General features: G+C 63.6%; 215 protein-coding genes, 1 tRNA gene, 1 other RNA gene, 1 pseudogene and 1 riboswitch (2 of these 219 only partly in view). Of the genes and pseudogenes, 130 read left to right on the top strand and 88 right to left on the bottom strand.

The genetic code is table 11. The features are described from left to right. From kdpB to MF606_RS16940, 5 genes are all read left to right on the top strand, one after another. Positions 1 to 54, top strand: partial view of a potassium-transporting ATPase subunit KdpB gene (kdpB, locus tag MF606_RS16960; protein ID WP_240230516.1) — the 3' end only. The gene continues 2,019 nt to the left of window position 1, outside the view; 54 of the gene's 2,073 nt are visible here — the last part of the coding sequence; its start codon lies off the left edge, out of view; its stop codon occupies positions 52 to 54. Positions 55 to 64: 10 nt separating this feature from the next. After that, positions 65 to 634: a potassium-transporting ATPase subunit KdpC gene (kdpC, locus tag MF606_RS16955; protein ID WP_240230515.1), complete on the top strand. Its 570-nt coding sequence runs from the start codon at positions 65 to 67 to the stop codon at positions 632 to 634. A 62-nt stretch (positions 635 to 696) separates the two neighbouring features. Next, on the top strand, positions 697 to 3,402 hold the full coding sequence (locus tag MF606_RS16950) for a sensor histidine kinase (protein WP_240230514.1): 2,706 nt from the start codon (positions 697 to 699) through the stop codon (positions 3,400 to 3,402). Continuing rightward, complete coding sequence (locus tag MF606_RS16945; RefSeq protein ID WP_240230513.1) at positions 3,399 to 4,127, top strand: response regulator transcription factor; 729 nt, start codon at positions 3,399 to 3,401, stop codon at positions 4,125 to 4,127. Before MF606_RS16950 ends, MF606_RS16945 begins: the two co-directional genes overlap by 4 nt. 5 nt (positions 4,128 to 4,132) lie before the next feature. After that, the gene (locus MF606_RS16940) at positions 4,133 to 4,585 is read left to right on the top strand and encodes a PTS sugar transporter subunit IIA (protein WP_240230512.1); all 453 of its coding nucleotides are present in this window, start codon (positions 4,133 to 4,135) and stop codon (positions 4,583 to 4,585) included. A 2-nt stretch (positions 4,586 to 4,587) separates the two neighbouring features. On the opposite strand, the gene MF606_RS16935 is transcribed toward MF606_RS16940, so the two are convergent. From MF606_RS16935 to ligD, 5 genes are read right to left on the bottom strand one after another with little or no spacing between them, the layout of a single operon-like run. Beyond that, positions 4,588 to 5,361: an exodeoxyribonuclease III gene (locus MF606_RS16935; RefSeq protein WP_240230511.1), complete on the bottom strand. Its 774-nt coding sequence runs from the start codon at positions 5,359 to 5,361 to the stop codon at positions 4,588 to 4,590. Beyond that, positions 5,358 to 6,002: an alpha/beta hydrolase family protein gene (locus MF606_RS16930; protein ID WP_240230510.1), complete on the bottom strand. Its 645-nt coding sequence runs from the start codon at positions 6,000 to 6,002 to the stop codon at positions 5,358 to 5,360. The genes MF606_RS16935 and MF606_RS16930 overlap by 4 nt, the downstream gene beginning before the upstream one ends. Further along, positions 6,002 to 7,078, bottom strand: a complete 1,077-nt coding sequence (locus MF606_RS16925) for a tetratricopeptide repeat protein (protein ID WP_240230509.1) — start codon at positions 7,076 to 7,078, stop codon at positions 6,002 to 6,004. Before MF606_RS16925 ends, MF606_RS16930 begins: the two co-directional genes overlap by 1 nt. A gap of 5 nt (positions 7,079 to 7,083) precedes the next feature. After that, positions 7,084 to 7,983: a non-homologous end joining protein Ku gene (gene ku, locus MF606_RS16920; protein ID WP_240230508.1), complete on the bottom strand. Its 900-nt coding sequence runs from the start codon at positions 7,981 to 7,983 to the stop codon at positions 7,084 to 7,086. Between the two features lie 31 nt (positions 7,984 to 8,014). Continuing rightward, complete coding sequence (gene ligD / locus MF606_RS16915; protein ID WP_240230507.1) at positions 8,015 to 10,450, bottom strand: DNA ligase D; 2,436 nt, start codon at positions 10,448 to 10,450, stop codon at positions 8,015 to 8,017. A 103-nt stretch (positions 10,451 to 10,553) separates the two neighbouring features. Between ligD and MF606_RS16910 the strand changes: the two genes are divergently transcribed. The 10 genes from MF606_RS16910 (at position 10,554) to MF606_RS16865 (ending at position 22,701) form a co-directional block, all read left to right on the top strand. After that, the gene (locus tag MF606_RS16910; RefSeq protein WP_240230506.1) at positions 10,554 to 11,600 is read left to right on the top strand and encodes a LacI family DNA-binding transcriptional regulator; all 1,047 of its coding nucleotides are present in this window, start codon (positions 10,554 to 10,556) and stop codon (positions 11,598 to 11,600) included. A 69-nt stretch (positions 11,601 to 11,669) separates the two neighbouring features. Then, positions 11,670 to 12,647, top strand: a complete 978-nt coding sequence (locus MF606_RS16905; protein WP_240230505.1) for an ABC transporter permease — start codon at positions 11,670 to 11,672, stop codon at positions 12,645 to 12,647. Then, on the top strand, positions 12,647 to 13,549 hold the full coding sequence (locus tag MF606_RS16900) for a carbohydrate ABC transporter permease (RefSeq protein ID WP_240230504.1): 903 nt from the start codon (positions 12,647 to 12,649) through the stop codon (positions 13,547 to 13,549). Before MF606_RS16905 ends, MF606_RS16900 begins: the two co-directional genes overlap by 1 nt. 324 nt (positions 13,550 to 13,873) lie before the next feature. Beyond that, the gene (locus tag MF606_RS16895; RefSeq protein WP_240230503.1) at positions 13,874 to 15,274 is read left to right on the top strand and encodes an extracellular solute-binding protein; all 1,401 of its coding nucleotides are present in this window, start codon (positions 13,874 to 13,876) and stop codon (positions 15,272 to 15,274) included. A gap of 195 nt (positions 15,275 to 15,469) precedes the next feature. Further along, positions 15,470 to 16,633 (top strand): ADP-ribosylglycohydrolase family protein, encoded by a 1,164-nt coding sequence (locus MF606_RS16890; protein WP_240230502.1) that lies wholly within the window; start codon positions 15,470 to 15,472, stop codon positions 16,631 to 16,633. An 11-nt stretch (positions 16,634 to 16,644) separates the two neighbouring features. Beyond that, positions 16,645 to 18,744 (top strand): ADP-ribosylglycohydrolase family protein, encoded by a 2,100-nt coding sequence (locus MF606_RS16885; protein ID WP_240230501.1) that lies wholly within the window; start codon positions 16,645 to 16,647, stop codon positions 18,742 to 18,744. A gap of 93 nt (positions 18,745 to 18,837) precedes the next feature. Next, positions 18,838 to 19,896 carry an ABC transporter ATP-binding protein gene (locus MF606_RS16880; RefSeq protein ID WP_240230500.1) on the top strand — a complete coding sequence of 353 codons (1,059 nt, stop codon included), beginning with the start codon at positions 18,838 to 18,840 and terminating at the stop codon, positions 19,894 to 19,896. A 192-nt stretch (positions 19,897 to 20,088) separates the two neighbouring features. Then, the gene (locus MF606_RS16875; protein WP_240230499.1) at positions 20,089 to 21,294 is read left to right on the top strand and encodes a CaiB/BaiF CoA transferase family protein; all 1,206 of its coding nucleotides are present in this window, start codon (positions 20,089 to 20,091) and stop codon (positions 21,292 to 21,294) included. Next, positions 21,294 to 22,127 carry an HpcH/HpaI aldolase/citrate lyase family protein gene (locus MF606_RS16870; RefSeq protein ID WP_240233878.1) on the top strand — a complete coding sequence of 278 codons (834 nt, stop codon included), beginning with the start codon at positions 21,294 to 21,296 and terminating at the stop codon, positions 22,125 to 22,127. The genes MF606_RS16875 and MF606_RS16870 overlap by 1 nt, the downstream gene beginning before the upstream one ends. A gap of 280 nt (positions 22,128 to 22,407) precedes the next feature. Further along, complete coding sequence (locus MF606_RS16865; RefSeq protein ID WP_240230498.1) at positions 22,408 to 22,701, top strand: hypothetical protein; 294 nt, start codon at positions 22,408 to 22,410, stop codon at positions 22,699 to 22,701. Here MF606_RS16865 and MF606_RS16860 read toward each other — a convergent pair. Further along, positions 22,663 to 23,685, bottom strand: a complete 1,023-nt coding sequence (locus MF606_RS16860) for an aldo/keto reductase (RefSeq protein ID WP_240230497.1) — start codon at positions 23,683 to 23,685, stop codon at positions 22,663 to 22,665. The two genes, MF606_RS16865 and MF606_RS16860, sit on opposite strands and share 39 nt — an antisense overlap. A 151-nt stretch (positions 23,686 to 23,836) precedes the next feature. Here MF606_RS16860 and MF606_RS16855 point away from each other — a divergent pair, with 151 nt between their 5' ends. After that, on the top strand, positions 23,837 to 25,381 hold the full coding sequence (locus MF606_RS16855) for a tryptophan halogenase family protein (protein WP_240230496.1): 1,545 nt from the start codon (positions 23,837 to 23,839) through the stop codon (positions 25,379 to 25,381). A 68-nt stretch (positions 25,382 to 25,449) separates the two neighbouring features. Here the strand turns inward: MF606_RS16855 and MF606_RS16850 are convergent, their stop codons facing one another. Together MF606_RS16850 and MF606_RS16845 are read right to left on the bottom strand one after the other, a co-directional pair. Beyond that, positions 25,450 to 25,803: a hypothetical protein gene (locus tag MF606_RS16850; protein ID WP_240230495.1), complete on the bottom strand. Its 354-nt coding sequence runs from the start codon at positions 25,801 to 25,803 to the stop codon at positions 25,450 to 25,452. A gap of 36 nt (positions 25,804 to 25,839) precedes the next feature. Next, positions 25,840 to 27,324 (bottom strand): sigma-54-dependent transcriptional regulator, encoded by a 1,485-nt coding sequence (locus MF606_RS16845; protein ID WP_240230494.1) that lies wholly within the window; start codon positions 27,322 to 27,324, stop codon positions 25,840 to 25,842. Between the two features lie 195 nt (positions 27,325 to 27,519). On the opposite strand from MF606_RS16845, the gene MF606_RS16840 reads away from it, so the two are divergent. From MF606_RS16840 to MF606_RS16815, 6 genes and pseudogenes are all read left to right on the top strand, one after another. Beyond that, a complete protein-coding gene (locus MF606_RS16840) occupies positions 27,520 to 28,284 on the top strand; it encodes an META domain-containing protein (RefSeq protein WP_240230493.1) in 765 nt (254 codons plus the stop codon). 288 nt (positions 28,285 to 28,572) lie between these two features. Beyond that, positions 28,573 to 30,375, top strand: coding sequence for a M3 family oligoendopeptidase (locus MF606_RS16835; protein ID WP_240230492.1), 1,803 nt, complete (start codon positions 28,573 to 28,575; stop codon positions 30,373 to 30,375). A 51-nt stretch (positions 30,376 to 30,426) separates the two neighbouring features. Next, positions 30,427 to 30,594, top strand: coding sequence for an aa3-type cytochrome c oxidase subunit IV (locus MF606_RS16830; RefSeq protein ID WP_240230491.1), 168 nt, complete (start codon positions 30,427 to 30,429; stop codon positions 30,592 to 30,594). A 63-nt stretch (positions 30,595 to 30,657) separates the two neighbouring features. Continuing rightward, positions 30,658 to 31,986 (top strand): annotated as a pseudogene (locus MF606_RS16825) (Re/Si-specific NAD(P)(+) transhydrogenase subunit alpha); the annotation flags it as partial. Between the two features lie 327 nt (positions 31,987 to 32,313). Beyond that, positions 32,314 to 32,676, top strand: a complete 363-nt coding sequence (locus MF606_RS16820) for a proton-translocating transhydrogenase family protein (protein ID WP_338084381.1) — start codon at positions 32,314 to 32,316, stop codon at positions 32,674 to 32,676. A 5-nt stretch (positions 32,677 to 32,681) separates the two neighbouring features. After that, a complete protein-coding gene (locus tag MF606_RS16815) occupies positions 32,682 to 34,088 on the top strand; it encodes an NAD(P)(+) transhydrogenase (Re/Si-specific) subunit beta (protein WP_420842214.1) in 1,407 nt (468 codons plus the stop codon). A gap of 53 nt (positions 34,089 to 34,141) precedes the next feature. On the opposite strand, the gene MF606_RS16810 is transcribed toward MF606_RS16815, so the two are convergent. Further along, positions 34,142 to 34,357, bottom strand: a complete 216-nt coding sequence (locus tag MF606_RS16810) for a SlyX family protein (RefSeq protein WP_240230490.1) — start codon at positions 34,355 to 34,357, stop codon at positions 34,142 to 34,144. 134 nt (positions 34,358 to 34,491) lie between these two features. Between MF606_RS16810 and MF606_RS16805 the strand changes: the two genes are divergently transcribed. Next, positions 34,492 to 34,914 (top strand): VOC family protein, encoded by a 423-nt coding sequence (locus tag MF606_RS16805; RefSeq protein ID WP_240230489.1) that lies wholly within the window; start codon positions 34,492 to 34,494, stop codon positions 34,912 to 34,914. On the opposite strand, the gene MF606_RS16800 is transcribed toward MF606_RS16805, so the two are convergent. Continuing rightward, complete coding sequence (locus MF606_RS16800; protein WP_240230488.1) at positions 34,877 to 35,533, bottom strand: AraC family transcriptional regulator; 657 nt, start codon at positions 35,531 to 35,533, stop codon at positions 34,877 to 34,879. The genes MF606_RS16805 and MF606_RS16800 overlap by 38 nt on opposite strands. On the opposite strand from MF606_RS16800, the gene MF606_RS16795 reads away from it, so the two are divergent. After that, the gene (locus MF606_RS16795; RefSeq protein ID WP_240230487.1) at positions 35,523 to 35,882 is read left to right on the top strand and encodes an MmcQ/YjbR family DNA-binding protein; all 360 of its coding nucleotides are present in this window, start codon (positions 35,523 to 35,525) and stop codon (positions 35,880 to 35,882) included. The two genes, MF606_RS16800 and MF606_RS16795, sit on opposite strands and share 11 nt — an antisense overlap. A gap of 20 nt (positions 35,883 to 35,902) precedes the next feature. On the opposite strand, the gene MF606_RS16790 is transcribed toward MF606_RS16795, so the two are convergent. Then, a complete protein-coding gene (locus MF606_RS16790) occupies positions 35,903 to 36,304 on the bottom strand; it encodes a VOC family protein (RefSeq protein ID WP_240230486.1) in 402 nt (133 codons plus the stop codon). A 188-nt stretch (positions 36,305 to 36,492) separates the two neighbouring features. Here MF606_RS16790 and MF606_RS16785 point away from each other — a divergent pair, with 188 nt between their 5' ends. From MF606_RS16785 to MF606_RS16740, 10 genes are all read left to right on the top strand, one after another. After that, positions 36,493 to 37,788 (top strand): ABC transporter substrate-binding protein, encoded by a 1,296-nt coding sequence (locus tag MF606_RS16785; protein WP_240230485.1) that lies wholly within the window; start codon positions 36,493 to 36,495, stop codon positions 37,786 to 37,788. 255 nt (positions 37,789 to 38,043) lie between these two features. Then, a complete protein-coding gene (locus MF606_RS16780; protein ID WP_240230484.1) occupies positions 38,044 to 38,904 on the top strand; it encodes a carbohydrate ABC transporter permease in 861 nt (286 codons plus the stop codon). After that, positions 38,901 to 39,752 carry a carbohydrate ABC transporter permease gene (locus MF606_RS16775; RefSeq protein WP_240230483.1) on the top strand — a complete coding sequence of 284 codons (852 nt, stop codon included), beginning with the start codon at positions 38,901 to 38,903 and terminating at the stop codon, positions 39,750 to 39,752. The genes MF606_RS16780 and MF606_RS16775 overlap by 4 nt, the downstream gene beginning before the upstream one ends. Next, entirely contained in the window at positions 39,749 to 40,624 is an 876-nt protein-coding gene (locus MF606_RS16770) for an ROK family protein (protein ID WP_240230482.1), read from the top strand. The genes MF606_RS16775 and MF606_RS16770 overlap by 4 nt, the downstream gene beginning before the upstream one ends. Next, positions 40,617 to 41,363: a GntR family transcriptional regulator gene (locus MF606_RS16765; protein WP_240230481.1), complete on the top strand. Its 747-nt coding sequence runs from the start codon at positions 40,617 to 40,619 to the stop codon at positions 41,361 to 41,363. Before MF606_RS16770 ends, MF606_RS16765 begins: the two co-directional genes overlap by 8 nt. 19 nt (positions 41,364 to 41,382) lie before the next feature. Further along, entirely contained in the window at positions 41,383 to 42,177 is a 795-nt protein-coding gene (locus MF606_RS16760) for a sugar isomerase domain-containing protein (protein WP_240230480.1), read from the top strand. A gap of 118 nt (positions 42,178 to 42,295) precedes the next feature. Then, positions 42,296 to 42,499, top strand: coding sequence for a hypothetical protein (locus MF606_RS16755; RefSeq protein WP_240230479.1), 204 nt, complete (start codon positions 42,296 to 42,298; stop codon positions 42,497 to 42,499). A gap of 90 nt (positions 42,500 to 42,589) precedes the next feature. Continuing rightward, positions 42,590 to 43,132, top strand: a complete 543-nt coding sequence (locus tag MF606_RS16750) for a tryptophan-rich sensory protein (protein WP_240230478.1) — start codon at positions 42,590 to 42,592, stop codon at positions 43,130 to 43,132. 77 nt (positions 43,133 to 43,209) lie between these two features. Then, positions 43,210 to 43,848, top strand: coding sequence for a DsbA family oxidoreductase (locus tag MF606_RS16745; protein WP_240230477.1), 639 nt, complete (start codon positions 43,210 to 43,212; stop codon positions 43,846 to 43,848). A 108-nt stretch (positions 43,849 to 43,956) separates the two neighbouring features. Continuing rightward, complete coding sequence (locus MF606_RS16740; RefSeq protein ID WP_240230476.1) at positions 43,957 to 44,766, top strand: alpha/beta hydrolase; 810 nt, start codon at positions 43,957 to 43,959, stop codon at positions 44,764 to 44,766. A 237-nt stretch (positions 44,767 to 45,003) separates the two neighbouring features. Here MF606_RS16740 and rpsU read toward each other — a convergent pair whose 3' ends face one another. Then, complete coding sequence (rpsU, locus tag MF606_RS16735) at positions 45,004 to 45,276, bottom strand: 30S ribosomal protein S21 (RefSeq protein WP_056257641.1); 273 nt, start codon at positions 45,274 to 45,276, stop codon at positions 45,004 to 45,006. 234 nt (positions 45,277 to 45,510) lie between these two features. Here rpsU and MF606_RS16730 point away from each other — a divergent pair, with 234 nt between their 5' ends. Further along, complete coding sequence (locus MF606_RS16730; RefSeq protein ID WP_240230475.1) at positions 45,511 to 46,197, top strand: alpha/beta fold hydrolase; 687 nt, start codon at positions 45,511 to 45,513, stop codon at positions 46,195 to 46,197. Positions 46,198 to 46,235: 38 nt separating this feature from the next. Here MF606_RS16730 and MF606_RS16725 read toward each other — a convergent pair whose 3' ends face one another. The 3 genes from MF606_RS16725 to MF606_RS16715 all read right to left on the bottom strand — a co-directional run bounded on the left by MF606_RS16725 (position 46,236) and on the right by MF606_RS16715 (position 48,110). Beyond that, a complete protein-coding gene (locus tag MF606_RS16725; protein WP_275693094.1) occupies positions 46,236 to 47,321 on the bottom strand; it encodes a 5-(carboxyamino)imidazole ribonucleotide synthase in 1,086 nt (361 codons plus the stop codon). A gap of 3 nt (positions 47,322 to 47,324) precedes the next feature. Continuing rightward, positions 47,325 to 47,819 (bottom strand): 5-(carboxyamino)imidazole ribonucleotide mutase, encoded by a 495-nt coding sequence (gene purE, locus MF606_RS16720; protein ID WP_240230474.1) that lies wholly within the window; start codon positions 47,817 to 47,819, stop codon positions 47,325 to 47,327. A gap of 75 nt (positions 47,820 to 47,894) precedes the next feature. Then, the gene (locus MF606_RS16715) at positions 47,895 to 48,110 is read right to left on the bottom strand and encodes a YdcH family protein (protein WP_240230473.1); all 216 of its coding nucleotides are present in this window, start codon (positions 48,108 to 48,110) and stop codon (positions 47,895 to 47,897) included. A 155-nt stretch (positions 48,111 to 48,265) separates the two neighbouring features. Here MF606_RS16715 and MF606_RS16710 point away from each other — a divergent pair, with 155 nt between their 5' ends. After that, a complete protein-coding gene (locus tag MF606_RS16710; RefSeq protein ID WP_240230472.1) occupies positions 48,266 to 48,439 on the top strand; it encodes a YdcH family protein in 174 nt (57 codons plus the stop codon). A gap of 60 nt (positions 48,440 to 48,499) precedes the next feature. Here MF606_RS16710 and MF606_RS16705 read toward each other — a convergent pair whose 3' ends face one another. From MF606_RS16705 to MF606_RS16690, 4 genes are all read right to left on the bottom strand, one after another. Further along, the gene (locus MF606_RS16705) at positions 48,500 to 49,267 is read right to left on the bottom strand and encodes a sulfite exporter TauE/SafE family protein (protein WP_240230471.1); all 768 of its coding nucleotides are present in this window, start codon (positions 49,265 to 49,267) and stop codon (positions 48,500 to 48,502) included. Positions 49,268 to 49,394: 127 nt separating this feature from the next. Then, positions 49,395 to 51,254, bottom strand: a complete 1,860-nt coding sequence (locus tag MF606_RS16700) for a monovalent cation:proton antiporter-2 (CPA2) family protein (protein ID WP_240230470.1) — start codon at positions 51,252 to 51,254, stop codon at positions 49,395 to 49,397. 164 nt (positions 51,255 to 51,418) lie between these two features. After that, positions 51,419 to 52,147 (bottom strand): DUF1013 domain-containing protein, encoded by a 729-nt coding sequence (locus tag MF606_RS16695; RefSeq protein WP_240230469.1) that lies wholly within the window; start codon positions 52,145 to 52,147, stop codon positions 51,419 to 51,421. Between the two features lie 257 nt (positions 52,148 to 52,404). After that, entirely contained in the window at positions 52,405 to 53,418 is a 1,014-nt protein-coding gene (locus MF606_RS16690; protein ID WP_240230468.1) for an NAD(P)H-quinone oxidoreductase, read from the bottom strand. A gap of 84 nt (positions 53,419 to 53,502) precedes the next feature. Here MF606_RS16690 and MF606_RS16685 point away from each other — a divergent pair, with 84 nt between their 5' ends. Next, a complete protein-coding gene (locus MF606_RS16685) occupies positions 53,503 to 53,685 on the top strand; it encodes a DUF1192 domain-containing protein (protein ID WP_240230467.1) in 183 nt (60 codons plus the stop codon). A 15-nt stretch (positions 53,686 to 53,700) separates the two neighbouring features. Here the strand turns inward: MF606_RS16685 and MF606_RS16680 are convergent, their stop codons facing one another. After that, complete coding sequence (locus MF606_RS16680; RefSeq protein ID WP_240230466.1) at positions 53,701 to 53,886, bottom strand: hypothetical protein; 186 nt, start codon at positions 53,884 to 53,886, stop codon at positions 53,701 to 53,703. Between the two features lie 423 nt (positions 53,887 to 54,309). On the opposite strand from MF606_RS16680, the gene rcdA reads away from it, so the two are divergent. Next, the gene (gene rcdA / locus MF606_RS16675; protein WP_240233875.1) at positions 54,310 to 54,819 is read left to right on the top strand and encodes a protease adaptor protein RcdA; all 510 of its coding nucleotides are present in this window, start codon (positions 54,310 to 54,312) and stop codon (positions 54,817 to 54,819) included. A 269-nt stretch (positions 54,820 to 55,088) separates the two neighbouring features. On the opposite strand, the gene rpmE is transcribed toward rcdA, so the two are convergent. Next, positions 55,089 to 55,310 carry a 50S ribosomal protein L31 gene (gene rpmE, locus MF606_RS16670; protein WP_056235684.1) on the bottom strand — a complete coding sequence of 74 codons (222 nt, stop codon included), beginning with the start codon at positions 55,308 to 55,310 and terminating at the stop codon, positions 55,089 to 55,091. A 232-nt stretch (positions 55,311 to 55,542) separates the two neighbouring features. Between rpmE and MF606_RS16665 the strand changes: the two genes are divergently transcribed. Next, the gene (locus MF606_RS16665; protein WP_240230465.1) at positions 55,543 to 57,360 is read left to right on the top strand and encodes an ABC transporter ATP-binding protein; all 1,818 of its coding nucleotides are present in this window, start codon (positions 55,543 to 55,545) and stop codon (positions 57,358 to 57,360) included. On the opposite strand, the gene MF606_RS16660 is transcribed toward MF606_RS16665, so the two are convergent. Beyond that, positions 57,357 to 58,259, bottom strand: a complete 903-nt coding sequence (locus tag MF606_RS16660; RefSeq protein ID WP_240230464.1) for a LysR family transcriptional regulator — start codon at positions 58,257 to 58,259, stop codon at positions 57,357 to 57,359. The genes MF606_RS16665 and MF606_RS16660 overlap by 4 nt on opposite strands. 92 nt (positions 58,260 to 58,351) lie before the next feature. Here MF606_RS16660 and MF606_RS16655 point away from each other — a divergent pair, with 92 nt between their 5' ends. Further along, positions 58,352 to 59,521 carry an MFS transporter gene (locus MF606_RS16655; protein WP_240230463.1) on the top strand — a complete coding sequence of 390 codons (1,170 nt, stop codon included), beginning with the start codon at positions 58,352 to 58,354 and terminating at the stop codon, positions 59,519 to 59,521. A gap of 23 nt (positions 59,522 to 59,544) precedes the next feature. Continuing rightward, positions 59,545 to 60,579 carry an aldo/keto reductase gene (locus MF606_RS16650; RefSeq protein ID WP_240230462.1) on the top strand — a complete coding sequence of 345 codons (1,035 nt, stop codon included), beginning with the start codon at positions 59,545 to 59,547 and terminating at the stop codon, positions 60,577 to 60,579. 173 nt (positions 60,580 to 60,752) lie between these two features. Here MF606_RS16650 and MF606_RS16645 read toward each other — a convergent pair whose 3' ends face one another. Together MF606_RS16645 and MF606_RS16640 are read right to left on the bottom strand one after the other, a co-directional pair. Then, the gene (locus MF606_RS16645; protein ID WP_240230461.1) at positions 60,753 to 61,778 is read right to left on the bottom strand and encodes a peptidoglycan -binding protein; all 1,026 of its coding nucleotides are present in this window, start codon (positions 61,776 to 61,778) and stop codon (positions 60,753 to 60,755) included. A gap of 3 nt (positions 61,779 to 61,781) precedes the next feature. Continuing rightward, positions 61,782 to 62,768 carry a flagellar motor protein MotA gene (locus tag MF606_RS16640; RefSeq protein WP_240230460.1) on the bottom strand — a complete coding sequence of 329 codons (987 nt, stop codon included), beginning with the start codon at positions 62,766 to 62,768 and terminating at the stop codon, positions 61,782 to 61,784. A gap of 175 nt (positions 62,769 to 62,943) precedes the next feature. On the opposite strand from MF606_RS16640, the gene MF606_RS16635 reads away from it, so the two are divergent. Then, positions 62,944 to 63,672: a DUF1868 domain-containing protein gene (locus tag MF606_RS16635; protein ID WP_240230459.1), complete on the top strand. Its 729-nt coding sequence runs from the start codon at positions 62,944 to 62,946 to the stop codon at positions 63,670 to 63,672. Positions 63,673 to 63,675: 3 nt separating this feature from the next. On the opposite strand, the gene MF606_RS16630 is transcribed toward MF606_RS16635, so the two are convergent. Continuing rightward, on the bottom strand, positions 63,676 to 64,137 hold the full coding sequence (locus tag MF606_RS16630; RefSeq protein WP_240230458.1) for a group II truncated hemoglobin: 462 nt from the start codon (positions 64,135 to 64,137) through the stop codon (positions 63,676 to 63,678). A gap of 44 nt (positions 64,138 to 64,181) precedes the next feature. After that, positions 64,182 to 64,952: a bestrophin-like domain gene (locus MF606_RS16625; RefSeq protein ID WP_240230457.1), complete on the bottom strand. Its 771-nt coding sequence runs from the start codon at positions 64,950 to 64,952 to the stop codon at positions 64,182 to 64,184. Positions 64,953 to 65,086: 134 nt separating this feature from the next. Between MF606_RS16625 and MF606_RS16620 the strand changes: the two genes are divergently transcribed. After that, on the top strand, positions 65,087 to 65,947 hold the full coding sequence (locus MF606_RS16620) for an AraC family transcriptional regulator (protein ID WP_240230456.1): 861 nt from the start codon (positions 65,087 to 65,089) through the stop codon (positions 65,945 to 65,947). Continuing rightward, a complete protein-coding gene (locus MF606_RS16615) occupies positions 65,944 to 66,357 on the top strand; it encodes a DUF1801 domain-containing protein (protein WP_240230455.1) in 414 nt (137 codons plus the stop codon). Before MF606_RS16620 ends, MF606_RS16615 begins: the two co-directional genes overlap by 4 nt. 46 nt (positions 66,358 to 66,403) lie before the next feature. Here the strand turns inward: MF606_RS16615 and MF606_RS16610 are convergent, their stop codons facing one another. The 8 genes from MF606_RS16610 to MF606_RS16575 all read right to left on the bottom strand — a co-directional run bounded on the left by MF606_RS16610 (position 66,404) and on the right by MF606_RS16575 (position 73,650). Next, on the bottom strand, positions 66,404 to 67,198 hold the full coding sequence (locus tag MF606_RS16610) for an inositol monophosphatase family protein (RefSeq protein WP_240230454.1): 795 nt from the start codon (positions 67,196 to 67,198) through the stop codon (positions 66,404 to 66,406). Positions 67,199 to 67,200: 2 nt separating this feature from the next. Then, on the bottom strand, positions 67,201 to 67,767 hold the full coding sequence (efp, locus tag MF606_RS16605) for an elongation factor P (protein ID WP_240230453.1): 567 nt from the start codon (positions 67,765 to 67,767) through the stop codon (positions 67,201 to 67,203). A 121-nt stretch (positions 67,768 to 67,888) separates the two neighbouring features. Then, the gene (locus MF606_RS16600; protein ID WP_240230452.1) at positions 67,889 to 68,998 is read right to left on the bottom strand and encodes a tetratricopeptide repeat protein; all 1,110 of its coding nucleotides are present in this window, start codon (positions 68,996 to 68,998) and stop codon (positions 67,889 to 67,891) included. Next, complete coding sequence (locus MF606_RS16595) at positions 68,995 to 69,639, bottom strand: thiamine phosphate synthase (protein WP_240230451.1); 645 nt, start codon at positions 69,637 to 69,639, stop codon at positions 68,995 to 68,997. Before MF606_RS16595 ends, MF606_RS16600 begins: the two co-directional genes overlap by 4 nt. Before the next feature lie 119 nt (positions 69,640 to 69,758). Continuing rightward, positions 69,759 to 70,787 carry a class I fructose-bisphosphate aldolase gene (locus MF606_RS16590; protein WP_240230450.1) on the bottom strand — a complete coding sequence of 343 codons (1,029 nt, stop codon included), beginning with the start codon at positions 70,785 to 70,787 and terminating at the stop codon, positions 69,759 to 69,761. Positions 70,788 to 70,952: 165 nt separating this feature from the next. Beyond that, positions 70,953 to 71,963, bottom strand: a complete 1,011-nt coding sequence (locus tag MF606_RS16585; protein ID WP_240230449.1) for a hypothetical protein — start codon at positions 71,961 to 71,963, stop codon at positions 70,953 to 70,955. Between the two features lie 108 nt (positions 71,964 to 72,071). Beyond that, positions 72,072 to 73,274 carry a phosphoglycerate kinase gene (locus MF606_RS16580; protein WP_240230448.1) on the bottom strand — a complete coding sequence of 401 codons (1,203 nt, stop codon included), beginning with the start codon at positions 73,272 to 73,274 and terminating at the stop codon, positions 72,072 to 72,074. A gap of 85 nt (positions 73,275 to 73,359) precedes the next feature. After that, positions 73,360 to 73,650 (bottom strand): hypothetical protein, encoded by a 291-nt coding sequence (locus tag MF606_RS16575; RefSeq protein ID WP_240230447.1) that lies wholly within the window; start codon positions 73,648 to 73,650, stop codon positions 73,360 to 73,362. Between the two features lie 137 nt (positions 73,651 to 73,787). Here MF606_RS16575 and MF606_RS16570 point away from each other — a divergent pair, with 137 nt between their 5' ends. Beyond that, positions 73,788 to 74,822, top strand: a complete 1,035-nt coding sequence (locus MF606_RS16570; protein WP_240230446.1) for a MerR family transcriptional regulator — start codon at positions 73,788 to 73,790, stop codon at positions 74,820 to 74,822. Between the two features lie 4 nt (positions 74,823 to 74,826). Here the strand turns inward: MF606_RS16570 and MF606_RS16565 are convergent, their stop codons facing one another. From MF606_RS16565 to tkt, 4 genes are all read right to left on the bottom strand, one after another. Continuing rightward, positions 74,827 to 75,366 carry a putative glycolipid-binding domain-containing protein gene (locus tag MF606_RS16565; protein ID WP_240230445.1) on the bottom strand — a complete coding sequence of 180 codons (540 nt, stop codon included), beginning with the start codon at positions 75,364 to 75,366 and terminating at the stop codon, positions 74,827 to 74,829. A gap of 65 nt (positions 75,367 to 75,431) precedes the next feature. Then, complete coding sequence (locus MF606_RS16560) at positions 75,432 to 76,040, bottom strand: GyrI-like domain-containing protein (RefSeq protein WP_240230444.1); 609 nt, start codon at positions 76,038 to 76,040, stop codon at positions 75,432 to 75,434. Positions 76,041 to 76,287: 247 nt separating this feature from the next. Continuing rightward, on the bottom strand, positions 76,288 to 77,295 hold the full coding sequence (gene gap / locus MF606_RS16555) for a type I glyceraldehyde-3-phosphate dehydrogenase (RefSeq protein WP_240230443.1): 1,008 nt from the start codon (positions 77,293 to 77,295) through the stop codon (positions 76,288 to 76,290). A gap of 62 nt (positions 77,296 to 77,357) precedes the next feature. After that, complete coding sequence (gene tkt / locus MF606_RS16550) at positions 77,358 to 79,331, bottom strand: transketolase (protein ID WP_240230442.1); 1,974 nt, start codon at positions 79,329 to 79,331, stop codon at positions 77,358 to 77,360. Positions 79,332 to 79,527: 196 nt separating this feature from the next. Here tkt and MF606_RS16545 point away from each other — a divergent pair, with 196 nt between their 5' ends. Continuing rightward, complete coding sequence (locus tag MF606_RS16545; protein ID WP_240230441.1) at positions 79,528 to 79,815, top strand: DUF4164 family protein; 288 nt, start codon at positions 79,528 to 79,530, stop codon at positions 79,813 to 79,815. Positions 79,816 to 79,819: 4 nt separating this feature from the next. Further along, positions 79,820 to 80,197 carry a cell division protein ZapA gene (locus MF606_RS16540; RefSeq protein ID WP_240230440.1) on the top strand — a complete coding sequence of 126 codons (378 nt, stop codon included), beginning with the start codon at positions 79,820 to 79,822 and terminating at the stop codon, positions 80,195 to 80,197. On the opposite strand, the gene MF606_RS16535 is transcribed toward MF606_RS16540, so the two are convergent. Further along, on the bottom strand, positions 80,194 to 81,879 hold the full coding sequence (locus tag MF606_RS16535; RefSeq protein ID WP_240230439.1) for a cation:proton antiporter: 1,686 nt from the start codon (positions 81,877 to 81,879) through the stop codon (positions 80,194 to 80,196). The genes MF606_RS16540 and MF606_RS16535 overlap by 4 nt on opposite strands. Positions 81,880 to 81,991: 112 nt before the next feature. Between MF606_RS16535 and MF606_RS16530 the strand changes: the two genes are divergently transcribed. The 6 genes from MF606_RS16530 to MF606_RS16505 all read left to right on the top strand — a co-directional run bounded on the left by MF606_RS16530 (position 81,992) and on the right by MF606_RS16505 (position 85,372). Next, complete coding sequence (locus MF606_RS16530; protein ID WP_240230438.1) at positions 81,992 to 82,255, top strand: type II toxin-antitoxin system ParD family antitoxin; 264 nt, start codon at positions 81,992 to 81,994, stop codon at positions 82,253 to 82,255. Positions 82,256 to 82,581: 326 nt separating this feature from the next. Then, positions 82,582 to 82,738, top strand: a non-coding RNA gene (gene ssrS, locus MF606_RS16525) — 6S RNA. A 26-nt stretch (positions 82,739 to 82,764) separates the two neighbouring features. Beyond that, entirely contained in the window at positions 82,765 to 83,352 is a 588-nt protein-coding gene (locus MF606_RS16520) for a 5-formyltetrahydrofolate cyclo-ligase (RefSeq protein ID WP_240230437.1), read from the top strand. After that, a complete protein-coding gene (locus MF606_RS16515; protein ID WP_240230436.1) occupies positions 83,349 to 84,164 on the top strand; it encodes a TIGR00282 family metallophosphoesterase in 816 nt (271 codons plus the stop codon). The genes MF606_RS16520 and MF606_RS16515 overlap by 4 nt, the downstream gene beginning before the upstream one ends. 1 nt (position 84,165) lies before the next feature. Then, positions 84,166 to 84,546 carry a SecDF P1 head subdomain-containing protein gene (locus MF606_RS16510; RefSeq protein WP_240230435.1) on the top strand — a complete coding sequence of 127 codons (381 nt, stop codon included), beginning with the start codon at positions 84,166 to 84,168 and terminating at the stop codon, positions 84,544 to 84,546. A 79-nt stretch (positions 84,547 to 84,625) separates the two neighbouring features. Then, entirely contained in the window at positions 84,626 to 85,372 is a 747-nt protein-coding gene (locus MF606_RS16505) for a YebC/PmpR family DNA-binding transcriptional regulator (protein WP_240230434.1), read from the top strand. 49 nt (positions 85,373 to 85,421) lie between these two features. On the opposite strand, the gene MF606_RS16500 is transcribed toward MF606_RS16505, so the two are convergent. Together MF606_RS16500 and MF606_RS16495 are read right to left on the bottom strand one after the other, a co-directional pair. Next, on the bottom strand, positions 85,422 to 86,204 hold the full coding sequence (locus MF606_RS16500) for a GGDEF domain-containing protein (protein ID WP_240230433.1): 783 nt from the start codon (positions 86,202 to 86,204) through the stop codon (positions 85,422 to 85,424). 110 nt (positions 86,205 to 86,314) lie between these two features. Next, positions 86,315 to 87,058, bottom strand: coding sequence for a GGDEF domain-containing protein (locus MF606_RS16495; RefSeq protein WP_240230432.1), 744 nt, complete (start codon positions 87,056 to 87,058; stop codon positions 86,315 to 86,317). A 164-nt stretch (positions 87,059 to 87,222) separates the two neighbouring features. On the opposite strand from MF606_RS16495, the gene ruvC reads away from it, so the two are divergent. The 19 genes from ruvC to denD all read left to right on the top strand — a co-directional run bounded on the left by ruvC (position 87,223) and on the right by denD (position 105,113). Then, positions 87,223 to 87,729: a crossover junction endodeoxyribonuclease RuvC gene (gene ruvC / locus MF606_RS16490; RefSeq protein ID WP_240230431.1), complete on the top strand. Its 507-nt coding sequence runs from the start codon at positions 87,223 to 87,225 to the stop codon at positions 87,727 to 87,729. Then, on the top strand, positions 87,726 to 88,343 hold the full coding sequence (ruvA, locus tag MF606_RS16485) for a Holliday junction branch migration protein RuvA (RefSeq protein WP_240230430.1): 618 nt from the start codon (positions 87,726 to 87,728) through the stop codon (positions 88,341 to 88,343). The genes ruvC and ruvA overlap by 4 nt, the downstream gene beginning before the upstream one ends. After that, positions 88,340 to 89,377, top strand: a complete 1,038-nt coding sequence (gene ruvB, locus MF606_RS16480; RefSeq protein ID WP_240230429.1) for a Holliday junction branch migration DNA helicase RuvB — start codon at positions 88,340 to 88,342, stop codon at positions 89,375 to 89,377. Before ruvA ends, ruvB begins: the two co-directional genes overlap by 4 nt. After that, positions 89,374 to 89,580 carry a DNA-directed RNA polymerase subunit alpha C-terminal domain-containing protein gene (locus MF606_RS16475; RefSeq protein WP_240230428.1) on the top strand — a complete coding sequence of 69 codons (207 nt, stop codon included), beginning with the start codon at positions 89,374 to 89,376 and terminating at the stop codon, positions 89,578 to 89,580. Before ruvB ends, MF606_RS16475 begins: the two co-directional genes overlap by 4 nt. Further along, entirely contained in the window at positions 89,577 to 90,392 is an 816-nt protein-coding gene (locus tag MF606_RS16470) for a metallophosphoesterase (protein WP_240230427.1), read from the top strand. Before MF606_RS16475 ends, MF606_RS16470 begins: the two co-directional genes overlap by 4 nt. Beyond that, entirely contained in the window at positions 90,389 to 90,892 is a 504-nt protein-coding gene (locus MF606_RS16465; protein ID WP_240230426.1) for an NUDIX hydrolase, read from the top strand. The genes MF606_RS16470 and MF606_RS16465 overlap by 4 nt, the downstream gene beginning before the upstream one ends. Continuing rightward, on the top strand, positions 90,889 to 91,398 hold the full coding sequence (locus MF606_RS16460; protein ID WP_240230425.1) for an NUDIX hydrolase: 510 nt from the start codon (positions 90,889 to 90,891) through the stop codon (positions 91,396 to 91,398). The genes MF606_RS16465 and MF606_RS16460 overlap by 4 nt, the downstream gene beginning before the upstream one ends. Then, a complete protein-coding gene (ybgC, locus tag MF606_RS16455; protein WP_240230424.1) occupies positions 91,395 to 91,793 on the top strand; it encodes a tol-pal system-associated acyl-CoA thioesterase in 399 nt (132 codons plus the stop codon). The genes MF606_RS16460 and ybgC overlap by 4 nt, the downstream gene beginning before the upstream one ends. A gap of 211 nt (positions 91,794 to 92,004) precedes the next feature. Next, positions 92,005 to 92,706: a protein TolQ gene (tolQ, locus tag MF606_RS16450; RefSeq protein ID WP_240233874.1), complete on the top strand. Its 702-nt coding sequence runs from the start codon at positions 92,005 to 92,007 to the stop codon at positions 92,704 to 92,706. A 1-nt stretch (position 92,707) separates the two neighbouring features. Next, positions 92,708 to 93,157, top strand: a complete 450-nt coding sequence (gene tolR, locus MF606_RS16445; protein ID WP_240230423.1) for a protein TolR — start codon at positions 92,708 to 92,710, stop codon at positions 93,155 to 93,157. A 9-nt stretch (positions 93,158 to 93,166) separates the two neighbouring features. Continuing rightward, a complete protein-coding gene (locus tag MF606_RS16440) occupies positions 93,167 to 94,324 on the top strand; it encodes a hypothetical protein (RefSeq protein ID WP_240230422.1) in 1,158 nt (385 codons plus the stop codon). Between the two features lie 58 nt (positions 94,325 to 94,382). Next, positions 94,383 to 95,693, top strand: a complete 1,311-nt coding sequence (gene tolB, locus MF606_RS16435) for a Tol-Pal system beta propeller repeat protein TolB (protein ID WP_240230421.1) — start codon at positions 94,383 to 94,385, stop codon at positions 95,691 to 95,693. Between the two features lie 359 nt (positions 95,694 to 96,052). Beyond that, positions 96,053 to 96,502 carry a peptidoglycan-associated lipoprotein Pal gene (pal, locus tag MF606_RS16430; protein ID WP_240233873.1) on the top strand — a complete coding sequence of 150 codons (450 nt, stop codon included), beginning with the start codon at positions 96,053 to 96,055 and terminating at the stop codon, positions 96,500 to 96,502. A 179-nt stretch (positions 96,503 to 96,681) separates the two neighbouring features. Continuing rightward, a complete protein-coding gene (locus MF606_RS16425; protein WP_240230420.1) occupies positions 96,682 to 97,728 on the top strand; it encodes a tol-pal system YbgF family protein in 1,047 nt (348 codons plus the stop codon). Further along, complete coding sequence (tilS, locus tag MF606_RS16420) at positions 97,713 to 98,987, top strand: tRNA lysidine(34) synthetase TilS (protein WP_240230419.1); 1,275 nt, start codon at positions 97,713 to 97,715, stop codon at positions 98,985 to 98,987. The genes MF606_RS16425 and tilS overlap by 16 nt, the downstream gene beginning before the upstream one ends. A 708-nt stretch (positions 98,988 to 99,695) precedes the next feature. Then, entirely contained in the window at positions 99,696 to 101,624 is a 1,929-nt protein-coding gene (ftsH, locus tag MF606_RS16415; protein WP_240230418.1) for an ATP-dependent zinc metalloprotease FtsH, read from the top strand. A 118-nt stretch (positions 101,625 to 101,742) separates the two neighbouring features. Further along, entirely contained in the window at positions 101,743 to 103,086 is a 1,344-nt protein-coding gene (gene glmM / locus MF606_RS16410) for a phosphoglucosamine mutase (protein WP_240230417.1), read from the top strand. Positions 103,087 to 103,242: 156 nt separating this feature from the next. Beyond that, positions 103,243 to 103,998 carry a hypothetical protein gene (locus MF606_RS16405; RefSeq protein ID WP_240230416.1) on the top strand — a complete coding sequence of 252 codons (756 nt, stop codon included), beginning with the start codon at positions 103,243 to 103,245 and terminating at the stop codon, positions 103,996 to 103,998. A 140-nt stretch (positions 103,999 to 104,138) separates the two neighbouring features. After that, positions 104,139 to 105,113 (top strand): D-erythronate dehydrogenase, encoded by a 975-nt coding sequence (gene denD, locus MF606_RS16400; RefSeq protein ID WP_240230415.1) that lies wholly within the window; start codon positions 104,139 to 104,141, stop codon positions 105,111 to 105,113. On the opposite strand, the gene MF606_RS16395 is transcribed toward denD, so the two are convergent. Next, positions 105,110 to 105,277: a Thivi_2564 family membrane protein gene (locus tag MF606_RS16395; protein ID WP_240230414.1), complete on the bottom strand. Its 168-nt coding sequence runs from the start codon at positions 105,275 to 105,277 to the stop codon at positions 105,110 to 105,112. The genes denD and MF606_RS16395 overlap by 4 nt on opposite strands. Positions 105,278 to 105,489: 212 nt before the next feature. Between MF606_RS16395 and MF606_RS16390 the strand changes: the two genes are divergently transcribed. Next, the gene (locus MF606_RS16390; protein ID WP_240233872.1) at positions 105,490 to 106,665 is read left to right on the top strand and encodes a phosphoserine transaminase; all 1,176 of its coding nucleotides are present in this window, start codon (positions 105,490 to 105,492) and stop codon (positions 106,663 to 106,665) included. Positions 106,666 to 106,810: 145 nt separating this feature from the next. Then, on the top strand, positions 106,811 to 108,394 hold the full coding sequence (gene serA, locus MF606_RS16385; RefSeq protein WP_240230413.1) for a phosphoglycerate dehydrogenase: 1,584 nt from the start codon (positions 106,811 to 106,813) through the stop codon (positions 108,392 to 108,394). A 97-nt stretch (positions 108,395 to 108,491) separates the two neighbouring features. Here the strand turns inward: serA and MF606_RS16380 are convergent, their stop codons facing one another. From MF606_RS16380 to MF606_RS16370, 3 genes are all read right to left on the bottom strand, one after another. After that, positions 108,492 to 109,874 (bottom strand): FAD-binding oxidoreductase, encoded by a 1,383-nt coding sequence (locus MF606_RS16380; RefSeq protein ID WP_240230412.1) that lies wholly within the window; start codon positions 109,872 to 109,874, stop codon positions 108,492 to 108,494. A gap of 112 nt (positions 109,875 to 109,986) precedes the next feature. After that, positions 109,987 to 111,381, bottom strand: a complete 1,395-nt coding sequence (locus tag MF606_RS16375; protein WP_240230411.1) for an FAD-binding oxidoreductase — start codon at positions 111,379 to 111,381, stop codon at positions 109,987 to 109,989. 97 nt (positions 111,382 to 111,478) lie between these two features. Further along, positions 111,479 to 112,417 carry a DMT family transporter gene (locus MF606_RS16370; RefSeq protein ID WP_240230410.1) on the bottom strand — a complete coding sequence of 313 codons (939 nt, stop codon included), beginning with the start codon at positions 112,415 to 112,417 and terminating at the stop codon, positions 111,479 to 111,481. A 159-nt stretch (positions 112,418 to 112,576) separates the two neighbouring features. Between MF606_RS16370 and MF606_RS16365 the strand changes: the two genes are divergently transcribed. Both MF606_RS16365 and MF606_RS16360 read left to right on the top strand, forming a co-directional pair. Then, complete coding sequence (locus MF606_RS16365) at positions 112,577 to 113,866, top strand: adenylosuccinate synthase (protein ID WP_240230409.1); 1,290 nt, start codon at positions 112,577 to 112,579, stop codon at positions 113,864 to 113,866. 48 nt (positions 113,867 to 113,914) lie between these two features. Then, entirely contained in the window at positions 113,915 to 115,909 is a 1,995-nt protein-coding gene (locus MF606_RS16360) for a hypothetical protein (RefSeq protein ID WP_240230408.1), read from the top strand. Positions 115,910 to 115,915: 6 nt separating this feature from the next. Here MF606_RS16360 and MF606_RS16355 read toward each other — a convergent pair whose 3' ends face one another. The 3 genes from MF606_RS16355 to thiB all read right to left on the bottom strand — a co-directional run bounded on the left by MF606_RS16355 (position 115,916) and on the right by thiB (position 119,395). Further along, positions 115,916 to 116,554 (bottom strand): ATP-binding cassette domain-containing protein, encoded by a 639-nt coding sequence (locus MF606_RS16355; protein WP_240230407.1) that lies wholly within the window; start codon positions 116,552 to 116,554, stop codon positions 115,916 to 115,918. Further along, positions 116,541 to 118,139 carry an ABC transporter permease family protein gene (locus MF606_RS16350; RefSeq protein ID WP_240230406.1) on the bottom strand — a complete coding sequence of 533 codons (1,599 nt, stop codon included), beginning with the start codon at positions 118,137 to 118,139 and terminating at the stop codon, positions 116,541 to 116,543. Before MF606_RS16350 ends, MF606_RS16355 begins: the two co-directional genes overlap by 14 nt. A gap of 248 nt (positions 118,140 to 118,387) precedes the next feature. After that, a complete protein-coding gene (gene thiB / locus MF606_RS16345) occupies positions 118,388 to 119,395 on the bottom strand; it encodes a thiamine ABC transporter substrate binding subunit (protein ID WP_240230405.1) in 1,008 nt (335 codons plus the stop codon). A gap of 72 nt (positions 119,396 to 119,467) precedes the next feature. Further along, positions 119,468 to 119,566, bottom strand: a riboswitch (TPP riboswitch). A gap of 41 nt (positions 119,567 to 119,607) precedes the next feature. Between thiB and MF606_RS16340 the strand changes: the two genes are divergently transcribed. Beyond that, positions 119,608 to 120,291: a thiamine diphosphokinase gene (locus MF606_RS16340; protein WP_240230404.1), complete on the top strand. Its 684-nt coding sequence runs from the start codon at positions 119,608 to 119,610 to the stop codon at positions 120,289 to 120,291. A 614-nt stretch (positions 120,292 to 120,905) separates the two neighbouring features. Here the strand turns inward: MF606_RS16340 and rpoH are convergent. Together rpoH and MF606_RS16330 are read right to left on the bottom strand one after the other, a co-directional pair. After that, the gene (rpoH, locus tag MF606_RS16335) at positions 120,906 to 121,775 is read right to left on the bottom strand and encodes an RNA polymerase sigma factor RpoH (RefSeq protein ID WP_240230403.1); all 870 of its coding nucleotides are present in this window, start codon (positions 121,773 to 121,775) and stop codon (positions 120,906 to 120,908) included. Positions 121,776 to 121,936: 161 nt separating this feature from the next. Continuing rightward, positions 121,937 to 122,965: an RluA family pseudouridine synthase gene (locus MF606_RS16330; protein WP_240230402.1), complete on the bottom strand. Its 1,029-nt coding sequence runs from the start codon at positions 122,963 to 122,965 to the stop codon at positions 121,937 to 121,939. Between MF606_RS16330 and MF606_RS16325 the strand changes: the two genes are divergently transcribed. Then, positions 122,964 to 123,317 carry a DUF6476 family protein gene (locus tag MF606_RS16325; RefSeq protein WP_240230401.1) on the top strand — a complete coding sequence of 118 codons (354 nt, stop codon included), beginning with the start codon at positions 122,964 to 122,966 and terminating at the stop codon, positions 123,315 to 123,317. The genes MF606_RS16330 and MF606_RS16325 overlap by 2 nt on opposite strands. 7 nt (positions 123,318 to 123,324) lie before the next feature. Here the strand turns inward: MF606_RS16325 and MF606_RS16320 are convergent, their stop codons facing one another. Next, entirely contained in the window at positions 123,325 to 124,503 is a 1,179-nt protein-coding gene (locus MF606_RS16320; protein WP_240230400.1) for a hypothetical protein, read from the bottom strand. A 223-nt stretch (positions 124,504 to 124,726) separates the two neighbouring features. On the opposite strand from MF606_RS16320, the gene MF606_RS16315 reads away from it, so the two are divergent. Continuing rightward, positions 124,727 to 125,356: an ArsR/SmtB family transcription factor gene (locus MF606_RS16315; protein ID WP_240230399.1), complete on the top strand. Its 630-nt coding sequence runs from the start codon at positions 124,727 to 124,729 to the stop codon at positions 125,354 to 125,356. Continuing rightward, positions 125,353 to 126,576, top strand: a complete 1,224-nt coding sequence (locus tag MF606_RS16310) for an MFS transporter (protein WP_240230398.1) — start codon at positions 125,353 to 125,355, stop codon at positions 126,574 to 126,576. Before MF606_RS16315 ends, MF606_RS16310 begins: the two co-directional genes overlap by 4 nt. Position 126,577: 1 nt before the next feature. Here MF606_RS16310 and MF606_RS16305 read toward each other — a convergent pair whose 3' ends face one another. Further along, positions 126,578 to 127,144: a DUF1134 domain-containing protein gene (locus MF606_RS16305; RefSeq protein ID WP_240230397.1), complete on the bottom strand. Its 567-nt coding sequence runs from the start codon at positions 127,142 to 127,144 to the stop codon at positions 126,578 to 126,580. Positions 127,145 to 127,284: 140 nt separating this feature from the next. Here MF606_RS16305 and MF606_RS16300 point away from each other — a divergent pair, with 140 nt between their 5' ends. The 3 genes from MF606_RS16300 to MF606_RS16290 all read left to right on the top strand — a co-directional run bounded on the left by MF606_RS16300 (position 127,285) and on the right by MF606_RS16290 (position 128,972). Beyond that, positions 127,285 to 127,752 carry a YHS domain-containing (seleno)protein gene (locus tag MF606_RS16300; protein ID WP_240230396.1) on the top strand — a complete coding sequence of 156 codons (468 nt, stop codon included), beginning with the start codon at positions 127,285 to 127,287 and terminating at the stop codon, positions 127,750 to 127,752. Between the two features lie 99 nt (positions 127,753 to 127,851). Continuing rightward, positions 127,852 to 128,529 carry a histidine phosphotransferase ChpT gene (chpT, locus tag MF606_RS16295; protein ID WP_240230395.1) on the top strand — a complete coding sequence of 226 codons (678 nt, stop codon included), beginning with the start codon at positions 127,852 to 127,854 and terminating at the stop codon, positions 128,527 to 128,529. Positions 128,530 to 128,606: 77 nt separating this feature from the next. Next, on the top strand, positions 128,607 to 128,972 hold the full coding sequence (locus MF606_RS16290) for a response regulator (protein ID WP_240230394.1): 366 nt from the start codon (positions 128,607 to 128,609) through the stop codon (positions 128,970 to 128,972). Here MF606_RS16290 and MF606_RS16285 read toward each other — a convergent pair. The 5 genes from MF606_RS16285 to ctrA all read right to left on the bottom strand — a co-directional run bounded on the left by MF606_RS16285 (position 128,969) and on the right by ctrA (position 132,901). Continuing rightward, entirely contained in the window at positions 128,969 to 129,217 is a 249-nt protein-coding gene (locus tag MF606_RS16285; RefSeq protein ID WP_240230393.1) for a hypothetical protein, read from the bottom strand. The genes MF606_RS16290 and MF606_RS16285 overlap by 4 nt on opposite strands. 2 nt (positions 129,218 to 129,219) lie before the next feature. Beyond that, the gene (locus MF606_RS16280; protein ID WP_240230392.1) at positions 129,220 to 130,503 is read right to left on the bottom strand and encodes an RNA polymerase sigma factor; all 1,284 of its coding nucleotides are present in this window, start codon (positions 130,501 to 130,503) and stop codon (positions 129,220 to 129,222) included. A gap of 73 nt (positions 130,504 to 130,576) precedes the next feature. Further along, positions 130,577 to 131,443, bottom strand: coding sequence for an alpha/beta fold hydrolase (locus MF606_RS16275; protein WP_240230391.1), 867 nt, complete (start codon positions 131,441 to 131,443; stop codon positions 130,577 to 130,579). Between the two features lie 132 nt (positions 131,444 to 131,575). Continuing rightward, the gene (locus MF606_RS16270) at positions 131,576 to 132,085 is read right to left on the bottom strand and encodes a DUF2867 domain-containing protein (RefSeq protein WP_240230390.1); all 510 of its coding nucleotides are present in this window, start codon (positions 132,083 to 132,085) and stop codon (positions 131,576 to 131,578) included. Between the two features lie 108 nt (positions 132,086 to 132,193). Next, positions 132,194 to 132,901, bottom strand: a complete 708-nt coding sequence (gene ctrA / locus MF606_RS16265; RefSeq protein WP_240230389.1) for a response regulator transcription factor CtrA — start codon at positions 132,899 to 132,901, stop codon at positions 132,194 to 132,196. A 422-nt stretch (positions 132,902 to 133,323) separates the two neighbouring features. Between ctrA and fliI the strand changes: the two genes are divergently transcribed. From fliI to MF606_RS16250, 3 genes are all read left to right on the top strand, one after another. Continuing rightward, a complete protein-coding gene (gene fliI, locus MF606_RS16260) occupies positions 133,324 to 134,652 on the top strand; it encodes a flagellar protein export ATPase FliI (RefSeq protein ID WP_240230388.1) in 1,329 nt (442 codons plus the stop codon). 52 nt (positions 134,653 to 134,704) lie between these two features. Then, a complete protein-coding gene (fliJ, locus tag MF606_RS16255; protein WP_240230387.1) occupies positions 134,705 to 135,118 on the top strand; it encodes a flagellar export protein FliJ in 414 nt (137 codons plus the stop codon). Positions 135,119 to 135,265: 147 nt separating this feature from the next. Then, entirely contained in the window at positions 135,266 to 136,060 is a 795-nt protein-coding gene (locus tag MF606_RS16250) for a DUF2794 domain-containing protein (RefSeq protein ID WP_240230386.1), read from the top strand. Between the two features lie 39 nt (positions 136,061 to 136,099). Here MF606_RS16250 and MF606_RS16245 read toward each other — a convergent pair whose 3' ends face one another. The 5 genes from MF606_RS16245 to MF606_RS16225 all read right to left on the bottom strand — a co-directional run bounded on the left by MF606_RS16245 (position 136,100) and on the right by MF606_RS16225 (position 141,008). After that, complete coding sequence (locus MF606_RS16245) at positions 136,100 to 137,344, bottom strand: sensor domain-containing diguanylate cyclase (RefSeq protein WP_240230385.1); 1,245 nt, start codon at positions 137,342 to 137,344, stop codon at positions 136,100 to 136,102. A gap of 105 nt (positions 137,345 to 137,449) precedes the next feature. Continuing rightward, the gene (locus MF606_RS16240; protein ID WP_240230384.1) at positions 137,450 to 138,382 is read right to left on the bottom strand and encodes a PRC-barrel domain-containing protein; all 933 of its coding nucleotides are present in this window, start codon (positions 138,380 to 138,382) and stop codon (positions 137,450 to 137,452) included. A gap of 71 nt (positions 138,383 to 138,453) precedes the next feature. After that, complete coding sequence (locus MF606_RS16235) at positions 138,454 to 139,056, bottom strand: PRC-barrel domain-containing protein (RefSeq protein ID WP_240230383.1); 603 nt, start codon at positions 139,054 to 139,056, stop codon at positions 138,454 to 138,456. Positions 139,057 to 139,389: 333 nt separating this feature from the next. Then, the gene (locus tag MF606_RS16230) at positions 139,390 to 139,824 is read right to left on the bottom strand and encodes a GNAT family N-acetyltransferase (protein WP_240230382.1); all 435 of its coding nucleotides are present in this window, start codon (positions 139,822 to 139,824) and stop codon (positions 139,390 to 139,392) included. Positions 139,825 to 139,949: 125 nt separating this feature from the next. Further along, on the bottom strand, positions 139,950 to 141,008 hold the full coding sequence (locus MF606_RS16225) for a zinc-binding metallopeptidase family protein (protein WP_240230381.1): 1,059 nt from the start codon (positions 141,006 to 141,008) through the stop codon (positions 139,950 to 139,952). 148 nt (positions 141,009 to 141,156) lie between these two features. On the opposite strand from MF606_RS16225, the gene MF606_RS16220 reads away from it, so the two are divergent. Next, on the top strand, positions 141,157 to 141,768 hold the full coding sequence (locus MF606_RS16220) for a LysE family translocator (RefSeq protein WP_240230380.1): 612 nt from the start codon (positions 141,157 to 141,159) through the stop codon (positions 141,766 to 141,768). Between the two features lie 3 nt (positions 141,769 to 141,771). Beyond that, positions 141,772 to 142,476 carry a glutathione S-transferase N-terminal domain-containing protein gene (locus MF606_RS16215; protein ID WP_240230379.1) on the top strand — a complete coding sequence of 235 codons (705 nt, stop codon included), beginning with the start codon at positions 141,772 to 141,774 and terminating at the stop codon, positions 142,474 to 142,476. 57 nt (positions 142,477 to 142,533) lie between these two features. Here MF606_RS16215 and MF606_RS16210 read toward each other — a convergent pair whose 3' ends face one another. The 8 genes from MF606_RS16210 to fliF all read right to left on the bottom strand — a co-directional run bounded on the left by MF606_RS16210 (position 142,534) and on the right by fliF (position 151,137). After that, entirely contained in the window at positions 142,534 to 142,815 is a 282-nt protein-coding gene (locus MF606_RS16210) for a putative quinol monooxygenase (RefSeq protein WP_240230378.1), read from the bottom strand. A gap of 21 nt (positions 142,816 to 142,836) precedes the next feature. Next, a complete protein-coding gene (locus MF606_RS16205) occupies positions 142,837 to 143,694 on the bottom strand; it encodes an aminoglycoside phosphotransferase family protein (protein ID WP_240230377.1) in 858 nt (285 codons plus the stop codon). Positions 143,695 to 143,777: 83 nt separating this feature from the next. Then, the gene (gene flhA, locus MF606_RS16200) at positions 143,778 to 145,916 is read right to left on the bottom strand and encodes a flagellar biosynthesis protein FlhA (protein ID WP_240230376.1); all 2,139 of its coding nucleotides are present in this window, start codon (positions 145,914 to 145,916) and stop codon (positions 143,778 to 143,780) included. 137 nt (positions 145,917 to 146,053) lie between these two features. Beyond that, positions 146,054 to 147,421: a sigma-54-dependent transcriptional regulator FlbD gene (gene flbD, locus MF606_RS16195; RefSeq protein ID WP_240230375.1), complete on the bottom strand. Its 1,368-nt coding sequence runs from the start codon at positions 147,419 to 147,421 to the stop codon at positions 146,054 to 146,056. Between the two features lie 10 nt (positions 147,422 to 147,431). Further along, a complete protein-coding gene (gene fliN / locus MF606_RS16190; RefSeq protein WP_240233871.1) occupies positions 147,432 to 147,722 on the bottom strand; it encodes a flagellar motor switch protein FliN in 291 nt (96 codons plus the stop codon). Positions 147,723 to 147,772: 50 nt separating this feature from the next. Continuing rightward, positions 147,773 to 148,423 carry a FliH/SctL family protein gene (locus tag MF606_RS16185; RefSeq protein ID WP_240230374.1) on the bottom strand — a complete coding sequence of 217 codons (651 nt, stop codon included), beginning with the start codon at positions 148,421 to 148,423 and terminating at the stop codon, positions 147,773 to 147,775. Then, a complete protein-coding gene (gene fliG, locus MF606_RS16180; RefSeq protein ID WP_240230373.1) occupies positions 148,424 to 149,500 on the bottom strand; it encodes a flagellar motor switch protein FliG in 1,077 nt (358 codons plus the stop codon). A gap of 5 nt (positions 149,501 to 149,505) precedes the next feature. Beyond that, a complete protein-coding gene (fliF, locus tag MF606_RS16175; RefSeq protein ID WP_338084380.1) occupies positions 149,506 to 151,137 on the bottom strand; it encodes a flagellar basal-body MS-ring/collar protein FliF in 1,632 nt (543 codons plus the stop codon). A 159-nt stretch (positions 151,138 to 151,296) separates the two neighbouring features. Here fliF and MF606_RS16170 point away from each other — a divergent pair, with 159 nt between their 5' ends. After that, a complete protein-coding gene (locus MF606_RS16170; RefSeq protein ID WP_240230372.1) occupies positions 151,297 to 151,914 on the top strand; it encodes a glutathione S-transferase family protein in 618 nt (205 codons plus the stop codon). 306 nt (positions 151,915 to 152,220) lie between these two features. Here MF606_RS16170 and sciP read toward each other — a convergent pair whose 3' ends face one another. The 3 genes from sciP to MF606_RS16155 form a co-directional block, all read right to left on the bottom strand. Continuing rightward, positions 152,221 to 152,499: a CtrA inhibitor SciP gene (sciP, locus tag MF606_RS16165; RefSeq protein WP_035102845.1), complete on the bottom strand. Its 279-nt coding sequence runs from the start codon at positions 152,497 to 152,499 to the stop codon at positions 152,221 to 152,223. A gap of 273 nt (positions 152,500 to 152,772) precedes the next feature. After that, positions 152,773 to 153,456 (bottom strand): flagellar hook assembly protein FlgD, encoded by a 684-nt coding sequence (locus MF606_RS16160; RefSeq protein WP_240230371.1) that lies wholly within the window; start codon positions 153,454 to 153,456, stop codon positions 152,773 to 152,775. Between the two features lie 9 nt (positions 153,457 to 153,465). Beyond that, positions 153,466 to 154,989 (bottom strand): flagellar hook-length control protein FliK, encoded by a 1,524-nt coding sequence (locus tag MF606_RS16155; RefSeq protein ID WP_240230370.1) that lies wholly within the window; start codon positions 154,987 to 154,989, stop codon positions 153,466 to 153,468. Positions 154,990 to 155,238: 249 nt separating this feature from the next. Between MF606_RS16155 and mnmA the strand changes: the two genes are divergently transcribed. Then, positions 155,239 to 156,390, top strand: coding sequence for a tRNA 2-thiouridine(34) synthase MnmA (gene mnmA / locus MF606_RS16150; protein WP_338084379.1), 1,152 nt, complete (start codon positions 155,239 to 155,241; stop codon positions 156,388 to 156,390). On the opposite strand, the gene MF606_RS16145 is transcribed toward mnmA, so the two are convergent. Next, positions 156,387 to 156,578 (bottom strand): hypothetical protein, encoded by a 192-nt coding sequence (locus MF606_RS16145; protein ID WP_240230369.1) that lies wholly within the window; start codon positions 156,576 to 156,578, stop codon positions 156,387 to 156,389. The two genes, mnmA and MF606_RS16145, sit on opposite strands and share 4 nt — an antisense overlap. Before the next feature lie 109 nt (positions 156,579 to 156,687). Between MF606_RS16145 and MF606_RS16140 the strand changes: the two genes are divergently transcribed. Together MF606_RS16140 and MF606_RS16135 are read left to right on the top strand one after the other, a co-directional pair. After that, a complete protein-coding gene (locus tag MF606_RS16140) occupies positions 156,688 to 157,242 on the top strand; it encodes an RNA polymerase sigma factor (protein WP_240233869.1) in 555 nt (184 codons plus the stop codon). Positions 157,243 to 157,457: 215 nt separating this feature from the next. Further along, on the top strand, positions 157,458 to 159,407 hold the full coding sequence (locus tag MF606_RS16135) for a vWA domain-containing protein (protein ID WP_240230368.1): 1,950 nt from the start codon (positions 157,458 to 157,460) through the stop codon (positions 159,405 to 159,407). Positions 159,408 to 159,561: 154 nt separating this feature from the next. On the opposite strand, the gene MF606_RS16130 is transcribed toward MF606_RS16135, so the two are convergent. Beyond that, positions 159,562 to 160,512 carry a ring-cleaving dioxygenase gene (locus MF606_RS16130; protein ID WP_240230367.1) on the bottom strand — a complete coding sequence of 317 codons (951 nt, stop codon included), beginning with the start codon at positions 160,510 to 160,512 and terminating at the stop codon, positions 159,562 to 159,564. Between the two features lie 261 nt (positions 160,513 to 160,773). Here MF606_RS16130 and MF606_RS16125 point away from each other — a divergent pair, with 261 nt between their 5' ends. The 18 genes from MF606_RS16125 (at position 160,774) to MF606_RS16040 (ending at position 181,929) form a co-directional block, all read left to right on the top strand. Beyond that, complete coding sequence (locus tag MF606_RS16125) at positions 160,774 to 161,619, top strand: phytanoyl-CoA dioxygenase family protein (protein WP_240230366.1); 846 nt, start codon at positions 160,774 to 160,776, stop codon at positions 161,617 to 161,619. Next, entirely contained in the window at positions 161,616 to 162,479 is an 864-nt protein-coding gene (locus MF606_RS16120) for a helix-turn-helix domain-containing protein (protein WP_240230365.1), read from the top strand. The genes MF606_RS16125 and MF606_RS16120 overlap by 4 nt, the downstream gene beginning before the upstream one ends. Then, positions 162,476 to 163,753, top strand: coding sequence for an ABC transporter substrate-binding protein (locus MF606_RS16115; protein WP_240230364.1), 1,278 nt, complete (start codon positions 162,476 to 162,478; stop codon positions 163,751 to 163,753). Before MF606_RS16120 ends, MF606_RS16115 begins: the two co-directional genes overlap by 4 nt. Positions 163,754 to 163,894: 141 nt before the next feature. Then, the gene (locus tag MF606_RS16110) at positions 163,895 to 165,130 is read left to right on the top strand and encodes a putative DNA modification/repair radical SAM protein (RefSeq protein ID WP_240230363.1); all 1,236 of its coding nucleotides are present in this window, start codon (positions 163,895 to 163,897) and stop codon (positions 165,128 to 165,130) included. Continuing rightward, the gene (locus tag MF606_RS16105) at positions 165,130 to 166,587 is read left to right on the top strand and encodes a UdgX family uracil-DNA binding protein (protein ID WP_240230362.1); all 1,458 of its coding nucleotides are present in this window, start codon (positions 165,130 to 165,132) and stop codon (positions 166,585 to 166,587) included. Before MF606_RS16110 ends, MF606_RS16105 begins: the two co-directional genes overlap by 1 nt. Before the next feature lie 82 nt (positions 166,588 to 166,669). Next, positions 166,670 to 166,746, top strand: a tRNA-Met gene (locus tag MF606_RS16100). Between the two features lie 552 nt (positions 166,747 to 167,298). Beyond that, positions 167,299 to 167,505, top strand: coding sequence for a hypothetical protein (locus tag MF606_RS16095; RefSeq protein WP_240230361.1), 207 nt, complete (start codon positions 167,299 to 167,301; stop codon positions 167,503 to 167,505). 93 nt (positions 167,506 to 167,598) lie between these two features. Beyond that, complete coding sequence (locus MF606_RS16090) at positions 167,599 to 168,570, top strand: acetylxylan esterase (RefSeq protein ID WP_240230360.1); 972 nt, start codon at positions 167,599 to 167,601, stop codon at positions 168,568 to 168,570. Positions 168,571 to 168,643: 73 nt separating this feature from the next. Next, positions 168,644 to 169,648: a LacI family DNA-binding transcriptional regulator gene (locus MF606_RS16085; protein ID WP_240230359.1), complete on the top strand. Its 1,005-nt coding sequence runs from the start codon at positions 168,644 to 168,646 to the stop codon at positions 169,646 to 169,648. 288 nt (positions 169,649 to 169,936) lie between these two features. Next, positions 169,937 to 171,838, top strand: a complete 1,902-nt coding sequence (locus tag MF606_RS16080) for an ABC transporter substrate-binding protein (protein WP_240230358.1) — start codon at positions 169,937 to 169,939, stop codon at positions 171,836 to 171,838. A gap of 308 nt (positions 171,839 to 172,146) precedes the next feature. Next, the gene (locus MF606_RS16075; protein ID WP_240230357.1) at positions 172,147 to 173,139 is read left to right on the top strand and encodes an ABC transporter permease; all 993 of its coding nucleotides are present in this window, start codon (positions 172,147 to 172,149) and stop codon (positions 173,137 to 173,139) included. Between the two features lie 14 nt (positions 173,140 to 173,153). Continuing rightward, positions 173,154 to 174,287 (top strand): ABC transporter permease, encoded by a 1,134-nt coding sequence (locus tag MF606_RS16070; RefSeq protein ID WP_420842264.1) that lies wholly within the window; start codon positions 173,154 to 173,156, stop codon positions 174,285 to 174,287. Further along, positions 174,277 to 175,299 carry an ABC transporter ATP-binding protein gene (locus MF606_RS16065; RefSeq protein WP_240230355.1) on the top strand — a complete coding sequence of 341 codons (1,023 nt, stop codon included), beginning with the start codon at positions 174,277 to 174,279 and terminating at the stop codon, positions 175,297 to 175,299. The genes MF606_RS16070 and MF606_RS16065 overlap by 11 nt, the downstream gene beginning before the upstream one ends. Further along, complete coding sequence (locus tag MF606_RS16060) at positions 175,296 to 176,399, top strand: ABC transporter ATP-binding protein (RefSeq protein ID WP_240230354.1); 1,104 nt, start codon at positions 175,296 to 175,298, stop codon at positions 176,397 to 176,399. Before MF606_RS16065 ends, MF606_RS16060 begins: the two co-directional genes overlap by 4 nt. Positions 176,400 to 176,441: 42 nt before the next feature. Beyond that, positions 176,442 to 178,313, top strand: coding sequence for a DUF2264 domain-containing protein (locus MF606_RS16055; RefSeq protein WP_240230353.1), 1,872 nt, complete (start codon positions 176,442 to 176,444; stop codon positions 178,311 to 178,313). Beyond that, on the top strand, positions 178,310 to 179,320 hold the full coding sequence (locus tag MF606_RS16050; protein WP_240230352.1) for a hydroxyacid dehydrogenase: 1,011 nt from the start codon (positions 178,310 to 178,312) through the stop codon (positions 179,318 to 179,320). The genes MF606_RS16055 and MF606_RS16050 overlap by 4 nt, the downstream gene beginning before the upstream one ends. A gap of 190 nt (positions 179,321 to 179,510) precedes the next feature. After that, complete coding sequence (locus MF606_RS16045) at positions 179,511 to 181,151, top strand: acyltransferase (protein ID WP_240230351.1); 1,641 nt, start codon at positions 179,511 to 179,513, stop codon at positions 181,149 to 181,151. 136 nt (positions 181,152 to 181,287) lie between these two features. Then, the gene (locus tag MF606_RS16040; RefSeq protein ID WP_275693093.1) at positions 181,288 to 181,929 is read left to right on the top strand and encodes a ThuA domain-containing protein; all 642 of its coding nucleotides are present in this window, start codon (positions 181,288 to 181,290) and stop codon (positions 181,927 to 181,929) included. A gap of 143 nt (positions 181,930 to 182,072) precedes the next feature. On the opposite strand, the gene MF606_RS16035 is transcribed toward MF606_RS16040, so the two are convergent. After that, positions 182,073 to 182,798, bottom strand: coding sequence for a class I SAM-dependent methyltransferase (locus MF606_RS16035; RefSeq protein WP_240230350.1), 726 nt, complete (start codon positions 182,796 to 182,798; stop codon positions 182,073 to 182,075). Between the two features lie 136 nt (positions 182,799 to 182,934). On the opposite strand from MF606_RS16035, the gene MF606_RS16030 reads away from it, so the two are divergent. Both MF606_RS16030 and MF606_RS16025 read left to right on the top strand, forming a co-directional pair. Next, positions 182,935 to 183,426: a YciE/YciF ferroxidase family protein gene (locus tag MF606_RS16030; RefSeq protein WP_240230349.1), complete on the top strand. Its 492-nt coding sequence runs from the start codon at positions 182,935 to 182,937 to the stop codon at positions 183,424 to 183,426. A 20-nt stretch (positions 183,427 to 183,446) separates the two neighbouring features. Continuing rightward, positions 183,447 to 183,701, top strand: coding sequence for a DUF2934 domain-containing protein (locus MF606_RS16025; protein ID WP_240230348.1), 255 nt, complete (start codon positions 183,447 to 183,449; stop codon positions 183,699 to 183,701). A gap of 137 nt (positions 183,702 to 183,838) precedes the next feature. Here the strand turns inward: MF606_RS16025 and efp (MF606_RS16020) are convergent, their stop codons facing one another. Then, positions 183,839 to 184,408, bottom strand: a complete 570-nt coding sequence (gene efp, locus MF606_RS16020; RefSeq protein WP_240230347.1) for an elongation factor P — start codon at positions 184,406 to 184,408, stop codon at positions 183,839 to 183,841. Positions 184,409 to 184,546: 138 nt separating this feature from the next. Here efp (MF606_RS16020) and epmA point away from each other — a divergent pair, with 138 nt between their 5' ends. The 3 genes from epmA (at position 184,547) to MF606_RS16005 (ending at position 188,283) form a co-directional block, all read left to right on the top strand. Beyond that, entirely contained in the window at positions 184,547 to 185,602 is a 1,056-nt protein-coding gene (gene epmA, locus MF606_RS16015) for an EF-P lysine aminoacylase EpmA (protein WP_240230346.1), read from the top strand. Positions 185,603 to 185,750: 148 nt separating this feature from the next. Continuing rightward, positions 185,751 to 186,791: a lysine-2,3-aminomutase-like protein gene (locus MF606_RS16010; RefSeq protein WP_240230345.1), complete on the top strand. Its 1,041-nt coding sequence runs from the start codon at positions 185,751 to 185,753 to the stop codon at positions 186,789 to 186,791. Positions 186,792 to 186,981: 190 nt separating this feature from the next. After that, positions 186,982 to 188,283, top strand: coding sequence for a hemolysin family protein (locus tag MF606_RS16005; protein ID WP_240230344.1), 1,302 nt, complete (start codon positions 186,982 to 186,984; stop codon positions 188,281 to 188,283). Positions 188,284 to 188,532: 249 nt separating this feature from the next. On the opposite strand, the gene fabV is transcribed toward MF606_RS16005, so the two are convergent. Further along, positions 188,533 to 189,702 (bottom strand): enoyl-ACP reductase FabV, encoded by a 1,170-nt coding sequence (gene fabV / locus MF606_RS16000; protein ID WP_240230343.1) that lies wholly within the window; start codon positions 189,700 to 189,702, stop codon positions 188,533 to 188,535. A gap of 149 nt (positions 189,703 to 189,851) precedes the next feature. Between fabV and MF606_RS15995 the strand changes: the two genes are divergently transcribed. Continuing rightward, positions 189,852 to 190,967, top strand: a complete 1,116-nt coding sequence (locus MF606_RS15995) for a hypothetical protein (protein ID WP_240230342.1) — start codon at positions 189,852 to 189,854, stop codon at positions 190,965 to 190,967. Here MF606_RS15995 and MF606_RS15990 read toward each other — a convergent pair. From MF606_RS15990 to MF606_RS15980, 3 genes are all read right to left on the bottom strand, one after another. After that, a complete protein-coding gene (locus MF606_RS15990; protein WP_240230341.1) occupies positions 190,964 to 191,611 on the bottom strand; it encodes a glutathione S-transferase family protein in 648 nt (215 codons plus the stop codon). The two genes, MF606_RS15995 and MF606_RS15990, sit on opposite strands and share 4 nt — an antisense overlap. Before the next feature lie 118 nt (positions 191,612 to 191,729). Next, positions 191,730 to 193,436, bottom strand: a complete 1,707-nt coding sequence (locus tag MF606_RS15985) for a Rieske 2Fe-2S domain-containing protein (RefSeq protein WP_240230340.1) — start codon at positions 193,434 to 193,436, stop codon at positions 191,730 to 191,732. Positions 193,437 to 193,523: 87 nt separating this feature from the next. Beyond that, complete coding sequence (locus MF606_RS15980) at positions 193,524 to 194,417, bottom strand: aromatic ring-hydroxylating oxygenase subunit alpha (RefSeq protein WP_240230339.1); 894 nt, start codon at positions 194,415 to 194,417, stop codon at positions 193,524 to 193,526. A gap of 176 nt (positions 194,418 to 194,593) precedes the next feature. On the opposite strand from MF606_RS15980, the gene MF606_RS15975 reads away from it, so the two are divergent. Continuing rightward, on the top strand, positions 194,594 to 195,631 hold the full coding sequence (locus tag MF606_RS15975; RefSeq protein ID WP_240230338.1) for an Ldh family oxidoreductase: 1,038 nt from the start codon (positions 194,594 to 194,596) through the stop codon (positions 195,629 to 195,631). A gap of 6 nt (positions 195,632 to 195,637) precedes the next feature. On the opposite strand, the gene MF606_RS15970 is transcribed toward MF606_RS15975, so the two are convergent. The 3 genes from MF606_RS15970 to MF606_RS15960 are packed head-to-tail and all read right to left on the bottom strand — an operon-like array spanning position 195,638 to position 199,359. After that, on the bottom strand, positions 195,638 to 196,291 hold the full coding sequence (locus MF606_RS15970) for a LuxR C-terminal-related transcriptional regulator (protein ID WP_240230337.1): 654 nt from the start codon (positions 196,289 to 196,291) through the stop codon (positions 195,638 to 195,640). Then, entirely contained in the window at positions 196,288 to 198,528 is a 2,241-nt protein-coding gene (locus MF606_RS15965) for a sensor histidine kinase (RefSeq protein ID WP_240230336.1), read from the bottom strand. The genes MF606_RS15970 and MF606_RS15965 overlap by 4 nt, the downstream gene beginning before the upstream one ends. A gap of 57 nt (positions 198,529 to 198,585) precedes the next feature. Beyond that, positions 198,586 to 199,359 (bottom strand): SDR family NAD(P)-dependent oxidoreductase, encoded by a 774-nt coding sequence (locus MF606_RS15960; protein ID WP_240230335.1) that lies wholly within the window; start codon positions 199,357 to 199,359, stop codon positions 198,586 to 198,588. Between the two features lie 383 nt (positions 199,360 to 199,742). Between MF606_RS15960 and MF606_RS15955 the strand changes: the two genes are divergently transcribed. Together MF606_RS15955 and MF606_RS15950 are read left to right on the top strand one after the other, a co-directional pair. Then, positions 199,743 to 201,596 carry an autotransporter assembly complex protein TamA gene (locus tag MF606_RS15955; RefSeq protein WP_240230334.1) on the top strand — a complete coding sequence of 618 codons (1,854 nt, stop codon included), beginning with the start codon at positions 199,743 to 199,745 and terminating at the stop codon, positions 201,594 to 201,596. Between the two features lie 14 nt (positions 201,597 to 201,610). Beyond that, positions 201,611 to 205,957 carry a translocation/assembly module TamB domain-containing protein gene (locus tag MF606_RS15950; protein WP_240230333.1) on the top strand — a complete coding sequence of 1,449 codons (4,347 nt, stop codon included), beginning with the start codon at positions 201,611 to 201,613 and terminating at the stop codon, positions 205,955 to 205,957. A 236-nt stretch (positions 205,958 to 206,193) separates the two neighbouring features. Here MF606_RS15950 and MF606_RS15945 read toward each other — a convergent pair whose 3' ends face one another. The 4 genes from MF606_RS15945 to MF606_RS15930 are packed head-to-tail and all read right to left on the bottom strand — an operon-like array spanning position 206,194 to position 211,953. Further along, positions 206,194 to 208,044: an extracellular solute-binding protein gene (locus MF606_RS15945; protein WP_240230332.1), complete on the bottom strand. Its 1,851-nt coding sequence runs from the start codon at positions 208,042 to 208,044 to the stop codon at positions 206,194 to 206,196. 38 nt (positions 208,045 to 208,082) lie between these two features. Next, complete coding sequence (locus tag MF606_RS15940) at positions 208,083 to 209,723, bottom strand: ABC transporter ATP-binding protein (RefSeq protein ID WP_240230331.1); 1,641 nt, start codon at positions 209,721 to 209,723, stop codon at positions 208,083 to 208,085. Further along, positions 209,720 to 210,862: an ABC transporter permease gene (locus MF606_RS15935; protein ID WP_240230330.1), complete on the bottom strand. Its 1,143-nt coding sequence runs from the start codon at positions 210,860 to 210,862 to the stop codon at positions 209,720 to 209,722. Before MF606_RS15935 ends, MF606_RS15940 begins: the two co-directional genes overlap by 4 nt. After that, entirely contained in the window at positions 210,859 to 211,953 is a 1,095-nt protein-coding gene (locus MF606_RS15930) for a microcin C ABC transporter permease YejB (RefSeq protein WP_240230329.1), read from the bottom strand. The genes MF606_RS15935 and MF606_RS15930 overlap by 4 nt, the downstream gene beginning before the upstream one ends. A gap of 249 nt (positions 211,954 to 212,202) precedes the next feature. On the opposite strand from MF606_RS15930, the gene MF606_RS15925 reads away from it, so the two are divergent. From MF606_RS15925 to MF606_RS15875, 11 genes are all read left to right on the top strand, one after another. Next, positions 212,203 to 212,436 carry a hypothetical protein gene (locus tag MF606_RS15925; RefSeq protein WP_240230328.1) on the top strand — a complete coding sequence of 78 codons (234 nt, stop codon included), beginning with the start codon at positions 212,203 to 212,205 and terminating at the stop codon, positions 212,434 to 212,436. Between the two features lie 121 nt (positions 212,437 to 212,557). Next, complete coding sequence (locus tag MF606_RS15920; RefSeq protein WP_240230327.1) at positions 212,558 to 213,193, top strand: AprI/Inh family metalloprotease inhibitor; 636 nt, start codon at positions 212,558 to 212,560, stop codon at positions 213,191 to 213,193. 137 nt (positions 213,194 to 213,330) lie between these two features. Then, on the top strand, positions 213,331 to 214,515 hold the full coding sequence (zapE, locus tag MF606_RS15915; protein ID WP_338084378.1) for a cell division protein ZapE: 1,185 nt from the start codon (positions 213,331 to 213,333) through the stop codon (positions 214,513 to 214,515). A 214-nt stretch (positions 214,516 to 214,729) separates the two neighbouring features. After that, complete coding sequence (gene mdh, locus MF606_RS15910; RefSeq protein ID WP_240230325.1) at positions 214,730 to 215,692, top strand: malate dehydrogenase; 963 nt, start codon at positions 214,730 to 214,732, stop codon at positions 215,690 to 215,692. A gap of 140 nt (positions 215,693 to 215,832) precedes the next feature. Next, positions 215,833 to 217,026: an ADP-forming succinate--CoA ligase subunit beta gene (gene sucC / locus MF606_RS15905; protein ID WP_240230324.1), complete on the top strand. Its 1,194-nt coding sequence runs from the start codon at positions 215,833 to 215,835 to the stop codon at positions 217,024 to 217,026. 4 nt (positions 217,027 to 217,030) lie between these two features. Further along, entirely contained in the window at positions 217,031 to 217,543 is a 513-nt protein-coding gene (locus tag MF606_RS15900) for a hypothetical protein (protein ID WP_240230323.1), read from the top strand. Further along, the gene (locus tag MF606_RS15895; RefSeq protein ID WP_240230322.1) at positions 217,543 to 217,920 is read left to right on the top strand and encodes a cupin domain-containing protein; all 378 of its coding nucleotides are present in this window, start codon (positions 217,543 to 217,545) and stop codon (positions 217,918 to 217,920) included. Before MF606_RS15900 ends, MF606_RS15895 begins: the two co-directional genes overlap by 1 nt. A gap of 8 nt (positions 217,921 to 217,928) precedes the next feature. After that, positions 217,929 to 218,837, top strand: coding sequence for a succinate--CoA ligase subunit alpha (sucD, locus tag MF606_RS15890; protein ID WP_236899374.1), 909 nt, complete (start codon positions 217,929 to 217,931; stop codon positions 218,835 to 218,837). 364 nt (positions 218,838 to 219,201) lie between these two features. Continuing rightward, on the top strand, positions 219,202 to 222,204 hold the full coding sequence (locus tag MF606_RS15885; protein WP_240230321.1) for a 2-oxoglutarate dehydrogenase E1 component: 3,003 nt from the start codon (positions 219,202 to 219,204) through the stop codon (positions 222,202 to 222,204). Between the two features lie 12 nt (positions 222,205 to 222,216). Beyond that, complete coding sequence (gene odhB / locus MF606_RS15880) at positions 222,217 to 223,521, top strand: 2-oxoglutarate dehydrogenase complex dihydrolipoyllysine-residue succinyltransferase (protein WP_240230320.1); 1,305 nt, start codon at positions 222,217 to 222,219, stop codon at positions 223,519 to 223,521. 70 nt (positions 223,522 to 223,591) lie between these two features. Then, positions 223,592 to 223,930: the 5' portion of an SDR family oxidoreductase gene (locus MF606_RS15875; protein ID WP_240230319.1), read on the top strand. Its footprint extends 420 nt past the window's final position; the window shows 339 of its 759 coding nt (coding positions 1-339); its start codon is at positions 223,592 to 223,594; its stop codon lies off the right edge, out of view.

Raw genomic sequence — 223,930 nt, 5'->3', positions numbered from 1 at the left:
TTCATCGCGATCAAGGCCATCGACCTGATCATCACCTCCATTGGCCTCATCTAAGGACACTCCGATGCTCAAACAAATCAGACCCGCGATCTTCATGATCGTCGCCCTGACCATCATCACGGGGCTCATCTACCCTCTGGGCATGACCGGCATAGCCCAAGCCATCTTTCCGCATCAGGCCGCAGGAAGCCTGATCGAGCAGGATGGGCAGGTGCTTGGTTCCGAATTGATCGGCCAGGCTTTCACCGAGCCGCGCTACTTCCACGGGCGTCCGTCAGCCGCCGGCGACGGCTACAATGCGGCGGGTTCGAGCGGCTCCAACCTGGGACCGACCAACCCCGTGCTGATCGAGCGTGTGGCCGGTGATGTCGCGACCCTCAAGGCCGAGAACCCGAATGCGGCGGTCCCGATCGACCTGGTGACGACTTCGGGCAGCGGTCTTGATCCGCATATTTCGCCCGACGCTGCCTATTTCCAGGTGCCGAGGGTTGCCAATGCGCGCGGGGTGGATGAAGCAGTGGTGCGCGCGCTGGTCGACCAGCATATCGAAGGTCCGATGCTGGGGTTCATGGGCGAACCGGTCGTCAACGTGCTCAAGCTCAACCTGGCGCTCGATGGCGCATCGGCAGAGTGACACAATGCGGTTCGGACACCCCCGGCGGTGCCCGAACCTGCGCTTGAGAGGAATGCTGGCCGATGGCTGACGTCAATCGCGATTCCGATGCCCGGCCGTCTCCCGATGCGCTGCTGGAGAATGCGCAGCGGGAGGCTCGCGGCCGTCTCAAGATTTTCCTTGGGGCGGCGCCCGGCGTGGGCAAGACGTATGAGATGCTAATGTCGGGCCGGGCCCGGATGGCGGATGGCGTCGATACCGTCATCGGTGTGGTCGAGACCCATGGCCGCAAGGAGACCGAGGCGCTGGTGACCGGCTTTGAGGTCATCCCGCGCATCAGCATCGACTACCGTGGCCAGCAGCTCGCCGAGCTCGATATCGACGCAATCCTCGCTCGCCGCCCCCGCCTCGTGCTGGTCGACGAGTTGGCCCATACCAATGTGCCAGGGAGCCGCCACCCCAAGCGGTATCTCGATGTCGAGGAAATTCTCGCCGCCGGCATCGATGTCTATACGACGCTCAACATCCAGCATGTTGAAAGCCTCAACGACGTGGTCGCTCAGATCACGCGCATACGCGTGCGGGAGACGGTGCCCGATTCCATCGTCGATCGGGCCGACGACATCGAGATTATCGACATCACGCCGCAGGACCTGATCAAGCGCCTGCATGACGGCAAGGTCTATCTGCCGAACACCGCCAAGCGTGCGGTGGAGAACTATTTCTCGGCCGGCAATCTGACTGCATTGCGCGAGCTGGCCTTGCGCCGGACGGCGCAGCGGGTCGACGATCAGTTGCTGACCCATATGCGCTCGCATGCGATTTCCGGACCATGGGGCGCCGGTGAACGGGTGCTGGTGTGCATCGATGAGCATCCGCGCGCGCCCTCGCTTGTGCGCTATGCGCGCCGGCAGGCCGAGCGCCTGCGGGCGCCATGGCTGGCCCTCCATATCGAGACGCCAAGCGTTGCGACTCTGTCCGAGGAGGGCAAGGACCGGCTTGCTGCCACCCTGCGGCTGGCCGAGCAGCTTGGCGGCGAGGCCGTGACGTTGCCGGGGCAGGACGTCACCGCCGAAATCATTCGCTACGCCAATGCCAACAACGTCACCCATATCGTCATCGGCAAGCCGCGCAAACCGCGGTGGCGCGAGTATTTCGAAGGCTCGGTTTCGCACGAGCTGATCCGTAATGCCGGCGACATCAGCGTGCATGTCATTGCCGGCACCGACCAGGATGCCGTGGCCAAGCCGCGCGGCGTGACGCATGTGCAGCCGCGCCGCTTCCGGATCAAACCATACCTCTTGAGCGCCGCCTATGTCGGCATTGCGCTGGGGTTCGGCCTGCTGCTCAATCGCGGGCTCGACGTCACCAACGTAGCGCTGGTGTTCCTGATGGCGGTGCTGGCTTCGGCCATTACCGGCGGCCTGTGGCCGGCGCTCTGGGCTTCGGTGCTGGGGGCGCTGGCCTTCAATTTCTTCTTTCTGCCGCCGCTCTACACGCTCAATATCAGCGACCCGGAAAGTGTCATTGCGCTGGGCTTTTTCTTCGGCGTCGCAGTCGTTGCCAGCAACCTCGCCGCCCGGGTGCAGCGCCAGGCCTCGGCGGCGCGGCAGCGGGCGCGGACCACCGAGGACCTCTATCTCTTCAGCAAAAAGCTGGCCGGTACGGGTACCCTCGATGACGTGCTCTGGGCCACGGCGTTTCAGATCGCGTCAATGCTCAAGCTGCGCGTCGTGCTGTTGCTGCCAGAGAATGGCACGCTGACCGTCAAGGCCGGTTATCCACCTGATGACAGCCTGGTGGACGCCGATATCGCCGCCGCCAACTGGGCCTGGGATAACGATCATCCAGCCGGGCGCGGCGCGGATACGTTGCCTGGCGCCAAGCGCCTCTATCTGCCATTGCGCACCGGGCGCACGCCCATTGGCGTCGTCGGTCTCGACAATGACAAGCAGGGACCGCTGTTGACGCCGGAGCAGCAGCGGCTACTCGATGCGCTGATCGACCAGGCGGCGCTTGCCATCGAACGCATCCAGTTGGTGGCCGATGTCGACCGCGCCCGGCTGGCGGCGGAGGCGGACCGGCTGCGCTCGGCGCTGCTGACCTCGATTTCCCATGATCTCAAGACGCCTTTGTCGGCGATCATGGGCGCAGCGGGTACCCTGCGGGACTACTCCAAGTCGATACCGGAGACGGACCGCACCGAGCTGCTGACCACTGTCATCGACGAGTCCGAGCGGCTCAATCGCTTTATCGTCAACCTGCTCGATATGACGCGGCTTGAATCGGGCGCCATGCAGCCGAATTTTGCGCTGCACTATGTCGGCGACATTGTCGGGACCGCCTTGCGTCGCGCGGCCAAGATCACCGAACAGCACCAGATGGCGGTGGACCTGCAGGCCGACCTGCCGATGTTGCGGCTTGATCCAGTGCTGTTCGAGCAGTCTCTGTTCAACCTGCTCGACAATGCCGCGAAGTATGCGCCTGTGGGATCGACCATCCAGATCAGGGGTTGGACCGACGGAGGATCGGCGGTGTTGCAGATCATCGATGAGGGCCCGGGCATTCCGCACGATGATCTCGAGCGCATCTTCGACAGCTTCTACCGCGTTCGCAAAGCCGACCACGTGCTGGCCGGTACGGGCCTGGGATTGTCGATCTGCCGGGGTTTCATCGAGGCGATGGGCGGCACGATCATCGCCTCGAACCGGGCCGATCGGTCGGGGGCGGTGTTCACCATCAAGATGCCGATCCCGACCGGCGAGCAGAATCTGGAGGAGTTGACATGAACGCGTCGCCGATAAGGATACTGGTCGTCGATGACGAAGCGCCCATTCGCAAGCTGCTACGGGTGGGGCTGGCGACCGAGGGCTATACGATCCTCGAAGCCGGCAGCGCCAGGGAGGCCAACGAATTGCTGCGGCAGACACGGCCGGACCTCATCCTGCTCGATCTCGGCCTGCCCGACATGCAAGGGCATGACCTGCTGGCCAAATGGCGTAACGACCTGTTCGACCTGCCGATCCTGATCCTTTCCAGCCGTACCGACGAGACTGGGATTGTGCGAGCCTTGGAGCTGGGGGCGGATGACTATGTCACCAAGCCCTTCGGCACCAAGGAGCTGGTGGCACGGATCCGCGTGGCGCTGCGCCATCGGTTGCAGCAGCAGGGTGAGAAGGCGCTGTTCCAGACCGGTGAGCTGTCCGTCGACCTGGTCAAGCGCATCGTCAGGGTGGGCGGCAAGGAGGTAAAGCTATCGCCCAAAGAGTACGACATCCTGCGCATCCTCGTGCAGCATGCCGGCAAAGTGCTGACGCATCAGCATCTGCTCAATCAGGTGTGGAATGGTTCGACCGACGTGCAATATCTGCGCGTCTATGTCCGCCAACTGCGCCAGAAGATCGAACGCACACCCGACCAGCCGCAATACATCATGACCGAGACCGGCGTGGGCTATCGGCTGCGCGAGGGCGATGAGCCGGCTGTGCCACCAACGACCAATAGTGAATTGTGACGACTATGCAGATTTCCGAATTCCTCCGGCCCGAAAACGTCATCGTCGGGCTTGCGGGTGCCAACAAGCGGGCGGTGCTGGAGGCGCTATGCGGCCGGATCGCGGCGCTGTCGGGGGGCGACGCGGCCGTGATCTTCGCGGCGCTCGATAACCGCGAGAAGTTGGGGTCGACCGGCATGGGGCAGGGGATCGCCATCCCTCATGCGACGGTCGAGGGCATCGGGAGGCCCGTGGGCATGTTGGCACGGCTCAACAAGCCGGTAGAGTTCGACGCCATCGATGAGGCGCCGGTGGATATCGTCTTCGTGCTGCTGGTGCCCGAGCACGATCGGGCGGCGGGGCTGAAGCTGCTGTCGGCGGCGGCGCGAATATTGCGGTCCGACGAGGTCGTGGCGCGGATGAGGGCGGCTGGTGATGCTGCTGCGCTTTATGCGGCGGTGGCGACGAGCGACGCTTAAGGTCAGTCCTCGACGATAATCCAGGCTGGCGCGTGGTCGCTAGCGCCTTCCTGGCCGCGAATGTCGCGGTCGACACCGCCGGATCGCAGCTTGGCCTCCATGCCGCCGGCCAAGAGGAAATGGTCGAGTCGCAGGCCGGCGTTTCGTGGCCAGCGTTGGCGCATGTAATCCCAGAAGGTGTAGATCGTTTCGTCGGGATGCAGGGTGCGCAGGGCATCGGTCCAGCCCTGGTCGAGCAGGCGCTGAAACAGGGCGCGGCTGGCGGGTTGGACCAGCGCGTTGTCGCGATAGGACGTGGTTTCGTAGATATCGCGCGGTTCGGGGACGATATTGTAGTCGCCGGCCAGCACGACGGGGAAACCGGTTTCGCACAGGTCGGCGGCATGGGCGAGCAGGCGCTCCGTCCAGGCCAGCTTGTAGGTGAATTTTGGGCCGGGCTGGGGGTTGCCGTTGGGGGCGTAAAGCGAGGCAATGAGGACGCCGTTCACCGCCGCCTCGATGTAGCGCGCCTGTTTATCCTCCGGGGCGCCCGGCAGCTCGTTCCGCGTGAGGATGGGTTCGCTGCCGCGGGCAAGGATGGCGACGCCATTCCAGCCGGACTCGCCCAGCCAGACAGAGCCGTAACCGGCATCGGCCAGGGCCGTGGCGGGAAACTGTTTTTGTGTGGCCTTGAGTTCCTGAAGGCAGACGACATCCGGCGCGGCGTCGGCCAGCCAGTCCATGAGATTGGGCAGCCGCCGATTGATGCCGTTGATGTTGTAGGTCGCGATTTTCACGGAGCGATGCGCTGGACCCAGTCGCGCGCCTTGGTCGCAATCGTTGCGAGATGATCGGCCGTCGAGAAGCCTGACAGCGCCTTGCGCGGCTTGAGGTCGTGGTCGCCGTCCTCGAGAAACAGCAGTTCGATGGACGGTGACAACGAATAGGTGGCGATTTCGGCAGGCACGCCAAATTCGTCCCGCGTGCCCTGGCAGATCAGGGCCGGCGTCTTCAACTCCAGCAGGTGCGCCGTGCGCAACTGGTCCGGCTTTTCGGGCGGATGGAAGGGGTAGCCGAGGCAGAGGAGCCCGGCGATGCGACCGTTGGCGAAAAGAGCGTCGGCGGCCATGCTGGCGACGCGGCCGCCCATGGACTTGCCGCCGATGATAAGCGGTCCATTGGTTGGCCCCAGGTCATCGACAGCGGCGACAAATTCGGGGATCACCTTGTCGGCGCGGGGCGGCGGCTTGCGCCCGGCCTCGGTGCGGCGACTGGCCATGTAGCCGAACTCGAAGCGAGCGACGCGAAAGCCGGCCGCTGCCAGCGCCCTGGCCGTCGCATTCATCGATGCCGAGTCCATCGGCGCGCCAGCGCCATGGGCGAGAAGGATAGTGACCCGCGCATCTTCCGGGCCGTCGAAAAGGAATGTCGTGGTCATCAGCCGCCTATTCTGTGCATCAACCGATTGGCGAGCCCGACGCCGGCTCGCGCCCGGCGGGCCCATTCGGAGCTGTCATCGAGTTCGAGATAACGCCGCCACCAGTCACGGGCCCTTATGAGGTCACTCGCGTCATATTCGAGCGCGCCGAGATTGTAGATGGCATCGGCATAGCCGGGGTCGATTTCGACGGCGCGTTCCAGGTGCTGGCGAGCGGCGGCTATCTTGCCCTGGTCGCGCAGCAATCCGCCATAGTTGAACCAGGCCTCGGCGAATAGCGGGTCGCGGCTGAGGGCGGTGACATAGGCGAGGGCGGCGCCGTCGGCATCGTTGATCTTGTTGAGGCAATTGCCGAGGTTGAATGCGGCGGTCGCGTCACTGCCGTCGATGGATGAGCAGTGCTCGTAGAGCGTGGCGGCCTCGGCGAAGAGGCCATCGGCCTCGGCATTCTCGGCAAGGCTGAAGTAATCTTCGACTTCGTCCTCGGTTTCCGGCAGCGGCAGCAGGCGTTGGCCGCCGAGTTCTGCGAGCGAATGGGTATCGCGTGACAGGATCTTGTCGACCCCGGTTTGCAGCGTCAGGGCTGTCAGCGAGCCGACGGGCCCGATCTGGTGCACCGAGCGGGCGATGGCGCTCCAGCCGGCGCCGGTTGCGACGAGGCCCGCGTATTTCTTAGCCAGGATGATGTCGCGGAACGAGTAGGGCTCCGCATGATGCTCGAAGCCGTCGAACAGCGTCAGCAAGTCGAGCACCGCGCCGTCCAACTTCGATTGATCCATCAGCGACTGGCGGCTGATATTGGCTGGGGCGTTGTTGCGCAGCGTACCGAGGGCGCGCAGGAAGCCATTTTCGCTGAGCAGCCGTACATTGCGGTCCCGCGCGGCCTCGACGCGGTGGGCGATTTCGTTCTGGTCGTAGCGGGCAAGCAGCGTGCGTCCGAAGACGACGGTGGTGGTGCCACGCGTCAGTCCGCGGTGAAGCCGTCCGCCATGCGAGGTCACCCGCTTGGCAGCCAGGCGCAGCGGGAAGGCGTCGAGCGCCCCGATGACGCCGTAGCTTTCGCCGCTGAGGTTCATGGAGGTCAGGCTTTCTTTCTGGGCGCCTTCGGTGCGGCGGCCTTGCTGGCGTCGAGTGCGGCCTGGAGCGACACCTTTGTAGCTGATTCCTTGGCTGGCGCGGGGGCTTTGGCCTTGCTCTTGGCGGCGGGCTTGGCCTCGCCCAGGCTGGCCTTCAGCGCATCCATGAGATTGATGACATTGCCACGCTCGGGGGCGGCCGCAATGATCGGATTGTGCCCTTTGAGCTTCTCGCGGATCATCGCCATCAGGGCGACTTCGTAGCGATCCTCGTAGTCCTTGGGATTGAACGGCCGCACCTTCTGCTCGATCAGCTTCTGCGCCAGCTCGAGCATTTCGGCGTCGGGGTCGCCGTAGGGGATGTTGCCGAAATACTCGCCGGTGCCGCGCACTTCATTGGGGTTGCGCAGCGTGGTCACGACCATGCCGTTCTCGCGCGGGCCAATGGTCACAACGCGTTCGCGGCTGGTCATGACCAGGCGGGCGACGGCAAGCTTGCCGCTGCGGATCATGGCTTCGCGGATGACGGCGAAGGTCTCTTCGGCCATGGCGCCATCGGGCGCCAGATAGTAAGGCGCGTCCTGGTAGATCGGATCGACGTCTTCCTGATCGACAAAGGCCTCGATGCTCATCGTGTGGTTGGATTCGATGCGCACCGCCTCGATGTCTTCATCTTCGATGATCACGTATTGCTTGGGCTCGTATTCGTAGCCGCGCACCAGGTCGGAGCGCTCGACCAGGCCCAGTTCGGGATCAACCGGCTTCATGTTGATGCGGTTGTGTGTTTCCTTGTGCAACTGGTTGAAGCTGATGCGCTCCGACGCGCTGGTCGCCGGAAACAGTTTCACCGGGCAACTCACCAGGCTCAGCCTAAGATGCCCCTTCCAACTCGCCCTTGCGGCCATCGCTGCCTCCTACGCGCACACTTACAGCAATTCATGGCGTCAAATCCCGTGCAGACTCGTTAATGTCGGCCCACGGGTCGCCTGTTGTAGTTAACAGACTTGGAAGAGAAGAATAATTCAGGTCCGCCGGAGAGTCGATGGACTCCAGATCGCGCCAGTCAATTGGGGTCGACGCCGGCAGGTGCGGACGGGCGCGCAGCGAATAGGCGGCCACTGCTGTCGCGCTGCGAGCATTGCGATGATAGTCGATGAAAATCCGGCCCTTGCGGTTCTCGGCGCCCATCTTGGTAACGAACGTATCGGGGCCGGTGGCGGCCAGCTTGGCGGAGATGCTGGCGCAGGCAGCGTGCGTCTGCTTCCAGGTCAGTTTGCCGGTGGTCGGGACGACGATATGGATGCCCTTGCCGCCCGAGGTCTTGACGAAGGGGACCAGGCCCATGGCCTCGAGCCCGCCGCGCAGATGCACGGCGGCATTGACCACATCGCGCCAGGCCACGCCATCGCCGGGGTCCAAGTCGAAGATGACGCGATCGGGTTTGTCGAGGTGGGACCGGTGGGTGCCCCAGGCATGGAATTCGATAACGCCGAACTGCGCGAGCGCCAGATATCCCTTCGCGTCCTCGACGGAAATATAGGTTTGGGACTCGCCATCGGAATTTTCGGTGACGAAGCTCTTGAGCGTGCCCGGCATGCCGGTAAAGGGGTGGCGCTGAAAGAAGCAATCCTGCGGCTTGCCGGTGGGGCAGCGGAACAGCGAGACCGGCCGATTGAACAGGTGCGGCAGCATGAAGTCGCCGACGGCCGCGTAGTAGACGGCGATATCGAGCTTGGCCGGGCCGGATTTGCCGAACAGGCGCCGCGTGGGGTTGGTCACCCAAATGCCGGCCAGATCGGCATCGGAGATGATGCGCCGTCGCGGCGCCGTCACCGCCGTCGTCAGCTCCGCCTCGCGCAGCCCCTTGAACACGGCGTGGCGCAGCATGCCGTCGCTGGTCATGTTGCCATACTGCACCCGGGCCTTGAGTATTGGCTTGACTGCAAGGATTTCCTTGGGCGCGCCTTCGAGGCCGTCGTCGATGCGCAGGGCTTCGAGCCGCCGAACCAGCTCGCGCATATTGGCGGCGTCGAAGCCGGTGCCGACCTTGCCGCGATAGACCAGATCGTCGCCGACCCACTCGGCCATGGCCAGGGCGCCGATGCCGCCATTGGCGGCGCTTTCGCTGTAGCCGCCGATGACATAGTCGCCGGTCTTGAGCGCCTTGATCTTGAGCCAGCTCGATGAGCGGCCGTCGATATGCTTGCCCTCGGCGCGCTTGGACACGATGCCTTCAAGGCCCTTATCCGAGGCAAGGTCATAGATGCCCTGGCCATCGCCTTCGACATGGTCGCTATATTGAATGGCCGAACGGCCGGACACATGGCCGGCCAACAACTGCGCCAGCAGACCCTTGCGCTTGACCAGTGCTACGGCGCGCAGGTCCCAGCCGTCGAGATGCAGCAGGTCGAAGGCATAGAATACCAGCTTGTTGCCGGCCCCTTCCGACAATGCGTCCTGCAACATGCCAAACCGGCTGATGCCGGCATTGTCGAGCACCACGATCTCGCCATCCACGATCGCGTTCTTGACGCCCAGGGCAGCGAAGGCGGCGGGCAGGTCGCCGTAGCGCTTGGTCCAATCCAGTCCGCCGCGCGTGATCAGCCGTGTGCTCTTGCCCTCGATAAAGGCAAGGGTGCGGTAGCCGTCGAACTTGATCTCATGCAGCCATTTGCCATCGGCCGGTGGCACCTTGTCTGCCGGCGAGGCCAGTTGCAGCTCCATGGTGGCAGGCAAGTCCGCCTTGACCGCTCCGCTGAGCTTGCCCGGCTGCGGTTTTTTCGTCTTCTTCAGGGGCTGTGGCGGGGGCGCTACCAGCTCCTCGATGCGCTTGCCGGACTTCACGCTTTCCGGGCGCTCGGTCAGGATGTCGATCTCGGTGTTCATGGCCGTGTCGCGCTCCTTGAACAGGATCCAGCCTTCCTTGCCGCGCTCTTCGGGCTTGCCTTTCTGCCGGGCCAGCATCCAGCCGCCGCGTAGCTTTTCGCCCACCAGGCGGAACTTGAAGGCACCTTTCTCGAGGTCTGTCGCGGGGTCGCCCATGGGCGCCCAGGTGCCGGTATCCCAGACGATCATCGGGCCGCCACCATACTCGCCCTCGGGGATCACGCCCTCGAAATCGAGATACTCGATCGGGTGATCTTCGGTGGCGGCGGCGAAGCGCTTGTCGGCGGGGTTGAGTGATGGGCCCTTGGGTACGGCCCAACTCTTGAGCACGCCATCGAGCTCAAGCCGCAAGTCGTAGTGGTCGGCGGTTGCGGAGTGCTTGTGGATGACGAAACGGCTTTCGCCACCACCGAAAGTCCCGGCGGGCTCGGTGGTTTTGCTGAAGTCGCGCCTGTTGCGATAGTTTTCGAGCTTCTTGTCGGCCATGGCGGAAATCTACATGGGATTGGTCCGAAAAATAGGGGGAAATGGTTGGGGGTGTTGACTTGGGGGTAAAGCGTGGTAACGTTCCCATGAGTGGGGAGAGTTGATGAGCGAGCGCCGGGATCGTCGGGCGACCATTATTGACGTGGCAGAGCGCGCTGGGGTGTCCAAGAGCACCGCGGCGCGGGCGCTGGCTGGTTCCTCCAATATTACCGATGACACGCGCGAGAAAGTGCTGAAGGCGGCGGGCGAGGTCGGCTATGAGCGCAACCATCTGGCGGTGGGCATGCGATCCGGTCGCTCCGGTCTGCTGGGCCTAGTGATACCCGATATCACCAACCCGTTCTGGGCCGATGTGGCGCGCGGTGCGCAGGACCGGGCGGCGCAGAATGGCGTGTCGTTGCTGGTGTTCTCGTCAGACTGGGATGTGGCCAAGGAAGCGGCGCATCTGGGCGCCTTGCGCCGGGCGCGGGTGGATGGAGCGATCATCAATCCGGTGGCCGACAGTTTTGACGATCTCGACCGGTTCGGGCTGCCCTTCGTGCTGATCGGTTCGAGTGCCGAGCGCTTTGCCGAGACGTCGAGCGTGGGTTCCGATATCGCCCAGGCGGTGACGCTGGGCATGGATCATCTTGTGGCCCGCGGGCACAAGGCGCCGAGCCTGATCCTGGGACCCAAGAACAGGCTGGCGCGGGCGCGTTTCCTGCGTGGCGTGCATGAGCATTGCATCAAGCGCGACATCGATCCGGCGATCCTGGCGGTCGAGGATGGCGAGTACACGGTCGAAGGCGGCAAGCTGGCAATGAAGCGCCTGCTGGAGCGTGACCATGTCGGCCATGCCTGCGTATTCGCGGCCAACGACATGATGGCGATTGGCGCGATGATCGCCGTGCGCGAAGCTGGGCTGCGGTGCCCGGACGATGTGTCCATTATCGGCTTTGACGGCATTCCCGCGGGCGAATTTGCCTGGCCGGGACTGACGACTATTGCCAAGCCCGGCCGCGAGCTGGGCGAGCGGGCGGTCGAAGGGCTGTTCGACGAAATCGATCACCGGCCGGAACACCGCCGGATCTATTTGCCGTGCCGACTGGTAGAGCGAGGTTCACTCGCCGATCTGTCGGTGCCGAACCCGCAGCGCATGGCTGCGGGGTAGGGGAGGACTGAGTATGGTTGCGAAGCAGATGCGGCGACTGATAGCTGATTTTACGATGGGAACGTTCCCATGAGTGAAGTCCGTAGTCAGCAAGAGGTCGCAAGCATGACGGCCGGCGAGAGCGAGAATTCCGCAAGCTTGGGCAAGCATGCTGGCGGTTTTCTTGCAGCATGCCGCCAATGGTGGCCCTATTATCTGATGATGGCGCCGGGGATCATTTTCTTCGTGCTGTTCCACTATCTGCCGATCTGGGAATCCAAGATCGCGTTCGAACAGGTGCGCATCATCCCGCCCAATATCTGGGTGGGTATCAAGCATTTCCAGGTGCTGTTCGCCTCGCCGGTGTTCTGGCAGGTGCTGCTCAACACGCTGATCATCTCCGGCATGAAGATGCTGTTCGTGTTTCCGGTGCCGATCCTGGTGGCGCTGATGCTGAACGAGGTGCGGAGCGGGTCGCTGCGCAAGTTCATCCAGTCGGCAGTGTATCTGCCGCACTTTTTGAGCTGGGTGGTGATTGCCGGCGTGTTCATCGCGGCGCTGTCGCCGAGCGATGGTGTGGTCAACGACATTACCGGCTTTTTCGGTGCGCAACCCAAGTCGTTCATGACCGACAATGGCTCGATCCGCTGGGTGCTGGTGTTCTCAGAGATGTGGCGTTCGGCCGGTTGGGACAGCCTGCTCTATCTCGCGGCGATCATTGCCATCGACCAGGCGCTGTATGACGCGGCCGAGATGGATGGGGCCAATCGTTGGCAGAAAATCCTCTACGTCACCATTCCCGGCATCGTGCCGACGATTGCGACGCTGTTCATTCTCAATGCCGGCATGTTCCTCTCCGCTGACCTCAACCAGGTCATCAACCTCAGCAATGACGTGGTGCGTGGGCAGATCGATATCATCGACACCTATGTCTACCGCATCGGCTTGCAGACCGGCGAATACTCGCTGGCGACGGCGGCAGGCCTGTTCAAGGCCGTGCTCGGCATGCTGCTGATCCTGCTCGCACACATGTTCTCCAAACGACTGACCGGCAAGGGAGTCTGGTAATGGCCGCCTCCAACAATCGCCGTACGCCGCTCGAGCGCATCGAATATGCGATCATTGTTTCCACCCTGCTGCTGATGGTGGTGGTGACGGTGCAGCCGCTGCTGAACCTGCTCGCCGTGTCCCTGTCTGATCCGGCCAAGCTGCCGGGCATGAGCGGCATGGAAGTGCTGCCACGGGGCCTGTCGTTCGATGTGTGGGCACTGCTGGTCAACCATCCCAATGTGCGGGCGGGGCTGCTCAATTCGATCCTGATCACCGGGTTGGGTACGCTGCTCAATATCATCTTCACCGCGCTGATGGCCTGGGGGCTATCGCGCCCGGGACTGCCGGGGCGGCGCATCCTGTTTCTCATGGTGCTGGTCACCATCGTGTTCGATCCGGGCATCATTCCCGATTACTTCGTCAACAAGCGGCTGGGGCTGCTCGACAGTTATTGGTCGGTGATCCTCTTCAAGCTGGTCAACGCCTGGTACTTGATCATCCTGATCCGCTTCTTCGAGGAGATTCCGCAGGAATTGCTGGAGGCGGCAGAGCTCGATGGCTCCAATCCGTTCCAGACCTTCTGGTACGTGGTGCTGCCGCTGGCCAAGCCGGCGCTGGCGACGATCACGCTGTTCTACATCGTGTTCCACTGGAACGAGTTCTTCCGGGCGATGATCTACATCACTGATCAGGGCAAGTGGCCGCTGCAGGTGGTGCTGCGCCAGTTCGTGATCGGCGGCGACAAGCTGGCGATCGTGGGTGTGGACGCGGCCAACAATTATACCGGCGCCAGCCAGATCGACCTGCGCGCGCTCAAGGCCGGGATGATCATCCTGACCATCGTGCCGATCCTTTTGATCTACCCGCTGATTTTGAAGTTCTTCACCAAGGGGACGATGTCGGGGGCGCTCAAGGGATGAGGGTGCAGATTCCCACGATCCGGTTCCTGGAGGGAACACCCCCTCCTGCCTCCCCCATCGAGGTGGAGGTTTCTCTCCACTCTCGGAGCGAGATTTCGGCCCAATCCACTGGACGGCACCTCCCCCATGATGGGGGAGGCTGGGAGGGGGTGATCGCCGAGCGCGGTCTATGGCGAAGGCCCCCTCACCCGTCGGCTTCGCCGCCGCCCCTCGGGTCGTTGCCCGAGGGCAGGCTCTCTCCCCCAGAGGGAGAGGTGAGAAAGAATTCCGCGCGATGCGCAGAACAGACGAACCAAAAACACTAGGAGGAGACTGTAAATGTTGATGAAGAAGCTTCTACTGGCGACGACGGCGCTGGCCTTTGCCATTGCGCCGGCTTTCGCCGAGCCGGTGGTGATCCGCATGGTCAGCAAGGACCTTGTCACCACCAATCCGCCTGACGTGGCGCATATCGAGCGTATCGAAGCGGCGATGGCGGCCAAGGGCACCGAGATCGATATCCAGATCGTCGATCTGCCGAGCTCGGGCTATGCCGATGCGCTCAGCGTCATGCTGCTGGGTGGCGACATTCCGGACCTGATCTATTTCCAGGGCGGCGACGCCAAGATGGTGGAGCAGGGGATTCTGGAAGACCTGACGCCATGGATCGAGAAGTCGCCGAACCTCAAGGCGGCGCTCTATCCGCACAATGTCGAGCGCCTGGCCAATTATCCCTACCTGCTCTACGTCTATCCGCCGCGCATGCCGCAGCCGGTCATCCGCAAGGACTGGCTGGAGCAGACGGGTCTCGCCGCGCCGACCACGGTCGACGAATATGTCGCCCTGTTCCGGGCGATCAAGGATGGCGATCTCGATGGTGACGGCGTTGCCAATACCTATGGCGTGACCACGGCCGACAACACCAACGAACTCGACTCCATCTTCAACCAGGCGTTCGGCGTGACCGGAACCTGGATGCAGAATGAAGCGGGCGAGTGGGTCCATTCCCGCATCACGACGCAGGAAAAAGCCAAGCTCGAATTCTACGCCATGCTTGGCGCTGAAGGCCTGTTCGACAAGGAGTACATCACCTCCAAGTTCGACGTGAAGGAAGACAAGTTCTACACCGGCCGCGCCGGCGTGATCTTCGGCTCCTCGGCAGAAGTCATCGACATCTATGGCGGCAAGATGCGCCAGGTGCACCCGGATACCGAACTGGTGCTGCTGGCCCCACCGACCGGCCCTGGCGGCCAGGGCAACCAGGCCATCGACGTGTCCAAAGAAGCCCGCGGCTTTGCCATGTCCTCGCTCTCCGAGCACAAGGAAGAGGTGATGGCGCTGCTCGACTTCATGGCGAGCCCGGAAGGCCAGATGCTCGACCGCCTCGGCTTCGAGGGTGAGGAATATACCAAGTCGGGTGACACCATCACCATGACCGACAAGATCGCGACCTGGTATGCGCGCTTCTTCGCTTCGGCCAACTGGACGCCCCCCACCCCATGGATGAGCGAAGCAGCCCAGGGCTCGCTGAAGCAGGTGTCCGACAACTTCAAGCCGGACAATGCCTTTGTGTGGCCGGCTGAATATGCCGCCGATCTGGATGCGACCGAAGCCGTCTACCGGGCCTGGGTCTACAAGTTCATCTCCGGCGAAGCCGGCATGGACCAGTGGGATGCCTATGTCGCGGAATGGGAAGCGGCCGGCGGCACTCGCTTGAACGAGTATGCGCGGACTGTGCTGAAGTAGGTAGGCCGCTGGGTCTAGCCCAATGCGCGAAACTGCACCTCCCCCTTGATGGGGGAGGCCGGGTGGGGGTGGCGAGAGCCACGATATCGGGGTCAGCCCACCCCCACCCTTGATCCCTCCCCACAAGGGGGAGGGTGTCGACTGAGAGACCGGCCGCAAGGTTTCCCACCGACGAACCGAGAACTGAGGACTAAAATGCCTAATTCCCTTCGCGGACGCGTTCGCGCCATGCTGCATGGTATTGCTCTCGGCGATGCGCTTGGCGCGCCGGTGGAGAAGCTTTCGGCGGCCGATATCCGGCAGCGCTATGGACGGGTGACCTCGCTGAATACGGCGTGGCACAAGATGAGCCTTGATGCGACGGCGCGGAACGGGCGCGTGCGCGGCAATGGCATCGTCACCGACGATACGCTGATGACGCTGGCGCTGATGAACATCTATGGCGATGTGAACAGGCATCTGGACGCCTGGGACATGGCTGACGGCATGGTGCGCCAGATCGCCTGGACACCGCAATGGGTGCCGGAATTGCAGCGCGAGGCGATGCTGATCGATCGACTGTTTTATCCGGAAAAGTGGATCTTCCAGCGGCACCAGCTGAGCTCGTGCGACCCGCGCCAGGGCGGTATCGGCAACATGGTGAACTGCGGCGCGGCTATGTATATCGCGCCGATCGGGGTGGTGAATGCGGCCGACCCAAAGGCCGCCTATGACGAGGCCATCGCCTTTGCGTCGGGGCACCAGGAGAGCTTTGGGCTGGAGGCGGCTGGCGTGGTTGCCGCGGCGGTGGCGGCGGCTTTCGTGCCGGGGACGACGATCGATGCTGTTGTCGAGACGGTCGTTGGGCTGGCCAAGGACGGCACAAGGGATGCCATTGTCGATATTGCCGGAATTGCGCGCTCACTGCGCGGCAGCGGCGCCAGCCACGAGGCGGTGTGCGACGCGTTCCATGCGGCGATCGCCAAATATTCGCCGATGGGCGACGACGTGAACCACAGCCCGGCCCGTATCGGCCGGCAGACCGACGCCTATCGGCCGTCGAGGCTCAATGCCATCGAGGAACTGCCGCTGGCGCTGGGCTTCTGCCTCGTCAATGACGGCGATTTCCGCCCGTCGATCGAGGATGGGATCAATTCGGGCCGCGACACGGACTCGATCGGCGTGATGGCCGGGGCGATCCTGGGCGCCATGCATGGCGAAAGCGTCATCGACGCGGCCGACCGGGAGCTGCTCGACAGCGCCAACAAGCTCGATCTGACCGCTTCCGCCGATGCCTTCACGGCGACGGCGAAAGCCATTCTCGCCGCCGACCACCAAGCCGCCGAAGCGCGCCAGCGCGCTCGTCTAACTCTTGTTTGAAAGACTTTCTGATGCTCTCCGAAACAAAAATTCTTGAAAAAATCTATGCCGGCTTTATCGGCAAGGCCATTGGCGTGCGGCTGGGCGCCCCGGTCGAACCGACCATCTGGAGCTATGAGCGCATCCAGAAGACCTATGGCGAGGTGACGCAGTATCTGCGCGATTTCAAGAATTTCGCGGCCGACGACGACACTAATGGTCCGGTCTATTTCATCCGCGCACTGCGTGATTACGGGCTGAACGCGACCGCCGAGGATGTGGGCAAGACCTGGCTCAACTATGCCGCCGAAGAGCATGGCATGTATTGGTGGGGCGGGTTTGGCGTTTCGACCGAGCATACGGCCTATCGCAATCTGCGGGCCGGTATCCCGGCGCCGCAATCGGGCTCGATTGCGCAGAACGGCACCACGGTGGCTGAGCAGATCGGCGGGCAGATTTTCATCGACAGCTGGGGCTGGGTGAATCCGGGTAATCCGCAGAAGGCGGCGGATATGTCGGCAATGGCAGCGAGCGTCGCGCATGACGGCGATGGCCTCAATGGCGCGCGGTTCTGCGCAGCGGCGATCGCGGCAGCGTTTGACGCCACCAGCATCGACGCGATCATCAAGACGGCGATGGCGACGATCGATGCCGGCTCGACCTATGCGCGGGTCTGCCAGGCGGTGATCGATTTTCACAAGGCCAATCCGGATGACTGGCGCGCCTGTCGCGACATGCTGACGGCGCAGTGGGGCTATGACCGCTATCCGGGCGTCTGCCACATCATTCCCAATGCGGGCGTGACCATCATGTCGATCCTCTATGGCAAGGGTGACCTGCCGCGGACGGTCGAGATTGCGACGATGGCGGGCTGGGATACGGACTGCAATGCGGGCAATGCCGGGGCGATCGTCGGCACGTTCCAGGGGCTGCAGCCGGGCTGGGACAAGTATCGCAAGCCGATCAACGATTTCCTGGTGGCCTCGGGCATTGTGGGCTCGATCAACATTGTCGATATCCCGAGCTTTGCGCGGGAATTGACGGTGCTGGCGTTGCAGCTGGCGGGGCGCGAAGTGCCCAAGCTGTGGCTGGAGGACATGACGCGGCGCGGGGTGCGGTTCGACTTCGATTTGCCGGGTTCGACGCATGGTTTCCGCACCGAGGGGTTCAACCAGATCACGCTCAAGGGCGGGACGGAGCGGCATACGGAAGACTCGCGCGGGTCGCTGGAGATCCAGCTTGACCGGCTGGAGCGCGGGCAGGGCGGCCGGGTGTTCTGGAAGCCGTTCTATCGGCGCAGCGATTTCGACGACGAACGCTATCGGCCGATGTTCTCGCCGGTGCTGGATGCGGGGCAGACGGTATCGTTCAAGGTGTGGCTCGATCCGTGGAATGGCGACGGGAACCTGCGGATTGCGCCCTATATCCGCCGCACGATGAGCGGGGCGATCGAGGAGACGGGCGCCTGGCATGTGCCATCGGCCGAGGGCTGGCAGGAGATCAGCTTTGTGGTCCCTGATGGTGACGAGGCGATCGACGAGGTGGGTATTTCCATCGAGTATTTCGGGCGGCTCAAGTTTTTGGGCCGGCTGTTCCTGGCCGATTTCCGCTTTGGCGGGGCGGGCAGGACGGTCATCGATCCGGCCAAGGAAATCCAGGAGCTGGGGGCGATTACCCGGTTTACCTGGAACCGCGGGCACTGGACCAAGTCGGGCGATCGCATCCAGGGGCATACGGCAACGGATGCTGATCTGTGGACCGGGCATTATTATGCGCGGGATCTTGTTGTGACGGCGGATATCCAGCGGCTCTCGGGCGTGTCGCAATTGGTGACGGCGCGCGTGCAGGGGACCGGGCGGTTCTATGCGGCGGGCTTTGAGGGTGACGAAGTGGTCATTCTCAAGGAGGACTTCGGCAGCACCGTCTTGGCTCGGGCGCCGTTCAAGATCGAGACCGGCAAGAGCTATGCTTTCGGGTTTGCGCTTGAGGGCGACAAGCTCAGCTTTGCCGTGGATGGTAAGGTGCTGATCGAGGCGACGGACGCCACTTATGGCTATGGCATGACGGGCATTCGGTTGGCTTCGGCCGGGCGGGTGAGCGTTGGCAAGATTGAGATCGTCGAGACGGCATAAGCCGCAAATAAGGGGAAGGCCCCCTCACCCGATGCTTCGCATCGACCTCTCCCCCAAAGGGAGAGGTAAGGGGAGGAAGAGAGGAGACCGAAAGTGTCTGAAATCGAACTGAAGCGGGTCGGCAAGACGTATGGGCAGGTGCGGGTGCTCAACGACATTTCGCTTGAAATGGGCGATGGCGAGTTCGTGGTGCTGGTCGGTCCTTCCGGGTGTGGGAAATCGACCTTGCTGCGGATGATTGCCGGGCTCGAGGATATTTCCTCGGGCCAGATCACCATTGGCGGCAAGGTGGTCAACAATATGCCGGCCAAGGAACGCGACCTGGCCATGGTGTTCCAGAATTATGCGCTCTACCCGCATATGAAGGTGGCGGACAATATGAGCTTTGCGCTCAAGCTCGCCGGCACCAGCAAGGCCGAAATCAAGAAGCGGGTCGACGAGGCGGCCGAGATTCTAGGGCTGGAAAAGCTGCTGGATCGGTTGCCGCGCGAACTTTCGGGCGGGCAAAGGCAGCGCGTGGCCATGGGTCGTGCCATCGTGCGCAATCCGCGGGCGTTCCTGTTCGACGAGCCGCTGAGCAATCTCGACGCCAAGCTGCGCGTCAAGATGCGCGGCGAGATCAAGCGGCTGCATCAGCGGCTGGGCAAGACGACGATCTATGTGACGCATGACCAGACCGAGGCCATGACCATGGCCGACAAGATCGTGGTGCTGAATGGCGGCAATATCGAGCAGGCGGGAGCGCCGCTGGAGCTCTACAACAATCCGGCCAATTTGTTCGTCGCGAGCTTCATCGGTTCGCCCGAGATCAACCTGTTCGAGGCGACCTATCAGGGTGGGACGGACGTAGCGTTGCAGAATGGCGTGAAGCTGCCGCTCGGTGAGGCGCTGGATGTGCCTGCAGGGACGCAGATCGTTTATGGCGTGCGGCCGCAGCATATCACGCTGGCGGAGACGGGCGTTCCTGCGACTGTTGTGGTGGTCGAGCCGACGGGCGATGCGCAGGAGGTGCTGGCGCGGATCGGCGACCAGGACATTTCCATCGTGGTGCGGGACCATGCGCTGCTGAGCCCGGACGAGAATATCCACCTCAATATCGATCCGCCGCGGCTATTGATTTTCGACAAGACGAGCGGGTTGCGGTTGCGGTGATTATGCGTCGGTGGGCTTGTTACATATGAACTTAGGACCTTCAGTCGACACCCTCCCCCTTGTGGGGAGGGATCAAGGGTGGGGGTGGATTGGCCGCGATACTGGGGCTCCCGTCACCCCTTCCCAACCTCCCCCATCATGGGGGAGATGCAGTCTGGTGGCTGGGTCGAAATGGTGCCACGGGGCTTGCACATGACCTTCACCCGCAAAACCTTCGACCCATCTGCCACCGGCCCCCTTACCGGCATTCGCGTGCTCGATCTCAGCCGGTTGATGGCGGGCAATATGCTCAGCCTGCAGCTCGCCGATTTCGGTGCCGATGTCATCAAGATCGAGGCGCCGGCGGGGGATCCGTTGCGGGACTGGAAGGATGACGGGCATTCGTTGTTCTGGAAGACCTATGGGCGCAACAAGCGCTCGGTGGCGCTGAACCTGCGGCATGCGGCGGCGATGGAAGCGCTGTGGGCGCTGGTCGATGGGGCGGATGTGTTCATCGAGAATTATCGGCCGGGCACGCTGGAGCAGATGGGATTGGCGCCCGAAGCCTTGCTGGCGCGTAATCCGGACCTGATCATCGTGCGGATTTCGGGGTTCGGACAGACCGGGCCTTATGCGCAGTTTCCGGGGTTTGGGACGATCATCGAGGGCATGAGCGGCTTTGCCGATCGGACCGGATTTCCCGATCGCGAGCCGGTGCTGCCGCCGCTAGCGCTCGCCGACATGATTGCGGGCATCTATGGCGCGTCGGCGACGACGATGGCGCTTTATGCGCGGCAGAATGGGCGGGCGCGCGGGCAGGTGATCGACCTGAGCCTGCTGGAGCCGATGTTCTCGGTGCTGGGGCCGGAGGCGGCCATTCACGCGGTGACCGGCAAGATCAAGCAGCGGGTGGGCAGCGCTTCCAATACCGCGTCGCCGCGCAATGTCTATCGCTGTGCTGATGGGAAGTACCTGGCGCTGTCGGGCTCGACGCCTGCAGTGGCGCGGCGGATTTTCGAGATTATCGGGCGGCCGGACATGAACAGCGATCCGCGCTTTGCCACCAATTCGGATCGGGTGAAGCATCGATCGCTGGTGGACGAGGCGGTGGGGGCGTGGTTCGCGGCGCGCGATAGCGTTGAGGCGTTGGCGATTATGCGGGAATCTGGCGCAACGGTCGGGCCGATCTACAACATTGCGGACGCCATGGCCGACCGGCATTTCGGTGAACGCGAGATTATCGTCGACGTCGAAGACGCCGAATTCGGCACGCTGCCGATGCATGATATCGTGCCGCATATGTCGGCGACGCCTGGCGTGTGGCGGCGAGCGGCGCCTGACATAGGTGAGCATACGCGCGAGGTGCTGGCTGAGGCGGGGCTGGATGACGCGGCGATAGATGGAGCCATGGTGCCGTGATGCGATCGCTGCTCTATGTGCCGGCCAATTCGGAACGCTTTGTCGGCAAGGCGCATGCGCGTGGGGCGGATGCGATCATTCTCGATCTCGAGGATGCCGTCGCCGCTGCGGACAAACCGGCAGCGCGGGCGGCGCTGGCGGACGCGGTGCCATCTGTGGGACAGAACGGCGCCAAGGTGTTCGTTCGGATCAATGCCGACGACGATCTGATGCTTGATGACGCAGAGGCGGCCTGCCGGGCGGGTGCCTATGGGCTCTATGTGCCCAAGGCCCAGGATGCCGATACCTTCGGGCGGCTGGCGGGGTTTCTGGGGCCTGTTGAGGCCGAGCTCGGACGCGCTGAAATGGTATTCGTGGCGATCATCGAGGATGCCGGGGCGGTGCTCAATGCGCGGGCCATTGCGCTGGGGCCGCGGCTGATGGCGCTCAGCCTGGGCGGCGAGGACCTTGCGCTCAACCTAGGCGCGGAGCCGGTGCCGGATGTGCTGCGGTTTCCCAAGCTGATGGTGCATTACGCGGCCAAGGCAGAGGGCTTGCTGTCGTTCGGGATGCTGCGGTCGACGGCGGATTATGCGGATGCTGCAGGCATTGCCGAAGCGGCGGCCGAAGCGCGGCGGCATGGGTTCGATGGCGCAACATGCGTGCATCCGGCGGTAGTGCCGCTGCTGAATGCGGCGTTTGCGCCGAGCGCGGATGAATTGGATTGGGCGCTACGGGTGGTCGCGGCAGCCGAGGGGCAGGTCGGGGCATTCGTGGTGGACGGGCGCATGGTGGATGCGCCGGTGATTGCGCGGGCGCGGCGGATTTTGGGAGATCGGAGTACCCACTCCTAGCCTCCCCCCGATAGGGGAGGAATCCGTGCGGTGGGTGGGGCGCTATGTTGCCTCAAGTGCGATGCGGTGGAGGTGATGGGCGAGCTAAAGGCTGTCCGCTCCCACCAGCGCTCCCCTTGGGCTTGAGCCGAGGCTACTCTCGACACGGCACATGCGACGCAAGGCCCTCAGGTCAGGCCCGAGGGAACGTTGGTGGGACGGGGGGCCAGCAACGCCAATTAACATAGTTAGCAGCGGGACACTCGCTGGGGTGGTATTGGGGGCATTTAAGGAGGCCCTCATGACCAGTTATCGTGTCGTGGATTGTCGCACCGGCGTCGCGGATGCCGGCGAGGTCATCGTCGACAGCGCCATCTCGCCCGAGGATGCGGCATTGAAAGCGACCGGCGAGACGCTGGTGCGCAGTGGGCGGCGGGCGGATTTGCGAGTGCGGGTGTATTTCCAGCACGCGGGGCAGCCGATGTCGATGGTGCGGCTCTATTCGAAGGCGGTCGACCGCGAGCAGCCGCCGGAACGAGTCCGGCGGCGCAAAGCGTCACCAGCGGGGCTTGCCGTCGGTCAGCCCGGAGGCTGAGGCGGCGTCAATGGCGGCCAGCTCCTCGGCGGTGAAATCGAGGTTGTTGAGCACGCCCAGATTGTCGTCGAGCTGCTCGACGGTGCGCACCCCGATCAGGGCCGAGGTCATCTCCTTGCGGCGCAGCACCCAGGCCAAGGCAAGCTGAGGCATGGTCTGGCCACGCGCCCTGGCGATGTGGCCGAGGGCTTCGACAGCGGCAAGGGTGCCCGGCTTGATGTTTTCGGCCTTGAGGAACGGATTGTTGCTCGTGCCGCGGGCGCCCTTGGTGTCGCCGGTGTTGTATTTGCCCGAGAGCACGCCCTGCGCCAGTGGCGAGAAGGCGATGATGCCGATGCCCAGTTCCCCGCAGGCGTCGACGGTGTGATCGTCCTCGATCCAGCGGTTGAGCGTCGAATAGCTCGGCTGGTGCAGGATGCAGGGCACCCCGAGCGCCTTGAGGATGCGGTGCGCTTCGCGGGTTTCGGCTTCCGGATAGTTGGAAATGCCGACATAGAGCGCCTTGCCCTGAGCGACGATGGTGGCGAGGGCGCCCATGGTCTCTTCAAGCGGGGTCTTGGGGTCGTAGCGGTGCGAATAGAAGATATCGACATAGTCGAGGCCGAGGCGCTTGAGCGACTGGTCGCATGAGGCGATCAGGTTCTTGCGGCTGCCCCACTCGCCGTACGGACCGTCCCACATGCGATAGCCGGCCTTGGACGAGATGATGAGTTCGTCGCGATAGGGGTGGAAATCGCGGGCCATGACCTGGCCGAACAGCTCTTCGGCGGCACCGGGCGGGGGACCGTAATTGTTGGCGAGATCGAAATGGGTCACGCCGGCGTCGAAGGCGCGGCCGAGGATGGCGAAGGCCGAGGGATAATCGCGGGTGCCGCCGAAATTCTGCCAGAGGCCGAGGCTGATGACGGGGAGCTTGAGCCCCGAACTGCCGGCATTGCGGTATTGCATGGTTTCGTAGCGCCCGGGCGCGGCTTGATAGGTCATGGTCTTCCTCCGATTGCGGATTGGGTAGCACAGCGCCGGGCAAAAGGCGTTATCTGGCAGTCCGAAAAAGAAGCGGAGATTTACGGGTTTCTAAGACCGGCTTGCGGCGGGGCGAGGTGCGCCCTAGCGTCGTCGGCGGAGGAGACTTTCTATGGACCGGCAAAGCCATTTCGTGGTCGTCGGCGGTGGCACCGCCGGCTGGATCGCGGCGTTCATCATTCAGGATGCGGCGCGGCGCAAGGGCATTAATGCCCGTATCAGCGTGATCGAACCGTCGAGCATTCCCACCGTTGGTGTGGGCGAGGCCACGACGGCGGCGTTTCGCGTGCTGCTTAAGCATTTTGGCATCGATGAGTTCGAGTTTTTCCGCAAGACCGAAGCGACATTCAAGCTGGGCATTCGGCACGAGGACTGGCGGCGCAAGGGTTTTACCTATTATGGGCCGATCGATGATCCCCATCAGGTGATCAAGCCGCCGGCTGGGGCGCCGTCGGATTATCTCAATGTCTATGCGATCGCCGCTGGGCGGCCGATTACCGACATGCATCTGTTCGGCCCGCTGCTGGAGCAGAAGAAGGCGCCTTATGCAAAAAAGGCCGATGGCTCGCTGATCCCGCTGGGGCCGTTTCATCATGCCTATCATTTCGATCAGGCCAAGGTGGGGCGGTTTTTCGCCAGCAAGTCCAAGGGCGTCGAGATTGTCGATGCGGTGGTGTCGGGAGTGCATCGGGATGCCGAGAGCGGCGATGTGACGGCGCTGGAGCTCGACAATGGGCAGAGGCTCGAAGCCGACTTCTTCATCGATGCGACAGGGTTCCGCAAACAGCTGATCGTCAAGGAAATGCAGGCGCCGTGGATAAGCTATGCGCATGAATTGCCGGTCAACCGGGCGTTGCCGTTCTGGCTGGATATCAAGCCGGGCGAGGAGATCGCCAACTATACCCGCGCCTGGGCGCAGGAGAGCGGTTGGATGTGGCAGATCCCGACGCAGACGCGCTATGGCTGCGGCTATGTCTATTCCGACGAATTCTGCACGCCCGAACAGGCCAAGGCCGAGGTGGAGCGGGTGCTGGGGCGCGAGATCGAGGTGCGCAGCGATATCCGCTTCCAGATCGGTCGGTTGGAAAATGCCTGGGTGGGGAATGTCTTGGCGGTGGGGCTGAGTTCGAGCTTCCTCGAACCGCTGGAATCGACGTCGATCCACGGCACGATCGTGCAGATGATGCTGTTTGCCGACCGGCATCTGAAGCATGCTGATGATATGACGCCGGATGATCGGGCCGACTACAATGCGCGGGTGGGGCGGCAGGTGGATGACTTCCGCACGTTTGTGAATACGCATTATCTGGTCGAGCGCGACGATACGCCGTTCTGGCGCGAGGTGCGGGCCAACAGGATTCACCCGGAGACCAAGCAGCGGCTGGAATATTGGCAGCAGCACATGCCGCGGCACGAGCATTTCCCGGAGAATTTGTTCGGGCTGCCGCATATCCAGACGCAGTTGCACTATCCGGTGCTGGCGGGGCTGGGGCTGCTCAGCCAGGATCTGGCGCGCAAGGAAATGGACAAGGACCCCAAGCTTCGGCAGTTCGCGCGGGAGGCTTATGAGGGGCTGGTGAAGGAATATCGCGAGGCGGCGAAGCATGCGTTGGGGCATGCGGAGTTCTTGGAGATTGTGCGGGGGATGGGTAAGTAGCGACTAGCCTGAGACGGCTCGTTGAAGCTCATATCTGTGTCGCTTGGTGTGATCCGTCGCATTTGGACTTAGGGGCAAGGAAATGCTCGGATCAATGCGAACAAACCGATCATAGGTAGTGGCGCGGTACCAATTGCGCCCATACCTTGAGCTTGCTCTGTGAGCATTCTCTCAAACTCTGTTGCCGTGATCTTCTCCGCATCCACGTTGGTAAGGCAAAGCGGTTTTCCTGTGCTGTCGCTGCCCCACCCTGAGCCGCCGTACAATAGGCCGTCTCTGAGGCCCTCAAGGTAGTTATTGCGTTCTTGCGCTGTACCCTCAGATTTGTTCAGCAACTGATCGACGGTCCACTCGGCACGCGCCGTTGACGACAAGGCGGCGACGATTCCAAGACCCAGCGCTGCGGTGCGGATATTTTTCATCGACCTCTGCTCCAGATTGATTTCGCAATACGTGAGCTACGCTGCGTCGTTAATCAGCTCTTCCGCTAAGCCATACTCGTGCAGCTTGCGATACAGCGTTGAGCGGCCGATTTTGAGCGCCCGGGCTACGCGCGACATGCGGCCGCCGTGGTGTTCGATGGCAAACACAATCGCGGCGCGTTCGATTTCGGCGAGGGCGGCGACTTCGCCTGAGGGGTCGAGGAAGCGGTCTTGGGCGGCGGGTTGTTCGAAGGCGATGCGCTGGCGGGCGGTGGCCATGTCGATATGGGTCGGGGCGGCGGCGACGGGGGCGGTTTCGATGGCCCGGGCGGCGATGTCGCGGCCATTGGCCTGGGCGACGATCTGCGGGAAATCGACGGTTTCGAGGAAGGCGCCATCGCTGAGGACGATGGCGCGGTAGACGGCGTTTTCGAGCTGGCGGACATTGCCCGGCCAATCATAGGCCATGAGCATGTCGAGGGCCGGCGGAGAAATGCCGAGCACGCGCTTGCCGGCTTCGGCGGCGAAGCGGGCGGTGAACATGGCGACCAGGGCCGGCACGTCTTCGAGGCGTTCGCGCAAAGGCGGCGTGTAGATGGGGAAGACGTTGAGGCGGTAGTAGAGGTCTTCGCGGAATTCGCCTGTCTTGGCCAGGTTGAGCAGCCGCCGATTGGTGGCCGAGATAACGCGGACATTGACGCGTTCGGGGCGGGCCGCGCCGACCGGTTCGATCTCGCCCTCCTGCAAGACGCGCAGCAGCTTGACCTGGGTATCGAGCGGCAGTTCGCCGACTTCGTCTAGGAAAATGGTGCCGTTATGGGCTTCGGCGAACTTGCCTGTTTGGTCGGCGATGGCGCCGGTGAAGGCGCCCTTCTTGTGGCCGAAGAGCACTGACTCGACCAGGTTGGGCGGGATGGCGCCGCAATTGACGGTGACGAATGGCTTGCCGGCGCGTTCGCCGGAACCCTGGATGATGCGGGCGATCAGTTCCTTGCCGACGCCGGTCTCGCCTTCGATCAATACGGGAATCGTCGATTTGGCGGCCTTGGCGCAGAGCGAGATGACGCGGGCCATGGCGGGGGCCTTGGCGATCATGTCTGACACAGTGAAGGTGCCGGTCTTGCGGGCGCGCTCGGCGCGGATGGTGGCTTCGAGCGCATCGAGCTTCATGGCGTTGCGTAGGGAGATGACCAGGCGCTCGGGCGAAACGGGCTTGACGAAATAGTCTGCAGCGCCGTTGCGCATGGCCGAGATGACGGTTTCGAGCGAAGCGTTGGCAGTCTGCACGATGACCGGGGTGGTAAGGCCCTCGCGGCGCATGGCGTCCATCACGGCCATGCCGTCGAGATCGGGCATGACCAGATCGAGGATCATGGCGCCGATATTGCGGTCGTCGCGCAGAATCTGCAGCGCCTGCTCACCGCCAGTAGCGGTCAGCGGCTTGAAGCCGGCGCGGTTGGCAACCTCGGCCGTCAGGCGCAGTTGAACCGGATCATCGTCGACTATCAGTACGCGCGTCATCCAGACTCCAGTCTTCTTGATGCGGCATCGAATCGTGTGCCGTTTTGGGAGGAGGATGGGCGGCGCGAGTTAAGGGGCGATTAATCATCGAGAATTCGGTGATCGGTTGCGGTGACTTGGCCGTGATTTGAGCCGCGATCGGTGGACGTTGGCGGCGGTGCTGCATAGGATCGGACAAAATCGAGGAGTAGCAGCATGATGCGTGCAGGCAAGTTTGGCTTGGGGCTGGTCATGGGCGTGGTCGCCCTGGTGATGACGGGGAGCAGCGCAATGGCTGATGGTGCGGTGATCAGCGGCACGGTCTATTTCCGCGAGAAGATCATGCTGCCCGAGAGCGCCAAGGTCAGCGTCGAATTGGCCGACATATCGCTGGCCGATGCGCCGGCCAAGGTGCTGGGCGCGGTGGAGGCCACCGGGGCATCGTCGCCATACACCTATTCGATCAGTTACGACCCGTCCGCGATCGAGCCGGGGCATCGATATTCGGTTTCCGCGCGCATCACCGACGGGGATGAGCTGCTGTTCATCTCGACCTCGAATAACAGCGTCTTCGGCACCGACCCCGATACGACCGACATCCTGGTCGAACGCGTCGCCGAGGCAATCTCGGCGGCGAGCGAGGGCTGGCCGGACGGTAGCTGGCTGGTCGAGGACATTGATGGGCGCGGGGTGATCGACAATTTGCAGACGGTGCTGGTGGTGGCAGCCGATGGGCAGGTGAGTGGCACCGGCGGCTGCAACAGCATTGGCGGCAAGGCGAGGATCGATGGCGTGGCGATCCATTTCGGCGAGCTGTTTTCGACCGAGATGGCCTGCGCGCCAGCGATCATGGACCAGGAGAGCAAGTTCCTCGACGCCTTGGGGCGGGCGGCGAGTTATCGGATCGACGCGCAACGCGACAAGCTGATCCTGGTGGATGCGGCGGGCAGTGACATCATGGTGCTGGCGGGGAACGATTAGACGCACTTACGCTGGGACGGTGGTGAGAGCCCGATATCGTGGCTAGCCTACCCCCACCCTTATCCAGCCATTCGAGCGCAGCTCTCATGGCCTTCTCACCTCAAATCGCTCCACTGGAGCGATTTGGCCCTGCGGGCCCGGTTCGAAGCCCCACAAGGGGGAGGCGGTCGCCTGAAACATCAATGACCGTCGTTCCATGCAATGTCTCGATTTGAGGCGCGCGCCCTTCACAGCGCAGTCCCCGGTGGCTAAGGTCCGCGCGCGATTTGACCAGTCGGAGACTCTGCCATGACCGAAGCCGCTCAGAAGGGCCACAACCAGTTCGGCGCGCTGCCGGAATGGGATCTCTCGGACCTCTATCCGGGCAAGGACAGCGCCGAGTTCAAGGCTGACCTCGACAAGGCCAAGGCGGACGCGGCCAAGTTCGAAGCGGACTACAAGGGCAAGCTTGTTGATCTGACCAAGGCCGGCAAGCTGGTCGCGGCGATCAAAGATAGCGAGGCGCTGGGTGACCTGACGGGCAAGATCGGTTCGTTCTCGTTCCTGCAATATGCGCAGAAGTCGACCGATCCGGATCGCGCCAAGTTCATGGGCGATACCAATGAGGCGCTGACCAATCTCAGCACCCGCGTGCTGTTTTTCGAGCTCGAGCTGAACCGCATCGAGGATGCGGACCTGGAAGCGGCATTTGCGGCCGATCCGGAGCTGGCGCGCTACCGCACCTGGTTTGCCGAATTGCGCAAGGCCAAGCCGTATCAGCTCGACGACAAGCTCGAAGAGCTGTTCCACGACAAGTCGGTCACCGCCTATTCGGCCTGGAACCGGCTGTTCGACGAGACGCTGGCCAGCCTCGAATTCGAGGTGGATGGCGAAACGCTCAACATGGAATCGACGCTGCATCTGCTCTCCGAAAAGGACGAGAAGAAGCGCGAATCCGCGTTCAAGGCGCTCGGCAAGACGCTCGAGGCTAATAGCCGGCTGTTCACCCACATCACCAATGTGCTGGCCAAGGACAAGGAAATCTCGGATCGCTGGCGTGGCTACGAGGACATTGCCGATAGTAGGCACATGGCCAATTCGGTGGAGCGCGAAGTGGTCGACGCGCTGCAGAAGGCGGTCGAGGATGCCTATCCACGACTCAGCCATCGCTACTACAAGATGAAGGCCAAGTGGTTCGGCAAGGACAAGCTCAATGCCTGGGACCGCAATGCGCCACTGCCGACCAGCGACGAGCGCACCTGGGACTGGGACAGCGCGGTCGCGACGGTGATGGAGGCCTATGGCCGCTTCTCGCCGGAACTGGCGGAGTGGGCCAAGCCGTTCTTCAATTCGGGCTGGATCGACGCCCCGGTGGGCGATGGCAAGCTATCGGGCGCCTTTGCGCACCCGACCGTGCCGAGCGCACATCCCTACCTGATGCTCAACTATATGGGCCGGTCGCGCGATATCATGACCCTGGCGCATGAGCTGGGGCATGGCGTGCACCAGCGGATGGCGGCGGCGCAGGGGCCGATCCTGGCCAATACGCCGCTGACGCTGGCCGAAACCGCGTCGGTGTTCGGCGAGATGCTGACCTTCCGCTCGCTGCTCGACAAGACCACCGACCCCAAGCAGCGCTTTGCCCTGCTGTCGAGCAAGGTCGAGGATATGCTCAATACGGTCGTGCGCCAGATTGCGTTCTACACCTTCGAGCGGCGGGTCCACACGGCGCGGCGGCAGGGTGAGTTGCGCACCGAGGAGATCAACCAGATCTGGCTCGATGTGCAGAAGGAATCGCTCGGCGACGCCATCGAGCAGAATGAAGGCTATGGCACGTTCTGGGCCTACATCCCGCACTTCATCCATTCCCCGTTCTACGTCTATGCCTATGCCTTCGGTGACTGCCTTGTGAACTCGCTCTACGCACAGTATGAGAAGTCGAATGTTGGCTTTGCCGAGCGCTATTTCGAGCTGCTCAAGGCCGGGGGAAGCAAGCACCATTCCGAACTGCTGGCGCCGTTCGGGCTGGACGCCAAGGATCCCCAATTCTGGTCGCTGGGTCTCGGCATGATCGAGCGACTTATCGATGAACTGGAAGCGACATCGCCCTGAGGTCGACTTTCGGCTGATAGACTTTGAGACGACTGGACTTACGAGGACGACATGGCCACTAAGCACCGCCCAGAACACCATACCGAGCTGCAGGTTGAATCACCGATGGACTACGCCCAGCACGAGGCGACCTATAATGGTTTCATCGCCTTCACCAAGTGGACCATCGTGGTTTTGGCCGCCACGGCGATCATCCTGTACTTCGTGATCAACCCCTGATCCCAAGGCATATACAGGCATTCATACGAGCCTGTCCGTCGGGCAGGCGGGCAGGAGAATTTCATGAAAATTGCCATCGTCCGTGAACGTTTCGAGGGCGAGAACCGCGTTGCGGCAACCCCCGAAACGGTCGGCAAGCTGATTGCGCTCGGCGCCAGCGTGTCGGTCGAAAAGGGCGCCGGTGCGGGTTCGCGCATCCTCGACAAGGACTATACGGCCGCAGGCGCCACGATTGCGGCCAGCGCCGATGCGGCGCTGAAGGGCGCCGATGTGGTGCTGACCGTGCGGCGCCCAAGCGCGGCATCGCTTGCTGGCGTCAACAAAGGCGCGCTGGTGATCGGCGCACTCGACCCCTATGGCAATGACAAGGATGTCGCGGCGCTGGCAAAAGCGGGCGTGACGGCGGTGTCGATGGAATTCATGCCGCGCATTACACGCGCGCAGGTGATGGACATTCTCTCGAGCCAGGCGAACCTTGCCGGTTATCAGGGCGTTATCGAAGCGGCGGCCGAGTTCGAGCGCGCGCTGCCGATGATGATGACGGCAGCCGGCACGGTGCGTCCGGCCAAGGCGTTTGTGATGGGCGCCGGTGTTGCCGGGTTGCAGGCCATTGCGACGGCCAAGCGCCTCGGTGCGGTGGTGTCGGCGACCGACGTGCGGCCGGCAGCCAAGGAACAGGTTGAATCGCTTGGCGGCAAGTTCGTCGCTGTCGAGGACGACGAATTCAAGCAGGCGGAAACCGCCGGCGGCTATGCCAAGCAGATGAGCGCCGAGTATCAGGCCAAGCAGGCCGAACTCACCGCCAGCCATATCGCCAAGCAAGACATCGTCATCACCACGGCACTGATCCCGGGGCGTCCGGCGCCACGGCTGATCACCAAGGCCATGGTGGAATCGATGGCGCCGGGTTCTGTTATCGTGGACCTGGCGGCCGAGCGCGGCGGCAATGTCGAACTGACGGTGCCCGGCAAGGTCATCGAGCATAACGGCGTCAAGATCATCGGCTACACCAATGTGCAGGGTCGCATCCCGACCACGGCGTCGCAGCTTTATGCGCGTAATCTCTTGGCCTTCGTCACCACGCTGATCGATGCCAAGGAAAAGAAGCTCGCCATCAACTGGGATGACGAGCTGGTCAAGGCGACGGTGCTGACGCGCGATGGTGCGGTGGTGCATCCGAGCTTTGTGACGGCGGCTCCCAAAACCGGCGACATCATCACACCCCCGGCGGTTGCCAAGACCGGTGCGGTGGTCAAGTCGAAGGCATCGGCCTCCAAGCCGGTGGCCAAGGCCAAAGCCGGCGATGTTGTCACGCCGCCGCCCGGCGCGAAAACCGGTGCCGTGGTTGCGGCTGAACTGACCAAGAAGCCGGCTGCCAAGAAGCCTGTCGTTGCTGCCATGGCCGACACGCCCAAGAAGGCGGCGCCAGGGGTGGAGCAGTCCATCCCCGCCGCGGCGGAACCGGCGCCGACCCCGGCAAAGGCTGCCGCGACCAAGAAGGCGGCAGCGGTGATCGATGCGGCTGCTGCGCCAGCCACGAAGCCAGCACCAGCCAAGAAGCCTGTGGCGGCCAAACCTGCGGTCAAGAAGCCGGCAACGCCGAAACCTGCCGCTGCCCCTGCTGCTGCCGCAAAGACGGCCGCGCCGGCTGCCAAGAAACCTGTGGCCGCCAAGAAGCCGGCTGCCAAGAAGCCAGCTGCACCCAAGGGAGCCAAGTAAATGGAAGCGACGGCAGAACAGACCGCCGATGTGATCGCCGCGGCTGCGCATGCGGCCATTGGCGGGGCGATCGACCCCTTCACCTTCCGCCTGGCGATTTTCGTGCTGGCGATTTTCGTCGGCTATTTCGTGGTGTGGTCGGTGACCCCGGCGCTGCATACGCCGCTGATGAGCGTCACCAACGCCATCTCCTCGGTCATCGTGGTCGGCGCGTTGCTCGCGGTGGGCGTGCACCTGGCCAGCGATAGCAGCTGGGTCAGCAAGGTCTTCGGCTTCATCGCGCTGGTCTTTGCGAGCGTCAACATCTTTGGCGGGTTCCTCGTCACCCAGCGCATGCTGGCAATGTACAAGAAGAAGGGCTAACGCCGATGATCTCTGCAGATATCGCAGCGCTGCTCTATCTCGTTTCGGGTGTGCTGTTCATCCTCGCGCTGCGCGGACTTTCGAGCCCCAAATCCTCGCGCCAGGGCAACACCTTCGGCATGGTGGGCATGGGCATTGCCATCGTCACCACGCTCGCTGTGGCGGCACCGTCCGACTGGGTCAGCTGGGTGCTGATCATTGGCGGCATCGGCATTGGCGGCGGCATCGGCGCCTATATGGCGCGCACGGTCAAGATGACCGACATGCCGCAACTGGTGGCGGCTTTCCACTCGCTGGTCGGCCTTGCCGCCGTGTTTGTGGCGGCCGCGGCGCTTTATGCGCCTGAGGCTTTCGGTATCGGCGCACCCGGCGCGATCCATGCGCAGGCGCTGGTGGAAATGTCGATCGGCGTGGCCATCGGCGCCTTCACCTTTACCGGCTCGGTCATCGCCTTCGCCAAGCTCAACGGCAATATGAGCGGCAAGCCGATCATCCTGCCGGCGCGCCATGCCATCCATATCGTCATGGGCGTGGCCATCGTGCTGCTGGTGTGGGCCTTCACGGTCTCGGCCGATCCGTGGCTGTTCTGGGCCATCACCATCCTGGCGCTGGTGCTGGGCGGGTTGATGATCATCCCGATCGGCGGCGCCGACATGCCGGTGGTCGTCTCCATGCTCAACTCGTATTCGGGTTGGGCGGCCGCCGGCATCGGCTTCACGCTGGGCAATACGGCGCTGATCATCACCGGCGCACTGGTGGGCAGCTCGGGCGCGATCCTGAGCTACATCATGTGCAAGGCGATGAACCGCAGCTTCATCTCGGTGATCCTCGGCGGCTTCGGTGGCGATAGCGGTGCGGCTGCTGGCGCGGAAGAGGACGATCGTCCGGTCAAGCAGGGCGCGGCGGAAGACGCGGCATTCCTGATGAAGAATGCGGGCAAGGTCATCATCGTGCCGGGTTACGGCATGGCTGTCGCCCAGGCGCAGCACGCTCTGCGCGAAATGGCCGACCTGCTCAAGAAGGAAGGCGTCACGGTCAAATACGCTATCCATCCGGTGGCGGGTCGTATGCCGGGGCACATGAACGTGCTGCTGGCGGAAGCCAATGTGCCTTATGACGAAGTGTTCGAGCTGGAGGACATCAATTCCGAATTCGCCCAGTCCGACGTCGCCTTCGTCATCGGCGCCAATGACGTGACCAATCCGGCCGCCAAGACCGACAAGACGTCGCCGATCTATGGCATGCCGGTGCTCAACGTCGAGGACGCCGGCACGGTGCTGTTCATCAAGCGCGGCATGGCGGCAGGCTATGCGGGCGTGCAGAATGAGCTGTTCTTCCGCGACAATACGATGATGCTATTCGGGGATGCCAAGAAGGTCACCGAGGATATCGTCAAGAGCCTCGGACACTAGAGAATTGGAAAGGCCCGCTTCGGCGGGCCTTTTGTTTGAGGGGGGCCTATCCCTCAATAGTGCGGCGGTGGTGGCTCCGTCGCCGGGTCAGCAATGTGCACACCGGAGCGCACCTGCTGTTCCACTTGTTCCAGTTTCCGGGTCAGCAGGTCGATCTGGCGCCACTGCGCGGTGATGGTGGCGTTGAGGTCTTCGATGGTCTGGTCCTGGAAGGCGATGCGCGTTTCCAGGGCCTCGAGGCGGTCGGCGAAGTCGCCTTGGGCGGTCATGGATAGTCTCCCGGGGTCAGGGTGCGCAGCCAGCGGGGGGCCGGTGCATCGCAGATTTCGTTCGCCTGTCCGATCCGTTCAAGACGGCTACCGTCGCGGGCGGCAATCTCCGGCCATAGCTGCAGGAGATATGCATGAGCGTCCAATCATCGTCGACAACTTTTGTAACGCCCGATGTCGCGGCGGCCCGCGCTTTTTACGAGCGGCACTTCGATACCTGGTGTCCGTTCGACTGTGGCTGGTATGTGCTGGTGCGGCTGGGCAAGCAGGCTGATGCGCCCGAAGTGGGGTTCATGGAGCCGCGCGAAGGCGTCGCGCCCTTTTCGGGCGGCGGGATGCTGAACCTGGTGGTCGATGACGTCGACGGCATGCATACGCGCATGGCTGCGGCAGGCGCAAACATCGTGGTTCCGCTGGCCGATAATCCCTGGGGGGATCGGGGCTTTGGCGTGCTCGATCCGGCGGGCGTGCTGGTCTATTGCCACAAGGCGATCCCGCCCAGCGCCGAATATGCCCGGTTTATCCAGCAAAGCCCGAATGCCCCGCGAGGCGCATGAGGCGGGCGTCGGCGCGGAAGCGAGCCGGGGTGGCGCCGAAACGGTAACGGAAGGAGCGCGTCATGTGGGGCTGGTCGGCATAGCCGGCGTCGGCGGCGATTTCCGCCAGACCCGCCTCGGATGCCAGCGCCGCCAGCGCCCGCCGTGCCCGCGCCAGATCGAACCAGAACGAGGGCGGGCGGTCGGTCACGTGGAGGAGGTGACGGTGCAGCGTGCGGACAGATACGCCCAGCCGGCGCGCCGCGGCATCGACACTGGAGGTCGACTGGATGGCGCCCAGCAATTCATCCCCCAGGTCCGTTTCGGCGTGGATAGCGTCGCGGGCGAGATGCCGCATCCGGTCGTCGTCGAGGTGCTGCGTGAACTCGTGCCGCAATTGACGCAGCAGGGCTGTGGGGAAACGTGCCCCCGGGCGCAGCCGGAAGCCGAACAGGCGCGCGCCGGGGGCGAGGCAGACCTGCACAGCGCGGTCATCGAGTTCTGGATACAGCAGCGCGGGTTTGCCATCGGGCGGAATGCGAATGATCAGGTCGCGGCAACCGTCGGGCAGGACCACAATATCGCGTGTGCCGCGCTGGACGTACTGCCATTCGTGGAGGATAGGGCCGTTGACTGACATCGATCTGTTCACCGTGGCGGCGTTCGACGCGTTTGCCGCTGCCCTTGAGGGGAGCAGCCTGCACGATCAATGGGGTGCCCGATTGGCCAAAGTCAACAGGAAGATCTTCGCCACGCACGCGCTAGCGGAAGACGGCTTGGCGGCAATCATCTTCAAGTGCCCGCCTGAAGCATTCGAGGGACTCACGGCCCTGCTCGGCGTCGCGCAGGCGCCCTATTTCCCGAGGGGGCACTGGGTGCGGGTGTCGGCGACTGTCGATCTGGCGCAAATCGATCTGACGGCGTGCGTGGCGCGGTCCCATGGCCTCGTCGCCGGAAAGCGCGCCTCTCCGGGCCGGCAGACACGATGATGCGAAGCCAGTCGTCGCCATCACCACAGATTGGCGGCGATCATCCACAGATGCGTGTCGGGATCGGCGATAATGGCGACATAGCCCCAATCCTTCTGGATGGGCTCTTCGATCGCCTTGGCGCCCGCGTCGATGCAGCTCTTGAACACGCGCCGAACCTCTTCCAAGGTCTCGACCTGCAGTGTCAGCAGGCACTCGCTCTTGCCACCCGGGGCGCGCCTGATGTCGCCAACCATCCAGCCGAAGCCGACATGGGGAATGAGCGTCAGGCGCGTATGCGTATCGAGCGCGAATTGCAGGGGCTCGGACATGCCGTCCTTGTCGATCTCGCCCACCATCTCAAGCCCGAGGGCCTTGCGGTAAAAGTCACAGGCCCGCCGACGGCTCTCTATGGGTAGGCCGATGGAAATTGTCGCTATCATTGGATCCTCCGCGCGTGCGTCTTGATCCGAGGACGGGCGAAACCCACGCGGGCCGACAGCGGCAAGAAAGTTCTCTTGCCCGGACGCATATCGCGCCAAGAATCCGATTGATTAAGTCGTTATAACGTCATAACACTAATACCTATCGGTTGGCGGAAGGCTGGCCGGAGCGAGAGGGGAGAAGATTCATGCATTACGTTAGGGCTATCCGCCGCCTGGCTGGCGTGGCGACTGTCCTGGTGTCTGGCACCGCGATGACGCAGGCGGCCGACATTTCGTTTCTGACGCACTGGTCGCCCGAGACGGTGACCCTGCTGGAAGCGGCGATCGAAAAGTACAGCGAGAGCCACCCTAATGATGCGATCACCGTCCGCGCCGTGCCGTTTGGCGATCTCCTGACCACGCTGCGCACGTCGGGCGGCGGGGCAGGGGGCGCGACGATTGCCGGCATTTATGATGCGTGGCTGCCCGACCTGGCACGCGACGCGCTGGTCGCTCCGGCTCCGGCCGAGGTGGCAGAAGGCGTGGCGGCGAATTGGCCGGCGGGCGTGGTCAGCGCTGCCAGCGCGGGTGGCTCGCTCTATGGCATTCCCAACGAGATCGACGTCTACGCACTCAACTACAACAAGCGCCTATTCCTCGAAGCCGGTATAGCCGAGCCGCCCAAGACCTGGGACGAATTCCTGGCGGCGGCAGAAAAGCTCACCGATGCATCCAAGGGCCAGCAGGGTTTTGGGCTGATCAATTCGTGGGCCGCCGGCGTGTTGCACCCGTTCGCGTCGCTGCTGGTTTCCAATGGCGGCGATCTGGTGGTCGACGGCAAGCCGGTGCTCGACAGCGCGGCGGCCAAGGAGACGTTCGAGCTCTACGAAAAGCTCATTACCTCGGGCTATGCCGACCCGGCCATGGCGACGGCCGACGCCAATACGACCGGGCCGTTCCTCGACAATTTCGTCTCGGGCAAGACCGGCATGATCATCATGGCCAATTGGTGGGAATCGGCGCTCAAGGCCGGCATGGGCGATGCCTATGCCGATATCGCCACCGCGCCGATCCCGGTGGGCCCATCGGGCGACACGGCGCGGTCGATCTCGTATTCGTGGATGACCGTGGTCAATGCCCAAGCGGACGCGGAAGAGCAGGCGGCCGCCTGGACGTTCCTCGAGTGGCTCAACGGACCGGATTCGGGCGCCAATGGCGCCTCGGCCATGGGCGAAATCCTGATGTCGATGGGCATCCTGCCGTCGCGGACATCTGACGGGGTGGCCTTCGCCGAACGCCTGAGCAGCGATCCGTTCCTTGCTGGCTATACCGGCCCGCTGGCTGACGCCAAGCCATTTCCGACCGTGCTCGGCGGTCAGGAATTCTCGGAATCGCTGCAGCAGACGCTGGAGGCGCTGCAGTTCGGCCAGGTCAGTGCCGCCGATGCGCAGGCCAATGCCCAGGCGGATGCGACCGAGATTCTTGAGCGCAACGCGAAGTAGTTGGCTGGGTAGATGTTGCAGTCGACACCCTCCCCCTTGCGGGGAGGGATCAAGGGTGGGGGTGGGGTAAGCCCCGATACCGGGGCTCTCAACACCCCCTCCTAGCCTCCCCCGTCAAGGGGGAGGAACCGCGCGGTGGATTGTCGCGCGGCCGTGCCCAACTCGGAAATGATTCCTCCCGAGACGACTGAGAATCCCGATACTCCTTCTCCCCGGACCCTCATGCAGCGCATCCATCACAGATCGGCGATTGCCATGCTGGCGCCGGCCACGGGCCTGATCGGGGTCTTCGTGCTGCTGCCGATGGCGCTGACCATCTGGCTGGCGTTTCAGGATTGGTCGACGCAGACCGGCTTCGAAACGGCGCAGTTCGTAGGGCTCGACAATTTCTTCGCGATCTTCGGGTCAAGTTCAGTCGGCCGTGACTTCAAGGCGGCGCTGGTCAATACCGCCGTCTATACCGGCCTGTCGGTGGTCGTGATCGTGCCGCTATCGGTGGCGCTGGGCCTGCTGGTGCACCAGCGGCTGGCCCCCGGCGGCATCATGCTGCGCACGGTGCTGTTTTCCACCTATATGGTGCCGATGATCGCGGTGGCTTTGGTGTGGTCGAAGCTCTATTCACCCACCGAAGGGCCGATCAACCAGATGCTGGGCTGGGTCGGCATCGGGCCGCAGCCGTGGCTATCGTCGCCATCGACGGCGCTGGTATCGCTGGTGGTGCTCAATGTGTGGCAGCAGGTGGGCTATTTCACCGTGCTGGCCGTGGCCGGACTGACCCAGATTCCGCCGACACTTTATGAGGCGGCGCGGATGGACGGCGCTTCGGCGTGGCGGCAATTCCACGCCATTACCCTGCCGCTGCTGAGCAATACGCTGCTGTTTTCGGCCGTGATCGCCGTCATCAATGCCGTGCAGGTGTTCGAGCCGGTGGCTTTGATCACGCAGGGCGGGCCGGTCAACTCGACCAATGTGCTGACCTATCATATCCGCCGTGTCGGCATCGAGCGGGCCCAGGGCGGGCTGGGCTCGGCCATGGCGGTGACCCTGATGCTGGCACTGGTCGTGGCCATCACGCTGCTCTTCGCCCTGGCGCGCAGCCGGGAGGAGCGAGCATGAGCGCCGCCCGGCCACGCATTTTCGCTTCGCCGCAGGAAGGGTTGCTGACGCTGCTGATCATCGTGGTCGCGGTGGTGGCTGCATTTCCCATGGTCTGGATGGTGCTATCCAGTCTCAAGACGCCGCAGGAAAGCATGCAGGTGCCGCCGGTATGGCTGCCGGCAACGCCGAACCTCAGTGCCTATGCCGAGGTTGCCGATGTGGTGAGCCTGGGGCGTTCGCTGGTCAATTCGGCTGTGATCGCCACGGTCACCACGGCGGCGATCATCGTCACCAGCCTGATGGCGGGCTATGCGTTCGCCAAGTACCGGTTCAGGGGGCGCGAGGCCCTGTTTGCCGTGCTGATCGCGGCCATGTTCCTGCCGCCCATCGTCACGCTCATTCCGCTTTATCGGATCACCGGGTATCTCGGGCTCAATGCCAGCCTGATCGGCGTCATCGTGCCAAACCTGGCCAATGCCTTCGGCATTTTCCTGATGCGGCAATATATCAAGGGCGTGCCCGACGAGCTGATCGACGCGGCGCGTGTGGATGGCGCCAGCGAGATGCGCATCCTGTTCAAGGTGGTGGCGCCTTCGGTGATGCCGGCCATTGCGGCGCTGACGCTGTTCGCCTTCGTCTATCACTGGAACAGCTATCTGTGGCCGCTGACGGTGCTGCAGGGGCAGACCGAGCAATATCCCATCGTTATCTCGCTCTCGCGGCTGTTGAGCTACAATCGCGGGGCGATGAATACCGGGCTGGTCATGGCCGGCGCCACGATGGCGGTACTGCCGCCGGTGTTGTTGTTCGTGTTCCTGCAGCGGTTCTTCGTGGACTCCATCGTCTCGAGTGGGGTCAAGGGATGAGCACGGTTCTTGCCATCGATCTGGGTGGAACGCGCTGCCGTGTCGGGGCTGCGCCAATGGGCGATCCGGCGGCGGTGCGCCCTGTCGCCAATGTGGCGGCGCCGGCGACGCGGGATGAGTTTGTGGCACTGGTGCGCGCGCATCTGGCTGAGCATGGCGCGACGGCGCTTGGGCTGGGTATTCCGGGGCTTGCGGAGGGCGCGACCTGTCGCTGGGTGCCCAATCTGTCCTATCTCGACGGGTTCGACCTCAGCGCGGCGTTTCCGGGGGTTTCGATCGGGCTGGGCAATGATGCCCAGCTCAGCCTGCTCGCCGAAGTGCGCGCCGGCGCTGCCAGCGGCCTTGCCGATGCGATCCTGCTGGCGATCGGAACGGGGATCGGCTCGGCGGTGCTGGCTGGTGGTACCATCGTCAGCGGGACGATGGGGGCGGCGTGCTCGTTTGGTTGGGCGTCTGTTGATGCCGAAGATCCGGGCGAGGATGTCAGCGGCTGGCTGGAGCGGCAATGTTCGGGGCGGGCGCTGGACCGGTTGGCCAAATCGCTCGGCCTTGCCAGTGGCGCTGCGCTGATCGTGGCGGCGCGCGACGGCAATCCGGCCGCGTCGGCGCTGCAGCGTCCGATGCGGATACTGGGTACGGCGCTGGCCGGCGCGGTGGCGCTGCTGGCGCCGCGGGCGGTCATTCTGGCGGGCGGGGTGGCGGAGGCGTTCGATGTATTGGCGCCGCTGATCGAAGCGGGGATGGTCCGGCACCTGCCGCCGCACCTGCGGCAGGTGGAGTTGCTGGCAGCGCGGCATGGGCCGGGCGCTGGACTGATCGGGGCGGCATTTGCCGGGGCAATGGGGCCGGCTTGGAGGACGGGACATGGATGAACCACAGGGCCTGCAACGGCCGGACCGCAACCGCCCCGAGCCACTCTGGCACCAGGCCGAAATGGCGCTGCGCGGGCTGATCGAGAGCGGGGAATGGTCGGCGGGGTCGCAAATCCCCAATGAGGACCGGCTGGGCGACATGCTGGGTATTTCCCGCATCACGCTGCGGCATGCGCTGCGCAATCTCGAGGAAGCCGGCATGCTGCGGCGCGAGCATGGACGCGGCACCTTCGTGCGCTCGGCGACCATGGTGGCGGGCGTGCGCGGGCTGACCAGCTTCACCGACGAAATGCGCACGCTGGCGCTGGAGCCGGGCACGCGGCTGCTGGGCGTGCAGATGCTCGACGCCACCGACGTCATGGCTGAGGCACTGGAAGTGGCGGCGGGCAGCTCGATCGTGCAGTTGCGCCGGCTGTGGCTGGGCAATGGCATGCCCATCGGCATCCAGACGACACATCTGCCGGCTGGACGGGTGCCGGGCCTCTATGATGCGGCGCCTGGTATCAGCTCGCTCTATCGCTGGCTCAAGGACAATTGCAGCATCGATCCGGTCAAGGCCAAGGAGGTCTATCGCGTCGGCAGTGTGCCGGCAGCCGATGCCGAATTGATCGAACTGCCGGCGGATACGCCGGCCTTCGAGGTCGAGCGCATCACCTTCGATCGCAATGGCCCATTCGAGTTCGCCCTCTCCATCATGCGGGCGGACCGCTACGAAATCCGCTCCACCCTCTACGTGTAGTTTCAGAAAGGCTCACCAGATGTCGACGCTCTATATCAGCAAACTCCTCAAGCTCGCCGAGCAGGCCGGCGCCGATAATGAGGCGGCCTATGAAAAGGCGTCGGCTGCCATGAGCGAAACGCTCGCCAATGGCGGCCTCGTGCATCTCTATGGCTCGGGCCATTCGGTGTTGCCGGTGCAGGAAACCTATCCGCGCTACGGCTCCTATCTGGGCTTCAATCCGCTGACCGATCCGCGCGTCATGTGGCACAATATCCTGGGTGCGGGCGGCGTGCGCGAGCTGCTGTGGCTGGAGCGGACCGAGAACTATGCCGAGAAGTTCCTCGACCATCAGCCGCTCAACGCCGGCGATACGATCGTGATCTTCGGCCATTCGGGCCGCAATGCCTCGGGGATCGACACCGCCATCTATGCTAGGAAGCGCGGGCTGACGGTGGTCGCCATCACCGCCAAGGCCAATCTCGATAAGCCAGCCACGCATTCTTCGGGCAAGCGGCTCGCCGATGCGGCTGATATCGTCATTGATACCTGCGCGCCGATCGAGGATGCGATCGTCGATATCAAGGGTTGGAGCCGGCCGGTGTCGGGCGCTTCGACCGTGCTGGCGATGATCAACATGCACGAGCTGGTGGCGCGCACGGCCCAGAAGCTGGCCGATCGCAATATCGAGCTGCCGGTGTTCGCTTCGCCCACCATTGCGGGGGTCACCCTGCACGATACCGACATCATCTATGGCCAGTATCGCGAGAAAATGCTGGACGCCCAGACCAAGCACCTGCCGCAGTTCAAACGCTCGATGGCCAAGGAAGGCTAGGGTCTCAGCTACTTAGCGACGGGCGTCTTCAGCGCCCGTCGAATCGGACGCATTTTGCCTAAAATTGGATGGGCAAAGTGCCTAACGGCCGCCATAATCGCGTCTCCAATGTCCGATCATGAGCCACGAGAACGAGACCAAGGCGCTGGCCCGTGAAGTGCGGGATCAGTTGGAACAAGCGCTGTTCACGCTGCCGCGCCAGCATTGCGGCGCGGTCGAGATCGCCCACCAGATCGAAGAGGCCATCGACGTCGCGATCGAGCTCGAATTTACGCGTCTGCCCCCGACCCGTGCCATAGACCAGTCCCGCCCGCGACCCTGAGCGGACACCCCTCGCTATTGACGTAAGCGGAACCCTTTTGGCGTTTGCGCCATTGTTTCGACAGGCAATGTCAAACAGCGGGAGCCTGACATGGCGACCAGCATAGCGGCCAGACTGACCCGGCAACGGGTACTCAATGCGGACCGGAACGACGTTCTCGGATTGGTACTGAGCGCGGCTTTGCCGCTGGCGGTTTTCGTCATTGCCAATGGCATTGCCGAGATGAATGGCGCCTTGCCGCTGTTCTTTTCACCATTCGGACTGCCTGGCTGGGTCGGTGGGGCGCTGCATATCGGCAGCCTGCCGCTGTTCGGCATTGCGCGCTGGATGGTGGCGCGTGAGGGTCGCCAGGGCCGGGTCGCCGGTTGGTGGCTGGTGGCATTGATGGCCGGCACGATCGCGTTCCCGTTCGTGGTGACGCCGCTCGATTCGCTGATGCTGAGCATCGTGGCTATGCTGCTGCTCCTCGTCGGACTGGGTGCTGCCGCCCGCACCGGCGAGGTATCGCCGCGCGCGGCCTGGATCATGCTGCCTGGCCTGGCCTGGATGGGGTTCAGCGCCTTTATCGGGCTCAGCTTTGTGGCAAGCTGGTCGCCGCCATTCGGTATCGCCAATGGCAGCCAGAGCTCCTAATCTGGGTTAGGTTACCTCGACGTGCGTTCTTGCGGCGCGTTTGCTTCCGCGCCATGTGATGGCAAAAGGATTTTGCCATGACCAAACTGCTCAAGATCGACGTGTTCACCGATGTCGTTTGCCCCTGGTGCCTGGTGGGCTCGGCGCGGCTCGACAAGGCCATTGCGGCGCTGCCCGACGATATCGAAGTGGTGGTAGAGAACCACCCCTTCTACCTCGACCCCAATACGCCCGCCGAGGGTGTGGTGGTGGCCGATATGCTGGCGCAGAAATACGGCAAGGATCCCAAGGAAATGTGGGCGCGGGTCGAAGGCGAGGCCCGCAAGGCCGGGGTCGAGCTCGATCTCAGCAAACAGCCGCGTATGTTTCCGACCAAGAAGGCCCACACCATTACGCGGCTGGCTAAGCCGCTCGGCATCCAGCACGAATTGGCTAATGCTATCGCTAACGCCTATTTCCTCGAACACCGCCAGATCAACGACGACAATGTGCTGGCCGATATCGCGGTGGAATATGGCTTCGATCGCGGTGACGCCATCGACGCGATGAACGACGAGAACGAACTCGCCATCACCGAACAACTGGCGACCGACGCGGCCGCGCAGGGCATTCGCGGTGTGCCGTTCTTCGTGTTTGGCGAGAAATACGCCTTGTCGGGCGCGCAGCCCGACGAAGTGTTCGAGCGGGCGCTGCAGCAGACACTCGCTGAACTCTAGGTCCCGGGTCGGGCGGGGGCGCGTTGCGCCGATCTCTCCCCGAAGGGAGAGGTGAAGAAGAGGCAAATTGGTGTAGGCTTCGGCCGAATCTTTGCCCGAGGTCTTTCCGTGAAGCTCTTGCGTCGCCTCCTGCTCGCCGCCGCTGTAATTCTCGTCATCGGCTATGCCGCTGTGGTCGGCTACATGTATTTCAACCAGCGGGCGCTGCAGTATGTGGCCGATGGACCGATCACCGCACTGGCCGATACGACGCTAACGGCGGCGGAAGAGGTCGCGATTCCATCGGGCGGCGGGGTGGTCAGTGGCTGGTATGAAGCGCCGAAGCCCGGCAAACCGCTGATCATCTATTATCGCGGCAATTCGGGCAGCTTCAGCGCCGAGCATGAACGCTTTGAGCAATTCGTGGCCGACGGTTATGGCTTCCTGTCGTTCGACTATCGTGGCTTTCCCATGTCGCCGGGCTCATTGAGCCAGCAGGGTATTCTCGATGATGCCACGGCGGCGTTTGACTGGGCGGCGGGGAAGGGGTTTCCGATCCTGATCTGGGGCCGTTCGCTGGGCTCGGGGCCGGCGACGTATGTGGCCAGTATTCGCGAAGCCGAGGCGCTGCTGCTCGAAACGCCGTTTCTTTCAGCGGTGACAGTGGCTGGCGAGCGCTATCCCTACCTGCCGGTGGCGCTGGTCATGCAGGACCAGTTCCCGGTCAACCAGTGGATCCTCGATGTCGATGAGCCGGTGCTGGTGGCGCACGGTACGGCTGACGTGGTCGTTGGCGTCAGCAATGGCGAGCGGGTCTATGACCTGGTCAAGAACAAGGATGAACTCTGGATCGAGCCTGGCGCCGGGCACGGTGACTTGTGGGATCGTGGCATCTGGGGCCATGCCGTGCCGTTCTTCGAACGGGCGATGGCGGAGTAGGGGGGCGATTCCAGCGCATCTTATTGCGTGGTGGAAGGTGTTTCAGTCGTCTCCCTCCCCCTTGCGGGGAGGGATCAAGGGTGGGGGATGATTGGCCCCGATATCGGGGCTCCCAACACCCCCACCTAGCCTCCCCGTCAGGGGGGAGGGACAGCGCGGTGGTCGCGGACGATCATGCGAGCAAATAAAAACGCCGCCCCGAAGGGCGGCGTTTTCGAAACTGATAACGACCAGCGCTTAGGTGCGTGGGGTCGCTGCCGCCGGGCGGCCGGGCTGGCCGGGACGTGCCGTCGGTGTCGGGGCGGGCAGACCGCCTTCACGCTGGGCGCGCTTGCGAGCCAGCTTGCGGGCGCGACGAACGGCCTCGGCCTTCTGGCGAGCCTTCTTTTCAGAGGGCTTCTCGTAGTAGTTACGCAGCTTCATTTCGCGGAAGACGCCTTCGCGCTGCAACTTCTTCTTGAGCGCGCGCAGCGCCTGATCAACGTTATTATCGCGAACGACTACTTGCAAAGGTCAACCGCCCTTTCGAAGCTTAGACATGTGGGTTTGGATCGTGGCGCCGGAGCCAAAGAACCCCGTCGCCGACCAGCTGAGCCAGTCACCGTGGGCCGCTCTATAGCCCAGCTCTGTGGGCTTGTCCACTACGACAACGAGAAAAACCGCGGATCTGCTGAGTCCGGGCTTGTCCTGCCAGCGTTGAGACGGAACAGTCGAGCCTGATGATTTTGCCAATGGAGGCCGTGCATGACAAGCGATCTGGTGCTGCTGCCGGGACTTATCTGTGATGAACGGTTGTGGCGGGACGTGATCGGCGAGGTCGATGCCCGCGCCCAGGTGGCAGACCTGACGCAGGACGACTCGATTCCAGCCATGGCGGCGCGGACGCTGGCTACCGCCCCGGCCCGATTCGCGCTCGCCGGGCTGTCCATGGGCGGCTACGTGGCCTTCGAGATCATGCGGCAGGCCCCCGAGCGGGTGACGCACCTGGCGCTGCTCGATACCTCGGCGCGGGCCGACGACGAGGCGCGCAAGGAGACGCGGCGCAAGGGAATCGAGATGGTCAGGCATGGCCGGTTCATCGGCGTGTCGCGCGGACTGCTCGCGAGCCTGGTGGCGCCGCAGCATCTGGGGACAGCGGTGGCCGCGGATGTGCAGGCCATGTCGGAGCGGGTGGGGCAGGATGCCTATGTGCGGCAGCAGACCGCGATCCTGGGCCGCATCGATTCCCGGCCCATGCTGGGCGCCATCGCCGTGCCGACGCTGGTGGGTGTGGGCGAGCTGGACAAGATGACGCCGCTCGAGCTGGCCGAGGAAATGGCCGCGGGGATTGCGGGAGCGGAGCTGGTGCGGTTCGCCGATAGCGCGCATTTGCCGCCGATGGAGAATCCGGCTGCGGTGGTGGAGGCGATGCGGGGGTGGTTGGCGCGGTAGTCCCTCACCTCTCCCCAGAGGCGCGAGGTGAGGAAGGGCTACCGCCGCACGATCTTGTTGATGTGACCCATCTTGCGGCCCGGGCGGGTTTCGGTTTTGCCGTAGAGGTGGGGCTGGGTGTTGCCGTCTATACCTGTGGGGACGGTGAAGACTTCGTCGCCGATGAGGTTCTCCATCACCACGTCGGCCATGCGCGCGGGATCGCCGAGGGGCCAGCCGAGGACGGCGCGGATGTGTTGCTCGAACTGGTCGGTGAGGCAGACGGCCTCGGTCCAGTGGCCGGAATTGTGTACCCGGGGGGCGATCTCGTTGACCAGAAGGGTCGGGCGTTCGCCGGGGATGACGAAGAATTCGACGCCCAGGACGCCGACATAGTCGAGCGCCACGACGATGACCTTGGCCAGCATGGCGGCATGTTTTTCGAGGCCGGGCGCAATCTCGGCGGGGACGGTGCTGGTGAAGAGGATGTGGTGGCGGTGCACGTTCTCGGCGGCGTCGAAGGCGCGGACTTCGCCTGATGTGTTGCGGGCGACGACGACCGAGATTTCCTTGTCGAACGGAATGAAGGCCTCGAGCACCAGCGGCTTTGGGGCCAGGTCCCTGAAGGCGGCGGCCGCCTCGCTGCGTTCGCGAATGACGCGCTGGCCCTTGCCGTCATAGCCGAGCCGCGTGGTCTTGAGCACGGCGGGCAGGCCGAGGGCCTCGATGGCGGCTTCGAGGTCGGCAAGGGTTTCGACGGCGCGATGCGGCGCGACGGGGATATTCTTGGAGGCGAGGAAGGTCTTTTCGACCAACCGGTCCTGCGAGATGGCGAGGGCATTAGCGCCGGGCCGCAGCGGCTTGCGGGCGGCGAGGAATTCCGCCGTCGCGGCCGGAACGTTCTCGAACTCGTAGGTGATGACGTCGACGGCGTCGGCGAAGGCCGCCAGCGCGGTCTCGTCGTCGTATGCGGCCACGGTCTTGTGCGGGGTGACCTCGAAGGCCGGGCTATTGGCATCGGGGCAATAGATGTGGGTGCGCATGCCCAGCTTGCTCGCTGCCAGCGACAGCATGCGGCCGAGCTGGCCGCCGCCCAGAATGCCGATCATGCTGCCTTGCGGCAGCGGGGATGTGTCTATTGCCACGACCTACTCGGTATCTGCGGGGAAAAGCGGGACGGCGGCGGTCTGGCGGGCGCGGAAGGCGTCGAGCCGGTCGGCCAGGTCGTCGTCGGACAGGGCCAGCACGGCGGCAGCGATCAGCGCGGCATTGATGGCGCCGGGCTCGCCGATAGCCAATGTACCCACGGGAATACCGCCGGGCATCTGGACGATGGAGAGGAGGCTATCCTGGCCGTTGAGAGCCTTGGATTTGACCGGTACGCCGAAGACGGGCAGGGGGGTCATGGCGGCGATCATGCCGGGCAGATGTGCGGCCCCGCCGGCGCCGGCGATGATGACCTTGAAGCCTTCGGCGCGGGCATTGGTGGCGAAATCGACCATGCGCTCGGGGGTGCGGTGGGCGGAGACGATGCGCGCCTCGTACTCGACCTCAAGCGCCTCCAGCGTCTCGGCGGCGAGGCGCATGGTGGGCCAATCGGATTGGCTGCCCATGACGATGGCGACGGGTGGTTTTGTCAGCATAGAGCCTTGTTCCCTCAAGCTCCACAAAGCGCGCATTTAGCCCAGATTTGGCCACATCTCAAGCCGTCGAACGGCTCAGGCGATGATATCGGGCAAGAGAATGTTCTCGAGCTGGACGATGCGGTCCTTGAGCGCCAGCTTGCGCTTCTTGAGGCGCTGAATGAGCATCCGATCGGCGACGTGGGACGCGGTCAGCGTATCGATCGCGGCGTTGAGATCGCTGTGCTCCTGCCGCTTGGTGGCCAATTCCAGTCCCAGACTGGCTTCCTGTTCCTTGCTCAGCTCGAACATAAAATCCAGCGTGTCCCCGACGCCCACCTCTTACCCTTGGTTAACCGATCACGCGGTGTTTTGCACCAGATTTCCAGAGGCGCCGGAAAGGCAGTCGACAAGTCGTGAATTATTTGTGACGATCGATTCGTCCATAGATGCTTCAAGGAGTTGTTATGACGACTGAAGGCCACGTCGCGGCGCTTGAACGGCGCCATCAGGAGTTGGACCGTCAGATCCAGACCGAGATGCAAAGCACACGGTACGACGATCTCACGGTCAGCGCGCTGAAGCGCAAGAAACTCGAAGTGAAGGACGAACTCTACAAGTACACAAGCGGCACTCAATAAGCTGGTCATCCCCAAGCGGATGAAAGGGTCACAGCCTTCGCTGCGGCCCTTTTTTATTGGCTAGATGCCCCAGAAGCCGCCGCGGGCGCCGTCCCAGATGAGCTTTAGGGCCAGCAGGAAGACCAGCCAGTAGGCGATGCGGTAGAACCACTTCATCGAAATGCGGCGAACGAGGAAGATGCCGATGAAGACGCCGGCAATGCCGATGGGGATTAGCGCCGCGGAGAGCTGCAGATTGTGGACGTTGAGCTGGCCGAGGAAGAAGTAGGGGATTAGCTTGGCGGTGTTGACGATGGCGAAGAAGACCGCCGAGGTGCCCGAATAGATGGCCGGGGGCAGGCGCTGGGGCAGCACGTAGATCTGGAATGGCGGGCCGCCGGTATGGCTGATGAAGCTGGTGAAGCCGGCAAAGCCGCCCCAGAATACGCCCCAGGGTTTCGACGGCGGCAGGCCTTCGAGCTTCTTGCGCAGCGGCAGCAGGGCATCGAGGATGAAGAGCAGCGTCACGACGCCGACGAACAGCAGTACCGCGGCATCTGACACGAAGGCCCAGAGCAGCCAGCCGATCAGCGTGCCGGCAGCGGCGCCGGGGAGCATGATGCGCAGGATGCGCCAGTCGATCTCCTTGCGGTAGGCGTAGACGGCGATGACATCCATGGCGAGCAGCACCGGCAGCATCATGCCGGCGGCGTCGCGGGCGGGCATGACCAGGCTTAGCAGCGGCACGCCGACCATGCCGAGACTACCGAGCAGACCGGCCTTGCTAAGGCCGACAATGAGCACCGCGATCGTGGCGATCGAGATGAAATAGGGATCGAGGAGGGGCATAGGCGCGGAGGTCCGATGGAAACGCCGCGTCATTCCCGCGAACGCGGGAATCCCCCTTGCCGACTAAGGGAGATTCCCGCGTTCGCGGGAATGACGCCGTGGGTGGCTGCGATCCGAGGCGGATGCCTCAGTCTCTGGAATCCGTACGCTTCGGCTCGGACTTGTCAACTGGTATGGTAGGGTTGTCGGCGCGCATGGCCTCACCCAAGAGGCCCATCGAGGTCCGGATCATGCCGACATAGGCGTCCTCATCCCCGCGGACGGCGAAGCTTTCCTCCAGCAACTTATTGTCGTGGCGCTCGAAGGCCTGGGCCATGTGCATGGCGTCGTTGGGCGCCACGCCGAGCTGGATGAGCACCTTGGTGCCGAGGCTGATGGCCGAGAGGAAGGTTTCGCGCTCGAAGATCTCGACGCCCAGCGCCATCAGTTCATGGGCATGGCCTCGATCGATAGCGCGGGCGGCGATGGCGACATCAGGGAAGTGCTTGCGCACCTTGCGGGCGATATCGAGGATGCGGTCATGGCCCCCGACGGCGACGACCACCAGGTCGGCGCGGGCGACGCCGGCCGCATGCAGCAGATCAAGGCGAGAGCCATCGCCGTAGAACACTTTGACGCCGAACTTGCGCACCAGATCGATCTGGGCGGGGTCGTCGTCGATGAGGGTCATCTCGAAGCCCTGGGCGCGCAGCATGCGGGTGACGATCTGGCCGAAGCGGCCGTAGCCGAGCACGACGATATTGCGATGTTCGTCGATGGGATCGCTGGGGCGTTCCGGGGTGCGGCGGGCGTCCAGGCGCGGCGCCACCAGCTTGTCGAAGGTGAGCAGCAGCACCGGCGTCGTCATCATCGAGAGCGCGACGGCCACCGTCATGAGGTCGTAATCGTGCCCGGCAATGGCGTTGGAGCTTTGGGCGAATTGCAGGATGACGAAAGCGAACTCGCCGGCCTGGCTCAGCAGGATGGCGACGAGCAACCGATCGGCCAGATGCATGCGGAATATCGAGGTCAGCACGAAGAGCACGGCGATCTTGATGCCGACGAAGCCGAGCACGATGGCGGCGATGCGCAGCGGTTCGGTGAGGGCGACCGAGAAGTCGATCGACATGCCGACCGAGATGAAAAACAGGCCGAGCAACAGGCCCTTGAACGGCTCGATATTGCTTTCGAGCTCGTGGCGATACTCGCTATCGGCCAGCAACACCCCGCCGATGAACGCGCCAAGCGCCGGCGACAGGCCGACCTGTTGGGTCAGCAACGCCGCGCCGACCACCAGGGCCAGGCCCAGTGCGGTAAAGACTTCGCGCAGGCCCGCGCGGGCGACGTAGCCGAGCAGCGGACGGACAAGGTAGCGGCCGGCGAGGATGGCCAGGATGAAGGCGCCGATCAGGGTCAGCGGGGTCAGCCAGTCGACGGGGTTCTCCAGCGCTTGGGCGGCCTGCTCGATCTCGATCCCGACCCGACCGGGCGAGGCGGTTGCCAAGAGGGGGATGGCGGCGAGAATGGGGATGACGGCCACGTCCTGTACCAGCAGCACGGCCAGGCTGGCGCGGCCGGTATCGGTGCGGGTGATGTCGCGTTGCTGGGCCGACTGGACCGCGATGGCGGTGGACGACATGGCCAGCGCCAGCCCGACGATGATCGCGGCATTGAAAGCGAAGCCGGCCGCCATCATGGCCAGCGCGATAATCGCTGTTGTCACCACGAGCTGGGTGACGCCCAGCCCCAGAACCTTGTGGCGCATGCGCCAGATCTCGGAGGGTTGCAGATCGAGGCCGATCAGGAACAGCATCATGACGATGCCGAATTCGGCGACGTGACGGGTGGTTTCGCTATCAGAGACAAGGCGCAGGCCGTAGGGCCCGATCAGCACGCCGGCAGCAAGATAGCCGAGGACCGTGCCCAGGCCGGCCGCCCGGGCCAGCGGTACCAGCGCGACACTGGCTGCCAGCAGCACGAAAATAGCCAGCAGGATGTTGTTTTCCAACGATCGGTTCTTCCCGAGAGATCGATTGGCAAATCATGGGGCTGTGGGACGGCACTGTCGAGATGCGCGCTGCGGCATAGCATCGATTTTATACAAGGACGGCGTCATTCCGATCTCCGGGATGACGCCGTCGTGACAATTGCGGGGCTGAAAGCCCGTCAGATCTAGTTGTCGGTGTCGCTCTTGAGCGACTTGAGCTTGGCGAAGACGGAATCGGCGTCGAAATCGTCCTGGGCCTGCTCGGGGCGATGATCGTTGGCGGCGAACTCGCCGTCTTCGCCTTCGGCATGGCCGCGGGCGCCTGATCGGGCCAGGGCTTCCTCGGCGGTCATCAGCGTCGTGCCTTCGCTCACCTCTTCCACGCCTGGGCCGCCCTTGGACGCGCGCTTGACCTCGAGATCGAGATCGATCTGGCTGCACAGGCCCAGCGTCACCGGGTCCATGGCGGTCAGGTTAGCCGAGTTCCAGTGGGTCGATTCACGCACCGAATCGATGGTCGACTTGGTGGTGCCGACCAGGCGCATGATCTGCGCGTCCTTGAGCTCGGGGTGGTTGCGCACCAGCCACTTGATGGCGTTGGGGCGCTCGTTGCGGCGCGAGATCGGCGTATAGCGCGGACCCTTGCGCTTGGCAGCGGCAACGCGAACCTTTGGCTCGCTGAGCTTCAGGCGATAGTTCGGGTCGGCCTCGGCCTTTTCGATCTCTTCGCGGGTGAGCTGGCCGTTCTGAATGGGGTTCACGCCCATGATGCCGCCGGCGACGTCGCCATCGGCGATGCCCTGGACTTCAAGGGGGTGCAGGGTGCAGAAGGCAGCGATCTGCTCGAATGACAGCGCAGTGTTGTCGACGAGCCAGACGGCGGTCGCCTTTGGCATCAACAGGGGCTGGCTCATAATAAATCTCTCCTGCAGGCGCGGCCGGTTTTCCTCCGGGCCGCTCCGCCTCTTTGCTTCGTGCTGAGGGGGAACAAGATTGCAATATATGGATTTGGACCCCGATCCGCAATGACAATGTGGGTTCTTTACCTCTCCCTTTGGGGAGAGGTCGGCGCGGCGCGCCGGGTGAGGGGGGCTTTAGCGGGCTCGGTGTTTGGGGAAGGCCCCCTCACCCGCCCCAAGAGGGGGCAACCTCTCCCCCAAAGGGAGAGGGGTCAGTGGCCCACGTCATATTCCGTCACGAGCACGATCTTGCCGAGATGGGTGCGGGCTTCCATGGCGCGGTGAGCGTCGGCGGCGTGATCGATGTCGAATGTGGTGATCGTCGGTTTGACGAAGCCGGGGGAGGCGAGGGCGGGCAGCAGGTCGGTGCGGATGCGGGCGGCGATGGCGGCCTTGGTGGCCGGCGTCTGCGGACGCAGGGTCGAGCCGGAGAGGGTGAGCTGCTTGGCCATGATGGCGCGCAGCGAGAGATTGGCGCTGGCGCCGTCAAGGGTGGAGACCTGGACGATGTGACCGCCGCGGGCGCTGGCGGTGATGTTCTTCTCGGCCATGTCGCCTCCGATAATGTCCAAAACGCGGTCAACGCCGCGCCCGTCGGTGAGTTCGAGAGCGCGAGCCGCGACGTCCTCGGTCGTGTAGTCGATGGTAGCGAAGGCGCCGAGTCGACGCGCATAGTCGGCCTTGGCCGCGGAGGAGATGACGCCAATGGCGCGAGCGCCGAGAATAGTGGCGATCTGGATGGCGGCGCCGCCAATGCCGCCGGCCGCGCCGTGGACGAGGACGGTCATGCCGGGCACAAGGCCGGCGCGCATGACCAAGGTCTGGGTGACGGTGAACCAGGTTTCCGGCAGCGCAGCGGCTTGGGTGAGCGTCCAACCATCGGGCACGGGCAGCACCTGGCCGGCGGCCACGGCGACATAGTCGGCATAGCCGCCGCCATTGACCAGGGCCATGACGCGGTCGCCGATGGCCCAGCCGCTAACAGCGGCGCCGGTCACGACGATCTCGCCGGATACTTCGAGGCCGGGCAGGGGCGAAGCGCCGGGTGGAGGATCGTAGTGGCCGCGCCGCTGCGCCAGATCGGGACCGTTGACGCCGGCGGCGGCGACGCGGATCAGCACCTCGTCATCGCCGCAGGGTGGTGTCTGCCAATCCTGGCGCGCGAGAACTTCGGGGCCGCCGGGGCGGGTGATGGCGACGGCTTGCATGGTGGTGGGTATGGTCATGGGCTCAGCCTGGGCGATGTGGACTTGCTCCGCAAGCCTTTGGCGCTAAGCTGATGAGCGACACGCTGGCACAGGAGGCTCACCATGAACGACGAAGAGATCAAGAAGCCAAAGGGCCATGAGGTCGGCATGCCGATCGACACGATGTCGGTGGAAGAACTGGCCGATCGCATCAGCTTGCTTGAAGGCGAAATTGTGCGGCTACGTGCCGCCATCGATGCGCGCGGCGCGACGCGCAAGGCGGCGGAGTCGGTGTTCAAGTTCTGACGGCGTGGCGGTGGCCTAGCGGGTGGCCGCCGGCTGTACCTTGGGCGGATCGGGCTGCGGGTTAAAGCCACGGGCCTCGCCGGGATGGACGAACTCGGCCGCCTTCTGGGCGATGAGTTCGGCGCTATGGCCGTCAGTGGTCGACAATACCATCAGCGCTACGAGCAAGCCGGCGGCAGCTCCAGCAGACAAAGTGGTCATCTTTCCTCTCCGGGTTGGCAAGGCGCCAACATGGGACAGAAAAGCAGATCGGGGCTGCATGGTTGCAGAACGGCCCATTCAGAATTTGTTCACCCTGCGGGCAGGGCCGGAAAACCGGTCAACGGACCCTCAAGCGGCACAGTTAAGAAATCGACTCTCGTTAACGTGCAATTAAGCTTTTGCCGGTAACCTCAAATTATTCAGATCTTTCTGGATTTTGCAGAGTGGTTTCTCCCTCTGTTTGACGCCTCCCTGTTAACTTCGAGAGCGGTTCTTACCGCTCTTTTTCTTTTTCAGGGGTCCGTTGGTCATGGTACTGCCCTGATCTTAAAGCTCCTTTCAGTTAGATCATGCTCAACAGATGACGCTGGACGCAATTGGGCCTAGCATCGGGCAGATGCTCGGAGGGAAGGGTTGACTGACGTGAACGAAACCGGTTCGGCCGTCGCCATTGGCCCACGTATCGTTGCGTCGGGTGGTTTCGACCTGCTCTATCGCGAGGGCATGGCCCTGATCGAGCAAGTGGCGGCCTATCTCGATGGTGACGGACGCTCCGAAAGCCGTATCCTCAGCCGCGAAGCCTCGTTCATCTACGCGACCGAATCCATGCGCCTCACCACGCGGCTGATGCAGCTGGCGTCGTGGCTGTTGCTGCAGCGTGCGGTGAATGAAGGCGAAATCACCAAGGAAAATGCCCGCTCCGAAAAGGAGAAGGTCAAGTTTTCCGCCACGCCATCGGAACGGGGCGGCCCGGGCTATGAGCAATTGCCGCAGACCCTGCGCGATTACATCGACAAGGGTGACCGCCTGTTCGATCGGGTGATGCAGTTCGACACGCTGGAGCGCGGCAAGATGCCGGTACTCGACCCCGGCACAGCCAACGGCATTGCCGATCAGCTGGCGCGGCTCAAGGCAGCGTTTGGCCGGGCCTGATATCTCGCTAGGCCCCTATTTCTCACATCCACCGATGCTTCCCGCGGACTTGATCCGCGGGTCTCTCGTTGCTTGCGCCGTGTGGAGAGTGACCCGCGGCTGAAGTCCGCGGGAAGCGCCGGTGGTTGGAGGAGCAAGGTGCCTATCGGCCAACTCGGGTAGGCTGCTTCCGCTTTCACTGGAATGACGCGGGCAAGGCGAGCGTCCTGCCACCGGCAACAAAAAACCCGGCACGAGGCCGGGTTCTTCGAATTCCAACAGAGATCGGCTTAGATGCCGAGGCCCTTGAAGCGCTCCTTGAAGCGCGAGACGCGGCCGCCGCGGTCGAGCAGCTGGCCCGTGCCGCCGGTCCAGGCCGGGTGGGTCTTGGGGTCGATGTCGAGCTGCAGCGTGTCGCCGGCCTTGCCATAGGTCGAGCGCGTCTCGTACTTGGTGCCGTCGGTCATTACCACGGTGATGGTGTGGTAGTCCGGATGGATGTCTGCCTTCATCGGTATCGCCTCAAATCAAACGGGCGCCGCAGCGCCCGGAGAGCATGTAAACTGGTGTTGGCGGCTTCATACAGAAAGCCCGGGCAATCTGCAAGGGCCTGTCGCCACACAGCGGGGCGCGGCAATTTCGCGCCGGACAAAGCTGTTGCCGCCGAGGGGGCCTGCGCCTATATCGAAGCCGCAGCGCGGCCCGGGCATTCCGGACCCTCTAGATGAGTGGCATAACCGAGCGATGACAGATCAGGCCGTCCGCGTCCAGGCCGACCCGGAAAAGATCGTGCCCAAGGAAGGCGTGACGACGCGCAAGCTGCAGCCGCTGCGCCGCTTGCTGCCCTTTGTGCTGCGCTATCCGATCCGGCTGAGCCTCACCGTGGCGTTCCTGCTGGTATCGGCTGTGTCGTCGCTGGCGATTCCCGCCGTGCTCGGCGGGGCGATCGACGAAGGCTTCGTCACCAAGAATCTCGAGAACGTCACCCGCTATGGCTGGCTGATCGTCGGCATTGCCGCGATCATGGGCGCCGCCAGTGCCGGGCGTTTCTACTTTATTTCGGTGATTGGCGAGCGGGTGCTGGCCGATCTCCGCCAGGCGGTGTTCTCGCATCTGCTGCGACTCGATGCGCGCTATTTCGATACCAACCGCGTCGGCGAGCTGACCAGCCGCCTCAATGGCGATGTCGGCGTGATCAGGGCCGCGGTGGGGTCGAGCTTCTCGCTGGCCTTGCGATCGATGGTCACCATTATCGGCGCGCTGATCATGATGTTCCTCACCAGCCCGGTATTGACGCTGGCCGTGGTGATCGCGGCGCCGGCTTTGCTGCTGCCGATCATCGCCTTTTCGCGGCGCCTGCGCGGCATGTCGCGCCGCACGCAGGATGCGCTGGCCGATCTGTCGGCCATGGCGACCGAAATGCTGGGTGCGACGCGAACGGTCAAGTCGTTTACGCAGGAGCCGGTGCAGTCGGCGATCTACGATGCGCGCAGCCAGGACAGCTATCGCGCCGAGGTGAAACGCCTGGGCGCACGGGCCGTGCTGGTCGGCATGGTCATATTCCTGGGCACCGGGGCCATCGTGTTCCTCGTCTGGTGGGGCGCGCGGGCCGTGTTCGAGGGCACGGTGACCGCCGGGCAACTGGCGCAGTTCCTCGTCTATGCGCTGATGGCGTCGGGCGCGCTGACCAATGTCAGCGAAGTCATGGGCATGCTGCAGACCATTGCCGGGGCGACGGAGCGGCTGACCGAAATTCTCGATACCGAAGCGGCCATCAAGGACCCGGCCGATCCGGTGGCGCTGCCGGTGCCGGCACTCGGTACGGTGGCGTTCGAGCATGTCGATTTCGGCTACCAGACTGGCGGCTACGAGCATGTGCTGACCGACCTGAGTTTTACCGTCGGCGCGGGCGAGACGGTGGCGCTGGTGGGCGCGTCGGGGTCGGGCAAGTCGACGACGCTGTCACTGCTGCAGCGCTTTTATGATGTGGGTGCGGGCGCCATCCTGGTCGATGGCGTGGATATCCGCAAAGTGCGGCTGCACGACCTGCGCCAGCGCTTTGCCTATGTGGAGCAGGAGCCGACCATTTTCGCCGGCACCATTGCCGAGAATATCCGCTTCGGCAAACCCGATGCGACCGATGCGGAGCTGCATGCCGCGGCCAAGGCGGCGCTGGTGCATGACTTCGTCACCGACCTGCCCCAGGGCTACGACACGCTGGTCGGCGAGCGCGGCGTGATGCTGTCGGGTGGGCAGAAGCAGCGGCTGGCGATTGCGCGGGCGATTCTGAAGAATGCGCCGATCCTGCTGCTCGACGAGGCCACCAGCGCGCTCGACGCACAGAGCGAACGGCTGGTGCAGACCGCGCTGGAACACCTGATGGAGGGCCGCACCACGCTGGTGATCGCCCACCGCCTGGCGACCATTCGCGATGCCGACAAGATCCTGGTGCTGGACGCCGGCCACATCATCGACCAGGGCACGCATGACGAGCTGGTTGCCAAGGGCGGACGCTATGCCGAGCTGGCGCGGCTGCAATTCCGGCTGGATGATCTGGGCTAACCCAACCGCGCGTGCTCGGCCAGAAAATCCAGCAGCACGCGGACGCGTGTTGGCAGGTGACCGCCCTGACCGACATAGACGGCGTGGACCTCCTCGAGATAGCCGGTATCGCAGGCGGGCATAACCGGCACGAGCCGGCCCTCGGCAATGTCGGTGCGAACCGTGTAGCTGGCGAGCCGTGTCAAGCCTGCCCCGCCGATCGCCAGATGCCGTAATGCCTCGCCATTGCTGGCCTGTACATTGCCGTTGGGCAGCAGGTTGACCACAGCGCCATTATGATTGAGCGGCCAGCCGTCCAGGGTTCGCGAGTAGCTGAAGCCCAGCCGGTTGTGAGTTTCGAGTTCGGCGAAGGTCGTCGGCGTGCCGTGGCGGGCGAGGTAGCTCGGGGCCGCCACTATGACCATGGGCGTGGCGCCCAGCTTGCGGGCGATAAGGCCGGAACTCTTGAGTGGGCCGGAGCGGATGGCGATGTCGGTGCGCTCGCCGAGTAGGTCGATCACCGCATCGGTCTGGACGACGTCGAGATTGATCGCAGGATAGGCGGCGAAGAAGGCCGGCAGCAGAGGCGCCAGAATGTGGTTGCCGAAGGAGGCGCTGGTATTGATGCGAATGCGGCCTGCGGGCTGCTCGCCGGCGCTAGCGGAGCGCTCGGCTTCGTCGAGATCGGCAAGGATCCGGGTGGCCCGGTCATAAAAGGCCGAGCCTTCAGCGCTCAATTGCAGGGTGCGGGTGGAACGGTTGAGCAGGCGCACGCCGAGGCGGGCTTCGAGACGGGTGATGAGTTTGCTCACGGCCGAGGGGGTCATGCGCAGGGCGCGAGCCGCGGTCGAAAAGCCGCCGCGCTCGACCACGGCGACAAAGACCGCCATCTCGCCGGCGCGATTGATATCGGTGCGCATGTGACTTCAATTCACAAATGATGTGCCTATGCGATGTCTACAGCATAGGCCGGGCGCGGTCCATGTAGGGGCGAACAGTTCAGGATCGTCTCATGCCTCTCGCTCTTTACGCTCTCACCGCCGGTGCCTTTGGCATCGGCGTTACCGAATTCGTCATCATGGGCCTTTTGCTCGAAGTTGGTGCCGATCTCGGCGTCACCGTCGCCATGGCTGGTCTCTTGATATCCGGTTATGCGCTGGGCGTGGTTGCCGGCGCGCCGGTGTTGACCGCGCTTTCGGGCCGCTGGCCGCGCAAGTGGGTGCTGGTCGGGCTGATGGCGATTTTCACACTGGGCAACCTCGCCTGTGCGCTGGCGCCAAACTACGAGCTCCTGATGATGGCGCGCGTGCTGACGGCGCTGGCGCATGGCACGTTCTTCGGCGTCGGTTCGGTGGTCGCCACCAGCATGGTTCCCGCCGACAGGAAGGCCTCGGCTATCGCCATCATGTTCACTGGGCTCACCGTCGCCAACGTGCTGGGCGTGCCGCTGGGGACGTGGCTGGGGCAGATGTGGGGCTGGCGGGCGACGTTCTGGGCGGTGGCATTGGTGGGCGTTCTGGCGTTGGCGGTCATTGCGCTGCTGGTGCCGCGCGACAAGGTGGCGCCGGAAGCGTCGGACTGGCGCGCTGATTTCCGCGCCATGGGTCGGCGGCCGGTGCTGCTCGGGTTGCTGACGACCGTGCTGGGCTATGCCGGCGTGTTCGTGGTCTTCACCTATATCGCCCCGATGCTGACCGAGATCGCCGGCTTTGGCGCCGGCGCCGTATCGCCCATTCTGCTGGTCTTCGGTGGCGGGCTGGTGCTGGGCAATCTGCTGGGTGGCAAGCTGGCCGACCGCGCGCTGGCGCCGACGGTGATCGGCACGCTGGTGGTGATGGCGCTGGTGCTGGCCGGTATGGGCGTTGCCTTCAACAATCCGGTCACTGCGGTGATTGCCGTGGGCCTGCTTGGGGCCGCCGGCTTTGCCACGGTCGCGCCCTTGCAGATGTGGGTGCTGTCCAAGGCGGATGGCGCCGGCCAGAGCCTGGCATCGAGCTTCAATATCGCGGCCTTCAACCTGGGCAATGCGCTGGGTGCGTGGGTGGGTGGGCTCGTCATCGAACACGGTTCGGGGCTGGCGGGACTGCCACTGGTTGCTGCCGCCTTCCCTGTGATTGGCGTCGTCATCGCGGCGATCGCCATGCGGCTGGAACGGCCCCGTGCGGCCGTTGCCGTCGCCTGATTTCTCAAACAAAGGAAGATCAAATGGAATATCGGCAATTGGGTGCATCGGGCCTGCGGGTTCCGGCACTGAGCTTTGGCACAGGCACGTTTGGCGGTTCGGGGCCCTTGTTCGGGGCGTGGGGCACGACCGATGTCACCGAGGCCAAGCGACTGATCGACATCTGCATCGAGGCGGGCGTGACACTGTTCGACAGCGCTGACGTCTATTCGGACGGCGCATCGGAGGCGGTGCTGGGCGAAGCGCTCAAGGGCCGGCGCAATGAGGTGCTGATCTCGACCAAGACGGCGCTGCCCATGGGTGAAGGTTCCAATGACTGGGGAACATCGCGGGCGCGGCTGATTGGCAGCGTGGATGCAGCTTTGCGGCGGCTTCAGAGCGATCACATCGACCTGCTGCAATTGCACGCCTTCGATGCCTCGACGCCGATAGAGGAGGTGCTGGCGACGCTGGGCGATTTCGTCCAGGCCGGCAAGCTGCGCTATGTCGGGGTGTCCAATTTCTCGGGCTGGCAGGTGATGAAGTCGCTAGCGATTGCCGAGAAAAACGGTCATCCGCGCTATGTGGCGCATCAGGTCTATTATTCGCTGCTGGGCCGCGACTATGAGTGGGAGCTGATGCCGCTGGGATTGGACCAGGCCGTGGGCGCGCTGGTGTGGAGTCCGCTCGGTTGGGGCCGGTTGACCGGCAAAATCCGGCGTGGCCAACCGATGCCGGCCAGCAGCCGGCTGCACGACACGGCCAGTTTCGGCCCGCCGGTGGACGAGGAGCATCTGTTCCGGGTGATGGATGCGCTCGACGCGGTGGCGGAAGAGACTGGCAAGTCGGTACCGCAGGTGGCGCTGAATTGGTTGCTGGCGCGACCGACCGTGTCTTCGGTGATTATCGGGGCGCGCAACGAGGAACAGTTGCGGCAGAATCTAGGAGCTGTCGGCTGGTCGCTGACACCTGAGCAGGTTGCCAAACTGGACGCGGCAAGCATGGTTACGGCGCCATACCCGTATTTTCCTTATCGGCGTCAGGAGGGGTTTGCGCGGCTCAATCCGCCGGTGGTTTAGGCTAACGCCGGCCGGCCATTCGAATTGCTGTCCGCTCGGTGGTTATCCACGCCACCATCGTCACCACCCGGCTTGTCCGGGTGGTCCCGTGAACGCGGCAGCATCGCTGGATTGCCCGGACGAGCCGGGCAATGACGGCGTGACAATATCGTTCGGGACGGCGCGCTCCCCGTCTACCCCTCGGTCAGCTTGAACTCGATGCGGCGGTTGCGGCGGTAGGCTTCGTCGGTCGTACCGGGATCGAGCGGGGTGAATTCGCCGAAGCCGGCCGCAACCAGCCGGTTGGGCGACACACCCTTGGAGACCAGGTATTCGGCGACCGAAATGGCGCGCGCGGCCGAGAGCTCCCAGTTGGAGGGGAAACGGGCATTGGAGATCGGGCGGCTATCGGTATGGCCGTCGATGCGCAGCACCCAGTTGATATCGGGCGGTATCTCGGTTTCGAGCTGCAGGATGGCGGCGGCCAGGGCGTCGAGGTCGGGCAGGCCTTCGGGTTGCACATCGGCCTGGCCGGGGTCGAACAGCACTTCGGACTGGAACACGAAACGGTCGCCGACGACACGGACATCGGCGCGACCCTCGAGGATTTCGCGCAGGCGACCGAAGAAATCGGACCGGTAGCGCGTTAGATCTTGCACGCGCTGGGCCAGGGCCACGTTGAGACGACGACCGAGATCGGCGATCTGGGTGCGCGATTGGGTGTCGCGGGCTTCGGAGGCCTCGAGCGCCGCTTCGAGGGCACCGATCTGAGTGCGCAAAGCTGCCAATTGCTGGTTGAGCAGCGCGACCTGGGCATTGGCCTCGTCGGAGAGCTCCTGGGCGGCCAGAATATCGTCCTGCAGGCCGGCAATGGTTTCGTCCTTGCCGTCTATACCCGCGCCGATACCGGCAAGCTGGGAGTTGAGGCTGGCATTTTCCGATTGTGCGCTGCTCAGCGTAGCGGTGAGGGTGGCGAGCTGGGCGGTGAGGTCGTCGGAATTGCTGCGCTCGAGCTGCAGGGATTCGGTGAGCTCGGCGATCTGGCTGTTGAGGCGGGCGAGCGCGGTGTCGCGGCCCTCCAGCTCCTGGCCCAGGAAGAACTGGGTCAGCATGAACAGGCTGAGCATGAAGATGATGACGAGCAGCAGGCTCGACAGGGCGTCGACGAATCCCGGCCAGTAATTGGCCTCGATGCGCCGGCGGGAACGGGCGCCGGGCATGGGCTAGTTCCGCCGCTCGTTATCGGCCTGGGAGAGCACCGCCTCGATCAGTTCGCGCAGCTTCTGGTTGGTCTCGCCCTGCTCATCGATATACTTGCGCAGGTCGTCCTGCTCGGTGCGGATGTGTTTGACGAGGCCATCAATGCCGCGCGCCAGTTCGGCCATGGCGCGGATGGCGTTCTGGCTTGAATTCTGATTCTGCATCGAATTGCCGAGCTTATCGAACATGGCCTGCATGTCGGGGCCGCCGGCATTGGCCTGCATGGCGCTGACCGGGTGGTCGAGCTCGGTCATCGAGGTCATCCAGTCTTCGAGATCGGTGTAGAAGGCGTTTTGTGCCTGGCTGGTTTGCAAGTCGAGAAAGCCCAGCACCAGAGAACCGGCGAGGCCGAACAGTGAGGATGAGAAGGCTGTGCCCATGCCCGAAAGCGGGGCGCTGAGGCCTTCGCGCAGGCTGGCGAACTGCGATGCGGTGTCGCCTGTGGCCACGTCCAGCGCATTGATGACGCCGGCGACTGCGGTCACGGTTTCGAGCAGGCCGTAGAATGTGCCCATGAGGCCCAGGAAGACCAGGAGGCCGGTCAGATAGCGCGACGTATCCTTGGCTTCGTCAAGCCGGTTGCCGACGGAATCGAGGATGGAACGCATGGACGATGGCGTGATCACCGCCTCGCCGATGCGCTCGCGCAGCAGCCCGGCGACCGGCGCGAGGAGGATGGGCGGACGCACGTTGGCGGCGTTCCCGTCCTGCAGGGAATTGACCCATTTGACCTCGGGGAACAGGCGGATGACCTGCCGGAAGCTGAGGAAAATGCCGACGAACAGGGCGAAGAAGATCATCGAGTTGATGAACGGGTTGGCCCAGAAGAAGGTGACGATGGTGGTGGTCAGGATAGCGGCGACCAGAACCACTAGAACCAGAAATATCACGATCTTGATGAGATAAACGGTCGGACTGGCGAGGTGGTAGGGATCGTAGCCTTGCGTCATCTATGCCTCGAACCTTGCCCCGTACGCGCAAATCACCGCTGCGCAGAGTAGTCAGCGCGGTCGGACGTGACAATGACAAAGGTTAACGGCCAAGGGACCGTGATCGGAGCGTCATCGAAGTTTCGTGCGGAACGGCTATCGGCGGGTGGACTGAGTTCAGCCCGGATTGCTTGCCATGCCCGTTCATCTGTCGACGCTTGCCACCTATTATGGCCGCGGCCACCATCCCGAGCCACCCCGCCATCTCGGTACGCGCTACGATCAATCGGGCAAGTTCCTGCCCGAGCCTGGCAATACGGTGGTGTGTCACCTGGTTCCGGGGTCGGCTACCGAGCAGGCGCTGGTCGATGCGCGGGCGCGCTACATGGGCATGCCGGATGCCGGCAAGCTCGCCTTCACGCCGGTCGAGAGCTATCACATGACGCTCTTCCAGGGGATCATCGAGGGCCGGCGCAATGCGCCTTACTGGCCCGCCGAAGTGGCGACGGATACGCCCATTGCGGCGATGACCGAGCTCTTCGCCAAGCGGCTCGAACTGTTTCCCGGTCGCGCCGATTTTGCCGTGGAAATCGTCGAGGCTCTGCCCACGGGTCTGGTGGTGGAGGGGGCTACGGCCGCGGACCGCCATGCCATGGCGGATTGGCGCAATGCCTTTGCCGACATTTTCGGCTATCGCCATCCCGATCACGACAGCTACCAGTTCCACATTACCATGGCCTATCTAATCGATTGGCTCGATGACGCGGTACTGCCCAGCTGGCAGACGATGCTGGACGAGGTCGCCGAGGACATCAGGCGACGCGCCCCAGTATTGGAGCTCCGCGCGCCGGCGTTCTGCAGCTTCGAGGACATGAACTGGTTCGAAGAGTTGCGCGTCTTCGGTACCGTCGAGCCGGTGTCCTAGCCGCTATTTGGGAATGTAGGGACCACCGGTTTCGCCCCAGCCCCAGGCGGGCATAGGCGCGTGTTCGGATACGGTTGCGCCAGGGGCGGAATTGATGACGGCCAGCCGCGAGCCCCATTCGAGATAGCCGACCAGCGCCGACGCGAACTCGGGATCGGCCGGCAGGCCGAGGTCTGTGTAGGTATCGAGCAGTAGGTTGATCCATCGCCGCCGCATAGGCTCGCTCAGATGCTTGCCGAGATGGTGGCGGACCATGGCGGGATGGCCGCCGTGACGCTCGCTATAGAGCGCCGGGCCGCCAAGAACCTCGGCGAGAAACAGGGCGACGTGCTCGGGGTGATCGGCATTCATGCCCGCAAAGACCGGCGCCAGGAGCGGGTCGAGCGGCACGCGGCGATAGAACTCGGCCGTCAGCCGCTTCAGCGGTTCGATGCCGCCGATCCAGTCATAAAGTGTTGGCGCCATGTCGTCCTCCCGGCATCACGAGATGGGGATGAGGCTCTGCGCTGTCAACTCGGCGGGCCGATCTGCGCGTAAAGGCGCTCGAGTGGCTCGGGCGACAGGGCGGCGGGCGTCGCGTAGGGATTGGCGAAGCCGTAGATCAGGAACAGGATGACGCCGGTATAGGCGCTGAACAGCGCCATTAGCACCAGGTTATGCGGCTCGGGACGGTGGCTGTAATAGCCCACGGCGATCAGAACGACGCCGGTAAGGGCGGCGAACCAGAACAGTGTCACCACAGACCGGTTGCCATCCATGTCGCGCAGGTTGCGTGCGGTGGCTATGGCGTGAAGCTGGGCGATCATGTGGTCGCGCAGGCTGACCTGGCGGGCGTTGCCCGGTTCGAGATCGAGCGCAATGGCGTAGGCGCGCTCCCATTGCAGCCACGCCTCGGCAGTAAGGCCATCGCCGTCGCCGAGCGAGGGCCACTCGTTCGCGATCACCTCGCCGGTATAGGCAACCATGGTCTCCTGCAGGGGCACCAGGGCCACGGGATCGTAGCGGGCGGCGTCGTTGTAGACGTCAGCGATGGCGCTGGCTTCTGTTGCCGTCTGCGCTTCGAGGCGCTGATAGGCTGCCATTTCCTGGGCAAAGACCAGGGCCAGAATCAGCCCGTGCAGGGCACCAATACGGAGCACCATGGCATTGGCCATTTCGGGGTGCCGCTCGGCCGGTCCGTGGCGGGTGATCCAGCGCGCCGCAAGATAAACGGCGAGCGACAGTCCGGCCGTGCCAGCAATGAAGAGCGTACCAATGAGGATGTCATCGAGTTGAACCATGCCGCCAACCTCTGCGGGCCGGTGGCAAGAGTCAATTTACTCCTGCATCGGGCGGAGCGGCCGGGGCTGACTTCAGCAGGATTTGCCGGATCGGGTCATGTCATTCTGCCCCAACAGCAGTAAGGATATGCAGCATGACCAAGCAAAACACCCATGATCGCTATAGTCGTCGGCTCGATCGGGTATTGGACCACGTCTATTCTCATCTCGAGGATGACATTTCTTTCGATCGGCTCGCCGAGGTCGCGTGCCTCTCGCCCTACCATTGGAGCCGGATCTATGCGGCCATGCGGGGCGAGACCATTGTGGCCAGCATCCGCCGGTTGCGCCTGCAGAGGGCGGCCGATCGGCTCGCCAACACCGACCTCGACATGGGCGTGATCGCTGAACGTGCCGGCTATAGCTCCACCGACACTTTCGGGCGGGCGTTCAAGGAGACCTTCGGCGCCCCGCCGGCAGCGTATCGGGCGTCAGGATCACATGCCGCCTTTAGGGCTGCCGGGGCAGCCGAGGATGCCAGTGGTTTTCCGGTTAACGTCGTCAGCTTGCCTGAGCGCCGATGTGCCGGCATCGATCACAAGGGTTCCTACATGGAGATCGACCGCGCCATGGGAAAGTTGTTTGCCGAACTGGCGGCGTGCGATGCGGTGCCCAGCGCACCGGCCATGATCGGCCTGTTCTTCGATGACCCCGATCTCGGCGACGAGGCCGACCTGCGGTCGCGCGCCTGCATGCCGGTCGCGGCAAATGTCACGATCGATGCGCCGATGGTCGAGACCGCTCTGCGCGGGGGGCTCTATGCGCAGCTCAACTATACCGGCCCCTATGCCGATATGCGCGGCGCCTATCGCTGGCTGCTCGGTGTGTGGTTGCCCGCATCGGGCTATGAACCGGCGGACGCGCCGATCTTCGAAGCCTATCTCAACGATCCGCGCGACACGCCGCAAACGGCGCTGCGAACCGATATTCACCTGCCGCTGCTGGGGCCGTCGTGAGCGGGCGGGAGGTTCCTGCCGAAGTTGCGGAGGTCCTGGCGCGCTATCGGCAGCCGGTAAGAGTGCGGCTGCTGGAGGTGCGCGATCTGGTCTTCGCGGTTGCGGCTGAAACCAAGGGGGTAGGGGAGTTGACGGAGACGCTCAAATGGGGCGAGCCGGCCTACCTGACCGAGGCCAGCGGCACTGGCACGACAATCCGGCTTGGTGTGTCGAAGGCCGCGCCCGAGGCGGCCGCGGTGTTCGTCAACTGCCGAACCAGCCTGATCGATAGCTTCCGGGCGCAGTTCGGCGATATCTTCGCCTTCGAAGGGACCCGCGGGCTGATCGTGCCGATCGAGGGGCCGCTACCCGAAGCTCCGCTCGCCTTTTGCCTGCGCGCGGCGCTGCTCTATCACCGGCGCGACGGGTAGCGCATAGCAAAAAGGCCCCGAAAACGGGGCCTTTGCATGGTGACTGCTACTGAATTGGCTTGAGCTGCTTGAGCAGGGCGGCTTGCAATGTCTCGTTGCCGGCGACGACCTGGCCGTTCCACACCGAGCCGGGGCTGCCGGCGAAGTCGGAGACGAAACCACCGGCTTCCTTGACCATCAGCAGGCCGGGGGCCACGTCCCAGGGGGCGAGACCGGCTTCCCAAAGCGCGTCATAGCGGCCCGAGGCCAGCCAGGCCATGTCCATGGAGATGGAGCCGGAGCGGCGGATGCCGGCGACGGCAGGGTTGATATGGGCCAACTGACGGAGCTGGAGCGCATCGTTGGCGGTGCCCTGCGTCTTGATGCCGGTGCAGACCACGGCATCGGCCAGCGACTTGCGGCCGGCGACGCGCAGGCGCTTGCGATCGTTGAGCCAGGTGCCGCCACCCTTTTCGGCGGTGTAGAGTTCGTCGAGCACCGGATTGTAGATCACCGAGGCGACGATCTCATTGGCGCGTTCGAGCGCAATGGCGACGGCAAAAAGCGGGATCGAATGCAGGAAATTGGTGGTGCCGTCGAGCGGGTCGATGATCCAGCGGTGCTGGCCATCGGTGCCGGCAACCTCGCCGCCTTCTTCCATCAGGAAAGCATAGGTCGGGCGGGCCTTCTGCAGTTCGGCAAAGACGATCTGCTCGGCGCGGATATCGGCTTTGGAGACGAAGTCGGCCGGGCCCTTGCGGGACACCTGCAGGTTCTCGACTTCGGAGAAGTCCTTGGTCAGCGACTTGCCGGCCTTGATGGCGGCGTTGACCATGACATTGAGGACCGCGGAACGTGCCATGGTCAGTCGGCCCGGCGCATATAGGTGGCCTCAGTCGTGTCGACCACGATGCGTTCACCGACGGCAATGAACGGCGGCACCATGACCTTGAGCCCATTGGCGAGGATGGCCGGCTTGAACTGGCTCGAAACGCTCTGGCCTTTCTGCACCGGATCGACTTCGGTGACTTCGAGGACGACATTGGGCGGGAACTTGATGCCGAGCGGGGTTTCCTCGTGCATCTCGAGGGTGATTTTCATGCCGTCCTGAAGGAACGCGGCGCGCTCGCCGACGAAGTCCTTGGCCAGCTCGACCTGCTCGTAGCTGTCCTGATCCATGAAGACCAGGCTATCGCCCTGCTCGTAGAGATAGGTGAAGTCGCGGAACTCAAGTTCGACGGTCTCGACCGTTTCGGCTGAACGAAAGCGCTCGTTGAGCTTGGTGCCGCCCAGGATGGCCTTGAGTTCGACCTGGGCATAGGCGCCACCCTTGCCGGGCTTGACGTGATCGACCTTCACCGCGACCCACAGACGGTCCTGGTGATTGACGACGTTGCCGGGGCGAATTTCGTTGCCGTTGATCTTGGCCATGCGGAACTGCTTTCGGGTGCGCAGATTATCGGTTCGGGCCACGCGCGCCGGATGCGGCTGGCCGAAGGTTGATCGTGCTGAATGGGCGTGGCGGGCTTATTGCCTCAGAACGCCCTTGGGTTCAAGGGTCTTGCGGTGCGGCCTCGGATGCCGGATCGGCGGCAGGCGGCTCCCCAGTTGGGGCTTCGCCGGCATCGGTAGGCGCTGGCAGCGCGGGTGACTCGGTTTCCGGCGCGGTGGTGGTCGGGATTTCGAGAATGGTTTCGGCCGTCGGTGGCGGGGACGGCCAGAAGCGGGCGCGTTCCTCGGCGCTGGCCAGTTCGGCCGGCGGGATCGAGACCAGCAGCCGGTCGAGCGAGGGATCGCTCAGGCCCTGGCGGCGGGCAAGCGCGCGCCACATGGCGGCGTCTTCGAGGCTCAGCGTCACGCCTTCGCCTACGGCCAGCAGTTTGGCGTAGCGGTTTTGCGCCACGGCGTTGCCGGCCTCAGCAGCGCGCTGATACCAAGTCGCGGCGGCACTGGCGTCCTTTTCTACGCCCTGACCAAGGTAGAGCAGGGTGGCATAGTCGATCTCGGCAGCGATGAGGTTTTGCTCGGCGGCAAGGCCGATATAGCGCGCGCCCTCTTCGGGATTAGGCGCCAGACCGGCCCCTTCGATCAGCATGGTGCCGTAGTCGTATTGTGCCTCGGGCAGTTCGGCATCGGCCGCTTCCTTCATCAACGCTGCGGCGGTGGTGAGGCTGGGCGAGGCGTAGATGCCTTCGACATGCAACAGAGCCAGATTGTATTTGGCCGGCACATAGCCGGCCTCGGCGGCCTTCTTGAACAGATCGGCGGCGCGGGCACGGTTCTTGGGCACGCCAATGCCGTCCTGATAATAGAGCGCCAGTTCGAACGTCGCCAGCATATCGCCATTGTTGGAGGCGAGCTGGTACCAGCCGGCGGCGCGCTCGTCGCTCTGCGCCACGCCCAGGCCCTTGGCGTAGATCTCGGCGATCAGGGTTTGCGCGGCGGCGTCGCCCTGTTCGGCAAGCGGCAGGGCGAATTCGAGCGCCGTCAGGAAGTAGCCACGCTGGAAAGCGCCGAAGGCGTAGTCCGTGGGGACCCGGGGCCCAAAAATCTCGTTGCTGATGGCCTCGGCCGGGTTCGCTTCGGGCGGCGCTTCGTCCTGGGCGAAGACGGTCACTGCCAGCAGTGGCAAAAGGGCGATCGGCAAGAGGCGCCGCATCATGCGGTTTCCTTCACGGCATCGGCAATGGCGAGCGCCAGCGCCGCAGGGGCAGGAGCCGACCACAGGCTGCTCGACAGCGCCAGGAATTCGGCGCCGCGGCTATCGGCACTACCAGGGACAGCACCCGGATCGCTCAGCACGGCGGGAATTTCGAAGGTTGCGGCCCACCATTCGGCGAGATCGGCGGCGGCGGGGTCGGAGGTGCCGTCGAGCGGGCCGAACAGCAGGTAGTCGAGGTCCATTTCGCCGGCGGTCATGGCGTCGTGGCGAGTGCCGATATGACCGGCGCCGACGATCTGGCCGGGCTTGAGGGCCGCGACAGCGTCCTTGATCGCCTTGGCGCCGCCGGTGATATGCACGCCATCAGCGCCGAGGCGCTTGGCGAGGGCAATGTCGTCATGGAGCAAGACGGCGCAGCCAGCGCCCTGGCCGATATTGACTACGCCGGCCGCCAGCTTGGCGTAGCCGGCGGCATCCAGCGTGCCACGTTGCACCAGGATGGCCGAGAATTCGGCGGCACTCAGCACGCCCATCAATGTCGCCGGGAAGGTTTCCGGATCGGCGGCGGCAGGGGTGATCAGATAAAGCTGGGGGGCCATGGCTTCCGGGTACTCGACGCGTGCCTCTTCTTGTTCGCTCATTTTGGCGACAAAGAGGAAAGCTCTCCAATAGGCGAAGGCCCGTAGCGGCGCAAAAGAAAATGCGTACCCCCTGGGAGGAGGGTACGCATCAGGCGTGACGTTGGGACGTCAGGTAGAACCTAGGCTGCCCGATCGAGTTCGCCGGTCCAGGTGCCAAGGGCAGCCAGCGAATTCATATGGGCACGATGGGTGAAGGCGGCCTGGGCCTGCGGGAAATTCTCGCGGCGGCCGGCCCAGGTGCGTAGCGCAACGTTCTGCAGGGCGCGACCGTAGGAGAAGGTCATCGGCCAGGGCTTGCCCGAGATCTGGTTCATGGCCGACAGATGGGCCGTGGCTTCTTCGTCGGTCTGGCCGCCCGAAAGGAAGGCGATGCCGGGAACAGCGGCCGGAACATGCTCGCGCAGGACGGCGACGGTGCGCTTGGCGACATCCTCGACGCTCGGGCGTTCGCGCGAATTGATGCCCGGGAGCACCATGTTCGGCTTGAGCAACATGCCGCCGAGATCGACGCCGGCGAGACGCAGTTCCTTGAACACGTTCTCGAGTACGTCGCCAGTCACCGAAGCGCAGCGTTCAAGCGAGTGATTGCCCGGATCGCCGTCGCCGACCACTTCAGGCTCCACGACCGGCACGATGCCGGCTTCCTGGCAGAGGATGGCGTAGCGCGCCAAGGCATGGGCATTGGCGCGGATATTGTTGCGGGTGGGCGCGACGTCGTTGATGGTGATCACGGCGCGCCACTTGGCAAAGCCGGCGCCGAGCTGGGCATAGCGCACCAAGCGCTGGCGCAGACCGTCGAGACCCTCGGTGATTTTCTCGCCATTGTCGCCCGGCATCGGGAAGGCGCCGCGGTCGACCTTGATGCCGGGGATGACATCGGTATCGGCCAGGATGGCGCGGAAGGCGGTGCCGTCGGCAGCCGACTGCTCCAGGGTTTCCTCGGTGAGGATAACGCCGGAAATGTAGTTGGTCATGGCGCTGGTCGAGCGGAACAGCATCTCGCGATAATCGCGGCGCAGATCGAGCGAATTGGGCAGGTTGATCTTGGCGAACCGCTTGGCAATGGTGCCTTCGGACTCGTCGGCCGCGAGAATGCCCTTGCCGGGCTCCATGAGTTTCTGGGCGATGGCGTTCAGCGACTTGGTCACGGCTAACCTCGACAATTGGGATTGCCGGCAGATTAGACTTTCGTTTTTGGCCGCGCGATTAGACCTAGGGTTATGCGACGAAAGATGGAGGCCGCTATGCCGCTTCGGGCGCTTGGCCATTGCCTTCGCTGGAGCCTATCGTATCACGATGGGGTGTCGATCGGTTCAGATCAGCTTGCTGGTGGCCGACCGTGGAATCGGATTGCTGCCATAGGCCTTGATCGCGACGGCGATCTGCCCGCCGCTGAAGCCGAGGTCGCCACGCGTCGTGGCCTTTTTCAGTCGATCCAGGCCAACGCGATTGCGCAGCCCGGTGAACGGATTCTCGACGCCCTTTACCAGTTCCTTGGGGCCGATCGCGTTGTCGAGGGCCAGCGATGCGTTGATGATGTCCTTGCGGCTTTCGAGGGTGAGCTGGGCATCGGCGGCGCTGACCTTGTCGCGGACCAGATGCCTGCCGCTGACGATCTCGGTTTCGCCGTCACGGATGTACTCGCGCGAAATTTCGACCTGCTTGGTCCCGGTCTGGACCAGTTTGGTTCCCACCTGCACCTGCTCGATGCCGGTGCCGTTGAGGTCGATGCGACCGGCGGTGAGGCCAAGGCCGGCCAGCGGGCCGGAGGCCGTTTCGGTCAGCGTGAGCGAGGTGGATTTTTCGGTCTCGAGCTTTAGCTGGCCGTTGTCGTCCAGTTCCGCCTGGAGGCCCTTGATGCCATCAAGGACCTTGACCAAGGTGGGGGCAAACCCCTCTTCGTCATCGCCATAGGTATGGGGGCTTTGAGCCGATCCGACGCCCACCCAAATCTTCCGATCGACGCCAAACGTAACGGTGACCGGCGCGTCGTCGCCAACCTTGAGTTCGAAACTGGTGCCGTTGGCAATCCCTGCTGCCGCAGCGTCGTCGAAGCCGGTCAGTGCCGCAGTGCCCTGAGCAATGCTCTTGGGCGCCTCGCGTCCCTCAAACACTGGCATGGGGGTTTTGATCGGCTCGGTCTTGTAGAAGATCTGCGTGCGATACTTGGCGACCTTGGTGACGTTCTCTTCGAACCTGACCGGGCCGTTTTGCGACTGCCGCTCGAATTTGGCGCCGTTCACCGCGTTGCCCAGCCGCTTCAGCGCGGAATAGGTCGCCGCCTGCCGCGTATTTCGCAATGCAGTAACCCGTGCGCTTTCCATCCCACCCTTCCAAGGCTTGCCGGCGGCATCTTGCCCCCAAACATCCTAGAATTGGTTAACGCACTTCAACCATTTGCACCGAGCGGCGGGAAGTCGGGGCGAACGAACTTACTTCTTCAGTGCTTCCACACCCGGCAGGGGCTTGCCTTCCATCCATTCGAGGAAAGCGCCGCCGGCGGTGGAGACGTAGGTGAAGTCGTCCTTGACGCCGGCATGAGCGAGTGCCGCGACGGTGTCGCCGCCACCGGCCACCGAGATCAGCTTGCCATCATGGGTGCGCTTGGCGACGTGCTTGGCGATGGCGACGGTGCCGGCATCGAACGGGTTCATCTCGAATGCGCCCATCGGGCCGTTCCAGACCACGGTGTGCGCATCGTCGATGGCGGCGTTGACGCGATCGATGGAGATGGGGCCGATATCAAGGACCATGCCGTCGGGGTCGATGGCGTCGACGCCGTAAAGGCGCGTCGGGGTGTCGGCCTTGAAGTGCCAGGCGACGACGGCGTCGATGGGCAGGATGATGGCGCAGCCGCTATCGATGGCTTTGTCCATGATGCGCAAGGCGGTTTCGGCCAGGTCCTTTTCGGCCAGGGACTTGCCGACGCCATGGCCCTGGGCATGGAGGAACGTATTGGCCATGCCGCCGCCGATGACCAGGCCATCGACCTTGGTCACGAGGTTTTCCAGCAGGTCGATCTTGGAGGACACCTTGGCGCCGCCGACAACGGCGATCACGGGCTTTTTTGGCTTGCCGAGGCCGGCTTCAAGCGCCTCGAGTTCGGCCTGCATGGCAAGGCCGGCTGCGGCGGGCAGCAGTTTGGCCAGCGCTTCGGTCGAGGCATGGGCGCGGTGGGCAGCGGAGAAAGCGTCGTTGACATAGACGTCGCCGAGGCTGGCCATGCGCTTGGCGAGGTCGACGTCGTTGGCCTCTTCGCCGGGATGAAAGCGGGTGTTTTCGAGGATCAGCACCGAGCCCGCCGGAGCGGAGTCGATAGCCTTCTGGGCATCGGCGACGTCAACCCAATCGGTGGCGACGAAGCCGACCGGATGCCCGGTCTGGTTGGCGACCGCCTCGCAGACCTGCTCCAGCGAGAATTCGGGGTCGACCTTGCCCTTGGGACGGCCGAAGTGGCTGAGCAGGATGGCCTTGCCGTCATACTTGACGATTTCGCGGATGGTGGGGACCAGGCGCTCGATGCGGGTGGCGTCGGTGACCTTGCCATTGGCGACCGGGACGTTGAGATCGGCACGGAGCAGCACGCGCTTATTCTTGAGGTCGAGTTCGTCGAGGGTCTTGAAGGTTGCGCTCACGGATCGGGCCTCCCGGTCTAAATATCAGCCGTGGCGTAGCAGAGCGTTGCGGGAGGGGGAAGGCAAGTGACGAAAAAACTCTGCCCTAGCCGGCCAAAACCAGCGATCGCAGCATGGCTCCGAGCAGGAAAAGCGGCAGGCCGAGCAGGGTGAGGCAGATCAGCCAGCCCAGATCGTCGACCAGGACATGGCGGGCGAAGCCGTCGCTGGGCCAGGCGGCGAGGCCGACGCGGCGACGAATGATGCGGTCGCGGATGAGCAGGAAGCAGGCGGCGAGCGTCGGCGGGAGCACCAGAGCGGCGGGCTGGCCCGCGAGCCCGATCAAGACCGAGGCGAAGGGCAGGCTGGCAAAGATACGGCGCATGATGTGGAACATGGCTGGTGCCCGACGACATGAACTGGCCCGCTTCTAGGCTGATTTGATGACTTGAGGGTGACAGGCCGATTTCGTCTTGACCCGGACCTTGGGGCTGCCCCGATAAGGATGACGGTCAGCCCATAGCGAGGTGAGTCGTGCAGCCTTCCATTCAATTCCTCAAGCCAGTCGATGCAGCGCGCCAGCTTGGCGTTTCCACCAAGGCGCTGCGCCTCTACGAGCAGCGCGGCCTGGTGACGCCGGGCCGCACCAGTGCCGGTTGGCGGACCTATGGTCCTGACGACATGGCGCGCGGCCGCGAAATCGTGGCCCTGCGCGCGCTCGGTCTCAGCTTGGGTGACATCGGGCGCGTGCTTGCGGGGGAGGTATGGCAGTTGGAGCCGGTGCTGGCGGCGCACCAGTTGGCGCTGGAGGGTCGGATAGAGGGCGCGGCTGAGGCCATCCAGCGGATTGCTGCTTTGCGAACCGACTTAGCTGCGGGGCGGCGGCCCAGCGTCGATGACTTGACGCTGGCGCTGGGTGCCGGCTCACCGCCCGGCGTCGCCTTCGATCTGCCCTGGCCCTGGGGTGGTGAGCGGTTCGAACTGGATCGAGTCCGGCGATTGACCTTCATCGTCGGGCCGTTGGGGAGCGGCAAGACCCGGTTGGCAATGCGGCTGGCGGAAGTGTTGCCAAATGCTGTCTTCCTTGGTCTCGACCGGCTCGACGACGACGGTGCCGCCGCGCTGGCGCGGATTGACGCCGAGCCGGTGCTGCGAGCGCAAATCGATCGCGCCCTGGCCTGGCTTATCGAAGACGGGGCGGTGCATTCAAACGCGCTTCTGGCCCTGCTGGCCGGGCTCTACGCACCCGGTGCGTCGGTGGTGGTCGTCGATATGGTGGAGCAGGGGCTCGACCATGCGACGCAAGAGGCGATGATCGCTTATCTGCGACGCGGCGACGATGGTATCCCGCCACTGTTCCTCATGACCCGCTCGTCGGCCATGCTTGACCTGGGCGCGGTCGGCCCGGGCGAGGCAATCCTGTTCTGCCCCGCCAATCACAGCCCGCCGACACTGGTTGCGCCCTATCCGGGAGCTGCGGGCTATGAGGCGCTCGCCTCCTGCCTCGCCTCACCCGAGGTGCGGGCGCGCACTGCCGGTGTCGTCGTCGTGCGGCCGGAGGTCGCGTGACCGATCACGCGGTGCGCTCGAACAACCCCGGATAGGTGACGACGAGCCGGTCGGCATCGAGTTCGAGGATGCGTTCGAAGCTGGCGTCGGCGGCTTGGTAGCGGAAGTGAGTGTCGTCGAGCTGGGTATAGATCTGGTCATCACGCCGCACCGTCATCTCGTCGCCGTCGATCCAGGCCATGGAGAAACGCTGCGGTTGGCCGATAGTCCATTGGCAGCGCCAGATCGGCAGGGAATTGGTCAGCGGCGTCGGCCAGATATCGATATCGACGCAGCCGCGCAGAGCTGGGAGCGGCTCGGCGCGATCGTCGGACCAGTTGCCCGCTCCGTCCGAGAAAAGCTCGAGCACGGCGCCGTCGGTGCGTTCGAGCTTCACGGTGCGAACGCGTTCGGCGTCATCGAGTTTGATGCGGTAGAAGAGGCCATAGTTCGGGGTGATGATGGTCGAGCGGATGCGGGTATCGCGCGCCGTCGAGATGACGTGGCAATGCTCAATTGTCACGGGATCGAGCCCGCGCCAGCGAATGGAGCGGTCCAGACTCATGGGGCACCTCGGAGCGTCATGCCACTATGGCGCGTGCGATGCGATTGGCAAGACATTGGCGGTGGTCAGTCCCGGCGAACCGGTTGGCGCAGGATGGTCTTGAGCTTGGCTGGCGCGGTGCGCCTGGCGTCGCTCAGGTAGATTTCGTGGTGGTGGCCATTAAAGGCGAGGTTGCGGGCTGGCATTTCGACATCGTGCAGCTGCGCGAGCGTGGGACCCTCGTCATCGTAGCTGCCGATATGCAGCACCTGCAGGCATGCGCCTTCGTTGAGGGTTTCGAGCCGCAATGTCTGGGGTCGTTCACCGAGCTTGCCGGCCGATTTGGCGACGGCTTGTTCGAACATGGTCTGGGTCAGGAAGTCGGGTGCCATGATCATCATGGTCCAGCGCCAGTTGTCCTTGCGGCGGGCGACGAAGTCAGCGGGGTCGTCGGCCCACCAGAGGCCCTCGAGTGGCGGTACGACATAGTCCTGACCGAGCGCTGCCTTGGATGCGAACTTGAGCGCGTAGCTGGTCGAATAGAGCCACTCGATGGCGGTTTGATAGGCCGGGGCGGTGTTGGGATTGCCTGATCCATCTACCATGACGAAGGTCATGGGCGGGACATCGATGAGCTCGATTGTCTTGGTGGCGCGATAGCTATCGACGGTCTTGCGGAAATCGATTTTGGACATGTTGCCTCCTTTGCCCCGGTGCGCGTGACCCCCCCCACCTTGATCCCTCCCCACAAGGGGGAGGGAGACGATGAACACGAACGGCCGCGCTAGCGCCTCCCTCCCCTTGATGGGGAGGGAATGAGGGTGGGGTGGGGCCGCGCACACTGACTTTAGTTGCGACACTGTCCTGACAGATCGTGTCAGCAAACAAAAAAGCCCCGCCGCTAAGCGACGGGGCTGATCAAATTCGCAGGCCGCAGAAGCCTTAGAGCGTCTTGCCCAGCGCCACGGCGGTGTCGGCCATGCGGTTGGAGAAGCCCCATTCGTTGTCGTACCAGGAGAGGACCGACACGAAATTGCCGTCCATCACCTTGGTCTGGTCGAAGGCCATGGTCGAGGAGTGGCTGTCATGGTTGAAGTCGATCGAGACGTTGGGCTGGGTGGTATAGCCCAGAATGCCCTTGAGCTCACCATCGGCATACTTCTTGACGGCGGCGTTGATCTCGTCGGCGGTCACGTTGCGCTTGGAAATGAACTTGAAGTCGACGCAGGAGACGTTCGGGGTCGGCACGCGGATCGAGACGCCGTCGAGCTTGCCCTTGAGCTCGGGCAGCACCAGGCCGATGGCCTTGGCAGCGCCGGTCGAGGTCGGGATCTGCGACAAGGCAGCGGCGCGACCGCGATAGAGGTCCTTGTGCATGGTGTCGAGGGTCGGCTGGTCACCGGTATAGGAATGGATGGTGGTCATCATTCCCTTTTCGATGCCGAATTCCTTGTGCAGCACATAGGCCAGCGGAGCCAGGCAATTGGTGGTGCACGAGGCGTTTGAGATCACCAGGTCGTCCTTGGTCAGGCTCTGGTGGTTGATGCCATAAACGATGGTCTTGTCGGCGCCGTCGCCCGGAGCCGAGATGATCACCTTCTTGGCGCCGGCCTTGAGGTGAGCGCTGGCCTTTTCCTTGGAAGTGAAGATGCCGGTGCATTCAAGGGCGATATCGACCTTCATGGCAGCATGCGGCAGCTCGGCCGGATCGCGGACGGCGGTCACCTTGATCGGGCCGCGGCCCACGTCGATGGTGTCGCCATCGACGGTCACGGTGCCGTTGAAACGGCCATGTACGCTGTCAAAGCGGAACAGATGGGCATTGGTCTCGACCGGGCCGAGATCGTTGATGGCCACGACTTCGATATCGGTGCGGCCGGATTCGATGATGGCGCGCAGGACGTTGCGGCCGATGCGGCCAAAACCGTTGATGGCGACGCGGACTGCCATATTAGACGCTCCTAGGGAGGGAGTTAGGAAGGGAGGTGTGCAGGAGGAAGACTTTCGCCCTCTTACAACTGTGCGGTGACGGCTTCAACAACGGCTTTGGCCGTAAGACCAAAGTGCTCATAGAGCGCGTCGATGGGGCCGGAAGCGCCGAAGGAGTGCATGCCGACGAAGCGACCTTTTTCGCCCAGCAGCTTGCTCCAGCTCATTTCGATGCCAGCTTCGATGGCGACGCGGACCTTGGCATTGCCGTAGAGCTCGGCCTTGTAGGCATCGGACTGCTTGGCCAGCAATTCCATGGAGGGGACCGATACGACCTTGGCGGCAATGCCCTTTTCGGCCAGCTGCTTCTGGCCCTCGACGGCGATGGCCACTTCCGAGCCCGTCGCGAAGATCACGACGTCAGCATTCTTGTCGCCGGCGATGACATAGGCGCCCTTGGCGCAGAGGTTTTCGGCCTGGTACTCGGTGCGCAAGGCCGGCAGGTTCTGGCGGCTGAGGGCCAAGATCGATGGCGCAGTGGTCGATTCCAGCGCAAGCTGCCAGCATTCTGCGGCTTCGACGGCATCCGCCGGGCGGAAGACCAGCAGGTTCGGGATGGCGCGGAGAGCTGTCAGGTGTTCCACCGGCTGGTGGGTGGGGCCGTCTTCGCCGAGACCGATCGAGTCATGGGTCATGACATAGATGGCGCGCTGTTCCATCAGCGCGGCGAGGCGGATGGCGGGGCGGGCATAGTCGGTAAAGACCATGAAGGTGCCGCCATAGGGAATGAGGCCACCGTGCAGGGCGACGCCGTTCATCGCTGCGGCCATTTCGTGCTCGCGAATGCCGTACATCATGTAGCGGCCCAGACGGTTGTCAGCCTGGAACGGCACCATTTCCTTGGTGTTGGTCAGGTTCGAGTGGGTCAGGTCGGCTGAGCCGCCCAGCGTTTCGGGTAGGACGGCGTTGATCACGTCGAGCGCCATCTGGCTCGACTTGCGGGTCGCCACCTTGGGCTTATCCTCGACCAGCTTCTTCTTGTAGGCGTCCATGGCCGACTTGAACTCGGCCGGCAGGTCGCCCTTGGTGCGGCGCTCGAACTCGGCCTTGTGGGGCGAGGCGGCAAGACGGGACTGCCATTCGCCACGAATGTTCTGGCTGCGTGTGCCGGCGGCGCGCCAGGTATTGAGGATCTCGGCCGGAATTTCAAAGGCGGGGTAGGTGATGCCAAGCGCGGCCTTGGCGCCGGCCAGTTCCTCGGCGCCGAGCGGGGCGCCATGTACCTTCTCGGTGCCGGCCTTTTTTGGTGCGCCGAAGCCGATGGTGGTCTTGGCGGCGATCAGGGTGGGCTTGTCGCTCTTCTTGGCTTCAAGCAGCGCCTTTTCGATGGCGTCCTGGTCGTGGCCGTCGATCTCGATGGTGTTCCACTGCACCGCCTTGAAGCGGGCGATCTGGTCGGTGGAGTCGGAGTTGGAGACGGCGCCGTCGATGGTGATCGAGTTATTGTCCCAGATGACGGTCAGCTTGTTGAGCTTGAGGTGACCGGCCAGCGCGATGGCTTCCTGGGAGATGCCTTCCATCAGGCAGCCGTCGCCGGCAAGGACCCAGGTGTGGTGGTCGACGATGTCGGAGCCGAATTCGGCAGCCAGCTTGGCTTCGGCGACGGCAAAGCCGACCGAGTTGGCGAGGCCCTGGCCGAGCGGGCCGGTGGTGGTCTCGATGCCCTGGGCGAAGTGATATTCGGGGTGGCCGGCGGTCTTGCTGCCGAGCTGGCGGAAGTTCTTGACCTGGTCGATGGTCATGTCCTCGTAACCCAGCAGGTAGAGCGAGGAATAAAGCAGCATCGAGCCGTGGCCGGCCGAGAGGATGAAGCGGTCGCGATCAGGCCATTTGCTGTCGGCGGGATCGAACTTCATCACCTTGGTGAAGAGCACCGTGGCGATATCGGCGCAGCCCATCGGCAGGCCCGGATGGCCGGAATTGGCTTTCTCCACCGCGTCCATGGACAGCGAGCGGATTGCATTGGCCAAATCGTTCTGCTGGGCGGAGTTCGTCATCGAGCGTGCGCTTTCTTTGGGACTGAAATTCTGGGGAGAAGAGGCGCCGGAAGCCTCCTCCCAAAGGCGGGTCTAGGGCATAACAGGTTCGGATTGCCTGTCAATGACAAGGGGCAGGGACAGGCGTTGCATTGCCCCGTGGCGTGGGGCACCCTGTGTCGGCCGGAATCGTCTGATATTGAGGACCGTAGCAGCAATGAGTGAGACGGAACTTGAGGATGGGCTGGGTGCTGCCACTGCGCGGTTTGATCGCGCCCTGGCGCGGCTCGATAACAGCGTCAAGAATCTGAGCACGCGGCTGCGCCAGCATAATCGCATGGAAGTCGACACACAGCGGCTGGTGTACGAGCGCGCCAGGCTTGCGACCGAGCTCGACAAGACCGCGGCGCGCGCCAAGCGTCTCGATGACAGCGCCCATGACGTATCGCGTCGCCTGGTCGAGGCGATGGAGACAGTCCGCTCGGTTCTGGCGAAGGCGGAGTAGCGCGATGCCCGAAGTCAATGTCGAGATTAATGGCCGCAAGTATCGCATGGCCTGCGAAGAGGGCCAACAAAAGCACCTGATCGGCCTGGCCGAGCGGCTCAATGGGCATGTCGAGCAGCTCAAGGGCGCCGTGGGCGAGATCGGCGACAACCGGCTGACCGTCATGGCCGGTATCGCTGTTGTGGACGAACTGGTCGAGGCCGAGCGCAAGATCAAGGCGCTGGAGGCCGAAGTGCTCGTGCTGACCCGGGCCGGGCAAGAGGTTGCCGCCGAGATCGAAACGCTGGAAGAGAAATTCGCGGCCAAGCTCAGTGACGCTGCCCGGGCGCTTGAAGGCGTGGCCGGAGTTCTCGACGACGCGGCGCCATTGCCGCAGGGTTAGCGCCCGGGACTATCCCAGGTATCCATGAAGGCCTGTTCGAGATCCATGGTCTCGAGCATTTCCCGCACGATGGTGTCGTCCAGCTCGCCCGCGTCGCGGGCGGCGATGAGCCGGCTGCGGCGGGCTTCGAGCAGCAATTTGCCCAGGGTCAAGGTCTCGCCGGGGTCGAAGCCCGGGCGCTGCTGATCCTTGGCTTCCGTGCTGGCCGTCTGTTGCATGCGCTGGCCCATGAGCTGGACCAGGCGCTGGCTCTGCGGCGAGGGGTTGGCGAGGCGATAGGTTTCCAGCGCTTCGGCGGTCGCAGCATGGGCAAGGTCGGTGGCCTTCTCGTGCTGCTCGGCCTCGAAACGCGCGTCACCCGGGTCGGCCACATCCAGCCGCTTGATCAGCCAGGGCAGGGTCAGGCCCTGCAGCAGCAGGGTGCCGATGGTCACCAGAAACGCCAGCGCCACTATGGCCTCGCGATCGGGGAAGTCCGCGCCGGTGGCGGTCAATACCGGCACACCGGCCGCCGCGGCCAGGGTCACCACGCCGCGCATGCCGGTCCAGGACAGAACCAGGTTTTCCCGCCAGGTCAGCGGGCGTTGCTGCAGTCGGATCATCTGCTCCTGGTCCAGCTTGCGTCCGCGACTGGCAAAGCGGGCCTCGAATTTCGCCCAGGTTGCCGGATCGTTGAGCTTGCGCAGCAACGCCACATGACGGCGCCGCGCAATCACCGAAGATCCGAAAATCCAGGCGAACCGAACCAGGGTAATGACCGCCAGCAGGATGGCTGCCACGCCCAGCAACGGCAGCAGCTCGAAACCGGCCTCATTGGCGTCGGTGATCACGAAGCGCAACTGGAGGCCGATATAGGCGAAGACGAAGGTTTCGAGCAGCGTATCGACACTGCGCCAGAACTGGGTCTCCTGCATGCGCTCGGCATAGCCCGACTGCACATTGTGGTGACCAAGCGAGAACCCGGCCGCCACGACGGCAAGGACGCCCGAGGCGTGCAGTTCCTCGGCCAGCAGGTAGGCGGCAAACGGCACGATGATCGACACCGCCGTGGCCAGCGAGGGATTGCTCAATCGACGCCGTGCCAGCTGGGCCAGATGCCCGAGCAGCATGCCCAGCACGATGCCGACCGCCGCCGCATAGAGGAAGTAGAGGATGATGTTGTCGATGAAGGCATGGGTGCCGCTGGCGGCGGCAACCAGCACGGCGAAGAGGGTCAGTGCCGCGGCATCGTTGATGAGGCTTTCGCCCTTGAGCACGGTCATCAGCGCCACCGGCAGGGCAGAGCGGCGGCCGATGGCTATGGCGGTTACCGCGTCGGGCGGGGCGATGACGGCGCCGAGCACCAAGGCCGCCAGCGGCGTCATGCCCGGCACGGTGATCGCCATCGCCATGCCGACGATGATCGTCGTGGCAAAGACCAGGAAGACCCCCAGATTGGTGATCGACCCCATGCGACGGGTGAATTCGGCGAAGGAGAAGTCCCGCGCCGCCGAGAACAGCATGGGCGGCAGCACGAAGCCTAGAATGACTTCCGGCGCCAGCTCCAGCCTGGGCATGCCGGGAATGAACGAAGCCCCTAGCCCCACCATGGCGACAAGTAGAACGGGCTGGAAATTGCGCCGTTCGGCAAAGGCGGTGATGGCGATGGCCACGATGATGACGATAAGGATTTGCGCAAACATCGGCGGCCCCGGTTGGTCGCCGAGATAGTGGCGATTGGTGCGGCAACGAGCAAGTCCACCGCATTGGCAAAGTTTGCCAAAAGCGCTAGATTGGCCTGGAAGGAGACCTGCTATGGCCACGATGAATGTTTCCCTGCCTGATGCGATGAAGCGGTGGGTCGAAGATCAGGTGCAAACCGGTCGCTACGGCAATGCCAGCGACTATGTGCGGGATCTGGTTCGGCGCGATCAGGACCGGGCGGAAGCGCGCGAGACGCTGCAGCAGATGGTGAACGATGCGCTGGCAAGCGGCAGGGTCCAAATGACCCGCGATGAGCTGGTGGCGCGCATGCGGTCGAAGGCCAGAGCCGCCGTCGAGCAAAAAAAGAGCGCGTAGGCCTTGGCGTGGATACTGACTGCCGCCGCCGTTGACGATCTAGACCGAGTCGCTGCCGAAGGTGCCCTGCGGTTCGGTTTTGCACAGTCAGAGGTTTACGAACAAGAGATCGTCGACATGCTCGATACGCTGGCTAAATGCCTTACCTGGCGCCGGAGCGGCAGGCATCGCAACAGATGGTCCGCCTCATGCCTTGCGGTCCCACCATATCTTCTACATCGTCGAGAATGAGGACGTCGTGATACTCCGCGTTCTCCACGGTCTGCAAAACTGGTTCGAACTGTTGTAACGCACTCTTTGCACAGCACCGCAAAGCGCCTATATCTCGATCGCTGCCCGGTGCGTGATGGATACCAATATCCCCGGGGCCTTATCGATCCTAAGGGAGCTGTCCCTGACTGGGCTCCTGGGCTCAGACATACGGCGCCCACCTACGTAAGTAGGTCCCGGGATCGTATATCCCACGGCCAGGGTGGCACCTTATTTCAAAGCAGGTTGCAGTAGGCCGCATGGTTGACGAGAAGATCGAAGAGGCCAAAGCCGCGCTCCGGATCAAGGCGCATGCCGCCCGCGCCGCCCTGCCGCAGGCCGATCGCGCCGACGCGGCTCACGCCGTGACCCAGCATTTCTTCGAACACATCCCGCTGGTGGCCAGCGATATCGTGGCGGCCTATTGGCGCATCCGTGACGAGCTGGATTGCCAGCCCATCCTGGTCCGCTTGATGGACAGCAACCAAACAGTGGTCCTGCCAGTCGTCATCGGCGCGGAAGAGCCGCTCGACCTGCGCGTTTGGGAGCAGGGGGCGTCGCTTTACGAGGCCGGTTTCGGCACCCTGGCGCCGGCTGAACTGGCGCCGCGCGCAGAGCCCGATATCGTGCTGATGCCGCTGTTGGGTTTTGACAAGCAGGGGACGCGCCTCGGCTATGGCGGAGGCTATTACGACCGCACGCTGGCGCGTATGAGCAAGAAACCCAAGCTGATTGGGCTTGCCTTCGCGGCGCAGGAACTCGACGCTATTCCGCGCGAGGCCCATGACGTGCCGCTCGATGCCATTGTCACCGAAGACGGTGTTCGTCACTTCGGCCCTTCCGCATGAGGCTGTTGTTTCTGGGCGACGTCGTGGGCCGTTCCGGCCGGGATGCCATTGCCGAGCGTCTGCCAGGCATTATCGATCGCTACAAGTTCGACTTCGTCGTCATCAATGGCGAAAATGCCAGCCATGGACGCGGGCTCACCGAGCCGCATTTCAAGGGGCTGCGCGATGCCGGTGCCGATATTGTGACGCTGGGCGATCACGCCTTCGACCAGCGTGACACGATTTCGTTCATCGAGCGCGAGCCGACGCTGGTGCGGCCACTCAATATGCCGGCCGGTACGCCGGGGCGCGGCGCCATGTTCGTCGAGGGCCGCAATGGCCATCGCGTACTGGTCATCAACGCGCTGGGCCGGGTGTTCATGGGCCCAACCGACGATCCATTCCGCGCCGTCGAGGCTGCCGTTGCCGCTTGCCCGCTGGGCGAGCAGGCCGATGCCATCGTGGTCGACTTCCACACCGAGGCGACCTCGGAAATCCAGGGCATGGGCTTTTTCATGGACGGGCGGGTAAGCTTGGTTGTGGGCACGCATACCCACATCCCCACGTCTGACCAGCGCATCCTCAAGGGCGGCACGGCGCTGATGGCCGATGCGGGTATGTGCGGGGATTTCGACTCCATCATCGGCGTCGATGCCGAGGAGCCGCTCAACCGGTTCCTCACAGGTATCGCCAATGGACGCTTTACGCCGGCTGAAGGCGAAGCGACGCTGTGTGGCGTGGCAATCGAGACCGATCCGCGCACGGGGCTGACGACGAAAGTGCTCCCGGTGCGGATCGGCGGTACGCTGGCGCAGGCGGAGCCGATGTTCTGAGATGGCTCTCCTCCGCACGCTGGGCCTAGGAATTGTCGCCGCCGCACTGTTCGGCGCCGCGGGGGTTTCGGCCGAAGAACTGGTTCTAGGCGTCGTGCGGGCGGAAGTTGCCGAAGACGGCTATTCGGGTGGACCGGCGCTAAATGTCTGGCTGACGCCCGAGGCACGCGCCGCCTTTGCGGCCTTTACGCTGGATCATGTCGGGCAGAAGACGGATCTCCTCGTCAATGGTGACGTCCTGTCCTCGCCCGTTATCCAGACGCCGATCGACACCGAAATGCTGCTGCTGTCAGGCGTTGGCAGTTTTGCGCAGGCTGAGGAGATGGCCGCATCGCTCAATCGCAAGAAGGCAACCATATCGGTTCGGCTCAGCGCGCCTTGAATGGCCTGACTTCACAAGTCCCGCGCGCTTGCCTATAACGCGCCACCAATTCAGCATTCTTATTCGAGGGGAGTGACCGATGGCCGGCCATTCACACGCCAAAAACATTATGCACCGCAAGGGCAAGTCCGATGCGGCGCGCTCCAAGGTCTTTTCCAAGCTGGCCCGCGAAATCACCGTGGCAGCCAAGATGGGCATGCCCGACCCGGCCTTCAATTCCCGCCTGCGCCTCGCGGTGACCAATGCCCGCGCCCAGTCCATGCCCAAGGACAATATCGACCGCGCCATCAAGAAGGCGATCGGCTCGGATGGCGAGAACTATGACGAAATCCGCTACGAGGGCTATGGCCCCGGCGGCGTCGCCATCATCGTCGAGACGCTGACCGACAATCGCAACCGCACCGCCTCCAATGTCCGCTCGTACTTCTCCAAGAATGGCGGCGCGATGGGTGAAACCAATTCGGTCGGCTTCATGTTCGACAAGGTCGGTGAGATCACCTACTCGCTCAAGGCCGGCTCGGAAGACAAGGTGATGGAAGCGGCGATCGAAGCGGGCGCCGACGACGTCGAGAGCGACGAAGAGGGCCACTACATCACCACCTCGTTCGAGGCGATGGTGGAAGTTGCCGCGGCGCTGGAAAAGGTTCTGGGCGAGGCCGAGTCGGTCAAGGCCATCTGGAAGCCGCAAACCAATACGCCGATCGACGCCGAAAAGGGCGCGACGCTGATGAAGTTGATTTCGACGCTCGAGGAAGACGATGACGTGCAGAACGTCTATTCGAACTTCGATATGAGCGACGAAGAAGCCGCCAAGCTAGAAAGCTGAGCCGCAGGTTTTGAATGATCAGGGCGGTGCCACACGGCGCCGCCTTTTTTCATGCGCTGCGCTTGATGCCGATCACCGGATGGTCGTCGAAATGAGCGACGGTGGTGCGGTTGCGCCCGGCTTGCTTGGCGCCATAGAGGCGCTGGTCGGCAATGCGGAACAGCTCGGTAAAGCTGGCTGGCCCCTCGAACACCGCGCCGCCAACGCTGACCGACAGCGGACGCTGGCGGCCCTCCGGCGCGAAAGCCGCCAGGTTGACCGAACGGCGGATGCGCTCGGCAATAGCTTCGGCGCCGCGCTGGTCGACGCCGGGCAAATAGACGCCGAATTCCTCGCCGCCCATGCGTCCGACCAGGTCGCCGGCGCGCAGAATGGCGCGAATGGAGCGTGCGATGATGGTCAGGGCCTCGTCGCCGGCATCGTGACCGAACAGATCGTTGATGGCCTTGAAGTTATCGGCGTCGATCATCAGCAGAGCGCCGGTGCTGCCGGGCTTGCGTTGCGACAGCAGCAGGCTGACCTTGGCGGTAAAGGCCCCGCGGTTGAGGCAGGCAGTGAGGCTATCGGTGCGCGCTACCATGCCCAGGCGCACATTGGTGATGGCAAGGCCGCGTATGCGCATGCTCATGTAGCAGAACAGCGGCAGCCCGAGCGCTATGGGCAGCACCGTGGCGCTGATGATCGACCGCCGCAGCGCCTCATAGCCCAGATCGTCGAAGAACAGCGCGTTGAACAGCACCGACACGGCGACGCAGGCCAGCGTCCCGAAGAAGGTCCAGCGGCCGACACTGGACCAGCTCTGCAGGGCAGTCAAAGTCTTGGAAGGCAGCATGAGGGCGCAATCTCTTGGCTAAAATGAGGGTTCGCCTCCGAGCCGTGGGGCCGGTGGCGGGCGGGGCATTGCATTGGTCGGGTCGGCTCAGGTGGGGCTGCTCTCCATGGTCAAGCGGCCTGCATCATGGCGACGCAGTCGCGGCCGCTATTCTTGGCGTCGTATAGGCGTTGGTCGGCCAGCCGATAGAGTTCGGAGAATTCGGCCGGGCCGGCAAATGTCGTTCCGCCGATGCTCACCGATAGCGGGCAGGGCATTCCCCCGGGCTCGAAGGCGATCGCCGCCACCATGCTGCGGATCTGCTCGGCTGCCCGGTCGGCGGCCACCGGATCGGCATCGGGGAGGAAAACGCCGAACTCCTCGCCGCCCAGCCGCCCGACGATACCGCCTTCAGATACCGCGACCTGGATCGCGGCGGCCAGCAGGCGCAGGGCCTCGTCGCCCTGGTCGTGGCCGAAACGGTCATTGACGCCCTTGAAGTCGTCGGCATCGACGAACAGCAGCGCGCCCTGGCGCCGCGATGCGCCCAGGTGCTGGGTGACCGCGCGGGTGAAAGCGCCGCGATTGAGGCAGGCGGTCAGCCAATCGGTGGTGGCCAGTTTTTCCAGCTGACGGTTGGCATGGCGCAATTGCTCATGCTTGAGCATCAGGAAGAAGATCATCGGGCCGCCCAGAGCCAGCGGCGTGAGGATGGATACGGCGAGGCCCTGCACGTTCACGCCGGCCGAGAAGGTTTCCATGATGGCATTGGTCATGACGACCGACAGGACGATCGATAGCGCCGTTACCACCCCAGTTACCCGCTGAATCCGAAGCCACGCATACTTCGGAAGCTGCTTGTGAAGTCCCGTCATCCGACCATCCCCGCATTCCCGGCGGGAACCTATGGGCGAGGTCTTGAAGATGGTGTTTGCAGGATAGATGCAATTTTACCGGAACCGGGGTTTTCCACCGATCCCGTTGCCTTTTTGTTCACATTGGGCTTGGTAGGATGCGGCTCAGTCAATAAGGATTGGGCATGACGTCTCCCACGCGAATCATCGGCATCGATCCAGGCTTGCGCCGTTGCGGCTGGGGCATTATCGAGACCACAGGCAACCGGCTGACCTTTGTGGGCGCTGGAACGGTGACGCCGCCGGTCGATGGTTCGCTGGCGGAGCGGCTGGCCGTGCTGTTCGCGGCGCTGGGCGAGGTGCTCGACCGGTTCGCGCCCGATGAAGCGGCGGTGGAGGAGACCTTTGTCAATGCCGGCGCCCGCTCGGCGCTGATCCTGGGCCAGGCGCGCGGGGTGGCTCTGCTGACGCCGGCAGCGCGGGGCCTGCCGGTGGCCGAATATGCGGCCAATCTGGTCAAGAAATCCGTGGTCGGCACCGGCCATGCCGAAAAAGGCCAGGTGGCGCTGATGGTCAAGACACTGATGCCGGCCGCCGACTTCAAGGGCGCCGATGCCGCCGATGCGCTGGCCATCGCCATCTGCCATGCGCATCACCGCGTGGCCAATCAGCGGCTGAGGGCTCTGGCATGATCGGCAAACTCAAAGGATTGGTCGACAGTTTCGGCGACGACTTCGTGCTGATCGACTGCGGCGGGGTCTGCTACGAGGCGTTCTGCTCGAGCCGCACGCTGCAGGAGCTGCCGCGCGTCGGCGAGGCGGCGGTGGTGTTCATCGAAACCATCGTCCGCGAGGATATGATCCGCCTCTACGGCTTTTCCAGCGAGGCGGAGAAGGCGTGGTTCAACCTGCTGATGACCGTGCAAGGCGTCGGCGCGCGGGTGGCGCTCGCGATCCTCTCCGTGCTGTCTACCTCCGAGATTTCGAGCGCGATAGCCTTGCAAGATAAGGCGATGATCGGCCGCGCCAATGGCGTCGGGCCCAAGCTGGCCATTCGCGTGGTCACCGAACTCAAGGGCAAGGTGCCGGCCGGCGGTGGCATCGATGCGGGCACGCTGGGCCTGCAATCGGCGCTGGGTGACGGCAATGCTTCGAGCGCTATCACCGACGCCGTTTCGGCGTTGACCAATCTGGGCTATTCCAGCGCCCAGGCTTCCGCCGCACTGGCGCGCATCGTTGCCCGCGAAGGCGACAGCGTGCCCACCGAGAAGCTGATCCGACTGGGACTGCGGGAGCTGAGTAGTTGACTGATCTGACTTCCGCCGCGGCCGGTCGCGACGATCCGCTCGACGTTTCCCTGCGCCCATCCGGTTTTTCCGAGTTCGTTGGCCAGGCGGCGGCGCGGGCAAATCTCGAAGTCTTCATCCAGGCGGCCAAGCAGCGCGGTACGGCGCTCGATCATGTGCTGTTTGTTGGTCCGCCAGGCCTGGGCAAGACCACGCTGGCGCAGATCATTTCGCGCGAACTGGGCGTCGGCTTCCGTGCCACATCCGGCCCTGTCATTGCGAAGGCCGGAGATCTGGCGGCGCTGCTGACCAATCTCGAAGACCGCGATGTGCTGTTCATCGACGAAATCCACCGGCTCAATCCGGCGATCGAGGAAGTGCTCTATCCGGCGATGGAGGATTTCCAGCTCGATCTGATCATTGGCGAGGGCCCCGCGGCCCGCTCGGTGCGGATCGACCTGGCGCGGTTCACGCTGGTCGGGGCCACGACGCGCGCGGGCCTGCTGACCACACCGCTGCGCGATCGCTTCGGCATACCGGTGCGGCTCAATTTCTATACGCCCGAGGAGCTGGTGCAGATCGTGCAGCGCGGGGCGCGGCTGCTCGGCATGCCGATGGCGCCCGATGGCGCAATGGAAATCGCCCGCCGGTCGCGCGGGACGCCGCGTATCGCCGGGCGGCTACTACGCCGAGTGACCGATTTTGCGCTGGTCGATGGCTCCGGCGAGATTACCCGTGCCATCGCCGACAAGGCGCTGTTGCGGCTTGACGTCGATGCGCGCGGGCTCGATCAGCTCGACCGGCGCTACCTCACCACCATTGCCGACTTCTACAATGGCGGCCCGGTTGGCATCGAGACCATTGCGGCGGCGCTGAGCGAGCCGCGCGATGCGATCGAGGAAATCGTCGAGCCCTATTTGATCCAGCAAGGCTTCATTCAGCGGACACCGCGCGGCCGCATGCTGACCGGCGCCGCGTTCCAGCACTTGGGCAAGCTGGTGCCGCAGGGCTTTGTGGGTCTGCAGGCAAGCCTGTTCGAGGAGCCGGAAGAATGAGCCCCAACGATCCTCTGGCCGGTACGGTCAAGCTGAGCCGGCCGGCCCACGGCGCGCTCGCACATGCCGGTATCAAGACCTTCGCCGATCTGGCCAAATGGACGCAGAAGGATGTGGCGGCGCTGCACGGCGTCGGCCCCAAGAGCTTTCCCGAACTTACGGCGGCCCTGACGGAGCGCGGCCTGGCCTTCCGACAGCCTTGAGCGCTCATATTACCCACTACGCGCCGACCCCGCCGGGCTGGCCCGCCGACCTGCCGCTCCGCGTCGCCGTATTGACCGACATTCACGCTTCCGAGCCGTGGACCAATGCCAAGCGGCTGGCGCTGCTCTGCCGTCAGGCCAATGCACTGGCGCCTGATATCACGCTGCTGCTCGGCGACTATGCCTCCGGCCCCCATATCGGCCGTGACCTGCTGCCCCATGAATGGGCCAGCGAGCTGGCCAAGCTTTCCGCACCCCTGGGCGTGCATGCTATCCTCGGCAATCACGACTATGACGGCCATACCCGCGCCGACGTGGCGCGCGGGCCAACGCGGGCGGAGCGGGCGCTCACGGGCGTTGGCATACCCGTCTATGTCAACCGCGCAGTGCGCATCGATCATGCTGGACGCGGGTTCTGGCTGGCGGGCTTGGGCGATCAGTTCGCCTTCATGCCGGGTCGTTCGTCCGACTATGGTCCGTCGCAGGGGCTTGACGATCTGGCGGGTACACTGGCGCAGGTTACGACCGACGAACCGATCGTGTTGATGGCGCATGAGCCCGATATCTTTCCGGACGTGCCGCCCCGCGTCGCCCTGACCCTGTCCGGCCATACCCATGGCGGGCAGATCAAGGTGTTCGGCCGGACGCCCGTGGTTCCCTCGCGCCACGGCAGCCGTTATGTCTATGGCCATATCATCGAAAACGACCGGCATCTGATCGTCTCCTCGGGCCTGGGCTATTCGGGCTGGCCGATCCGGCTGGGCACACGTTCGGAAATCGTGGTGATCGAACTGGGCAAGGAACCGTCGTGACCGCAGCGCGCCGTATGATCTGCTTCGACGAAGGGCCACGCCGCTTCCAGCTGCGGGCGGCCGGCATTGCCCTGCGCGATGGCCGCCTGCTGGTCCACCGCGCCACGCATGAAGATTTCTGGACGCTGCCGGGCGGGCGGGTCGAGTTTGGCGAGACGGCGGCCGAAACGCTGCAGCGCGAAATGGTCGAGGAACTCGGGCAGACGGTCGTGGTGCAGCGGCTGCTGTTTACCTGCGAGACCATGTTCGATCTTGGCGGCCGGCACTATCACGAGATCGGTTTTTACCACCTGATGGCGGTGCCCGACGTCTTCGGGACGGGGGAAGGTATCTGCCATCGCGTTCGCGACGGAGATGCCGAACTCGAATTCAAGTGGGTCGACGCCGATGCGGCCAGCCTGGCAGACACGCCATTCTATCCGGCGGCCATGCAGCGACATTTGTCACCCTTGCCAGATGCGGTCCGGCATCTGGTCGATATCGAAACGGTCGCGGCATGACCACTTCCAGCGTGAAATCGCGGATGGTCTCCTTTGACGATGGCGACCAGCGTTTTCAAATGCGGGCGGCGGGCATCGCCATCCGGCACGGACACGTGCTGGTGCATCGGCCCACCGGGGACAGGCAATGGACCCTGCCGGGCGGCCGGGTCGATCTGGGCGAGACCAGCGCCGAAACCGTGGCGCGAGAAATGGTGGAAGAGCTGGGGCAGGTGGTCAGCGTCGGACGACTGGTCTTCATCGGCGAGAACTTCTTCTCGCTCGATGGGCGCATGGTGCACGAGTTTGCGCTGTTTTATGAGATGACCGTGCCCGAGGCGTTCCCGTTCCTCTCTGATGAGGTCTGCCATCGAGTGCGTGACGGCAATAACGACCTGGAGTTTCGCTGGGTGCCCACCGATCCGCAACGGCTCTCGGCCCTGCCGCTGCGGCCGGCGCCGCTGCAGACGCGGCTGGCAAGTCTGCCTTCAGCAACGGAACTTTTCGCCGTGAGGTTCGGTTCGTGATCAGTCACCGCTTTCCCGTTCGCATTTACTACGAAGACACCGATTTCTCCGGGAACGTCTATCACGCCGCCTACCTCAAATTCTTCGAACGTGGGCGGACTGAGTTCCTGCGCGACGAGGGCATTCATCACTCCGAGCTTGCGGCGGAGGGCATCGCCTTTGCCGTGCGCTCCATGGACATCCAGTTCGATGGTGCGGCGCATATCGATGATCTACTGACCGTGACCACCGAAGTTGCTGCGCTTTCGGGCGCTCGCCTCACTCTCAGCCAGGCAATTTTGCGTGATGAGACAGTATTGACGCGCGCCAGCGTGGTGGTGGTCGCGATCAAGACCTCAGGCGGCCCGGCGCGAATGCCACGGGAAATCCTCGCCCGCTTTGCGCCCAGCGCCTAGGTTTGCCGCGCCATTTGCATGGCCCGCCGACTCCTTTTGTTAACCTGTTCTTGACCATAATTACGGCAAAGGGACTCTGTACTCGTCCGCCGGTCTGCAAAGGCCGGCATGCGGGGCATTTCTCTTAATTTTGACAGATTTCGACCCCATCGCCTGATGCTTGAGGGTCGGGTGCGTGAACCGGGCCGAAAAGGATCACTACATGGAAGCCATGGACGCTGTGGGAACCGTCGTTCCGCACACCGATTTTTCCATCTGGGGCCTGTTCTGGGCCGCCGACTGGATTGTGAAGTCCGTCATGCTCGGCCTCTTGGGCGCATCGATCTGGTGCTGGGCCATCATTGTCGACAAGACGATCGTTTATCGCCGCACGCAGAGCGAGATGAACCGCTTCGAGCGCACGTTCTGGTCGGGCCAGTCGCTTGAAGAGCTCTACCAGCAGCAGGCCGAGAAGCCCTCGGGTGGGCTTGGCGCGGTGTTCGTTGCGGCGATGAAGGAATGGAAGCGCAGCCACGAGCAGAACGCGGCCAGCTTTGTCGGCATGCAGCAACGCCTCGACAAGGTGCTCGATGTCGCCATTGCGCGCGAGAGCGAGACGCTGGAAAAGCGCCTCGGCTTCCTCGCGACCATCGGCTCGGCTGGTCCGTTCATCGGCCTTTTCGGCACGGTCTGGGGCATCATGAATGCCTTCACCGCCATTGCCGCCTCGTCCAATACCAATCTGGCGGTTGTTGCCGGCCCGATCGCCGAGGCGCTGTTTGCCACGGCCATCGGTCTGGTCGCCGCTATTCCGGCGGTTATCGCCTATAACAAGCTGAGCTCCGATGCTTCCAAGATGATCGGGCGTCTCGAGGGCTTCGCCGACGAGTTCTCGACCATTCTGAGCCGTCAGCTCGAAGCCCGGAGCCGCTGATATGGGTATGGGTGCAGCTGCCGGTGGCGGCGGAGGCGGCGGACGCCGCCGTCGCAGCCGCAAGAAGGCGATCATGAGCGAAATCAACATCACGCCCATGGTGGACGTGATGCTGGTGCTGCTCATCATCTTCATGGTGGCCGCGCCGATGATGACGTCGGGCGTGCCGCTCGACCTGCCGCAGGCCAGCGCCAGCCCAATGCCAAGCCAAGCCGATCCGATCACCATTTCCGTTGAGCGGGATGGCGCGATTTCCATCAATGAAGAGCCTGTCGCTGAGGCTGACCTGATCAATACGGTTACCGCGATGGCCGTCAACGGTACGGAAGACCGCATCTTCCTGCGCGGCGATACCACGGCCAATTATGGTGCGGTGATGAAGGTAGTGGGCCTGCTGCAGCGCGCAGGTTTCAACAAGATGGGGTTTATCACTAGCCCGCCGGAGCCGTAGGTCCAGCCCATGCGTACCGGCGTAACCGTCTCGAGCGTCGCCCACATCGCGGTGTTGACCATCGGCCTCATCAATCTGGGGTTTGCGGAGCCGTTGACGCCTGCGGTCGAGGCCATCTCGGTCGATCTGGTGCCGATCGAGGAATTCTCCAATATCCGGGCCGGACAGCTCGATAGCGAGATCGTCGAGACCGATACGCCGTCCATCGTCGAAGACGACCAGCAGGCGAGCCTGGCCCAGCCGACGGGCAATACCGAAGTGGACCAGGTGACGCCGTCGCCTGCCGATACGCCCACGCCCCAGCCGGTGACCAATACCGCGCCCGCGCCGCAGGCCACGCCGGAACCGGCTCCTGAACCCGAGCCGGAACCAGAACCAGAACCAGAACCGACGCCGGCCCCCGAGCCGACGCCAGAGCCAACTCCTGAACCGGTTGAAGCGCCAACGCCATTCACGCGGCCGACGCCACCCGAGCCGACGCCCGAGCCAGAGCCGGAACCCACGCCGGAGCCGGCGCCTGAACCTGCACCCGAGCCAACGCCGGAACCGACCCCGGAACCGACGCCCGAGCCTACCCCGGAGCCCACGCCTGAGCCGGTGACCCCGGCCGTCGCTGCACCGGTGCCGGCATCGCGTCCGGCCAACCTTGAGGCCAAGCGCCAGCAATTCGCCCAGGCTGAGACCGAGCGACGCAAGCGCGAGGAAGAAGAGCGCAAGCGCCGTGCCGCTGCCCAGCAGGCAGCGCAAGAGCAGCCCAACGAGCAACTCGATGCGTCGCTGGCCGACGATATTTCTGCCATCATCAACAACGACAACACCACCGGCGGAACGACCGGGCAGGGTGGGGCACCGACGCTGGGCGATACCGACGGCACTTCGGCGCGACTCAGCCAGTCGGCGATCGACGGGCTGGTGGCGCGCATAAAGACCTGCTGGAACCTGTTGCCGAGCGACATCAATAGTGGGCTCAACGTGACCCTGATGGTGACGATGAACCAGGACCGGACTGTCGCAAGCAGTTCCATCATCTCGGCTGATCCGTCACCGGCGGGTGGCGCGGTGGCCCGGGCGGCGCAGCGCGCGGTCCAGGCCTGCGGCCCGTACGAGATGCTGTCGGCGGATGCATACAACGAATGGCGGCAGATCCAAGTGGAACTGCGGCCGTGACTTTGAATTGGCACGTTTGGCGAGCAGAATGCTCCCGGCGGCAAGAATGGAGACTGATATGACCCTGATCACCCGGCGCAATGCGCTCAAGCTCGGCCTGGCTGGCGGGGCACTCCTGGCCGGCTCCTCAATGGCCATGGCCCAGCTCAAGATCGTCGTGGAAGGCGCTAATTTCCAGCCGCTGCCGATCGCCATTCCGGATTTCGCCTCGTCCGACCCGACCTTCGGGCGCGAGATAGCCGAGATCGTGCGCGCCAACCTGCGCCGTTCGGGCCTGTTCCTGCCGCTCGATCCGGCCTCGTTGCCGATCCAGGTCGGCGACCCCAATGGCACCCCCGATTTCAACACCTGGCGCACGGCGAATGTCGATGCGCTGGTGATGGGCGGCGTCGAGCGCGGCGGCACCATTTCCTCGTCGGTGCGCGTCTGGGATACGCAGCAGGCGGCGCAGGTGGTCGGCAAGAGCTACAATACCGATCCGAATTCATCGCGCCGCGTGGCGCACATCATTTCGGACGCGATCTATGAATCGCTGGCTGGCGGCTCGGGCTACTTCGATACCCGCGTCATCTACACCGCCGAAAGCGGTCCCAAGGCCAATCGCGTGCGGCGCCTGGCCATCATGGACCAGGATGGCGCCAACGTGCAGTACCTGACGGACGGGTCGACGATGGCCCTCACGCCACGCTTCGCCCCCAATGGCGACATGGTGACCTATATGAACTTTGCCGAGGGCAATCCGCAGGTCTACCTGCTGCAATTGTCCACCGGCCGCCAGCAGCGACTGGCCAATGTCGGCGCCATGACCTTCGCGCCGCGCTTCTCGCCTGACGGCGGCACTGTGGTCTTCTCGGTGGAGCAGGGCGGCGCAACCAATATCTATGCCGTGGGCACCGGCGGCGGCACGCCGTCGCAGCTCACCTCGGGGGCAGCGATCGATACCGGCCCGTCCTACTCGCCCGATGGTAGCCGCATCGTCTTCGAAAGCGATCGCGGCGGCTCCCCGCAGATCTACATGATGGGCGCCGGCGGCGGTAACGCGCAGCGTGTCAGCTTCGGCCAGGGCAGCTATTCCACTCCCGTGTGGTCACCGAAAGGCGATCTCATCGCCTTTACCCGCATGTCGGGCGGCCAGTTCAACATCGGCATCATGAACCCCGATGGTTCGGGCGAGCGCATGCTCTATTCGAGCTTCCACGCCGAGGGCCCGACCTGGGCGCCGAACGGACGCGTCATCATGTTCTTCCAGGATCCGGGCGGTAATGACGGCCCCAAGCTGATGAGCGTCGACATCTGGGGCCGCAACCTGCTGACCATCCCGACCGAAAGCTATGCGTCCGATCCGGCCTGGTCGGGGCTGCGGGGCTGATCGCTGGCCTTTCACAATCCATAGATCGTCACCCTCGGGCTTGACCCGAGGGGACTTCACTTGTTGAGCAAGCGGTAAGTAAAGAGCCCTCGGGTCAAGCCCGAGGGTGACGATCGGTGTATGGCGGCACGAACCCACTTAACCTTAACGTGATCGTGACCCTGGCTGTGGCGGAATTACACCATCACGAAAAAGCCAGGATTCCCGCCACATTCGCGCCGCGATAGCACAAGATTAACCAAGACAGAAAACCCGGCCTTAAGATTAAGCGCGGTAAATGCCGTACTTAAGATTGATGCCTTTAGGAGCCTCCCGTGGTCATTACCGCACCCTTCAACACCGCATTGCGCGCTGCTGCGATGCTGCTTTTCGTCGTGGTCGTAGCGGCCTGTTCGCGGACGCCCAACACCATGCCGACCGGCGTGGGCAATCTGGGACCGGGCGGCGGCGCGCCGGGTAGCCAGCAGGAATTCCTCGTCTCGGTTGGCGATCGCGTGTTCTTCACCACCGACTCAAGCTCGCTGACCCCCGAAGCCATGGCCACCCTCGACAAGCAGGCGTCCTGGCTGAACCAGTACCAGAACTACCGCATCATGATCGAAGGCCATGCCGACGAGCGCGGCACCCGCGAATACAATATCGCCCTTGGCGCCCGCCGTGCCTCGGTGGTCGTGAACTACCTGGTATCGCGCGGCGTCAACAATGCCCGCATCACCAGCCAGTCCTTCGGCAAGGAACGTCCGGTGGCGATCTGTAACGACATCTCCTGCTGGAGCCAGAACCGCCGCGCGGTCACGGTCGTCCAGTAAGAAAAAACCGGCTTTAGCCGCAAGGCGAGGCCGAAGCGATCCAGTGCAAACTGGAGGCAAGAGCGCCCGGTGCCGCGTAATTGGCCCGGGCGCTTTCTTTTGACCAAAATTGGCCTTTATTCGCTGGCTTCCAAAGGTTCATGGTGCTCGTCGCAGACGAGACGACTGGAGGCTCAATTTTGACGACCAAGTTCTCAACCAAGACCCGCATGCCGGTGGCCATCGCCACGGCGCTGGTGATTGGGGTTTCCACCCCGGCGCTGGTGAGCGCCGCTGTGTTCAACACGCCGCCCGCCAATGTCGGCGTGGTCATGAGCGATGAGACGCCCGATCGTCTGCATGTCGCGCAGGCCCAGGATGCGGCCCAGCTCATGGTGCGGATCCAGCAGCTCGAAGAGCAGCTTCGCTCGGTCAATGGCCAGGTCGAAGGACTGACATTCCAGCTCACGCAGATGCAGGAAATCGTCAACCGCATGCAGGAAGACAACGAGTTCCGCTTCCAGGCGCTGGAAGGCGGTGCTGGGGGAAAAACTGAGGCGGCAACCCAACCAGGCGGCGCGACGCAGCCTGAGGCGTTGCCGCAGACCCCCGGTACGGCTCCGGCCGACCCTAATGCAGTACCCATGACCGACATCCCCGAGCAGGGCGTTCAGCCCTTGCCGGGCGAGGTGGAGTTCGACCCGACCTTTACCGATGGCAGTGCGGCGCCGATGGACGATCTGGGCGATTCGTCCGATCCGCTGGTCGGCACCGGCGCCCAGGGCGGTGTTGACCTGGCGACGGGTCAGCCGATCGACCTGAGCTATGATCCGGCTGCCGGCAATACCGGCGACGCTGACGCTGACGCCCAGTTCGCTGCGGGCTACAGGGCCATGACCGAGGGTGACTATCCGTTCGCGGAAGACCAGTTCACCCAGTTTCTGGCGCTCTATCCCGATAATGCGCAGGCGGCGGACGCGGCCAACTTCCTGGGCGATACGCTTATTCGGCGTGCCGCCTATGATGAAGCCGCCGAGGTGCTGCTCGCCGCTTTCCAGAAATCGCCGGATAGCCCTCGAGCACCCGATCTGCTGCTCAAGCTGGGCATTTCGCTGTCAGGCGCCGGTGAGCGCGAGACGGCTTGCCGCACCTTCGCCGAGATCGACAAGCGCTACACCACGCTCGAGCCGGCCTTCATGACCCGCCTCGGCGAGGAAAAGACCAGGGCCGAATGCCCGCCCGCCTAAGCCCCAACCTCGATAGCGCGGCCGATCTGGCCGCGCTGTTTGCCGCTGTTGCCAACGAGCCAGCCATCGGCCTTGCCGTTTCGGGCGGCGCCGACAGCCTGGCGCTGCTGCTGCTTGCGCAACGCTGGGCTGCAGACCTGCCGGCCGCGCCGCGGCTTCACGTCTATTCGGTCGATCACGGTTTGCGGCCTGAAGCAGCCGGCGAGGTCGCCATGGTGCTTGGTGTGGCCAAGTCGCTGGGTGTTGCCGCAACCGGACTGCGCTGGGACGGCGGCAAGCCCGCTACCGGCGTCCAGGAAGCGGCGCGCGCGGCCCGTTATGGACTTATCGGCACAGCAATGGCGGCTGATGGTGTCAGCGTGTTGCTCACCGCGCATCATCGTAACGACCAGGCCGAAACCGTGCTGATGCGCATGGCCCATGGCAGCGGCATCGAGGGCCTGCGCGGCATGGCTGGTATGGCCGAGGTCGAAGGCGTGCGCGTGCACCGGCCCTTGCTCGGGGTCGACCCGGCGGCCCTGGCCGAGATCGTCGTTGCCGCCGGACTGACCCCGGCCGCGGATCCCTCAAACACGGATAGCCATTATGAGCGGGTGCGCTGGCGGCAGACTCTGCCGCAGCTCGCTGCCCTGGGGCTCGACGCGGGGATGATTGCCGGCTTTGCCGAGCGCATGGGTGAGGCCGATGCCGCCATTGCGCAAATGGCCGATGGCTGTTTCAGCGAAATCGTGCGCCTTGACGGGTTCGGCGCGGCGCGCATCGAGCTATCGCCGTTTATCGGGTTGAGCCCGGCCATTTCGACCCGGGTTTTGGGCCGCGTCCTCAAGATTGTCGGTGGACGACAAAAGCCGCGTGCGCTCGGCCAGGTCGAGCGGTTGCGCCAAGCCATCGCCGAGGACGTGCTGCCCCGGTCAACCACCGTGCTGGGCTGCGTCATCCGTCTTAAGGATGGCGCCATCGCGGTGGCACGCGAACCAGGCCGCTCGGTGCCGCCCGATGCGGCGCTGCTGCCGCATGGCGAACTGGTATGGGACGAGCGTTTCCGCATCATCAATGGTTCGGACGAGGCTGGTCTGACGGCCAGCGTGGCCGATTATCTGCCACGCCATCGTCTGGAAGAGTTTCTCGGCTTCAAGGTCACCGCCCCCGCCGAGGCCATCCGCACGGCGCCGATCGTGCGGGACGCCCAGGGCGGGGTGTTGTCGCTGGGTGGGTGGTCGTTCGATGAGCGCATCAAGGTGCAATTGCTGATCGACTGAGGGTGCGCGTGGCTGCGGCGCACTCCGCCAGCAACTCCCACACGATGTCATCCCGGCGAAGGCCGGATCGCATCGGTGAAGGCGGAACCGTCGGCGCCCACACCCGCCGCGCGTCACCCTCGGGCTTGACCCGAGGGCTCTTCACTTACTGCGGCACCGACGGTGTAACGCCCTCGGGTCAAGCCCGAGGGTGACGACTGAGTTTGTAAGACAACCGGTGGGTTCGACTTATCCCCCTTATCCCCGCCCTAAAAACCTCCCGCATACTCTCCCCATCCCTCCGCATGAGCGGCCTGCAGGCGAACAGTGGCGGAGGGCGCCGTGCCGGCTTCGCTGCCGTGCAGGTTCAGATACTGGCCGGCTGGGGCGAGCGTCCCCACACCGCGATCCCCGAGTATCGTTCCAAAACCGGCGCCCCGAGGCGGTTTCCGTCTCACTAAACAAAACTCAGAGGCGGCCACCGCCTCGGGGCCCGCTCTCGCTGCCACCTTTGGCATGCGACTTCATGACACCCGCGTCACAGGCGGTGCTTGCGCATGTCCTATGGAACCTTCTGAATCCCACAGCGTATTAACCCAATCGCGACATTGTGCCTTTACGGAGCGCCCAAAGGGCCGCAGGTCTTGCCCTTGTAACGCCCCAATGCCGGACATACATTCGGCACACGCACCGGCAGCTCTTTCTGCCGGACTCTCCGGGACAGGATTGATGAACGGAAACTTCCGCAACTTCGCCATCTGGCTGGTCATTCTCTTTATGCTGATGGGCCTGTTCCAGGTCTTTCAATCGTCGACCCGCTCGATTTCCGTTTCTGAAAAGACCTTCAGCGAGTTCGTAAAGGACGTCGATGCCGGCAGCGTGACCAGCGTCACCATCACCGACGACATCGTCTCGGGCGCCCTGCGCGATGGCACGCGCTTTGAAACCGTGCTGCCCGACGGCGCCAATGTCATTCCGCGCCTTGAAGACAAGAATGTCTCGATCACCGCCCGTGCGCCTGAATCGAGCCCGTTCTGGTCGATCCTGCTCAGCTCGTGGCTGCCGTTCATCGTCATTATTGGCGTGTGGTTCTTCTTCATACGCCAGATGCAGGGCGGTGGCCGTGGCGGCGCGATGGGCTTTGGCAAGTCGCGCGCCAAGTTGCTCACCGAAACCCATGGCAAGGTGACGTTCGAGGACGTGGCCGGCGTGGACGAAGCCAAGCAGGACCTTGAGGAAATCGTCGAATTCCTGCGCGATCCCGGCAAGTTCCAGCGCCTGGGTGGCCGTATCCCGCGCGGCGTGCTGCTTGTCGGTCCTCCCGGTACAGGTAAGACGCTGCTGGCCCGCTCCGTCGCCGGCGAAGCCAATGTGCCGTTCTTCACCATTTCGGGTTCGGACTTCGTTGAAATGTTCGTTGGTGTCGGCGCGTCCCGCGTCCGCGACATGTTCGAGCAGGCCAAGAAGAACGCGCCCTGCATCATCTTCATCGACGAAATCGACGCCGTTGGTCGCCAGCGCGGCGCCGGTCTTGGCGGCGGTAACGACGAACGCGAACAGACGCTCAACCAGCTCCTCGTCGAGATGGACGGCTTTGAAGCCAATGAAGGCATCATCCTGATCGCCGCCACCAACCGCCCCGACGTGCTCGACCCCGCTCTGCTGCGTCCAGGCCGCTTCGACCGCCAGGTCGTGGTGCCGAACCCGGACGTTTCGGGCCGCGAGAAGGTGCTCAAGGTTCACGTCCGCAAGGTGCCGCTGGCACCCGATGTGGACCTCAAGGTCCTGGCCCGCGGTACGCCCGGTTTCTCGGGCGCCGACCTGATGAACCTCGTCAACGAGGCGGCCCTGATGGCGGCGCGGCGCAACAAGCGCTTCGTCACCCATGCCGAGTTCGAAGACGCCAAGGACAAGATCATGATGGGCGCCGAGCGCCGCACCATGGCCATGTCCGAGGATGAGAAGAAGCTGACCGCCTATCACGAAGCCGGCCACGCCATCATCGCGCTCAAGGTCGCGGGCATCGACCCGATCCACAAGGCGACGATCATTCCGCGCGGCCGCGCGCTGGGCATGGTCATGACCCTGCCCGAGAGCGACACCTATTCGTTCTCGCGTGAAAAGGCTCTGGCGCGCCTCACCATGCTGTTCGGTGGCCGTGAGGCCGAGATCATCAAGTTCGGCCCGGACAAGGTTACCTCAGGCGCTTCGGGCGATATCCAGATGGCAACCAGCCTCGCCCGTTCGATGGTGATGGAATGGGGCATGAGCGAGAAGCTCGGCCGCGTCCGCTACAAGTCGAACGACCAGGAAGTGTTCCTCGGTCACTCGGTGACGCAGAGCCAGCACATGTCGGACGACACGGCGCGCATCATCGACCAGGAAGTGCGCAAGCTGATCGAGGATGGCGAGGCTTCGGCCAAGGACATCCTCACCACCTACCACGACCAGTGGGAGGCGATTGCCCAGGCGCTGCTCGAATACGAGACGCTGACCGGCGACGAATTGCGCGCCCTGATGGAAGGACACCAGCCGGTTCGTCCGGATGATAGCGGCCCGTCCAACAAGGCCAGCGGCGTGCCGTCGGCCGGTAAGTCGGGCAAGAAGCGCCCCGATGCTCCCCCGGAAGCCGGCCTCGAGCCGCAGCCGGGCAGCTAGGCACAACAATCGAAGGGCCACTGCGGTGGCCCTTTTTCTTTGCGGCAATTTCCGCTATTCCGCCCGAAAGTGGTATTATCAAAAGCGACCACCCTGCGGGGACGTTGAGGGACACAACATGGCCAGGAAGTATTTTGGCACCGACGGCATCCGTGGACTCGCCAATGGCGACAAGCTGACCCCGGAGCTGGCGCTCAAGGTCGGCATGGCGGCCGGCCAGAAATTCGTGCGCGGCGACCACCGCAATCGGGTGGTCATCGGCAAGGATACGCGACGCTCCGGCTATATGATCGAGCAGGCGCTGACCGCGGGTTTCACCGCTGTCGGAATGGATGTTTACCTTCTGGGCCCGATGCCGACACCGGCCGTGGCCATGCTGACGCGGTCACTGCGGGCCGATCTCGGCGTCATGATTTCCGCCTCGCATAATCCCTTCGACGATAACGGCATCAAGCTGTTCCGTCCCGATGGCTACAAGCTTAGCGATGAGCTGGAGCTCGAAATCGAGGGCCTCATCGACAGCGACATGTCCGGCTCGCTGGCCCATGGCCGTGACATCGGCCGTGCCCACCGCGATGAGGAAGCCCGTACGCGATACATCGAGTATGCCAAGCGCACGCTGCCGCGGAATGTTGACCTGTCGGGCCTGCGCGTGGTGCTCGATTGCGCCAATGGCGCCGCCTACAAGGTTGCCCCGATTGCCCTGTGGGAACTGGGCGCGGAAGTGGTGACCATTGGTGTTGAGCCTGACGGCTTTAACATCAACCACAAGGTGGGTTCCACCGCCCCTGAAGCTGTTGCTGCCAAGGTGCGGGAGATGCGCGCCGATATCGGTATTGCGCTCGATGGTGACGCCGACCGCGTGATCATCGTCGATGAGAAGGGCAATGTGGTCGACGGCGACCAGTTCATGGCCGTTATCGCCCAGAGCTGGCTGGAGCGCGAAATGCTCGTCGGAGGCGGGATCGTCGCCACCGTCATGTCCAATCTCGGTCTCGAGCGGTATCTCGGTTCGCTCGGCCTGACGCTGGAACGAACCCAGGTCGGCGACCGCTACGTGCTCGAAGCCATGCGCTCCAAGGGTTTCAACGTAGGCGGCGAGCAGTCGGGCCATATCATCCTCTCTGATTTCACCACGACAGGTGATGGTCTGGTGGCGGCGCTGCAATTGCTGGCGGTGCTCAAGCAGCAGGAGAGGCCGATATCCGAAATCTGCGCGCGCTTTACCAAGGTGCCGCAACTGTTGCGTAGCGTGAAGTTCAAATCCGGCAAGCCGCTGGAGCACAAGTTGGTCATGGCTGCCATTGCCGACGGGCAGGCCATGCTGGGGCAGAGCGGGCGCCTTGTCGTCCGCGCCTCGGGCACAGAGCCGGTCATCCGCGTTATGGGCGAGGCTGACGACGCGACGCTGGTGTCCACCGTAGTCGGCCAGATCGAAGCCGCGATCCGCGACATCGCCTGATCATCTGAGGCATCTGCTTGTGGTCTTAGTATTGACCACAAGTAACGCCCTTAGGCTGCTGTTAGGGTTAAGTGTTTAGGTTAAGTGAGCTTTAAGGAAATTGTCCGATATTGGTTCGCAATCGACTGGTGTCGTGGCAACCAAAGGACGTTTTTCATGCGCAAGCTCATCGCTGCGATCATGGTGGCAGGAGCCGCTGTCATCGCCGGCCCGGCACTCGCCGCCGACTTTCCCGAATATCCCCCGATCATCGAAATCCCCGACGTCGACTACGGTGTACAGGGCTCGTTCTACCTGCGCGGCAGCGCGGCGGGGAACTGGCTCTGGTCCAAGGAAGCTTACGCCTATGAGTGCGTGGTCTGCGGACCGGCAGTCGTTACCACCTTCCCGTTCGTGGCCATGGGCTACGGCTACAGCGTCGGCGCCGGCTTCGGCTACGAAACTGGCACAGGCCTGCGCTTCGACGCCACTATCGACTATGTCGGCAATGAAGGCCTCAAGGTCACCAAGGGTCCCGAATACGGATTCCGCCAGGGCGACTACACCGTCAAGCTGCGCTCGACCATCGCGCTGGCTAACGTCTACTACGACTTCTCGTTTGGCGGCGACTACGGCTACGGCGCTGCTGGCGGCGCCTTCGGTTATGTCGGTGCCGGTGCTGGCGTGGCCTTCAATCACTCCGAGATCACCGCTCCGGCTGGCGTTGTTGTTCCGTCGGGCAGCAACACCAGCCTCGCAGCGGCCGGTATGGTCGGCGTCGGCTACGACTTCGGTTCGGTTGTCGCCGATGTGGGTTATCGCGGTGTCTACATCGCTGAACTCAACAACGGCGCAGCAGCTCCGAATACCGTCTGGGCCCAGAATAACTGGCTGCATGAAGTACGCGGCACCCTCCGCTACCGCTTCAACTAAGTATCAGGCAGCCGGCCACGCGGCCTGCGACATTGTCAAAAAGATCGGCGTCCAGAAGGGCGCCGATTTTCTTTGTGCCGGCTGCTGGACTCGTCCGCTACGCCAATGCTCTTGTTCGCCAGGGCAAGAGGAGAGCGGCGATGAAGATTCTGGTGATCGGTGCTGCCGGCATGGTCGGGCGCAAGCTGGTTACGGCCTTGCTGCAGTCAGGGCAGGTGGGCGGCCAAGCGGTGTCGGCGCTGACGCTTGCCGATGTGATCGAGCCAGAGGTCGTCGCGGCGCAGGTGCCCGTGACCACGGTTGCGGCCGATCTTTCGACCGATGGTGTCGCCACCAGCCTCCTGGCCGATCGCCCCGACCTGATCTTTCATCTTGCCGCGATCGTTTCCGGGGAGGCGGAGGCCGATTTCGAGAAAGGCTACCGCATCAATCTCGACGGCACGCGCTATCTGTTCGAGGCGATACGCCTGGCCGGCGTATCGGCGGCCTACAGGCCGCGTGTCGTCTTCACATCGTCGATCGCCGTGTTCGGTGAGCCATTGCCAGAGGTGATCGGGGATACCCATGAGCGTACGCCGCTCACCAGCTATGGCACACAAAAGGCGATAGGTGAGCTGTTGCTGGCCGACTATTCCCGTCGTGGCTTTCTCGACGGCATCGGTATCCGCCTGCCCACTATCGTGGTTCGTCCGGGCAAGCCCAACAAGGCGGCGTCAGGGTTTTTCTCTGGGATCATCCGGGAGCCGCTGGCTGGGCTCGAGGCTGTTCTGCCGGTCGATGATACCGTACGGCACTGGTTTGCCAGCCCGCGCGCAGCGGTGGGTTTTCTGCTGCATGCAGCGGCCATGGACACGGTCCTGCTCGGCAATCAGCGTAGTCTCAGCATGCCTGGTCTGGCCGCCACTGTGGGCGACGAGATTGCCGCGTTGGAGCGCGCCGCCGGGGCCAAAGCAACGGCACTCATCCGGCGCGAGCGGAACGAGGCCATCGCGAGCATGGTCGCGGGCTGGCCGCAGGCATTCGATGCCAAGCGCGCCATCGCCCTCGGTTTCAAGGGAGACGGCAGCTTCGACGACATCATCCGTATCTATGTCGAGGATGAACTCGGCGGCTAGAAGACCGCGAGGTATTTCAGCAGTGAAATGATGCCGATGATGATCACGACGATCTGGATGATCTGTCGGATGCGGGCCTCGATCGGCAGGCGCTGAACCAGCCAGAGCACGAGAACGATCACCAGAAAGGTGATCAGGATACTTATGAGGACGGACGCTCCCATATCGGGCATTCTCCAAACTGCGCGGATTGCGCCTGTGGGTAACGCATCCAGGTCGGCTTCGTTGCCTATGGACACGCGTTGCGCCGACATCGTCGCACCCCATGCAAAAGACGGATTGACGGCGCTACCCTCCCGGGCGTATCTCCCGCCTCAGGACATCTCGCCCTAACGCGAGACGCATAGACCTGGGAGGGTCGCTTAAGATGGCTGCAATGCCCCTGACCGCGCCGGCGGTGAAACCGGCTAATCCGAATTTTTCGTCGGGCCCCTGTGCCAAGCGTCCTGGTTGGACGGTTGAAGCGCTGGCCAATGCGCTGGTCGGTCGCTCGCACCGCTCCAAGCCGGGCAAGGCCCGTATCCAGCGCGCCATCGACCTGACGCGCGAATTGCTCGAAGTACCCGCGGACTACCGCATCGGCATCGTCCCGGCCTCCGATACCGGGGCCGTCGAAATGGCACTGTGGAGCATGCTGGGTGCCCGTGGCGTCGATATGCTGGCCTGGGAAAGCTTCGGCGAGGGCTGGGTCACCGACGTCCAGAAGCAACTCAAGCTTGATGATGTGCGCATTCTCAAGGCTGGTTATGGCGAGCTGCCCGATCTGGGCCAGGTCGATTTCGACCGCGACGTGGTCTTCACCTGGAATGGCACGACTTCGGGTGTCCGGGTCGAGAATGGCGACTGGATCGCCGCCGACCGCAAGGGGCTGACCATCTGCGACGCGACTTCGGCCGCGTTTGCGCAGAACCTCGATTTCGCCAAGCTCGATGTGGTGACCTTCTCCTGGCAGAAGGCGCTGGGTGGCGAGGCGGCGCATGGCGTGCTGATCCTGTCGCCGCGCGCTGTTGAGCGGCTGGAAACGTTCAAGCCCGATCGTCCGCTGCCCAAGATCTTCCGCCTGACCAAAGGCGGCAAGCTGCTCGAGGAAGTGTTCGAGGCCGCCACTATCAACACCCCGTCGATGATCTGCATCGAAGACGCAGTAGACGCGATGGAGTGGGGCCTGCGCGAGGGTGGACTGAAGGGGCTACAGGCGCGCGCCGACGCCAATTTTGGGGTGTTGTCCGACTGGGTCGCCAAGACCGATTGGGTCGATTTCCTGGCCAGGAACCCGGCCAATCGCTCCAACACGTCGGTATGTTTGTCGATCGTCGATCCGGCCGTGGCCGCGCTCGATGCCGACAAGCAGGCGGCGTTCGCCAAGGCCATCGTATCGCGACTGGATAAGGCCGGCGTGGCTTATGATATTGGCGCCTACAAGGATGCCCCGTCGGGCCTGCGCATCTGGGCCGGCTCCACGGTCGAGGCGTCTGACCTCGCAGCCCTGGTGCCATGGCTGGACTTTGCCTTTGCCGAAGAATTGGCCGCGCTAAACAAGGCCGCTGCTTAGCCACTAGACGTCTGCCACGAGCCTCTCCGCCGCCGTCATTGCCGGGCTTGTCCCGGCAATCCATGGACCACCCGGACAAGCCGGGTGGTGACGCCGAATGTGAGCGCGGTGGCCTCAACACACTCGATAATCAGGGATTACCCCAATGCCCAAAGTTCTCGTTTCCGACAAGCTGAGCCCTACCGCCGTCCAGATCTTCAAGGATAATGGCGTGGACGTCGATTACCTGCCCGATCTGGGCAAGGACAAGGATAAGCTGCTCGAAGTCATCGGCCAGTATGATGGCCTGGCGATCCGTTCGGCTTCCAAGATCACCGAAAAAATCATTGCTGCCGCCAGCAATCTCAAAGTGATCGGCCGCGCCGGCATCGGTGTCGACAATGTCGATATTCCGGCAGCGACCAAGAAGGGCATCATTGTGATGAACACGCCCTTCGGCAATTCGATCACCACGGCTGAGCACGCCATTGCCATGATGATGGCGCTGGCCCGCCAGCTGCCGGAAGCCGATGCCTCGACCCGCGCCAGCAAGTGGGAAAAGAACCGCTTCATGGGCGTGGAAGTCACCAACAAGACCCTGGGCCTCATCGGCGCCGGCAATATCGGCTCGATCGTTGCCGACCGCGCCATCGGGTTGCGCATGAAAGTCATTGCTTTCGATCCGTTCCTGACGCCGGAACGTGCCCAGACGCTGGGCGTCGAAAAGGTCGAGCTGGACGAACTGCTTGCTCGAGCCGATTTCATCACGCTACACACGCCGCTGATCGATGCGACGCGCAACATCCTCAATGCCGAGGCCCTGGCCAAGACCAAGAAGGGGGTGCGCATCATCAACTGTGCCCGTGGCGGGCTGATCGACGAAGCGGCGCTCTATGACGCGCTTAAGTCCGGCCATGTTGCCGGCGCGGCGCTCGATGTGTTCCTCGAAGAGCCGGCCGAGAACAACCCGCTGTTCGAACTGCCCAACGTTATCTGCACTCCCCATCTGGGCGCGGCGACGACCGAGGCGCAGGAAAATGTGGCGCTGCAGGTGGCCGAGCAGATTTCGGCCTATCTGATGGTTGGCGAGATCACCAATGCGCTCAACTTCCCGTCGATTTCGGCCGAGGAAGCGCCGATCCTGACGCCCTGGGTGAAGCTCGCCGAAGCCCTGGGTTCGTTCGCCGGCCAGCTTACGGAGACGGCAATCAGCGGCATCAAGATCGAGTTCGAGGGCAATGTCGCCGACCTCAACGTCAAGCCGATGATCGCCGCCGCCATCAATGGCGTGCTGAAGCCGTCCTTGGGCGACATCAACATGGTCTCGGCGCCGCAGATCGCCAAGGACCGTGGCATTACCGTCGAGACCACGACACGAGACCGCCAAGGCGCTTATGAGGGCTATATCCGCTTGACGGTTACCACCGAGCGGCAGGTGCGCGGCGTCGCCGGAACGATCTTCGCCAATGGCAAACCGCGCATCATCCAGGTCAAGGACATCAACATGGAAGCCGAGCTGACGCCGTCCATGCTGTACGTGACAAACGAGGATAAGCCGGGCCATATCGGCCGCCTCGGTACGCTGCTGGGCAAGCTTGGCATCAACATCGCCAACTTCAATCTGGGCCGCGTCGAAGTGGGCTCGGACGCCATCGCGCTCGTTTCCATCGACGGCACGCTGACCGAGCCGCAACTGGCCGAGATCGCCGCCCTCGAAGGCGTGAAGCAGGCCAAGGCCCTGCGGTTCTAGACTGCGAGAGGGCGCCCCAAGGGGCGCCCTCCTTCCTGCCGCGGGGTGTCGGTTGACCTTGAAACCAGAAGGCCAGCCCGGAGGCTGGCCTTTGTCATTATTCCGCTGCTGGCGGGATGTTCTGGTTGCGGTGGAAAAGGTTCTGCGGGTCATATTGCCGCTTGATGCGACGCAGGCGATCCCAGGTGGCGCCGGGATAGGCGGCGCGCACCCGTTCCGGTCCCTCAGCACCAATGAAGTTCACATAGGCGCCACTGTCGCTCTGGCGCAGAGCGCCCATCAGGTCATCGGCCCATTTGCGCCGCCGCGGCTGCTCGGCCGTGTCCTGGTAGAAGTTCACCAGGTTGACCATGATCTGGCTGTTGCGGTGCGCGTAGGCTGTCTGCTGCGCGGGCACGCGATTAATCGCGCCACCGAGGACACGGATCTGTACGGCCCGCATCAGGGAGTCGGACTCGGTAAGGAAGCCGACAATGGTCTGCGCATCATCTTCCGACACGCGGTCAACAAAGAGCGTCCGCAACTCGGGAAGACCCGGTGGGCTGCCCCCGCCGCCTTGGTAGAGATCAAGGAATGGACCGGACTTGACCGTGTCGAATATAGGCGTCGCCAGCGCCCGGAATGGTTCCAGCGCGCGGGCGGCCGCATCGTCTGGTCCGGCATAGGCCATAAAGGCCAAAACCACGAGTGAGCCATGCATGGCCTCGGGGATAAACGGCGCGGGTGGGGCGGGCATGACCATGGTGATCGATGACAGCGCTTCCGGAGCGGCCTGAGCTGCCGCCACGAAGCCGGTGATCACCTTGGGCGTGGCCGGCAGGATCAGCATGCCGCCGGTAAATTCTGGCAGCTCGCGAGCTTGCAGCTTGATCCGGCTGAGTACGCCGAAATTGCCGCCGCCGCCGCGAATGGCCCAGAACAGGTCCGGTTCGCTGTCCGGACTGGCGAGAACGATGCGACCATCCGCCAGCACGACCTCGGCCGCCAGCATTGAGTCGGCGGCGACGCCGTAGAGGCGGCTCAGATAGCCGACACCACCGCCTGTCACAATGCCGCCGACCCCGACTTCGGCAGAGTCCCCGAAGCCGACAACCAGCCCGTGCGGGGCCAGGGTTTGGAGCACATGACCGGCTGTTGAGCCGCCCCCGACCCATACGGTTTTTGTCGCGGGATCCAGCTCAATCTTATCAAGGCCACGCATATCGATGACGATGCCGCCATCTACGCTGCCATAGCCTGCGGCGCTGTGGCCGCCGCTCCGCACGGCCAACTCGAAGGCGTGTTCGCGGGCGAAATTGATGGTCTGCGCGATCTCCTCGGCGCTGGTGACCTGCACCAAGGCCGCAGGCTGGGATTGCTCGGGATCGGTTTCGACCGCCCGGCGATCGTCGTAGTTCGCATCCCCCGGGCGTGTGACGCGGCCCGGCAGAATGTCTGCCAGTGCCGCTAATTCCGGGCGGGGGGTAAGTAGGGTGTGCATGGAGTCCTCTCTCCGTACGGGTCACGGCTTCGTGACCGAGAGTGGTAGGTGGTTACCTGGATGTGCCCTGCCTAGGCCCGACGGAGATTTTTTTGCGTGTGTCGCCGCCGAGCTACTCCGCCGGCGGAATGTTGTGATTGCGCCGGAAGATATTGGCGGGGTCATAGCGGCGCTTGATTTGCCGCAGCTTCTCCCAGCTGTCGCCCGGATAGGCGGCGCGGACCTGGTCTGGCCCGGCGGCGCCCAGGAAGTTGGCATAGACCCCATCGTCGCCCTGATAGAGGGCAGCGCTCAGATCGGTCAGCCATTGCAGGCGTTTGGACCGGTCGGCCGGCGTGTTCCAGAAGTTCACCATGTAGAGCATGATGGGGCTGGCGCGGTGGGCGTAGGCGGTAGCGTCGGTCGGCACCCGCGCCATTGCGCCGCCCAGCACGCGAATCTGGACCAGGCGAATGATGGAGTCCGAATTGTTGATGAAGTCGATGATCGTCTGGCCGGCGGCTTCGTCGATACCATTGACGAACATGGTGGCCTGTTCGGGTATTCCGGGCCGGGGCGGTTCCTCGGTCGGATAGAGACTGAGCAGGGGACCGCGTTTGATGGTGTCGAGGAAGGGCTTGGCCAAGGCGCGGAACGGCGCGAGCGCGGCTTCTGCGTCCTCTGCCGGACCAGCAAAGGCGATGTTAGCCATGATCATGGGGCGACCCCGATGCGCTTCGGGAATGAACGGGGCCGGAAAGGCGGGCATGACATTGGCGATGACGCCCAAAGCCTCCGGCGCGTCGGTGGCGGCTTGCACAAAGGCGGCGATGGTGGCGGCGTCGGCGGGGATGATGAACATGCCGCCGGTAACCTCGGTCAGCGTCGTTGCCTGGAACAGGAAGCGGGTGATGACGCCGAAATTGCCGCCGCCGCCACGAATGGCCCAGAACAGCTCGGGCTCTTCGAACTGATCGGTCATCACGATGCGACCGTCGGCAAGCACAACTTCGGCGGCCAGCAGATTGTCGATGGTGAGGCCATGCAGCCGGGACAGATAGCCGACGCCACCGCCGCTGGTGATGCCGCCGACGCCGACGGTCGCCGCATCGCCGAATGGCACGACGAGGCCGTGTTCGGCCGCGGCGCGTAGGACATCGCCAGTGTTGGCGCCGCCGCCGACCCAAACGGTCTTGGCTTCGGCGTCGACGGTGATGGCCGCCAATTCGCGCATGTCGATGACGATGCCCTTGTCCACGGTGCCATGACCGGCACCGCTGTGGCCGCCCGATCGCACCGCAATATCGAGGCCGTGGGCGCGGGCGAACTCGATCGCTTGCGCCACGTCGTTGGCGTTTCGCGCCCGGATGACCGCGGCGGGCCGGCAGTCAGCGATATCGACAACGACAGTGCGGGTGTCGTCGTATCGGGCGTCACCGGGAGCGATGACCTGGCCGGGAAGCAGGGCCCGGAGCTCGTCGATACTGAAGCCGGTGGGGCGGGTAGTTGAAGTGGAATGGTCGTTCATTTCGGTCGTCCTTGGGTCTGGGTGTTCTGCAGACAAGACGAGCCAACAGGACCGCATGTGACATGGCGCGGTCAGTTTTTTGATATTAGTTCCGGGATCAGCGCCGGGCGGCCCATTCGGCAAGCACGATGCCGCCAATGATAATGGCGGCGGCCAGGTAGTGGTAGAGCTCCAGGCGTTCACCCAGGATGAGCACGGAACCCAGTGCCCCGAAGACCGGGATCAGGTTGTGGCTGGGTGCGGCGCGGTTGGGTCCGACCAATTCGACGCCACGAGCATAGGCCACCTGGCTGAACATGGATGGGAAGATCATCACATAGACCAGGACGGCCCAGACGCTGGGCGACATCGAGGGAATGGTGGCGAAGCTGGAAATGCCTGGCCCGAACAGTTGCAGCATGATGACGCCGAGAATCGCGGCGCCCAGAAAGGCGACGGCCATGAAGCTCATCATGTGCACTTGCGGGCGAAAGCGCAGGGCCAGCGTGTAAGCGGTGTAGGTCAGGCAGGCGAGCAGGACGAAGCCGTCACCGGCATTGATGTCGAGGGTCAGCAGGCGCGCCGGATCGCCATGCGTCGCCGTGAGCATGACGCCAGATATGGCGATCAGCACGCCCAGGATTTGCAGCCAGGTGGCCCGCACACGGAACACGATGAAATTGGCCGCGAGAATCATCATGGGCAGGGCGCCCGTTTCGATCGACGAATTAACGGCCGTCGTGGTGGTCAGCCCCACATAGAGCAGGACATTGTAGAGGGCGTAGCCCAGTGCGCCATAGCCCATGATCAGCGGCCAGGTCTGCCGGATAACGGGCCAGTCGGCCCGCAGGAAGCGCCAGGAAAAGGGCAGGATAAACAGCGTCGCGCCCACGCAGCGGGCTGCAAGCAGCAGAAAAGGGTCGATTTCCCCGACCACCAGCTTGGCCGCAACGACGTTTCCGCCCCAGAATAGAGGCGCAAAGATCAGCAGCAGATAGGGCTGATCCAGCAGGCGGGCCGAAATGCCGCGATTTTCGTCAGGCTGCGGCTTTGTCATCGTCTTCAGGGTGATGTAAGGACAATCGGACTTAGCAGTTATTCGGCCACGATCAAACTTTTACCAAGGGTGGCCGGGAGGACAGACGTCCAAGTGGAGAAGGGTATGGCGAACCGCGCCAGGCCCTTTATGTCGCGCCTATCCTGGAGAAGAAATTCAATGGCTAATGTGGTTGTCGTCGGCTCGCAGTGGGGCGACGAGGGCAAGGGCAAGATTGTCGACTGGCTCTCTGAACGCGCCGATGTGGTGGTGCGCTATCACGGCGGCCATAATGCCGGCCACACCTTGGTCATTGACGGGGTCAGCTACAAGCTGGCGCTGCTGCCTTCGGGGCTGGTGCAGGGCAAGCTGTCGGTCATCGGCAATGGCGTGGTGGTCGATCCGCACCACTTCGTCACCGAGATGGAAAAGCTGCGCGGCCAGGGCGTCAAGATCACCCCGGAAATCCTGCGCATTGCCGATAATGCCCCGCTGATCCTGTCACTGCACCGCGAACTCGACGCCATCCGAGAAGATTCCAATTCCGGCCTCAAGATCGGCACGACCAAGCGCGGCATCGGCCCAGCCTATGAAGACAAGGTTGGCCGTCGCGCCATTCGCCTGATCGACCTTAGCGAACCCGATACGCTGATGGTCAAGATCGAGCGCCTGCTGACCCACCACAACGCGCTGCGTCGCGGCATGGGGCTGGTCGAGATCGAGGCGCAGAAGATCTATGACGAGCTGACCTCGGTGGCGGCCACCATCCTGCCCTTCATGGACCAGGTCTGGAAGGTGCTCGACGACAAGCGCAAGGCCGGCGCTCGTATTCTGTTCGAGGGTGCGCAGGGTGCGCTGCTCGACAATGACCATGGCACCTACCCGTTCGTGACCTCGTCGAACACGGTAGCGGGCCAGGCAGCCGCCGGTTCGGGCCTCGGGCCGACGGCCATCGGCTATGTGCTGGGCATCACCAAGGCCTATACGACCCGCGTTGGCGAAGGTCCGTTTCCGTGCGAGCTCGACGACGAAGTGGGCAGGCATCTGGCGACGGTTGGCCGCGAAGTCGGCGTCAATACCGGCCGTCCGCGTCGTTGCGGCTGGTTCGACGCTGTACTGGTACGTCAGACGGTCAAGACTTCCGGAATCTCCGGAATCGCCCTGACCAAGCTGGATGTGCTGGATGGGTTGAAGGAAATCAAAGTCTGCGTCGGCTATGAACTCGACGGATCACGGATTGATTATTTGCCTGCCTCAATGGGGGCACAAGCGCGGGTTAAGCCGATTTACGAGACGCTCGAAGGTTGGTCGGAAACCACCGCCGGGGCGCGCAGCTGGGCCGAGCTGCCCGCACAGGCAATCAAATATGTCCGCTATATCGAAGAGCTGATCGGGGCGCCCGTCGCCATGCTTTCAACCAGCCCGGAACGGCTCGATACCATCCTTGTCGTTGACCCATTCCAAGACTGAGTTTTTTTGTTACAACACGTCGCTGCAATCGTGAGTACCAAGTAACCAATGGCGGACTACAAAGAGCTGTTGCGCCGGGCCATCTCGGCGCTGCCGGAAAATAATGGAGCCGCACGCCGTGCGGTTTATGAGAAGGCGCGCTCTGCTCTTGTGGGTCAGCTGCGGGCCATCACGCCTCCATTGCCGGCGCGCGACATTACGCAGCATCGCTTGCAGCTTGAAGATTGCATCCGCCAGGTCGAGCAGGAGGCCAGCGAAGCCGTCATTACGCTTGGACGCGAAGCGGCCCTGGCGCCACGGTTCACGCCGGAGCCAACTCCCAAGCCGGTAACGGCCACGCCACCGCCGGCGCCCGTCGAGCCTGCCAAGGCAGCAGAGCCGATCAAGGTTGCCGAACCGGCGAAGGTTGAAGAGTCCGCGAAGGCAGCGGAGCCACCCAAGACCTCGATCGAAGACATTATCACCCAGGCTGCCAATGCCACGGGCGCTAGCGTTGCCGAGGTGCCTGAGCCCACCCCGCCGGCGGCCGCCGAGACCAAGCCGGAACCGCGTCCGGTTCCGCTGATCGTGGCGCGTGCCGAGGCGACGAAGTCCGGGCCGAGCTCGCCGGTGCCCTTGGCATCCAATGTGCGGCCGATCGATACCCCGCTCAAATCGCCAAGTTTCGAGCCGCGGCGCGATCCAATGCCGCTGGCAGCCAATTCGCCGTCAGAGCCGGTGCGGGTGCCATCCCGCATGGAACCCTCGATTGGCAACCAGGCAGCAGTCCGTCAGCAGGTTGCCGCCCCCATCGCCGTGGCGCATGCCGAGCCGGTCGAAGCCGCGCTTTCCAGCGTGCGCGAAGTCGAGCTTGAGGTCGTGCAGCCCGATGCCAGCGAGGCAGAAGGCGCTATCGAGCGGGCGATCGAAACCCTTGATCGCGAAGCACGCGGTGAAACGACTGCCGCCGCGCCGGACACGGCGCTGGCTGAAGCCGATCGCATGTTTGCCGCGCCGCGCAACACGACGCCGCCTCCGGCGGACGATAGTGGTTTTGCCGAGGCGACTGCCGCGCCGCGCTCAGGCGCTGGCGTTACGATTTTCCTCGTGGTCTTCGCCATTCTGCTGGCTGGTGTCGGTGGCGCCGGGTTCTGGGCGTGGCGCGAAGGCTATGTCGATCTCGACCAGATGTTTGGACAGGCGCAGCCGGCGGTGACAGAAACGGCCCAGGCGCCGGTAGCCACGCCAACGCCGACGCTCGACCCCGTGCAGCCCACGGAGACGACGACCGACGCGGCTTCGCAGCCGGGTAACACGGCCGCCACGACCACGGCTGAGCCGACCACCTCGCTCGAGGGCCTGCAGATCGAGGATCGCCTTGAGCCGACGCCCCAGGCCGTAGTGCCGACCGGCACCGAGTCCGCCTTGCCCGCGCTTGGCGGCGAAGAGGTAAAGGGCGAGGAACGCCTGCCCGGCGAGGATGCGAGCGTTGCCGCGGTCGACGATCTTGCAGCATCGGTGGATCCAGCCGTTCTGGCGGGTAGCCAGTCACTGCTGCTAGAGGCGAGCCAGGATGGCCGCACGGGCGCGGTGCCCTTCTCGGGCACAGTGGATTGGAGCGAGGGGGTTGACGAACTCGGCCTGCCGACCCTGGTCGGGCATGCCAACATTCCGGCGCGCAATCTGGGCGTCAACATCATCATTCGCAAGAATTCCGATCCGAGCCTACCGGCGAGCCACCTGATGGAAGTGGATTTCCAGGTCAACGACACCTTCATCGGCGGCACCATTGCCAACCTGCCGGGTGTTCTGCTCAAGGATGAGGAATTGGTGCCGGGTACGCCGTTGGTGGGTGCTTCGGCGCGTGTCGTGGGTAATTCGTTCCTGTTCGCGCTCAGCGCTTCGGCCGACGACGCCACGACCAATAGCGAGCTGCTCGAAAACCGGAAGTGGATGGATCTGGCCGTGGTTTATGGCACCGGCCGCAACGCCATCATCACGCTCGAGAAAGACGATACGGCGCAGGCGCTGTTCGCCAAGGTCTTCGGCACCTGGGCGGAGTAGGTCGGTTCAACCGGCCTGCAGCCGACCCTGCTCCAGATGATAGCGCCGGCTCGCCAGCGCCTCCACGTCATCGCCATGGTGGCTGACCAGAATCGTGTGCCAGTTGTGGCGCGTGGTGAGCGCGCGGACGAGATCGCGAATGGTCACGCGCGTCTCGTCGTCCAGGGCGGAGAAGGGCTCATCGAGCAGCAGAATAGCGCGGTTGCGCAGCAGCGTGCGCGCCAGGGCGACGCGCTGCTTCTGGCCGCCGGACAGCGTCGAGGCGGACTGGCGCTCGATGCCTTCAAGCCCGACCTCGGTCAGCGCTGCACTGATCTTCTCCGCGACGATCTGCCGATCGAGACCTGTCGGTAGACCCAGGGCAATATTCCTGGCGGCCGTCAGGTGCTCGAAGAGGCTCTCCGACTGCAGCAGCAACGACACCGGCCGGCGCTCGGGCGGGAGGGGCAGAAGGTCGGTGCCGTCGAGATCGATGGCCCCGGAGCCGGGAGTCAAAAAACCCGCGACCAGATCGAGCAGGGTGGATTTGCCGGAGCCGCTGGCGCCGGAAATGGCGGTGATTTCGCCCGGCGCCGCGGTGAAACTGAAGACGTAGGGCGTGGTCTGGCCCGGATGGGCGAAGGTGAGCTCGTCAACGCGCAGCATTGGCGATCCTTTCGAATAGTCTGGGCAGACCGATGAAGGCCACGATCGTGCCGAGCAGGAGTATCGCGGCGATGGCGGCAGCATCGTTGCCGCGATAGGCGCCCAGCGCGCGGAACATCATCAGCGGCAGGGTCTGGAAATCCTGCGTCCCGAACAGGGCGATAACGCCGAGGTCGCCGAGCGAGAAGCAGAAGGCCAGCGCCAGCATGACGCCGATATCCTTGCCTAGCAGCGGGTATTCAATGGCAATGAACTGCCGCCAACCGGACAGGCCGAGCGAGCGGATGAGCTTGCCGCGGGTACGGGCAATGGCTTCGAGCGGCGGCCCGAGCGTGGCCATTGCGAAAGGCAGTGCCAGAAGGCTATTGCCGAGAATGACGACATAGGGCGCGGCGGTCGCTGGTGAAGCGCCGAGACTGCGGACCAGCAGGAAGAAGCCAAGCGACAGCACAACGGCCGGCACGGCCAGATAGGCGAAGGCCGGAATGCCGAGCAGGATGCGTAAAGCACCGCTGCCGGTGGCGCCGCGCCCTAGTGCCAAGAGGAGCGCAAGGGCAAGCGTCAGCAGAGCGGAGGCCGTGCCGATGACGAGGCTCGATAGCGCCGCCCACCAAAAGGCCGACCGCGCGAGCAGCGGAGCGATGCCAGTGGACAGGCCGTCGATCAGGACCGAGAGCAGGGGCAGGATGAAGCCGACGGTACAGAGGCCAAGGGTCAGCCACTGAAGACCACGGGTGATGGTACTGTCGCGCCAGCGCGAGACCGTGGAGGCGCCGAAGCTGGTGGGCACAGGCGTCAGCGCCGAAGCGGCGAGAATGATCAGCGAACAGACTGCAATCTGGGTCAATGCCAGCCGCACCGCGCCGGCAAGGTCGAAATCCTGCCGCACGGCAGCGAAGATGGCGACTTCCAGCGTCTGATTGGCCGGGCCGCCACCGAGCAGCAGCACGATGGGAAAGCTGGTGAAGGCGAGAAGGAAGATGATCGCTGCAAGACCGGGCAGGGTACCGCGCAGGGCAGGCCAGTCGATGATGGAGAAGCGCTGCCAGGCATTGAGCGCCAGTGACTGGCCGGTTTTGAGCCGGTTTGCTGGGATGGCGTCCAGCCGCGCCAGCATGATGCGGGCGGCAAAAGCGCCGTCGAGGATGACGTGGGCGAAGAGGATACCCGAGAGGCCGAAGGCCGGGTTGCCCAGCGGAAAGCCGAACAGGGCTTCGCTGGCCTGATTGAGCCAACCGTTGCGACCCCAGATCGAGAGCAGGCCGAAGGCGACGACCATGCCCGGCGTGACAATGGCTGAGGCGAAGAGGCCGACGAGCAGATCGCGGCCGGGGAAACGCAGGCGGTTGAGGGCCCAGGCCAGGGCCATGCCGACCGCGAGCGAGAGGATGGTCGTGAGGCCTGCCTGGATGGACGTCATGCGTAGCAGATGGGCGATGTCGATGCGCGAGGCGCTGCCCTCGGCGCTGGTCGCGGCCGCGAAGATGGCCCAGAGGACGAGGGCGATCAGCGTGGCAATGGCGAGGGCCAGCGTGGTGGCGGCAGCGATGCGCAGGGGGCGGTGGGGCAGAGTCAGCTGCGTCATCGCAGACCCCCACCCTTGATCCCTCCCCACAAGGGGGAGGGAGACGACTGCAAGTCTTGATGGCAGACATTAGCCGCAAACTTGAGACGGGCTTCCCTCCCCCGCGTGGGGAGGCAATGAGGGTGGGGGTATAGCGGGCGTGAAGCGTCGTGCGGGGAAGGCCCCCTCACCCGACCGAAGACGGTCGACCTCTCCCCCAAAGGGAGAGGTGATCCGGTACCTGCCCCGCCGCTCATGCGCATTGGTGCCTACTGCACTGCGGCCAGCATTTCGTCGATCCAGGCCTGGCTGTTGGCCTCGATCTCCGCGTCGGTCAGCGTCAAGGTCTTGGCCGGCTGCGGCAGGGCAGCGAAGGCGGGGTTGAGGTCGGCGCCCAGGTCGATGACCGGGAACATCCAATTGGTGGTGGGGATCACCTTCTGCGCGTCGGCGGAGGTCAGGTAGTCGAGGAACTGGAAGGCCAGTTCCTGGTGCTTGGACGACTTGAGCACGCCGGCCACTTCGGTCTGGGCCAGGTGGCCTTCCTCGAACAAGGCGGCTTTGATGGTCGTGTCGTCTTCCTCGACGATGTGGTAGGCGGGCGAGGTGGTATAGGAGAGCGCCATATCGGCTTCGCCCTCGAGGAAGAGGTTGTAGCTCTCGCTCCATTCACGCGTTACCGTGAGAATATGCGGCTTAAGGCCGGCCCAGATTTCGGGGGCGCGATCGCCATAGGCTGCCGCGATCCACAGCACGAGGCCGAGGCCGGGCGTGGCCGAGCGCGGGTCCTGGACGACGATCTTGAAATCGTCCGGCATGGCGATCAGCTCTTCGAACGACTTTGGCGGGTTGGCCACCGCGTCGGTGTCGTAGACGAAGGCGAAGTGGGCATAGTCGAACGGTACGAAGGCCTTGTCGGTCCAGCCGGTGGGCAGCGTCAGGTTGTCGAAGTAGAAATTGTGCTCGGCGAAGAGACCGGTAGCGCGCGCTTCGCCAGCAATAGCGGTATCGAGCCCGACGATCAGGTCGGCTTCGGTCGTGTCGCCTTCAAGCTGAACGCGGCGCAGCGTGCCGATGGAGCTGTCGGCGGCGATGAATTCGACTTTGCAACCACCGCAAATGGCCTCGAAGCCTGCCTTGAGGCTGGGACCCGGGCCCCATTCCGCAGCGAAGCCGTCATAGGTATAGACCTTGAGGGTCGGTGCCTCCTGGGCGAGGGCGGGAGTAGCAATCAGTCCTGAAAGGACCGCAAGCGCCAGACGGGTGAATTTGACCATGGGTCATTCCCTTCAATGGTGTCACGGCCATGAATGAAGGGATCAGGTGTCAATGGAGAGAGCGCCGAGACGCCCTTGCCATCTCGAACTTCCTCCGCCAGCATGACCTGGTTCAGGTTCAATGGGTAATTCTCAGCTCCGCAAACCAGCGGAACACCCCAGCGAGACGCCCAACACTTAATGAGAGCTTTGTGACAGTGCAAGAGACTTCCGTGACCCCGGCGGATGCGACGATCATCGCGTTTGACGGCCCCATGGCAATCGTTGGCGGCGGCAGCGTCGACCCGGCTTTGCTGGTGGAATTGGCCCATCGCGGCGTGGCCCTGGTAGGCGCTGACGGGGGCGGTGACGCGATTGGCGAAGCGGGGCTGCTGCCCGCAGCCATCATTGGCGATCTCGACTCGCTGGAGGACAGGGCGGGTTGGGAAAGCCGCACGCGCGTCCTACACATTCCCGAGCAGGAAACCACCGACTTCCAGAAGGCGCTCTATTCGACGTCGGCTCCGCTGACGCTGGCGCTGGGTATGACCGGCAAACGGCTTGACCACACACTGTCGGCGCTGAACGCGATGCTGAAATTTGCGCCCGAGCGGCATCTGCTGCTGGTGGACGAGGTCGACGTCGCGCTGGCGGTGGTCGGGCCGTTCAGCTTCAACGCCGGCAATGGCGAGCGGGTGTCGGTCTATCCACTGGCGGAGGTGAGCTTCGCGCATTCCGAGCAATTGCTGTACCCGCTCGATGGGCTGACACTGGCGCCTGGCGGCCGGCTTGGAACCTCCAATGAAGGGCTTGGCGGATTGGTGGAGATCGTGCCGAATGACAATGCCCCGTGGCTGTTGATCCTGGGCAAGGAGCGGCTGTGGGATTTGATTGAGGCGTGCATAGGCGCCGCTTGAATGCGGTTGTCATGAACGACGCATGCCAAGGTGGCAGCGGGTGGACCCCGAGGCGGCTACCGCCTCGTGTATGAATTTGTATGAGACGTTAGTCGCCTCGGGGCTGCCGGTTTTTGGGACAGTACTCGGGGATCGCGGACTGCGGACGCTCGCCGCAGCCGGCCAGTACTCGAACCTGCACGCGCAGCGACGCACGGCCCGGCACCACCCCGGCCGCAGTTCGCTGCAGCGCCACCCGTCGTTCCGGGATGATGGGGAGAGGATGGCACAGGTTTTGGGGATGGGGATAAGCGGGAGAGTTTGGGGGTACCCCTCCATCCTCGATTGTCCCCTTATCCTCGGTCGTCACCCTCGGGTGACCCGAGGGGACTATACTGACCGGGCGGCCCAACAAGTGTAGAGCCCTCGGGTCAAGCCCGAGGGTGACGGGCGGTGGGTGACGGGCGGTGGGTGTAATGGCGGGTTGGCGGTGGCTTTCGTACGCTGGATGTCGCGGACCGCCACGGATCGGGATCCCGGCCTGCGCCGGGATGACATCGGAGGTGGGGCTGCAGGGGATGACCACAAAAAAGGCGGGCACAGGGCCCGCCTTCATATTCGATTGGATCAACCGATCAGGCCGCGCTGGCGGCTTCGCGGACGGCGTCCTGGACCTTTTCGAAGGCGCGGACTTCGATCTGCCGGATGCGCTCGCGGCTGACGTCGTATTGCTGGGCCAGCTCTTCGAGCGTGGCGGGATTTTCCTGCAGGCGGCGGGCGTGGAAGATGGCCTTTTCGCGCTCGTTGAGCACGGTCATGGCATTGTTCAGCAGACCCATGCGCTCGGAATATTCCTCGCTTTCGCCCAAAGCCGTTTCCTGGCTCGGGGTGTCGTCGACCAGCCAATCCTGCCACTCGGAGGTGCCTTCGTCGGCTCGCATGGGCGAGTTGAGCGAAGCATCGCCGGAAAGGCGCGCATTCATCGACACCACGTCGTCTTCAGTGACGTTGAGCGTGGTGGCGATCTGCTTGATCTGATCGGGATGCAGCGAGCCGTCGTCCAGGGCAGCGATCTGGCCCTTCACCTTGCGCAGGTTGAAGAACAGACGCTTCTGGGCGGCGGTGGTGCCGATCTTGACCAGCGACCACGAGCGCAGGACGTATTCCTGGATCGCAGCGCGAATCCACCACATGGCATAGGTCGCCAGGCGGAAGCCTTTATCGGGCTCGAAGCGCTTGACGGCATGCATGAGGCCTACATTGCCTTCCGAGATCACTTCGGAAATCGGCAGGCCGTAGCCGCGATAACCCATGGCGATCTTGGCGACGAGGCGCAGGTGACTGGTAATGAGCTTTTGAGCCGCGCCCGGATCGGCGTGCTCCTTGTAGCGCTTGGCCAGCATGAACTCTTCATCCGGTTCCAACATGGGGAACTTGCGGATTTCCTGAAGATAGCGGCTCAGGCCGCCTTCTGCTGACAGCACTGGAAGATTAGTCTGGGCCATGGACGCACCCCTTTCTGGTTCCCCCACATTCCGCGGGCGGAGCGACAAGTCCGCGATGCCCATGACGGCTCATCGGCAGACTACGATGGATATATAGGCGGCAATCTGGCGAATGTAAGGGTGGCGAATCCTTACAAATGCGAAATGTTTAGGACCGTTGCCTAGCGGGCAAAAGCCTTGTCAAAATCTTCCAACACTTCCTCCAATGCCTCCAAGTCGGGTGGCAACGGAGCTTCGAAGAACATCTCCTCGCCCGTTACCGGATGCTCAAAGCCAAGTTCGGCGGCGTGGAGAGCCTGGCGGCCGAGGGCCTGGATGGGCGCCACGACTTCGGGCGGCAGCTTGTTGATCTTGGTCGCGTAACCGGAAGCATAAACGCTGTCGGCGACCAAGGGATGCCCGATATGGGCCATATGCACGCGGATTTGATGGGTGCGGCCGGTTTCGAGCTGGCACTGGATGCGGGTGATGTCCCAACCGGCATCGCCGAAACGCGCTTCGACGATATAGTGGGTGATGGCCTCGCGCCCATCCTTACGCACGGTCTGCTTCAGGCGATTGTTCTGGTCGCGGCCGAGCGGGGCGTTGACCGTGCCCTTGGCCGTCTCGGTCGAACCCCAGACGAAGGCGGTGTAGGCGCGATGCAGCGGACCGGTGCGGCCGTGATCGGCGAACTGGGCGGATAAGTGCCGGTGGGCGGTCTCGGTCTTGGCGGCGACCATGACGCCGGACGTGTCGCGATCGAGGCGATGGACGATGCCCGGGCGTTTGACGCCGCCAATGCCCTGCAGGCTATCACCGCAATGGAATAGCAGCGCATTGACCAGCGTGCCATCGGGCGAGCCGGGGGCGGGGTGCACGACCATGCCGACGGGCTTGTTGACGACGATGAGCTGGTCGTCCTCGTAGAGGATGTCGAGCGGGATATTTTCCGGATGCGGTTCGGCATCTTCGGGGGGTGGGGCAAGAAGGACGATTGTCTCGCCCGCGGTAAGCCGGTATTTGGGCTCGCTGACGGTTACCCCGTCGATGGTGACGGCGCCGGCAAGGATCAGGTCCTTGATCCGATTGCGGCTCAGCACGGTATGGGCCTTGGCGAGGACGGCGTCGAGCCGGCCACCTGCTACGTCTGCATCGACAACAACTTCGACTTCGTCGCCCTCGAACTCTTCAACGGTATTTTCGGCCATGAGCGATTCCAATCAGACTGGGCAGAACAGCCCCAAAGCGGACGAACCGCTGTCTCCCGAGGCGCTGGCCATGTTCGGCAAGGCGCGCCGTTCGTTCGGGATTTCTATCGGCATCCTGTTGCTGGGCTTTATGGCGATTGGTGTCGCCCTTGTCTATCGCGTGATGCGCGACGCCCCGCCACCTGCGGTGGCCGAGAGCGTGGCTGTCCCTGCTGGGGCCGAGGTGGTTTCGGCGCTGGTCAGTGAGGGGGCTATCAACGTGACGTATAGCGTGGGTGGGGTGACGACGCTGGCGCTGTTCGATCAGGCGACGGGTGAGCTGACGCGGAGCGTGGTGATCGGCGCAGAGTAGGGCGTGGCTATCGCCCTTGGATTTCCTTGAGCGCCGCCATGCGGTCCGACACTGAGCCGCCTTTGCGGCCGCCCTTGGCGGGTTTGACCGGCAGGGTGTCGGTGGTCTCGCCGTCATCGGCGAAACGCTGCACGCGATCGAAGAGGCTCTCTTCCTGGGCGCGGGCGACTGGTGTTTCGGTGTCGACGGCATAGACTAGGCGGCTGACGCTGGCGGCAATGTCGTTGAGCTTTTCGCGCAGATAGGCTTCTTCGATCCGCTCACTATCCCAGTCGGCCATGATGGTGGATTCGACATTGGCCACCTGCTGGCGCAGGCCCTCGACTTCGGCTTCAAGGCTCAGCTTGTCGGCCAGAAGCTGCTCGGCGCGACCATTGCTCTGTTCGACGATCTGGCTGGTTTCAGCCAGGAGTGCATTGAGCCGGTTCTCGGCACTGGCGATACGCGCCTCGGCGGCAACGAGATTTTCGGCGTCGGCGGCCTTCTTGTCGTCGTGATGGGCCAGCGCCTCACGCATGCCGGCAATGGCCGCGGTGGTCTCGGCGCTACGGCGGTCGGAGGTTTCGAGGCGGTTAATTAGGCTGCGGGCCTGTTCTTCAAGAAAGCTGGCGCGCTTGCGTTCGATGGCGAGGGCAGTGGTGAGCCGGTCGATATCTTCATCATAGTCGCCCGAAAGCGACTTGCCGTCGAGATCGGTGCCGCGGGGCAGGCCGCCGCGTACGGTATCGCGCAGCTTCACGAGCTCGCTGCCGCGAACATCGAGTTCGCGATCGCGCATACGGAGCCGCTGGGCCAAGTCGGTGCCCTCGCGCTCGAGTTCGAGGATGCGGGCGCGCAGTTCCGCTTCCCGGCTTTCTAGGTCCCTGACGATCGCCAGATGCTGGTCGCGCTCGGTCTTGAGGGCGCCCATATCGCTGCGCTGCTGATTGGCGTCGCCGAGCTGTTCGGCCAGGCGCTTGCGCAGGGCTTCGACGTTCATTTCGAGGCGGCGGGTCGACAAGGCAAACTCGGCGCGCAGCTGGTCCTTGTCGGCGCGAAACTCGGCCATGGTGATGGGGGTTGCCGCTTCGATGCGGCGCTTGGTCAGGCGCACGGCGCGCTTCCACACCGCCGGCAAGATGATGAGGGCCACCAAGCCCGCAACCATCACGCCAAGTGCGAAATACATGATGTTCTCAATGAGCATCGGCCGAACTCCGGTACCGCGCAGGCGAACCCGCGCGGACTTATCCCTATCTGGCAGCAATGGCGCTGCGTCGCCATCTTCGCCAGTCATTAACCCTAACGCGTCCGTGCAAGCCAGTCACGTTTGGGCCACCAAGTGTTAGCGAACGGGTGTTAAAAACCCGCTTCGTCACAATTACCAAGAAATGTTTGCAAAGATTTCTTTGTGATCGTATTGTGCTGGCATGACAGAAAAGACACCGCCGACCAACTCACCCCGCACCGTGCAAGGGATTGTTCCCGATGCAACGGCGCTCAAAGCGCTCACCCATCCGGTTCGACTGCGCATGCTAGGCCTCCTGCGCATCGACGGGCCGGCCACGGCGACGCAGCTGGCTTTGCGGCTGGGCCTCAATAGCGGGGCGACCAGCTACCACCTGCGGCAGCTGGCCCTGCACGGATTTATCGAGGAGGCGCCGGGGCCATCGCGGCGCGACAGGTTCTGGCGGGCGCGGCACGAAACGACGACGGTGCTCGAACCCGGAGCGGAGGGCGAGGCACTCGATGTGGGTATTGCCTTCACGCAGGCCGCGCTGTCCTGGCAGGTCAGCCAGATGCAGCAGGCGATCGAGGAATATGCCGAGCTGCCGGAAGCGTGGCGCCGCGCCAGCACAGCCAGTGACTTCACCATCCCCCTCACGCCCGCCCAGGCTGAAGCGCTGACCAAGCGGCTGATGGCGATCTTGTGGGAAGCTATGCGGGAGGCACCCGCGCTTGGTGGGCCGCTGCCCGAGGGCGTGGTGCCTTTTTCCATCATGCTCCACGCCTTCCCCTATCCGGGGCAGGTGCCGCACAAAGAGGAGCCGGAGGCATGAGGCGGCGAGGCGCGTTTCTTGCTCTGGCGGTGGCCGAGACGCTGTCGATATCGGGAACGCGGCTATCGACTATCGCCATCCCCTGGCTGGTCCTCACCACCACCGGCGACCCGGTGCTGACCGGGTCGGTGGCACTGCTGGAAATGCTCCCTTACGTCATTGCCAAGGCGCTGGGCGGTCCGTTGATCGATCGGATTGGGCCCAAGCCGATCGCGATCATTTGCGACATAGCGTCAGTGATCATCGTGGGGCTCATACCCCTCTTGCATCTGTTGGGTGTGCTGACGATGCCAGTATTGCTGCCCATCGTGTTCATGATGGGTGTTCTGCGTGGTCCGTCGGATGCCGCCAAGCAGTCGATGGTTCCTGACGTCGCCGAGATCAGCGCCGTGCCGCTGGAGCGCGTGACGGGCGTTGTTGGCGTTATCGAGCGGCTGGCCTCGACCGTGGGTGCGGCTGGCGCCGGTGCTCTGATTGCCCTGATCGGGCCAAGCCAGGCGCTGGCCGTCAATGCCGTGACCTTCGCCCTGGCGGCTGTCGTGGTGGGGCTGGGGTTGCCCGCCATTCGTCGCCCGGCAAAGGTCGCGGCGCCAACTTCCTACGCGCGCGACCTTGGCGAGGGCTGGACGTTCCTGCGTCGGGACGCCGTGTTGGTCAGCATCGTGATCATGGTGGCGACGACCAACCTGCTCGACCAGGCCTATGCCGCTGTCCTGATCCCGGTATGGACGCAGGCATCGGGTCATGGTCCTGAACTTCTGGGCGGCCTGTTCGCGGTGTTTTCAGCGTTTTCGATGCTGGGTGCGGGCATCGCCGCCTCTATTGGCGAGCGCCTGCCGCGGCTGACGGTCTATACCGTGGCGTTCCTGCTGACCGGCTTCCCGCGCTTTATGGTCTTTATCGTCGACGTGCCGCTGGTCGCGGTCTTCGCAATGCTGGCCGTGGCCGGCTTTTCGTCGGGGTTCATCAATCCGATCCTGGCGACGGTGACGTTCGAGCGCATTCCCAAGCCGCTGATCGGACGTGTGACGTCGCTGTATTCCGCCCTGTGCTGGGCGCTCATCCCGTTTGGTGGACTGGTGGGTGGGGCGCTGGTCAGCGGTTTCGGGCTGCCAGCCGCACTGTTGGCGACCGGACTGGCCTACCTGGTTGCGACACTGTTCCCGCTGGCCTTGAAGAGCTTCCGCGCTTTCGACCGGCGTATCGCAATCACAGGCTAGGTCAGAAGGGGTTCCAGGTGGGCTCGTTGGTGAACTTGAGGTAGCCAACATTGACGCCGAGGCGGGCGCCGACGCCAGAGCGGATTGGCACCATCACCACGTTGGAGCGCTTGATCACGGTCATGCCGAAGCCGCCCAGCACATAGGCGGAGCCGTCGACGCCAGCAAAGCGGCCCAGTACGTCCTGGATCTGGTTGAGATTGTAGACCAGCATCATGGTCTTGGAGCCATCGCCGCCGATGTCGAACCCGAGCGATGGGCCCTGCCAGAAGACGTTGTATTCGCCGGCGTTGCGCGTGTAGAGGATGCCCTCGCCGTAGCGGGCGCCGGCGAACAGGGCGCCACCGGCGTCCTCGCCCAGGATATAGCCATTGGGCAGGCCGAACTGGCTCACGGCGCGTTCGACCAGCGAGGCCAGGCCCTGGGAGGCCGAGCCGAAGAATTCCTTGCCGCTATCGACCAGTTCCTCGCCCGAATAGCTATCGCTGAGCGATCCTTGCGCAAAGGCGGGCACGGGCGCTGCGATGGCAGCCAGGACGGCGAAGAGGATGGCGAGGCGCTTGAGCATCGGAAATCTCCCGGAAGATACATCTGGCGGCTACAGGTCGTTAAGGACTCGGACCTTAACTTTTGTGAGGCAAACTCTGTGGCGCCGGCATGCCGATCATTGAGTTGATGATGAAGCAAACCTCTAAACAAATCTTAACCATGCTCGCCTTTGTTTTGCCGCTATTCGGCATGGTTTCGGCCGCTTTCACGGAGGTTCGGGCGCAGTCCGTGGTGACGCTGATCGTTACCGATCCGCTGACCGGCATAGCGCTTTCTGGTATGGACCCGGTCAGCTATTTCACCGAGCCGGCTCCCCTGATGGGCCTCTCGGACAACGAATTCATCTGGCAGAACGTTTCCTGGTATTTCGCCACGGCGGCCAATAGGGACGTGTTCAAGAGCGCACCTGAAATCTATGCGCCCCAGTTCGGCGGGCACGACGGAATGGGCATAGCGCGTGGCTTTATTTCCGACAGCGATCCGCGCATCTATACGGTGTTCAAGCAGCGGCTCTATCTGTTCTACTCGGCCGCCAACCGGGAGGCCTTCCTGCTGGCCCCGGACGCTGCAGCGCGCACGGCTGAGGAAAACTGGCCCGCTTTGGGCAAGGACCTTTCGGTCAACTAACGCGCGGGACCCGCATTTTCGCATCTACTTTTAACCTCCAGCCTCTAATGTCGGCAAAAGTGATTCTTTGCCGCCTTCCCGCCCTACGGAGACCTCCCCATGGATATCATCGAGCTCAAGGCAACCGACCTGGCTGCCATGCTGTGCAGCCGAGTATGCCATGACCTGATCAACCCCATCGGGGCGATCGGCAACGGGCTGGAGGTGCTCGATGATCCGAACCAGGCCGAAATGGCCGGCGGGGCCCGCGACCTCATTGCCAGTGCTGCCAAGCAGAGCCGCGCCAAGCTGGAATTCGCGCGCCTGGCCTATGGGGCCTCCTCGACCTCTGGCACCGATATCGATACGCGCGAATGTGAACGCGTGGCGCGCATCCTGTTCGAGATCGAAAAGGCGGATCTGGAGTGGAATGTGCCGCTGATCCTTTTGCCCAAGCACAAGGCCAAGCTGTTCATGAACATGCTGCTGATCGCGGCCGGTTCAGTGCCGCGCGGCGGCCAGGTGACGGCCTCGATTACGGGCGATGCCGGTAGCGAGAAGTTCGAATTCACTTCCAAGAGCGATCCGGAAAAGCGGCAGAAGACGCTGGTGCCATCCGGCTCTGCTGGGCTGTTGTCCGGCATGCCTGAAGAGGGCTTTGTCGACGCACGGGGTATCCAGCCGTTCTACACCGGTCTCCTGGCCCGCATGACCGACATGGAGGTCAATATCGGCCTCGAGAACGATATGTTCTTCCTCACCGCCGTGCCCAAGGCGGCGGTCCAAGCGGCTGAATGATTGGGACTTTGCTAACCAATCCGTAGCATGTGAAGGCCATAATCGGGCCGCGTCAGCCTATGCGGAGCCTGATCCCGATGAAATCCTGTTTGATCGTCGATGACTCGACCGTGGTGCGCAAAGTCGCGCGCCGCATTCTCGAAGACATGGATTACATCGTTGACGAGGCCGAGGACGGGCAGGAAGCGATCGACAAGTGCCGCCAGGAAATGCCGGATGCCATCCTGCTCGACTGGAACATGCCGATCCTGACCGGCCTCGAGTTCCTCAAGCTGCTGCGCGCCTATGTGGGCGGCGACAAGCCACGCGTGGTCTATTGCACGGTCGAGAACGACATCGGGGCTATCGCTCTCGCCCTTAAGGCCGGGGCAAGCGACTACATGATGAAGCCGTTCGACCGGTCCATCCTCGAAGCCAAATTCGAGACGGAGATCGCAGCCTAGCCGGGCGAAATCAGGCGCGCTGCCTGTCGGCCCATGCGACAATCCTCGACAAAGCCATCAGCCAACGCCGGATCGGCGCGGAAGCGGGCGTATTCGCCAGCGTCGATGGTGAAATAGGCCTCGTACTCGGCCGCCAGCCTGCGACCGCTGACCGGTGTGGACAGATACAGCCCGCCAGTCCGCGTATCCCGCCCAAGGCTGAAACGCTGCTCGCGACTGACGAAGTCGTCGATGAAACGCTGCATGATCAGCCTGTCATTTCGGCGCGGGACAGCAGGTAAGTCTTTTCGCGTTCATTGCGCGTCAACTCCGCGGCCTTGCGGAATTCCAGCATGGCTTCGGTGTGTCGGCCAAGCTTGCTCAGCAGGTCGCCGCGTACCCCATAGAGCAAGTGATAGTTCTTGAGCGCGGGGTCGTCCTTGATCGCGTCGATCAATACCAGTGCCGCGGCGGGCCCTTCGGCCATGGAGATGGCGACGGAGCGGTTGAGCTCGATGACCGGCGATGGCGTACGCTGCGCCAGGGTGGCATAGAGCGCGGCGATGCGGGCCCAATCGGTGTCCGCAGCCTCGGGGGCGCGGGCATGGCAGGCGGCGATGGCGGCCTGGAGGGCATAGGGTTCGTTCTCGCCACCCAGGGCGATGACCTGATCGAGGGCCGCGAGGCCGCCGCGGATCAGGTTCTGGTCCCACAGTGAACGATCCTGGTCGAGCAGGAGTACCGGTTCGCCCTTGGCGTCGGTGCGGGCGCCGGTGCGCGAGGCCTGGATTTCCATGAGCGCCACCAGGGCGTGGACTTCGGAATCCGCGGGCGAAAGCTGCGCCAGGATGCGGCCGAGCCGGATGGCTTCGTTGCACAATTGCGGACGCATCCAGTCCTGCCCCGCCGTGGCGGAATAGCCTTCGTTGAAGATCAGGTAGAGCACGCCAAGCACCGATGCCAGACGCTCGGCCCGCTCCTCGCCATCAGGCACCTCGAAGGGAATGCCGGCCTCGGCGATGGTTTTCTTGGCGCGGACGATGCGCTGGCCAATGGTCGGCTCGGCGGCGAGGAAGGCGCGGGCGATCTCCTCGGTGGTGAGGCCGCCGATCAAGCGCAGGGTGAGGGCGACGCGAGATTCGGCCGGCAGGATAGGGTGGCAGGAGGTGAAGATGAGGCGGAGCAGGTCGTCGCCAACCTCATCGTCGATGGCGTCATGCAGCGCTTCGACATGGTCGGGCGTGTCGGATTCGATGCCATGGCCCACCTCTTCGAGCTTGGTGGCCGCCATCTTCTTGTGGCGGAAGTAGTCGATGGCGCGCCGCTTGGCCGCCTGCATCAGCCAGGCGCCGGGATTGCGGGGAACGCCGGATTCCGGCCAGTTCTTGAGGGCTATGACCAGCGCATCCTGCGCCAGCTCCTCGGCGAGCGAGATATCGCGCACCATGCGCGTCAGCCCCGCGATGAGGCGAGGCTGCTCGGTCTTCCAAACGGTGTTGATGGCGCGATGGGTTTCGGACTGGGTGCTCATGGCGGCGGATGAAACCAGCATCGGTAGTGCCCCGCAACCGCTTCGTGGAAGAAAATGGCCGGGAGGCGGGACGCCTCCCGGTGGTTGCTGAGCCTTACTGGCCCATGAAGCCGACTGGCGTCTCGCCCTGGAGGAAGGGCTCGATGAAGCCGTAGAGCAGGTCGGTCTGGTTGATGACGGCGGTGTGCGAGGTGGCCGGCAATATCGCCAGGCGCGAGGCGGGCAGGGGAGCGCCCATGTCGCCCATATCGCCACCGCCCAGCAGGCGGAACAGCGCAACATTATGTTCAAGCGTGGAAACGTCAGCGTCACCGGCGATGATCAGCATGGGCGCCTTCAACGTCTTGACGTCCTCCTCCCAGGCCATCGGTTCCTTTTCCAGTGCAATCAGCTTCTCGACGACGGCCCGGAAGCCATCCGGGTTCGGGGCAAGCTTCCTCCATTCGTCTTCCATCGGGGTGCCGACGAACATTTCGGGGGCCATCTGTGGGATAAATTCGACGAAAGCGGGCTGCCAGCCCGAGACATCGTAGCCGACCGAAGCGGCAACGAGCTGGTCGACCTTTTCGGGGTAGTCGATGGCAAGCCGAAGACCGGCGGCCGAACCCATCGAATAGCCAAAAATGTCGGCCTTCTCGATGCCGACCGCGTCCATGAAGGCGGCGACGTCGCTGGACAGGTTCTCGTAGGTGATAGGGCGGTCGATATCGGTGGTGCGGCCATGCCCCTGGAATTCGAGCGCGTAGACCTTGTGGGTCTCGGCCAGTTTCGGAACGATCGCGCCCATGGACGGGATGTTCATATAGGCGCCGTGCAGGACGATCAGCGGGTCACCCTCGCCGGAAGTTTCGTAATACATCTGCATGCCGTTGACCTCGACGGTCGCGCCGACCGGCTCGGACTGGGCAAAGGCGGCCGTGGTCAAAAGCAGGGCGCCGGTGATGATGGCGGTGCGGATCATGGGTCGTCTCCTCTGGGTGGTACGCAGCCTCCCGACCGCGCTTCTGACAACACGACGAGCGGCTGACAGGCACTTCGACACGGAAGCGAAAGTTTTTTCGACTTCGCCAAGCCACCTGTCGTGAGGCTACTTTTAGCGCGTGACCCCGAGCCTGTCCGCATTGCTCAGGAAGCGGGCGATGATGATGCGGTGGAACGGATAGACCGCGGCCAGATAGGCTCGCCCGGCCAGATTGTGCGGACGTACCCAGGTGGATATGGCCACGACGTCATCGGCCTCGGAGCGCAAGATGGAGACGCGGAAATCGAGGTGCCTGTCATCGGTGCCGAGAATGACTTCGTCGGGTGTGGCAGAATGCACGGCGAAGACACCGGAATAGCGCAGGCCGTTGATCTCCTCGCGGGTGGGCGGACGCAAGTCGCTGGCGCCGCCGGTCTTGAGCCCGAACGGCGCGACCAGGAGGTTGCGGAGGCCGAGGAGGGCTTTCACCCAGCCCGGCGTGTGGAAGAAGGTGGCGATGGTCAGTTCGGCCGCATCGGGCGCGGGGTGGGGCAGGGGCGCGCACTGGCTATCGAGGAAGTCTCCTTCGGCAAAGTATTGCCGTAGAGCGCCATCGCTTGGGTAGGCAAAGTTCCTGGCCATCGCCGGTCTCCGTCAATTGGAGAACCAAAGATAGGTGCGGGACAAGCAAAAACCCCGCGCGACGGTGTCGCACGGGGTGGAGCGGAATGACGCAGGAGCCGGGGAGGCTTAGGCGACGTTGTCGGCGTAGACTTCGTTCTCGTCGGGCTCGCGCAGCACATAGCCGCGACCCCAGACGGTTTCGATGTAATTCTTACCGCCGGTGGCAACGCTAAGCTTCTTGCGCAGCTTGCAGATGAACACGTCGATGATCTTGAGCTCGGGTTCGTCCATGCCACCATAGAGGTGGTTGAGGAACATTTCCTTGGTGAGCGTGGTCCCCTTGCGGAGGGAGAGCAGCTCGAGCATCTGGTATTCTTTACCGGTGAGGTGGACGCGCTGGGTCTGGACTTCGACGGTCTTGGTGTCGAGGTTCACAGTGAGGTCGCCGGTCTGGATGACCGACTGGGCGTGACCCTTGGAACGGCGGACGATAGCGTGGATGCGGGCCACGAGCTCGTCTTTATGGAAGGGCTTGGTCATGTAGTCATCGGCACCGAAGCCGAGACCGCGAACCTTGTCCTCGATGCCGGCGAGGCCGGAGAGAATGAGGATTGGCGTCTGCACCTTGGCGACGCGCAGTGTCCGCAAGACTTCGTAGCCGCTCATATCGGGCAGATTCAAGTCGAGCAGAATAATGTCGTAGTCGTAGAGTTTTCCGAGATCGACGCCTTCTTCACCGAGGTCGGTGGTGTAGACGTTGAAACTTTCGGACTTCAGCATCAGTTCGATGCTCTGCGCTGTCGCGCTGTCGTCCTCAATAAGGAGTACCCGCATTATATTCCCCTTGTCATTCGTTCCTGCTGGAACCGTGGGTCATCGTCTGCCCACGCCAACCCTACTGGATATGACTGAACCCTAAGCCCAAATAGTTAACAAAGTTTAATTCGGTTCGGCAATACGCAAACGGCGTTAGGGTGAATTAAGTTTAAGTCGTTGAAATTTATAGGTTAATTCTATCAATTTTTCTTAAGAAAATGGTTTAAGAGGCGCCTGTAAGCGACTCTTGTGACTCATGCAATTGTGGCTATGTCAGTGGTTTAGGGGAGGGTCGGTGCCAAGCGGCAGACGGACCGGTCCAACACCTGAAATAGCGCCTTTTGCTTAACGTTCGGTTACTGTGTGATTCGTGGTTGCGCACGATTCGTCCAGTGCGGAAACCATAATCCGGCCACGCCGATGAACGGACACCGAACGAGATGAAGTCACTGATCTCGGCTATCGAAGCCATTGACGACATCGAGGTCTATGGCCGGGTGAAGTCGGTGCAGGGCCTGCTCATCGAAATCGTCGGGCCGGTGCGCGAATTGCGCGTGGGCGGGCGCGTGCGGATCGAGACGGTCAACGACGACATCCTGGCCGCCGAAATCATCGGCTTCAAGGACGGCCACGCTTTGTGCCTGCCGTTCGGGCAATTGAGCGGCGTGCGGCTTGGCTGCAAGGCGGTGTTCCAACGCCATGATGGCTCGGCTTTCCCGTCCGAGGGGTGGCTGGGCCGGGTGATCAATGCCAATGGCGAGCCGATCGACGGCAAGGGACCGCTGCCGCGCGGCGCGACGCCCTATCCGCTGCGGCAAAATCCGCTCCTGGCGCATGATCGGGTGCGGGTCGGCGATCCGCTCGATCTGGGCGTGCGGTGCCTCAATACCTTTACCACGGTGTGCGAGGGGCAGCGGCTGGGCATTTTTGCCGGCTCGGGCGTGGGCAAGTCGGTGCTCATGTCGATGCTGGCGCGCAATACCAATGTCGACGTGGCGGTGATCGGGCTGATCGGCGAGCGCGGGCGCGAGGTCCACGAGTTCATCCAGGAATATCTGGGTGAGGAGGGCCTCAAGCATGCGGTGGTCGTGGTGGCGACCTCGGACGAGGCGGCGCTGATGCGGCGGCAGGCGGCCTATATGAGCCTGGCGCTCTCGGAATATTTCCGCGACCAGGGCAAGCGCGTGCTGTGCATGATGGATAGTCTGACCCGCTTTGCCATGGCGCAGCGCGAGATTGGCCTCGCCATTGGGGAGCCGCCAACGGCCAAGGGTTATCCACCGACCGTGTTCACGGAATTGCCAAGATTATTGGAACGTGCAGGTCCGGGGACACCTACGACCGGTTCTGTTACCGGACTATTTACCGTTTTGGTCGAAGGTGATGATCACAATGAGCCCATTGCGGATGCCGTGCGCGGTATTCTTGATGGGCACATCGTGATGGAGCGCGGAATTGCCGAACGGGGACGATACCCGGCGGTCAACGTGCTCCGGTCCATCTCGCGCACCATGCCAGGGTGTGTTCCGGTCGATTTCAGGCCGGTCCTGCAAAAGGCGCGCGAGCTCATGTCCATCTATTCGGACATGGAGGAACTGATCCGGCTGGGGGCTTACCGGAAAGGGTCAGATCCGAAAGTGGACCGCGCGATCGCTATCAACCCGGCCCTGGAAGCTTTTCTCAGCCAGGAACGGGAAGAAACGACCAGCATTGCCGAGGGCTACAAGATGCTCGAGGCGATCGTGGCGGAAGCGGGCGCGGCAGGCTGATGGGGCAGTGTATTTGCCCCGGAACTGACTTGGTGTGTAAGGAGTACAGGTCTTGAAATCGCGCAGCGAGAGCCTCATTCGGCTCAAGAAGTTCCAGGTGGACGAGAAGCGCCGTCAGGTTGCGCAGATCGAGATGATGGTCAACGACTTCGAACGCATGGCGGCCGAACTCGACCAGCAGATCGAAATCGAGCACACCAAAACCGGCATCTCCGATATCGCTCATTTTGCCTATTCGACCTTTGCCAAGGCGGCCCTCGCCCGGCGCGACAATCTGCTGGCTTCGGCCACCGACATGCGTGGCAAGCTCGAGGCGGCCCAGGATGCACTGGCGGAAGCCATTGAAGATCTCAAGAAGGTCGAATTGCTGGACCAGCGCGAGCACCAGCGCGAGCGCGACGAGCAGCTCAAGGTAGAACAGGCCGAATTCGACGAAATCGGCCGGCTGCGCTTCCGCGGCCAGTAAGGCGCCGAAAGAGTTTCAAGGCCCGCGCAAGCGGGCCTTTTTTGTTGCATCTGTCTCCAGGTCACGCCGATGTACCGGTGTCAGCGCCGTGATCGCAGCCGGCAACGCGCTGCGATAGGCTCGTGCGCATCATTTTGGGGGAAGAACATGCGCAGCAGGTATGGGGTGACGTTGTTCGCGGGAGCGACCGTGGGGCTTCTGGTTCTGAGCGGGCAGGCGCAGGCCTGTTCCGACTTGCCCAATATCTGCGCGATGAATGCTCAGCATCATCAGAGCATGGTCGATATTTCCGCCGGCTACGCCTATGGCGACTATTACGGCGAGGACGAGTATTACGGCGACGACTATTACGACAGCGGCTATTACAGCGGCGATCTCGACTATTCCGCCTATAGCGACGATCCGGGACGGTCGCTGTCGAATGAAGCCGCGAGTTTCGTCAGTGCCGTGGCTGCGCAGCAGGCGGCCTTGGCGGAGCGGCTGCAGGATCCCGGTTTTGCCAAGGCGTATGAGCGCTACACCAATGGCGGCTGGGATTACTTTCAGGACCAGGCAGGGGCACGACCCGGCGAGTACTGCGCCGCCTTTTATTGGCGCGGCGACGGCATGGTGCGCCTTTCCGGACCGGGCGGCGACTATCCGGGTGCGCTGATTACCTTCTGGGGGCCGGATATTCCGACACCCGGTAGCGTCGAGACGATCACCGTGACACTCGATCAGGCGGATGGTGCGCCAGCGACGGTGAAGGCGTTCAACTATCACCTGGCCGGCGATGCCTGGGGCGCGATTGCCCTGGCGGTGCCCACGATCGAGGCGGCGCTGGACGGCATGGAAGACCGGCAGAGCTTCATGCTGTCGATCGGCGGGCGGATGGTGGCGCAGGTGGAATGGCGCGATGGCCTGACCGCGAAGAGCCAGCTGGAGCGCTGCCTGCGCGGCTGAGCAGGCAAGGCGGCGGCTGGCCCCTGCGGACGCCGCGGGTTAGTCGAACTCCACGGTCAAGCGCTGCTCGGTGCGGCCGGAAACCTTGCAAGACCACTCGGCACTGTCGGAGGGGATGCGGAGGGTGAAGCTGGGCGGGATGCCCATCGTCGTGCTGACCGTCAGTTCCGCGCCGGTGTCCCAGATGGCGCGCACCGAGCAGTCGATGGTCGAGGTCCGCTGGCCGAGCACGATCTTGCCGGCCTTGAGCACGCGACGCCGCTCGAATGGAACCACCGCGCCAGCGGCTTGCCACACTGCGCACTTGTTTCGCCCTGTCCGCTTGGCGTCATAGAGAGCCTCATCCGTCTTGGCGAGGAGGCCGTCGATATCGTCGCTGTCGTGATCGAAGGTAGCGACGCCGAAACTGGCTGTGATGGCGATCGGCGGATGGCTGCCCGGAAATTTCAGCGTGCGGAGATGCAGGCGCAGCTTTTCGGCGACTTCGAGGGCGTGCAAGCGGTCGGTCAAGGGCAAGAGTACCGCGAACTCTTCGCCGCCGAGCCGGCCCAACAGGTCACTCTGGCGCAATTGTTCGGTGACAGCACGCGCGACGCCGATCAGCACCTGGTCCCCGCCAGGGTGGCCATAGGTATCGTTGACGGCCTTGAAGTGGTCGATGTCGAAGGTGACGCAGCTGAGCGGGCTGCGGTGGCGCCTGGCCAGGGCAATGAACTTCTGCGCGTCCTCCTTGAAGGCGCGCCGGGTCAGCGTGCCGGTGAGGCTGTCGACGGTTGCGATCTGACGCAGCTCGATTTCGTCCATGGCGATGGCAGCCAGTTCCGCGAGGATGGCTTGTTCGCGCGGGCTGAAGTCGCGGGCGGACGAGCCGATGGCGCAGACCGTGCCGATCGTGTGGCCATCGCCGGTGCGCAAGGGCACGCTGGCATAGGAGCGCACATGCGGATCGCCGGTGACAAAGGGGCTATTCTGGAAGCGCGGGTCGGTGGTCGCGTCCGAGACAGTGATCGGTTGGCCATCGATCAGCACATGCCGGCAGAAGGTGACGTCGAGCGGCGCTTCCCGGCCGTCAAGGCCGTCCACGGACTTGTACCATTGGCGGTGGGCGTCGATGAGAGAGACGATGCCGACCTCGACGCCGAGGGTGAGCCTGATCAACCGCGTTATGCGATCGAATGCCTCCTCGCGCGGCGTATCGAGCAGGTCATAGCGCTCCACCGCCGCAAGTCTATCGAGATCGTCTGCTGCTTCGGCATGAACCGGAACCGGGACGGCGGCACCCATGTGCTCCTCCTCTTTGCATTGGGGCAAGCCTAGGCGGGGCGGGTTAAGCCACTGTTAGCATTGAGATTGCAACACGGGCGTTCGGTTAGGGTGCGGCTGGCGGCTCTAGGGTGCGATCACCATGCGCTGGGTTTCGCGCTCGGCCTCGTAGGTCGCCGGGTCGTAGGCGGCCTGGGCCTCCAATTGCTCGCGCGAGGCATTGAGGAAGAGATAGCGGTTGCCGAAGGTATCGGCGGAAAAGGCGAGGTTGTCGAAGCCCACGGCGACGGGCTTGGCACCGAGGCCAAGGAAGCCGCCGACATCGACGATGACGGCGTCGAAGCTGCCGTCGGGATGGGTGATGATGTCGCCGATGGTGCCGATCTGCTCGTCATTGATGCCGTAGACGCCGATGCCGCGCAGCTCGTCGGCGGTGAGACCGGATTCATCGAAATCAGAAAAGCCGCTGCGATCGACGGGCGTGGTGATGACCTGACGTTCGGGCTGATCGGTGGTGAGATTGGGATCGACCGGCGCGGCGTTGGGATCGCCGTCGACGAGCTGGTCAGCCTCCTGATCCGGGGTCAGAGCGGGTTCACCAGTGGTGGCTTCGCTGTCGCTCCAGATGAAGGCTGGTGCGGCGGACAGGTCTTCCGCTGTGGTGGCCAGCACCCAGCGGCGCGAGCCGTCTTCGCGCGCGGCCCATTCGAGCTGGTTGAAATCGACGGCTACGTCCTTGCTACCCACCCCCAGGAACCCGCCGACGCCGATGACGACGGCAGAAATGCCCTGGCCTGAGGTGACGACCATGTTGTTGATGGTGCCGATTTCGGCGGCGCCATCTTCGATCGAACCATAGACGGTCTGCCCGAGAAGCTGCGTTACCAGAGTATCGGTGCCGCCGGTGGCGTAGCCCTGCGACAGCACGGTGGGCGGCGTCAGGCCGCTCTGCTGGAGTTCGGTCGGAGCGCCCGTGGCGGCAGGGGTGGCTTCCTGCGCCAAAGCCGGGACGGCGAGCAGCAGGGTCAGGATGGCGGTGGTGGCGAGCAGGCGCGGCATGGGCGTTCCTTCAGGTATGACGCAAAAGGGCCGGCCCGAAGGCCGGCCCTAAGACAACAATCCGCGAGGGATTAGTTGGTTGCGGGAGCCGCAGCCGGATCGGCCGGCGCCATGGCATCAGCCGGTGCGGCAGGGGCCGCGCCATCGGCCGGCGCAGCACCGTCGACGGGCTCATCTTCCTCCCAGACGAAATCCGGAGCCGCCGTCAGGGCCTCGGCGGTGGTGGGGAGCACCCAACGCTCGGTATTGTCGGCGGCGAGGGTGAATTCGAGGGCGTTGAAATCAACGGCAACGGCCTTTTCGCCAATGCCCAGGAAGCCGCCGACGCCGATCACCACGGCGGTGATCTGACCGCCTTCGTCGAAGACCAGGTCGGAGATATTGCCGATTTCCTCGGCGTCATCGCCCGCGGTCGAAAACACCGGCTGGCCGATGAGGCGGGTGCCCAGATTGTCGGTGTCGGCTGCAGTATAGCCGGCGGACATGTCCCAGGGCTCGTTGACGTCGCTTTCCTCGGCAGCGCCGGTATCGACATCGGTGGTCGTCGCGGCAGGAGCGGCAGGCGCTTCGGTGGTCGCAGGCGCGGCCGGAGCCGCAGGTGCTGCGTCCTGGGCGATGGCGCCGGTGGTCAGCAAGGCAGCGAGGGCCGTGGTGGCCAAGAGAGTGCGGATCATAGTAGGCTCCGTAGGTTCATCGTTGAGGTGAACGGGCCGTGCGGTGCAAAACTTGCCGGTGGAGCATCGTGCGGCCCATGATGTTTCGACAACGTCGCGAGAGCGCGAGACGTTCCGACGCGATTTGCCGCAGGCTGGAAATCAGGAATTGAAAAGGCCGGCTCTCTGACGAGGCCGGCCTTCTCCGCCTCCCTGGCGGTTTTTGTTCTGGGTGGCCGCGCCGTAGTCGCAGGCCCCCCGACATCGCGCACCATAATGCAAGCGATGGGGCAGGACACCCGGAACCCGGAAAAAGGCTTAAGCGGGCGCTAATTGGTTAATCGCGCCGGGCGTTCACAAGTCGTAATCGCGCATAGCGCGGTGCGGCATGCCGCCGTCTTGGAATTCGGGACCGAAGGCGACAAAGCCCAGCCGCTCATAAAAGCCGAGCTTGTCGGATTGGGCGGTCAGATAGAACCGGTTGCGGCCATTGGCCCTGGCATGGTCCATGGCGGCAAGGATCATCTGCTTGGCAATGCCCTGTCCGCGAAAGGCCTGGCGCACCGCAACCCGGCCAATCTTGACGTGCTCGGACTTGTCGAGGAGGCGGAGCGTGCCGACCACCTCGCCGGCGGCGATAGCGACGAAGTGCGTGGCCGTGAGGTCGTCGGCGTCGTTTTCCTCATCCTCGGGAACCTTCTGCTCCCAGACGAAGACCTCGCGTCGCAGGGCAAAGGCGGCGTTGCAGAGGGTGGAAAAGGGCGGGACGATGAGGATGGTCGTGGTCATGAGTGGAGGATAACGGAAATCACCCAAGGCTCCAATCGTCACCCTTGGGCACTTCACTACCCTGCATTCAGCAAGTGCAGAGCCCTCGGGTCAAGCCCGAGGGTGACGCGCGGTGGGTGTTACCGTTAGCTTGCTCGCCTATGCACCAGTTCGTGCACGAAGCCGAGCTTTTCGATGACTTGCGGGGTGAGGATGAAGGGGTAGGCGTCGGGGTGGCCCATGGCGCGGTTGAGGTTGTTGAGCATGCTGGCGAGCGGCACCCAGTTGTCGACTATGGTCTGGGCGCTGGTTTCGGCATAGGGGTCGAAATCGACATGCACGGCCAGGGCAGCGTCGGCCGTGCTCGGCCGGGCCCGGACGCCGAAGGCTGAGGCCATTTCCACCGTATCGGTGATGTGGAGGTAGTGCGCGAAGGTTTCGGCAAAGTCCTCCCATGGATGGGCGGTGGCGTAGGCGCTGATATGGGTCTGGGGCCAGCCCAGCGGAGCGCCATTGGCGTAGTAGGTCTGAAGCGACAGGTTGTAGTCGGCGGTTTCGTCGCCGAAGAGGGTGCGGAAGCGCTCGAGCGTTGGCTGGCGGTGGACCAGCAGGTCCCAGTAGTGATGGCCGATCTCGTGGCGGAAATGGCCGAGCAGGGTACGGTAGGGTTCGCCCATGCTGGCGCGGCGCGCCTCACGTTCGGCGTCGTCAGCCTCGGCCAGGGCGATGGTGATGATGCCACTGTCGTGGCCGGTCAGCACCGGCATAGGGGCAACTGGCATATCGGCAAGGAAGCGGAAGGAGAGCCCGTGCGCCGGATTATCGTTGCGCGTTTCGAGCGGGAGCCCGAGCCGCAGCAGGGAATAGAACAGGCGCTTTTTGGCACGCTCGATGATCTGCCAGCGGGTCAGGTTGAGTGGATCGTCGATGGCCGGGATGGTCTCGTTGTGGCGGCAGGCAGCGCAATAGATGTCGCCGCCCGGCTCGGCGCGGATCAGCCAGTTGCAGGCGCCGTGATGAGCATTCTCGCAAAAGACGTAGGCATCATCGGTGAAGGCTGGTGTCGACCACAGGCCGCCATCCTCGACAAGCGACACCAAGGCGTTCTTGTCGGGTAGGTAGCCCAACTGATGGCCACAGCGTTCGCAGGTGGCATTTTCGAAATAGACGGTGTTGCCACAATGATCGCAGGCGAAAAGCTTCATAGGTCGTGCCCCGTATGGTGTTGGCAGTAATGCGCAAAGCGGGTGGCATGTTCCGTGGGGATTGTGCATGGCTGGTCTCTGGAGCGCGCGGACAAAATGTGGGCATGATCGCGCGGTTAGCGCCGAAGCGGCGCCGGAGAGACTGACGATGAGTATCGAATTCCTGATCACGACGCTGATTGTGGTGGTGTCGCCCGGAACCGGAGCGCTCTACACCATTGCCGCCGGGTTGAGCCGGGGTGGCAAGGCCAGCCTGTGGGCTGCGTTCGGTTGCACGCTGGGTATCGTGCCGCACATGCTGGCGGCGATCACCGGGCTGGCTGCCATCCTGCATACCAGCGCGCTGGCGTTCGAGATCATCAAGTATCTGGGCGTGGCCTATCTGCTCTACATGGCCTGGGCGACGCTCAAGGAAACCGGCACGCTCAGCGTCGAGGCGGACCGGGCCGAGAAATCGGCGGGCAAGGTGATCGTCGAGAGCGTGCTGATCAACATCCTCAATCCCAAGCTCTCGATCTTCTTTTTCGCCTTCCTGCCGCAGTTCGTGCCGGCGACGACGCCCAATGCCGTGCCGCGCATGCTGGAGCTGAGCGGGGTGTTCATGGCGATGACCTTCGTAGTGTTCGCGGTATACGGACTGTTCGCTGCGGCGATCCGTGGACAGGTGATTTCCAAGCCCGCGATCATGCTATGGATGCGCCGCACCTTTGCCGGCGCCTTCGTGCTGCTCGGCGCAAAACTGGCTTTCACGGAGCGATAGACTATGGCCGACCTCTCGGGCTTTCCCATCACGCGGCGCTGGCCGGCCGCCAATCCGGATGTGATCCAGCTCTATTCGTTTCCCACGCCCAACGGGGTGAAGGTCTCGATCATGCTGGAGGAGACCGGCCTGGCCTATGAGCCGCATGCCGTCGATATCAGCAAGAACCAGACCTGGGACGAGCCATTCCTGTCGCTCAATCCGAACGGCAAGATCCCGGCGATCATCGACTCCAATGGGCCTGATGGTAAGCCGCTCGCGCTGTTCGAATCCGGCGCGATCCTGATCTATCTCGCCGAAAAGACCGGCAAGTTCATGCCGGCCGATCCGGCCTTACGCTACCAGACCATCCAGTGGGTCATGTTCCAGATGGCCGCCATCGGGCCGATGTTCGGGCAGGTGGGGTTCTTCCACAAATTCGCCGGCCGCGAATTCGAGGACAAAAGGCCGCGCGATCGCTACGTGGCTGAGTCCAAGCGCCTGCTCGGCGTGCTGGAAACCCGGCTGGCGGGGCGCGACTGGATCATGGGCGAGTATTCCATCGCCGATATCGCCATCCTGGGCTGGGTGCGCAATCTGATCGGCTTCTATGGGGCAGGCGAGTTGGTGGCGTATGCCGAGCTCAGCAATGTGCCGGCGTGGCTGGAGCGCGGATTGGCGCGTCCGGGCGTGCAGCGTGGGCTGGAAATTCCCAAGCGACCGGGCTGATCACTGGTTGTCGCTCGACCTCGTGGTTCGACAGGCTCATCATGAGGTCTCTTGGCCTTAGTCTTCGACGCGAATGGTGTAATGGCGGGGCAAGCCGGCGGTGACCTTGGCCCAGGCGGAGGTCGCGGCCCTGGTCTGGTGGGCGTCGAAGGCCGGCTGGTCGGCGAAGATTTCGGAAACCTGGAAGCGTGTGGGGTCCTCGGCATTCTGGGTAACCTCGAAGCGGAGGCACCCGGGCTCGGCGCGAGTCAGGCGGATGTGCTCGGGCAGAGCGGCGGCGACCGCCGCGAGCCGATCGGCCGGAACCTCAAGATAGCCGTCGAGATAGACCTTGGACATGGAAGGTGCCTGTGTTGGCCGTCAGGGGACGAGCAGGGCTTCGGAAACGTCGAGGAATTCCCGCCCGTCCTTGGCATTGCCCAGTTGCAGCAAGAGCAGGCCGGTCGAGACCCGTTCGATATAGCCCCATTGCCAGATGGCCTCGGCAGGCACCTGGGTGCGCTGCGTCAGGTGCCGGGCGCGGCTACGGGCGATGTCGTGGGCGTGGCGGCCGCTGAGGCCCTCGTTCCAGGCGCGGAGCAACACGCCCAGGTCATAGGCCGGCTCGATGGCGAGGCCATCGGGATCGATGAACCTGAATTGGAGCGGGTCGGTATCCGGCACTGCCAGGATATTGGCCGGATGCGGATCGCCATGCGCGAGCACGGTGGCTTCGGGCCGATAGATGGCGGCCCGCTCCCGGCAATAGCGCAGGGCGGTTTCGACAACCGCGCCGGCGCAGGGCTGGCCGCCGTTGCGCCACATCTCGAGGATGCCTGATGCCAGCGAATTGGCCTTGTCGGCGCCGTTGGGGAAGGCAATTCCTGCCGGCACGGGACGCCAGGCATCGAGCAGGGTGTCGCACAGGATGTCGACCTGCTGTTGGTAGGGCAGTTCCAGCAGATCCAGACTGCTGCCGAGCTTTTCGAGCAGCAGGGCATTTCGGGCGGGGTCGGAGCGGAGGAGGCGGACATAGCCTGTGCCGCCTGCTGCGTGCAAAACCTCGGCTTCCTTACGTTCCGCCGCGGTGGCGGGCGTGCTGACCTTGATGATAAAGGCATGGCCATCGGCGTCGCGCGCCTCGGCGACAAAGGCGGCACTGCCGCCATTAATGGCCTCGCCGATGCTCAGCGCCCAGTCCTGTTCGAGGCTTTCGAGCAGGGCGTCGAGCCCGGACAACCAGGCTTGTCCGGACGCGCCTTCGGCCAGCGCACGGCGCTGGACAATGTCCGGAACCGCAAATCTGCTCCCCGCCCCCATGGTCAGACGCTGCCGACGGTCTTGAGCCGGATGCGCGGGTGGACTTCGTTCTGGCTCATCACCACGGTCTGGGGGCGGAAGCGCTCGATGATGGAGCGGACGTGAGGCCGGATGCCGGGCGAGGTGATGAGGACGGGCAGTTCGCCCATCTGGGCGGCGCGCTCGAAGGCAGTCTGGATGGCGCCAATGAACTGCTGCAGGCGGGACGGCGCCATGGCGAGGTGCCGGTTGTCGCCCTCGCCGACCATGGCTTCGGCGAAGTCGCGTTCCCATTGCGGGCCGAGGGTGAGGAGCGGCAGATTGCCGTCCGGACCCAGATTGGCGGCACAGAGCTGGCGGGCGAGGCGGCTGCGGACATGCTCGGCGATGAGCTGCACCGAGCGACCGGGACCAGCGACTTCGGCAATGCCTTCGAGAATGGTCGAGAGGTCGCGGATGGAGATGCGTTCGTTGAGCAGGGTCTGGAGCACGCGCTGGACGCCGGAGACCGAAATGAGGCCGGGGACGATGTCCTCCACCAGCTTCTGCTGCTCCTTGGGCAGGCCCGAGAGCAGGGACTGCACATTGGCGTAGCTCAGCAGGTCGGCGACATTGGTTTTGAGCACTTCGGTCAGGTGCGTGGAAATGACCGTCGACGGATCGATGATGGAAAGGCCGCGCAACTCGGCCTCGTCGCGCAGGGCAGGCTCGATCCAGGTGGCGGGCAGGCCGAAGGTGGGCTCGGTGGTATGATGGCCGGGCAGGTCGATGCGGTTGCCCATCGGGTCCATGACCATGAGCTGGTTGGCGTAAATCTCGCCGGCACCGGCCTCGACTTCCTTGATGCGGACCTTATAGGCGTTGGGCTCGAGCTGCATATTGTCGAGAATGCGGACCGGCGGCATGACGAAGCCGAGCTCGGCGGCGAGCTGGCGGCGCAGAGCCTTGATCTGCTCGGTGAGACGATCGGAGCCGTTCTCGTCTTCCTTGACCAGCGACAAAAGGCCATAGCCGAGCTCGAGCTTGAGCTCGTCGATCTTGAGGCTGTCGGTGATCGGGATTTCGCCTGCGGCCGGACCGGCGGCGCCGGGCTGCGAGGCGGCCTTGGTGAGGGCTTCGAGCGCGGCATCGGCCTTGTTCTCGTCCTTGGTGCGGGCGGCGCGCCAGGCGACATAGCCAACGCCACCGGCCAGGGCCAGGAATGGGATCATCGGCATGCCGGGCAGGAAAGCCAGGAGACCCATGACGGCGGCCGACATGCCCAGAGCACGCGGATAGCCGGTGAACTGGGCCGAGAGGGCCTTGTCGGCGGAGCCGGTGACGCCGGACTTGGAAACGAGGATACCGGCGGCGGTAGAGACGATCAGGGCCGGTATCTGCGAGACGAGGCCGTCGCCGATGGTCAGCAGGGTATAGACGTTGCCGGCCTCCTGGATGGTCAGGCCTTCCTGCAGCATGCCGATAACCATGCCGGCGATGACGTTGATGAAGGTGATGATGAGGCCGGCAATGGCGTCGCCGCGGACGAACTTGGACGCACCATCCATGTTGCCGAAGAAGGCGCTCTCGCCTTCGAGTTCGGCGCGCCGCTTCTTGGCGGTGTCTTCGTCGATCAGGCCGGCGCTAAGATCGGCGTCGATGGCCATCTGCTTGCCGGGCATGGCGTCCAAATTGAAGCGCGCCGCGACTTCGGCGATACGGCCGGAACCCTTGGTGATGACGATGAAGTTCACCAGCACCAGGATGGCGAAGACAACCACGCCGATGATGAAATTGCCGCGCATGACGAAGTTGCCGAAGGCCTCGATGACGTGGCCGGCGGCGTCGGTGCCGGTGTGACCCTCGCTCAGGATCAGGCGCGTGGTGGCCAGGTTGAGGCCCAGCCGCAGCATGGTGGCGATCAGCAGCACGGTCGGGAAGGACGAGAACTCGAGCGGCTTCTGGATGAAGAGCGCGGTCATCAGGATCATGACCGAGAAGACGATGGACACGGCCAGCAGTGCATCGAGCAGCAGCGGCGGCATCGGTACGATGAGGATGACGATGAGGCCCATGACGCCGGTCGCCAGGGCGATATCGCCCGAGCGCAGCATATCGACGACGGAGCCGGCCGACGGGATTTTGAACGGAGCGCGGGTACGGCCGGTGGGCAGGTCGGTCATTTAGTCCAACATCTCCAATGTCATCCCGGCGAAGGCCGGGATCCATGGCCGCAGGTTTCCGCAGACCTGGAGTGTGGGGAGAGCCACGGACCTGGATTCCGGCCTTCGCCGGAATGACATCGTGGGGGCGACGGCCATCAAGCGACCGATCTGCGTTCGCCGGGTTCGGGCACATGCGTACCCTCGTCGGCATATTGGTTGAGCTTGTTCCTGAGCGTCCGAATCGAAATCCCCAGGATATTGGCCGCGTGCGTCCGGTTGCCCAGGGTGTGATCGAGGGTATCGAGGATCAGGTCGCGTTCGACATCGGCCACGGTGCGGCCGACGAGAGCAGCCGACATGGTCTGTGCGGTCTGGGCCAGCTGGGCCGAAAGCGAACTTGTCGCCGCCACTTCGGTCAGGCCCATGCCGTCAGGCAGGACGATGGCATCGGGGCCAATGACATCGCCGGATGACAGCAAGACAGCGCGATGCAGCGTGTTTTCCAGTTCGCGGACGTTGCCGGGCCATGGGGCGCGGAGCAGGGCGTCGCGGGCCTCGGCCGACAGGCTGCGCGGGGGCAGGCCATTGGCCTTGGCGTATTTGGCGACGAAGTGCTCTGAGAGCGCGGCGATGTCGCCGGGGCGGTCGCGCAGGGCGGGGAGCTTGAGATTGACGACGTTGAGGCGGAACAGCAGGTCTTCGCGGAAACTGCCTTCGCGCACGGCTTCGTTGAGGTTGCGGTTGGAGGTGGCCAGGATGCGGATATCGACTGGCACCGGCTTGCCGCCGCCGACGCGGTCGATCAGGCGTTCCTGGATGGCGCGGAGCAGCTTGGCCTGGAGGCGCACGTCCATTTCGCTGATTTCGTCGAGCAGCAGCGTGCCGCCCGAGGCTTCCTCGAACTTGCCGATGCGGCGGGCGACGGCGCCGGTAAAGGCGCCCTTCTCATGGCCGAACAGTTCGGATTCCAGCAGCGCCTCGGGGATGGCGGCGCAATTGACCGAGATGAACGGTTTGTTGGCGCGCTTGGACCGGGCGTGGACGTATTTGGCGATGACTTCCTTGCCGGTGCCGCTTTCGCCGGTGATCAGGATCGAGGCGTCGGAGCCGGCGATCTGGTCGGCCATTTTGACGACGCGTTCCATGGCAGGGTCGCGGAACAGGAACTCGGAGCTGTCGCGGGCCACGGCGGCGATGACGGCAGCGATCAGCTCGGCGTCGGGGGGCAGGGGAATGTATTCCTTGGCGCCGGCGCGGATGGCGTTGACGGCGGCGGCGGCATTGGCCTCGACGCCGCAGGCGACCACGGGAATGGCGATGCGCTCGGCTTCGAGCCCGGCGATGAGGCCGGCAATATCCATCACCACGTCGACCAGTAGCAGATCAGCACCACGGCCAGCGCGCAGGGCGGCGAGGGCGATTTCGACCGAAGGGGCGTGAGCGACCTTGGCGCCGCCGGTCATGGCCATCTGGGTGGCGGTGCTGAGCTGGCCTTCGAGGGCTCCGACGATGAGCAAGCGCATCTTGAGCTCCTTACTGTGGTTTGATGATTTCGGTCATGGTGACGCCGAGCTTGCTTTCGACAAGCACGATTTCACCACGCGCGACGAGGCGGTCATTGACGAAGATTTCGACAGCTTCACCGACCTGGCGGTCGAGTTCGATGACTGTGCCGGTGTCGAGACGCAGCAATTCGCTCACCGGCATCTTGGTGCGGCCCAGGACGACGGAGATACGAACCGGGACGTCGAAGACGGCTTCGAGGTCGGCGGCGCTGCGCTCCACATAGGCTTCTGGACCCTCACCTTTGCCGGGAGCTGCCATTTCCTCGAAGGTGATGCCTTCATGGGCGGTAACGTCGTTGTCGGAAGCGCTCAATGGCCGCTCTCCTCTGGCTTGCCCTGGCCGGCTCTGGCGGCGAGGTAGGCGGTGATCTTCTTGTCGATGTCCTTGGAGACGGCGCCGATATCGCGGACGAGACCGCCATCGACCCATTCGAGCTTGCCGTCGCCGAGGCGCTGGTCAGGGTCGCCCATGACGATCAGCCGGCCGGAAAAGCCTGAGGTCTGCATGTGGGCGGTGGCGATATCGCGCACGCCGTCGGCAATGGAGGGATGGCAGCGAACGACGAGGTGCGGCACGCCGTTGAGGCTTTGCATGCACTCTGCGATGAGCGCGTCGAGCTCGACGGTGGGGTAGCGGGCCAGCAGGTGCAGCGCCAGCTTGCGGCCGATGCTGGCGGCCAGCTCGACGGCTTCGCGCCGGACTTCGGCGGTGGCGTCATCGAGGGCGGCTGCCATTTCGGCGGTCTGGGTCGCGAGGGTGCCGGCGGCAGCGGCCAGGGTCTGGGCGGCCATTGAGGCAGCATTGCGCTCACCGGCGGCAAGGCCTTCGGCGTAAGCCTCCTCGCGGGCCTGGGCGACAAGCTGCATGACCAGGTCTTCTGGCACGGTTGGCTTGGGCGGGGCCGAGCCCGAGCGCTTGCCCAGATCCAGATCGAAGGTGAAACGTGCGGGTTGTGCCACTTACGCCACCATCTGATCGTCGGCTTTGGATTTCATGATCATGATTTCGCCCTTGGCGGCGAGATCCTTGGCGGTCGAGACCATGCGGCCCTGGGCCTCGTCGACGTCCTTGAGGCGCACCGGGCCCATGGCTTCCATATCGTCGCGGAGCAGCTTGGCCGTACGGGCCGACATGTTGTTGAAGAAGGTTTCCTTGATGGTGTCGTTGGCGCCCTTGAGCGCTAGCGCCAGTTCCTTCTTGTCCATCTTGCTGAGCAGCGTCTGGATCGCCGAAGATTCGAGCTTGGCCAGGTCTTCGAAGGTGAACATCAGCGCCTTGATGCGCTCGGCATCGTCGCGATTGTGCTCTTCGAGCGTGGTGATGAAGCGCGCCTCGGTCTGGCGGTCGAAGGAGTTGAAGATTTCGGCCATCTGTTCGTGGCTGTCGCGGCGCTTGGAATGGTTGAGCGTCGACATGAATTCGGTGCGCAGGGTGGTCTCGATCTTTTCGAGGATTTCCTTCTGCACCGGATCGAGGCCGAGCATGCGCTGCACTACGTCCATGGCGAGCTCTTCGGGCAGCACCGCAAGCACCTTGGACGCGTGGTCGGTGGCGATCTTGGACAGGACCACGGCGATGGTCTGGGGATATTCGTTCTTGAGATAGGCGGCGAGCACGTCGGCCTGCACGTTGGAGAGCTTTTCCCACATGTTGCGACCGGCTGGGCCACGGATCTCTTCCATGATGGAATCGACCTTGTCCTGCGGCAGGAAGCTGAGCAGCAGGCGCTCGGTGGAGTCGGTATTGCCCGACAGCGACCCGTTGGAGGAAATGGTGGTGACGAACTCGATCATCAGGTCGTCGAGCATTTCCTGCGTGATCGGGCCAAGGCGGACCATGGCTCGGCTGAGCTGCTTGACCTCGAGCTCGTCGAGTTCGTCGAAAATGGGCTTGCCGTAGTCAGGGCCGAGCGCCAGCAGCAGGGCCGCGGCTTTCTCGTCGCCCTTGAGGATGCGCTGATTGCTCGCGTCGCTGACGACGAGCTGGCGCGGCTGGCTGGCGTCGGGGATGTCGGTCGATTGGGAAACGAGGGCCATGGCGGTTATGCTGCACTACCCAGCCAGTCGCGCACGATCAGTGCGGCCTGGCGGGGATTTTCTTCGACGAGGGTACCGACGGTCTTGAGCGTCTGGAGCTGGGTTTCGCCCATCGACTTGGCGTTGGCCACCCAGGCGGGTGTCTTGTCGCGGGGTGTCTCGGGCTCCTCGGTGACGACTTGGCCATTGGCGCCCAGGACGCCGTGGTGACCAAGCTCGGCCGCCGACGGCAGAGCCAGCGGTTTGGTTTCGGGGGTCAACACCTTCTTGAGCAGCGGGCGCATGACGAAGAACACGAGGGCCAGGGCGATGAGCAGGGTCACTGCCATTTCGGCGCCATTCATGATGTCGTCACGGGTGAAATCGAGCAGACCGGCCGCCGCATCGGTGCCCGGCACAGCGAGTTCCGGACGCTCGGCGAACTGCATGTTGACCACTTCGACGCTGTCGCCGCGGGCTTCCGAGTATCCCACGGCCGAACGGACGAGGGTCAGGATTTGCGCGATTTCGTCGGCGGTGCGCGGCGTGTAGGTCGAGGCGCCGGCAGGGTCCGTCGCGTAGACGCCATCGACGACAACGGCGACCGACAGCCGCTTGATGGCGCCGGCCTCGGTGACGGCGGTCTGGGTGGTCTTGGAAATCTCGTAGTTGATGACTTCCTGGCTCGACGTGCCCTGATCGGTGGCGCCAGCCGTGCCGGCATCCTGCGACGCGCCGGGCAGCTCGTTGGCGACCGTGACCTGGCCGTTGGCGCCCGAGGTGATGTTCTCGCTCTCGGTGGTCTGGGTCGAGCGGACGACCTGGCTTTCGGGGTCGAAGGTTTCCTGCGTCGTCGTCGAGCGGTTGAAGTCGATTTCGGCGCTGACTTCGACACGGGCACGACCGGCGCCGACGATATTGGCGAGCATGTCCTCGACGCGGGTGCGCAGACGGTTTTCGAAGCCCAGCGTACGCTCCGCGGCTTCGCCGGACATGGCGCCCTGGGTTTCGTCGCCAGTGCCCGACGCCAGCAGATTGCCCTGATCGTCGACGATCGACACGCGGGTCGGGGTGAGGCCCTCGATGGCTGAGGCGACCAGGTGCTGGATGGCGCGGATTTCGCCTGAGGCCAGCTCGCCGCGAACCGACAGCACGATGGAGGCGGAGGGGTCCTTGCGCTCACGGCGGAACAATTCGCGTTCTGGCAGGACGAGATGCACGCGGGCCGACTTGATGCGGGTCAGCGAGGCGATGGTGCGGGCCAGTTCGCCTTCCAGGGCGCGAACATTGTTGATGTTCTGCACGAAGCTGGTGGCGCCCAGAGTCGACTGCTCGTCGAAGATCTCGTAGCCGACCTGGCCGCGCTGAGGCAGGCCTGAACCGGCGAGCTGCATGCGAAGGGTGGTGATCTGGTCGCGCGGCACCAGAATCGTGTCACCTTCGCCGCGCAACTCATAGGGAACGTTGAGCGTCTGCAGTTCGGTCACAATGGCCGACGAGTCTTCGAGAGAAAGGCCGGTATAGAGCGGTGAGAGATTGGGCGTTTGCGCCCGCATGACCAGGAAACCGAAGAAGCCGAGCATAAGCACAGCCACGGTCGCCATGGCGGCCAACCGGGGCAGGCCTATGCGATTGATCAGCTGGGTAAAGTTGTCCACGCCGGCACTCGATTCGAAAAAGGTCCTGCGACGCAAACGCGTGAGACGACCGCTAGGCAAAAGTTACCTAGCGGATGGTAAACATTGTCTTAACTCCCAGTCGCAGTTTGCAAATTCCCGGCAGAAAGTGCCGGGCAGAATGAAGGAAAGGTTATCGCGATGCTGAAGGTTCTGGGACGGGTGACGTCCATCAACGTGCGCAAGGTGCTGTGGGCGCTGGATGAGCTGGGTCTCGCCTATGAACGCGAGGACTGGGGCTTGCCGCTGCGCGATCCCAAAGTGCCGGAGTTTCTGGCGCTCAACCCCAATGGACAGGTGCCGGTTCTGGTCGAGGGCGAGTTCGTGCTGTGGGAGAGCAACGCCATCCTGATCTACCTGGCGGAGCGGGAAGGGCGGCTGCTGCCGGCGCAACTGGAGTTGCGGGCGGTGGCGCTGCAATGGCTGGGTTGGCAGGCCAGCGAGCTCAATCCGCCCTGGGGCTATGCAGTCAACGCGCTGATCCGCAAGACGCCGGGCTATGACGATCCCACCAAGGTCGCCGATTCGATCGCCAGGTGGTCGGCGAAGATGGACCTGCTCGAAGCGCAATTGGCGCGCACTGGGGCGTTCGTGGCGGGTGGGGAGTTCACCATTGCCGATATCGCCGTGGCGCTTTCGGTGCATCGGTGGATGGCAATTCCCGCCGAGAAGAAGGCGTTCGCAGCAGTGGCGGACTATTACGAACGGCTGATGAGCCGGGAAGCGGGCGCGCGGTGGATGGGGCCGGAGACGCCCTGAGCCGTTAGTCGGTAGTTTGTCGTGGATAGGGGTTGAGATCCGCCCATCTTCCCGCGGACTTGATCCGCTTCATTCTCAACACGGCACAAGCGGCGAAAGGCCCCCGGATCAAGTCCGGGGGAGGCGGCTGTGGGTGGGGGCGGAACCGCTCGGGAAAGCGAAGAGAAACACAAAGCCCGCCAGCTTGCGCCGGCGGGCTTTGAAAATCGTGCCTGATCCCATCAGACCGGCCTTTCGCAAGGCTCAAGGTGTTCGTGGCTCAAGTCGCTCCACTGGAGCGATCTGTCGGGCTTCGCCCGCCGCCCCTCACCCCTCTCGGTAGTGCTGGATCCAGGTGGTCCGCAGGCCAGCAAGGCCATGCTTGTCGATGGCGGCCTGCCAGTTGAGGAATTCATCGACGCTGAGTGTATAGCGGTCGCAGGCCTCTTCAAGGCTGAGCAATCCGCCGCGCACTGCTGCGACGACTTCGGCTTTACGGCGGATGACCCACCTCCGCGTATTAGCGGGGGGCAGATCTGCAATCGTGAGCGGACTACCGTCCGGTCCGATAACGTACTTAACGCGAGGACGCATTTGTACGGTCATTTTACTCTCTACTCAACCTGACCATATGAGGAAGAGAGTAGGCCAACGGCCTTAAAATTCGACTAAGGGGAAACTTACAACAGGTTAAGAATGGTCTTGGATTTCAAGGAATTGAATCGAAGACTTGCCGGCATGAAAACAGGGCGTGCGGCTTGCAATATCCGGGGCAATGGTTGCAGCGGAAACCGGAATCCATGTGGGCTACCCCACATCAATGGGTAGCCGGTCGCGGCAGGGATTCCGGTTTGTACGGGATTAACCCCCGCGATTGGCTTAGGTTTCGCTCTTGGGCTTGGTCACATCGGGAATGCGCACGTCGGTGACGTCGGTGATTGCGACGCGGCGGGTGCCGATGGTGAGGACGGGTACGTCGCCGGTGAAATCGACCGCGGTGACGACGCCGATCGAGGCGGTGCTGATCTTCACGGCCTTGCCATTGGCATCGGCGCCCTGGATGTCGATCGTGTAGACGCCGTTGGGCTGGGTGTTGCCATCGGTGCCCTTGCCATCCCAGACGAAGGTTCCGGCGCCGGCGCTGATCGGACCGGTCTTGGAATAGACTACCTGACCATTGGCATTCTTGATGCTGATGGTGGCGTTGGCGGCGTTGGCGTTGGCGTCATAGGCCCAGTAAACCGGCTCCGAATTGGTCAATTCGCCGGTCTTGCCCGACGATGTCACTTCCTTGCCGATATAGGAGACGGCGTCGGACTTGGCGGTGTTCTGGCCGGCCAGCATCAGCGTTTCCAGAAACTCGTTGGTCTTGAGCTGCTGCTCGACGCCGGTGAACTGCACCAGTTGCTGGGTGAACTGGTTGGTATCGAGCGGATCGAGCGGATTCTGGTTCTTGAGCTGCGTGGTCAGGATGTTGAGGAAGGTGTCGAAATTGTCGGCAATGGTCTGCCGCGACGTCGCCGTCTTGTTGTTGCTGGACCCTGAAACGCCATCGACTGCCATCAGATACTCCTACGCGATGATGTTGACGCCGCTGGCCGTCAGGCTGCCGCGGTAAAGGTTGACGGTAGGCAAGGGGGCCTCGTCGGCTTCGGCGGTGACCTCGCCGCCAAACAGTGGCGTGCGGCCATTACCATCCTGGCCCTGCTGGTTACCGCCCGGATTTTGCTTGAGCGAGAATTCGAGATTGGTCTTGGCGCCATCGAGGCCAGCCTGCTGCAGGGCCTTTTCCAGGCCGCGCTGGTCGCGCTGCATCAGGTCGAGCGTTTCGGCCTTTTCGACCGTCAGGCGGGCATTGACCTGGCCGGAGGCGTCGATGTCGAGCTTGACGTCGATGCGACCCAGTTCGGGCGGATCGAGCCGCATCTGGAAGCGGGTATTGCCATCGTTGACCTGGCGGACCAGCTCGAAGGCAAGCTGAGGCAGATTGAGCTGTTGCTGGCTGGTCTGGTAGCCGGCCTGGACCACGCGCGGTGCCGCGGCGGCATCGACACGCGAAATCTGCTGGGGCGTTTGGCCGGCCGATTGCTGATCGGGCAGTTTGTCGACCGTGGAGGCGATCGTCACGGCTGCCTTGGTGTCGGCGGGCTTCTTGTCGTCGGATTTGGAGTCGCCGGATGTATCGGCGCTGGCATCCTTGTTGGTGTCGACGGCCACGACCGGGGTGGACGTTGGGGCGTCGGCGGTTTCGGCCGCAGCGGCCGGCTCGGCGGGCCTGCCGCTCAGCACCGGTTCGGTGAGCTTGAGGGCAGGCGCCGCGAGCGCTGGGGCGGTGGCCGCCGGATCGACCGGCGCGGCCGGGGTCAGCAGCTTGGTGATCGCAGCCTGTAGATCGGCGTCGATATTGGTTTCGGCATCGAGGCCAAGCGCGGCCAGTTTTTCGGGATCGAGATCACCGGCATTGAGCGATTGCAACAGCGCGGCCAATTTGTCGCCGACGGATTTGGCGAGGGTAGAAAGTTCGACATCGGCAGTGACCTCGCCGCCCACCAGCGATTGCGCTACGGGTGCCAGGGCCTTGGTCAGCTGATCCTGAAAGCTGGCGCCTTCGGGGAGGTCTGCCGTGGCAAGGGCGGCCAGTTCGTCGACCGAGGGCAGTTTGGTGAGGTCGATATCGAGGGCCTCGCCGAGCGATTGCAGCATCGCGTCGAGGCGCTTGAGCGCTTCGGGGTCCAGCGGCTCGCCGGCATCGAGCCGGGCCTTGAGGTCGACCAGGCCATCGATGAGGTCGCCGAGCGCGGGCGTGGTCTCGGCCTGGAAGGGCAGGATGGCATCGATCGGCGCGGCGATGGCTTCCGGATCGGCGGTTTCTTGGTCGTCTTCGCCGGTCAAGCCAGCGCCAAAGGCCAGGCTCAGCAAGTTGCCCAGGCCCAGGCTAGCCTCGGTGCTGGCCTTGGCATTGTCCTGCTGGGATGGTGCGCCCAAAAACGCGGCGAAAGCGCCGTTCGCGTCAGCCTCACCATTGGCCTGCGCGCTGATGGCACGGGCCGCGGGGGCGCCGGCGGCATTGGGGATAATGAGCAGATGTGATGCCACGTAAGCGGCCTCGCGAAAATGAGACTAATCCGCCAATGGTGATGCAAGGGCCCTGCCAACTTGGCGTCATCGGTAGAAATGCAGCGATTTCAAAGGATTGGTCGGCTCACGCGCTGGCCTGCCGGCCGGCATGGAATGACGAGGCGGCAAATCCTGCCGGGCAAATGTTGCGGGCTGGGCGCGAAAGGCGTATGAGCCCGAACTCGAAATTCGTCCGCTGGCCCTTGAACCCAACCGGATACCAGAAAGATGCTGAACTCGCTTGATATCGCCAAGCGTCCCGAAGACACGCGCGTCGTCGTCGCGATGTCGGGGGGCGTGGATTCTTCGGTCGTCGCGGGCCTCCTTGCCCGCCAGGGCTACGACGTCGTTGGCGTCACTCTCCAGCTTTATGATCACGGCGAAGCCACCCATCGCAAAGGTGCCTGCTGCGCCGGGCAGGATATTCATGACGCGCGCCGTGTCGCAGCGACGCTGGGCATTCCCCACTACGTGCTGGACTATGAAGAGCGCTTCAAGCGCTCGGTCATCGCACCCTTCGCCAATGCCTATCAGCAGGGCGAAACGCCGGTGCCGTGCATTGCCTGCAATCAGTCGGTAAAGTTTGTCGACCTGATGGAGGTGGCGCGCGACCTCGGCGCCGACGTGCTGGCGACCGGGCACTATGTGCAGTCGCGGCTAGGCGAGGATGGTCGGCGGCAGCTGTTCCGCCCGGTCGATGCGGAGCGGGACCAGACCTATTTCCTGTTCGCGACCACGCAGGAGCAGCTCGATTATCTCCGCTTCCCGCTGGGCGGCATGGGCAAGGCCGAGGTGCGCGAGCTGGCCCGTGAGATGGGACTCGAAATCGCCGAGAAGCACGATAGCCAGGACATCTGCTTCGTGCCGCAGGGCAAGTATGCCGATATCATCCGCAAGATGCATCCCGAGGCGGTGGCGCAGGGCGAAATCGTGCATCTCGACGGCCGCGTACTCGGCACGCATGAGGGGATCGTCAATTACACGATCGGCCAGCGCAAGGGCCTCGGTGTTGCCGCTGGCGAGCCGCTTTATGTGATCAAGCTCGAGCACAAGACCGGGCGGGTGATCGTGGGGCCGCGCGAGGCGCTGAAGACCCACACCGTGCGGCTGCGCGACGTGAACTGGTTGGGCGACCGGCCGCTGGCCGAGCTCTCGGCCGGCAATGGCGCGCCGCTTGAGGTCAAGGTGCGCTCGACGCGCGGCCCGCAGCCGGCGGTTATCCAGGAGCGCGATGGCAGCGTGTTTGTAACGCTGGTCTCGGGCGAGTACGGGATCTCACCGGGCCAGGCCTGCGTATTCTACGCCGACGATACCGCAACCTCGGAAGTCTGGGGCGGCGGGTTTATCGCCGAAGCTGTGCCGGCGGTGTTTGCGGCTTAGTTGGCTGCGGGCGCCGCCGGGTCGGTTGAGGCCTTGGCGGCGGTTGAGGCGTCCTTGAGCTGCTGGTAAGACGACAGCCCGCCCATGGCGGTCGAAATGCCGATGAGAACCAGAAGTGCGCCCAGGATCAGCAACACCACGCGACCGCGGTTCAGTGCGAAGGGGTTCGGCTTGGGTTCATCGTCCATCGGATCGGCCTTTGAAAAAATCTGCGGACAGCACCCAAGGAGTGGGGGCGCGGCGGCGTCTTACCATTAGAGTGACTGCCAAAGTAAGGCATGAGTGCATGCTCCAGTGATGGGACTGACTGCCGCAGCACCGATCGACCCAGCGAACGCAATGACGCGGGCGCTGGTCGTTCGTGCACAAAACGGCGATGCCGAAGCCTTTGGCGAACTGATCGAGGACCACTATGACCTCATCTATCGCACGGCCTGGAAATGGTGCGGCAACCGCAGTGACGCCGAGGACATCGCGCAGGATGTGTGCGTGAAACTGGGTAGCGTCATCGCCAGCTTCGACGGCCGCTCGGCTTTCTCGAGCTGGGTCTATCGCATCACGCTCAATGCGGTGCGCGATATGCAACGCGCCGGTAAGCGTCGGGGCAAGTATGCCGACGCCTATGCGGAAGTGACCCCCGAGGATCAGCCGGCCGAGCAGGAAGAAGCGGCGACGAGCCGGCAGCTCTGGGCGGCGGTGCGGGAACTGCCTGAAAAGCAGCGCGACGCGGTGCTGCTGGTTTATGCGGAGGAATTGAGCCATGCGGCGGCGGCCGAAATCATGGGCATCAAGGAGGCCACGGTCTCCTTCCATGTCCACGAGGCGCGCAAGACCCTGAGGGGGCTGCTATGAGCGATGATATGCAAGACGATCCGTTCAACAAGCTGAAAGGTGCTACGGCGCCTGACCCGCGCGCGGAAGCGAGAAAGCGGGCGCTTGCGGCTGGCATGGCGGCCTTCGAGGCGGCAAAAATCGAGGTCGAAAAAAAATCTGTCGTGGCACCCCAAGGAAATATTTGGGGCCAGCGTCTCACGTCCATCATCACTTCCTTGAAAGGGAAATCGATCATGGACATGCGTATCCCAATCGGCACGGCCGCTTTCGCACTCTTGATCCTGCCGCTCGGCTACCAGCTCTATACGACCACGTCGATGACCCCGACCCACACCCCGGCGGTCAGCACCCGCCCCGCACCGGTCGAGCCGGTCGCGGTGGAGGCCGCTCCAACTCGGCCGCAGGCGCCGATCGCTCCTGCGCCGGCTCCCGCTGAAGTTGCCGAGTCGCTGGCGGCGGAAACCGAGGCCGATGCTGCCACGGCGCCCGAGCCGATGACCAAGGACGAACGCTCGCGCAGTACCGCCGCTGCGTCCAACGTTGCCGATGATGCGCTGGCCCGCCAGCAGTTTGGGGCTCAGCCTGCTCCGGGGCCAACGATGGAGATGAGTGCGGCGCCGACGACCATCGCGCCGAACGGCGGGATGACGACCGACTCCTACTATCTCGAGCAGCCGGCATCGGCCGCGCCGCTTGATCCGTCGGGTGACGAGTTTACCGATTTCGATGAGCAGCCGCTCAAAGTGACGGCGACCGATCCGGTTTCGACCTTCTCGATCGACGTCGACACCGCCAGCTATTCCTATGTCCGGCGGATGCTGGAAGATGGTTACATCCCCGAACCCGATGCGGTGCGCATCGAGGAGATGATCAACTACTTCCCCTATGATTATGCCGCTGCCGACAGCGCCCAGGCGCCGTTCAAGCCGACCATGGCGGTCTATCCGACGCCTTGGAACGCCAAGACGCAGCTGCTGCATATCGGTATCAAGGGCTATGTGCCCCCGGTTACCGAGGACAAGGCGAGCAATCTGGTGTTCCTGATCGACACGTCGGGATCGATGGACGAGCCGGACAAGCTGCCGCTGCTGAAGCGTGCTTTTGGCCTCTTGGTCGACCAGCTCTCGGCCAATGATACGGTATCGATCGTGGTCTATGCCGGATCGGCCGGCGTGGTGCTGGAGCCGACCGCGGCGACGGACAAGGCCAAAATCCTGACGGCGCTCGACAATCTGGCGGCCGGCGGCAGCACGGCAGGCGCAGAGGGGATCGAGCTGGCCTACCGGCTGGCCGAGCAGGCCAGGGTGGCCAATGGGACCAACCGCGTGATCCTGGCCACCGATGGCGACTTCAATGTTGGCATCGAGGACCTCGAGGAACTCGAAACCTTCATCAAGGGCAAGCGCGACAGCGGCGTGACGCTCTCCGTGCTCGGCTTCGGCCAGGGCAATCTGGGCGACGACACGATGCAGGCGCTGGCCCAGAACGGCAACGGCAACGCCGCCTATATCTCGAACTTCCGCGAGGCCCAGAAGGTGCTGGTGGAAGAGGGCGGCTCGACGCTCGAAATGATCGCCAAGGATGTGAAAATCCAGGTCGAGTTCAACCCGGCCGTGGTGGCTGAATACCGCCTCATCGGCTACGAGACCCGGGCGCTTAACCGCGAGGACTTCAACAACGACGCGGTCGATGCCGGCGATATCGGTGCCGGTCATACGGTGACGGCGATCTATGAGATTACCCCGGTCGGTTCTGGCGCCGAGCTTGTCGATCCGCTGCGCTACGGCCAGACTGCCGAGGCGGCTGCTTCTGACGGCGGTGAGATCGCCTTCCTCAAGATGCGCTACAAGCTGCCCGAGAGCGATGTCAGCCAGCTCATCGAGCAGCCAGTGACATCCGACGTGGTCTATGGCGATATTGGTGCGGTGAGCGACGACATGCGGTTTGCCGCTGCCGTGGCCGCCTTCGGGCAGAAGCTCAAGGACAGCAATTACGGCACCGCCATGAAGTGGACGGAAATCGCCGACCTTGCGCGTTCGGGCCGTGGCGAGGACGAAAGCGGCTATCGCGCCGAGTTCATCCAGCTGATCAAGACTGCGGCGATGCTGGAGCCGGATGCCAAGGCGCCAGCGCCGGATATCGACGTCACGGTGCCCATGGTCGAAGGGACGCCCGCGCAGTAGTAGCGGGTTGCCACGGATCCATCGCATTCACAACCGCTTCCCCCGGACTTGATCCGGGGGTCTCTCATTGTGCAGCAGGTGTTGCCAGTGACCCGCGGATCAAGTCCGGAGGAAGCGATTGTGGGTGGGGCTCATCCAGCTCCACCCACGCATTTCAAACCAGCGGTTTCAGCCCGGCTTCGATGCTGGCGCGGCGGCCTTCAAGGAAGGGCGGCAGGGCCAGGCTTTCGCCCAGGGTTTCCATCGGCTCGTCGGCGGCGAAGCCGGGGACGTCGGTGGCGATCTCGAACAGGATGCCATTGGGCTCGCGGAAGTAGAGCGAGGTGAAGTAGAAGCGCTCGACTTCTCCGCTCGAGCGAATGCCCGCCTGGGTCACCCGTTCGATCCATTGGCGCAGGCTATCCTGGTCCGGTGTGCGGAAGGCGACGTGGTGCACGCCACCGGCTCCTGGCCGGGCCATGGGCAGGCTCGGGTCGACCGCCACGTGGATTTCAGCGCCCGGGCCACCGGGGCCCATTTCGAACACGTGGGTTTCCGGGGTGTGGCTGGTGGTCGGGTATTCCCGAACCTTGCGCATGTTCATTACCTGGGTCAGCACGGCTTCGGTGCGGTCGAGACGCGGCACCGACAGGGTGATGGGGCCAAGGCCGATGATCTGCCGATCCGCGGGTACGGGCGACCTGGCCCAGGGCACCACCTTGTTTGCGCTGTCGATGACCATGCGGAAGCGCTGACCTTCGAAATCCTCGAAGTCGAGCGAAAGCTGGCCATTGCGTTCCTTGATGGCACTGGTTCCGACATTGTGGTTCTGCAGGTGGTTCTTCCACCAGTTCAGGCTGTCCTCGCTATCGACACGCAGGCCGGTGCGGCCAACCGTGTGGTTGCCACGGCTTTCGCGCGGGGCGTCGAAATCGAAGAACGTCAGGTCGGCGCCGGGCGAGGCCACGCCGTCGCCATAGAACAGGTGATAGGCCGTGGTGTCGTCCTGGTTGACGGTCTTCTTGATCAGCCGCATGCCCAGGGTCTGGGTATAGAATGCGAGGTTCTTCTTCGCTTCTGCGGTAACCGCGGTGAGGTGATGGATGCCTCCGAGTTCGAGTGTCATGGTGTGTCTCCTGATTGGCGCGAGGTATCGCGCTCCGTTGATCAAGATGTAGTCGATGGCCCTTGGTTTGTGCAGCGCGACAATTCCAACAGACTGGTGTCGATTTTCGAACGATCGGCCCGACCCTGACTGGCGATCAAGGTGCACTATGCGCGAATCGTGCACAACTCTGCCGCCTTCGTAGCCTTGGTTTTGCGGGATATTTGAACCAACATCCATGCCAGTGACGCGACAATGACGCGGACAGGGATGGGCGGAACGATGCTGCAATTCGACCAGGAACAGGGTGGGACCTATCAGGAGGGGCTCTATGATCCGCAGGCGGTGGCGCCGCGCGTCGAGATCGCCGAAGCGCTGACCGAGGCGTCGCGGAGCCACTACCGCCAGCATGGTTGGCTCTCGGTCACCGGCCTGCTGGATGCGCGCGAACTGGACGATGCCAAGAATGCGATCGACGACCTGATCTATGGCCGCGTGCCGGTGTTTTCAGGTGTGTCCTATGAGAAGAGCTATCAGGATAGCGTCGAGCAGATGAGCGCGCAGGAGCGCTATGATGCGGTGCGCAAGCTCTACGATTTCGTGCCGTATGAGGATCGGCTGGCGCAGATCGCGCTGGGCGAGCGGATCGGCGCGATCTGCCGGCACCTGCTCGATCGCGACGTGCGACTGTTCCAGGACATGGCGCTGCTGAAGCCCCCGCATGGCGGGCGCGAAAAGCCCTGGCATCAGGACCACGCCTTTTTCGACTATCCGCTGGGCACCCGCATTGTCGGGGTGTGGATCGCGGTGGACGAGGCGACCATTGCCAATGGCTGCATGCAGGTGCTCGATGGCGGCCACCTGGCCGGGCCGATGCACCATTTCCGCCGGCGGGACTGGCAAATCTGCGACACCGACATGGCCGGCCAGCGCTCGGTGGCGTTTCCGCTCCGGCCAGGCGACGGCATGTTCTTCGACGGGCTGCTTCCGCATGGCACGCCGTCGAACAATTCGGGGCAGCGGCGGCGAGCCCTGCAGTTTCACTACATGGACCAGCAGGCTCGACCCAGCGACCCGGCCGAACGCCTGGCGATTTTTGGCGGCGAGGGGGCCGGCGCAACCTGTTGAACCCCGCCATTTCCGATGAAGCAGGTTCGGATGTCCCGGGCGTCGTGTTGCGGGCGCCGGTGGGGCGCATGCTGTGCGACCCATCCTGGAGCTTCACCTCGGATGCGTCCAAAAAGGACAATTACCGGATCTGGTTCATCTGGGCCGGCGAGGGGGACTTGCTGACGCCGGCGGGTGAGCGGATTGCGCTGGTGCCGGGCATGATCTGTGTGATGCGGCCCGATGGCGTCTATCAGGCCAGCCACAACCCGGCCAACCGGCTGGGGGTGACGTTTCTCAACTATAGCTATGCCGGTTCGGACGCGCCACTGCCGCCGGTCTGGTGCTGGACGCCCGACTTCCTGTTCATCGACGCGGTGACGCGCAAGATCGTGCAATTGCATGCAGCGGAGCTGGCGGGCATGGCTGATACCGGCCGGCGCGCGGCGACGCTGCTACGGGCCGTCCTCGACGATCTGCATGCGGCGGCCCGGCAGATGCAGCAATCGGATGCGCCGACGTCGCGCCTCGATCGCGACGTCATTGAACTGGCCAACAAGGTGCTCGAAATGCCGGCCGAACATGACGATATCGCCGAGCTGGCGGACCATGTCTTTCGCAGCCGGTCGCATTTCACCCGCACCTTCCGGCGGTTATTCGGGGTCAGCCCGGCGCGTTTCGTCAAATCGACCAAGCTGCTCAAGGCGCGCGACCTGTTGCAGACCACCTCGATGAGCATCGGCGAGATCTGCTCGCTGCTGGGCTATTCGAGCACGCAGTATTTCTCGCGCCAGTACAAATCCTATTTCGGCACGACGCCGGGAGAGGACCGGCAGCTCGCCCAGATCAATGCTCAAAAGAGCCAGGAGGAGACGAAATGACGATCAATCGCAGGCAATGGCTGCAAGGGGCGGCCGCGCTGATGGGGGCGTCGGTGCTCCCGGGGCTCGCCCATGCGCAGCAGGAGGCGCTCCGCGCCATCTTCTGGGGCGGGCAGGCGCGTGCCGACCGCACATTCGCGGTGTTCGACCTGTTCCAGCAAGCGCGCGGGGAGGCGGCCGTTGCCAGTGAATTCCTCGGGTTCAACGATTACTGGACCAAGGTGGCAACGCAGATGGCGGGCGGCAATGCGCCTGACCTGATCCAGATGGATTATCGCTATATCGTCGAATACGGCCGGCGCGGCGTCTTGGCGCCACTCGACGACTATCTGGGCAACGTGTTGGACCTTGGCGATTTCGACGCCGACCAGGTTGCGGCCGGCAAGGTCGATGGCAAGCTCTATGGCGTGAGCCTGGGGGCAGGCGGCTTCTGTCTTCAGACCAATGTCAGCGCCTTCGAGCGGGCCGGACTGCCGGTTCCGGGCGCCACCACGACCTATGCCGATCTTGCCGGAATGGCGGAGGCCTTCAATGCGGCCAATGGCGAGATGCGGATGCTGCTCGATGCTTCGGGCAGCGAGCCAGCACTGGAAAACTGGCTGCGCCAGCGCGGCAAGGCGCTTTATACGCCCGAGGGTGAGCTGGCTTTCGAGGCTATAGATGCCGCCGAATGGTTCACGCTCTGGGCCGATCTGCGCGACAAGCAGGCTTGCGTCACCGCCGAGACCCAGGCGCTGTCCACCGGCACGATCGATACCAGCATGCTGATCACCGGGCGCGCCGCGACGGGCATTACCGGCGTCAACGAACTCATCGCCTACCAGGCTTTGGCGCAGGACAAGCTCACCGTCACCAATATGCCGCTGGCCGAGGCCGGTGGGGCGGGCGGGCATTATCGCAAGCCCACCATGTTCTGGACGCTGTCGCAGAACTCGACCGCCAAGGACCGTGCGGTGGATCTGGCGAATTTCTTCGTCCGCGACCTGGGGGCGGCCAAGCTGCTGGGTCTCGAGCGTGGCATTCCGTGTTCGGCCGCGTCCCGCGAACACATCGTCGGCGATCTCTCCGACTTGGAGCGCGTCACCATCGACTTCTTCGACAATCTGGGGCCGTTGATGGGCGACATTCCGCCGCCGCCGCCAGCCGCGGCGGGCGAAATCGATCTATCGCTGCTGCGGACACTGAGCCAGGAAATCGGTTTCGGGGCCAAGACGCCGCAGGAAGGCGGCGAGCAATTGGTTGCCGGCGCCAAGGATATTCTCGCCCGCTCATGAGATGACGGCCAGCCGGCGAACTTCGCCGGTTGGTCTCGCGCTTGGCGCTACGTCGATCACAAATCCCGGACACATGTCATTTTGACATGCGCCGAATCCGTGATCTGCGCTATCTGTTCCATGAACATAAAGGGAACAGAAATGACCGCGCTGACCTTGCGTCGTAAGCTGGCGATCCTGTCCGATGCCGCTAAATATGATGCATCCTGTGCCTCCAGCGGTTCGGAAAAACGCAACAGCGCCGGTACGGGCGGCATCGGCTCGACCGAGGGCAGCGGCATTTGCCACTCCTATGCGCCGGACGGGCGCTGCATCAGCCTGCTCAAGATACTGCTGACCAACTTCTGCGTCTACGACTGCATCTATTGCGTCAACCGCTCATCCTCCAACGTCGCCCGGGCGCGGTTCAGCGTCGAGGAGGTGGTGCGGCTGACGCTGGACTTCTACAAGCGCAACTATATCGAAGGGCTGTTCCTATCCTCGGGCATCATCCGGTCGCCGGACTATACGATGGAAGAGCTGGTGCAGGTGGCGCGGTCGCTGCGCGAGGACTACCATTTCGCCGGCTATATCCATCTCAAGATCATCCCCAATGCGGCGCCGGAACTGCTGGCGGAGGCGGGGCGGTGGGCGGATCGGCTTTCGACCAATATCGAGATGCCGACCGATATCGGTCTCCAAGTGCTGGCGCCGGAGAAGAAGCCAAGCGAAATTCGCACCGCCATGGCCCGTGTGCGCGGCAAGCTCGACGAGGCCGAGCCGGACAAGAAGGCGAGAGCCAAGCCGCCCAAGTTCGCTCCGGCGGGCCAATCGACACAGATGATCGTCGGCGCCGACGCGGCCGATGACGGGGCCATCCTCAATCGTGCGGCCGGGCTCTATTCGGGGTACCGGCTGCGCCGGGTCTATTACTCGGCGTTTTCGCCCATTCCCGATGCCAGTTCCCGATTGCCGCTGCGGCCGCCGCCATTGATGCGGGAACATCGGTTGTACCAGGCCGACTGGCTCATTCGCTTCTATGGCTTTGACGTGCCCGAGATCATTGCCGGCGGGCAGGATGGATTGCTCGATCTCAATATCGACCCCAAGCTTGCCTGGGCGCTGAAGAGCCGGGCGCGGTTTCCGGTGGACGTCAACCGGGCCGATCGCGAGATGCTGTTGCGCGTGCCAGGGCTGGGGACGCGCAGCATCGACCGCATTCTTTCCACCCGCCGGCATCATCGCCTGCGGCTCGACGACGTGGCGCGCATTGCCGGTTCGATCGACAAGGTGCGCCCATTCATCGAGGCCGCCGACTGGAATCCCGGCGGGTTGACCGACGATCACCGCCTGCGGGCCCGGCTGACGCCGGAGCCCGAGCAGTTGAGCCTGTTCTAATGCATGTCGTCCGGTTGCAATCGCCTAACGATTTTGCCGAGTGGCGTGGCCATGCTCGGCAATTGCTGGCGGTCGACCTATCCCCCGATGAGGTCGAGTGGCGCATGCAGGATGATGCGAGCGGTCTTCTCGACAGCGTGGAACCGCCAGTAGTGCGGCAGGTTGATCGTCCAGTGGGATTTGTCCCCCGCCAATTCCTCGATCTGGCCGAGCAGGCCATCTGCCACAGCGATCCCGCGCGCTTCGCCGTGCTCTATCGCCTGCTGTGGGACCTGCAGCGCGACAGGCAATTGCTGGCGAATGCGGCGTCAGGTGATACTGGTTCGCTCACCAAGTGGGTGTCGGCGGTGCATCGCGACAGCCACAAGATGAAGGCCTTTGTGCGCTTCAAATCCATCGCCGACGATTCTGGCCTCGAGCGCTATGCCGCCTGGTTCGAGCCCGAGCACTACACGCTGGAGGCGACCGCGCCTTTCTTTGCGCGACGCTTCGATGGCATGATCTGGGCTATCGTCACCCCTTATCGCAGCGCCTATTGGGACGGCGAAAGCCTTGCGTTCGGCCCGGGCGGCCAGCGCTCCGACGTCCCGCTGGACGACGCGGTCGAGGCCGATTGGAAGACGTATTTTTCCTCCATCTTCAATCCGGCCCGGCTCAAGGTTTCGATGATGAAATCGGAAATGCCGGTCAAGTACTGGCGCAACCTGCCGGAGGCCGAGCTCATTGCACCCCTGATCCGAGGCGCCAGACAGATGGAGGCAGAGATGATCGAGCGCACGGCGACGCAACCGCCCTCGCGCCACCTCCGGCAGCAGGCTCGGACGCCGGAAGCTGCTGAAGATTCAGCCGAAATCGCCAGCCTTGCTGAAGCCCGCGTTGCCGTCCAGGATTGCCGGCGCTGCCCGCTTCACCAAAATGCCACGCAGGCGGTGTTCGGCGAAGGGCCCGAGCACGCCGAAGTCATGTTTGTCGGCGAACAGCCTGGCGATCAGGAAGACCTGGCGGGAAAGCCCTTTGTCGGACCGGCCGGCAAGGTGCTCGACGCGGCGGTTGCGAAGGTCGGCATCGACCGCAGTCGCGTCTATGTCACCAATGCGGTCAAGCACTTCAAGTTCGAGCCGCGCGGCAAGCGCCGCATTCACCAGCGGCCCGATGGCGGCGAGGTTCAGGCCTGCAAGTTCTGGCTCAAGCTCGAGATCGGTTTCGTCAAACCCAAGGTCATCGTGGCGCTCGGCGCAACCGCAGCATATAGCCTCTTGGGCAAGGCGGCGACCATCAGCAAGCTGCGCGGCAGCCCGATTACCCTCGACGACGGCACACTGCTCTTCGTCACCAACCATCCGTCCTATCTGCTGCGCATTCCAGATGCGGACGTGAAGGCTCGCGAGCAGGCAAAGTTCGAGGCGGATCTAACGTTGGTGCGCGATGCGATTGCCGGCATGTATGCGCGGCGTTGAAAGAGGCGGGCTAGCGGCTTGACAGGGGGGCGTGCTAAACTTAGTTAGTGCGCGTCGCTCGGGGAACCCGTGCTGACCTTATGGCGGAGTAGCTCAGTTGGTTAGAGCAGCGGAATCATAATCCGTGTGTCCCCAGTTCAAATCTGGGCTTCGCTACCAAATTTAGCTGAATGATTTCAGCGAACTCGTCAAACGGCCGTCTCTCGAAATGAGGGGCGGCCGTGTTGCATTCGGCGCTAGCGTTTCTATCGGTCGCGAAAGGGCCAGTTTCGGCTGCGGCCATTGGTCAGGGCGTCGATCGTACCGAGAACGATGAGTGTTCCGGGAAAGAGCCACATACCGGCGGTCCGCAAGTGTTGCCAAACGCTTTGCCAGCGGACGGGCGTAAACACTGAAGACAGACATGGAAGAGCCTCTAGCGCGATGCTTGGGGCAAACAAGGCAGCGGGTGTTGCCGGTAGCACGAAGTGGACCTTGTCGCCGATCTGGAAGCGTGGTGCGTCGTCGACGACAGCGGTCACGCGGAGCGCTTCCCGCGTCCCGGTGAGCATGGTGCGGCCGGCAACCGGGGTGGCCTCGGCGAAGTCCCGGAAGTGCGCAGCTGATGTGGAAGTGAGTTTCCTATTTCGTGCAACTGAGTCAACCTGAGGCGAGGGGGAATCCCGCAGGGTTTGAGCTGTCGGCCATCCGGCGGCGTGAGTGATGAGGCAAATGGACTTTCGCGTGACGGCATCCCGCTACGATCCGGTATTCCGCCGCTTGCACTATACCGCGAGCGGCAATCGCGAGGGCGTGCGCTTCACGGTATCGTCGTTCGTCCGCTGCGCGAAAGACCCGAAGACCACCGAGAACATTCATCTGGTCGCCCTGTTGGCCCTGACTGAGATATTCAAGCGGCCCGGCGCCTCGGGGCGATGATTCCACGCGGATTTGTTGTGACCAAGTTGCCGTCGCCGACTGGTATGGAAGCGCCAGGCCGTGCATGCTCGGCGCAACCATACGAGGATGCTCATGCCCTTTCCCGACCTGCTGCAACCCGAACTCGGCGCCTATCATAGCGGGGTCCAGACCCCCGGGGATTTCTCGGATTTCTGGACCGAAACGATAGCCGAGGCGCGGGCGGCCGGCGGAGCGGTCGATATCGTCAAGGCCGACACCACGCTGAAGGTGGTGGAGGCGTTCGATGTGACCTTCCCGGGCTTTGGCGGGCACCCGATCAAGGGCTGGCTGGTCCTGCCGGTCAATCGCAGCGGGCGGCTGCCGCTGGTGGTGCAGTATCTCGGCTATGGCGGCGGGCGTGGGTTTCCGCATGAGAGCCTGCACTGGGCGGCCTCGGGCTACGCCTATTTCCGCATGGATACGCGCGGGCAGGGCAGCAGCTGGAGCGTCGGTGCGACGCCGGACCCGGTTGGTACCCAGCCGTCAATTCCCGGGATGATGACCAAGGGTATCCTCGACAAGAACGACTACTATTACCGGCGCGTGTTCACCGACGGGGTGCGGGCGATCGATGCGCTGGTGGCGCAGGACTTTGTCGATGCGGACAGGATCGCGGTTTGCGGCGGCAGCCAGGGCGGTGGGATATCGCTGGCGGTGGCCGGGATCGATCGGCGCGTCAGGGCGGTGATGCCGGACGTGCCGTTCCTCTGCGACTATCCGCGCGCGGTGCAGAAGGCCAGCCGCGACCCCTATCTGGAAATCGTGAGGTTCCTGGCGCAGCATCGCGACAAGAAGGCCAAAGTATTCGAAACGCTCAACTATTTCGATGGTGTCAACTTTGCACGGCAGGCGACGGCGGCGGCGCTGTTCTCGGTGGCTGTCATGGACGATATCTGCCCACCATCGACGGTCTATGGCGCCTACAATGCCTATGCCGGGGCGGACAAGACGATGGAAGAATACGAGTTCAACAACCACGAAGGCGGCCAGGCTTTCCAGGATCGGGCGCAGATGGTGTGGCTGGGGCAGCGGTTCGGAATGTAGGATAAGTGCTCGCAAGGACTTGCTTTGCTCAAAAAACGCAAATATTGCGTAGAGAAGAAGCGAGGCAAGAGCCGTGGCACAGCAGAAGCGTGCGAACCAGACCGATATTGCGGAGCGCCTCGGCGTTTCGGTGAGCACGGTTTCGCGCGCGCTGGCCAATGAAATTGGCATCAGCGACGCGGTCCGGCGCGATGTGCAGCGCATGGCGCGCACGCTGGGGTACAAATCCAAGCACAACACGAGCGCAGCGAGCGGGGACAAGCGGGCGGTGGCACTGGTGCCATTGGGCAGCGCGACCAGCGGGCTGGCCGGGTTCTATTTCGGCATTGTCGAGGGCATGCGGGCACAGGCGGCGGATGCCGGCATGATGCTCGACGTGCGGCTGGTCAACGAGTCTACCGTGACGCTTGACATGATCAAGCGGCAGGCCGCGCAGAGCGATGCCGGTGGCGTGTTGCTGGCGGGAATCGATGCCTGGGACGAATTACTGGCGTGGTCTGCCGAGACCGCCGTGCCGGTGGTGCTGGTCAATGGCAGCGACCCGCAGATGCGGGTCAGTTCGGTGTCGCCGGCCAATTTCTACGGGGCCTTCATGGCTACGCAGCGGTTGATCGATGCTGGCCACACTCGGATCATGCACTATGCCCAGAAGCACCGGCCGACATTGTTGCTGCGGCAGCGCGGCTTCCAGGCGGCGATTGCGGCAAATCCGGGAACGGTGGGAACGGTGGTCTACAATGCGGACGTGCAGAGCCAGCAATTGCTGGCCGACCTGCTGGCCGGAAAGCATGACGTGACAGCGCTGTTCAGTTGGAATGACATAGCGGCGGTGGAGATACTGGAGTCGCTCTATGGCGGGGACAAATCCATCTCGCCGGACTTCTCGATCATCGGCTTCGACGACCTGCCGATCGCTGCGATGACCACGCCAAGGCTCAGCACGATCAGGGTCGATCGCGAGGCGATCGGGCGCGGCGCGGTGCGGCTTTTGCAGCAGCATATGGATGGCGAGACAGCGCCGCAGCAGCTGGAAATCGGCGTCACCATGGTGCCGGGCGAGACGGTCTTTTCGATTTAGGCAGCGGTGCCGAAACCGTCGCATGGCATCGATGTGACACCGCATTGCCCATCAACCCGCCAACTAACCGCTGTTCCCTACAACCTCCAACCGGCGTTTTCCGCAGCCTATGTGCCTGTCATTTCGACGCAAAATGAACAAATTTGCGTTATTTGCGTGATTTGCGCAAAATGCTTGCGATGACGCAAAATGTCTCTTAACTTGCAAATCGCGTCACGAGGCGCCGGGCCGGAAGCAGACGGCCGCAAGGGAGAGACATTCATGAACAAGACTCGACTTAGGTCAGGCATGCATGCCGGGCGCGTCGTTACCGGCGCACTCACCGCCATGCTGATGCTGGGCAGTGCAGCTTTCGCCCAACAGCAGGCGCCAATGCTCGACGAGGCCGTGGCAGCCGGCACGTTGCCGCCCGTCGCCGAACGCCTGCCGGCCAATCCGCTGGTGGTGACACCGGTGGAAAGCGTCGGCACCTATGGCGGCACCTGGCGCAGCGCGCTGCGCGGCGGCCTCGATAATGCCTGGATCGGGCGCACCGTGACCTATGACGGTCTGGTCCGCTACGACCGCGAATGGAAGCAGATCATTCCGAACCTGGCCGAAAGCTGGGAAATCAGCGAGGACGCCAAGACCTATACGTTCAAGCTGCGTGAAGGCCTCAAGTGGAATAACGGCACGCCGTTCACCAGCGCCGACATCGCTTTCGCAGTCGAACTGATGAGCGAGCCGACCTATGGCGCCGGCACCTTCATCAAGAACCCGAACAATCCGGTCACCGTTGAAGTGGTCGACGACACGACCTTCAAATTCGTCTTCGAGAAGTCCAATGGCGTGATCATGGACGAGCTGGCCTCGATCAACGGTCTGACCGTGGTGTCGCTGAGCAAGGATTACTGCAGCCAGTTCTATCCCAAGTACAATCCCAATGCCGCCGAGGAAGCCAAGGCCGCCGGGTTTGAAACCTGGGAATTGTGGATGACCAACCGCTGCTCGTGGGCAACGGAAACCATCCGTTTCGCCAATCCCGAACTGCCATTCATGAATGCCTGGATGGTCGAGGAGCCGCTGACGGGCGACGCAACCCGCGTCACCTTCGTGCGCAATCCCTACTACTGGAAGGTCGATACCGAAGGGAATCAGCTCCCCTATATCGACCGGCTCGACATGCGTGTGTCCGACTCGCTCGAAGAGTTGACGCTGATGGCGCTCAATGGCGAGATCGACTTCCAGGATCGCCACATTGCCACGGTTGCCAACCAGCCATTGTTCTTCGATGGCCAGGAGGCCGGTGACTATCGCCTGGGCGAAAACATTCCGTCGAACATGAACACTATGGTGCTGCAGTTCAATATGAACCATGTCGACCCCAAGCGGGCCGAACTGTTCCAGAACAAGGACTTCCGCATCGGCATCAGCCACCTGATCGACCGGCAGGAAATCATCGACGTGGTCTTTACCGGGCAGGGCGAGCCCTTCCAGGCGGCGCCGCGCCCTGAATCGCCGTTCTATGACGAGGAAATGGCCAAGCAATACACCGAGCTCGACCCGGAGGCGGCTGACGCGGCATTCCAGGCGGCAGGACTTGGGCCCAAGAATGCCGATGGCTTCTATACCTTTGCCGACGGCACGCCGCTGGTCATCACCATCGACACCATTGCCGCGTTCCGTACGGAATGGACTGACATGATGGAACTGCTGCAGCTTCAGCTTGAGGCTGGTGGCATCGACATCGAAGTCAACAATATCGACCGCACGCTCTACTACGACAAGCGTCCGCTCGGCGACTATGACGCCCAGATCTGGCAGGGCGACGGTGGTCTCGATGTGATCCAGGAGCCGCGCTACTACATGCCGTCGGGTGGCGAAAGCGTGTGGGCCTTCCGTTGGCAGGCCTGGTTCAATGGCTCGACGCCGGAAATCGCCGAAGAGCCGGTCGAATGGGTCAAAACCCAGATGGACCTCTACAACCAGCTGCGCAGCGAAGGCGATGCCGCCAAGCGCGACGACCTGATGAAGCAGATCCTGGCGCTCGCCAAGGAGAACTTCCCAGTGATCGGCGTCAGCCTCCCCGGCAACGGCTACTACATCGCCAAGAACAATATGCGGAACATCGCCCCGACGATGCTGCATGCCTACCTGTTCCCGACCCCGGCGCCATACGATCCGTTCCAGTGGTACTTCGCCGCTGAGTAACGGCCTCCCGCCCCTCGCGGCGCTCCCCGTGCCGCGAGGGGTTGAATAACCAAGCCGGTGCGAGTTGCTCCACCCCCTCCCGGCCTCCCCCATCAAGGGGAAATGCCGATCGAGTGTTGGGCGAGATAGGCGGTATGCACCGGGCAGTACCTCCCCCTTGATGGGGGGAGGCTAGGAGGGGGTGTCGGAAGCCCCGATATCCGGGCCAATCCACCCCCTCACCCTGGCCTTCCGCTGAACGCGTCAGGTCGTCCCTCTCCCGCAAGGGGAGAGGGGTGGGCCCCGAGTTTGATGAACAGGAGACGCCCATGTTGCGTTTCATAGCGAACCGACTGATCGCGATGGTGCTGACGATGTGGGCGGTGTCCTTCGTTGCCTTTGCCATTATCCAACTGCCGCCTGGCGACTACCTCACAACCTATGTGGCGACGCTGTCGGCCAATGGCGACCGGGTTGATCCGGCGACGATCGAGGCGCTGCGCCAGCAATATGGCTTCGGCCAGCCTTACATAGTGCAGTACTGGAAATGGATCAGCGGCATCGTACTGCGCGGCGATTTCGGGCAGAGCTTTGAGTGGAAGGCGCCAGTAACGACGTTGATCTGGGGTCGCCTGGGCAATTCCATCCTGCTCGAAGGTCTGGCCGTCATCGTGATGTGGCTGGTAGCGCTGCCGATCGGCATCTATGCGGCGGTGCGCAAATATTCGCTCGGCGATTACCTCGCCACCATTGGAGGCTTTCTGGGCCTCGCCATTCCCAATTTCTTCTTTGCGCTGATCCTGATGTATCTCAGTTTCATCTGGTTCGGAGAGACCATTGGCGGGCTGTTCTCGCCGCAATTCGAGACGGCGCGCTGGAGCGTTCCCCGCGTCTGGGATTTTCTCAGCCATGCCTGGGCGCCGATCCTGGTGCTGTCGCTGGCGGGAACGGCAGAGCTGATCCGCATCCTGCGCGCCAACCTGCTCGATGAGCTCAAGAAGCCCTATGTCACCACGGCACGGGCCAAGGGGCTCAGCGAATTTCGCACCATCATGAAATATCCGGTGCGTGTGGCGCTCAACCCGCTGATCTCCACCATCGGTTGGCTGCTGCCGGCCCTGGTGTCGAGCTCGGTGCTGGTGTCGGTGGTGCTGAACCTGCCGACAGCCGGGCCACTACTGCTGCGCTCGCTGACCTCGCAGGACATGTTCCTCGCCGGCGCGATCATCATGTTGCTGGGCATGTTGACGGTCATCGGCACCCTGCTGAGCGACCTGTTGCTGGCCTGGATAGACCCCCGAATTCGGTACGGGAGCAAGTAATGGCCGTGGAAACCATGACCCCAACTGCAATTGCACCCGCACCCGTCGCTATTGCCCGCGCCAAGCGGGAGAGCCAGCTCGGCCTGATGTGGCGCCGCTTCAAGCGGCACCGGCTGGCGCTGGTGAGCCTGTGGGTGGTGGCGCTGTTCTACCTGGTGGCGTTGCTGGCCGAGTTCCTGGCGCCGACCGATCCGGCGGCATATAGCGCGCGCTATACTTATGCGCCGCCGCAGGGCATCCAGTTTTTCTCCACCGCTGAGGATGGCTCGTGGTCATTCTCGCCCCACGTCAACGGCTACAAGAGCGAAGTCGACCCCAAGGCGATGCGGCGGACGTTCGTGATTGATCCTGAGACGGAAATTCCGGTGCAGTTCTTTGCGCCAAGCGAGCCCTATATGCTGGCGGGGATCATCCCGATGTCGGTCAAGTTCGTGGGCGTGACGGAAGCGCGAGCGCCGTTCTACGTGCTCGGGGCCGACCGGCTGGGTCGAGATCTATTGAGCCGCCTGATCCACGGTACGCGCATTTCGCTGTCCATCGGCCTCGCCGGTGTGACGCTCAGCCTGTTCTTCGGCATCATTATCGGCGGTTTTGCCGGCTATTACGGTGGCTGGTTCGATAGCGCGGTGATGCGCGTGGTCGAGTTCATCCGCTCGATGCCCACCATTCCCTTGTGGCTGGGGCTGGCGGCCGCCATGCCCAAGGACTGGAGCGCGCTCCAGACCTATTTTGCCATCACGCTGATCCTCAGCCTGATCGGCTGGACCGAACTGGCGCGCGTGGTGCGCGGGCGGTTCCTGTCGCTGCGCACCGAGGATTTCGTGACGGCGGCGCAACTCGATGGCGCCAGCGATTGGCGCATCATCACGCGGCACATGGTGCCCAGCTTCATGAGCCACATCATTGCGGCGGCGACGCTGGCCATTCCCGGCATGATCCTGGCCGAGACGGCACTGTCGTTCCTCGGTCTCGGCCTGCAGGCGCCGATCGTCAGCTGGGGCACGCTGCTGCAGGACGCACAGAATATCCGCACGCTGGCGACCGCGCCGTGGCTGCTGACGCCCGGCATCTGCGTGGTGATCATCATCCTGTCCATGAACTTCTTTGGAGACGGCCTCCGTGATGCCGCTGACCCCCATGGCCGATAAACCAATCCTCACCATCAACGACATGTCGATCGTGTTCTCGTCGCCTGACGAGGCCGATATCGAGGCGGTGCGGCAGGTGGACCTGACGTTGACGCCGGGCAAGACGCTGGCGCTGGTGGGCGAAAGCGGCTGCGGGAAATCGGTGACGGCCCGGGCCGTGCTGCGGTTGCTCGACAAGAATGCCAATATTCCTCGCGGCTCGATCCTGTTCGAACCAGCGGGCGAAGCGGCGACTGATATCGTCAAGCTCAAGCAGGACAGCCTGCCGCTGCGCAAAATCCGCGGCAACCAGATCTCGATGATCTTCCAGGAGCCGATGAGCTCACTCTCGCCGGTGCATACGATTGGCGACCAGATCGACGAGATGATGGTGATCCATGAAGGGCTGAAGCCGAAACAGGCGCGTGAGCGTACGGTGGCTTTGCTCGATCAGGTGGGCATTCCCGGCGCGCGGGAGCGGGCGGATGCATATCCATTCCAGCTCTCGGGTGGTTTGCGGCAGCGCGCCATGATCGCCATGGCGCTGGCTTGCACGCCGCAATTGCTGATCGCGGACGAGCCGACCACGGCGCTCGACGTAACGACACAGGCGCAGATCCTCGACCTGTTGCGGCAGTTGCAGGCCGATTTCGGCATGGCGATGCTGTTCATCACCCATGACCTGGGCGTGGTGGCCGAGATCGCCGACGAGGTGGCGGTGATGTATCTGGGCGATGTGGTGGAGCAGGGCAGCGTGTTCGACGTATTCGCCGCGCCCAAGCACCCCTATACGCAGGCGCTGATGAGCTCCATTCCCAAGATGGCGCGCAAGGCGGATCGGGTGCGGTTGTCGCCGATCAAGGGCACGGTGCCGGCGCCCAAGGACCGGCCGGTGGGTTGTGCATTCACCAGCCGGTGTCCCTATGCGTTCGAGCCGTGCGCAACGGTGCGGCCGGAGCGGACGGATGTCGGCAATGGGCATCATGCGCGCTGCCACCTGTTGACGCAGCAACCAGCGGAGGCAGTCGCATGAGCGCCTTGCTGACGGTCGAAAACCTATCCAAGCATTATACGCTGAGCGGCGGCTGGTTCGGGCCGGAGCGGCGGCTCGATGCGCTGACCGATATCAACCTGACGGTGGAGGCAGGCGAAACGCTGGCCATCGTTGGTGAAAGCGGTTGCGGCAAGACCACGCTAGGGCGCTGCATCATCAAGGCGCAATCATCAAGCGCGGGGCGAGTGGTGTATCACCCCAAGTCGGGCGGCGACGTCGAACTGACGGCGCTGAACAAGCGGGAGATCAAGCCATGGCGGCAGGATATTCGCATGATCTTCCAGGACCCGATGAGCTCGCTCAACCCCAATATGCGGGTGTTCGACATCGTCGCCGAGCCGCTGCGCATCCACAGAATCTGCAAGGGCAAGGAACTCGAAGAGCGGGTGATCTCGACGCTGGAGAAGGTCGGTATTCCGGCCGAGGCGGTGGGGCGGTATCCGCATGCGTTCTCGGGTGGGCAGCGGCAGCGTATCGGTATTGCCCGTGCGCTGGTGCTCGACCCCAAGCTGGTGATTGCCGATGAGGCGGTGTCGGCGCTGGATGTGTCGATCCAGGCGCAGGTGCTGAACCTGCTGGAGGATTTGAAGGCCGAGTTCGGGCTGACCTACATCTTCATCAGCCATGACCTGGGCGTGGTGAACTACATCGCTGACCGGGTGGTGGTGATGTATCTCGGCCATGTGGTGGAGAACGCGCCCACCGAGATGTTGTTCGAGCGGCCGCGCCATCCCTATACCGAATTGCTGCTGGAAGCGCTGCCGATCGCCGATCCGCTGCGGCGCAAGGGGCGGGCCAAGGAAGTGCGGGGGGAAATCCCCTATCTCGGCAATCGCCCGGCCGGGTGCCCGTTCCAGACGCGCTGCAAATATGCCGAGGATCGCTGCCGGACCGAGAAACCGGCACTGCGCCCGATCAACGGGACAGCCCAGGAAGCGGCCTGCCATTTCGCCGAAAAACTCGATTTGAAGGGCGCTTATGAAGACGTGCCTCACACCTCACCGGCGTCACCACCCGGCTCGTCCGGGTGGTCCATGGCCCAAGCGGAAGATGGATTGCCCGGACATGCCGGGCAATGACGATGGTTGGGCACAATTTGCCAGACAGGAATACCAGACCAAATGACTTATGATCCGGCCAGCGCCAATCCGCTCCACGGCAACCCGCTCAAGACGCGCGCGGATGTCGAAAAGGCATTGCACGACCTGTTCAATCCACTGCTGCCGTTCTTCTCGGAAGGTGGGGCGCGGGTGCGGCTCGATGGCGCCGGGGCGCATTTCGACCGGGCGGCGGCCGACCTCGAAGGGTTCGCCCGGCCGCTCTGGGGGCTGACGCCGCTGGCGGCGGGCGGTGGCAAGTTTGACCACTGGGAACTCTATCGGCAGGGTCTGGCAAACGGCACGGACCCCGAGCATCCCGAATATTGGGGACAGGTGAACAGCACCGACCAGCGCATGGTCGAGCTGGCGGCGATCGGCTTCACCATGCGGTTGCTGCCGCATCTGGTTTGGGAGCCGCTGAGCGAGAAAGCCAAAAGCAATCTGGCAGCATACCTCAAGCATGCTCGCAGCTTTGATTACGCGGATAACAACTGGAAGTTCTTCCGTATCCTGGTCGATCTGGGGCTGGAGGAATGTGGTGTCGAGTTCGATCGGTCGCTGACCGAGAAGTATCTTGAGGAGCTCGACGGGTTCTATCTGGGCGATGGCTGGTATCGCGACGGCAATGTGCGGCGGGCGGATCATTACATTCCCTTCGCCATGCATTTCTATGGCCTGATCTACGCCAAGCTCGCCAAGGGCGACGAGAAAAGGGTCGCGGCCTATCGGGAACGCGCGGCGGTTTTCGCCAAGGATATCCGGCACTGGTTTGATGACGAGGGCGGCACGCTGGCGTTCGGGCGAAGCCTGACCTACCGGTTTGCCTGCGGTGGCATCTGGGGGGCGCTGGCCTTTGCCGATCTCGATGCGCTGCCATGGGGCGAGATCAAGGGGCAGTATATGCGCCACCTGCGCTGGTGGGCCGACAAGCCGATCGCGCATCGCGATGGCGTGCTGTCGATCGGCTATGGCTATCCGAACCTGTTCATGAGCGAGAGCTATAATTCGGCCGGCTCGCCCTATTGGGCGCTCAAGGCCTTCTTGCCGTTGGCGCTACCGGAGGATCATCCGTTCTGGATAGCGGAGGAGAGCGAGGCGGTGACCGATGCGGCGCCGGTGCCGCTGAAGCATCCGGGCATGGTGATGTATCACACGCCGGGCAATGTGGTGGCGCTGTCGAGCGGGCAGCAGGTACGGTTTGGCCGCAAGACCTGGCATATGCGCCAGGGTGCCGAGAAATACTGCAAGTTCGTCTATTCCTCGCGCTACGGCTTTTCGGTGGAGTCGGACGACCGCGACTATGATAGCGGCACCTTCGACGGCATGCTGGCCTTTACCGATGACGGGCTGCATTACCGGGTGCGCGAGAGCAACGAAGTTGCCCAGATCGCCGGCGATACGCTGTTCGCGCGGTGGAAGCCGTGGAATGACGTGACGGTGGAAACCTGGCTGCTGCCGGCCAATCCCTGGCATATCAGGGTGCACCGCATCACGACGCCGCGGGCGCTGCATGCCACGGAAGGCGGCTTTGCCATTGGGCGCGCCGATCTCAACGCCGATATTTATATCGACGAGGCGGGACGAGGCCTAGCCAAGGGCCTGACCGATGTGAGCGCCATTGTCGATCTTGGTGGCAAGCGCGCGGGCCGGGCATTCCGGGCGCTGCCCAATACGAACCTCATCGTCTCCAAGAGCATTGTTCCGCAATTGCGGGGCGACCTCCCGACGGGAACGACGGTGCTGGTAACGGCGGCGATGGCAATGCCAGCAGGAGCCGATGCCGAGGCGGCGCTGGGCCGGGTGCCCGCAGCGCCCGATCTTGCCGAGCTCGAAAAGCTGTTCGCCCGCGAGGGTATTGAAGTCACCGCCATTCAGGTGCCGGAGCGCGATTGATGCGACCCAAACTAGCCTTTGCCATGCTGGCAGACCGAACACGACATGTGTTCGACACCCAATCGCTGGCGCAACTGGAACGGACTGTCGACATCGTGCGGCGGGAGCCGCTGGAGGAGTTCGACAGTGCTGAGGCCCGCGCAGTTCTGGCGCAGATCGACATCCTGGTCACAGGCTGGGGGAGCCCTGTCGTGACGGCGGATGTGGTCAAGGCGGCGCCCCGGCTCAAGTTGATCGCCCACGCGGCCGGAACGGTGAAATTCACGCTGGACCCGGCGGTTTATGCTGCGGGAATCAGGGTGACGCACGCTGCTGATGCCAATGCGGTGCCGGTGGCCGAGTTCACGTTGGCTTCGATCATCTATGCCAACAAGCGGGTGTTCGAACTGCGCGACCACTATCGCGCCGACCCCGGACGGCGCAGCAGTTACGCGCTGATGGACCAGCCGATCGGCAACTATCACCGCACGGTGGGGCTGGTGGGGGCGTCGCGCATCGGGCGCAAGGTGGCCAGGTTTCTCGAAGCCTTCGACTTCACGGTGCTGCTGTTCGACCCTTTCGTCGCGGCGGATGACCCCATTGTCCGCACCACGGAACTGGTCGACCTCGACACGCTGATGGCGCGGTCGGACGTGGTGTCGATCCACGCGCCATCGCTGCCGTCGACGCGGGCGATGATCGGCGCGCAGCAATTGCGGCTGATGAAGGATGGCGCGGCGTTCATCAATACGGCACGTGGCGCGCTGATCGATGAGGCGGCGCTGATCGCCGAGTTGCAGACCGGGCGCATCCATGCGGTGATCGACGTGACCGATCCGGAGATTCCGGCCGCTGGATCGCCGTTCTATGAGCTGCCCAACGTGTTTCTGACCCCGCATGTGGCCGGGGCGGTAGGCACGGAGCGGCTGCGGCTGGGACAGATGGCGATCGAGGAAGTGGAACGGTTCGTGGCTGGTAAGCCGATGGAGTTTGAGGTGGAGCCGGCGCTGTTGGAGCGGTTGGCGTGACAGACGGATGGCAGGCGCGACCCTTCCTTCTCCCCTTGCGGGAGAAGGTGCCCGAAGGGCGGATGAGGGGCCTCTTCTTTGCTTCTGGCATGGGAGGGCGCAGCACCCCCCACCCTGACATTTCTGCTGAACGCAGAAATGTCGTCCCTCTCCCGCAAGGGGAGAGGGGAAGATGGTGAGCGGGGCAAGGATGGAGGTTCCCACATCGGCGGCGGGGGAGATCAACTCCACGCACGAGGCCCGACTTCAGTTCCTGACCTGGGACCGCACGCCCGCCGATATCGAGTCCCCCCAGCACCGTGCGCGGCAGGCGCATTGGGCGGAGATGGCGGGGGCCAGTTTTCATCCGACGGCCTATGTGGCGGCTGAGGCGGCGATCTTTACGACGCATCTGATGCTTGGTGAGGCCAGTTGGATTGCCGGGCATGCGCTGGTGCGGGGCGATGTGGAGTTTGGTGCTCATTGCACGGTCAATCCCTATGCGATGATTTCGGGCAAGGTGCGCTGCGGGGACGGGGTGCGGATTGCCAGCCACGTGTCGATCGTCGGATTCAATCACGGGTTCGATGACCCAAACGTGCCCATTCATATGCAGAAGCATGAAAGCCTGGGGATCACCATCGAGGACGATGTGTGGATTGGCGCCAATGCGGTCGTGCTTGATGGCGTGACCGTGGGCAAGGGCGCGGTGATCGCCGCGGGGGCGGTGGTCAGCAAGGACGTGCCGCCGCTGGCTATTGTTGGCGGGGTGCCGGCCAAGGTGGTGCGCTATCGCGGGCAATCGAGCAGGTCCGATGCGGCGGGTGCACTCGATCGGCTGGGCGCGGCGGCTAAGGCGCAATGGCCCGAGGTGCTGGCGCACTATCGCGAGGGCGACGAGTATGTGTCGCGCGAGGCGGACGGCACGGCGCGGCGGAGCGCGCGGCATCGCAATGATGCGATCGAGATTGCTGCCGGGTTTGGAGCGGTGCCCGATAAGCTGGACGTGGCGGCAACGCTGGCTGAATTGCAGGCATTGCAGGACCCGGTGACGGGGCTGTTTCCCGACCCGCATCAGTCGCCGGCGTCGGGACAGGCGGTGCGCGACAATGGGTTGGCGCTCTACAATGTGCTGTCGGTTGGCTATGCCATCGAAGTGCTGGGCGGGCAGCCGCTCCATCCGGTGGCGGCGGTGGAGCTGGAGGCGGATGCGCTCTGCGACTGGCTCGAAGAGCTGAGTTGGCGCGAGCGGGCCTGGGGTGCGGGTGCGGCGGTGGATGCGATCGGCACCGCGCTCTATTTCAACGCGCGGTACTTTTCGACCGGCAGGGCGCGCGAAACTCTGTTTGGCTGGCTGGCACTGAAGCAGGACCGGGCGACGGGTCTTTGGGGATCGACGACAGCCGAGGAAGGATTGTTGCAGCCAGTCAATGGGTTCTATCGGCTGACGCGCGGGACTTATGCGCAGTTCGGGCTGCCGGTGCCCAATGCCGAGCGGGCGATCGACTCGGTGCTGCTGAACTATCGCAATTATGGCGGGTTTTCGGGGCGCACCTATACGGCCTGCAACCTGCTCGACACGATCCATCCGCTGCTGCTGTGCCTGAAACAGACCGATCATCGTCGCCATGAGGCCGAAGCGATTGCGCGGGCGGTGATCGGGCGGGCCGAAGAGCGGTGGATGTCGGGCGAGGGTTTTGCCTTTGCCGACGGGCAGGCGGCAAGCCTGCAGGGCACCGAGATGTGGCTATCGGTGGTGCATCTGGCGGCCGAGCTGCTCGGGATGGCCGGGGAATTCGCGTTCGTGCCCAAAGGCGTGCATCGAACGCGGGCAGTGGGATTTGGGCTGTGAACTTACATTGAGCTCGTGGCCATCGTCATCACCCGGCTTGTCCGGGTGATCCATGCGCCCGCTTGCTCGGCGAGTTGGATTGCCCGGACAAGCCGGGCAATGACGGTGGAACAGAAGTCTCGAAGGGGTGCCGACAGTGACACAAAAAAAAGCCCTCATCGTCTGGGGAGGGATGGAACTGCATACGCCGGAGCGGGGCGCACATGTGGTGCGTGAACTGCTGGAGGCGGAGGGCTTTGCCGTCACGGTGACGCCCGATTATGAGGCGCTGGGCGCCGACGATGTCGGCAGCAACGATCTGGTCGTGCCTGTGATCACCGATGGGCAATTGGCGCCCGAGAAGATGGCCAATCTGATCAAGGCAATCCAGGCCGGGACCGGGCTGGCGGGGTATCATATGGGGCTGGCGACCAGCTTTCGCAGCTCGGTGCCGTTTCGCTATGCGGCGAGCTGCTACTGGGTGCAGCATCCCGGGAATATCATCACCTATCGGGTCGATGTGGGCGATGACCCGTTCATGGCCGGGATCGAGAGCTTCGAGCACACCAGCGAGCAGTATTACCTGAACTATGACCCGGCGGTTGAGGTGTTGGCGACGACCACGTTTACGGGGGAGTTTCATCCCTGGCGCAAGGATGTGGTGATGCCGGTCGTGTTCAGGACCATGCATGACAAGGGACGCGTGTTTTACTCGTCCCTTGCGCATACGGCGGATGAGCTGGCGGGTGGGCCGGTGCGGGAGATCCTGCGGCGGGGGCTGCTGTGGGCGACGCGGTAGCGGCGAAGGCGCGTCTTGGCGGATACCCCACCTAATCTCCCCTGATAGGGGAAGGGACTGATTGAGTCTGCGGCACCATCGCGCCGCATCCACCGCGCGGTACCTCCCCCCTTCAGGGGGAGGGTAGGTGGGGGGATTCTTCCTTACTGCTGCTGCGCAGCCTGTTCCTGGCGCCGACGTAACACCTCCGATTCCGGCAGCGCATTGGCGTATTGCAGTTCGCGATTGGCGCGGGACCAGAAGCTGGGATGGACGCGGTCGAGCAGGGCCGGGTCGGCGGGCTCGAGCTGGAGGCGGGCCAGGGTCGCGTTGTCGAGATAGAGCATGGTGTTCTGGCGATACCAGGCGGGGATAGCCTCGTCGGTCCAAATGGCCGGGCGGATAATGTCGACAGGGCGCAGGCCGTGGTGGGCGAATCGGGCGGCCCAATAGCTTGGCCATTGTTCGTTGAGATGGCCGACGCCGCCCTGGCCGGGAATGGCGGCGCTGAACAGCACGGCAGGCGCCATGGCTGCCAGATCGGCGACGAAGCCATCGGCGCGAGCGGGCGAGAGGTGCTCGGCAACCTCAAGCGACATAACGAGGTCGACCCGGGGGCCGGTGAAGGGCTGTTCGAGATCGGCCGGCCGGAAAGCGATGCTGGGATCGTCGAGCATTGACGCCGTGACCCAATCACCCTCGATGCCGAAAGCGCTCGTCGCGCCGGCGGCGAGCGCGGCGGCGAGCCAGGTGCCCGTACCGCAGCCGATATCGGCGATGCTGGTGCGCGGCAGGGCGGCGGGCAGGGCGGCCAATATGCGGGACGCGGCGTGCGCAGTATGGGCGCGGCGGTTTTCGTAGAAGCCGGCCGGGTAGAGCGTTGCGGTCATGATGGGCCAATCACTGGTTTGACCGAGCCTATGACGGGGCGCGCTCCGAGGCCAGAAGGATCGTGGCAAGAGAGGAACTTTGAGCGGTGCGGACCGTTCATGCGGCAGCGTCATGTCCCACGCATGGAGAAAAGCAATGGCAGCCGAAAAGAACCTGGAAGACCTGTTCCTGGATACGATCAAGGACATCTACTACGCCGAACGGCAGATCGTGAAGACCCTGCCGAAGATGGCGAAAGCGGCAACGTCGCCCGAACTCAAGGCCGGGTTCGAGCAGCATCTGGCCGAAACCGAGGTGCATGTCGAGCGCTTAGAGCAAATCTTCGAGCTGCTGGGCAAACCAGCGCGCGGCAAGACCTGCGATGCTATCCTGGGGATCATCGAGGAAGGCAAGTCGATCATTGAGGACTTCAAGGGCACTCCGGCGCTGGATGCCGGGTTGGTATCGGCGGCGCAGGCAGTTGAGCACTACGAAATTGCCCGCTACGGCACCCTCAAGACCTGGGCGCTTCAGCTTGGTATGAAGGATGCGGCCGCCCTGCTCGATGCGACGCTGCAGGAGGAAGTGGCCACCGACAAGAAGCTCAGCGAGGTCGCGGAGGCCAATGTGAACCAAAAGGCGGCCTGATACCCCTGGGGTGCGGGCCGATGTCCGCGCCCTCCGATACCGGCGGCGAACCTATGCGGAAGAATTCTGGCGTGGCCGAGGCGATAAGGCGCACGGCCTATTTCCTGTGGCAGCAGGATGGAGGACCGGAGGGGCGCAGCATGCATTACTGGCTCAAGGCCAAGGAGATGCATGTGCGGCAGCGGGCCTATGACCGATGGCTGGCCGAAGGTACGCCGGCCGGGCGAGCCGACGACAATTGGCGCGACGCGGCGGGAGAGATCGGGGATAAATGAAAGCGGGCCCGAAGGGGCCCGTTTTGCTGAGATAGTGCCTGAGGATGGCCTTGGCCCTGCGGAGCGTAGTTCTCCGGCCCTGACCTGCTCAAAACGCTCCACTGGAGCGTTTTGTTGGCGCGAAGCGCCGCCGCAGATCAGTCCTTGGCGCGTTCCACGTAGGAATTGTCTTCGGTGAGGATCACGATGCGGGTGCCGACGCCGATATGGGGCGGGACCATGACCTTGAGGCCATTGTTCAGTACGGCAGGCTTGTAGGACGAGGAAGCCGTCTGGCCTTTGACCACAGGCTCTGTCTCGACGATCTCGAAGGTCAGGCGCTGCGGCAGTTCCATGGAGATGGCGTTGCCTTCGAAGGTCTTGAGGTAAACCTTCATGCCGTCGGTGAGGTAAGCCTTCTGGTCGCCGATGACGTCATCGGACACGGCGAGCTGTTCGTAGCTGACGGGCTCCATGAAGTGGTGGCCTTCGGCGTCGGAGTAGAGGTAGTCGTATTCGCGCTCATCAACGTCGGCCTTTTCGACCATTTCAACGGTGCGCCAGCGGCCGACGACCTTCACGCCGTCGGAGATGCGGCGCATGTTGACGTTGGTGATGGAATTGCCCTTGCCGGGGTGGACGTTTTCAGCCGTCAGGATGACGTGCAGATTGCCGTCCTGCTCGACGACATTGCCCTTGCGCAGCGAGGAGGCGATGACCTTGACCATTATTCTTCCTTGTTCAACTCGTTGGCGCGTCGTAGAGGCAGGGCCGAGTGGATACAGCTCTTGGCGCCGGAATAGACTTTCGTGCGCCAACTATCCTATCTGGACGAAAATCGCCAGCCCGGCCGTCATAAAGGTCACATGAGTCAGCAACACACGCAGCCCTCACCCTGGTGGACGCCCTCGCTGCATGCTGACCGGCGGCCGATCCTGCTGGCACGGGGACGGATCGAGGCACGGTTGCGGGACTATCTGGCGAGCCGCGATTTCCTCATGATCGATCCGCCGGGACTGCAGCGATCGCCGGGCAACGAGACGCATCTGCATGCTTTCGGCACGGTCATGATCGGCAATGACGGGGTGGGGAGTCCTATGTATCTGCACACCTCGCCCGAGTTTACGATGAAGAAGCTGCTGGCGGCGGGCGAGCTGAGGATTGCCAGTCTCGGCCACGTCTGGCGCAATCGGGAGCGGAGTGCCCTGCACCATCCCGAGTTCACCATGCTGGAATGGTATCGAGCGGGCGAGGCCTACGGTGCTGTTATCGACGATTGTCTCGTGATGCTGCGGCTGGCGGCGGAGGCTACGAACGCCAAGGTTCTGCGCTTTCGCGAGCGGGAGTGCGATCCGTTTATCGAGGCCGAACGGCTGAGCGTTGTGGATGCTTTTGCGCGCTATGCAGGGATCGATCTGTTGGCGACGATGGATGGCGAGGGCGTGACCGATGGCGAAAAGCTGGCGGGGCAGATGCAGGCGCTGGGGCTTGCTGTGCCGGAGGACAGGAGCTGGAGCTACCTGTTCAGCCTCGTGTTGACCGAGAAGGTCGAGCCTAAGCTGGGGATCGGGCGGGTGACGGTGCTCGATCGTTATCCGGCGGCCGAGGCGGCTCTGGCCCGGCGGGCGGGCGATGACCGGCGGGTGTCGGAGCGCTTCGAGCTCTATGCCTGCGGGGTCGAGTTGGCGAACGGGTTTGGCGAGTTGACCGATGCGGCAGAACAGCGGCGGCGGTTCGCTGGTGAAATGGCGGAGAAGGCGCGCATCTATGGGGAGCGCTATCCGCTGGACGAGGATTTTCTTGCCGCGCTGGAGCTGATGCCGGAGGCGAGCGGGGTGGCGCTGGGGTTTGACCGGCTGGTGATGCTGGCGACGGGTGCGCCGAGGATCGAGGCGGTGCTGTGGGCGCCGGTGGCGCAATGAGTGTTGCGGTCCTTTTAGCTTCGATCGCTCAGCCGTCACCCTCGGGCTTGCCCCGAGGGGTCCATAATTGCTGTGCGATTTGTAAGTGCAGAGCCCTCGGGGCAAGCCCGAGGGTGACGGGCGGTGGGTGGGGGGCTTGGTGCTCGCCATGACAGTGCATCGGCCGATCAAGACCGTTGGTGAGTTGGTAGATGCCGGGCTGGTTGCGGATGCGGCTGGGCTTGAGGCGGTTGCCGCGAAGTATGCCATCGGCATTACTCCTGATGTGGCGGCGTTGATCGATCGGGGCAATCCCGATGACCCGATGGCGCGACAGTTTGTGCCCGACGTGGCGGAGCTGGTGATCACGCCGGAGGAGCGGGCGGATCCGATTGGGGATCTGGCGCATTCGCCGGTCGAGGGTATCGTGCATCGCTATCCTGATCGCGTGCTGCTCAAGGCGGTGCATGTGTGCCCGGTCTATTGCCGGTTTTGCTTCCGGCGCGAAATGGTGGGGCCGCAGGGGCTGGGGACGTTGACGGCGCATGAGCTCGATGCGGCCGTGGCCTATATCGCGAGCCATCCTGAGATCTGGGAGATCATCCTCACGGGCGGCGATCCGCTGGTGCTGTCGCCCCGGCGGCTGCGCGACATCATGGAGCGGCTGGCTGGGATCGCGCATGTCAAGATTGTGCGGTTTCATACCCGGGTGCCGGTGGTGGAGCCGGAGCGGGTGGATGCGGCGATGGTCGCGGCGCTGCGGGCCAGCAGCAAGACCACGTATCTGGCGTTGCATGCCAATCATCCGCGGGAGTTTTCGGATGCGGCGAAGGCGGCAATTGCGCGGCTGGTGGATGGCGGGATTGCCATGGTCAGCCAGTCGGTGCTGCTCAGGGGCGTCAATGACGATGTCGAGACGCTGGCTGACTTGATGAAGGCGTTCGTCGAGAACCGGGTAAAGCCCTATTACCTGCATCACCCCGACCTGGCGCCGGGGACGAGCCATTTTCGGATGGATATCGAGGATGGGCAGAAGCTGGTGGCGGCGTTGCGCGGGCGGATTTCGGGGTTGGCGCAGCCGACGTATATTCTCGATATTCCAGGCGGATATGGGAAGGCGGATATCGGTGCCAGTGCGATTGCTGGCGGGGATGGATGCTTTACCGTGCGGGACTGGCGGGGCGGCGAGCATCGGTATCCGCCGGGGTAAGGGCCGCAAGGCCCAGTTCACACCAAACGCCACGCAGCCCTCGGACTTGATCCGAGAGCCTTTCCGCGTATTTGCCGTGTTGCGAATAGCCGTAGGATCAAGTCCGAGGGAACGCCGGTGGGCGGGATTTCTGTTTGTCGGCGGGCTCGTGTTAGAAGGTCGCTCCCGGCCATAGTTACGCGTTGACCCCATGAATCCACTCGTTGGCATAGTGCTGATCGCGACCCTGATCGGGGTCAGCGTGATCATATCCCTGTCTGAAATTGCTTTTGCGGCGGCGCGCGAGGTGCGGATACGGGCGCTGGCCGAGGCGGGGAATGCCAAGGCGAAGCGCTTCGTGGCGTTGCGGGCCGATGCGGGGAATGTGATCACTGCGCTGCAGATCGCCACAAATGCGGTGTCGATCCTGGCAGGTACGCTAGGTCAGGATACGCTGGGGCCGGTGTTTGCCGGCGGGCTGGAATTGCTCGGCGTCGGTGTGGATGTGGCGCTGCCGGTGGGGTCGGTCTTGGCCTTTGTGCTGGTAACTGGACTGTTCGTGTTGTTCGCCGATCTCACGCCGAAGCGGGTGGCGATGCTGGTGCCTGAGGAAGTGGCGCTGGCTGTCGTCTGGTTTCCGGAAATTGCGGTCAAGTTGCTGCGGCCGCTAGTGTGGTTTTTCGGCAAACTGTCGGACGTGATCATCGGCTGGTTCAAGCTGGAGCCCAAAGTGGGCGCCGATGAAGTGACTGCGGACGATTTCCGACTAATCCTGGCGGGTGGGGCCGCGTCAGGCGTGCTGATGAAGAACGAGCATCGACTGATCGAGAATGTGCTGGCGCTGGAACTGCGCAGCGTCACCTCGGTCATGACCATTCGTGACGACATCGTCTATCTCGACATCAAGGACCCGCCGGCGGTGCAGCAGGACAAGGTGCGCAAGCGCCCGTTCTCGCATTATCCCATCTGCGATGGCGGCATCGATGCGGTGATCGGCTGTGTGCGGGCCGAGGACGTGCTGGCGACGGCGATCGACCGGCACGAAGAGGTGGATTTTGCCAAGGCGCGGCGCGACGTGCTGTCGGTGCCCGATACGCTCAATGTGTGGGAAGTGCTGGCGGAGTTTCAGGCGCAGAGCACCGGCTTTGCGCTGGTGGTCAGCGAATATGCGCTGGTCGTGGGCGTGGTGACGTTCAAGGATTTGATGGGCGCGCTGATGCAGGGCCTGGCCAATCCGTTCGAGGAGCAGGCCATCCTCAAACGCGACGATAGTAGCTGGTTGGTGGACGGCATGGCGCCGTTTGTGGATGTGACGAGGGCACTGGGCATCAAGCATCTGGAGGCCCAGGCAAATTACGAGACCATTGGCGGGTTCATCGTGCATCGCATGCGGCGGGCGGCGCGCAAGGGCGATAAGGTGGAGGCCGCGGGCTACGTGTTCGAGGTGGTGGATGCCGACAAGATGCGGCTCAATCAGCTGCTGGTGAGCAAGGCGGGGAAGGCGAAGGTTTAGGCACGTGTTGATTGCCACGGTCTCCCAGTCGACACCCTCCCCTTGTGGGGAGGGATCAGGGGTGGCGGTATGGCGTGTATCTGACTCGCGGAGACAAACCCCCACCCTGCTCGATTCACGGACTTAGCGAGCGCCAAATCCCATCTCGCTTCCCTCCCTACAAGGGGAGGGTGGGCGACTGAAAGATCTGCGCATTGTCCCTCACCGATCCAAGAGGGGCGACCTCTGCCCCAGAGGGAGATAAGAACCCTAGTTCACCACCCGGGGATCAACGTCCTGGCTATAGTCAACGCCGCCGAGGCCGAAGCCGAAGAGTTTAAGGAATTCCTCGCGATACTTGGGCAGGTCGGCCAGCGCGGGGAGGGTCTCGGTGGTGAGGGCTGACCAGCGCTTTTTCAGTTCGGCCTGCATGGTTTCGGACAATTCCCAATCATCGACGCGGATGCGGTTTTCGTCGTCGAGTGCGACCTGGCCCTGAAGCTTGTCGCGGAACAGGCGGTCGATTTGCTGGATGGGGCCTTCGCCCAGGCCCATTTCGTCTTCGACCTTGATCAGCAGGGTACCGTAGAGCGGTACGACCGGAATGGCGGAGCTGGCCTGGGTGACCACGGCCTTGAGGGCGACGACGTTGGCGGCCTGATCGCCATGGGCGGCGCGAATGGCTGACGCGGCGCGGTCGAGATCGCCCTTGGCCTTGCCCAGGGTGCCCTTGTGGTAGATCGGCCAGGTCAGCTCGCTGCCAAGATAGGTGTAGTTGAGCGACTGGAAGCCATCGGCGAGGGCGCCGGCTTCGGCGAGGGCCGCAATCCAGAGCTCCCAATCTTCGCCGCCCATGACCTTGACGGTGGCGGCGGCTTCTTCCTCGGTAGCGGGTTCGACAGAAATCTCGGAGACTTCGCCGGTGCCGGTATTGAGGGTCTTGGAGGTCACCGGAGCGCCATAGGGCTTGATGGCAGAGCGATAGGAGACACCGTCCTTGGGATCGGTGCGGACCGGGGAGGCGACCGAATAGACGATGAGATCCACCTGGCCGAGATTGGCCTTGATAGCCTCGATGGCTTCCGCCTTGACGGCGTCGGAGAAGGCGTCGCCTTCGATCGTGATGGCTTTGCGGCCGGCGGCCTTGGCGCGGTTCTCGAAGGCGCGGTTATTGTACCAGCCGGCCGAAGCGGGCTTGGCTTCGCCAGGCTCGCGCTCGAAGGAGACGCCCACGGTATCGGCATCGCTGCCGAAGGTGGTGACGATGCGCGAGGCCAAGCCATAGCCGGTGGAGCAACCGAGCACGAGAACGCGCTTGCGGGCGGACGGGATCGGGCCCTTGACCACGACATGATCGATCTGGCGCTGGACATTGGTGGCGCAGCCCACGGGATGGGCGGTGGTGCAGATGAAGCCGCGAATCTTTGGCTCGATGATCATGGGGAAGACTCCTCGATTTTGTTCAAGGCAATAGCGGGAATGGGAGCGCGGGGCTAGGGGATGGGCAGCGCCACTGGTGCAATTCTTGCGTTTGCTTGCGGGTTCGGCTGGCGTATCAGAGCGACACTGAACGTTGCTGCAGGTTCTTCATGTCGTTTGTCGATCTCCCATTGCCCAATCGATCCATTGCTGTTGCCGAGCGTCCTTTTGCGGCGCCGGCTGGCTTTCTCTTTGCCATTGTCACGATGCTTGCCCTGTTCGGCTTTTTTGCGGTCTGGCAGGGGCCGGGCCTGTGGCGCGATATCCAGATCAACCAAAATCCGCTGACGCTGCCGCAGGCTGAGGTGCTGGACGGCGAGTGCAGCACGCGCCGGGGGCTGACCGACTGCGATGCGCGGCTGGTCTATGACTATAAGGGCAAGAGTTACGACACGCAGGTGTCGCTCGCCTTCATCGATTTTTCCGGCAGCGACTACCTGGTCGACGTGGTGATCTCGGCCGACAAGCCGGAACTGGCCACGCTCAGCCTGGGGCTGGAAATGCTGTGGAACCGCCTGGCGGTGTTTGCGGTGCTGATCTTGATTTTCGCGGGTGGCGCGATTGCCATGGTTTTGGCGGGGCTGCGGGCCTGGAATTCCAACCGTGCGGCAGCCACGCCGGGTCGGGTGCAACTGGTGCCGGTCCAGATCACCGACACGCGGAATGGCTTTGTAAGCTACGCCGATTATCGCAACGGCAAGCGCTCTCCGCGCGTGACGCGGACGAAGTTTGCCCGTGGTCAGGAGCCGCTGATGGCGGTGGATGCCAGCGGCAATGTCGTCGCGGTGGCGGTCCAGGCCGAGCACATCAAGCTGCCGGTGCTGCTGGATCGCGGGTTGGAGCGGCTGGCGCTGAGCGATGTCGAGCGCCGGAACGCGCTGGCGGCATTTGACGCGGAGCAGAGCGGGCGCGATGCCGTGGTGCAGATCGCGGCGGCGAAGCCCTCGCTTGCTAAGCGGGCCATGCGCGGACTGATCGCCGTCGTCGTCGTGCTGGTATTGGCCGCTGTCGGCATCGGCGGCTACTGGCTCTACTACGTCACCAATACCCCCGATGCCTTCGACTCGCTGGGAATGGAGATTAACAATCTGATGCCCGAGCCGCTCAACCTGTGGGGTTGCACTCAGCTCGAAGCACGGTTTGGTGACGAGCGCGCTCCCTTTGGCTGCGTGGCGGACGACTATCAGAGCTGGAAGACCAGACCGACGAGCAAGACCAAGTCTTAGGTCGTTTCCAAGGCCCGACCCGCCGGGAAGATACCGGACATCACCATGAAGCCCGGTATTCGTCGCACGCGATCGGTCCAGCGACGGAGGGCGGGGTAATCCTGCCGGGATATGCCGCCCTCTTCGCTCAGCATCACATAGGGGAAGCAGGCGATATCAGCGGTTGTCGGATGCGCTGGTGAGCAGAGCCAGTCGCGGCCCTCGCGCTCGCCGAACCAGAGGTGTTCGTCCATCAGGCGGAAGATGCGATGGGCGCCTTTCTGGGCCTTTTCCAGATCGAAATCGTAGAACATGCCGAGGACGAGGCGAGCGGCGGAGCTGGTGGCGGTGATGTCGTCGGCGACGGCGTGCCAGCGCAGGATTTCCGCCGTGATGGCAGGATCGTCGGGAAACCAGAGGCCGGCTTCGTCGTATTTTTTGGCGAGGTAGGCGAGAATGGCGCCGGAGTCCGAGAGGACGAGCTCGTCATCCTTCAGCACCGGGAGCTGGCCGAAGGGATTGAGCTTGAGGAACCAGTCGGCCTTGTGCTGGCGGCCCGGGTAGAAGTCCACCGGGACGATGTCATAGCGCAGCTTGAGGATGCTCATCAGGAGACGGAGCTTGTAGCAGTTTCCGGAGAGCTCGAAATCGTAGAGGGTGATCATTGGTTTTGCTCCCCGCACTGCCACGGCCACTGGCGTTCCCTTGGGCTTGACCCGAGGGTCATTCGCCGCTGAACGATCGTGGGGAGGTGAGATAGTGCCAGCACTGAAAAGTTCATCATCAGATGTCCAGCACCAAACGTGCGCTCTTTGCGCGTGACACACAGGTCATCATGCAGGCGTTGGAGCGTTTTTCGCTGTCGTTGAGGTAGACGTCCTGGTGGTCGACCTCGCCTTCCATGACAGTGGTCAGGCAGGTGCCGCAGGCGCCTTGTTCGCAGGAGCTGGGGACGGTGAGGCCGTTCTCACGCATGATTTCGAGGATGGTACGGCCCGAGGGGACGTGAAGGGTCATGGCGGAGCGGGCGAGTTCGATCTCGAAGCTCGAGCTGTCGTCGATGACCTTGTCGTTCTTGAAATATTCGAAGTGGATCGCCTCGTCCGGCCAGCCCTGCGCGGCGGCGGTGGTGCGGACGGATTCGAGCATGGCGGACGGGCCGCAAACATAGACATGCTGGGCCCGGGACCATTCGCCGAGGGCGGTGGCGATGGTGGAGGCGATTTCGGCTCGGGGCAGGCCGGTGTGGAGGATGACCTTGCCGTGGAGGGCTTCGAGGTCACCACGGAAGGCGACCTGTTCGCCGGCACGGGTGAAATAGTGCAGCTCGTAGGGCAGGGAAGACTTGTCGAGAAAGCGGGCCATTGAGAGCAGTGGCGTAATGCCGATGCCCCCGGCGATGAGCACCGACCTGACCGCGTCGCGGCGCAGCGGGAAGTTGTTGCGCGGTTCGGAGATGGAGAGCAGGTCGCCCTCGCGGACGGTGTCGACGAGGATTTTTGAGCCGCCCTTGCTGGCGCTCTCCTGCTTGACGCCGATGATGTAGCTCATCAACTCGCCAGGGCCATTGGTGATGGAATATTGGCGGATGAGGCCATTGGGCAGGTGCACGTCGATATGGGCGCCGGGCTGGAAGGTGGGCAGGTGGCCGTCGCGCGCGGCGAGTTCGAAGCCGATGACGCCATCGGCGCTGGTCCATTTGCGCTTGACCACCACCGGCATGGTGTTGCCACGAGGAATGGCGATCTCGGGCATGGTGGCGAGATCGACGGCAACCTTCTCGAAGATGGGTTGCAGGGGTGTGGGCGCCGGCTTGCGCGCGGCAGCACGTTCTAGGCGGTCGCGCAGCTTGGTCAGGATTTCGTTGTAGTGGCGCAGCGTGGTCAGCGCGTCGTCGGGTTGGCCGGCAAGGAGGCCGCGGATGACGGAGCGGCCGGCATCGACGGGCTGGACGAAGTAGAGCGTGCCATCGAGGCGCAGAGCAAGGCCGGGGAGCAGCTCGGCCGGCTGGTCGTCGGGCGCGAGGCGGACGAGGGCCGCGTGCACGTCCTCGGGGGCGGCATTGGCCGGCATGGGGCGGAGAGCAAACCAGTCGGCGGAATCGGCGCCGGGGAAGGGCGTGAAGGCAATGTCGTTATTGGCTGATGACCATACCAAGCCATAGGCTTCGCGCACAGGGTAGGTGCGGTTCTCGATTCGGCGCGCTGGGGCATCCGCCGGGTGGGCCGGGATATAGGTGCAGCCGGCGGAGCGGTTGGCATAGCGCCAGCCGTGGTACTGGCACTTGAGCTCGCCGCCCTCGTTGATGCCGATGGAGAGGCGGACGCCACGGTGAAGGCAGCGGTTTTCCCAGACGTTCACATTGCCATCGTCGGCGCGCCAGACGGCCAGTTCGCGGCCGAGGAGCTGGCCCTGATAAACGTGGCGGAAGGGCAGGTCCTCGCTCGAGGCGATGGGGTACCAGGTGGGATCGGAAAGCGAGAGCGTCATGCGGTCATCCGAGACTATTGGGATCGCGCCACGATCGGATGAGGTCGTATTCGGCGGGCCTTGGCGTACGAGGCTCGCTCCATTGCATCAGCTTGCGACGGGAATGACGCCGTAGGTGATGCCCTTCTGGCTGAGCCAGCGGCGGTAGGCGATGGCGGATTTGTCAGCGCGGATAGGGGTTTCCGAGCGCGGGTCGAGGGGGAGGCGCTTGGGGTATTGGTTTTCGAGGATGGGCTTGTCCTGCCCGAAGATGGTCTGCTGGAAGCGCCGCAGTTCAGTGATGGTCGAGGTGCTGTCGACCATGGATTGCAGCAGGTGGGCGCGGCAACGTTCCTCGGTCATAGGCTGCAGGAAGATGGCGATGACGTCGCGACGGTTTTCATCCTCGGGGCAGGATTTGTAGAGCACCGAGCAGAAAGGGTGCGGCACGCGGTAGACGTATTCGACCTCCTGGCCCTCGGTGGCTGACAGGGCGGCACGGGGCTGGAAAAACCGGCAGCGGGTAGCCAGAACTTCGTCGCGCTCCTCGGAGACTTCGACGTCGTATTCCTTAACCTCGGTATGCGGCTCGGCGCCGAGGATGTCGGTGTGGACATAGGGGAAGTGGCCCATGTCGAGGAAGTTTTCGACGGCGCGGGGAGCGGAAACGTGCAAGCCGATGGAGCCGCAGCTCATGTTCTTGCGGTCGGCCTCGGCATATTCGGGGATCGGGAACAGCTCTTTGGGGGGATTGCCGAAGCTGGTCCAGATGTAGCCATAGCCCGTGATGACGGGGAGGCGGTCGAGGATAGAATCGGCGTCGATCTCGTCGCCCTGCTCTTCGTTGGTACGGCGCCAGACGACGGGCAGGCCGTCATTGTCGCGGGTGAGGGCGAGCGGCGTGTCGAGCAGGAGCGTCGTGGCGACCTGGCCAACGGGGACTTCGTCAGTGGCTGATATGACCTGCCAGAGGTCGCGGGTGATGGGGTCGATGGAAGGCATGAATGGTCTCAATGTTTGGATTGAGCATAGTGCGCCATATCCGCTCTGTCATTCCCGCGAAAGCGGGAATCCCGCTTGTGCTGAAGATGAAAGGAGATTCCCGCTTTCGCGGGAATGACGTTGTGGCCCGGGATGGATAGGGTGGGGCACCTGTACAGGCATTGAGGTCTACTTGGATGCAAGCCAACGATACGAAACGGTTCTCGGCACCTGTCCTTGAACAGACGGTCGCCACCCGTCTGCGAGAAGCGGGAGCCAGTGAGGCGTCGCTGGCGGCGGCGACCAGGGCGATGCTGCATGCCTCCATGGTGGGTGTGGATAGCCATGGGGTGCGGTTGACCGAGCATTATTGCAACATGCTCAAGGGTGGGCGGCTCAAGAAAAATCCGCAGCTCAAGGTCGAGATCCGGGCGGCGGGATCGGCCATGGTCGATGGTGACGATGGGCTCGGACACTATGCGGCCTATCGGGCCGTGGAGGTCGGGATTGAGCTGGCGCGGACGGCCGGCGTGGGTGCAGTGGGGATCGCGCATTCGTCGCATCTGGGTGCGGCTGGGGCGTATGCACTGGCGGGGGCGGAGCAGGGGTTTGTGACCTTTGCCACGACCAATACGGATTCGATGGTGGCGCTGTTCGACGGGGCGTCGAAATTCCACGGCACCAATCCGTTGGCTTTCGCCGCGCCGGTGCCTGATAGCAAGCCATGGTTGCTCGACATGGCGACGTCGTCCATTCCCATGAACCGGGTGCTGCTGCACCGGTCGCTAGGGTTGGAGCTGCCAGCGGGGATCGCGGCGGACAAGAATGGGTTGCCGGTGACGGACCCGGATCAAGTGGAAATGCTGCTGCCGCTGGGCGGGGCGGATTATGGCTATAAGGGCGCGGCGCTGGCGGGGGTTGCGACGCTGTTCTCGGCGCTGCTGACGGGCACAACGCTCGATACCGATTTCATCCCGATGTATGGCGGTGGCGATGTGTCGACGCCCCGCAATATGGGGCATTTCGTGCTGGTGATCGATCCGGACAAGTTTGTCGGGCGCGAGATGTTCGGCATGATGATGACGCGCTATCTGGCGAGCCTGCGCGGGGCGGCGGTCCGACCCGGGGCCGAGCGGGTGATGGCGCCCGGCGATCGCGAATGGGACGAGGTGGCGCGGCGCGAAGCCGAGGGCGTGCCGGTTGACCCTGACACGGTGCGGTTCTTGGGGCTGTGAGGAAGCTCAGGCCAGACCGCGGCGGACGGCTTCGCGGGTGGCTTCGGCGCGGCTGGTGACGCTGAGTTTCTGATAGATGACCTTGACGTATGAGGCGACGGTCTGGGGCTGGAGGCCCAGACGATGGGCGGCCTCGGCTACAGTCATGCCGCGGGCGAGCAGGGTCAGGACTTCGGTTTCGCGCGGGCTGAGGCCGGCGTCGTCGCGGATGACGGGGGGCGCGCGGAAATGGCTCAACATCCGGTGGGCGATGGAGGGCGATAGCGGGGGCTCGCCGCGCTCGATCCGGCGCAAATAGCCGACCAGCAATTCAGCCTCTTCGTCCTTGAGAACATAGCCACGCGCGCCGGCGGCGATGGCCTCGAAAAGGTGGGCGTCGTCATCATAGATGGTGGCGACGATGGGCAGCGCCTCGGGGTACTCCTGATGCAGGCGACGGACGATATCGACGCCGGAGCCGTCGGGCAGGCCGACATCGATAACGGCCATCCACAGTTCGTCGCCCCGCCGATCCAACCAGGCATGGGCAGCCCTGAGGGTACCCACGGTTTCGATGCGCAGCTCTGGAAAGGCGGCGGATAGAACCGTCAGCATCCAGTCGCGCGTGACGGGCTGGTCTTCGAGCAGGAGACAGAGGCGGGTGGCGGGTTGGGCGCTCATACCTCTGAGTTAAGCGCTAGAGGCCGCGTTGGCACCCCCGGTTTCGGGGTGTGCGGCGACAGCACGAGCGGCAGATCGATGGCAATGACCGTGCCAGGGCGGCCGGCGCTGACCTCAAGGCGTCCGCCGACCTCCTCGGCGCGATGGCGTAGGTTGCGCAGCCCAAAGCCCGTTGCCTCACCGGCGAGAACGAAGGTGGGGAGTCCCTTGCCGTTATCGGCGAAGACGAGGCTGAGGCGATTGGGAGAGAGGGTCTGGGTAACGCGGAGCCGCCCGGCGCCGGAGTGGCGGACGACGTTGGAGACGATCTCGCGGACGGCCGAGGCCAGGGCCTTATGCAGGCGATAGTCGAGATGGATGGCGTCCACGTCGCTATCGGGAAGCGGCCAATCGAGCTCGATGCCGGCCGCCTCCAGACGTCGGGCCGCCTCGTGACGCGATTCGGCGAGGACGCGGTCGAGGCTGGCAGCTTCGCCTGCCAAGCCGCTGACAATGGCGCGAATATCGGAAAGCGCCGCCTGGAGCGTGGGGCGCGTCATCTCGTCGGCGGTGTGGAGGCCGGTGAGCAGGCGGGCGCCGACATCGTCGTGCAGGTCGCGCGCCATGCGGCGGCGCTCTTCGCCGACACCTTGCATATAGGCGGCGCGACCCTCGTCGGCGCGTTCGGTCAGTGAGACGAGGTTGGTCGCCAGCTTGAGATGGCTGGGGGAAAACAGCCCGCGACCGGCAAACGGATAGGTCAGCCGCAAGGCTGGGGCGCCAGCGACGGCGGGCAGTTGCAGGGACAGGCCGTCCTCGGTGGCAGCGGGCCTCCTGTCGGGATAGGCGGTCTCAGTGATTTCGAGGGGATCGAACAGGCGTTTGAGCAAAGCGCGCCAGCGGGCGGCGCTTTCGGACGGCGAGCCGGCAAAGGCCACGTCGAGCGCGGCGGAAAAGAGCTCGTCCTGTTCGATGCGTCGGCTGGCGGTAGCGCGATGCCAGATCAGGTCGCGCAGCGGCAGATAGACGAAGCCCACCAGCAGCAGCGCGATGCCAAGCGCGGGGGCGGCAGCGATGTTGAGCAGGTAAATCAGGGCGCCATCGAGGACGAGCAGGAGCAGCGCTCCGACCGTGTAGAACAGCACGCGGTAGGACCAGTCGCCCAGTTCGAACAGGCGATAGCGGCTGAGGCCGAAGGCGAGGCCGACATAGATGATGACCAGCACGCCGGTGACGTGGCTTTGCGGCAGGCCGAAGGGCAGATCGAGCAGGATAGGGGCGGCGCCCAGCAGGGTATAGGCGCCGGCGCCGGTAATGATGGAGAGACCCAGCCAGCCGAGGGCGGCGCGATCCCCGGGATTGTCGCGCGTCTTCCACCATTGCAGGCCGATCAGGCTGATGATGACCAGAGTGCCCAGGCTGATCAGCACGTAGAGTTGTGACGGACCCATGCCCAGTTCGATCTCGGCGAAGTCGAGAGCCAGAAGCGCCGCACCCAGGGCCGGCAGAAGCCAGAACCAGGCCGGGCGGACGACCTGGCGCGGATAGCTCAGCAGCAGCGCGACCATGGCGAGACAGAAGATAATGACGCCGGCATGGTTGACCGGCACCAGCGCTGCGTAGAGCCAACCGGGCACGGCCAGGTCTCGGTTGGCGTAGATGGCCGATGTCGATGTCGCCATTGTCAGGCTGATGGCGCTGAGCATGAACATTGTCGGACCGATGTGGCGCGGGCGCAGCGCCCACACCCAGCCAGCGATGAGCAGGGCGGCAATGCCGGTCAGGGCCTGGACCCAGAAGCCATCGGGCAGGTCCATGACAGTGCGCGGGCGGGCGCCGGCAACGGCGGTGTAGGTTTCGCCGGTGGCGGGGTCCTGCAGGCGCAATTCGACTGCGCCATTTTCCAGGAGCTCCGACAGCCTAGTCTGCCGGTCGAGAAATTGGTGATATTCGGCGTAACTGCCCAGGCTATCGGGCTCGGGGACGAAGTCGGTGGTGGTGAGCTCCATCGGCTCGGGGGTGGCGGTGGGTGGTGCGGGGCCAATGGCCAGGAGCATGGAACCCGGCCGGGGCGGCGGGATCGAATAGGCGCCGTCGGCAGACACGGCCGATATCATCACGCCGCGCTCACCTTTCGCCAGACGCAGTCCAATGGAATTGAACGAGGTGGCGACGACAACCAGACCCAGCCCAAGCGCCACGCAGAACAGCGCAATGACAACAAGCAAGAGGCTGGGGGTGACGCGACCGGACTTCATGGCCACATTGGAGGGCCATCAGCGGGTTAGCGCAATAATATAGTTAGTACTATCTTACTATTTTCGATGAATATCGAAGGGGCCAAAGGCCTGAGTAGTGGCCATGAGCTGCAAGCGGTTGACGTTGACATGGGCGGGTAGCGTCGTGGTCCAGAAAATGGACTCGGCAATATCGTCGGCATTCATGGCCTTGGTGCCCGAATAGGGCGCAGCAGCCTTTCCCTCGTCGCCCTTGAAGCGCACCAGAGAAAACTCGGTTTCAGTCAGGCCCGGCTCGATGTTGGTGACGCGGATATTCTTGCCCTGCACATCGGAGCGGAGATTGAGCGCGAACTGCTTCACGAAGGCCTTGGTGGCGCCATAGACCGAGCCGCCGGGATAAGGATAGTCACCGGCCACCGAACCAAGGGTCACGACATGGCCGCCGCCGCGGGCGATGAGGCCGGGGAGCAGGGCGCGCACGGTATAGGCAAGGCCGGTGACGTTGGTGGCGATCATTGTCTCCCAATCGGTAATATCGGTTTCGGCGGCGGGCTGCAGGCCCAGGGCCAGGCCAGCATTGGCGAGCACGATATTGATACCGTCGAAGGGGGTGGGCAGCCCGGCAATGGCGGCATCGATGGCGGCCCGATCCTGCACGTCGAGCTCGACGATGTGGCAGTTTTCAGCGCCAAGCTCGATCTGCAGATCGATCAGCCGATCCCGGCGGCGGCCTGTCGCGATCACCTTGCCGCCGGCGGCGACATAGCGGCGGGCCGCGGCCGCGCCGAATCCGGACGTGGCACCGGTGATGAAGACGACAAAGCGGCTGGGATCGAGCAGCTGATACATAGCGGCGGTCCTGGGAAGGTCTGGAGGGAGCGCAAGGGTGGACCGGCCGGGGGCAAGGCGTCAACGGGGGATGGACGGCGACAAGCAAAAGGGTGTGCCCGATCGGCCACCATCGTCGGCGCAATTTGGCACAAATCGTCTCGGAGGTTGCCTGCTGCCTCCGGGTAGCCCTAAACTTGCCATGAAATGTACGCCTGTTGGGCGGGCGTGCAGCGTCAGCACAGTTGGGGCGAGGGTTGATTAACGCAATCTTTCCGCTTCCAGGGGCAATCTACGTTTCTGCCTAAGTGGTTGAAGCGTAACGGGCGGGAACTGGTCCACTGCATATCGCGCGGTTTGTAACGAGTATTGGCGCATTGTGCGTTGCGGCCGCCGCTTTAGGCATGACCGCGGCGCCTGTCAGTGCATTCGAAATTTTCGGCATTAAGCTGTTCGAGGAGCAAAGCGAGGCAGACGCCGAAGCGGTGATCGCCGATCCGCAGCCATACAAGGTCAGCGTGGCGGTGAATGCCACGGGCAATCTCGAAAGCGTGGTGCGCAATGCCTCGGCGCTGGTGGCTGATGAGGCCGAGCCGGCATCGGGCGCCGCGGGTCTGCTGGCAAAGGCGCGGGGCGATTACCGGCGCATCGTGGCCGCCCTTTACAATGAGGGTCACTATGGCGGCGTGGTCAGCATCCGCGTCGGCGGGCAGGAGGCGGCCAACCTGGCGCCGGACGTAAACCTGCCCGATCCGGTGGACGTGGCCATCGTCGTCGACCCAGGTCCGCTGTTCACTTTCAACAGCGTCAATATCGTCAACCAGGCTGTGCCTTCCACCGATCCGGGTGACTTCGTCGACCCGCCGTCAAGCCAGGGTTTTGGCGCTGGCGAAGTGGCTAAGTCCAGCGTGGTGCTGAAGGCCGAGGCGCTGGCGCTGGAAGCCTGGCGGCAGCAGGGCTATGCCAAGGCGGTTATCGTCACCCGCGACGTGGTGGCCGACCATGCGAGCAATACGGTGGATGTGACCATCACAGTCAATCCGGGGGCCAAGGCGGCGTTCGGTGATGTCATGGTCAGCGGTACCGAGCGGATGGACCCCGAATTCGTGCGCCGGCAGACCGGGTTGGTGGTGGGTGAAGAATACGATCCCGACGAGTTGGCGCTGGCGCAGAAGCGGCTCGACCGGCTGGAAGTGTTCCGGGCGGCGCGACTGACGGCGGCGGACTCGATCGGCGCTGACGGGCTGTTGCCCTATGAGTTGATCGTACAGGAATTGCCGGGCGCCCGATTCGGCGTCGGCGCGACCTATTCCACCATCGATGGCCTGGGTCTTGAGGCCTACCACCTGTGGCGGAACCTGTTCGGGCAGGCGGAGCGGTTGCGGCTCGATGCGCGCGTCGCCTCTATTGCCTGGCCGATCGATACAGCGCAGTTCGACTACTTCTTCGGCGGTACCTTTACCAAGCCGGGCATTTTCACGCCCGACACCGATCTCATCGCAGCGGTTTCGGCAGAGCGGACCATCTATCCGACCTTCACCGAAATATCGGTCGGCGGGAAGGTGGGGCTGAGCCATGTGTTTTCCGACCAGATCACGGCGCAGGGCGGGCTGAGCTTCGAGCGCAACCGATTTGAAGACGTGTTCGGAACGCGCGACTTCACCACCGCTGGGCTCTATTCCGGTGTGATCTATGACAGCCGCGACGACAAGGTGGACGCCACTGAGGGCTGGTACTTCGCCGGGACGCTCGACCCATTCTACGAATTTTCCTACGGTAATGCCGGAGCGCAGGCGACGGCCGAGGCGCGGACCTATTTTGGCTTTGGTGAGGACGACAATGTCGTGCTGGCCGGGCGGCTCAAGGCTGGCGTGCTGCTGGGGCCCGACCTGGCCGAGATTCCGCCCGACCGGCTGTTCTTTGCCGGTGGCGGCGGCTCGGTGCGTGGTTATGGTTTCAAATCGATCGGCGTCGACGACGGCAAGGGCGGGGTGACCGGTGGTCGCTACCTGCTCGAAGCCTCGCTCGAGGCGCGGGCCAAGGTGACAGAGAGCATTGGGGTGGTCGGCTTTGTCGATGGCGGCTATGTGGCCGCCGACACCTTCCCCGGCGTCGACGATCTGCGGATCGGGGCGGGCCTGGGCGTGCGCTACTATACCGGCCTCGGGCCGCTGCGCGCCGATATCGCCATTCCGCTCAACAAGAAGCCTGGTGATCCGGAATACGCCATCTATGTCGGCATAGGGCAGGCATTCTGATGGTGGAGCGGGTGATGTCCATGCCACGCCGGCTCGTGGTGTTGATTCTGGTACTGCTGGGGCTTTGCCTCGCGGTGCCGGCGGTGATCGTCGCGCAAGACGTGCTGACGATGGACAATGAGGAACAGAAGGACTGGCTGACCAGCTTCGTCCAGGACCGGCTATCGACGCCGGAGCGGCAAATCCGGCTCAGCAATATCGACGGCGTGCTGGGTTCGGACGTGTCGGTGCGCGAGATCACCATCTCGGACCAGGACGGCGTTTGGCTGCGCGTCAACAATGCGACACTGAACTGGAACCAGGGGTCTTTATTCCTGGGCCGGCTGGAAGTGCGTTCGCTCAGGGCTGACTCGATCGAATATATCCGCAATGCCAAGCCAACTGAGGGCGTCGATCTGCCGCCGGCCGAGGCGGGCACGCCGCAGATTCCGGAATTTCCGGTCGCCATTATTCTTGAAGAGCTCAGCGTGCCCAAGGTGACGTTCGGCGAGAACGTGTTCGGGCTGGGCTCCGAGATTTCGTTGGCCGGAGCCTTTACGCTCGACGGCGGGAACCTGACGGCGAACCTCGATATCGTCAGGCTCGACGGGCCTGGCGGTACACTCGACCTCGACGTGGCCTACAAGAAAGAGGGCAACACCGTCGATGTGGGGCTGGCGCTGGTGGAGCCGGAGAACGGTGTTATCGCCAACCTGCTCAATATCGAGAACCGGCCTGCCGTAACGCTGACGCTGAATGGCAGCGGGCCGGTGGCGGACCTGCGGACGGAACTGGTGCTGCAGGCCAACCAGCAGACCGCCCTGAGCGGTGTGGCAACGGTGCAGCAACAGGCTGAGGGCTTCGCCATCGCCGCTGATCTGCGCGGGCCACTATCGACGTTGATCGCGGAGCCGTATCGGCCTTTCTTCGGCGCGGAAACGGCGCTGACGGCAAACGCGCTGGTGCGCTCGGGTGGCGGCGTGGTCATTTCCGGGCTGCGGCTGACCGGCGGACAATTGTCGCTGGAAGCGGCAGCCGAAACGACGCCGGACAATTTCCTCAGCCAGCTGCAGCTCAATGCGGTGGTCGCCGACCCGGCCGGCGCACAGGTCATCCTGCCGGTGGCCGGGAGCGCGACAAAGGTCGGTTCGGCGCAGTTCACCATCGATTATGGCGGCGCGGTTGCGGCGACGGACCCCAATGTGGGGCAGGACTGGTCGGCTAATCTGGCGATCAAGGGCTTCGAGCAGCCGGGGTTGGCGGCGGAGACGGTGGAGCTGACCGTGGGCGGCGTAGCGACGGCGCTCGACGATCCGACCGAGCGCATGCTGACGTTCAACGGCGATGGCGCGGTTTCAGGCATCACTGCCGACGAAGAGGTCAAGGCGGCCCTCGGCGACAGCATCGGCATCGGTCTTGCCGGGCTCTACGAAGCGGGCAAGCCGGTACAGCTGGCGGAGTTCCGCGTGGTCGGGCAGGCGTTGACCGCCATGCTGACCGGACAGCTCGACGGCCTGGATTTCACCGGCGATATCGGGCTGGAGACCAGCAGCATCTCGCCGTTCTCCGGCGTTGCCGGGCGCGACCTGGACGGGGCGCTGGCGCTCAATGCCAAGGGCTCGATCATGCCGCTCAGCGGCGGGTTCGACCTGGTGCTGGATGGCACGGGTACCGACCTGGCGGTGGGTGACGAGGTTGCCGACCGGCTGCTGACGGGTGTCGTGTCGCTGTCGGGGCGGGTGTCGCGGGACACGGCCGGGCTGACGGCCGATGATTTCCGCATCGCCAATGACCAGGTGCAGATCGTTGCCGACGGCACCTATTCCAATGCATTGGCTGATTTCCGCTTTAACCTCGATCTGAGCGATCTGGCGCTGCTCTCCGAAGAGGCGAGCGGGCCGCTCAAGGTCGTGGGTACGGCCAAGGGCGCCGAGAATGTCATCGATCTCGACCTGGACGCGACCGTAGCCAGCGGAACGTTGGCCGATCGTGCTCTGCGCGATGCGCTCGTCAGCTTCGATGGGCGCTACGACGTCGACCGGCTCGACGGCAATATCAGCGGGGCGGCGGAACTGGACGGTTTCCGGACAACGCTGGCGGCCGATGTGAGCGTGACGCCGGCTGAGCAGGTGCTTGCCGATCTCGATTTCCAGGCGGCGGGGACGCGGATCACGGGCGGGCTGACGCGCACCGTTTTGACCGGGCTGGTCAATGGCGGGCTGACGCTGGTGTCGCCCGACGTGTCGGTGCCGGCGGCGCTGGCGCTGCTGGACGCCGAAGGCGCAGTCAATGCCGAGGTAACGCTGGCCCCCGATGGTGCGACGCAGGGCGCGACGGTGCGGGCCGATGTGCGTGCGCTTTCGGTCAACGACATCAGGGTTGGCGCGGCCGATATCAGCGGCACGGTGGGTGACTTGTTCGGTGTACCCGTCATCGACGGGTCGGCCAATGCAAGCGATGTCTCGGCGGCAGGCGTCGATGTGGATACGCTGACGGCTACGGCAAACCAGTCGGGCGAGACCACGACGTTCGATGCGCAGGCCGCCCTGGCGACCGGGACCGACATCGATATCGCGGGGTCGCTGACGCCGGTGGCCGAGGGCTATCGGCTGGCGCTGGACCGCGCGCAACTGGAGCAGGGACAGCTCTCGGCGCGGCTGGCGCAACCGACGGTGCTGCAGGTGGCCGGCTCGAACGTGACGCTTGACGCGGTGCGGTTCGACGTGGGCTCGGGTTCGATCACGGCGACGGGGTCGGCGGGCAAGACGCTCAGCATTGCGCTCGACATCAACGCGCTGCCGCTATCGATCGCCAATGCGGTGGCGCCCGATTTGGGTCTGGCCGGCACCTTGAGCGGGCGGGCCAATATCGGTGGGACAAGCAGCGATCCGCAGGTGAGCTTCGAAGCACAGGCGCAGGGTGTCAATGCGGCGGCGATCGGCGAGTTCGGCATTGCGCCGCTGACGATCGGCGCCAATGGCAGCTTCCGCAACAATGCGGTGACGCTGGCCTCGCTCACGGCCAATGGCTCGGGCGGGCTGACCATGCGTGGATCGGGCACGGTGCCGCTCAGCGGTGGCGGGCTCAATGTGACAGTGGCGGGATCGGCGCCGCTGGCACTGGGCAATCGGTTCGTGGCCGATCGCGGCGGGCAATTGAGCGGGGTGGCGACACTCGATGCGCGGGTCAGCGGCAGCATTGCCATCCCGCAATTCAGTGGCCGAGTTTCGACCAGCGGTTCGGGCTATATCGACCCGGAACTGAATTTGCGGCTGCAAGGCATCAGCGGTTCGGCAAGCCTTAGCGGCTCCAATCTCGTGATCGACAGTCTCTCGGCAAACCTGGCGACGGGAGGTAGCGTAGCTGCCTCGGGTTCGGTGGGATTGAGTGGCGGGCTGCCGGCAAATATCCGGGTGGCGCTCAACTCGGCGCGTTATGCCGATGGCAATCTGTTCGTGGCGACGGCATCGGGCAATCTGGCGCTGACCGGCAACCTCACGGGATCGCCGCTGCTCAGTGGCGACGTGCTGGTGGAGGAAGCCAATATCACCGTGCCGGAAAGCTTCGGTGGTGGGGCGCAACTGATCGATGTCGAGCATGTCAGGACGCCCACCGCGGTGGAGCAGACGCTGGCTCGCGCCAAAGTCGACGAAGCTGGTGCACCGGTGCCGCAGACGCGGCCGGGCGGCGTGGTGCTTGATATCAACGTCAATGCGCCGAACCAGATTTTCATCCGTGGACGCGGACTCGATGCCGAGGTTGGCGGGTCGGTGCGGCTGACCGGGCCGATCGGCGACATCCAGCCGGTGGGCGGGTTCGAGCTCAACCGCGGGCGCCTGGCGATCCTGGGGCAGCGAGTGACCTTCGATACCGGAACGGTAACGTTGGTGGGCGACCTCGATCCGTTCCTCAATTTTGTGGCGCGCACCGAGGGCGAGGGCATCACCGTGTTCGTGACGGTTTCCGGCCGTGCGTCCGATATCCAGGTCGGGTTTAGCTCGACCCCGATGCTGCCGCAGGACGAGGTGCTTAGCCGGCTGATCTTCAAGAAGTCGATGGGCGAACTATCGCCGCTGCAGCTGGCCAAGCTCGCCGGTGCGGCTGCTGAACTGGTTGGCGGCGGTGGCAATGGGCTGGTCGACAGCCTGCGCGGCGCGGCGGGGCTGGATGATCTCGATATCGTCACCGATGAGCAGGGCAACGTCGCGGTGCAGGCCGGTACGTATCTCCAGGACAATGTGTATCTGGGCGTGCAAGCCGGCGCCAACGGGCAGAGCAAGGTGACGATCAATCTCGACGTGACCAGCGATCTCAAGGTTACGGGTGCGGCCGGGCAGGACGGGAATTCCAGCCTGGGCGTATTTTATGAGCGGGATTACTGAGGGTGGTGTCGCGCCCTGTTGGTTCGGACACCTACCGGATCTTCCCGCGGACTTGATCCGCGGGTCACTTTCAACACGGCACAAGCGATGAGAGACCCCCGAATCAAGTCCGGGGGAAACGATCGTGGATGGGTTGGATCGGACGTCGTCTCCAGGTCAGTAAGTGAAGAGCCCCGGGTCAGGCCCGAGGGCAACGCACGATGCTGGTGGGCGGCGCTGCTGACCCGCCGCACGGTCTACTGCGCCCCGCCCGTCTTTGCCGCCTTGGCTTCGTCGTACCACCAGATGGTGGGGAAGCCGCTTGAGAATTCGGGCAGGGTTTCGGGGTGGCTGAAGCGGTCCCAGCGGGCGATGCGCGAGTTACGCAGCGTATAGCTGGGGACGATGTAGTGATGGGCCAGCAGCACGCGGTCGAGGGCCATGACGGCGGCTTCCTGGGTGGCGCGGTCGTCGGCGACGATGATCTTGTCGATCAGTGCGTCGATGCCCGGGTCGGCGATGCCGGCATAGTTCTGAGCGCCTTCCTCGTTGGCGGTGGATGAGCCGAAGAAGTAGCGTTGCTCGTTGCCGGGGGAGAAAGATTGGCCCCAGCCGGCATAGATCACGTCATAGTCGAAGCTGCGGGCGCGGTTGATGTATTGAGGGCTGTCGACGGTGCGCAGGGTCACGGCGACGCCGATCTGGCCGAGATTGGTGACGAGGTTCTGCGCCACCGGCTCGATGGTCGGGCCATTGAGCAGGATTTCGAAGGCGAACTGAGTGCCATTGGCGTCGACCAGGCGGTTGCCGTCCAGGGTATAGCCGGCCTCGGTGAAAAGCTGCAGGGCGGTGCGAAGGTTTTCGCGCAGCTTGGCGGGCGTGCCGCTGACTGGGTTGGTATAGGGCTCGGTGAAGACCTCCGGTGGGACGAGATCCCTAACGGAGTTGAGGATTTCGAGCTCTTCGCCCTTGGGCAGGCCGGTGGAGCGGAAGGGCAGGCCGAAGAAGTAGCTGTCGATGCGATCGTATTGGCCGAAGAACTGGGTATTGCTCAGCTCCTCGAAGTCGAACGCATAATTGAGGGCTTCGCGGACGCGCTGGTCCTGAAACTTCTCGCGGCGCAGATTGGGGATGAAGCCGACCATGACGCCGTTGCCGGCATAGTCCTGGGGGAACAGTTCCTTGATGATGCGCCCATCGGCGACGGCGGGGAAGTCGTAGGCGGTGGCCCAGCGGCGGGCCTGGTTCTCGTTCCACCAATCGAACTGGTCGCCCTTAAAGGCTTCGAATTGCACGGTGAGATCGAGGAAGTACTCGATGCGATACTCGTCGAAATTGTTGGTGCCGACGCGGGTGGGCTGGTCGAGGCCCCAGTAATCCTCGCGACGCTTGTAGGTGAGCGTGCGGCCGGCCTCGAAACTGGCCAGCTCGTAGGGACCGGAGCCCATCGGCGGTTCGAGAGTAGATTCGCCTATGTTGCGCTGGTTGCCCTTGCCATCGGTGCCCTCCCACCAGTGCTGCGGCACGATGGCGAGTTGCCCCAAGATCAGCGGCAGTTCGCGATTGCCGGTCTGGTCGAAGGTGAAGGTGGCCTCGCCGGGCGCGGTGACCTCGGCGCTGACGATGTTGGCGTAGTATTGCGCCTGGTTGGGGTTGAGCTCGATATTCTTGTTGAAGGACCAGACCACGTCCTCGGCGGTTACCGGTTCGCCATCGGCCCATTTGGCGTCGGGGTCGACGCGGAAGGTCACCGCGCTGTAGTCGGGCGCAATCATCAGGCTCTCGGCGAGCAGGCCGTAATAGGTATTCACCTCGTCCTGCGACGGGGTCATCAGCGTTTCGTAGACAAGGCCGATGCCGTCGGCGCCCTCACCTTTGGGCAGGATGGGATTGAAGGTGTCGAAGCCCCCCAGGCTGCCCAGACGCACCACACCGCCCTTGGGAGCGTCGACATTGACGTAGTCGAAATGGGTGTAATCCAGGCCGTATTTGGGCGGCTCGCCATTGGTGGAAAACGAGTTGGTCCAGACGCCGGTCTGGGTCTGTGCCTGCGCGGGGGCTGCCAGGCCAAGCAGCAGGCCAAGGGCGAGGAGAGGTGCGAGCTTCATCGGACGGCTCCTGATGTTACGATCATGTGACGGAAAGACTAGGCGGAATTGTCGCGATCCGACAGGGGCGTTGGATCAAGAGTTGGAGCGTTGATCACCGCCACGTCGAAAGCAGCGGCCATCAACGCTCGGGTGTAGTCCGATCGTGGCGCGGCGAAGATATCGGTGGCGGGGCCCTGCTCGACGATCTTGCCATTGCGCATGACGATGAGCTGGTTGGCGAGGGCGCGGACCACCTTCAGATCGTGGCTGATGAACATGTAGGTGAGACCACGGCGCTGCTGGATATCACGCAGCAGGTCGACCACCTGGGCCTGGATGGAGACGTCAAGAGCGGAGGTAGGTTCGTCGAGAACGACGAATTTGGGCTCCAGCACAATGGCGCGGGCGATGGCGATGCGCTGGCGCTGGCCGCCGGAGAATTCGTGCGGGTAGCGGAAGCGGGCGGCGGGCGGAAGGCCGACTTCTTCGAGCGCTTTGACCACGCGGGCATCGCGCTCGGCGGCGGTGAGGCGCGGCATATGGACGGCTAGGCCTTCGCCTATGATCTGGTCGACCGAGAGACGGGGGCTGAGGGAGCCGTAGGGGTCCTGGAAGACGATCTGCATGTCGGCACGGAGAGGGCGCATGGCCTTCCAAGAGCGGGCCTGCAGTTCGTTGCCGAGGACAACGATGCGGCCGTCGGAGGGAATGAGGCGGAGAAGGGCGTAGCCCAGCGTGGATTTGCCGGAGCCGCTTTCGCCGACGACGCCCAAGGTTTCGCCGCGCCGGATGGAGAGATCGACGCCATCGACGGCCTTGATGTGACCCACCACGTTGCGGAAGACACCGCGCTTAATGGGAAACCAGACCTTGAGATCGGCAACATCGACGATGGAGGGGGCCGTGGGGTCGGAGGCGGGCGGCTTGCCGCGCGGTTCGGCGGCGAGCAGGTGCCTGGTATAGGCGTGCTGCGGATCGGCGAAGAGTGGCGCGACCGGGCCGGTCTCGACGATCTCGCCCTTGGTCATGACGCAGACGCGGTCGGCGATTTTTTTGACGATGCCGAGATCGTGGGTGATGAACAGCATGGCCATGTCGAGGCGCTGCTGCAGCTCCTTGAGCAGGGCCAGGATTTGCGCCTGTACGGTGACGTCGAGGGCAGTGGTGGGTTCGTCGGCAATCAGCAGATCGGGCTCGTTGGCAAGCGCCATGGCGATCATGACGCGCTGGCGCTGACCGCCTGAGAGCTGGTGCGGGTAGGCGGCGAGGCGGCTGGCTGGGTCGGGGATGCCGACGGCCTCAAGCAGTTCGAGCGTGCGCTTGCGGGCAGCCGTGGCGCGCAGGCCGCGATGGATGGCGAGGACCTCGCCAACCTGCCGCTCGACGGCGTGCACCGGATTGAGCGAACTCATCGGCTCCTGAAAGATCATCGAGATATCGTTGCCGCGTACGGCGCGCAGTTCGGCCGGTGGGACGGTGACGAGGTCCTTGCCCTTGAAGAGGATCTGGCCGGAGAGCTGCGCCGTGGGGGGCAGCAGCTTGAGGACGGAGAGCGCGGTGACGGACTTGCCCGAGCCACTTTCGCCGACCAGGGCGACCGTTTCCCCGGGGGCGATATCGAGGGAGAGGTTACGCGTCGCCTCGTTGGCGCCGAAGCGGATGGTGAGGTCGCGGATCGAGAGGAGCGGTTTGGTCATGCCATCGACTTTCGCGGATCGAAGGCGTCGCGGACGGCTTCGCCGATGAAGACGAGGAGGGTCATCATGATGGCGATGGTGAAAAAGCCGGTGAGACCGAGCCAGGGGGCCTGGAGGTTGTTCTTGCCCTGGGCGAGCAGTTCGCCCAGTGAGGGCGACCCCGGGGGCAGGCCGAAGCCCAGCAGGTCGAGCGAGGTGAGGGTGACCACCGAGCCCGACAGAATGAAGGGCATGAAGGTGAGTGTCGCGACCATCGCGTTTGGCAGCAGGTGTCGCCACATGATGGTGACGTTGGAAACGCCGAGGGCGCGGGCGGCGGCGATGTATTCGAAATTGCGCCCGCGCAGGAATTCGGCACGCACGATGCCGACCAGCGACACCCAGGAAAACAGCAACAATATGCCGAGCAGAACCCAGAAACTGGGCGCTATGACGCTGGAGATGATCAGCAACAGATAAAGCGCGGGGACGGAGGTCCAGATCTCGATGAAGCGCTGGGCCAGCAGGTCGATCCAGCCGCCGAAATAGCCCTGCACGGCGCCTGCGACCACGCCGATGATCGAGGACAGCACGGTGAGGACGAGGCCGAACAGGACCGAGATGCGGAAGCCGTAGAACAGGCGGGCGACGACGTCGCGGCCGCGATCGTCGGTGCCCAGCCAGTGGTAATTGCCCCAGTGGCAATTGGGGTCTTCGGCGAGGAGAGGGTAGCGGGCGCAGTTTTCGTCGCGGGTCATGGTCCAGCTTGGAGCCACGGCGCCCGAATGGGGCAGGAACCCATCGACGGTGGTGTAGTTGAAGCGGATCGGTGGCCAGACGGCCCAGCCGTTGGCTGATATCTCGGAGGCGATGAAATCGTCGCGGTAGTTGGTGACGGCGAGGAAGCCGCCGAATTTGGGCTCGGGATAATCCACGATGGCGGGGAACAGCAGCTCGCCCTTGTAATAGGCGAGGATCGGCTTGTCGTTGGCGATGAATTCGGAGCCGAGGGTCGCCACGAACAGCACAAGGAAGATCCAGAGTGACCACCAGCCGCGGCGGTTGCGCTTGAAATTGTCCCAGCGCCGGCGATTGAGCGGACTGAGGAAGCGATTGCGCGGCACCTCGATGACCGCTGCCTGGGTGGCGGCCTCGGTCATATTTCGCGGCTTTCGAAATCGAGGCGCGGATCGACCCACATATAGGCGAGGTCGGAAATGAGGGCGATGACGAGGCCGAGCAGGCTGAAGATGTAGAGCGTGGCGAAGACCACCGGATAGTCACGGTTGGAGATCGACTGCAGGCCGAGGAGGCCCAGACCATCGAGCGAGAAGATGGTTTCGATCAGCAGCGAGCCGGAGAAGAATGCGGCGACGAAGGCGGCCGGGAAGCTGGCGATGATCAGCATCATGGCGTTGCGGAACACGTGTCGGTAGAGCACCTGGTTTTCCGTCAGGCCCTTGGCACGGGCGGTGGTGACATACTGCTTGCCGATCTCGTCAATGAACGAGTTCTTGGTGAGCAGGGTCGTGGTGGCGAAAGCGCCGAGACCCATGGCGGTGATGGGCAGCACCAGATGCCAGAAATAGTCCAGAATCTGCCGCCACCAGGGGAAGGTGCTGAAGCCAGGCGAGGTGAGGCCGCGCAGCGGAAAGATCGACCAGAAGCTGCCGCCGGCAAAGAGGATGACCAGCATGATGCCGATGAGAAAGCCGGGAATGGCATAGCCGATGATGACGATTGTCGAGGTCCAGACGTCGAAGCGGGAGCCGTCGCTGATGGCTTTCTTGATGCCCAGCGGGATAGAGACACCATAGGCGATCAGCGTCATCCACAGGCCCAGCGAGATGGAGACCGGCATCTTCTCCTTGATGAGATCGATGACAGAGATGTCGCGGTAATAGCTGTCGCCGAAATCGAAGCGGATGTAGTTCCACAGCATCATGCCGAAGCGCTCGAGCGGCGGCTTGTCGAAGCCGAACTGCTTTTCGATGCGCGCCACCAGCTCCGGCGACAGCCCTTGGCTGCCGCGATAGGCGGAGCCGCCGCCTTGGCCGGGCTGGCCGGCAAAGTCACCGGCTTCGCTGCCGGTGATGCGCTCGGTGATGGACTGGTTCTGGCCAGACAGGTTGGCCAGCGCCTGTTCGACCGGGCCGCCGGGAGCGAATTGCGTAATGAGGAACGATATCGCCATGATGCCGAAGACTGTCGGTATCATCAGCAGCAGGCGGCGAACGATATAGGCGCCCATTCAATCCCCGAAGGAGGACATGTGTCCGTTACGAGCCAAATCCGGCACTCATCTAGCCGCAAATCACCTTGAGGTGAAACAGCTTAGCAGCGAGTGCAACATTTTGATGGCATACTGGCAAGCGGGCGGGCCGTATTGCGGCCGTGCCGCTCCGCGCAAAAGGAGCGCCCGCGGGGTAAGATGTTCCTGATTGTCCTTGCCGGTTCGCCCGGTGCCCGTCAGGATCGGGGGCCGCAGCTCGGAGTTCTCATGACCTACCAGATCATCGCCCATGTCGAGAATCCGTCCACGGCGCGCGTGCTGGTGGTGGCGCTGCGAGCGCATGGATTTCACCCGCTCGAACAGGGCGAGGGTGGGCTGCCGGGAGTACCGAACCTGTTTGGCCCCGATGGCGTGCCGGTGCAGGTGCCCGAGGAAGAGGCCGAGGATGCAACCGTTCTGGCCCGGGAATTGTTGAAGGAAATGACGGCGCTCGACCCGTAAATCGGCCACATTGGTCAGGGCAGGTTACAATGCGGACCGGGCAGTTGTGTGCAGGGCGGGCTTTGGCTATAAGCCAGTCAACCTGTTAACCTTTGTTAAGCCTTCGGGCAGGAGCGAACCAATGACGGTTTGGATGCGCGGATCGTTGTCCGCTGCGGGTATTGCGGCGATTGCGATGGTGTTGGCGGCTTGCCAGTCCACCGGTTCGAACACCGCGAATCTCAATACGATTGGTGCTCCGGCGCAGTTGCAGCCGGTGCAGAACTCGACCGTGCAGCAGGGCACGCTGCCCGCCATTGGCGCGACCGGTACGCCGGCGCCGGGCCTGTCGGGTCAGCCGATGCTCGGTGGCGTCCAGGCCAATCCGCAAATCGCTGCCACTACCCCGGGCATGATCCAGCCGAGCGCGACCACCCCAATGGCCCCTGGCGGTTCGATTGTTTCGCTCGACCCGCTGGCCCAGCCTGCCGCGGGCGGCATGAGCGCCGGCCCCGAAGGCGTTTGGAACGTTACCGCTGGCGCCGCGACCTGCCGCATCAATCTGCCGATGACCGCCAAGACCGGCACCGGCTATTTCCGCGCCTCGGCTCCGGGTTGCGCCGTGCCGACGCTGGCCACGGTCACCGGCTGGCAGCAGGTTGGCAGCCAGCTGCAGCTTTATGATGACAACGGCAACATCGCCGCCTTCCTGGCGCCGAGCGGTGGCCGCTATATCGGGACCATGGGTGGCGGTCAGGCCATCTCGATGTCCCGCTAAGGTTTTCGGTGGAGCCGGCCTGCAAATGCCGGCTTCCTGCGCTTCCGGTGCTCACGTACTGAAGTACGCTCCGCTCCGGTTCTCGGAACCCAGCATTTTCGACTCGGCTTGACCGAAAACGCATCGAGTTCTGTCGATTGTCAGCGGTTACTTTAAGACTTGAACGATCTGGACCCGTCAGCACCGCGTATGCGGCGTTGGCGGGTTCTGGTGTTTTGATGGCCGATCCGGCGCAGCGGGAGGCGGCGGGGCTGCTCGACGCTGTGCTGGCGGGGCTGGTGGCCGAGCAGCCCAAGGGGTTGTTTGGACGGCTGTTCGACAAGCCCGAGCCGGTGAAGGGCCTTTACCTCCATGGCGAGGTGGGGCGTGGCAAGACCATGCTGATGGACCTGTTCTTCGCCGCGGTGCCGATCGCCGAGAAGCGGCGGGTGCATTTTCATGAGTTCATGGACGAGATGCATGCCGGGATGGCGGCATTCCGCAAGAGCAAGAAGGGCAAGGATGCCGACCCGGTCGAGGCGGTGGTGAAACCCATCGTCAAATCGGGGCTGCGGCTGCTGTGCCTCGATGAATTCCATGTGCATGACATCACCAATGCCATGCTGCTGACGCGGCTGTTCGAGAAGCTGTTCGCGAGTGGTGTGACGCTGGTGGCGACGTCGAATGTGGAGCCGGATGAGCTCTATAAGGATGGGCTGAACCGGCAATTGTTCCTGCCGTTCATCGCGCTGCTCAAGAGCCACGTGACGGTCGCGTCACTGCCAGCGGCGCGGGATTATCGGCGGATGAAATTTGCCGGGCAACATGTCTATGCGTTCGGGACCGGGCCGGAGGCGACGGCCGAGATGGACCGGCTGTGGTTGCGGATTACCGGCGGCGTGGCCGGCGCGCCGGGCGTGGTCGAGAGCATCGGCCGACAAATCCATGTGCCGCTAATGGCCATGGGCGCAGCGCGGTTCGGGTTCGCCGATCTGTGCGAGAAGCCGCTGGGGTCGCGCGATTTTGTGCGCATCGCGCATCAGTTCGACTCCGTTATCATCGATCACGTGCCGCAGATGGACCGGCAGAAATCTGATGCGGCGAAACGATTTATTCTGCTGATCGACAATCTCTACGATCGTGGCGTGAAATTGGGCGCGAGTTTCGACGTGCCGCTCGAACAGCTCGGCAAGGACGACAAGACGGCGTTCGAATTCCAGCGCACGGTATCGCGGTTGGTCGAGATGCAGTCGGAGGAATATCTGGGCAAGGGACTCAGGGATGCCCCGAGCGAGGTTGTCCCCGATGATGTCGGCAGCCCAGATCGTCACCCTCGGGCTTGACCCTAGGGCTCTACACTTGCCACCTGCAGGAACTGCAACGCCCTCGGGTCAAGCCCGAGGGTGACGATCCGGTGGCTGGTCCTTGCCCATCCGGCACCACCCCTTCGCCCATCAGCAAGGGCCAAAATCCGTTTAAGACGAAGGGTTCACTTGCCCCTCTGGGCCGGTAAGGCTAATACGTCGCCCAATTCAATGCAGTCTGGGATGAGGACTTATGGCGCGCAAGAAAATCGCTCTTATCGGCTCGGGTCAGATCGGTGGCACGCTTGCTCACCTGGCGGCTCTCAAAGACCTCGGCGACATCGTGTTGTTCGACATCGTCGATGGCGTGCCGCAGGGCAAGGCGCTCGACATTTCCCAGTCGGCTCCGGTCGAAGGCTACGATGCCAAGATCACCGGTACTTCCAAGTATGAAGACCTCAAGGGTTCGGACGTGGTGATCGTCACCGCCGGCGTGCCGCGCAAGCCGGGCATGAGCCGCGACGATCTGCTCGAAATCAACCTCAAGGTGATGGAGCAGGTGGGCGCGGGTATCGCTAAGTATGCGCCCAAGGCTTTCGTCATCTGCATCACCAACCCGCTCGACGCCATGGTGTGGGCGCTGCAGAAGTTCTCGGGTCTGCCCACCAATCAGGTCATCGGCATGGCCGGCGTGCTCGACAGCTCGCGCTTCGTGCACTTCATTGCCGACGAGCTCAAGGTTTCGGTCGAAGACATCAACGCCTTCGTGCTGGGCGGCCATGGCGACACCATGGTGCCGCTGGCGCGCTACTCGACGGTTGCCGGCATCCCGCTCACCGACATCGTCAAGATGGGCTGGATGAGCAAGGAAAAGCTCGACGCGATCATCCAGCGCACCCGCGACGGCGGCGCCGAGATTGTCGGCCTGCTCAAGACCGGTTCGGCCTTCTACGCGCCGGCGACCTCTGCCATTGCGATGGCTGAAAGCTATCTCAAGGACAAGAAGCGCGTGCTGCCCGCAGCGGCTTACCTCGACGGCCAGTATGGCGTTAAGGGCACCTATGTCGGCGTGCCGGTGGTTATTGGCGCCGGTGGTGCCGAGAAGGTCATCGAGATTTCACTGAACTCTGCTGAACAGAAGGCGTTCGACAAGTCCGTTGGGGCTGTCGAGGGCTTGATCGAAGCCTGCAAGAAGATCGCGCCGAAGCTGGCGTAGCAAACACGGCGTCATCCCCGCGAAAGCGGGGATATCCCTTTGTGGGGCGCCGAAGTGAGATTCCCGCCTGCGCGGGAATGACGCGGTGGGGGTTGAGGCCCCGTGACCGCCACGAGATACCCATCCAAGGGGACGAACGAATGAACATCCATGAACATCAGGCCAAAGAGCTGCTGAAGTCCTACGGTGCGCCGGTTGCGGCGGGTGTGGCGATCTTTTCGGCGGATGAAGCCGAGGCGGCGGCCAAGTCGCTGCCGGGCCCGCTCTATGTGGTCAAGAGCCAGATCCATGCCGGTGGGCGTGGCAAGGGCAAGTTCAAGGAATTGGGCCCCGATGCCAAGGGCGGCGTGCGCCTCGCCAAGTCGGTGGCCGACGTCGTTACCAATGCCAAGGAAATGCTGGGCAATACGCTGGTGACCAAGCAGACCGGCGATGCCGGCAAGCAAGTCAATCGCCTCTATATCGAAGACGGCGCCGATATCGCGCGTGAGCTCTATACCTCGCTGCTGGTCGATCGTGGCACCGGCCGCGTGTCGTTCGTGATCTCGACCGAAGGCGGCATGGACATCGAAGCGGTCGCCCATGACACACCCGAGAAGATCATCGCCGTCGATATCGATCCGACGACTGGCGTCACTGCCGCGAATATCGAGGAAATTGTCACTGCGCTGAAGCTCGAGGGTGATGCCAAGGCCGATGCGGCCAAGCTGTTCCCGATCCTCTACAAGGCGTTCACCGAAACCGACATGAGCTTGTTGGAAGTGAACCCGCTGATCGTGATGACTGACGGCCACCTTCGCGTGCTCGATGCCAAGGTGAGCTTCGACAACAATGCGGCGTTCCGCCACGAAGAGCTGAAGGCCCTGCGCGATCTCTCCGAGGAAGACGCCAAGGAAATCGAAGCGTCCAAGTTCGACCTCGCCTATGTGGCGCTCGATGGCAATATCGGTTGCATGGTCAATGGCGCGGGTCTTGCCATGTCGACCATGGACATCATCAAGCTCTATGGCGCCGAGCCGGCCAACTTCCTCGATGTGGGCGGTGGCGCCTCCAAGGAGAAGGTGACCGCAGCGTTCAAGATCATCACGGCCGATCCGGCAGTGAAGGGCATTCTGGTCAACATTTTCGGCGGCATCATGCGTTGCGATGTGATCGCCGAGGGTGTGATTGCCGCGGTCAAGGAAGTCGGTCTTGCCGTGCCGCTGGTGGTTCGTCTCGAAGGCACCAATGTCAAGGAAGGCAAGGCCATCCTCGACCAGTCCGGCCTCAACGTGATCTCTGCCGACGATCTCGATGACGCCGCCCAGAAGATCGTCAAGGCGGTGCAGGGCTAGCGCCATGCGCGCCGGCCTCGCCCTCATCGCGGCTCTTGCACTTTGCGCGACCCCCGTGGTGGCGCAAAGCAAGAGCAAGCTGCCGCCGGCGGTGCAAATCCTCGAGATGTGCGAACTGCTAGCGAGTGGGGACGTCCTTGCCATGGAGGCCGCCAACTCCGAAGGTTGGGACACCTATGAGGACGAACTGGCTTCGCCCCATATGCGGACGATAAACGGCGCCAAGCAAGTGGCAGGGCTCGGCTATGCCGAGATGTATACGCTGCTCGAGACCTACCCAAGCGGCGTGCTCGGCTATTGCCGGGTGGATATTACGGACGCCGAAGGGGACGCCCAGGCGGTGGTCCAGTCGGTGCAGAACCTTGACCGTTACGAAGGCCAGGGCCAACAGATCAGCGAAGGCAGCTTTGCCAGCCTGATCGGCGCCTATGACAAGAACCGCCTGCTGCTGGTCGAACACTCGGTGGACGGCTTCATCCTGCAGTTGACGATCCTGCCAACCGACGGGGTGAACTAATGGCCGTTCCGCGCAAGATCAATCTCGTCGGCGCCGCCGAAAGCCAGATCGATGGCGTGTGGCAGCCCCATATCGCCGGCGATATCAATGATAGCCAGGTCAAGATCGCCAAGTTCGGCGACGTCTTCGACTGGCATGCGCATGAGGCGGAGGACGAAGGTTTCCTCGTGCTCAAGGGACGCATCGCCATCGACTTTCGCGATGGCAGCGTCGAACTGGGCGAGGGCGACTTCCTCGTCGTGCCGCGTGGCGTCGAGCATCGCCCGCGCTCGCTTACGTCCGAGCCCATCGTGCTCATGGTGGAACCTTCCACCACTCTCAACACCGGCAATGCGCAGAGCGAATTGACCGTTACCCAACTCAATCGACTTCAATAGGAAGAGCCATGTCGATCCTCGTCAACAAAGACACCAAGGTTCTCGTACAGGGCCTGACCGGCAAGACCGGGACGTTCCATACCGAGCAGGCGCTGGCCTATTACGGCACCAAGATGGTGGGTGGCGTGAACCCCAAGAAGGCTGGCGAAACCTGGACGTCAGGCGTCGATGGTTCGGCATCGCTGCCCGTTTTCGCGACGGTGGCCGAGGGCAAGGAGCGCACCGGCGCCAATGCCTCGGTGATCTATGTGCCGCCTCCGGGCGCCGCCGCTGCCATCGAAGAGGCAATCGATGCGGAAATCCCGCTGATCGTTTGCATCACCGAAGGTGTGCCGGTGCTCGACATGGTTCGGGTCAAGGCCAAGCTCGACAAGTCCAAGTCGCGGTTGATCGGGCCGAACTGCCCGGGCGTGCTGACGCCGGAAGAATGCAAGATCGGCATCATGCCGGGCTCGATCTTCTCCAAGGGCTCGGTGGGCATTGTTTCGCGGTCGGGCACGCTTACCTATGAAGCAGTGTTCCAGACGACCAATGAGGGCCTGGGCCAGACCACTGCGGTCGGTATCGGTGGTGATCCGGTTAAGGGCACCGAGTTCATCGACATGCTCGAAATGTTCCTCGCCGACGAAGCCACCAAATCGATCATCATGATCGGCGAAATCGGCGGTTCGGCCGAGGAAGACGCCGCGCAGTTCCTGATCGACGAAGCCAAGCGCGGCCGCAAGAAGCCGATGGCTGGCTTCATCGCTGGCCTGACTGCGCCGGCCGGCCGCACCATGGGCCATGCTGGCGCCGTAATTTCGGGCGGTAAGGGCGGCGCTGAAGACAAGATCGCGGCGATGGAAGCAGCGGGTATCCGCGTGTCGAAGTCGCCGGCCCGGATTGGCCGGACCTTGGCTGAGGTGCTGAAGGGCTGATTGCTGCGGCAATGACCCTGCCTGGTCGTCATCGCCCGGCTTGTCCGGGTGATCCAGCCAGATCTTGTGGAAGATGGATTGCCCGGACAAGCCGGGCAATGACGAAGGAACGGGCTCGTCGGCGACGACTGGCCCAAGATGCGACCAATGTCGGTCGCGCTTCGGACACAGAACGGTGTTACGCCAGATGTGCCCGAAGCGGGTAAGAATTGAATTGAGCCACGGCCCTGCTCAGGGGCCGTTACACTTAACAGGATACTAAGGATAAGCGGTCAGTATCCGATCGAAAATCAGGGACCGCATGGACCGGCATAGCCGGTTGTTGAGAAGGATGGCGGGGCGTGGGCCTCGCGACGAAAAAGCGATGACACGACAGGAAAAGAACGACACGTTCTTGCTGACTTCGTTCCTCTATGGTGGGAACGCCGACTACATCGAGCAGCTCTACTCCCGTTACAAGAGCGATCCCTCCAGTGTCGACGAGACCTGGAAGACCTTCTTTTCCAAGCTAGACGACGGCGACGGCGTCGCCCAACAGAATGCCGAGGGCCCAAGCTGGGGCCGCAAGGACTGGCCGCAGAGCGCCAATGGCGAACTGGTCAGTGCGCTGGACGGCAATTGGGGCGAAATCGCCATCAAGACCGAGAAGGCCATCGCCAAGAAGGCCGAGGCGCTCGGCGTGGCGCAGACCAGCGTCGCCGATGTGCTGCAGGCGACCCGCGACTCCATCCGCGCGATCATGATGATCCGCGCCTACCGTATGCGCGGGCATTTGCACGCCGATCTCGATCCGCTGAAGATGAAGGCCGATGAGCCGGCGCCCGAGCTCGATCCGCAGAGCTACGGCTTCACCGAGGCCGATTACAGCCGCAAGATCTTCATCGATAACTATCTCGGTCTCGAATACGCGACCATTCCCGAGATGCTGGCTATCCTCAACCGCACCTATTGCGGTACGCTGGGCATCGAGTTCATGCATATCTCCGATCCCGACGCCAAGCAGTGGATCCAGGAGCGCATCGAAGGTCCGGACAAGGAAATCACCTTCACGGCCGAGGGCAAGAAGGCCATCCTGTCCAAGCTGATCGAGGCCGAGGGCTTCGAGAAGTTCATCGACGTCAAGTATACCGGCACGAAGCGCTTCGGCCTCGACGGCGGTGAATCGACCATTCCGGCGCTTGAACAGATCATCAAGCGCGGTGGTGCCCTGGGTATCAAGGACATCGTGCTGGGCATGGCCCATCGCGGCCGTCTCAACGTGCTGACGCAGGTGATGGCCAAGCCGCACCGTGCCCTGTTCCACGAATTCAAGGGCGGCGCCTTCTACCCCGATGACGTCGAGGGTTCGGGCGACGTCAAGTATCACCTGGGTGCATCGTCGGACCGTGAGTTTGACGGCAACAAGGTGCACTTGTCGCTGACCGCCAACCCCTCTCACCTCGAGATCGTCGATCCGGTGGTGCTGGGTAAGTCACGCGCCAAGCAGGACCAGCATATTTCGCCTGACGGTCGGCTGGTCAACATCGCTGTTGACGGCAAGCCCGATCGCTCGATGGTGCTACCACTGCTGATCCATGGCGATGCGGCCTTTGCCGGGCAGGGCGTGATTGCCGAATGCCTGGGGCTCTCGGGCCTCAAGGGGCACCGCACGGGTGGTTCGATCCACTTCGTTATCAACAACCAGATCGGCTTCACCACGAGCCCGATGTATTCGCGCTCCTCGCCCTATCCGACCGACGTCGCCAAGATGATCGAGGCACCGGTGCTGCATGTGAATGGCGACGATCCGGAAGCGGTAGTGTTCGCGGCCAAGATCGCCGTCGAATACCGGCAGAAGTTCGCCAAGCCTGTCGTCATCGACATGTTCTGCTATCGCCGCTTCGGCCACAATGAAGGCGACGAGCCGAGCTTCACCCAGCCGCTCATGTACTCCAAGATCCGCGCGCACAAGTCGACGCTGGAAATCTACTCGGACAAGCTGATTGCCGAAGGCCTCTACACGGCCGCCGATATCGACCAGCTCAAGGCCGATTGGCGCGCCAAGCTGGAAAAGGAATTCGAGTCCGGGCAGGATTATCGCCCGAACAAGGCCGACTGGCTCGATGGCGCGTGGAAGGATTTCCGTCCCGCCGATCAGGAAGGCCCGCGCCGTGGTGACACAGGCGTGCCGATCGAGACCCTGGTTCAGATTGGCACGGCGCTGACGCGTGTGCCGGAAGGATTCAACGTCCACAAGACGGTCAAGCGTTTCATGGACAATCGCCTGGCGGCAATCGAATCCGGCGAGGGCATCGACTGGGCGACGGCGGAAGCACTGGCCTTTGGTACGCTGGTGACCGATGGCCATCCCGTGCGCCTCAGCGGCCAGGACGTCGAACGCGGCACGTTCAGCCAGCGCCATTCGGTGCTGAATGACCAGCAGGTCGACAATAAGACCTATACGCCGCTCAACAACCTCTCCGAAGACCAGAGCCGCTACGAGGTCATCAACTCGATGCTGTCGGAAGAGGCGGTGCTCGGGTTCGAGTATGGCTATTCGTTGGCCGAGCCCAAGGCGCTAACGGTCTGGGAAGCCCAGTTCGGCGACTTCGTCAACGGCGCACAGGTGGTGATCGACCAGTTTATCAGCTCGGGCGAACGCAAGTGGTTCCGCATGTCGGGCCTGGTCATGCTGCTGCCGCATGGTTATGAAGGGCAGGGGCCGGAGCACTCCTCCGCACGTCCCGAGCGCTTCCTGCAGCTGTGTGCCGAAGACAATATGCAGGTTGCCAACTGCACGACGCCGGCCAACTACTTCCATGTGCTGCGTCGCCAGGTGGAGCGCGACTTCCGCAAGCCGCTAATCCTGATGACCCCCAAGAGCCTGCTGCGCCACAAGCGCGCCGTCTCCGGGCTGGTCGAAATGGGTCCGGATTCATGCTTCCACCGTCTCCTCTGGGACGATGCCGAGGCGCCCGGCGCGCCCAAGACCACGACCAAGCTGGTGGCCGACGACAAGATCCGTCGCGTCGTGCTGTGCACGGGCAAGGTCTATTACGACCTGCTCGAAGACCGCGAGAAGAAGGGCATCAACGATGTGTACCTGCTACGCATCGAACAGCTCTATCCGTTCCCGGCCAAGGCGCTGCTGGACGAATTGAGCCGCTTCCAGAACGCCGAGATCATCTGGTGCCAGGAAGAACCCAAGAATATGGGTGCCTGGGCGTTCATTCAGCCCTATGTTGAGTGGGTGTTCGACCAGATGGGCCGTACCGGCCAGCGCGTGCGCTATACCGGCCGTCCGGCCTCCGCTTCCACTGCCACGGGTCTGATGCGGACCCATCTTGCCCAACTGCAGGCCTTCCTCGACGAAGCCCTCGGCAGCTAAAAGGACAGAACAATGTCGACTGAAATCCGCGTGCCGACGCTGGGCGAAAGCGTCACCGAAGCCACTATCGGCCAATGGTTCAAGAAGGTTGGCGATGCCGTCAACGCCGATGAGCCCATCGTCGAGCTCGAAACCGACAAGGTGACCATCGAAGTGCCGGCACCGGCTGCCGGCGTGCTCGAAGCCATCGCCGCCCAGCCGGGCGAGACGGTGGATGTGGGCGCATTGCTTGGCGCTATCGGTGGGGCAGGGGCCGGCGCTGCCGCCGCTCCTGCTGCCGCGGCCCCCGCGCCTGCCAAAGCCGAAGTGCCTGCCGCCAACGCTGCCGGTCCCGAGCCGGTGAAGCCGGCAGTCGGCACCAGCATGCCGCCGGCTCCATCGGCCCAGAAGCTGATCAATGAAAGCGGCCTCAATGGTTCCGATATCGAAGGTTCGGGCAAGCGCGGCCAAGTGCTCAAGGAAGACGTGCAGTCAGCGCTGAGCAAGCCTGCCGCTGCGCCGGCTGTGGCTGCAGCGCCCGCCGTTGCCCAGGCTGCACCGGCATCGGCTCCTGCCGCCAAGCCGGCCGAAGCCAAGGCGCCCGCCGCGCCGCGCGCGCCGGTTTCGGCCGACGATGCCGGCCGCGAAGAGCGGGTCAAGATGACCCGCCTGCGCCAGACCATTGCCCGCCGCCTCAAGGACGCGCAGAACACCGCCGCCATGCTGACCACCTTCAACGAGGTGGACATGAAGCCGGTGATGGACCTGCGCAATTCCTACAAAGAGCTGTTCGAGAAAAAGCATGGCGTGAAGCTTGGCTTCATGGGCTTCTTCACCAAGGCCGTGGTGCATGCGCTCAAGGAAATCCCGGCTGTTAATGCCGAGATCGATGGCGATGACCTTGTCTACAAGCAGTACGCCCATATCGGCGTGGCCGTGGGCACCGACAAGGGCCTCGTTGTTCCTGTCGTGCGCAATGCCGACCAGATGTCGATTGCCGAAATCGAGAAGTCGATCAATACGCTGGGCAAGAAGGCACGCGACGGCCAGCTGTCGATGGCCGACATGCAGGGCGGCACCTTCACCATCTCCAATGGTGGTGTCTATGGTTCGCTGATGTCGACGCCGATCCTCAACGCACCGCAGTCGGGCATTCTGGGCATGCACAAGATCCAGGAGCGGCCGGTGGCCATTGGCGGGCAGGTCGTCATCCGTCCGATGATGTATCTGGCGCTGAGCTATGACCACCGCATCGTCGACGGCAAGGAAGCCGTGACCTTCCTGGTTCGCGTCAAGGAAAGCCTTGAAGCGCCGGAACGGCTGGTGCTGGACCTCTAAGGTCCGCCAATCTAGTTTACGAAGGGCCGGGGCTTATTCCCCGGCCCTTTTTGTTACTGGGGACGCGGCGATGGACAAGGGCGTGGTCATCGTAACTGGCGGATCGCGCGGCATTGGCGCGGCCACCGCCATGCTGGCGGCGTCGCGCGGCTACGCGCTCGTTGTCAACTATGCCAGCAATGCCGCTGCCGCCGAAGCGGTGTGCGCCGCTATTCATGCTGAAGGCGGAACCGCCGTGGCGGTGCGGGGCGATGTGTCCGACGAAGCCGATATTGACCACATCTTCGCAGCGGCCGATCGCGTGGGACGATTGGCCGGCCTGGTCAACAACGCCGGCGCGGTCGACGTGGCGGCGCGGGTGGAGGATTTCGACCTGGCGCGGCTGAGCCGGATGTTTGCCGTCAATACG

It is taken from the genome of Devosia lacusdianchii, from assembly GCF_022429625.1.
Lineage (GTDB): Bacteria > Pseudomonadota > Alphaproteobacteria > Rhizobiales > Devosiaceae > Devosia > Devosia lacusdianchii.
This window is presented reverse-complemented; position numbering and strand designations above follow the sequence as displayed.

What these genes read in the sequence shown, in the direction of transcription:
- MF606_RS16285 (WP_240230393.1), bottom strand. Translation starts at nt 129,217, where the DNA reads ATGCAGCGTTTCATCGACGACTTCGTCAGTCGCGAGCAGCGTTTCAGC.
- MF606_RS16310 (WP_240230398.1), top strand. Translation starts at nt 125,353, where the DNA reads ATGAGGCGGCGAGGCGCGTTTCTTGCTCTGGCGGTGGCCGAGACGCTG.
- MF606_RS16140 (WP_240233869.1), top strand. Translation starts at nt 156,688, where the DNA reads ATGGGACTGACTGCCGCAGCACCGATCGACCCAGCGAACGCAATGACG.
- MF606_RS15950 (WP_240230333.1), top strand. Translation starts at nt 201,611, where the DNA reads ATGTCCATGCCACGCCGGCTCGTGGTGTTGATTCTGGTACTGCTGGGG.
- MF606_RS16375 (WP_240230411.1), bottom strand. Translation starts at nt 111,381, where the DNA reads ATGAACGACCATTCCACTTCAACTACCCGCCCCACCGGCTTCAGTATC.
- fliN (WP_240233871.1), bottom strand. Translation starts at nt 147,722, where the DNA reads ATGGCAGCTCCCGGCAAAGGTGAGGGTCCAGAAGCCTATGTGGAGCGC.
- sucD (WP_236899374.1), top strand. Translation starts at nt 217,929, where the DNA reads ATGTCGATCCTCGTCAACAAAGACACCAAGGTTCTCGTACAGGGCCTG.
- MF606_RS16685 (WP_240230467.1), top strand. Translation starts at nt 53,503, where the DNA reads ATGAACGACGAAGAGATCAAGAAGCCAAAGGGCCATGAGGTCGGCATG.
- MF606_RS16950 (WP_240230514.1), top strand. Translation starts at nt 697, where the DNA reads ATGGCTGACGTCAATCGCGATTCCGATGCCCGGCCGTCTCCCGATGCG.
- MF606_RS16585 (WP_240230449.1), bottom strand. Translation starts at nt 71,963, where the DNA reads ATGGAAAGCGCACGGGTTACTGCATTGCGAAATACGCGGCAGGCGGCG.
- MF606_RS16765 (WP_240230481.1), top strand. Translation starts at nt 40,617, where the DNA reads ATGGATGAACCACAGGGCCTGCAACGGCCGGACCGCAACCGCCCCGAG.
- MF606_RS16710 (WP_240230472.1), top strand. Translation starts at nt 48,266, where the DNA reads ATGACGACTGAAGGCCACGTCGCGGCGCTTGAACGGCGCCATCAGGAG.
- MF606_RS16545 (WP_240230441.1), top strand. Translation starts at nt 79,528, where the DNA reads ATGAGTGAGACGGAACTTGAGGATGGGCTGGGTGCTGCCACTGCGCGG.
- MF606_RS16440 (WP_240230422.1), top strand. Translation starts at nt 93,167, where the DNA reads ATGCGTACCGGCGTAACCGTCTCGAGCGTCGCCCACATCGCGGTGTTG.
- MF606_RS16365 (WP_240230409.1), top strand. Translation starts at nt 112,577, where the DNA reads ATGGCTAATGTGGTTGTCGTCGGCTCGCAGTGGGGCGACGAGGGCAAG.
- MF606_RS16940 (WP_240230512.1), top strand. Translation starts at nt 4,133, where the DNA reads ATGCAGATTTCCGAATTCCTCCGGCCCGAAAACGTCATCGTCGGGCTT.
- glmM (WP_240230417.1), top strand. Translation starts at nt 101,743, where the DNA reads ATGGCCAGGAAGTATTTTGGCACCGACGGCATCCGTGGACTCGCCAAT.
- MF606_RS16565 (WP_240230445.1), bottom strand. Translation starts at nt 75,366, where the DNA reads ATGAGTCTGGACCGCTCCATTCGCTGGCGCGGGCTCGATCCCGTGACA.
- MF606_RS16330 (WP_240230402.1), bottom strand. Translation starts at nt 122,965, where the DNA reads ATGGCCGAAAATACCGTTGAAGAGTTCGAGGGCGACGAAGTCGAAGTT.
- MF606_RS16620 (WP_240230456.1), top strand. Translation starts at nt 65,087, where the DNA reads ATGACCAAGCAAAACACCCATGATCGCTATAGTCGTCGGCTCGATCGG.
- MF606_RS16325 (WP_240230401.1), top strand. Translation starts at nt 122,964, where the DNA reads ATGAGCGATTCCAATCAGACTGGGCAGAACAGCCCCAAAGCGGACGAA.
- MF606_RS15990 (WP_240230341.1), bottom strand. Translation starts at nt 191,611, where the DNA reads ATGATCACCCTCTACGATTTCGAGCTCTCCGGAAACTGCTACAAGCTC.
- flbD (WP_240230375.1), bottom strand. Translation starts at nt 147,421, where the DNA reads ATGCGCTTGCTCATCGTCGGAGCCCTCGAAGGCCAGCTCAGCACCGCC.
- mnmA (WP_338084379.1), top strand. Translation starts at nt 155,239, where the DNA reads ATGCTGAACTCGCTTGATATCGCCAAGCGTCCCGAAGACACGCGCGTC.
- MF606_RS16520 (WP_240230437.1), top strand. Translation starts at nt 82,765, where the DNA reads ATGGTTGACGAGAAGATCGAAGAGGCCAAAGCCGCGCTCCGGATCAAG.
- ruvA (WP_240230430.1), top strand. Translation starts at nt 87,726, where the DNA reads ATGATCGGCAAACTCAAAGGATTGGTCGACAGTTTCGGCGACGACTTC.
- MF606_RS16760 (WP_240230480.1), top strand. Translation starts at nt 41,383, where the DNA reads ATGTCGACGCTCTATATCAGCAAACTCCTCAAGCTCGCCGAGCAGGCC.
- MF606_RS16110 (WP_240230363.1), top strand. Translation starts at nt 163,895, where the DNA reads ATGACCGCGCTGACCTTGCGTCGTAAGCTGGCGATCCTGTCCGATGCC.
- MF606_RS16115 (WP_240230364.1), top strand. Translation starts at nt 162,476, where the DNA reads ATGACGATCAATCGCAGGCAATGGCTGCAAGGGGCGGCCGCGCTGATG.
- MF606_RS16890 (WP_240230502.1), top strand. Translation starts at nt 15,470, where the DNA reads ATGCCTAATTCCCTTCGCGGACGCGTTCGCGCCATGCTGCATGGTATT.
- MF606_RS16690 (WP_240230468.1), bottom strand. Translation starts at nt 53,418, where the DNA reads ATGACCATACCCACCACCATGCAAGCCGTCGCCATCACCCGCCCCGGC.
- MF606_RS16610 (WP_240230454.1), bottom strand. Translation starts at nt 67,198, where the DNA reads ATGGCACGTTCCGCGGTCCTCAATGTCATGGTCAACGCCGCCATCAAG.
- MF606_RS16010 (WP_240230345.1), top strand. Translation starts at nt 185,751, where the DNA reads ATGACAGTGCATCGGCCGATCAAGACCGTTGGTGAGTTGGTAGATGCC.
- MF606_RS16270 (WP_240230390.1), bottom strand. Translation starts at nt 132,085, where the DNA reads ATGGCCAGGAACTTTGCCTACCCAAGCGATGGCGCTCTACGGCAATAC.
- MF606_RS15945 (WP_240230332.1), bottom strand. Translation starts at nt 208,044, where the DNA reads ATGAAGCTCGCACCTCTCCTCGCCCTTGGCCTGCTGCTTGGCCTGGCA.
- MF606_RS16755 (WP_240230479.1), top strand. Translation starts at nt 42,296, where the DNA reads ATGAGCCACGAGAACGAGACCAAGGCGCTGGCCCGTGAAGTGCGGGAT.
- MF606_RS16775 (WP_240230483.1), top strand. Translation starts at nt 38,901, where the DNA reads ATGAGCGCCGCCCGGCCACGCATTTTCGCTTCGCCGCAGGAAGGGTTG.
- odhB (WP_240230320.1), top strand. Translation starts at nt 222,217, where the DNA reads ATGTCGACTGAAATCCGCGTGCCGACGCTGGGCGAAAGCGTCACCGAA.
- MF606_RS16640 (WP_240230460.1), bottom strand. Translation starts at nt 62,768, where the DNA reads ATGACGCAAGGCTACGATCCCTACCACCTCGCCAGTCCGACCGTTTAT.
- ctrA (WP_240230389.1), bottom strand. Translation starts at nt 132,901, where the DNA reads ATGCGGGTACTCCTTATTGAGGACGACAGCGCGACAGCGCAGAGCATC.
- MF606_RS16215 (WP_240230379.1), top strand. Translation starts at nt 141,772, where the DNA reads ATGGCCGACCTCTCGGGCTTTCCCATCACGCGGCGCTGGCCGGCCGCC.
- MF606_RS16665 (WP_240230465.1), top strand. Translation starts at nt 55,543, where the DNA reads ATGACAGATCAGGCCGTCCGCGTCCAGGCCGACCCGGAAAAGATCGTG.
- MF606_RS16845 (WP_240230494.1), bottom strand. Translation starts at nt 27,324, where the DNA reads ATGACGCGCGTACTGATAGTCGACGATGATCCGGTTCAACTGCGCCTG.
- MF606_RS16235 (WP_240230383.1), bottom strand. Translation starts at nt 139,056, where the DNA reads ATGATCCGCACTCTCTTGGCCACCACGGCCCTCGCTGCCTTGCTGACC.
- MF606_RS16090 (WP_240230360.1), top strand. Translation starts at nt 167,599, where the DNA reads ATGCCCTTTCCCGACCTGCTGCAACCCGAACTCGGCGCCTATCATAGC.
- MF606_RS16645 (WP_240230461.1), bottom strand. Translation starts at nt 61,778, where the DNA reads ATGCCCGGCGCCCGTTCCCGCCGGCGCATCGAGGCCAATTACTGGCCG.
- MF606_RS16515 (WP_240230436.1), top strand. Translation starts at nt 83,349, where the DNA reads ATGAGGCTGTTGTTTCTGGGCGACGTCGTGGGCCGTTCCGGCCGGGAT.
- ftsH (WP_240230418.1), top strand. Translation starts at nt 99,696, where the DNA reads ATGAACGGAAACTTCCGCAACTTCGCCATCTGGCTGGTCATTCTCTTT.
- MF606_RS16895 (WP_240230503.1), top strand. Translation starts at nt 13,874, where the DNA reads ATGAAGAAGCTTCTACTGGCGACGACGGCGCTGGCCTTTGCCATTGCG.
- MF606_RS16860 (WP_240230497.1), bottom strand. Translation starts at nt 23,685, where the DNA reads ATGACCTATCAAGCCGCGCCCGGGCGCTACGAAACCATGCAATACCGC.
- MF606_RS16600 (WP_240230452.1), bottom strand. Translation starts at nt 68,998, where the DNA reads ATGATGCGGCGCCTCTTGCCGATCGCCCTTTTGCCACTGCTGGCAGTG.
- MF606_RS16350 (WP_240230406.1), bottom strand. Translation starts at nt 118,139, where the DNA reads ATGACGCAGCTGACTCTGCCCCACCGCCCCCTGCGCATCGCTGCCGCC.
- MF606_RS16170 (WP_240230372.1), top strand. Translation starts at nt 151,297, where the DNA reads ATGCTGAAGGTTCTGGGACGGGTGACGTCCATCAACGTGCGCAAGGTG.
- tilS (WP_240230419.1), top strand. Translation starts at nt 97,713, where the DNA reads ATGCCCGCCCGCCTAAGCCCCAACCTCGATAGCGCGGCCGATCTGGCC.
- MF606_RS15970 (WP_240230337.1), bottom strand. Translation starts at nt 196,291, where the DNA reads ATGAGCGCCCAACCCGCCACCCGCCTCTGTCTCCTGCTCGAAGACCAG.
- MF606_RS15885 (WP_240230321.1), top strand. Translation starts at nt 219,202, where the DNA reads ATGACACGACAGGAAAAGAACGACACGTTCTTGCTGACTTCGTTCCTC.
- MF606_RS16930 (WP_240230510.1), bottom strand. Translation starts at nt 6,002, where the DNA reads ATGACCACGACATTCCTTTTCGACGGCCCGGAAGATGCGCGGGTCACT.
- MF606_RS16540 (WP_240230440.1), top strand. Translation starts at nt 79,820, where the DNA reads ATGCCCGAAGTCAATGTCGAGATTAATGGCCGCAAGTATCGCATGGCC.
- MF606_RS15975 (WP_240230338.1), top strand. Translation starts at nt 194,594, where the DNA reads ATGCAAGCCAACGATACGAAACGGTTCTCGGCACCTGTCCTTGAACAG.
- fabV (WP_240230343.1), bottom strand. Translation starts at nt 189,702, where the DNA reads ATGATCATCGAGCCAAAGATTCGCGGCTTCATCTGCACCACCGCCCAT.
- MF606_RS16475 (WP_240230428.1), top strand. Translation starts at nt 89,374, where the DNA reads ATGAGCCCCAACGATCCTCTGGCCGGTACGGTCAAGCTGAGCCGGCCG.
- MF606_RS16095 (WP_240230361.1), top strand. Translation starts at nt 167,299, where the DNA reads ATGGACTTTCGCGTGACGGCATCCCGCTACGATCCGGTATTCCGCCGC.
- MF606_RS16715 (WP_240230473.1), bottom strand. Translation starts at nt 48,110, where the DNA reads ATGTTCGAGCTGAGCAAGGAACAGGAAGCCAGTCTGGGACTGGAATTG.
- serA (WP_240230413.1), top strand. Translation starts at nt 106,811, where the DNA reads ATGCCCAAAGTTCTCGTTTCCGACAAGCTGAGCCCTACCGCCGTCCAG.
- MF606_RS16390 (WP_240233872.1), top strand. Translation starts at nt 105,490, where the DNA reads ATGCCCCTGACCGCGCCGGCGGTGAAACCGGCTAATCCGAATTTTTCG.
- MF606_RS16945 (WP_240230513.1), top strand. Translation starts at nt 3,399, where the DNA reads ATGAACGCGTCGCCGATAAGGATACTGGTCGTCGATGACGAAGCGCCC.
- MF606_RS16800 (WP_240230488.1), bottom strand. Translation starts at nt 35,533, where the DNA reads ATGTCAGTCAACGGCCCTATCCTCCACGAATGGCAGTACGTCCAGCGC.
- MF606_RS15955 (WP_240230334.1), top strand. Translation starts at nt 199,743, where the DNA reads ATGACCGCGGCGCCTGTCAGTGCATTCGAAATTTTCGGCATTAAGCTG.
- MF606_RS16830 (WP_240230491.1), top strand. Translation starts at nt 30,427, where the DNA reads ATGGCCACTAAGCACCGCCCAGAACACCATACCGAGCTGCAGGTTGAA.
- mdh (WP_240230325.1), top strand. Translation starts at nt 214,730, where the DNA reads ATGGCGCGCAAGAAAATCGCTCTTATCGGCTCGGGTCAGATCGGTGGC.
- MF606_RS16240 (WP_240230384.1), bottom strand. Translation starts at nt 138,382, where the DNA reads ATGCCGCGCCTGCTCGCCACCACCGCCATCCTGACCCTGCTGCTCGCC.
- MF606_RS16840 (WP_240230493.1), top strand. Translation starts at nt 27,520, where the DNA reads ATGATGCGTGCAGGCAAGTTTGGCTTGGGGCTGGTCATGGGCGTGGTC.
- MF606_RS15925 (WP_240230328.1), top strand. Translation starts at nt 212,203, where the DNA reads ATGACCTACCAGATCATCGCCCATGTCGAGAATCCGTCCACGGCGCGC.
- MF606_RS16750 (WP_240230478.1), top strand. Translation starts at nt 42,590, where the DNA reads ATGGCGACCAGCATAGCGGCCAGACTGACCCGGCAACGGGTACTCAAT.
- rpmE (WP_056235684.1), bottom strand. Translation starts at nt 55,310, where the DNA reads ATGAAGGCAGACATCCATCCGGACTACCACACCATCACCGTGGTAATG.
- MF606_RS15930 (WP_240230329.1), bottom strand. Translation starts at nt 211,953, where the DNA reads ATGGGCGCCTATATCGTTCGCCGCCTGCTGCTGATGATACCGACAGTC.
- MF606_RS16125 (WP_240230366.1), top strand. Translation starts at nt 160,774, where the DNA reads ATGCTGCAATTCGACCAGGAACAGGGTGGGACCTATCAGGAGGGGCTC.
- MF606_RS15895 (WP_240230322.1), top strand. Translation starts at nt 217,543, where the DNA reads ATGGCCGTTCCGCGCAAGATCAATCTCGTCGGCGCCGCCGAAAGCCAG.
- MF606_RS16500 (WP_240230433.1), bottom strand. Translation starts at nt 86,204, where the DNA reads ATGCTGCCTTCCAAGACTTTGACTGCCCTGCAGAGCTGGTCCAGTGTC.
- purE (WP_240230474.1), bottom strand. Translation starts at nt 47,819, where the DNA reads ATGCTGACAAAACCACCCGTCGCCATCGTCATGGGCAGCCAATCCGAT.
- MF606_RS16055 (WP_240230353.1), top strand. Translation starts at nt 176,442, where the DNA reads ATGACTTATGATCCGGCCAGCGCCAATCCGCTCCACGGCAACCCGCTC.
- MF606_RS15920 (WP_240230327.1), top strand. Translation starts at nt 212,558, where the DNA reads ATGACGGTTTGGATGCGCGGATCGTTGTCCGCTGCGGGTATTGCGGCG.
- tolQ (WP_240233874.1), top strand. Translation starts at nt 92,005, where the DNA reads ATGGACGCTGTGGGAACCGTCGTTCCGCACACCGATTTTTCCATCTGG.
- MF606_RS16870 (WP_240233878.1), top strand. Translation starts at nt 21,294, where the DNA reads ATGCGATCGCTGCTCTATGTGCCGGCCAATTCGGAACGCTTTGTCGGC.
- MF606_RS15985 (WP_240230340.1), bottom strand. Translation starts at nt 193,436, where the DNA reads ATGACGCTCTCGCTTTCCGATCCCACCTGGTACCCCATCGCCTCGAGC.
- MF606_RS15980 (WP_240230339.1), bottom strand. Translation starts at nt 194,417, where the DNA reads ATGCCTTCCATCGACCCCATCACCCGCGACCTCTGGCAGGTCATATCA.
- MF606_RS16250 (WP_240230386.1), top strand. Translation starts at nt 135,266, where the DNA reads ATGCGCAGCAGGTATGGGGTGACGTTGTTCGCGGGAGCGACCGTGGGG.
- MF606_RS16575 (WP_240230447.1), bottom strand. Translation starts at nt 73,650, where the DNA reads ATGTTCCACATCATGCGCCGTATCTTTGCCAGCCTGCCCTTCGCCTCG.
- MF606_RS16210 (WP_240230378.1), bottom strand. Translation starts at nt 142,815, where the DNA reads ATGTCCAAGGTCTATCTCGACGGCTATCTTGAGGTTCCGGCCGATCGG.
- MF606_RS16080 (WP_240230358.1), top strand. Translation starts at nt 169,937, where the DNA reads ATGCATGCCGGGCGCGTCGTTACCGGCGCACTCACCGCCATGCTGATG.
- MF606_RS16835 (WP_240230492.1), top strand. Translation starts at nt 28,573, where the DNA reads ATGACCGAAGCCGCTCAGAAGGGCCACAACCAGTTCGGCGCGCTGCCG.
- pal (WP_240233873.1), top strand. Translation starts at nt 96,053, where the DNA reads ATGCTGCTTTTCGTCGTGGTCGTAGCGGCCTGTTCGCGGACGCCCAAC.
- MF606_RS16910 (WP_240230506.1), top strand. Translation starts at nt 10,554, where the DNA reads ATGAGCGAGCGCCGGGATCGTCGGGCGACCATTATTGACGTGGCAGAG.
- MF606_RS16730 (WP_240230475.1), top strand. Translation starts at nt 45,511, where the DNA reads ATGACAAGCGATCTGGTGCTGCTGCCGGGACTTATCTGTGATGAACGG.
- MF606_RS16770 (WP_240230482.1), top strand. Translation starts at nt 39,749, where the DNA reads ATGAGCACGGTTCTTGCCATCGATCTGGGTGGAACGCGCTGCCGTGTC.
- MF606_RS16785 (WP_240230485.1), top strand. Translation starts at nt 36,493, where the DNA reads ATGCATTACGTTAGGGCTATCCGCCGCCTGGCTGGCGTGGCGACTGTC.
- MF606_RS16105 (WP_240230362.1), top strand. Translation starts at nt 165,130, where the DNA reads ATGCATGTCGTCCGGTTGCAATCGCCTAACGATTTTGCCGAGTGGCGT.
- denD (WP_240230415.1), top strand. Translation starts at nt 104,139, where the DNA reads ATGAAGATTCTGGTGATCGGTGCTGCCGGCATGGTCGGGCGCAAGCTG.
- MF606_RS16650 (WP_240230462.1), top strand. Translation starts at nt 59,545, where the DNA reads ATGGAATATCGGCAATTGGGTGCATCGGGCCTGCGGGTTCCGGCACTG.
- MF606_RS16275 (WP_240230391.1), bottom strand. Translation starts at nt 131,443, where the DNA reads ATGATCCGCACCGCCATCATCACCGGCGCCCTGCTTTTGACCACGGCC.
- MF606_RS16025 (WP_240230348.1), top strand. Translation starts at nt 183,447, where the DNA reads ATGTCCGCGCCCTCCGATACCGGCGGCGAACCTATGCGGAAGAATTCT.
- MF606_RS16595 (WP_240230451.1), bottom strand. Translation starts at nt 69,639, where the DNA reads ATGAGCGAACAAGAAGAGGCACGCGTCGAGTACCCGGAAGCCATGGCC.
- MF606_RS16655 (WP_240230463.1), top strand. Translation starts at nt 58,352, where the DNA reads ATGCCTCTCGCTCTTTACGCTCTCACCGCCGGTGCCTTTGGCATCGGC.
- MF606_RS16135 (WP_240230368.1), top strand. Translation starts at nt 157,458, where the DNA reads ATGGACATGCGTATCCCAATCGGCACGGCCGCTTTCGCACTCTTGATC.
- MF606_RS16290 (WP_240230394.1), top strand. Translation starts at nt 128,607, where the DNA reads ATGAAATCCTGTTTGATCGTCGATGACTCGACCGTGGTGCGCAAAGTC.
- MF606_RS16630 (WP_240230458.1), bottom strand. Translation starts at nt 64,137, where the DNA reads ATGGCGCCAACACTTTATGACTGGATCGGCGGCATCGAACCGCTGAAG.
- MF606_RS16220 (WP_240230380.1), top strand. Translation starts at nt 141,157, where the DNA reads ATGAGTATCGAATTCCTGATCACGACGCTGATTGTGGTGGTGTCGCCC.
- gap (WP_240230443.1), bottom strand. Translation starts at nt 77,295, where the DNA reads ATGGCAGTCCGCGTCGCCATCAACGGTTTTGGCCGCATCGGCCGCAAC.
- MF606_RS16505 (WP_240230434.1), top strand. Translation starts at nt 84,626, where the DNA reads ATGGCCGGCCATTCACACGCCAAAAACATTATGCACCGCAAGGGCAAG.
- MF606_RS16820 (WP_338084381.1), top strand. Translation starts at nt 32,314, where the DNA reads ATGGAAGCGACGGCAGAACAGACCGCCGATGTGATCGCCGCGGCTGCG.
- MF606_RS16815 (WP_420842214.1), top strand. Translation starts at nt 32,682, where the DNA reads ATGATCTCTGCAGATATCGCAGCGCTGCTCTATCTCGTTTCGGGTGTG.
- MF606_RS16660 (WP_240230464.1), bottom strand. Translation starts at nt 58,259, where the DNA reads ATGCGCACCGATATCAATCGCGCCGGCGAGATGGCGGTCTTTGTCGCC.
- MF606_RS16875 (WP_240230499.1), top strand. Translation starts at nt 20,089, where the DNA reads ATGACCTTCACCCGCAAAACCTTCGACCCATCTGCCACCGGCCCCCTT.
- MF606_RS16510 (WP_240230435.1), top strand. Translation starts at nt 84,166, where the DNA reads ATGGCTCTCCTCCGCACGCTGGGCCTAGGAATTGTCGCCGCCGCACTG.
- MF606_RS15900 (WP_240230323.1), top strand. Translation starts at nt 217,031, where the DNA reads ATGCGCGCCGGCCTCGCCCTCATCGCGGCTCTTGCACTTTGCGCGACC.
- MF606_RS16790 (WP_240230486.1), bottom strand. Translation starts at nt 36,304, where the DNA reads ATGATAGCGACAATTTCCATCGGCCTACCCATAGAGAGCCGTCGGCGG.
- MF606_RS16245 (WP_240230385.1), bottom strand. Translation starts at nt 137,344, where the DNA reads ATGGGTGCCGCCGTCCCGGTTCCGGTTCATGCCGAAGCAGCAGACGAT.
- MF606_RS16370 (WP_240230410.1), bottom strand. Translation starts at nt 112,417, where the DNA reads ATGACAAAGCCGCAGCCTGACGAAAATCGCGGCATTTCGGCCCGCCTG.
- MF606_RS16535 (WP_240230439.1), bottom strand. Translation starts at nt 81,879, where the DNA reads ATGTTTGCGCAAATCCTTATCGTCATCATCGTGGCCATCGCCATCACC.
- MF606_RS16305 (WP_240230397.1), bottom strand. Translation starts at nt 127,144, where the DNA reads ATGCTCAAGCGCCTCGCCATCCTCTTCGCCGTCCTGGCTGCCATCGCA.
- MF606_RS16460 (WP_240230425.1), top strand. Translation starts at nt 90,889, where the DNA reads ATGACCACTTCCAGCGTGAAATCGCGGATGGTCTCCTTTGACGATGGC.
- MF606_RS16495 (WP_240230432.1), bottom strand. Translation starts at nt 87,058, where the DNA reads ATGACGGGACTTCACAAGCAGCTTCCGAAGTATGCGTGGCTTCGGATT.
- MF606_RS16810 (WP_240230490.1), bottom strand. Translation starts at nt 34,357, where the DNA reads ATGACCGCCCAAGGCGACTTCGCCGACCGCCTCGAGGCCCTGGAAACG.
- fliI (WP_240230388.1), top strand. Translation starts at nt 133,324, where the DNA reads ATGAAGTCACTGATCTCGGCTATCGAAGCCATTGACGACATCGAGGTC.
- MF606_RS16045 (WP_240230351.1), top strand. Translation starts at nt 179,511, where the DNA reads ATGGAGGTTCCCACATCGGCGGCGGGGGAGATCAACTCCACGCACGAG.
- rpoH (WP_240230403.1), bottom strand. Translation starts at nt 121,775, where the DNA reads ATGGCCCAGACTAATCTTCCAGTGCTGTCAGCAGAAGGCGGCCTGAGC.
- kdpC (WP_240230515.1), top strand. Translation starts at nt 65, where the DNA reads ATGCTCAAACAAATCAGACCCGCGATCTTCATGATCGTCGCCCTGACC.
- fliG (WP_240230373.1), bottom strand. Translation starts at nt 149,500, where the DNA reads ATGGCCCTCGTTTCCCAATCGACCGACATCCCCGACGCCAGCCAGCCG.
- MF606_RS16030 (WP_240230349.1), top strand. Translation starts at nt 182,935, where the DNA reads ATGGCAGCCGAAAAGAACCTGGAAGACCTGTTCCTGGATACGATCAAG.
- MF606_RS15940 (WP_240230331.1), bottom strand. Translation starts at nt 209,723, where the DNA reads ATGACCAAACCGCTCCTCTCGATCCGCGACCTCACCATCCGCTTCGGC.
- thiB (WP_240230405.1), bottom strand. Translation starts at nt 119,395, where the DNA reads ATGGTCAAATTCACCCGTCTGGCGCTTGCGGTCCTTTCAGGACTGATT.
- ku (WP_240230508.1), bottom strand. Translation starts at nt 7,983, where the DNA reads ATGGCCGCAAGGGCGAGTTGGAAGGGGCATCTTAGGCTGAGCCTGGTG.
- MF606_RS16225 (WP_240230381.1), bottom strand. Translation starts at nt 141,008, where the DNA reads ATGAAGCTTTTCGCCTGCGATCATTGTGGCAACACCGTCTATTTCGAA.
- ruvC (WP_240230431.1), top strand. Translation starts at nt 87,223, where the DNA reads ATGACGTCTCCCACGCGAATCATCGGCATCGATCCAGGCTTGCGCCGT.
- MF606_RS16405 (WP_240230416.1), top strand. Translation starts at nt 103,243, where the DNA reads ATGCGCAAGCTCATCGCTGCGATCATGGTGGCAGGAGCCGCTGTCATC.
- MF606_RS16070 (WP_420842264.1), top strand. Translation starts at nt 173,154, where the DNA reads ATGACCCCAACTGCAATTGCACCCGCACCCGTCGCTATTGCCCGCGCC.
- MF606_RS16130 (WP_240230367.1), bottom strand. Translation starts at nt 160,512, where the DNA reads ATGACACTCGAACTCGGAGGCATCCATCACCTCACCGCGGTTACCGCA.
- epmA (WP_240230346.1), top strand. Translation starts at nt 184,547, where the DNA reads ATGAGTCAGCAACACACGCAGCCCTCACCCTGGTGGACGCCCTCGCTG.
- MF606_RS16780 (WP_240230484.1), top strand. Translation starts at nt 38,044, where the DNA reads ATGCTGGCGCCGGCCACGGGCCTGATCGGGGTCTTCGTGCTGCTGCCG.
- MF606_RS16395 (WP_240230414.1), bottom strand. Translation starts at nt 105,277, where the DNA reads ATGGGAGCGTCCGTCCTCATAAGTATCCTGATCACCTTTCTGGTGATC.
- MF606_RS16705 (WP_240230471.1), bottom strand. Translation starts at nt 49,267, where the DNA reads ATGCCCCTCCTCGATCCCTATTTCATCTCGATCGCCACGATCGCGGTG.
- MF606_RS16680 (WP_240230466.1), bottom strand. Translation starts at nt 53,886, where the DNA reads ATGACCACTTTGTCTGCTGGAGCTGCCGCCGGCTTGCTCGTAGCGCTG.
- sciP (WP_035102845.1), bottom strand. Translation starts at nt 152,499, where the DNA reads ATGACCGTACAAATGCGTCCTCGCGTTAAGTACGTTATCGGACCGGAC.
- MF606_RS16745 (WP_240230477.1), top strand. Translation starts at nt 43,210, where the DNA reads ATGACCAAACTGCTCAAGATCGACGTGTTCACCGATGTCGTTTGCCCC.
- MF606_RS16380 (WP_240230412.1), bottom strand. Translation starts at nt 109,874, where the DNA reads ATGCACACCCTACTTACCCCCCGCCCGGAATTAGCGGCACTGGCAGAC.
- MF606_RS16280 (WP_240230392.1), bottom strand. Translation starts at nt 130,503, where the DNA reads ATGCTGGTTTCATCCGCCGCCATGAGCACCCAGTCCGAAACCCATCGC.
- MF606_RS15960 (WP_240230335.1), bottom strand. Translation starts at nt 199,359, where the DNA reads ATGTATCAGCTGCTCGATCCCAGCCGCTTTGTCGTCTTCATCACCGGT.
- MF606_RS16355 (WP_240230407.1), bottom strand. Translation starts at nt 116,554, where the DNA reads ATGCTGCGCGTTGACGAGCTCACCTTCGCCCATCCGGGCCAGACCACG.
- MF606_RS16885 (WP_240230501.1), top strand. Translation starts at nt 16,645, where the DNA reads ATGCTCTCCGAAACAAAAATTCTTGAAAAAATCTATGCCGGCTTTATC.
- MF606_RS16060 (WP_240230354.1), top strand. Translation starts at nt 175,296, where the DNA reads ATGAGCGCCTTGCTGACGGTCGAAAACCTATCCAAGCATTATACGCTG.
- MF606_RS16925 (WP_240230509.1), bottom strand. Translation starts at nt 7,078, where the DNA reads ATGAACCTCAGCGGCGAAAGCTACGGCGTCATCGGGGCGCTCGACGCC.
- MF606_RS16530 (WP_240230438.1), top strand. Translation starts at nt 81,992, where the DNA reads ATGGCCACGATGAATGTTTCCCTGCCTGATGCGATGAAGCGGTGGGTC.
- MF606_RS16035 (WP_240230350.1), bottom strand. Translation starts at nt 182,798, where the DNA reads ATGACCGCAACGCTCTACCCGGCCGGCTTCTACGAAAACCGCCGCGCC.
- tkt (WP_240230442.1), bottom strand. Translation starts at nt 79,331, where the DNA reads ATGACGAACTCCGCCCAGCAGAACGATTTGGCCAATGCAATCCGCTCG.
- MF606_RS15995 (WP_240230342.1), top strand. Translation starts at nt 189,852, where the DNA reads ATGTCGTTTGTCGATCTCCCATTGCCCAATCGATCCATTGCTGTTGCC.
- MF606_RS16695 (WP_240230469.1), bottom strand. Translation starts at nt 52,147, where the DNA reads ATGAGCCAGCCCCTGTTGATGCCAAAGGCGACCGCCGTCTGGCTCGTC.
- MF606_RS16865 (WP_240230498.1), top strand. Translation starts at nt 22,408, where the DNA reads ATGACCAGTTATCGTGTCGTGGATTGTCGCACCGGCGTCGCGGATGCC.
- MF606_RS16320 (WP_240230400.1), bottom strand. Translation starts at nt 124,503, where the DNA reads ATGCTCATTGAGAACATCATGTATTTCGCACTTGGCGTGATGGTTGCG.
- MF606_RS16315 (WP_240230399.1), top strand. Translation starts at nt 124,727, where the DNA reads ATGACAGAAAAGACACCGCCGACCAACTCACCCCGCACCGTGCAAGGG.
- MF606_RS16900 (WP_240230504.1), top strand. Translation starts at nt 12,647, where the DNA reads ATGGCCGCCTCCAACAATCGCCGTACGCCGCTCGAGCGCATCGAATAT.
- MF606_RS16855 (WP_240230496.1), top strand. Translation starts at nt 23,837, where the DNA reads ATGGACCGGCAAAGCCATTTCGTGGTCGTCGGCGGTGGCACCGCCGGC.
- MF606_RS16905 (WP_240230505.1), top strand. Translation starts at nt 11,670, where the DNA reads ATGAGTGAAGTCCGTAGTCAGCAAGAGGTCGCAAGCATGACGGCCGGC.
- MF606_RS16230 (WP_240230382.1), bottom strand. Translation starts at nt 139,824, where the DNA reads ATGACCACGACCATCCTCATCGTCCCGCCCTTTTCCACCCTCTGCAAC.
- MF606_RS16065 (WP_240230355.1), top strand. Translation starts at nt 174,277, where the DNA reads ATGGCCGATAAACCAATCCTCACCATCAACGACATGTCGATCGTGTTC.
- MF606_RS16005 (WP_240230344.1), top strand. Translation starts at nt 186,982, where the DNA reads ATGAATCCACTCGTTGGCATAGTGCTGATCGCGACCCTGATCGGGGTC.
- ligD (WP_240230507.1), bottom strand. Translation starts at nt 10,450, where the DNA reads ATGGCCGACAAGAAGCTCGAAAACTATCGCAACAGGCGCGACTTCAGC.
- MF606_RS16805 (WP_240230489.1), top strand. Translation starts at nt 34,492, where the DNA reads ATGAGCGTCCAATCATCGTCGACAACTTTTGTAACGCCCGATGTCGCG.
- tolB (WP_240230421.1), top strand. Translation starts at nt 94,383, where the DNA reads ATGACCCTGATCACCCGGCGCAATGCGCTCAAGCTCGGCCTGGCTGGC.
- MF606_RS16635 (WP_240230459.1), top strand. Translation starts at nt 62,944, where the DNA reads ATGCCCGTTCATCTGTCGACGCTTGCCACCTATTATGGCCGCGGCCAC.
- flhA (WP_240230376.1), bottom strand. Translation starts at nt 145,916, where the DNA reads ATGACCGACCTGCCCACCGGCCGTACCCGCGCTCCGTTCAAAATCCCG.
- MF606_RS16625 (WP_240230457.1), bottom strand. Translation starts at nt 64,952, where the DNA reads ATGGTTCAACTCGATGACATCCTCATTGGTACGCTCTTCATTGCTGGC.
- MF606_RS16075 (WP_240230357.1), top strand. Translation starts at nt 172,147, where the DNA reads ATGTTGCGTTTCATAGCGAACCGACTGATCGCGATGGTGCTGACGATG.
- MF606_RS16360 (WP_240230408.1), top strand. Translation starts at nt 113,915, where the DNA reads ATGGCGGACTACAAAGAGCTGTTGCGCCGGGCCATCTCGGCGCTGCCG.
- MF606_RS15935 (WP_240230330.1), bottom strand. Translation starts at nt 210,862, where the DNA reads ATGACCGAGGCCGCCACCCAGGCAGCGGTCATCGAGGTGCCGCGCAAT.
- MF606_RS16560 (WP_240230444.1), bottom strand. Translation starts at nt 76,040, where the DNA reads ATGTCCAAAATCGATTTCCGCAAGACCGTCGATAGCTATCGCGCCACC.
- chpT (WP_240230395.1), top strand. Translation starts at nt 127,852, where the DNA reads ATGGATATCATCGAGCTCAAGGCAACCGACCTGGCTGCCATGCTGTGC.
- MF606_RS16160 (WP_240230371.1), bottom strand. Translation starts at nt 153,456, where the DNA reads ATGGCAGTCGATGGCGTTTCAGGGTCCAGCAACAACAAGACGGCGACG.
- efp (WP_240230453.1), bottom strand. Translation starts at nt 67,767, where the DNA reads ATGGCCAAGATCAACGGCAACGAAATTCGCCCCGGCAACGTCGTCAAT.
- MF606_RS16850 (WP_240230495.1), bottom strand. Translation starts at nt 25,803, where the DNA reads ATGAAAAATATCCGCACCGCAGCGCTGGGTCTTGGAATCGTCGCCGCC.
- efp (WP_240230347.1), bottom strand. Translation starts at nt 184,408, where the DNA reads ATGGTCAAGGTCATCGCCTCCTCGCTGCGCAAGGGCAATGTCGTCGAG.
- MF606_RS15965 (WP_240230336.1), bottom strand. Translation starts at nt 198,528, where the DNA reads ATGAAGTCCGGTCGCGTCACCCCCAGCCTCTTGCTTGTTGTCATTGCG.
- MF606_RS16145 (WP_240230369.1), bottom strand. Translation starts at nt 156,578, where the DNA reads ATGGACGATGAACCCAAGCCGAACCCCTTCGCACTGAACCGCGGTCGC.
- MF606_RS16300 (WP_240230396.1), top strand. Translation starts at nt 127,285, where the DNA reads ATGCTCGCCTTTGTTTTGCCGCTATTCGGCATGGTTTCGGCCGCTTTC.
- sucC (WP_240230324.1), top strand. Translation starts at nt 215,833, where the DNA reads ATGAACATCCATGAACATCAGGCCAAAGAGCTGCTGAAGTCCTACGGT.
- tolR (WP_240230423.1), top strand. Translation starts at nt 92,708, where the DNA reads ATGGGTATGGGTGCAGCTGCCGGTGGCGGCGGAGGCGGCGGACGCCGC.